This window comes from Enterobacter sp. YSU (assembly GCF_016082135.1).
Lineage (GTDB): Bacteria > Pseudomonadota > Gammaproteobacteria > Enterobacterales > Enterobacteriaceae > Enterobacter > Enterobacter hormaechei_C.
On sequence record NZ_CP059487.1, the window covers coordinates 4,192,048 to 4,422,733 of the forward strand.

The following is a 230,686-nucleotide window of genomic DNA, read 5'->3' on the forward strand; positions in this document are numbered from 1 at the left end:
ATTATGCGTGCCGCTGCCGGTATTGCCCGCCGCGTCGGTGACTGACGCAGTGACGGTCACGCTGCCGTCGCTGAGGCCGGAAATGACGCTGGCCGGAACGCCCACGCTCCAGTTACCCGCCGCATCCAGCACGGTGGTATAAGTCTGGCCGCCGATCGTGACGGTGACCTTATCGCCCGCCGCCGCGCCGGTGGCGGAGCCGCTGATAATCTGCGCCTGATTGTGTTCAGCCACGTTAATCACGTCGTCGCCTGCCACGGTGTGGATGGTCACTGCCGGAACGGTGACGTCCACCGTCAGGGTGTGGTCCACCGACGCCGGGTTACCCGCCTTGTCGCTGACGGCCGCGGTCACGGTGACGCTGCCGTCGGTTAATCCTGCAAGGTCAGCTGCCGGCACGTTCAGCGTCCAGCTGCCGTTCGCGCTGACGGTTGTGGTGTAATCTTTGCCGTTCAGCGATACGGTCACCGTCTGGCCTGCTTCGGCGGTGCTGGTGCCAGAGATTGCCAGGTCGGACTGCGCTTCTGAGGCGTTCAGGATATCGTCGGTGGCAATCGTGTTGATGGTCACGGACGGCGCGGTAGCATCCACGCTGTACTCGCGTCCCGCAGACGCGCTGTTGCCGTTCACGTTGGTGACGCTTACCTGCACGCTGGCGTCGCCGTCTTTCAGACCGGTCAGATCCGCAGTCGGCACCGTGGCGGTCCATTTACCCTCAGCGTCCACCGTGGCGGTGTAGTTCTTGCCGCCGAAGGTGATGGTGACGATCTGGTTTTCTTCGACGTTCGAGGTGGTGCCGGAGAGCACCAGATCCGCACCCCTCTCGGCGGCGTTGATCACGTCATCGGAAGCGATGGCGTCAATGCTGATGGCGACGTTTGCCAGATCCACCGTCACATCATGGTTGATAGTCACCGGATTGCCCGCGCTGCTCTGGCCTTCAACGTTCACGGTGACCGTGCCTGCGGCAAGGGCACTCACGTCCGCAGAAGGGATCGCCGCGCTCCAGGTGCCGTCTGCCAGCACGGTAGCCGGATAGGTTTTACCGTTTACGGTGACGGTCAGCGCCGTACCCGCCGTCATGCCGTCGCTTGAACCCGTGATAATCAGATTCTGCCCGTGTTCGATGCTGTTAATCACGTCATCGCCCGCTACGGTGTCCACGCGCAGGCCCGGCAGATTCGCGTCGATAGTGATATCGCGCTCGCCGCTGCCGCTGTTGCCCACGCCGTTCGTGACGCTGGCGGTCACGGTCAGATCGCCATTGCCCAGCGCGGCGAGCACAGATTCCGGTACGCTGACGGACCAGGTGAGATTGTCCTGTACCGTTGCGGTGTAGCTGTGGCCGCCAACAGACACAGTCACGGTGTTGCCCGCTTCGGCATTCACCACTGTGCCGCTAATGGTCTGGCCGGTTGCCAGCTCCGCTGCGTTGATCACGTCGTCGCCCGCCACGGTGTTGATGATGACGCCAGGCAGCACGGATTCCACGTTCACGGTGTGCGAGGTGCTGGAGCTGTTGCCGACGCTGTCCGTCGCGGAGGCCGACACGGTGTAAAGTGCTTCACCTAGTTGCCCCACCTCGCTCGCCGGAACGGTTGTGGTCCATTGGCCATTGGTGTCCACCGTGGCGCTGTACGCTTTGCCGTTGAGCATCACGGTGACCACCGCGCCCGCTGCCAGCCCGGAAGCCGTACCTGTGATGGTCAGATCCTGCGTTTTCTCGCTGCTGTTGATCACATCGTCACCGGACACGGTGTCAATGGTCAGCACCGGCGCGGTGAGGTTGACTTCAACCTCGTGCGTTGTGCTGTTGCTGTTTCCGGCTTTATCGGTCAGCGCCGCGGTGATGGTGTAATCCCCGGCGGCCAGGGCACTCACGTCCGCCGCAGGCACGCCCACGCTCCACCTGCCGGAAGTGTCCAGGGTCGCGGTGTAATCTTTGTTATTGATGGTGACGGTCACCACGTCGCCCGCCGCCGCACCGGTCACGGAACCGGTGACAATCAGCGCCTGCGCATGCTCGGCGCTGTTGATCACGTCGTCGTCGGAAACGGTGTTAATGGTCAGCTGTGGCACCGTGGTATCCACCAGCACATCGCGGTCCGCCGAGGCCGGGTTACCCGCCTTATCCGCGACGGCTGCCGTGATGGTGTAATCGCCGTCGGTAATCGCGCCGATATCCGCAGACGGTACGGTGACGCTCCAGCTGCCGTTCGCCTGTACGGTGGTGGTGTAGTCCACGCCGTTCAGCGTCACGGTCACGGTCTGGCCCGCTTCGGCGTTGGAGACACCGTTAACGACCAGATCCTGCTGCGCTTCGGCCGCGTTGATGATGTTGTTGTCGCTGACGATCTTGATGGACACCGTCGGCGCGGTGGCGTCCACGTTGTATTCGCGGCCCGCCGAGGCGCTGTTGCCGTTCACGTTGGTGACGCTGACCTGCACGCTGGCGTCGCCGTCTTTGAGTCCGCCCAAATCGGCAGACGGTACGGTCGCCGTCCAGTTGCCGCTGGCATCCACCGTCGCAGTGTACAACTTGCCGCCGAAGGTGATGGTAACGGTCTGGTTTTCTTCCACGTTGGTGGTCGAGCCAGACAGCACCAGGTCCGCGCCTTTCTCAGCCGCGTTGATTACGTCGTCAGAGGCAATCGGATTAATGCTGATGGCGACTGCCGCCAGATCCACTTTCACGTCGTGGCTGATGGAAACCGGGTTACCCGCCGCGCTCTGGCCGTCAACGGTCACGGTGATCGTGCCTGCGCTCAGCGCGCCGACGTCCGCCGCCGGAATAGCCGCCGTCCAGGTGCCGTCCGCCAGCACGGTTGCCGCGTAGGTTTTGCCGTTGACGGTGACCGTCAGCGCCGATCCGCTCGCCAGCCCGTCGCTGGAGCCGGTGATAATCAGGTTTTGACCATGTTCGATGCTGTTGATCACATCGTCGCCTGCTACGGTATCCACGCGCAGGCCCGGCAGGCTGGCATCAATCGTGATGTCGCGTTCGCCGGTGCCGGTGTTGCCGTGGCCATTGGTCACGCTCGCTGTTACGGTGAGATCGCCGTTACCGATAGCGGTTAAGACGTCAGACGCCACGTTAACCGACCAGCTCAGGTCGTCCTGAACCGTCGCGGTATAGGTGTTGCCCCCGATACCGATCGTGACAGTGTCACCGCTCGCCGCGCCGCTCACTTTCCCGCTCAGGGTTTGTCCGGAAGCCACTTCCGCCGCGTTAATCACGTCGTCGGTGGCAACCGCATTAATGGTGACCTGCGGCAGCGCGCTGTCGACCAGCACGCTATGGCTGGTATTCGCGCTATTACCCGCGGTATCGGTCACGCTGGCCGTCACGCTGTAGCTTGCTTCGCCCAGTACCGAGACGTTTGCCGCCGGAACGGTGACGCTCCAGTTACCGCTGGCATCGGTGGTGGCGGCGTAACTGATACCGTTCAGGGTTACGGTGATGCGGGTCCCGTCCGGCTGGTTGCTGGTGCCGGAGATCAACAGGTCCTGGCCTTTTTCGGTCGCGTTGATCACGTCGTCAACCGCCAGGGTATTGATGGCAATCACCGGCGCGGTCAGGGAGACGTCAAACGCGTGCGTCGCGCTGGTGCTGTTGCCCGCTTTATCGGTGAGTGTCGCGGAGATCGTCTGATCGCCGTTAGCCAGCGCGCCCACGTCCGTCGCCGGAACGCCCACGCTCCAGTTGCCGGACGCATCCAGCATCGCGGTGTAGTCTTTCCCGTTCAGGGTCAGGGTAATCACATCGCCCGCCTGCGCGCCCGTCACCTTGCCGGTGACAATCAGCGCCTGGCCGTGCTCGGCAATATTAACAATGTCGTCGCCCGCCACAATGTTGAAGATAATCTGCGGCACGGTAGTGTCGACCAGCACGGACGCCCCCGCGCTGGCCGGGTTGCCCGCTTTATCGGACACGGTCACCGTGACCGCCGCGCTGCCGTCGGCGATCCCCGCCAGATCCGCCGCCGGAACGTCCAGCGTCCAGCTGCCGTTCGCCTGCACCTGGGCGGTGTACTGATTGCCGTTGAAGGTCACGGTGACCGTCTGGCCTGCTTCGGCAGTAGACGTCCCGCTCAGGGTCAGATCCTGCGCCGCCTCTGCCGCATTCAGCATGTTGTCGCCGCTGATGGTGTTGATGGTGACCGCTGGCGCGGCGGTATCGACGCTGAATGCCTGCGAGGAAGAGGCCGCGTTGCCGTTCACGTTGGTGACGCTGACCTGTACGCTGGCGTCGCCGTCCTTCAGGCCGCTCAGATCGGCAGCCGGTACGGTGCAGGTCCAGTCGCCGTTGGCATCGACCGTCGTGGTCCAGGTTTTACCCGCAAAGATAATGGTAACGGTCTGGCCCGCTTCAACGTTCGAGGAGGAGCCGGACAGCACCAGATCCTGGCCTTTTTCTGCCGCGTTAAGCACGTTGTCGTCCGTCACGCTGTTGATGCTTATCGCCACCGGGGCGAGATCGACATCCACAACGGTACCGATATTCACCGGGTTGCCGGAGGTATCCTGCGCGCTGGCGCTGATGGTGAGCGACCCGTCCGCCCACCGGGAGACATCGGCAGCCGGAACCGCAGCCTGCCAGGTGCCATCCGCCAGTACCGAGGCGGAATAACTCTTGCCGTTGATGGTCACGGTGACGGTGCTACCCGCCGCCAGGTCGGTGCTGGTGCCGGAGATAACCAGGTTCTGCGCGTGTTCAATAACGTTAATGACGTCGTCACCGGCGACGGTATCAATGCGCAAGCCGGGCAGCTGGGCGTCAATGGTGACATCGAGGGAAGACGATCCGGTATTGCCGTGCGCGTTCGTTACGCTGGCCGATACGGTCAGGTCGCCGTTGCCGAGCGCGGTTAACTGACTCTGGGTTAACGGCAGGCTCCAGGTGAGATCGTCCTGTACGGTGGCCGTGTATGTCTGCCCGCCGAGGATAATCGTGACGGTATCGCCCGATGCCGCGTTAGAAACCTTTCCGGTCAGGGTTTGCCCTGCGGCCACTTCCGCCGCGTTGACGATATTGTCGCCCGCGAGGGTGTTGATGGTGACCACCGGCAGCGAGCTGTCCACCAGCACATCGTGCGTGGCAGCGGCGCTGTTGCCCACATTATCGGTGACGCTCGCCGTCACGGTGTAATTGGCTTCACCCAGCGCGCTCACCGCAGAGGCGGGGACGGTAACGCTCCAGTTGCCGCTGGCGTCGGTGGTGGCGGTGTAGTTGATACCGTTCAGATTAACGGTGATGGTGGTTCCTTCCGGCTGGTTGCTGGTACCGGAAAGCAGCAGATCTGCGCCCTTCTCTGCCGCATTGATCACGTCATCCGCGGCCAGCGTGTTAATACCGATAACGGGCGTCACAGTATTGACCACCACATCCACTGAACTGCTGCCGGTGTTGCCGGATTGGTCGGTCACGGAGACGTTAATGGTCCAGGTGCCGTCCGTCAGCCCCTGAACGACGGACGCAGGCAGGCCGAGGCTCCAGTTGCCTGCCGCATCCACCACGGTGGTGTAGTCCACGTTATTGATGGTGATGGTGACCAAATCGCCCGCCGCCGCGCCGGTGACGGAGCCGCTCAGGATCTGCGCCTGAGCATGGGCCAGCTGGTTAACGGTGTTGGTGTCGGTGACGAAATCGTTGATGGTTACCTGCGGCACGGTGGCATCCACCAGCCCAACGCGGTCCGCGCTGCTGCTGTTGCCCGCCACGTCACTGACGGTGGCCGTCACGGTGACATTGCCATCGGTCAGCGCGCCTACGTCGGCGGCAGGCACGTTCAGCTGCCAGCGACCGTCCGCCTGTTCCGTGGTCTGGTAAGATTTACCGTTCAGCGTCACGGTGACCGTCTGGCCCGCTTCAGCGGTTGTGCTGCCGCTGAGCACCAGATCCTGCTGCGCTTCTGCCGCATTAATGATGTTGTCGTCGGTCAGGTTATCAAGCGTAATGGCTGGCGGCTGCGTATCGACGATCACCACGCGTGAGGCGTCCGCGCTGTTGCCGTTGACGTTAGTCACGCTGACGCTCACCTGCGCACGCCCGTCGATCAGCGTTTCCATCGCGCTCGCCGGAACGGTCAGGCGCCAGGAGCCGTCCTGCTGCACCTGTGCAGTAAAGGTTTGATCCGCGAATTTCACCACCACGGTCTGCCCGGCCTCCACGCCCTGCGTCTGACCAGAAAGCGTGACATCCGCGCCTTTTTCCGCCGCGTTGAGCATATCGTCAGTGGTTACGGTATCGATGGTGACGGCCACCGCATTCAGGTCAAGCTCGATCGGGTGTTCAGCCGCCACGGTGTTGCCCCAGGCATCTTCCGCGCTGACGCTGACGGTCATGCCTCCCGCCGTCCATGCCTGAAGGTCCGCCGCCGGCACGCCAATCTGCCAGTTGCCGCTGGCGTTAACCGTGGTGACGTATTCGACATTATTGATGGTAACGGTGATCTGTGTGCCTTCGGCCAGATGAGTGCTGGAGCCGGTTACGGCCAGATCCTGCTGCTGCTCGATGGCGTTAATCACGTCATCGCCAGAGATCGTGTTCACGCGCAGGCCCGGCAGTTCGGCGTTGATGTTGATATCACGTTCGCCGGTGCCGGTATTGCCGTGCGCATTGGTGACAGAGGCGCTGAAGGTTAAATCGCCGTCGCCAAACGCCTGGAGGTCGGCCGATGGGATCGTCACGCTCCATTTGAGGTCGCTGCCAACCGTCGCGGTGTAGCTCTTGCCGCCCACGGTGACAGAGACGGTATCGCCCGCCGCCGCGCCGGTGACGCGTCCACTGAGGGTTTGGTCAACCGCCGCTTCGGCGTTATTGACCAGGTTATCCCCGGCAAAGGTGTTGACGATCACCTGCGGCAGCACGGTGTCTACCAGCAGATTCGCCTCGGCGGAGCCGCTGTTACCCACGCTGTCGGTGCCGCTGACGCTGACGGTGTAAAGGGTATTCGCCAGATCCAGCACGTCGGAAACCGGCACCTGAACGGACCAGCGACCGTTCTCAACGGTGGCCTGATAGTTAACGTTGTTCAACGTCACGGTGACAGCGCTGCCGTTCGGCAGATTACTGGTCCCGCTCAGGCTCAGGGGCTGCATGGCCTCCTGCGCATTCAGGACGTTATCCTGGCTGATGGGGTCAAGGGTAAATTCCGGCGGGTTGCCGCTCAGCGTAATGCCGTGCGTCGCGCTGCCGGTGTTGCCCGCCGCATCGGTCACGGAGACCGAAATGCTGTGGCTACCTTCCCCCAGCGCGCCAATGACGGAGGCAGGCACGCCGACGCTCCAGCTGCCGTCCGCCTGGACGGCACCGGTAAAGGTCTTGCCGCCAACGGTCACGGTGACAACGTCGCCCTCCGCCGCGCCGTTCGCCTGGCCGGAAATAATCTGCGCCTGCCCCTGCTCGCTGGTGTTCAGAATGTCGTCGCCCGCGACGGTGTTGATAGTGACCACTGGCGCTGCGGTATCGACCGTGAAATCGGCGGTGGTGGATGACCCGTTACCCGCTTTGTCGCTGACGTTTACCGTCAGGGTGTGCTCGCCGTTAGCCAGCGCCTGTACTTCACTGGCCGGAAGCGTAACGGACCAGCTGCCGTCGCTGCCCACGGTCGCCGTGTGATTTTTGCCGTTCAGCGTGACCGTCACAATCTGGCCCGCTTCCGCATCGGTTTTCCCGGTCAGCGTCAGCGGCTGATTATGTTCAGCCGCGTTGATGATGTTGTCCTGGGCGATCGTGTCGACAGAGATCACTGGCGAGGCGGTATCCACGCCAATCGTCTGGCTGCCGGACACGGTGTTGCCCGCCGCGTCTTTTCCGCTGACGTTGACCGTCCAGGTACCATCGCCCAGCGCCTGTGCGTCGGCAGCAGGGACCTTCACGCTCCATGCGCCGTTTGCCCCCACTTCTGCGGTATAGGTTTTACCGTTGAGCGTGACGGTAAGCGCCGTTCCCTGGGCCAGGTTTTTGCTGGTGCCGGACAGTGTAAAGCCAGCGGCCTGCTCGCTGGCGTTGATCACGTTATCGCCCGCCGTGGTGGCGAGCGTCACGCTGGTATCCGCTGTAGAAACGGTTACGGTAATACTGCCCGCAGAGGTCGTTTTACTGCCGTCGATCTGTACGACGGACCAGGTATGTTCCCCGTCCGCCTGGGTCGGGAGTGTTACCGTCCAGGTGCCGTCCTTCGCAACCATGGTGCTGGCGATGGTGCTGCCGTTGCCGTCTTTAACCTGAATGGTCGCGCCCGGCTGCCCGGTACCGCTGAAGGTGGGGGTGTTGTCATCCGTGATCTCTTTTGCACTCAGCACGCCCTGCTTGTCACCCGCGTTGTCCGTGAGCAAAAATGTCGGCGTGGCGCTTTCGACTTCTTTTGTATTATCAATAACCCTGGTTTTGGTTTCGCCATCGCCGCCGTGAGCCAGCAGTGCGCCGATCGCACCGCCCCCTAACGCCGCACCGGCAATCCAGCCCCACGGCGCATCGCTTAAGACGCTTCCCTGCTCCAGGAAAGGTTCAATGCTGCTAATGGGTGCAGCCTGGGCGGTTAATTCGGTGGCGGCAACGCCTGATGCTTCCCCGGCATCGGCAAATGAAATATGCGTCAGCTCCTGGTTATCGTTAAATACCAGCTCGGAATGATTATGGGTTTCCGTGTCTTCGACAAAATAATTATTGCAGCGGATCACGCTGCCATCTTTCATATAAATGAGGAGGTCATTCCCCTGGCGGACATAACGCACCACGTCCTGAGCAGAACCCTGAATTTCAATCACGCTCGGCGATGAAATAGAGACCGAGAGATTCCCTTCACCGGTTAATTTCGTCTTCTCTGCCGTTTTGCGAATGATGACATCAACAACTTTTGCGGTACTCATATTCTTCTCCTTGCAGGTGCGCGTATTCCTGTGGATATGTCCACCAGAGGGATGTAGCTATCCTTGGGAAAAATCACCCATTATTGTCTGACTTATTTCGCGCAGAAAGGCGCGCCTTTTTTTTAACTTAAATCAGGTAATTTCGCGGCAGCGTTTTTCTCTATTCCGATAAGCGGCATGAGATTATCCACCGCGGAGGCGTAATTAATCGCCGCACTCCAGCCATCGTATTCAGCCATTATTTTCGCTGAGGTGGCAGACCAGACATCCTGCTCCACGCTGAGCAGATCGTTAATGCTGCGCTTGCTCAGGGTATATTCATTTTTGTAGACATCGCGGGCGCGCAACGCATTTTCCAGCTGACGTTTCCCGGCTTCCATTCGTCCTCGCGCCCCGGTCCAGTCGGCCTGTGCGACGGAGGCTTTTTGCAGGACATCAAAACGGGCCTGATCAACCTGGGACGATGCCATTGCCCTTGCGCCCTCGGCCTGACGGACGCGCGCCGAGACCGCGCCGCCCTGATAAAGCGGTGCGTCAATATTGAGCTGGATCTGATCATCCCAGTACGCGCGATTATCAGACTCATAGCGGGTGCGGCCCCCTTTCAGGCTTAAGGTCGGCCAGTGCTGAGACCTGGCGGTTTCTACGCCGTACTGGGCTGAACGCTCCATGTTCTGCGCGGCCATCACCGTTGGGATCAGTGAATAATCAATCCGATTGAGAGAATCCGGCTCCACGGCCAGACCTCCCGGAACCGGTGAATAGCGTTCAGCCTGTATGCCAGTTAATACCGCCAGCCGCGCGCGGGCGCTGTTCAGAGACGCATTATACTGCTCTACCGTCGCCTGCATCCCGGCGATACGGGTGCGGGTCTGAAGCTCATCAGAGGTGGAGCTTACGCCAGCATCGGCGCGGAGTTTTGCCAGCTGCTCAACGTTTTTAAGCGCCTGCACGTTCTCTTTTGCCGCCTGCAACAGATCGCTGTAGCGTTTTACTTCCACATAGCTGAGGGCCGTTTTTTCCGCGACGGCAGACATCGTGCTCATCAGCTGGTAGCGATAGCTGTCACGCTGAGCTGAAGACTGTCTGATGCTGTTATTGGTCTTGCCAAAATCGTACACCAGCTGCGTCAGGCTCAAGCCCCAGGCTGCGGAATTTCGCAACGAACCGCTTGAATCGGTGGTCTGGCTGTGACCCGTACTCCCGTTCAGGGCTATTTGTGGCATCCAGCCACTGCGCGCTTCGTCTATTTGTGCCTGGCCGATCCCCAGTTGCGCTGCCTGCTGGCTCACTGAGGGGTCGCGATCGAGAGCGAAAAGAATACTTTCTTTCATCGTCATTGCCGCAACGGGAGATATCCCCGCCTGGCCGTTATTTGCATTAGCCGCAGTCACCACCAGCGAAATTAAGGTCAGGGAGACAGATAATCTGAGCAACCTGTTATTGCATTTCATCTTCATAATATCCCCCGACTCCAGGTGATAGCCAAATAAATACCCAGGAAGAGGTACAAATAATTCGCCAGAAATCCCTTACTCCTGCTCGATTAATTTGGGTAATAGTTCCCCATACCCATTTCAATTGAGATGAGAGCCGTTCATTCTCTTTTTTTCTTTTAAGAATTTACTTAAATATTTATTGATTCGCAGCATAACAAAATGTGATATGAGCAACCACACCCGTAATGTTAATGCGGTGTTACAAATAAGAAAAAAGATGGGGTTTCTGGACAAAACGTTATAAAAGGCCTTTCAGATGAAACAAATAAACCCCCTGTAATATAAAGAAAATTCTAAAATGCCCCGGTGTACATTTTTGCGTTAATTTCACCCCGAATCAGACACAAAGATTTTCAAAGAAATGTCAACTTAAGTAATACACCGAATAAAATTGAATTATTTTACTTTAAAAATAAAAACTAATAGATATATGCACTAATTTATAATTACAAATTAGTTAAACATTCTGGCTAGAGCCAATAATCCGGCAGCTTAAGCCAAATTTTCAAGTAAAACATAGCGATAACAACATACCTAAAAGATACATACATGTTTTTGATGACTGATTAATGCAATATCAATAATCACATCATTAAACTGTTTTTGGATAACATCCCGTACCTGTCGCGATTCCCTTTCCTGCAAAATGCTGTAAACTGCAATTTATTGCGACATTTTGCAGGATACTGCCCCATGCATAAAACCGCCAGACAGAAATATGTGCTTGATATCATTACTGAGCAAGGCCAGGCCAGCATTACCGAGCTGGCAGAGCGATTGCAGGTTTCGGCGGACACCATCCGTCGCGATCTGACCGACCTGGAAAAACAGGGACTGGCACAAAAAAACCATGGCGGCGCCATCGCGCTGAATCTCTCGACGATGACCCGAGTAAGCAGGAATAGCTTGCTCCCTGAAATTAAGCAGCGGCTGGGTAAACAGGTTGCGCAATGCGTGCCTGCGGGCTCGACGCTTTTTCTGGACGCCGGAAGCACACTGCTGGCCGTTGCCTCTTTCCTTCAGGGGCCGCTGACCATCATCACCCCTTCTCTTGATATCGCCCAGCAGGTTAGCGATCGGGAAGATATTGACCTGATCCTGCTCGGTGGAAAGTGGGATCAGAAACAACGCCTGTTTGCCGGAAGCGCCACCCTTTCCCTGCTCTCTCGCTACCGGGCGGATATTGCCATCCTTGGCGCATGCGCCATCCATGCCGAACTCGGATTGAGCGCCAGTCAGGAGGCGGATGCAGAAGTGAAGCGTGCCATGCTGGCCGCAAGCCAGGCGCACTGGGTAGTCGCCGACCATCTAAAACTCAACCAGTGCGAACCGTATCTGGTGTCAGGGTTATCCGAGATTCATCAACTGTTTTTAGATCGTCCCTGGGCAGAGCTCGGGGACCATAGCGCCTTGCAGGTTACCGTTGGCGCGCATTAACGTGGAGAAGGTCATGAATAAAGTGAAGACAATGAATATTGCGCTGATCGGGTATGGTTTTGTAGGTAAGACGTTCCATGCCCCGCTGATCCAGTCCGTCGAAGGCCTGAAGCTGGCGGTGGTCTCATCCCGGGATGGAGAGAAAGTGAAACGCGACCTGCCGGACGTCCTCGTTGTCGCCACGCCGGAAGAGGCCATTCAGCATCCGGATATCGACCTGGTGGTTATCGCCTCCCCTAACGCGACCCATGCGCCGCTGGCCACCCTGGCGCTCAATGCCGGCAAGCATGTGGTAGTGGATAAGCCGTTTACGCTGGATATGCAGGAAGCGCGAGATCTGATTGCGCTTGCGCAAGAAAAACAGCGCCTGCTCTCGGTCTTCCATAACCGCCGCTGGGATAGCGATTTTCTCGGCATTAAGCAGGTGATTGAGCAAGGCCGTATCGGTAAGGTGAAACATTTTGAGTCGCATATCGATCGTTTCCGTCCGGAGGTTCGCGTGCGCTGGAGAGAGCAAAACGTGCCCGGCAGCGGCCTGTGGTTCGACTTAGGCCCGCATATGATTGACCAGACGCTACAGCTTTTTGGTCTGCCGCAGTCGGTACAGGGCAACATCGCCACCCTGCGTGACGGCGCGGAGATTAACGACTGGGCGCACGTGGTGCTGAATTATCCGGAACACAAAGTGGTCCTCCATTGCAGCATGCTGGTGGCGGGTGGCGTTGCCCGCTTTACCGTCCACGGCGATAAGGCCAGCGTGGTGAAAGCGCACATCGATCAGCAGGAAGCCCAGCTGCTGGCAGGCGTCGTTCCGGGTAGCGAAAGCTGGGGTGAAGACAGCGACGCTATGGTGCTGTTTAATGCCCAGGGTGAAGCCAGCACTATCCCTGCGCCAAAAGGCGACCAGCGGCAGTACTATATAAACGTGCGCGATGCCCTGAACGGCAAGATTGACAACCCGGTCCATCCGGTGGAAGCCCTGGCGGTGATGGCGGTGCTGGAAGCGGCGGTAAAATCTTCGGAAACGGGTTCAACTCAGGAACTGGACTTAACGGCGCAGGAGCGCGCGCAACTGCAATAAGCCGCAAAAAAATGCCCTGCGGGTTAGCAGGGCATTATCGGTTACTGACGCTTTTTCGGCATCATGCGCAGCAGCGTGTTGTCCTTCCAGAAGTAGTGATGCATCAGCGCGGCAAAGGCGTGCAAACCAATCACGAAGTACCCCAGATTCGCCAGCGTTACGTGCCACTCCTTTAGGGTATCCACCAGGTCAAAATTCCCCTCCGCCGCATGCGGCATCGTCAGGCCAAACGCAAACCAGTCATTTCCCCGGTTATACATCATCACCATGCCGATCAGCGGCAGCGCAATGAACAGCAGGTAGATTACCAGATGCCCGAGATGGGACAGCCCGGTGATCATCGCTTTTGGTTTCGGTTGAATAGGCGGAGCCGGGAATTTGAGGCGGATAAGCAGGCGCGCCACCATCAGCACCAGGATGCTGATCCCGCAGGAAACGTGGATCATATTAATAAGCGGACGATCGGTTCTTGGGAACCACCCTCTGAACTCCATGGCGCAATAGGCCATAATGACTAACAGAAAAACCAGCCAGTGAATGCTGATTTGCAGACCCGTATATTTTGTGCGCATGTTGTTTCCCGATAAAGAATCATTATCGCGCCAACATAACCACCTTTCCTGAAAATGTGAACCCCCTCGCATGGAGGGGGCTCCTGATTACGACTGCAAATAGACCACCTGCGTCTGCAAATACTCATTCAGACCGTGTTTGCCATCCGCCCCGCCGATACCGGATTTACGCCAGCCTGCATGGAAGCCCTGCATCGCTTCAAAGTTTTCACGGTTAATGTAGGTCTCGCCGAACTTAAGCCCCTTAATGGCTTTCATGGCGACGTTCAGGTCCTGCGTATAAACAGACGAGGTTAAACCGTAGTCGCTGTCGTTGGCCATTTTCAGCGCCTCTTCCAGAGTGTCGAATGCCACCACTGGCAGCACCGGGCCAAAGGTCTCTTCGTGCATGATGGTCATATCCTGACGTACGTCCAGCAGCAGCGTTGGGGGATAAAAATACCCTTTGCCTTCTGCCGCTTTACCGCCAAGGACCACTTTAGCCCCCTCCTGCACCGCGCGCGCCACCTTCTGCTCCACGCGCTCCAGCGCGGCGGCGTTGATCAGCGGCCCCATGGCAATATCCGTTCGCTCAGCCGGATTGCCAAACTGGACGGCTTTCATTGCCTCGCCCAGACGATTCACAAAGCGGTCGTAGATCCCCTTCTGGACATAGACACGTTCCGCACAGTTACACACCTGTCCGGTATTGATGACGCGTGAATCCACAATGGCCTTCACGGCCAGCTCGAGGTCGGCATCGTCCATCACGATGGCCGGGGCTTTACCGCCCAGCTCCAGCCCCACTTTGGTGATGTTTTTCGCCGCCGCAGCCATGATCTTTTCACCTGCCCCGACGCTGCCGGTCATGCTGACCATCGCCACTTTCGGGTTCCCGGCCAGCTCCTGTCCGACGGTTTCACCCCGGCCCAGCACAAGGTTAAAGACGCCTTTCGGCAGGCCAATCTCATCGACGATTTTGGCAAACGCAATGGCGTTGTTTGGAGTAAATTCGCTCGGCTTGATAACGATAGTGTTACCGGTGAGCAGCGCGGGAGCGAGCTTACGGGCAATCAGGAAGAAGGGGAAGTTCCACGGCAGAATGCCGGTGGTGACGCCCAGGGCACGCTTAAACACCAGAATATTTTCGCCCGGACGGTCGCTCTGAATGATTTCCCCTTCATAACGGCGCGCCCACTCGGCCATATAGTCGATATAGTCAGCGGTAAAGTTCACTTCCACTTCCGCCAGCTGCTGGATCTTGCCGCCTTCGGCCACAATCAGCGCGCTGATTTCACTGACGCGCTCGCGGATCCCGGCGGAAATTTTGCGTAGCCAGCTGGCGCGTTCAATAGCAGGCAGCGCCTCCCAGCCAGCCTGCGCGCGATCTGCCGCGTCAATGGCCTTGCGGGCGTCATCGGCGCTGCCATCGGGAATACGGGAAATGACCTCTTCCGTGGCCGGATTGATCACGTCAATCCATGCATCACCCTGCCAGGCAACAAACTGTCCATCAATATACATAGGATGTTGTACGGGTACTGTCATAACCTGCTCCTGTAATCACACTGTTTTTAACAAGTAAACTTAATGTTAAAAACTATAATTACCGGGGCAATTGCCTACTCTATGAGTCTGTTTTTGTGAGATATCTCATAAAAGAAACGGGTCAGCCCGTTTCCAAAATCACAAATCGGCAACACAGGATGCCCGTTTGCGTAAAAGATGGCGCAAACGGGCAGAGCATCACAGCAGGGAACGGCTCACCAGCGCGTCGGTGAGAATGACGTCGTTTCGCAAGATCTGCCACGCGGCGTCCACGTCGGCAGGGATATCGACATGGGCAATGAAATCACGTCCCGCCGGACCGTAGCCGTTGATGTCATCCCTGAGTCGCGGAAATTCACCCAGCACCAGCGACAAGTAGCGCTCTACCGGCCATAACCCCTCGACCGGGCCGCTAAACACCAGACCGTCGTCGCTGTTTTGCAGCACGGGCGTCAGGCCGGGATGACTCACCCATGCGGGCGATGCGGCCTCGTCGCGGCAAACGCGGGCAAACGTAGCCATTGTGCGACGCTGCATTGTCGGGTCCTGCACCACCAGCACCCGGGCGGCGTTCAGTCCGGATTGTTTCATCAACGCCCGGCTGAAGCGGGCGTTTTCGCCACAGTTGGTCGACTGATCCTCAACGTGAAGATGCTCGGCCGGAATGTTCCAGAATTCACGGGCGATGTCGGCCAGAATAGCCGCCTCAGCACGTCCGGTGGTGGGTATCCTGTTATAGCGGGGGTGTTTCGCAATCGCGGCGTAGAGGAAGGTCGTCGAGTGACCGATCCCGCCGCTGATGATCAGAGGAACACCCTGTTCAGCCGCGATTTTACAGGCAGCATCAATCGCGGGGATCACCGCATTACCCGCCAGAATCACCAGATCAACGGGCTGGTTGTCCTGATAGTCGTCCTGAGCAAGCCACGCCCCAACGGTATTCACGGCGTCGAGGGTTGTGCCAGGCAGACAGGGGAAAAGTGCCATTGTCATCGTTACCTCCTTACAGCATACAGAGCCTTCGATTATCCCCCTTTCTGCGCGTCATGCTATGGCATGAATGCTGAAAAAAACGGGCCGGGACGTGCTCAAAAAGCACTCACATTTGATTAACTTGAGAAAATCGTATTCACTTGAATTATGATTTGCGTCAGCCTTAGAATCATTAGCCCGCTCACAATTCAACATTTTGAAAGGTAAACCACGTTATGCGCCTGCCCCAACGCGACCCTTATGCTCCTCGCGAGTGGCAGCCACACGAGAAACCCGCCCTGCTGGGTTCCCCTTCCACCCCGGAACATCCAACGTCGAAACGAATCGCCTATGGCGTGGTCGGCCTGCTGGTGTGTCTGACCGGGGCGCTGGGTAACGCGGTCGTCACCGCCAATCTGCAAAACCTGCAAGGCACCTTTGGCGCCTGGTCGACTGAAATCGCCTGGCTCCCCGCCGTCTATGTCATGACCAACGTCTCCATCAACCTGCTGCTGGTAAAGTTTCGTCAGCAGTACGGTTTGCGCGCCTTTACGGAAGGCTTCCTGGTGCTGTATGTGCTGGTCACCTTTTTCCACCTGTTTGTGAACGATCTCAGCTCGGCGCTGATGGTACGTGCGGCACACGGGATGGTCGCCGCCGCGCTCAGCTCGCTCGGCATTTATTACCAGATACAGGCCTGGCCCGCGAAGCACCGGCTGAAGGCGCTGACCATCGGCATAACCGGGTCGTCGCTGGCGATCCCGCTGGCGCGGCTGTTCTCCACCGAGCTGTTACAGCTTGATGAGTGGCGCGGGCTGTACTTCTTCGAGCTGGGTCTGGCCCTGATCTCCCTGGCCTGCGTGATGGCGCTCAAGCTGCCGCCGGGCGATCGACGCAAGGTCTTCGAGAAGAAAGATTTCATCACCTTCTTTTTGCTTGCGCCCGGCATGGCGCTGCTGTGCGCGGTTCTGTCGTTAGGGCGTCTGGACTGGTGGTTTGAAGCGCCGTGGATCGGCTGGGCGCTGGCTCTCTCGCTGGTGCTGATTGTCTCCGCGATCGTGTTTGAACATAACCGCAACAACCCGCTGCTTAATACCCGTTGGCTCTCCAGCGGCAGCATCGTACGCCTGGGGCTGATCATGCTGCTGATCCGCATCGTACTGGCGGAGCAGAACACGGGCGTCATCGGCTGGCTGCAATATGTAGGCTTACAGAATGAACAGATGACCCATCTGGCGTGGGCTATTTTCGCCGGGATCGTCTGCGGTATCGTCACCAGCTGTCTGACGATTAAGCCCACTAAACTGGCCTGGCCGATTATCACCTCGCTGGCGCTGATGATCGTTGCCTCGCTGCTGGACAGCCAGTCCAACAACCTGACCCGGCCGGATCAGCTTATATTCAGCCAGTTCCTGCTGGGCTTCGGCAGCGCGTTCTTCCTTGCGCCTGCGATGCTGGCCGCCATTGGCGGGGTGATCGCCGATCCGCGCAATCTGGTCAGCTTTTCCGTGATGTTTGGCATGAGTCAGAACCTTGGGGGCCTGCTGGGTTCCGCGATCCTCGGCACCTTCCAGACCTGGCGCGAGAAGTACCATTCCAGCCTGCTGGCTGACCAGCTCACCACCCTTAACCCGCTGGTGAACGAACGCATACAGCTTTACACCCAGATGTACAAAAGCCTGGTAGGCGACAGTTCCCTGCTGGGAACCCAGGCCATAACTCAGCTTCAGTCGGTGACGACGCTTGAGGCGAATATTCTGGCTTACAACGATACTTATCTCCTGACGGCGAGCATTGCCACTGCCACGCTGGTCTGGATTTTATGGCGCTTGCTGCGTCTGCGCATCACCGCCCGTATGGCCCTTAAGAACGCCACTGGCAACAAGTAATGACTATTTTTCAGGAGAAGTTATGAGTCAGCAGGATGCCGCCAAAGAGCAGGCCAACACCCGCAAAAATGTGCGCGTCGTTTCCATTTTCACCGCCGCGGCTATCGGCATTGTCGGGGTACTGGTGATCCTTTATGCCTGGCAGCTGCCCCCGTTCACGCGTCATGCCCAGTTTACCGATAACGCCTACGTGCGCGGCCAGACCACGTTCATCAGTCCCCAGGTAAACGGCTACATTACCGAGGTCCATGTTCAGGATTTCGCGCAGGTTAAAAAAGGCGAGCTGCTGTTGCAGATAGATGACCGCATCTATCGCCAGCGCGTCCATCAGGCCGAGGCGCAGCTGGCAATGAAAATTGCAGCCCTCAATAACAACCTGCAACAGCGCAAAAGCGCGGAAGCGGTGATTGCCAAAAACGAGGCGGCGCTGAAAAACGCCCGTGCCCAAAGTCTGAAAACCCAGGCGGATTTGAAACGCGTGAAAGAGCTGACCGCGGACGGTTCCCTCTCCATTCGCGAGCGCGATTCGGCGCTGGCCAGTGCCGCCCAGGGGAGCGCCGATATCGACCAGGCAAAAGCAACGCTTGAGATGTCGCGCCAGGATTTACAAACGGTCATCGTCAATCGCGGTTCGCTGGAAGCGGACGTTGAGAATGCGAAAGCCGCGCTGGAGCTGGCGCAGATCGATCTGCAAAACACCCGGATTGTCGCGCCGCGTGACGGTCAGCTTGGGCAGATTGCAGTGCGTCTGGGGGCGTACGTCACCGCCGGGACGCACCTTACCACGCTGGTCCCGCCGCAGCACTGGGTGATCGCCAATATCAAAGAGACGCAGCTGGCGAATTTACGCGTCGGACAGTCGGTGAAATTTACCGTCGATGCCTTAAACGATAAAGCCTATCAGGGCCGCGTGGAGAGCATATCCCCGGCCACAGGGGTCGAGTTCAGCGCTATCACCCCGGACAACGCCACGGGCAACTTTGTTAAAATCGCCCAGCGCATCCCGGTACGCATTGAGGTACTCGGTGAGCCGGAGGCGTACCGGCTGCTGCGTCCTGGCATGTCGGTGCAGGTGACCATCGACACGCGGGAGGCGAAACAATGACGCTTCGCCCGATAGCCGGCCTGCTGATAATGACTATCCTGGCGGGATGCCAGTCGGTAGACGTTGAGCCCGCCAAATCGTCCCTGCACATACCGGCCCAGTGGCGCGCGACGTCGGGGCCAGCCAGCCCGACAGAGCAGCTCTGGTGGCGAAATTTTCACGACAGCAATCTGAATCGCTATGTGGATCAGGCGCTGAAGAATAACAGCGACGTGCTGATTGCCCGCGAGCGGATTAACGAGTACCAGGCCCGGGTGTACGCTGCTGACGGCAGCCTGTTCCCGTCGCTTGACGCGGGCGTGACCGGGACGCGCGCGCGCTCGCAGTCCGCCGCCACGGGGCTTCCGGTATACGGTACGTTGTACAAAGGCAGCCTGACCGCCAGCTACGACGTGGATATCTGGGGCGTAAACCGCAGCACCTCCCGTGCCGCTGAAGCGTCGCTGGAGGCACAAAAGGCGGCGGCTGCGGCGGCTGATCTGACCGTCGCATCCTCGGTGGCCTCCGGGTACGTCACCCTGCTGTCCCTGGACGAACAGCTTCGCGTTACCCGGTCCACGCTGAAGTCGCGTGAAGAGGCGTTCAACCTCGCCAAGCGACAGTTTGAGACGGGATACAGCTCTCGCCTTGAGCTGATGCAATCGGATTCTGAGCTGCGCGCCACCCGCGCCCAGGTTCCACTGCTTCAGCACCAGATTGCGCAGCAGGAAAATGCGCTTAGCCTGCTGCTGGGCAGCAACCCGGGTGACGTTGCGCGCGGTGAAAGCTTTGATGCCCTGACGCCGCTGAAACTGCCCTCCCAGCTGCCGTCGACGCTACTGAACCGGCGCCCGGATATCGTCCAGGCTGAACGTCAGCTGATTGCGGCGGACGCGACGCTGGCGGCATCGCGCGCCAGCCTGCTGCCGTCGATCAACCTCACGGCCACGGGATCGGTACAGGATCGCACGCTGTCGGGTTTGCTGGATAACCCGCTACAGCTCTGGAGCGTGGGCGGCAGTATTCTTGCGCCGCTGCTGAACCGTCAGGCGCTGAATGCGCAGGTAGATATCTCTCAGTCCCAGCGGAATCAGGCGCTGTATAGCTACGAAAAAACCGTGCGTAACGCGTTTGCTGAGGTGAATGACAGCCTTGATGCCATCACCCGCTATCAGGAACAGCTTACCGAGCTGCTGGCACAGCAGACGGTCGCGCAGGAGACGCTGCGGATTGCGCAAAACCGCTACCGCAACGGATACTCTTCTTATCTGGATGAGCTCGATGCGCAGCGCACGCTGTTCTCGGTGCAGACCAGCGTGGTACAGGTGAAAAACAACCTGCTGCTGGCGCAAATTGATTTGTATAAAGCGCTGGGTGGCGGTTGGGTCAGTGCCTGAAGACATGCCGGGTGGCGGCTACGCCTTACCCGGCCTACGTGCTCTACATGCTCTCCCGTAGGCCCGGTAAGCGCAGCGCCACCGGGCAACGGTTTTAGCCGGAAATCTGCTCCATCGCCTGCAAGATACGCTTATCCGAAATGGGATACGGCGTTCCCAGCTGCTGAGCGAAGAAGCTGACGCGCAGCTCCTCGATCATCCAGCGGATCTCCCGCACGTCGTCGTCATCGCGACGCGCCGGCGGCAGTTTGTTGAGCCACTGCTGCCACGCCTGCTGCACGTTTTCGACTTTCAGCATCTGCGCACGATCGCGATGCGGATCGACCGCCATTTTCTCCAGACGCTTCTCTATCGCCTGCAAATAACGCAGCGTATCGCCCAGATGCTTAAAGCCATTGCCGGTGACAAAGCCGCGATACACCAGCCCCGCCATCTGCGCCTTGACGTCCGACAGCCCCAGGGCCATGGTCATATCCACCCGCCCCTTCAGGCGCTTGTTGATATTGAACACGGCGGTAAGGATCTGCTCGACCTGTTTGGCAATCTCGACCACGGTGTCGTTCAGCTCCGAGCGCACCTTTTCATGAAGCTGAGCAAAGCCCTCTTCCGTCCAGACCGGACCGCCGGCCTCGTGGATCAGCTTATCCACACCGCAGGAGATGCAGTCGTCGATCAGGTCCAGCACCTTACCGTACGGGTTAAAGTAGAGCCCCAGCTTGGCTTTGTTCGGCAGCTTCTCGTGCAGATACTTAATCGGCGACGGGATGTTAAGCAGAAGCAGTCGACGCAGCCCGCGCCACATCATCTGCTGTTGCTCCTGCGGATTGTCAAAGAGCTTAATCGCCACGCTTTCGCGCTCATCCACCAGCGCGGGCCAGGCTTTCACCCTGTAGTTCCCGCGCTTCTGCTCGTAGCTTTCCGGGAGCTGACCAAAGCTCCAGATGTGCAGCCCGCTCTGCTCAATGCCGTCATCGGCCACCGCAGAGAGCGTCTCCTGGACTTTACCTTTCAGCGCCTCTTTCAGCTCCGTCAGAGAACGGCCTTCGAGCAGCTTTTTGTTTTTATCGTCCACCACGCGGAATGTGATTTTCAGGTGATCGGGCACCTGATCCCAGTTCCAGTCGTCGCGGTCGATGGTGGTCCCGGTCATGCGGCGGAACTCACGCTCCAGGGCGTCCAGCAGCGGCAGCTCCAGCGGTGTGACGCGGCCTAAAAACGCTTCGGCGTAGTTCGGCGCCGGCACAAAGTTACGCCGCACCGGTTTAGGCAGGGATTTGATTAACGCAATGACCAGTTCGCGGCGCAGGCCGGGGATCTGCCACTCAAACCCGCTCTCTTCCACCTGGTTTAACAGCGGCAGCGGAATGTGCACCGTCACACCATCGGCATCCGCGCCCGGCTCAAACTGATAGGTCAGACGCAGCTTGAGGTTGCCCTGATGCCAGAAGTTCGGGTAATCGAGTTTGCTGACCGACTCCGCGCCCTCTTTGATCAGCATGCTCTTTTCGAAGTTGAGCAGGTCCGGGGCCTCTTTGCTGGCTTTCTTCCACCAGCTGTCGAAATGGCGCGCCGAGATCACATCGTGACTGATGCGCTGATCGTAAAACTCAAACAGCGTCTCGTCGTCCACCAGAATGTCGCGACGGCGGGACTTGTGCTCAAGCTCTTCCACCTCGGCGCGCAGCTTCAGGTTTTCGCGGAAGAAGGCATGACGCGTCTGCCAGTCGCCTTCCACCAGCGCGTGGCGGATAAACAGCTCGCGACTCAACGCCGGATCGATCTGGCTGTAGTTAACCTTACGCGCGGCCACCACCGGCAGGCCGTAGACGGTGACTTTTTCCGTCGCCATCACCGCGCCCTGCCCGCGCTCCCAGTGCGGCTCGCTGTATGAGCGTTTCAGCAGGTGCTGCGCCACTGGTTCAACCCACTCCGGATCGATACGCGCGGCGATACGCCCCCACAGACGGCTGGTTTCCACCAGCTCGGCGACCATGGTCCACTTCGGCGGCTTCTTAAACAAACCGGAGCCCGGGAAGATGGAGAAACGCGCGTTGCGTGCGCCGGTATATTCCTGCTTATCCGCATCCTTCATCCCGATATGAGACAGCAGGCCAGTCAACAGGGCGATATGGATTTCGCGGTACTCCGCCGGTTCACTGTTCACCGGGATACCCAGCTCTTTCACCACCTGGCGCAGCTGGGTGTAGATATCCTGCCACTCGCGTACGCGCAGATAATTGAGGAAATCCACCCGGCACTGACGGCGGAACTGGTTCGAGGAGAGCGCTTTTTGCTGCTCGCCAAGGTAGTTCCACAGGTTCACAAAGGCGAGGAAATCGGACTCTTTATCGTGGAAGCGACGGTGTTTTTCGTCCGACGCCTGCTGCTTGTCCATCGGACGCTCGCGCGGATCCTGAATGGAGAGCGCCGAGGTGATGATCATCGCCTCGCGCACGCAGCCGTGTTTTTGCGCCTCCAGCACCATGCGCGCCAGACGCGGGTCGACCGGCAACTGGCTAAGCTGGCGGCCCAATGGCGTTAGCTTGTAGGCCGTCGCCTGTTCGTCGGTGGTGATGGCCCCCAGCTCTTCCAGCAACCGCACCCCGTCCTGAATATTGCGCTTATCCGGCGCTTCCACAAACGGGAAGGCGGCGATATCGCCCAGCCCCAGCGCGGTCATTTGCAGGATAACGGATGCCAGGTTGGTCCGCAGGATCTCCGGATCGGTAAACTCAGGGCGCGACAGGAAATCGTCTTCCGAATAGAGACGAATACAGATCCCTTCCGACACGCGGCCGCAGCGCCCCTTACGCTGATTAGCCGACGCCTGCGAAACCGGCTCAATCGGCAGGCGCTGAACTTTGGTGCGGTAGCTGTAGCGGCTGATGCGCGCCGTACCCGGGTCGATCACGTATTTAATGCCCGGTACGGTCAGCGAAGTTTCGGCCACGTTGGTCGCCAGCACGATGCGGCGCCCGCTGTGGGGCTGGAACACGCGGTTCTGCTCGCTGTTCGACAGGCGCGCGTACAGCGGCAGGATCTCAGTATGGCGCAGATCGCGCTTGCTGAGCGCATCGGCGGTATCGCGGATCTCGCGCTCGCCGCTCATGAAGATCAGAATGTCGCCAGAACTCTCGTTGCCCAGCTCGTCGACGGCATCAAAGATGGCCTGAAGCTGGTCGCGCTCGGTATCGTCCGCCTCTTCCACAATCGGGCGATAGCGCACTTCCACCGGATACGTGCGTCCTGACACCTCGATAATCGGCGCATTGTTGAAATGTTTTGAGAAGCGCTCCGGGTCGATGGTCGCGGAGGTGATGATGATTTTCAGATCCGGACGCCGGGGCAGCAGCTCTTTCAGGTAGCCGAGCAGGAAGTCGATGTTCAGGCTGCGCTCGTGCGCTTCATCGATGATGATGGTGTCGTACTGCATCAGCAGACGATCCTGCTGGATTTCCGCCAGCAGGATACCGTCGGTCATCAGCTTAACCATGGTGTTATCGCTGACGTGGTCGCTGAATCGCACCTTGTAGCCGATGCAGCCACCCGGCTCCGTTTGCAGCTCTTCCGCAATACGGTTCGCCACGGTGCGCGCCGCCAGACGACGCGGCTGGGTGTGACCGATCAGCCCTTTCACCCCGCGGCCCAGCTCCATGCAGATTTTCGGCAGCTGAGTGGTTTTACCTGAACCGGTTTCCCCCGCGACGATCACCACCTGGTGGTCGCGTACGGCCTCAAGAATGTCCTGTTTCTTCTGGCTGACGGGCAGATTTTCCGGATAGGTAATCTCCGGACGTGCGGCTTCACGCAGCACAACTTTCCCTGCCGCCTGTTCAATCTCGTTGGCCATCTCCTGGTAAATGGCCTGTTGTGCATCAGGATTTTTAACCTTCTTAACGCCGTGCAGACGGCGCGCAAACCGCTGTTTATCGCGCAGCATCAGCGAATCAAGCTTTTGCATCAGCATCGGGAAGGTCAATTTTTGGTGTTCTGTCATAGCGTTAACGGGCAGTGCACTGCCGGATAAAATCTCTTTTTAATGATTGGTATAGAGTACCACATCAGCGCTTTTCGCGCCTTATTCAAAAAATTCGAACATAGGCTTCGATATATTGCGCTATCCCTGTGGCAGGATTGTGAATAAAGTGTCAACAAGCAACGGGGCAACCCCCTCAATCAAATACAAAACAGGAATTTCCCATGAGCAAAGTATTAGTGTTGAAATCCAGTATTCTGGCAGGGTATTCACAGTCTGGTCAGCTGTCTGACTATTTCGTTGAACAGTGGCGTGAACAGCACAGCGCGGATGAAATCACCGTGCGTGACCTGGCGGCAAACCCAATTCCTGTGCTGGACGGCGAGCTGGTTGGCGCGCTGCGTCCGAGCGATGCGCCTCTTACCCCGCGTCAGCAGGAAGCCCTGGCGCTCTCCGACGAGCTGATTGCTGAGTTGCAGGCGCACGACGTTATCGTGATCAACGCCCCAATGTACAACTTCAACATTCCTACCCAGCTGAAGAACTACTTCGACCTGGTGGCGCGTGCTGGCGTAACCTTCCGTTACACCGAGAACGGCCCGGAAGGTCTGGTGAAAGGCAAGCGTGCGGTTGTACTGACCAGCCGCGGCGGTATTCACAAAGATACCCCTACCGACCTGGTCGCACCGTACCTGACGCTGTTCCTGGGCTTCATCGGCATTACCGACGTGAACTTCGTGTTCGCTGAAGGTATCGCTTACGGCCCGGAAGTGGCCACCAAAGCGCAGACCGACGCGAAAGCCGCTATCGACAGCCTGGTCGCTGCCTAAGTTTTCCCCCTCTCACCGCCCGGTGGGAGGGTTTTTCTTTTCCCCCGTATTTCGTTATCATCCGCACCCACTCTCCAGCCCGGCGGCCTGATGTCTGTCATTATCGATACGTTTATTGCACCACCCTGTCACGACGACATTGAGATCCTCTGGCAGGACGAGCATCTGCTGCTGATCAATAAACCTTCCGGTCTGCTCAGCCTGTCGGGGAAAAATCCGCAAAACCTCGATTCCGTCCACCACCGTCTTGTTCAAACCTTTCCCGGCTGCACGCTGGTGCATCGTCTTGATTTTGGCACTTCGGGTCTGATGGTCATTGCGCGTAACAAAGCGATCAACGCCGCGCTTTGCCACCAGTTCAGTCAGCGCGCCGTGAACAAGGTTTACACCGCCCTGCTGTGCGGACATGTGGAACAGGACGAAGGGACCGTGGATGCGCCGATTGCCAAAGATCCGGCGCTGTTTCCGCTGATGACGATCTGTGCCCGCACCGGTAAGCCCGCTCGCTCCCGCTATCGGGTGGTGGAACGTATTTACCAGGATACGACAATGCCGCTGACGCGGGTTGAGCTTACCCCGGAGACCGGGCGCACCCACCAGCTGCGCATTCACTGCCAGCGGTTAGGCCACCCTATTCTGGGGTGCGATCTGTATGGTGGTCTGGAATGGCCGGGGGCGGAAGAAACGCCCCGGCTGATGCTGCATGCAAGCGCTCTGAATTTTATTCATCCGCTGAGCGGCGAAACGATAAACGCCCGTCACGCCGCGCCGTTCTGAGCGGGGATTACCACATTAAATCGTCAGGGATTTTGAAGTCTGCGTACGGATCGTCTTCGTCCTGCTCTTCCTGACTCAGGGCGCTGTTTAGCACAATGCTGTCCGCATCGCGCTGGGCAATTTTATCCGCCACTACCGCCGGGATAATCGCGTAATCACAGTCGCCATTCGCGTTAATCACCAGTCGGGCAATCGCCAGACGGCCGTTGATCAGCTGGGTTTGCGTCTGCTTATCGACCTCGATTTTTTTGATAAGGTTGCCGTCGGTAAAGTTAAAGGTAATATTGCCCTTCGCCACGGTGATGCGGTTCATCTCAATCAGCTGCTTCACCTGCGCCCTGAACTCTTTTGCCAGCACCGCCTGTTTTTGCTGTTCGCTCAGCTGCTTATCACGCTCCAGCTGGGCTTTCTTGTTCTCTTCAACAGCCTCTCTCGCCTCGCGAGCCTGGACGCGGGATTTTTTCGCCGTGCGCTGGACCTTCGCCATCTTTTTACTGCTGACTAAGCCCGCTTTCAGCATCTGCTCTTGTAGGGTGAGTTTTGTCATGTTCGTTTAAACCGGTTGGAAATGTCGGGGGATTATACCTGAATCGCGCAGTTCATGAAGAACCCTCATGTTGCAGTGAAATTAAGTCACTTCCCCTGCGCCAGTGGCTCAGGCATAAATTATGCATTGATAACGTTCCGGCAACATGAACTTAGGATGCATAACCAAATGAGTCAGGCTTTCACATTTACCCTTAAGCGCAGTTGCTTTGATGAAAATTATAACCCGTCAGAAAACACGCGTACCACCACCAACTTCGCCAACCTGGCGCGTGGCGAGAAGCGTCAGGAGAACCTGCGCAATACGCTGGTGATGATCAACAACCGCTTTAACGCGCTGGCGAGCTGGGATAACCCGAAAGCTGACCGCTATGCCGTCGAGCTGGAGATTATTTCAGTCGATATGAATATCGGCGGCGATTTTACTTTCCCGGCCATCGAAATTCTGCAAACGACGATCGTGGATAAAAAAACCCACGAGCGCATCGAAGGCATCGTCGGAAATAACTTCTCATCGTATGTTCGTGACTATGATTTCAGCGTCCTGCTGCTGGAGCATAATAAAGACCGGGCTCGTTTCTCTCTCCCCGAGAATTTTGGCGAGCTGCACGGCAATATCTTTAAAAGCTTCGTTCATTCTGCGGAATATCAGGCGAACTTTAAAAAAGCGCCGGTGATCTGCCTGAGCGTCTCCAGCAAAGACACCTATCGTCGTACCGGTAACCACCACCCGGTGCTGGGCTATGAGTACCAGCCGGACGGCGAGTCGCTAACGGAACAGTACTTCGCGAAGATGGGCCTGAAGGTTCGCTATTTCATGCCGGAAAACAGCGTCGCGCCTTTTGCCTTCTTCTTCACCGGCGATTTACTGCGTGATTACACCAATCTGGAACTGATCGGCACCATCAGCACCATGGAGACGTTCCAGAAGATCTATCGACCAGAAATTTACAATGCCAATTCCGCTGCGGGACAGTGCTATCAGCCCGACCTGAATCAGCAGGATCACTCATTAACCAAAATCGTCTATGACCGTGAAGAGCGCAGCCGGCTGGCCATTGAACAGGGTAAATATACCGAAGAGCGGTTTATCAAACCCTATAAAACCCTTCTTGAGCAGTGGTCTCAACACTTCACGCTTTAATTTAATACGGATAAAAGGTTCTTTTATGAAAACATTGCTCCCGACATCAACGGCTGGCAGCCTGCCGAAACCCACCTGGCTTGCGCAGCCGGAAACGCTCTGGTCGCCGTGGAAACTCCAGGACGAGGAATTACTGGCAGGGAAACAGGATGCGCTGCGTTTGTCTCTGGATGAACAGATTCGCGCCGGGATTGATATCGTCAGCGACGGGGAACAAACCCGCCAGCATTTCGTCACCACCTTTATTGAACATCTCAGCGGCGTGGATTTTGAGAACCGTCAGACGGTACGCATCCGTAACCGTTACGATGCGAGCGTGCCGACCGTGGTAGACGCGGTGGCGCGCCAGAAGCCGGTGTTTGTTGACGACGCGAAATACCTGCGCCAGCTGACTGACAAGCCGATCAAGTGGGCGCTGCCCGGCCCGATGACCATGATCGACACGCTATACGATGCCCACTATAAAAGCCGCGAAAAGCTGGCCTGGGAGTTCGCTAAAATTCTCAATCAGGAGGCCCGCGAGCTGGAAGCGGCCGGCGTCGACATTATTCAGTTCGACGAACCTGCCTTTAACGTCTTTTTCGACGAGGTGAATGACTGGGGTATCGCCGCACTGGAGCGCGCCATTGAAGGGCTGAAATGCGAAACCGCGGTACATATCTGTTACGGGTACGGCATCAAAGCCAATACGGACTGGAAAAAGACGCTCGGCTCCGAGTGGCGCCAGTATGAAGAGGCATTTCCAAAGTTACAGACCTCGAAGATCGATATCATCTCGCTGGAGTGCCACAACTCGCGCGTGCCGATGGATCTGCTGGAGCTTATCCGCGGTAAAAAAGTGATGGTCGGGGCAATTGACGTCGCCACCCAGACCATCGAAACGCCTGAAGAGGTGGCCGATACGCTGCGCAAGGCGTTGCAGTTTGTTGATGCAGACAAGCTCTATCCGTCCACCAACTGCGGTATGGCCCCCCTTTCCCGCCAGGTCGCCAACGGTAAGCTGAAGGCGTTAAGCGCCGGGGCCGACATTATCCGTCGCGAGCTTGCCCGCTAACCTTCAGGTTTGCCAGTACAGCGGCGTACCGAACCGCTCAATATAGTAATCAATCACCGCCCTGACGTTCAGGGGCGGATGACGCGCGTTCGGGTAAATCGCCGCAATCGTCAGTGGCTCCGTATTAATTGAACACTCCATTTCCGGCAGCAGCGCCACCAGCTCACCGCTTTTGAGCCGTTCGCTCACCATCCAGTCCGGGAAAAGCACAACGCCCATGCCGCCCAGCGCCGCAATCAGGAGCGTTTCCGCGTTATTGGAAGTCATCAGCGGTACAATGGGATAGTGAACCCACGCCTCGCCCGGCCGCCGGATCAGCCAGCGGTTAGGCCCGGACGAGCCGCGGTAAACCAGACAGTGGTGACGGCTGAGATCGTCCGGCCCCTCGGGCGCGCCATGTTTTTGCAGATAGTCCGGCGAGGCCGCCAGATGATAGAACTGCTGCCCGAACACCCGGGCGTGAAACGAGGAGTCCGTCAGCGCGCCGATGCGGAAGATAACGTCCGCGGCATCACGGTGCGGATCGATAAAATCGTCGGTGAGGGTCAGTTCAATGGAGAGACGAGGGTAACGCGCCAGAAGCCCCGGCAGGCCCGGCGCGATGTGCCTTTGTCCGAAAAAGACCGGGCCATTGATACGCAGCGTGCCCGACGGCTCGCGGGCGCGTTCATCCAGCTCGCGTCGCGCGTCCTCCATATTCCCGGCCATCGCACGGGCATAGCGCACAAAAAGATGCCCGCTCTCTGTGGGCATAATCGCCCGCGTGTTGCGGTAGAAAAGCTGTTGCCCGAGGGCGTCCTCAAGCTGGTGGATCACGCGTGAGACCTGCGACGCAGAAATCCCTTCCCGCCTCGCCACCACGGAAAAATTCTGCGTTTCATAAACGTCGATGAAGATCAGCAGCGCGCGAATGCTGATATGTCCGGCACCCATCATTAATGCATTTCCTGCAAAGGTGTTTCCTGCATTATGGCATTTTTCTCAATGATGTTCAGACGTAATCTTCTCCGCCTGGAAAAAGGAGAAAAAGCGTTATGCACATTATTTTAATTTTACTGGTGATTGCCGGCGGCATGGGGCTGTCCGTGGAAGCCGGGCTGCTGGGGCCGCTGGGCGCAGAGGTGGGCGACCTGTGGGCGGCGTTCAGCATATTCAGCGTGGGAACGGGGCTGACGTTTCTGCTGATGCTGTTTTTCAGCCCGCGCAACAGTCCCTCATTTTTTGCGCAGCCTTCATGGCACCTGTTGGGCGGCGTGCTCGGCCCGGTTTACGTCATCATTCTCACCATTGCCACGCCTGCGATCGGCATTGCCATGACGATGATCGGCATTCTGGCAGGCCAGGTTTTTAAAAGCCTGATTATTGACCACTATGGCCTGCTGGGTACGCCGCACCGCAGGATCGATACAAAACGCATTATTGCGCTGGGATTTATCATCGCCGCGCTCATTCTCGTGGCGCAGGTGTAACGTTATGACAGTAATTATGATTATTCTGGCGGTGATTGGCGGCGCAACGCTGAGCATTCAGGCTGCTATTAACGGGCAATTAGGCAGCAGCGTGGGGGTATTTAAAAGCGCGTTTCTGACGTTTTCCGTCGGCGCGCTGGTGACCGCCCTGCTGATCTTCTTTTTTGAGCCGAAACAGGCGGTCAGCCTGATGGATGTGCCCAAATGGCAGCTTCTGGGGGCCCTCTGCGGCGTGCCCTATATCGTGATTATGGTGCTCGCAGTGCAGCGCATCGGGACCGCCGTTGCCACGGTAGCGGTTATCCTGGGCCAGCTGGCCATGAGCATGCTGATTGATAACTTTGGCTGGCTGAACAATGAAGCCATTCCGTTTTCAGTGAGCCGTTTCGGGGCCGTCGTCTGCCTGAGTATTGCGCTCTTCTTCATCTACTCAAGCAGTAAACCTCAGCCCGAAGAGGATTGACCGCCCTCTTTGCGGGTAAAGAACAGCGTCACCGTGGCGACGGTGACGCCAAATTTCTTCATCTCGGTTTTATTAAACAGACGGGTGCTGTCCTGCAAATACATCCAGTCATCAAAGTGCAGCAGCCAGGTTTTGCCGTCCGCCTTCACGTTCATGCTGTAGCGCCAGTTAAGGGCATTGCCCGCCGCCTGGCCTGTCGCGCCACCTTCTATGTCACCCGCCGTGCCTTCATAGCGATTCTGCCCTACGCGGCGGATATGCCAGACGCGCTGCTGCTTCTCGCCGTCATCGTAGACAAAATGTTCATTCAGGGTCAGCGTATCGCCGATAACATCCCCGGCGATCTCGACGTGAAAACGACGGATCTGCTTACCGCTGCGATCCTGCACCATCCCCCACGCCTCGGTTTTCCCCTGGAAGTAAGTAAAAATATCAAGCCGTGGCTGCTGCTGACGATACTCTGTCACCTCGGTGCTACATCCGGCCACCAGCATCGTCAGGGCAAGCGCCATTAACAGGAAACGTTTCATTGTGGTCCTCCGATTAACTGCTGACGCAGTTCAGGATATTCGCTCAGCCAGGCTTCACTCTGCGGCTCCTGCTGCAAAATGCCCTGCGCCTGCCACTGGTCGCGGGTCGCCTCAACCAGGTCGTCACCATCGATGTCCCGGGCATAGGTGATAATCAGCGCATTATCGCCTTCTAACCCTGTATAGCTGCCGTCGGGCGTCAGAAGCTGAGAGGTATAAACGGTAAACGGCCCCCAGACGCTCGCCGATCAGGTAGGCCACCGGCCCGCCCAGGGTCGCCAGTACCTTCAGCAACCAGCCCGGCAAGGTGGTCGTGCGGGTCAGTTGCGTCCAGACGGTGGCAAACATTAGCCACAGCGCCACCATCCATAGCGGCATCAGGGACGCGCCCGTGAACGCAATCAGCCCCGTCAGCGCCCAGAGCGCGTCCAGTAGAGATCAAACCCGATGGCCAACAGAAATACCTGCCCGTAGCGCTTCATACGCGTTCCGCAGTCAGCTGCACCACGCTGATGGTGCGGGCATTAAACCCGGCTTCACAGTAGCCGAGGTAGTACAGCCACATCCGGCGGAAACGGTCATCAAACCCGAGCTTTTCAATCTCCTGCCAGGCGTGAACGAACCGCTGACGCCAGTGCGCCAGCGTGCGGGCGTAGTCCGGTCCCATATCGAAGAGGTTACGCACCACAAAATCGGTATGGCGGGTCATGAGTTCATTCATGGCGGTGATGCTGGGCAAAAAGCCGCCGGGGAAGATGTAGCGCTGAATAAAATCGACGCTTTTGCTGTAGTCGCGATAGCGTTGATCCTGAATGGTGATGGCCTGAATCGCCATCCGCCCGCCTGGACGCAGACGCGCCTGGCAGGTGCGGAAAAATGTTGGCAGGTAGCGTTGACCGACGGCCTCAATCATCTCAACCGACACCAGCTTGTCGTAGACCCCGGTCAGATCGCGGTAGTCGCAGAGCAGCACCTCAACACGATCCTGCAACCCTGCCCGGGCGATGCGCGCGGTGGCCCAGCGGTACTGCTCCTGCGACAGCGTGGTGGTGGTCACCCGGCAGCCGTAATGACGGGCGGCATATTCCGCCATCGCCCCCCAGCCGGTGCCAATCTCCAGCAGATGATCGTTTGCCGTGAGCGCCAGCTGGTCACACAGCCTCGCCATTTTCGCCTGCTGAGCCGCGGTCAGATCCTGCTCGTCCCCGCTAAACAGCGCGCTGGAGTACAGGAGATGTTCATCAAGGAAATGGGCGTAAAAGGCGTTGCCCAGATCGTAATGGGCGGCAATATTTTCCCGCGCCTGCGCGCGTGAGTTGCGCCGCATCCAGTGCCGCAGCCGCTCCACCGGTTTCCCGAGCAGGCGAAACCCTTTTTCCAGCTTTCCGAGGATTTGGCTATTGCGCGCAATCAGCTCCAGCAGCGGCGTCAGGTGGGGCGTCTCCCAGTCGCCATCCATCCACGCTTGTGCCGCGGCGAGGCTGCCCCCGGTTAAAATGCGCCAGTAGACGCCCGGAGCAAGTACCTGCACCTCAGCGTGAAGCGCGGCGGAAGCGTCGCCGAACTGGAACGTCTGCGCGCCTTCACGCAGCGTCAGCGAGCCACCGTGCAGGCCATTCAGCAGGCGGAAGAGCAACCATCGCGCGACGCGGACGTTGCGCGGGATATCGGGTTCAAGCGCAAAGACGGGATTGGTCATGAGCGTTCACTCCTGCTGAGGGGATGGTTATGCAGCGGTACGCGCTTCAGCCACAGCCTGAGCGCCTGCCAGTAAATGGCGAAAACGGTTTTGAGGGTCATCAACGGGATCCGCGCCAGCAGCGAACGCAGCGCCGTGCGCGTCAGCGGGACCCGGCGCAGCGTCAGGGTGGCATCAAACACCTTCGTCTCCTGATGGTTTTCGATATGCATGCGCAGCGTGCTGTCCGGGCTGTTGAAGCGCCAGTGGTAGATCATATCCATCGGATTAAAGGGCGAGACGTGAAACGCTTTCTCCGTCGGCGGGGCGTCCCGCCCCGCTACCGCGTAGTAATGTCGTTCATTCCACGGCGTGTTACGGACTTCGGCGAGAACCCAGCGCAGGGTGTCTTCCCCGTCATAGCAGTAGTAAAAATTGACCGGGTTGAAATGAAAACCGAAATAGCGCAGCTGAGTCAGAAGCATGACCCGCCCCGCCGGACGTTCGCCGGTCAGATTTTCCAGACACTCAAGGACACGCGCTTTGAGCGGCGTGCCCAGCGGGTAATCCGCATCATAAAATGCCGCGGGCGCAACGCGGTTACGACGCACGCCGACAGAGGGCAGCGCGTCCAGCTCATCCAGATCGAGCCAGGCCATAAATACGCTGTAGGTAAAGTGGTGCGCTTTCGGCGCAAGCCGACGATGGCGCAATGTACCGTGGTAAAGGCAGCTGTTCATCTCAGTTGCCCTCCCCGGTCGCGATAGCGTTGACCACGTCCAGCGCACTGCGCACGCCATCTTCGTGGAAGCCGTTGTACCAGTACGCGCCGCAGAACCAGCTCCGCTGGCGACCGTTTATTTCGCCGCGCCGGGCCTGAGCTTGCCAGCTTTGCGGGTTAAAAAGCGGATGCTCATAGACAAAGCGGCGCAGCACAAACCGTTCCTCCACCGGCGTTTCCGGGTTGAGGGTGACGCAAAACAGCGGGCTACCCGGCGGCAGTCCCTGCAAGATATTCATGTTGTAGGTGACGCAGGCGCTGGCCTGATCCTGCTCGCTGAGGCGGTAGTTCCAGCTCGCCCACGCGCGTTCGCGCACCGGCAGCCAGCGCGGATCGCGGTGAAGCACCACCTCGTTACGCTGCCAGCCGATATCCCCCAGCACCTCGCGTTCAGCCTGCGTTGGGCTGGCGAGCATCGCCAGCGCCTGAGCGGAGTGGCAGGCGAAGATCACCTGATCAAAAGTGTCTGTTACGCCCTCACGCGCAATATCAACCCCACGATCGTGGCGAATAACCTGCTGCACCGGCGCGTTAAGGTGCAGCGTCAGGCGATCGCCGAGCGTATCCAGCATCGCGCGGATATACTCCCTGGAGCCGCCTGGCACCACGTACCACTGCGGACGATGGGTAATGTCCAGCAGACCGTGGTTTTCAAAAAAGCGTAAAAAGAGCGGCAGCGGAAAGCGTTTCATCTCCTGTAGCGACGACGACCAGATAGCCGCCCCCATGGGCAGGATGTAGTGGCGCGCAAAAAAGGGCGTAAAACGGTGCTGGCGCAGGAACGTTTCCAGCGTGGCGGAACCATCGACTTCGCCCCGGAGCGTCTGTTTCGCCAGCCGGTTAAAGCGCACGATCTCCTTCAGCAGCGTCCAGAAAGCCGGGTTGAGCAGATTACGTCGCTGGGCGAACAGCGACGTCAGCGTGTGCCCGTTGTACTCCAGCCCGCTCTGCGGGTTGTGCACCGAAAAGCTCATCTGCGTTTTTTGCCCGCAGATGCCCAGTTCGCTGAGCAACCCCATGAAGCGCGGATAGGTGCGGTCGTTGTAGACGATAAAACCGGTATCGATGGCAAAGCTGCCCTGCGGCGTATCGACATCCACCGTTGCGGTATGGCCGCCCGGCGTGGCCTGCGCCTCAAACAGCGTGACCTGATGATGTCCGGCGAGCCGCCAGGCACAGGTTAACCCGGCGATGCCGCTGCCGATAATTGCGATTTTCATGGTCGCACCATCCTGCGCAGCAGTGCGCGCTGAAGTACATCGGGCAGGCCGGAAAGCAGGCGCAGCGCCAGGCTGAACCCGGCGGGAAACGCGATGTGATCCTTCCCTTTTGCCAGACCGCGACGAATGGCGTGGACGGCGTCCCCCACGCTGACCCGGCCCGGCATCGGGAAATCGTTTTTGCGGGTCAGCGGCGTGTCGACAAAACCGGGTGAAACGACCGTGACGGCAATCCCTTTCGGTTCCCAGTCGAGGCGCAGCGTATCGGCGAACCAGGTTAACGCCGCTTTAGAGGCGCCATACGCTTCGGCTCGCGGGAAGTGAAGCCAGTGCGCCATCGAACTGACCAGCACCACGCGGTTGCCGGATACCAGCTGCGGCTGCAACGCCGCAAGGCAGTTTACCGGCCCGATGAAATTGGTGGTCATGACCCGCGCCACCAGCTCGGCATCCACCTCGCCGCGGTCGAGATACTCGCAGGTTCCGGCGCAGAGAATCACCGTGTCGGCAGTACAGTCCGCCAGCGCCTGGCGACAGGCGTCCCTGTCTGTCATATCGAACAGGCGCACCGTAATGTTGGGGCTGTACTGATGCACGGCTGCCAGACGTTGCGCATCGCGCCCGCAGGCAATCACCCTGTAACCATCGTCGGCAAAAGATTTCGCCAGCCCCGCCCCGATGCCCGAGCTTGCGCCGGTGATCAGAACCGTTTTCATGATTTCACTCTTCGCTTCACGCCGCGCACGGCCCAGCCGAGTATCGGGAGATGTTCGTAAATCATCTCTCCGGCATCGTAGTAATCCCGCTGGCGAACAATGCGATCGTCGCGCATGTCTACCACGGAGCAGCCTGGCAGCTGGCGCATTGCCCCCCCGGCGATACGTGGGTGCGACCAGTGCATCATCCAGGTGACCACAAAGCGATCGCCCTGCTGCAACGGTGCATCGACGGTAAAGCGACAGTGCTGGACGTTAGCCAGCAGATGGGTGAAATAGCGCTGAATCGCGAACACCCCGCTGTGTTCGCCAAAGGGATCGATAAGCGTGGCATCGGCGCGATAAATCCCCGCCAGCGCCGAAGGTGGCTGGGTATCCAGCGTGGCGTAGTAATCAATGAACCGACTGATGACGGACGGCAACGTGCTCATGGGTCACATCCTGGGTGTAAACAACGTAGCGGAATCGCATAATTTAAACTTACACAATTAACTTTATTTGTCCAAGTTTGCGCAGATATATTTTTTATTCTTATTGTTTTTCAGTTACATGGAATATCACCATGCACAACCATTTTGTGAAAAATATGAATTTCGCCGCCAGGCTGGCGTTTTTTTAGGGATAACCTTAAGGCAAAGGTGCCATTTATCTTCCAGACTTATCCTTTTAATTCATAAGGATGTCACGCGATGAAACATTTACTGATGACGCTCTTTTCCAGCCCGGAATCCTTGTTGCAGGTCATGAGTCACCAGGAAATTATCGAAGCCGTAGAGGATGGCGACCGCATCATCATCGATCAGGATGGAAACGCCTCGGTTAACTACAAAAGCCACGAAGTACGGCAGGACTTTCTGCGCCATGTCAACGCGCTGAAGAGGGCCTGAAATGGGAACGGCAATATTCATGGTATTGATGGTATGCGGGTACTGGTACACCAGCCGCGACCTCTCAACACGGTTTAAAATCAAGCGATCCTTTGGCTGGGACGTCTATTTTCTTGTTGCACTGTATGGCTGTATTTTTGTTCTTCAGGGGGTGATCGCCACCGGCCTGCTGTGGCTGCTGTTGTTCGCCCTCTCCGCCGCCGATAACACGTTCCATTTCACGTCAGCAAAATATGCCGACTGGCAAATTGATTTTATGAACTGGAGCTTCCTGGGGATTCAGGCCCCGGTGGTGGTGATGCTGACCTTCGCGATCCTGTTTTGTCTCTACCGCTCGAACTGGGCCGGAAGCGCGCGGCTGGACGGCGATGGCCGGAAAAAATTGTACAAGCGGCTGGCGCAGTCGAGCGGGATTGAACAACTGCTCTATCAGTGCATGGAGGAAGGTGAACTGGCGCACGTCACGCTGAAATCGCGGCGGATCTATATTGGCATGATCCATACCGCCACGCTGGAGTATGAAAAAACGGCCAATATCGTGCTTATTCCGATGCTGAGCGGCTACCGTGACGGGAAGAACATGCAGCTGTGTATCGAACATAACTACAGCAAATGGTATGCCGAGCATGACATTACGCTCGATTCGGAGCCCAAAAGCGCCATGGATTTTCGCAAAGTGATCATGCTGGATCAGATCGAGAGTATTTCGCTGTTCGATCCGGCAAGCGCCAGCGCGCTGGCGATGCGTGAATGAAAAAATGGCGCCTTATCGCAATAAGGCGCCAGAATTAACCAGGATGAACGCTAAACTTATGGCGTGACAATATTGAACCAGAAGTCAAATGTGTCCATGTAGCTCAGCATCTCTTCCAGCTTCGCTCTGTCTCCGCTCACCTTGACGTCACCCTTGTCCATCGCCTGCTTGAGCGTCTCTTTCTTAAGGATGATGTCATTCAGCGTGGTGCGGTCCAGGGTGATGGTTGCGTCGGCATCCTTCGCCTGCGCGTTGGCGGTATGGTTCAGCACGCCGTTTTCCAGCTCCAGCTTGTATTTGCCGCCATCCTTACCGAGATCGATGTTAAAGACCGCTTTCGCGTTACCGGCCCGCACCCCGTTGATGTGCACGCCCAGGTAGTCGAAGAACATTTCCGGGGTCATCGCCCGCACGGTATCCGGGCTGGCGGTGTTCGGCGTCGGCAGCTTCTTCACGCCATTACGCAGTTCCTGCGCGCCGGTCAGGTAGAAGTTACGCCAGGTGCCCGCTTCCGCCTGGTAACCTAACTGCTCCAGCGCGTCGGCTTCCAGATTACGTGCCGCAGCGTTCTGCGGATCGGCGAAGACAATTTTGCTGGTCACCTGCGCCACCCAGCGGTAGTTGCCCTGCTGATAGTCAGCTTTGGCTTTCTGCATGATGGCATCGGCCCCTCCCATGTATTCCACAAACTTCTTCGCAGCCTGTTCAGGCGGCAGTTCGTCGAGGGTAGCCGGGTTGCCGTCGAACCAGCCGAGATAAAACACGTAGGTGGCTTTGACGTCGTGGCTGACGGAACCGTAATAGCCGCGGCTCGCCCACTGTTTTTCCAGCGATTCCGGCAGTGTAAATTCAGCGGCGATCTCGTCGCGGGTCAGCCCCTTGTTTGCCATACGCAGGGTCTGGTCGTTGATGTAGCGATACATATCGCGCTGGCCTTTCATCAGCTTGACGATATTCTCGTTGCCCCAGGTCGGCCAGTGGTGCTGCGCAATAATCACTTCCGCGTCCGCGCCCCAGCGCTCAATGGCGGCGTTGATGTACTTAGACCAGGCCAGCGGATCGCGGATTTTCGCGCCGCGCAGGGAGTAGGTGTTGTGCAGGGTATGGGTCACGTCCTCTGCGGCTTCGATCATTTTCTTCTCTTTGACATACCACAGCATTTCGGACGGGGCTTCTGAGCCCGGCGCCATCATAAAGTCGTAGGTCAGCCCGTCAATCACTTCCTGCTGGCCGGTATGGGTAATGTAGTTGGTCGGCGGGATCAGGGTCACCGTACCCGCAGAGGTGGTGGTGCCAAGACCCGCCCCCACCTGGCCTTTTGCATCCGGCTTCAGCAGGTTGCCGTACATATAGCTCGCACGGCGGCTCATCGCATTCCCGGCCATAATGTTTTCGGAAACCGCTTCTTTCATAAAGCCTTCCGGGGCGTAGATCTTCACTTTGCCGGACTTCACGTCGGCTTCGTCAACCACACCGCGCAGGCCGCCGTAGTGGTCGACGTGACTGTGGGTGATCACCACAGCGACGACCGGTTTCTTGCCGCGGTTTGCATAGTAGAGATCCAGCGCTTCTTTCGCCGGTTCAGCGCTTAACAGCGGGTCGATAACGGTGATGCCCTTCTCGCCTTCAATGATGGTCATGTTGGAGAGATCGAGATTGCGGATCTGATACACGCCGTCGGTGACCTTAAACAGCCCGCCAATGTTGATCAGCTGTGACTGACGCCACAGGCTCGGGTTTACCGTATCCGGGGCTTTTTCACCCTCTTTCACGAAATCATATTTCGCCGGGTTCCAGATAACGTTCCCCTGCTCGCCTTTAATCATGTTTTGTGGCAGCGGGGCGATAAAACCTTTATGGGCGTTCTCAAAGTCGGTTTTATCGGCAAACGGTAATTTGTTATACAGGGCGTTATTTGCCTGCCGGGTTGTGGCAGTGGCATCCTGCGGCTGCACTTCCGCAAACGCGGAAAGCGACAGCGACGTCAACACACCGGCAAGCGCCAGATGTTTAGCAATTAGGGTTAATTTCATTGAATGGCCTCATAGATTAATTGCGCCGCCTGGATATTTACTGTTGGCGGATAATTTTAATGCGAACTCATTGACGACCATTCTAATCAGAATACTTTCTCATCATAGTCCCATATGGGACTGGTTATTTATCGGTTCGTAATCCGGGGGCTATTGCTGCTATACTCGCTACCACGGCAGACGTTGCGGGGAGAGGCTTAGCGTGAATTTTCAGGATATCCATACCTATTATCAGCAACTCAATATTGGGCAATTCTTTCCGCACATGCTTTGTAAAGGCGAGGCCTTAACCGTTGCCGCAAATAAAAAATTCACCGTCGAGCCTGGCTATATTTATTTTTGCACTGAAGGGTCGCTGACAATATTAATGCCTGATGATGGCCTAAATATTGGCAATACTATCGAGTATATGCCGATAGGGTTAATGGAAAGGTATTGTCCACTGGCGAAGTATGAATATCGCAGCAGTGCAAAGGTGAAGCTGGTGAGAATAGCCTGGGCCGACTTCGACCAGCTATTTTTCGAGGGCGGATCTGAGCGCATGCAGGCGCTGGCCACCATACTGACCTACATGTCCATTTTCACCATCGACCTGCACAATGAACGCAGGCAGGTCACCAGCTACCAGACCATCAAACCGATGCTCTATCGCTATCTCTATCGGCAGGAGACCCACACGGGAGAGAATGAGGGCCTGGCGCTGTTTATCATTAAGCGCACTAACCTGTCACGCACGCATGTCTTTCGCGTGCTGGCAGATCTCAAAGCCGGGGGCTATATCACCATGAAGCGCGGAAAGCTGGTGTCGATTGACCGGCCCCTGCCGGAAGCGTATTAAGCTCATCTTCACGCCTTGAGCAACACGCGGGAACGAACGGCCTTATTTATCCCGGCCAGCCGACTTGGGCCGTAAATTCTCATCGAAGACCAGCCGTTTGCGTCCGGGCTCTTCTTCCCGCAGCGGCTCCACCTGATGCAGCGTCTGCTTACAGCGATCCACCAGTACCTGATACTCCCGCGTGCCCTGCTTTTTCCACTCTATTTCCTGCGCGCTTAACTCACGAATCGCTTTCGCCGGACTGCCAAGAATTAAGTGATTCGCAGGCATCTCCGCTTTGGCCTTCACAACGCCGCCGCCCCGACGATGCTGTTTTCGCCGATCGTCGCCCCGTCCATCACGACCGCATTCATCCCCACCAGCGCATTACGGCGGATAATGCAGCCGTGCAGGATCGCGCTGTGGCCGATATGCCCGTCCTCTTCCACCACCGTGTCCTGCTCCGGAAAACCGTGCATCACGCAGTTATCCTGGATGTTCGCGCCGTCTTTCACCACGATCCGGCCAAAATCACCGCGCAGGCTGGCGTTAGGGCCCACGTAAACACCTTTTCCGAGGATCACGTCGCCAATCAGCACCGCGGTCGGGTGAACATAGCTCTCTTCAGGCACGACCGGCGTCAGACCATCAATTTGATAAACAGGCATACCCTCTCCTTATGTGATATTCAGACCACCAAAACGCTGGTGATAAAGCGTGCCGGGAGCGGGCAGCTCGCCCACGGAGGTTTCCCCCTTCTCACTGACAAACGCCAGGGCTCCCGCCGCCACGCGCTGGTAGATGTTAATACACAGCTGTCGCGCGCTCTGTCCCGCCCAGTGCGCAGGAAGTAACTCCTCCGGCAACAGCGGATCTTTCAGCACCACGCGACGATAAAAATGAATGAGTAACAGCTGGATCTGGAAGCAGCGTTCCGGGGTCAAATCCTCAGGCGGCGCCTCTTTCAGCAGCGGCAGCAGCGGACGGAACGAGTTGATAAACGTTTCGTACATCGCGTTTTGTTCGGTCAGCTGCCAGCACTCTTCCACGCGGGATCGTAGCGCCGCGCGTGACAAGGCCAGCGGCGAATGGGCTTCAAAGAAAATGACGTTTTCCGCCACGCCCGCGTCATGCAGCAGAGACTGCACGTCCGCCAGGTTCTGCGACGGCGAGGCCATCAGGCTCGGCGCCAGCGTGCCGAACCCTTGCCAGATGAGCTGTTTTTTCACGTCCGCGAGCGTGGTTTTATCCAGCCCCTCGGAAAGCAGCAGCAGCCATTTACCATCCCACGCCGGCAGTTCCGCACGGTAGATTTTATTTTCCGCGCGGCGGGTCAAACGCAGCCCCTTATCGCTGAGACGGTAAAAGCTGCGACGGCCAATGCGGGACACGTCCAGCCAGCCCTCTTTGTTGAGGCGAAACAGCGCGGTGCGCACAAAGCGCTCCCCGAAACCCATCCCTTCCAGCAGGGCCGCCAGGCTGCCGAGCCAGATCTCTCCGCCGCGATGGGAAAGCGCATCGCCATACAGCGAGGAGATAAGCGACGTTCCGCTGACGGGAACAGAGCTGACTGCGTGCTGGATAAAGGCATCAAGTTTATTCATGTGATTCATTCTGTTGTTATTTTTTTCCTGGATGAATCATAGCATACGAATCTGGGGTGTACCCTCACCCTAACCCTCTCCCAAAGGGAAAGGGAACTTAATACACCCTCTCCCTTTGGGAGAGGGCTGGGGTGAGGGAAATTCAACCGTTGGCTGCCACTTTACGCAAATCAAATACCCGGCAGGCTTTACCCTCGGAGCGCGGTATACTGCCGCAGTTCACGATCATCACGTCGGTCGAGATCCCCACCATCGATTTAATCCGATGACGCAGCTGATGGCAGACCTGACAGCGCTGTTCATGGGTCAGCGTTAAGCTGCTCTGTTTCAGCTCGACCTTCACCGAAAGTGAATCAAGATGCCCGCGGCGGTTCACCTCCAGCTGATAGTGCGGCGAAAGGTGTTCGAACTTAACGATCTCCTCTTCCAGCTGTGACGGGAAGACGTTAACCCCGCGAATGATGAGCATGTCGTCGCTGCGCCCGCTGATGCGATCCATCCGGCGCATGGTGCGTGCGGTGCCCGGCAGCAGGCGCGTCAGGTCGCGGGTGCGGTAGCGGATCACCGGCAGCGCCTCTTTGGTCAGCGTGGTGAACAGCAGCTCACCCTGCTCGCCGTCGGCCAGCGGCGTGCCGTCATTCGGGTTGACGATCTCCGGGTAGAAGTGATCTTCCCAGATGGTCGGGCCGTCGGCGGTTTCAAGACACTCCATCGCCACGCCCGGCCCCATCACTTCGGAGAGACCATAGATATCCAGCGCGGTAATGCCCAGCCGTTTTTCAATTTCGCGGCGCATCGCCTGCGTCCACGGCTCGGCGCCAAACACGCCGACGCGCAGGGAACAGGCACTGGCATCGCCGCCCATCTGACGCTCCAGCTCTTCAATCAGGTTCAGGCAGTACGACGGCGTCACCATGATCATATCCGGCTGGAAATCGCGGATCAGCTGCGCCTGCTTCTCCGTCTGGCCGCCGGACATCGGGATCACCGTCGCTCCCAGACGCTCGGCACCGTAGTGCGCCCCCAGCCCGCCGGTGAAGAGCCCGTAACCGTAAGCGACGTGAATTTTATCCTTCGCGCTGCCCCCGGCGGCGCGCAGGGAACGGGCGACGATATTGGCCCAGTTGTCGATATCATTCTGGGTATACCCCACCACGGTCGGCTTTCCGGTGGTGCCCGACGAAGCGTGGATACGCACCACCTGCTCCATCGGCACCGCAAAGGTATCAAACGGGTAGTTGTCGCGCAGATCCTGCTTGGTGGTGCACGGGAATTTTTGCAGGTCCGCCAGCTCGGTGAAATCGTCAGGGTGAACGCCCGCGGCATCAAACTTGCGTTTGTACATCGGAACGTTGTTGTAGGCGTGGTGCAGCGTCCACTTCAGGCGCGCGGTCTGCAACGCCTGCAATTCATCAATGGACGCGGTTTCGATCGGATCAAGCTTTGTTGTATTTATCATCGCAGGGTACTCACATTATTGTTCGCTCAAACACGCTCAAGGATCATGGCAATGCCCTGACCCACACCGATGCACATCGTACACAGCGCGTAGCGCCCGCCGCGTCGGTGCAATTCATTGCTTGCGGCCAGCGCCAGTCTGGCACCGCTCATTCCCAGCGGATGACCTAGCGCGATCGCCCCGCCGTTCGGGTTGACATGCTCCGCGTCATCCGGCAAGCCCAGCTGACGCAGCACGCCCAGCGCCTGTGCGGCGAAGGCTTCATTAAGCTCAATGACGTCCATATCGGTGATACTGAGTCCGGCACGCTCCAGCACCTTGCGGGTGGCGGGCACCGGGCCTAATCCCATCAGGCGCGGCTCGACGCCCGCTGTCGCCATGGCCACAATGCGGGTGCGCGGGGTTAACCCCTGGGCAAGCGCCATCGGCTCGCTGGCGATAATCAGCGCCGCCGCCCCGTCGTTGACGCCAGAGGCGTTCCCCGCCGTCACCACACCGTTCTTACGGAACGGGGCTTTCAGCGCGGCAAGCTGTTCCAGGGTGGTTTCGGCGCGCGGATGCTCGTCCACGCTCACTTCCGTTACCGCACCTTTTTTCCCCGCCACCTGTACCGGGATAATCTCCTGCGCCAGAACGCCATTCTGCTGCGCCCGTGCGGTGCGCTGCTGGCTGCGCAGGGCAAATGCGTCCTGATCGGCACGGCTTATATTTAACAATTCCGCTACATTCTCTGCCGTTTCCGGCATGCTGTCAGTTCCGTATTGCTGATGCATGAGCGGATTCACAAATCGCCAGCCGATGGTGGTGTCGAAGATCTCCGCCTGACGCTGAAACGCCGCCGTGGCTTTGCCCATCACGAACGGCGCACGGGACATGGATTCGACGCCACCTGCGATCAGCAGATCGCCATCCCCGGCCCTGATGGCGCGCGCCGCAAAGCCAATGGCATCCAGACCGGAGCCGCACAGGCGGTTAATGGTGGTGCCGGATACCGTCTGCGGCAGCCCGGCCAGCAGCGCCGACATGCGCGCCACGTTGCGGTTATCCTCCCCGGCCTGATTCGCGCAGCCGAAGATCACGTCATCTATGCGCTCCAGATCGAGCTGCGGGTAACGCGACAGCAGCGCACGCAGCGGCACGGCACCTAAGTCATCGGCGCGCACGCTGGATAATCCTCCGCCGTAGCGACCAACCGGGGTACGCACCCCCTCACAAATAAATGCGTCACGCATCAGGCTTCTCCTGTCACACTGCCGCCAGTGCGGTGCGATTTCCCGCGAAAAAGAGCGACGGTTTTCTGTTGTTGGTTCTGAATTTCAATGTCGTAGACGCCGGTCAGTTTGCCCTGATGCTTCACCCGCGCGGTGGCGGTGAGCTTATCTCCGGCAAAGCCCGGACGCAGAAAATCGATGGCGCAGCCTGAGGCCACCGCCGCCAGCCCCTGACTGTTGCAGGCGTAGGCAAAGGCGGTATCGGCCAGCGAGAACAGCTGTCCGCCGTGGCAGGTTTTATGCCCGTTGAGCATCTGCGGGGTGATGGTCATGGTCACCACCGCGTAGCCCTCGCCCATGTCGATAATGTCCATCCCCATCGCCTGCGCGCAGGCGTCCCGTTCATACATCGCGCGGGCGTTATGCCAGGCGTTATGACTCATAGCTACTCTCCAGAAGCGCACGCTGGCGCAGCAGTGAACAGGGGCGATAGCGTTCCTCGCCGTAGTGACGTTGCAGATTCTCCAGCAGCGTTAACAGACGCTGCCAGCCAAGGCGCTCGCCCCAGGCGATGGGCCCGCAGGGATAGTTGACCCCTAAGCGCATGGCGGTATCGATGTCTTGCTCGCTGGCGACCCCTTTTTGCAGGGCGTCCAGCGCTTCGTTGGCAATCATCGCTACCGTGCGCCAGACCAGCAGGCCGGGGTAATCAGCAATCTGTACCACCCGTTTCTCCTGATGCTGCAACCAGTAAATGGCTTTCTGCGTGGCGGCGTGCGGGTTGCCCGGTGCGGCGGCTATCACGGCCACATCCCGCTCGATGCGGTCGACCACCACCACCGGGCAGCCGTGGCGCAGCGCCAGCGACTGCGCGGTTTCACCCTGCGTTTCGATCAGCAACAGATCGTCAATTTCCGTGACACCGTCACTTCTTCGCTGTACGCGCATCGGGCTGAAGCTGTCGCTGACCGGGGCGAGCCAGCTGACGGCGGGTTTTTCCTCCAGCCAGCGGTAAACGCCCTGCCCGCTTTTCTTACCCAGACGCCCCGCCAGCACTAGCTCCTGCTGCACCAGCGACGGCAGAAAACGACGCTCCTGCCAGAAGGCGTTAAACACGGAGCAGGTCACGGCAAAGTTGACGTCCTGACCAATCATGTCCGTCAGCTCAAGCGGCCCCATCGGGAAGCCTCCGCCGTCTCGCAGGGCGGCGTCGATCACCTCGGGCGTTGCCACCTGCTCTTCCAGCGCGCGCCAGGCTTCCGAGTAGAACGGGCGCGCCACGCGGTTGACGATAAACCCCGGCGTGGACTGGCAGCGTACCGGCTGCTTTCCCCAGCTCAACGCCAGCTCGCACAGTGCATCGGCCACTTCGGGAGAGGTCGCCAGCCCGCTGACCACTTCCACCAGCTTCATCACCGGGGCAGGATTGAAGAAGTGCAGCCCGGCGACGCGTTCAGGGTGGTTTATCTCCGCCGCAATCGCGGTAACGGAAATGGACGAGGTATTGCTGGCAAGCAGCGTCTGCGGCGGGCAGATCTCTGCCAGCTGGGTAAACAGCGCTTTTTTTACCTCAAGCCGCTCGGAGGCCGCCTCGATCACCAGATCGGCTTTCGCCAGAGCACTGATAGTCGTCACCGGCGTCAGGCGGGCGAGGATCTGTTCCCCGGCGTCGGCAGAGAGTTTTCCGCGCGCAACGCGAGAGGAGAGCCGCTGACGAATGCCGTCGATGGCGCGGGAAATCGCCGCTGCATCAATGTCGTACACCAGAACCGGATGACCGTGGCTGGCTGCCACTTCGGCAATACCGGCGCCCATGGTGCCGCTGCCAATGACGGCGACCGTATGGATATTCACCATCTTATTTCCCCGTAAAGTTCGGCGCGCGTTTTGCCAGGAACGCGCTGACGCCTTCCCGGTAGTCGTCGCTGCGTCCGGCCAGACGTTGATAGTCGCGCTCCAGATCAAGCTGGGCGTCGAGGGTATTGGTTTCGGCGGCGTTGATCGCCTGCTTGATCAAGCCCAGGCCAAAGGTCGGCTGCGAGGCAAAATGCAGCGCCATCTGCTGTGCGGTGGCGGAGAGCTGGTCGTCGTCCACCACCTGCCAGATCATTCCCCAGGCCTGTGCCTGCTCGGCGCTGAGCTTATCGCCCAGCAATGCCAGCCCCATGGCGCGGGCGCGTCCGGTCACGCGCGGCAGCAGCCAGGTTCCGCCGCAGTCCGGTACCAGCCCGAGCTTGCTGAAGGCCATCACAAAGCTGGCTGAACGGGCCGCAATCACCATGTCGCAGCCGAGGGCCAGCGTGGCCCCCGCGCCCGCCGCCACGCCGTTAACCGCGCAAATCACCGGCTTCGGCAGTTTTGCCAGGCGGCGCACCAGCGGGTTGTAAAAAGTCTCAACGGACATGCCCAGATCGGGCGCGGGGCCGTTCGGGTCGACGTTACGGTCGTTAAGATCCTGCCCGGCGCAGAAACCGCGTCCTGCCCCGGTGATCAGCAGGCAGCGGATGGCGTCATCGCGCTCGGCCTGCTTCAGGCATTCGGAAAGCTGCTGGTGCATGACGTCGTTAAAGCTGTTCAGGCGCTCCGGGCGGTTCAGCGTAATGGTCATTACGCCCTGCTCAACATGGCTCAGAATAGATTCCACAATTAGCGTCCTTTAAAGTCTGGGGTGCGTTTTTGTAAAAAGGCGTTGATACCTTCCCGGCGATCGTCGGTGGCCGCGAGCAGCGCAAACAGCTGACGCTCCTGCGCCAGCCCGGCCTGAAGCGGGACTTCCTGCGACTGGCGAAGCGCCTGCTTCGCCGCCTGTAGCGCCAGCGGCGAGTGGCGCGCCATCAGCGCCGCCTGTTTCAGGGCGTACTCCAGCGTCAGCGAGGCCGGGTAGACGTCGCTGACCAGCCCGGCGCTGTGCGCCTGAACCGCCGTGATGCTTTCGCCAGTCAGCACCATTTTGCTGGCCAACGATTTGCCCACGCTGCGGATCAGCCGCTGGGTGCCGCCTGCGCCCGGCATGATCCCGAGGGTGATTTCCGGCAGGCCAAAACGGGCGTTACCGCCGGCAACCACGACATCGCAGAGCAGCGCCAGCTCACAGCCTGCCCCCAGCGCGAAGCCGTTCACGGCGGCAATCAGCGGTTTGGTGAAGGCATTGATCCGCGCCCACAGCTGCGGACGGATATCGTTCAGGGTGGCGGGCAGGTCTTTCTCCGCCATTTCGTTGAGATCGGCCCCGGCGGCAAAGCAGCGTTCGTTGCCGTACACCACGCAGACGGCGATCTCAGCATCCGCGGCGGCGGCCTCAAGCTGCTCCGCGATTTGCAGGAGCAGCGCATTGTTGAGCGCGTTGCGCGCCGCCGGACGGTTAAGCGTCAGCTGCAACACGCGACCGTGACGGGTGACAATCAGTTCACTCATGCCATCCCCTTCGCATCAAAATCGACGATAACGTCGGCGGTTAACGGCAGCGCCTGACAGCTCAGCACATAGCCTGCGGCCAGCTCGTCCGGCTCCAGGCTGTAGTTGGTCGCCATATCGACTTTTCCGCGCAGCACTTTGCATTTGCAGGTGGCGCATACGCCGCCCTTGCAGGCGTAAGGCAGATCCGCCCCCTGACGCAGGGCCGCGTCAAGAATGCTCTCGTCGTCCGCCGTCAGGGTGATCTCCCTGTCGCGCCCGTCCTGACGGACGGTGACCTTCTGCCCGTCGGCCTGCACGCTGGCTGTCCGTTTAACGGCGGTACCCGGCGTGTTAAAGCGCTCAAGATGGATCGCTTTTTCCGGCATACCCAGCGCTTGCAGCGCCGCTTCGGCCTCATCCATCATCGCCGACGGGCCGCAGATGAAGGCTTCATCGTACTGACGGAAATTCACCAGCGTTTTTGCCAGCGCCTGGAGCTTTTCCCCGTCAATGCGGCCATGGAGCAGATCGCTGTCGAGCGTCTCCTGGCTGAAGATGGCGATCAGCTGCAAACGCTGCGGGTATTTATCTTTCAGGTCCGCCAGCGCCCGGCGGAACATCATGCTCTGGCTGCTGCGGTTGCCGTAAATCAGGGTGAAGTGGCTGTGGGCTTCAGTGGCCAGCGTAGCGGACATAATCGCCAGCATCGGGGTGATCCCGGACCCGGCGGCAATCGCCAGATAGTGGCCTTCGCGTTCGGCCTGCGGCTGATAGCCAAACTGCCCCTGGGGCACCATCACCTCCAGCACCATGCCCGGTTTGATCTCGTCCCGGGCATAGCGGGAAAAACGTCCGCCCTCGATGGCTTTGACCGCCACGCTGATCTCACCGCACGCGGTGCTCCGGCAGATGGAGTAGCAGCGGCGCAGTTCATCCCCGCCAGGACTGGCTTTCAGGGTCAGATGCTGACCGGGACGGAAGCGGTACGCCTCCTGTAACGCCTGCGGCACCGCGAAGGTAATGGTCACCGCGTCGCGGGTTTCGGGTTCTACTTTTGCCACTGTTAATGAATGAAACGTTGTCATGGCAGCCTCAAATACATTTAAAATAGTCGAAGGGCTCACGGCAGGTATTGCAGCGGTAGAGCGCTTTGCAGGCCGTAGAACCAAATTCACTGATAAGCGAGGTATCGGTGCTCGCACAGCGCGGGCAGCTCACCTCAGCGGGAACGTGGGCATGGCAGCTATGGCCGACAGGCGGGCTGATGCCATATTCACGCAGGCGCCTGCGGGCATCGTCGGTCATCCAGTCGGTGGTCCAGGCGGGCTCCAGTTGCAGCACAATATGTACCGGGCTAAAGCCGTTTCCGGTCAGGGTTTCGCGGATCGCCCCCAGCAGATGCTCCGTTGCCGGACAGCCCGAATAGGTTGGCGTGAAGCCGATGACCCAGCCTTCCCCCTGCGCCTTCACGCTGCGCACCATGCCAAGGTCGGTGATGGTCAGCACCGGCACTTCCGGGTCGGGGATCTGGCTTAACAGCGCCCAAATCTGCGGGATTTGTGCAGGCGCGATGTCGACGAGGCGTTGCATCGCGTCCTACTTTACCACTGCTGGCCGGGGTAAACGCGCTGGAGATACTGCATCTCTGCCAGCATCGGCCCGAGGTGTTCGGTATGTAGCCCCTTCTTGCCGCCCGTGCGATACGCCACCTCTTCGGGCACGCGGAGGGTGGCTTCCGCCAGGCCAGCAAACACTTCGCGCTCCCACGGGTCCCGCAGGTCGCGCGGATCAACCGCCACGCCGTCTTCAATTAGCGCCAGCTCGACGTCGTCTGCGTCGAACAGTTCAGCCGTAAAGCGCCACAGGCTATCCACCGCCTGTTGCATTTTTTGTGCGGAGGTTTCTGTTCCGTCCCCCAGCCGCACCAGCCAGCCGCGGCTAAAGCGCAGGTGATAGCGTGCCTCCTTAATGGCTTTTGCCGCGATGGCGGCAAGCTGACTGTCGCTGCTATGGATCAGCCGCTCGTAGAGCGCCACGTTCCACGCATCCATCAGATACTGACGGGCAATGGTGTCAGCGAAGCTGCCGTTTGGTTGTTCCACCAGCAGCAGATTGCGGAACTGACGCTCATCGCGGCCATAGGCCAGGGTGTCTTCATCGCCCTTACCCTCCCGTTCAGCGGCGTAGGTCAGGAAATTGCGCGCCTGCCCGAGCAGATCAAGGCCGATATTGGCGAGCGCCAGGTCAATTTCCAGCTCCGGCGCGTGGCCGCACCAGGCACCCAGACGCTGTGAGAGCACCAGACCGTTGTCGCCCAGACGCAGGGCATAAGCAGATACGTTGTTCATCCCCAACCTCACATATGCTCGATGCCATCAGGGATGGTGTAAAACGTCGGATGGCGGTAGACCTTGCTTTCCGCCGGATCGAAAAATTCCCCGCTCTCTTCCGGCTGGGAAGCGACGATTTCACTCGCCTTCACCACCCAGATGGAACAGCCTTCGCTGCGGCGGGTATAGGCATCGCGCGCGTTTTCCAGCGCCATACGGTCGTCGGCAGCGTGAAGGCTGCCCACATGCCGGTGCGACAGCCCCTGCTTCGAACGGACAAAAACTTCGTATAACGGCCAGTAAACATTGCTCATGGTTGATTCCTCTTATGCGGCCTGGCGAGCGCGTTGTTTTTCCGCGTGGGCCAGAGCGGCTTCACGCACCCATGCGCCGTCGTCCCAGGCTTTACGTTTTGCGGCCAGACGTTCGTGGTTGCAGATCCCGCGCCCGGTGATCACCTCGTCAAATTCCTGCCAGTCGATTTCGCCGAAGCGGTAGTGGCCGCTCGCTTCATCGAAACGCAGGTCGGGGTCCGGCACGCTCATACCGAGCATCTCCACCTGAGGCACCGTGTTGTCCACGAAGCGCTGGCGAAGCTCATCGTTGCCAAAGCGTTTGATCTTCCAGGCCAGACTGCGGGCGCTGTTTGGGGAGTTGTCGTCGTTGGGTCCAAACATCATCAGCGCGGGCCACCAGAAACGGTTGATGGCGTCCTGCAACATCTGCCGCTGGGCTTCGCTGCCCTGCGCCAGCGCCATGCAGGCCTCAAAACCCTGACGCTGGTGGAAGCTCTCTTCTTTACAGATTTTCACCATCGCCCGTGCATACGGACCGTAAGACGTACGACACAGCGCCACCTGGTTCACAATGGCCGCCCCGTCCACCAGCCAGCCAATGACGCCGATATCGGCCCAGCTCAGGGTCGGATAGTTGAAGATGGAGGAGTATTTCATCTTGCCGTCGAGCATCTTTTGATAGATGTCCTCCCGGGCGCAGCCCAGCGTTTCCGCCGCGCTGTAGAGGTACAGGCCGTGTCCGGCTTCGTCCTGCACCTTCGCCAGCAGAATGGCTTTCCGGCGCAGCGTCGGCGCGCGGGTGATCCAGTTTCCTTCCGGCAGCATGCCGACAATCTCAGAGTGGGCGTGCTGTCCAATCTGGCGGATCAGCGTCTTGCGGTAGGCATCCGGCATCCAGTCCTGCGGCTCGATGGCCGTCTCCTGTGCGATGCGTTGCTCAAAGCGTTGTTCTTGCGTCACATAACCACCTTTGTGATTCGTTAAATCACCACAAATAGCAAAATGGTGAATCATTTGGTTTCTTAAAAGTTACACAAAGGTTAAATATAACCCCAAGAAACGTTTGTTTATTTTGTGACGACGCTCGCAAGCCTTTTGATGAAATGCCGATGACGCAAGGCTTCTGGGTGGTCAGGTTAAGCAATACAGATCACAGCGTTAACAATTCATTAAAACTCAGCTTGATTTTTATGATTCGCGATCAAACTATTTATAGTGAAATTACGAAACATCTGGAGAGAAGAAATGCAGCAGTTAGCCAGCTTCTTGTCCGGCACCTGGCAATCAGGCCGGGGCCGCGAGCGCACCATCACCCACGCCATCAGCGGGGAAACGCTATTTGAAGTCACCAGCGAAGGGCTGGATATGGCGGCCGCGCGCCGTTACGCCATTGAACACGGCGGAGAAGCGCTCCACGCAATGAGCTTTATCGAGCGCGCCGCCATGCTGAAGGCGGTGGCCAAACATCTGCTGAGCCAGAAGGATCGCTTTTATGCCCTGTCAGCTCAGACCGGCGCGACGAAGGCCGACAGCTGGGTGGATATTGAAGGCGGTATCGGCACCCTCTTCACCTACGCAAGCCTCGGCAGCCGTGAGCTGCCGGACGATACCCTGTGGCCGGAGGATGAACTGATCCCGCTGTCGAAGGAAGGCGGCTTTGCGGCACGTCACGTGTTAACGTCGAAATCCGGCGTGGCGGTGCATATCAACGCGTTCAACTTCCCGTGCTGGGGGATGCTGGAAAAGCTCGCGCCCACCTGGCTTGCCGGGATGCCCGCCATCATCAAGCCCGCCACCGCCACCGCGCAGGTGACTCAGGCGATGGTGAAAGCGATCGTCGAGAGCGGACTGGTGCCCGACGGCGCCATCAGCCTGATCTGCGGTGGCGCGGGCGATCTGCTGAACCAGCTCGACAGCCAGGACGTGGTGACGTTTACCGGATCGGCCAGCACCGGGCAGAGTCTGCGCGTCCACCCGAATATCGTCGCGCATTCCATTCCGTTTACCATGGAAGCAGATTCTCTCAACTGCTGCGTGCTGGGTGAGGACGTGACGCCGGAACACCCGGAGTTTGCGCTGTTTATCCGAGAAGTGGTGCGCGAGATGACTGCCAAAGCCGGGCAAAAATGTACCGCCATCCGCCGCATCATCGTGCCGGAAGCGCAGATTGACGCCGTCAGCCAGGCGCTGATTGCGCGGCTGGAGAAAGTGGTCGTCGGCGATCCGGCCCAGGAAGGGGTGAAGATGGGAGCCCTCGTCAACGGTGAGCAACGTGCTGACGTGCAGGAAAAAGTCGATCATCTCCTTGCCGCGGGCTGTCAGATCCGTCTGGGTGGTAAAGCTGATTTGCAGGCGGCTGGCGCATTCTTCCCGCCCACCCTGCTGTTCTGCCCGCAGCCGGACGAAACCCCGGCCGTCCACGCCATCGAAGCCTTTGGCCCCGTTGCAACCCTGATGCCCTGCCGTAACACCGAACACGCCATGCAGCTGGCGCGGGCGGGCGGCGGCAGCCTGGCGGGAACGCTGGTTACGGCAGATACCCGCATGGCGCGGCAGTTTATTGCCGGTGCCGCGCGCGCCCACGGACGCATTCAGATCCTCAACCAGGAATCCTCGAAAGAATCCACCGGCCACGGTTCACCGCTGCCGCAGCTGGTGCACGGTGGTCCGGGACGTGCGGGCGGCGGCGAAGAGCTGGGCGGCCTGCGCGCGGTGAAGCACTATCTTCAGCGCACGGCCATTCAGGGCAGCCCGTCCATGCTCGCCGCGATCGGTAAACAGTGGGTCCGTGGCGCGGAGGTGCAGGAAGATCGCGTTCATCCCTTCCGTAAATACTTCGAGGAGTTACAGCCGGGCGACAGCCTGCTGACCCCGCGTCGTACCCTGACGGAAGCGGATATCGTGAATTTTGCCTGCCTGAGCGGGGATCATTTCTACGCCCATATGGACAAAATTGGCGCGGCGGAGTCGATTTTTGGTGAGCGCGTGGTACACGGTTATTTCCTGATTTCCGCCGCGGCGGGGCTGTTTGTAGATGCCGGGGTTGGGCCGGTTATTGCCAACTACGGCATGGAAAACCTGCGCTTTATTGAGCCGGTCAAGCCGGGTGATACCATTCAGGTGCGCCTGACCTGTAAACGTAAAACGCTGAAGAAACAGCGCACTGCCGAGGAAAAACCCACCGGCGTGGTGGAATGGGCGGTGGAGATCTTCAACCAGCACCAGCAGGCCGTGGCGCTCTACTCCATCCTGACGCTGGTGGCGCGCCAGCAGGGTGACTTCTGACGCACCTCTTTCTTGCCGGGTGTCGCTCCGCTTACCCGGCCTACAACTACCTGACCGGGGTGTGATGCACCCCCGCTCTTTTTTTAACCTGGCAAGACTGACAAACAACCTGGCAGATGCAGGCAAACGCTTTTCGTGCGCGCCTGTCAGGATAAGGCTGACACAACTCAATAAACACAACAAGATGAGGTCTGCGATGGGAAGCAATTCTTCTTTTTCTGCCCGTAGAACGGCACTGGCCATGGCCGTTGCGCTCTGTTGCGCCTGGCAATCCCCTGTTTACGCTCACGGCAGCGAGGCGCATATGGTCCCGATGGACAAAACGCTTCAGGCGTTTGGCGCGGACGTGCAGTGGGATGATTACGCCCAGATGTTCACCATCGTCAAAGACGGTGCCTTTGTGAAGGTCAAACCCGGCGCAAATACCGCCATCGTTAACGGCAAACCGCTGACGCTCCAGGTGCCCGTGGTGATGAAGAACAATAAGGCGTTTATCCCGGAGACCTTTATCAACGATGTTTTTCAGTCCGGTCTTGATCAGACATTCCAGGTTGAAAAAAGCCCCCACCCGTTAAACGCGCTGACGGCTGATGAAATCAACCAGGCCGTAGCCATTGTGAAAGCCTCTGCGGATTTTAAACCCAATACCCGCTTTACCCAGATTGCGCTGGCGGAGCCAGAAAAGGCCAAAGTCTGGGACTTTGTGCTTAACGGCACGGCGGTGGATGCGCCCCGCCAGGCCAATATCATCATGCTTGATGGTAAACACATCATCGAAAGCCGGGTGGATCTGAAGGAGAAAAAGATCCTCCGCTGGGAGCCGATCAAAGACGCGCACGGCATGGTGCTGCTGGATGACTTCAATACCGTGCAGCAGATCATCAATGAAAGCCCGGAGTTTGCCGCCGTGCTGAAAAAGCGCGGCATTACCGACCCGAAGAAAGTGATCACCACTCCGCTTACCGTCGGCTTTTTTGACGGCAAGGATGGGCTGAAACAGGAAGACCGCCTGCTGAAAGTGATCAGCTATCTCGACGTGGGCGACGGTAACTACTGGGCGCACCCGATCGAAAACCTGGTTGCGGTGGTGGATCTCGAGCAGAAGAAAATCCAGAAGATTGAGGAAGGCCCGGTCGTGCCGGTTCCGCTCACGCCGCGCCCTTATGATGGCCGCGACCGCGTTGGAACGGTGAAGAAACCGCTGGAAATTATCGAGCCGGAAGGCAAGAACTACACCATCACCGGGGATAGGGTGCACTGGCAGAACTGGGATTTTCATCTGAGCCTGGACTCACGCGTCGGCCCGATAATCTCCACCGTGACCTATAACGACAATGGCAAAAAGCGACAGGTGATGTATCAGGGATCGCTCGGCGGCATGATTGTGCCGTACGGCGACCCGGATATCGGCTGGTACTTTAAAGCTTACCTGGACTCCGGCGATTACGGCATGGGTACCCTGACCTCCCCGCTGGTGCGCGGCAAGGATGTTCCGTCTAACGCCGTGATGCTCAACGAAACCATCCCGGATTACACCGGCGCGCCAATGGAGATCCCCAGGGCGATCGCCATTTTCGAGCGTTACGCCGGGCCGGAATATAAGCATCAGGAGTTAGGTAAACCCAACGTCAGCACCGAACGCCGCGAGCTGGTGGTGCGCTGGGTCAGCACCGTGGGTAACTACGATTACATCTTCGACTGGGTATTCCACGAAAACGGCACTATCGGCATTGATGCAGGGGCTACGGGCATTGAAGCGGTGAAAGGCGTGCAGACGAAAACCATGCATGATGCCACCGCGAAGGATGACACCCGATACGGAACGCTGATCGACCATAATATTGTCGGTACCACCCACCAGCACATCTACAACTTCCGTCTGGATATGGACGTGGACGGCATCAACAATAAGCTGGTGGCCATGGATCCGGACGTCAAACCGAACACCGCTGGCGGACCGCGCACCAGCACCATGCAGGTTAATCAGTATGATATTGATACCGAAAAGCAGGCGGCACAGAAGTTTGACCCGGGCACCATCCGCCTTCTAAGCAATACCAGCAAAGAGAACCGCATGGGCAACCCGGTCTCGTATCAGATCATCCCTTACGCGGGCGGTACACACCCGGTAGCGTCCGGCGCGAAGTTTGCCCCGGACGAGTGGATTTATCACCGCCTGAGCTTTATGGATAAACAGCTGTGGGTGACGCGTTACCATCCCGACGAGATGTACCCGGAGGGAAAATACCCGAACCGTTCCACGCACGATACCGGCCTCGGCCAGTACAGCAAAGATAACGAGTCACTGAACGACCAGGATAACGTCATCTGGATGACCACCGGCACCACCCATGTCGCCCGTGCCGAGGAGTGGCCGATAATGCCGACGGAATGGGTGCACACGTTACTCAAGCCGTGGAATTACTTTGACGAGACGCCAACGCTCGGCAAGAAAAAAGAGCAGAAATAACCCACCGACCGGGCGTAATGCCCGGTTTTTCATCCGCTTACTTGCTGAATTACTCTCCCCGATTATAGTTATTGTTACCTCGCTTAATCCTTTTGCATTTCTTGACACACTTTCACCAGGATTCGAAGTCCCCACAAACAACGTCACAGTTTACTGAGAGGTTTTAGGATGAGAATCAATGAGATCGTCAGGAGTCTCGCGCTGGCGGGATGTTTTATTTCTGCCAGTTCCGCCTGGGCCGCAGAAGCACCTAAGGATGCCACCGCAGCAACGCAACAGGCCAACAACGCACTCTTCAACCAGCTTCCTTTCTCCGATAACACCGATTTTACCAACGCCCACAAAGGGTTTATTGCCCCTCTGCCTCAGGACATTATCAAAGGTGAGCAAGGCAACACCGTCTGGGATCCGCAGCAGTACGCTTTTATCAAAGAAGGCGATAAGGCGCCCGACTCGGTTAACCCGAGCTTATGGCGTCAGTCCCAGCTGATTAACATCAGCGGTCTGTTTGAAGTGACCGAAGGCGTCTACCAGATACGTAACCTCGACCTGTCAAACATGACCATTATTGAAGGTAAAGAAGGCATTACCGTGGTCGACCCGCTGGTGTCGGCGGAAACGGCCAAAGTCGGGATGGATCTTTACTATAAAAATCGCGGTAACAAGCCTGTTGTCGCCGTAATTTACACCCACAGCCACGTTGACCACTATGGCGGCGTGCGCGGCGTGGTGGACGAAGCAGATGTGAAGTCCGGCAAGGTGAAAGTCTACGCGCCCGCCGGATTTATGGAGGCCGCCGTCGCGGAGAATATCATGGCGGGTAACGTCATGAGCCGCCGCGCCAGCTATATGTACGGCAACCTGCTGAAGCCGGATGCGAAGGGCCAGGTCGGCGCGGGTCTCGGCACCACCACCTCCGCCGGGACGGTGACCCTGATCGCCCCGACCAATATCATCGAGAAAGATGGTCAGAAAGAGGTGATCGACGGCCTGACCTATGATTTTATGCTCGCGCCGGGATCGGAAGCGCCTTCCGAGATGCTCTGGTATATCGAAGAGAAAAAGCTGATCGAGTCTGCGGAAGATGTCACCCATACCCTGCACAACACCTACTCCCTGCGCGGCGCGAAAATTCGTGAGCCGTTGCCATGGTCGAAATACATCAACCAGGCGATTGTACGCTGGGGTGATAAAGCCGAAATCATTATGGCGCAGCACCACTGGCCGACATGGGGTAACGACAACGTGGTTAACCTGCTGAAAAGCCAGCGCGACCTGTATCGCTACATCAACGACCAGACCCTGCGCATGGCGAACGAAGGGCTGACCCGTGACGAGATTGCCGCCAACTTCAAACTGCCAAACTCCCTGGCCAATACCTGGGCAAACCGTGGCTATTACGGTTCTGTCAGCCATGACGTTAAAGCAACCTACGTGCTCTATTTAGGCTGGTTTGACGGCAACCCGGCGACCCTGGACGAACTGCCGCCTGAAGAAGCCGCAAAGAAATTTGTGGACTATATGGGCGGTGCGGATGCCATCCTGAGCAAAGCGAAAACTGACTTTGACCAGGGGAACTACCGCTGGGTGGCTCAGGTGGTCAGCAAGGTGGTCTTTGCCGATCCAAATAATCAGGCCGCGCGAAACCTGGAAGCGGATGCGCTGGAGCAGCTGGGTTATCAGGCTGAATCAGGCCCGTGGCGTAACTTCTACCTGACCGGCGCCCAGGAGCTGCGTAACGGCGTGGTGAAAGGACCGACCCCGAACACCGCCAGCCCGGATACCGTGCGCGCGATGACGCCAGAAATGTTCTTTGACTATCTGGCGGTGCACATTAACGGTGAAAAAGCGGCGGATGCAAAATCGGTGTTTAACATCGACCTCGGCAGCGACGGCGGCAAATACAAGCTGGAGCTGGAAAATGGCGTGCTGAACCACACGGCGAACGCCGAAGCGAAAGACGCTGACGCGACCGTGACCCTCAACCGCGATACGCTGAATAAAATCATCCTGAAAGAAGTGACGCTTAAACAGGCGCAGGATAACGGCGATATCAAAGTGACCGGCGATGCCGCAAAACTTGATGCTATGCTCGGTTACATGGATAAATTTGAATTCTGGTTTAACATTGTGACCCCGTAAAGGCAGCACTCACGGGCGGACGTTCCGCCCGCTCAAGGAAAATTCTCTTCAATGGAAAAAAGACATCCAGCCACACCCGAACCCGCGATATGGCCTACCCGTAAATCAATGGTTGTTCACGGGCTGGCCGTGAACCTGCCGTGGCTCGCCTTTGTGAATGCCAGCTTTGCCCTTATGGTCCTGCTGCGCAATTCGTTGTTCGGCCATATCGATGCCCTCCTGCACATCAGCCCCCCTCTGCGGCAGATGATTGACGCCTCCATGCTGGGCGTGGCGATCCTTTCCGTGGCGCTGGTGATCATGGCCTGGCGCCACATCCGCGGCGTCAGCGCCGTTTTGTTTATGTGCAGCCTGCTGTGGTCGATAAGTTGTTACTGGTTTATCAACGTGTTACAGCTTCCTCATCCCTGGCCTATATTCGTTACCCTGCTGATGGCCGGTATGACCGCGCTCTATTTTCACCCGGTGGCACTGCTCTGCTTCACCGTTCCGCTATGGGTAAGCCTGCCCGTTGCCAGCATGCTGCTGAATCAGGAAATTAATTATCGCTTTGCCGGGCTGTGGGTGGTGTTCACGTTCATTCTCGTGTGCGGGCGCTATATCCTGTTGAGCTGGTTTGAAGAGGCGTGGCGTCGCAACCAGCAGAATCAGCGTTTAATTTCGCGGCTGGATGCGCTGGCCCATCAGGATCCACTGACGAAAACGGCCAACCGCCGGGCGATGGAGCTGGTGCTGGAAAATGCCGTAGAGCAAGGCAAACGCTTCGCGGTGCTGATGCTGGATGTCGATTACTTCAAACTGTATAACGATACCTACGGTCACCAGGCGGGAGATGCGTGCCTCGCGCGGGTGGCAGAGGTGCTGAACACCTCGGTGCGCACGCCAGAGGATGTGGTTTCGCGCTACGGTGGCGAGGAGTTTGTGGTGATCCTCTTTGACTGCGAAGAAAGCATTGCTGAGAAAGTCGCCGCGCGGATCCAGGCTGGCCTGCGAAACGCAGCCATTCCGCACGGCGCGTCGAAGGTGAGTGAATATGTGACGGCGAGTATGGGCATTGCAGGCTATACCGCAGGGCTGGCCGGCCCGGAAATCATCGCCCGCGCCGATGCGGCGCTGTACAGGGCGAAGGAGGCCGGGCGGGATCGGTGGTCGCTGTAAGTTACGCCGGGTGGCGCTGCGCTTACCCGGCCTACAAAACCAACCTTTTTTCCTCGATCCCGTAGGCCGGGTAAGGCGTAGCCGTCACCCGGCGTTTTTTTTAATACCGCACACACACCGACTTGGTTTCACACCAGCCGTCCAGCCAGTCGGGGCCGAAATCGCGCCCGGTGCCGGACTGCTTCATGCCGCCGAACGGCAGGTTGGCGTCTATCAGCGTGTGGCTGTTCACCCACACTGTTCCGGCCTGTAACCTGTCGGTATACGCCAGCGCTTTACTGATGTTCTGCGTCCAGACGCTGGCCGTTAAGCCATATTCAGTGTCATTCGCCAGCTGAAGCGCCTCTTCCCCATCGGCCACACGAACCAGGTTCACCACCGGCCCGAAGACCTCTTCACGCGTCAGTCGCAGATGATTATCCGGGTTGACCACCAGCGTTGGCGAAACGTAATAGCCTTTGCCGTCTGGGCCCCGGTTCCCGGCGATCAGCTCCGCATTGTGCGCCTTCGCCTCATCCAGGAACGCCTGAACCTTATCGCAGTGGGCGCGCGACACCAGCGGGTTGATAAACGCCTCCGGCGACATGCCCGGCCCGACGCTGAGGGATTTCACGGCCTGTTCAAACCCGCTGACCAGCGTGTCGAACAGCGGAGCCTCAATATAAATGCGCGAGCTGGCCGCGCAGACCTGCCCCTGGTTCAGGAAGCTGCCGGTCATCAGTCCTTCAATCACCCACGCCGGATCGGCATCTTTCAGCACGATGGCCGGGTTTTTGCCGCCCAGCTCCAGCGTCACGCCCGTTAGCGTGTCCGCCGCCGCGCGGGCAATCTGCTTGCCTGTCGCCGTCGAACCGGTAAAGCTCACTTTGGCAATGCGCGGGTGCGAGGTCAGCGCCGCGCCACAGACGGCGCCACTGCCGGTCACCACGTTGAACACACCCTCCGGGATCCCCGCCTCGCTCGCCAGTTCCGCCACCCGTAACAGGGTGAGCGGCGTGGTTTCCGACGGTTTGATCACGATGGAGCAACCTGCCGCCAGCGCGGGCATCACTTTCCACATGCCAATCATCAGCGGGAAGTTCCACGGCACAATCCCCGCCACGACTCCCACCGGCTCTTTACGCGTCCACGCCTGATAACGCGCGCCCTGCGGCAGTGGAATCGAGAGATCGAGGGTTTTACCGGCAATTTTGGTGGTCAGCCCTGCCGTGTAGCGCATCCAGTTCAGGGTGCAGCCCACCTCGAAGGCGCGGGAAATGTTAATCGATTTCCCCTGCTCCAGGGTTTCGAGCTGTGCCAGCTCTTCGCCATGCTGTTCCACCAGATCCGCAAACCGCAGCAGGATACGTTCCCGCTCTGCCGGCAGCCGTCCGGCCCAGCTTCGGGCGACAAAGGCGCGCCAGCCAGACATCACCGCACGATCGACATCATCGACGCTGGCATCGGCGGTAGAGGCAATAACCTCTCCGGTCGCCGGGTTGTAGACGTTCAGACGCTTTTCGCTATCGGATGCCGCCTGACGCCCTTCGATCCACAGGCCGTGCTGGCGATCTAAAAACTGCTGCACGCCCGGCAGGATGGCGACGTGTGATTCGGACATAGGATACTCCTTCGTTATGCTTCGCAGGGTGTGTATGCAGTCTAAGAGGGGATTCGCATTCCTGCTTTTGTCTGTGTGACATTCGCTTTGCCAGCTGTGACAGGGTCCGCAAATCGTGATAATTCCCGCTTATATCGCTGTAACCGTTGAGTGTTCTTTCCTATAGTCAGCCTCGTAGCCCTGACAAAATGCAACATAAATGCAACAATGCGAAAACAGTGACGGTGCAGCGAGAACATCAATGGCGTGTGCAAGCGAACAGGACAATTTTCAGCAGTGGCTGGCGCAAATTAACCAGGTTTGTGGGCGCTTTGCGGCACGTCCGTTAGAGGGGGCGTTTCTCGGCGAGCTGGAAACCAGCTACACCCAAAGTCTGAAGCTGAGCACGGTGACCGCCGCAGGCGTTAACCTGTTTCGCACCCGTCAGGAGATCAAAAACGGCAACGACGCCTGGTTCTACACCGTGTTTCAGCTGGAAGGCAGCGCCGGAATCGAACAGGACGACCAGCGCGCGATGCTGAAAGCCGGGGATATCACGCTGATTGACGCCTCCCGCCCGTGCTCCATTTACTGGCAGGAGCGTTCCCGCCAGATTTCGCTCCTGCTCCCGCGACAAATCATTGAGCAACACGCGCGTTTTCAGGAAGTGAGGTGCGCGCTGCCCCTCTCCCGCAGTCTGCCTACCGTACAGCTGAGCTACCGACTGCTACAGGAGAGCATGGGCAATGCCGATCTCAGCGCCAGTGAAAGCGAAGCGGCGCTTGAGGCGATGGTGTGTCTGCTGCGTCCGGCCTTCCAGCAGCGTGACGAGGTGCTGCCGCGCAAGGAGCGTCAGTTCCGCCACGTTCTGTCCCTGATTGATGATCATATTCAGTCGGAGGCGTTAAGACCGGAGTGGATAGCTTCAGAGAGCGGCATGTCCGTGCGTAGCTTGTACCGCATGTTTGCCGGGAAAGGGCTGGTGGTAGCGCAGTATATTAAGAACCGTCGCCTCGATTTATGCGCTCAGGCGCTGCGTTCCATCAGCGATGACGAAAAGCTGGCGGGGATTGGCTACAGCTGGGGTTTCACCGACCATAGCCATTTTTCCACCGCCTTTAAGCAGCGTTTCGGGGTTTCGCCGGGCGAATACCGCAGGCGTTACCGCTAGCTATTTTTTCAGCCACTTGCCGTTAATTCCCTTCACGTACTCACCCGGCTGCGCGCGGGCCACCAGCTTTTGTCCCGCCATTTTCGCCACCTCGTCGACGGGTAAATTATTACTGTCAGCCAGCTGCTGGTAACTTTCCGTGCGTGCGGCGTTGATACGGTTCACCAGCGCCAGGGTTTCAGCGTCGTGCTGAACGGGCGCAAGATAGCCGCTCAGGGTTTCCCCTACGCGCCCCTGGGCACGCGCATCGTTGAGCGTAAGCGTGGCGGCGTGAACGTTCATCCCCAGCGCCAGTAACATCAGAGCAAATCGTTTCATGACATCCTCAGAACAGATCGCTGCGGGATTTCAGCAGGGCTTCAACGTCTTTATCCACCTTGATATGGATTTCATGCTCGATTTTCACGTTCATGTTGATGGTGATCGGCTCTTTGGGCGCCGCCACTTCAATGCGCGGCGTGCAGCCTGATAGCAGCGCGACGACGGCCACGGTGAGTACACCAGCCCTCTTTTTCATTGTTGTTCCTCACTTTCCTTGCCTGTCGAACTGCGGAGAAGGGGTATCGCCGCATGTTGCTCAAACCATGTTTGCAGATTGTCCCCAAAGCGCAGGCTGCGCCAGAGGGTAAAAATGTTCTCTTCATGGGTGTAATTCAGGTTTACGAAACTGCTTTTACCTTCGACGCGGCTGGTGCCTTTAATGGCCGCCTGCATGGTTAACACACCCAGATTATCCACATTGAGTTTTGTCCACGACTGCGAAATTTCCATATAGCGGAGCCAGTTGATCGCCGCCCCGGCAACCATGTTGTCTTTCACAATGGCATCCGCCGTGTCCTGGTCGATGCGCAGCGTCATCGGCCCCGGGTTGGTCAGCCAGCCATCTTTAATGATCCATTTTTCATTGTCCAGCCAGAACGGCAGCGCGCCGCTCACCGGGCCGGACATGGCAAACTGCTTCGGATTCACCGCGCTTATCAGTTCGCTGGAGGAAATATTATCCACGCGCAGTAAAGCCGGATCGTGCTGCGGCATTCTCAACTGCTGCATGGTGATTTTCCCGCCGAGCGCTTCCACCTTCACGTTGGTGAGCAGGAGCGGGTTCGCTTCGGTCCAGGGATAATCGCCCTGGAGATCCGCGGTGATATTTCGGGCTGTGACCAGGTTTTTCACCTCGTCGATTCGTAACGTTACCGGCCCGCGCGTGCCCAGCGACCAGGTACCCTGGCTTAAGCGGAACGGAAGAACAAAATCCACGCCGTTGATCTCGTTATCCGGCATCCACGCGCTGCCCGCTTTCAGCACCCCGTGCCCCCCGGCCTCAAACCCCTGATCGGGGGCCGCGGAGAAAGCCACCTGCGCGTACATTTCGCCGCCGCGCAGGGTCATTTTCCAGTCTGGCGGGATCAGCGGCTGAAACACCGTAAGAGACTGTTTTGGCCACCAGGCCTGACCGCGAAGGCGTTCGCCGTCCCAGCGTCCATTCACCTGGACCGGGCCGATGTCGTCCGCATGCAGGTTCCCTTTAAACTGGAACACCGTCGGGTCTGTCCCGTCAACGCTGAAGGTCAAAACGGACGGCGGCAGCACGCTTCCGCCTGAAAAGCTTGTTTGCCCGGCGTTAAGCGCGAGCGCGCCGCTAAAGGTGGGGTTATCCGGGTCCCGCGACCAGCGCACCGGGTGATCCAGCACCAGGCGTGGCTTGCTGACCAGCATCGTGCCGTACTGCAATTTGTCGAAACCCGTAGAAAGATCGGTCAGTTCGATAACGTTGTCGCGCCACTCCCCGGTTCCCCGGACATCCCAGCGCGCGTTCATCGGCGTGAAGTTGCCTTTACCCCAGTAACGCCACTGCCACACACCGTTGTCCGGTAAAAAGTCGTTAGCCTGGCCGTCCAGATGCAGCTCAAAATCGCCCATCTCGTTTTCATGCGCCCGCAGAATGGCTTGCAGGCGGCCGTCCACGCCCTTCTGCGTGAGCTTCACGCCCGCCAGCGGCCAGCGGATCTCATCGATATCCAGCGAGTCGATGATGCGCCCGCGCGAACGCAATAAAGCGCCGGGTTCAAACGTAAGCTGCGGATCGTAAAGGCTGCCGGTCAGCTTCGCCGGGAGTCTGGCATACAGGATCAGATCGTTTTGCTTGGCTTCCCCGCTCAGGTGCAGCGGCATAGCGCTGTTATCCATACTGAGCGAGCCGGGACCGATATTCAGCACCGCGTTGCCCTTACCCGCATCCCCCTGGGTCAGCACGTTGAGCCGCCCCGTGAAGGTGGCTTTCTCCAGCCCCTGCTGCCAGTTATCCACTTTCAGCCCGACGCGTCCGCTCATTGGCACGCCGGAGGCTAACCAGTTCCAGCGTCCGTCGCTGATGGTCAACTGCTGAGCGGTGATCTGCCACGGTAAATCGAGCAGCGGATCGGGGTTGTCCCGCGCCATGACCACCAGCTGGCCCTGATTGTCCTCCCAGTCCAGTTCGGCATCGACCAGCGAGGATAACTGTGGCACGTTAAAGGTCGCGACCGTATGCCCTTTCACCGGCACGCCGTCCGGCACCAGCGGCAGGGTAAATTCACCGACCAGCTTCACGGGCTGCGGCTGATCCGGCAGTTGCACATCGAACTGGCTGATGGAAAGGGTCTGGCCGCGTAACTGCCCCTTAATGCTCACCTGCTCGCCGTTATAGGTGATGTCCTGGCGGGCTGGCGTCAGTGAGGCATGCAGCTCACCCTCCCACTGCTGCCAGGGAGAAAGGGTAAAGCGATGGATGGTCAGCCAGGTGTTGGGCAGGATGGCCTGCCACTGCGCCAGCGTTTTCGGCGCCACCGTAGATGGCGCCGATTGCGGTAATTTGCTCAGGCAGACAGAGTTAAGTTCAAGTGCGCCAATATCCAGATCCCAGCGGCTGGGGTGTGACAGAGTCACGTTTTCCACGCGGGCAATTTCACACTCTTCTACCAGATAGCGGAGATCGGGGATGATCAGGGCGTGACGCGTGAGCCGTGGGCTTTTTTCAAACGCGATGCGCGTTCCAACGGGGAGCCAGATCCCGGCGAGCGTGGGTACCCACTGGGCGAGCGTCATCAGCAGCGTCAGCGGCACAAGAAATAGCAGCAGTAATAGCGCGATTGCGGCTTTGTATTTACCCTTCATGGGCAGTTAATATCCTGATTTTGCGAAAAAAAATAAGCCGTTCTTGCCGCTCATTGTCGCATGTTTAGCCAGTCAGTTGAAGGTAATGCCATTTTTAAGAGTAGATGCTCTACAATAATTCATAGAACTTATTGATTTCAATGAATTTTGAAAAATTGTAAGATAATTTTAAACATGCTAACGTGGTTCCAAAATCACTGGAGAAAGTCTTATGAAACTCGCGGTATATAGCACAAAGCAGTACGACAAAAAGTATCTGCAACATGTTAACGAGACGTACGGTTTCGATCTTGAATTTTTCGACTTTCTGCTAACTGAAAAGACGGCTAAAACCGCCCACGGCTGCGAAGGCGTGTGTATCTTCGTTAACGACGACGGTAGCCGACCGGTGCTGGAAGAGTTAAAAAAACAGGGCGTGAAATACATTGCCCTGCGCTGCGCGGGCTTTAACAACGTCGATCTCGATGCCGCCAAAGAGCTGGGTCTGAAGGTCGTTCGCGTCCCGGCCTATTCTCCGGAAGCCGTGGCAGAACATGCGGTCGGGATGATGATGTCGCTCAACCGTCGTATTCACCGTGCCTATCAGCGAACCCGTGATGCTAACTTCTCTCTGGAAGGGCTGACCGGCTTTACCATGTACGGTAAAACCGCAGGCGTCATCGGTACCGGCAAAATTGGCGTGGCCGCCCTTCGCATCCTGAAAGGATTTGGCATGCGCCTGCTGGCGTTTGATCCGTACCCAAGCGCCGCTGCGCTGGAGCTGGGCGTGGAGTATGTCGATCTGAAAACGCTCTTCTCGCAGTCTGACGTTATCTCCCTGCACTGTCCGCTGACCCCGGAGAACTATCATCTGCTTAACCAGTCGGCGTTCGACCAGATGAAAGACGGCGTGATGATCATCAATACCAGCCGCGGCGGGCTGATCGACTCTCAGGCGGCTATCGAAGCGTTGAAAACGCAAAAAATCGGCGCGTTGGGTATGGATGTGTACGAGAACGAACGCGATCTGTTCTTTGAGGATAAATCTAATGACGTGATCCAGGACGACGTGTTCCGTCGCCTGTCTGCCTGTCACAACGTGTTGTTCACAGGGCACCAGGCGTTCCTGACCGCCGAAGCGCTGATCAGCATTTCGGAAACCACGCTGGGGAATTTGCGTCAACTCGAAAAGGGCGAAGCGTGCCCGAACGCGATAGTGTAAGCCTGGTAAGCCGGGTGGCGGCTACGCCCTGCCCGGCCTGTGGATTGCGTTAATTGTAGGCCCGGTAAGCGCAGCGTCACCGGGCTTTTTGGGCTTCAATCCTGCCACGCGCAGGATAGTCCTGGCTGACGTTTGCCGCTCTGCTTTATCCAGTGTCCCGAAACAGGTAATAATTTTGATTAAATAAGTTTGATTTTTACCTCATATCCCTCGAGGCCTGTCATGGCTTCACGAGCGATAAACTCAATTTCAGACACTTCCTGCCCTGTTTTTTTACGTAACTCTGAAATTTTTTTGGTTATAAGCGCTGAAATTTCTTCTTCTGCCTTTTGCGTCAGTGCGTCAACGTTCATGTTTACCTCTTGCAACCGTTTACTGTTTCCATTCTCCAGCAGGCGACAGCTAACGATTAACTGCCTTTCACCATAACTGTATGTAAAGAGTAGACTATCTGTGTAACGTATGCTGCCGTCGCATTTAATTGCATTATTTGAACAGGGTGTTATTGTCCCAAAGCCTTAGAGCACAAAACAGAAAAACATAAGAAAAGCTTTGACTCACACTCGCCCCGCATCAGGGGCATTTTTTTGGCTGTCTGTAAGCAAAAACCCGCCATAAGCGGGTTTTTGTGTTATCCGAGAAAATTATTTAAAGACTTCTGCGACGGCCTGGAAGTTAGGGCCATGCTCGCGGGCAGCGATGATGACGTAGTATTTCCCGCCCTTCTCGTCTGCCAGTTTTGAGAGCTTTTGATGAAGATCTGAAGGTGAAGAAATTTGTCCACCTGAAGCCCCTACAGATACATTACCAAGGTATTCAAGCTTGAAGTGGTGCGCTTCATCCTTGGAAATCATATCTGCCGCAGATGCGCCGAAGCTTGCTACTGTTAAAGCCAATACACTCCCTAATAGTGCTTTTTTCATATCATTCCTCCTGTTGATGAATCTATATATTTAACATTAGCAGCAAATATGTAAATGATCCGTATCAATATTGTAGAAGGATTGAGCATCACGACCAGCCATCACTGACCTGAACAGCGGGTGCAGCAGGTTCATCTACTATACTGACCTGTGCAGTCGTCATTTATCTGCCGGTTGCGCCTGAAGCAATTGAAACTTACCTGTACCATGACCATCAGGAGAACAATATGCACACGAGTAAAACCCTGAAAAGGCTGCTAGCCGTATCAGCAGTTGCAGCAATGTTCAGCACCGTTGGCGTACAAGCCCAGACAACCAGCGCCGCGCAAACTCAAACTGCGGGCCAGGCTCAACCGGACGCCAGACTCAGCTCCGGCGACGAGAAAGCATTGAAGGACATGGCGCAGGCCAATATCAACGAAGTCGCCGCCGCCAGGCTCGCCCTGGACAAGGCCCAAACCAGTGAAGTGAAAACATTCGCTCAGAAAATGGTCGACGATCACGGCGCCGCGCTGACCAAAGTCAAGACCGTTGCCCAGAAAAAGGGCGTGGAGCTGCCGACCGAGCCAGACGCCGCGCATAAAGCCCTGAACTCAAGGCTGGAAAACCAGCGCGGTGACGCTTTTGACAAAATGTATATGGAATATGCTGGCGTGAAGGACCACGAGAAGGTGCTGTCGAAGCTTAAGAGCGACGCCAGTAAAATCGACGATCCGGATGTGAAGGCTCTGGCCAACGAGCACACTCCGGTCGTTGAGCAGCATCTGAAGTCCGCCGAGCAGATGTCAACACGTGCTGGCGCATCAGCCGATAAATAACGCGTCGGTAAAACGACTACTGCAAAATAAAGTGGGGCCCGCAGGCCCCACGCTTATTTCCCCTTCCTGCTGAATTATTCCGGCAAGGCGTAGACCACTACCTGATCGCCCACCTGATCCTTCAGGATCGTATTCCCACCTGCCACGAAGGCCACATACTGGCGACCTTTATATTCATAGACGGACGGGTTCGCTACCGCCGGAGCTTCGGCCTGATCGGACCACAGCTCTTCACCGCTCTCTACCGAGTAGGCACGCACTTTGGCATCCATTGAAGCACCGATGAAGATCACGCCGCCCGCCGTCACTGCCGGACCACCAATGGTAGGCGAACCCCAGCTTTCCGGCATGAAAAAGCCATACTGCTGGGAGGCGCCAACCGGACGACGCCATTTCACATCGCCCGTGTGCATGTCCAGCGCCACGATTTCACCAAACGGCGGTTGCCAGCACGGCATGCCAAGCCAGTTGCTCGCCACCAGCAGACGCATACCGTACGGGGCGCCTTCCTGTGGGGCAAAGCCGCTTTCGTTGCCGGAGTCTTTGTCTGCGTTATCGTAATCCTCACGGCTGTACAGCTTCACGTACTGGACGATATGCGAGGTGTTGACGATGGCGATCTGTTTTTGCGGATCGAACGCCACCCCACCCCACTGGACGCCGCCGGCGCTATCGGGATAGGTGAGCGTGCCTTCGCCTTTGGTGGTTGGCGGGGTATACATTCCCTCATAGGTCAGGTTATCCCACAGGCGGGAGCACTGGCCGCCACCGACGATATCCGCCAGCTTCCAGATTTCCGGTTTTTTCGACTGGTCGAGCAGCGGCGCGGGTTTGGTCGGGAATGGCTGCGTGGGCGAGAGAACTTCGCCCTGGACCGACCCATCACCCTGCGGAACCGGACGTTCTTCGATTGGCCATACGTCCTCCCCCGTCAGGCGGTTAACCACAAACAGGAAACCCTGCTTGGTGGCCTGCACCAGCGCCGGGATCTGCTTGCCGTCTACGGTGATGTCCATCAGCGTCGGGGCGGAGTTGATATCGTAATCCCAGACGTCGTGGTGTACCCATTGACGTGACCAGACCACTTTACCGGTGTTGATGTCCAGGGCGGTGGTCGAGGTGCCAAGCGGAATAGCGTCTACGCGGTTGCCGCCCCAATAGTTGGGAGACGGCGATGAGACCGGGAGATAGACCAGCCCGTTAGCCTCGTCGGCGGACATGTGCGTCCAGACGTTGGCGGTACCGGTACGCTTGCGGATCTCTGCCGGGATCGCCTCAAAGGTCCACTCAAGCTTACCGGTCTGGGCGTTGACTGAAAATACGGTGCCCGGAGGGGCTTCGGCATAGGCCCAGTCCTTCCCGGCCCAGCCCACCAGCAGATGGTTGCCGACAACGGTTGGCGGTTGCAGGACAGAGAGCGGATACTTCGCGTTAACGGTGTTCCACTGGTTCAGATCCAGCACGCCGTTGTTCGCAAAGCCGCTGCACGGTTTGCCTGAATCGGCGTCCAGCGCAAAGAGCTTGCCGTCAACGGTGCCCATATAGACCATCTTCTGGCATGCCTCACCTGTCACCGGATTTTTGGCCTGCCAGTAGGAAACGCCGCGATTTTTCAGCACCGGCTGGGTCAGCGCCTTGCGCGACGATTTGGTGTCATAGTGCCACTTCTCTTTACCCGTCCCCGGATCCAGCGCAATCAGGCGATCGAATGGCGTGCCGATGTAGAGCGTATCGTTGGCGAAAATGGGCGTTGCGGACCAGACGGTAGCTGGCGTATCGCCTTTACCATCCGAGACGTCGCCGGTATGGAACTCCCAGACTTTCGTTAATTTCCCGACGTTATCCGCCGTAATTTGGGTCAGGGGACTGTATTTCTGCGCGTTAAGCTGGCCGTGGAAGCTGTCCCAGGTGGCGGTGCCGGTCACCAGCGGCGTCGCTGGCTGGCTGGCCGAGGCGACTTTCTTTCCATCACCGTTGCCGGTTGAGGCATCGTCGGTGGTTTTTGTGGTTCCGGGCGCCTGCTGATCGGCCGCATCAATGTTCAGTGATTCCTGTGTCCCCTGCGAGGCTTCAGCGGCCTTATCCTGCGCCTGTAGCGCGAACGGAGCGACCAGCAGCGCCAGCGCCGTCATGCTGACTTTTATGAAGGGATAATGCTTATCGTTGTGCACGGGCGGCTCCTCAGCTTCTGACGGGATGGTTGTAACGAGCGGAATGGCTGCTCAGCATAATCAGACCAATCAGGCCGACCACCATGGCTGCCGTTATGATGTACTGGTGCAGCAGCGCGGCGGCGAAAGCAATACCCGCCAACACCACCAGGGTGACAATAATCAGAAAAACGCGCGCCCCGCGACGCGATGCCGCACGTAACATAAAGGTCAGGATCGCCAGCACTACGCTGGCAATGACCACGCCCAGTGCGCCAATGGTGCCAGTGACGCCGGTAAGCGGCGTCCACCAGGCGTATAGCGCCACCGCGAAGGCTATTATCGCGGTCAGCAGCAGCAAAATGCTACCGACCCGCGAGGATTGAGAATGCAACATACCAGGAAACCCCCTCTAAAATGCAAAATTGACCATTATTAAGGCGTTTTCGTGAATATATACCCCTGCTGCCCGCCGCTATTAAGGGAACGCGACGTGTGGAGCGGCGGCATATTTCACTAAACGTAACTGAGTATAGAAGAGGATTTTCTTATGGGGCGTTTAATAGCAGGCATACGACGTCCTGAACCCCTTCGCCACCATAAAGAGAGCGTTATGTTACAAGACGGTTCGAAAGCTACGAGCGGGTTACGCGATTGTCTACATTCTGTTTTTTAATTTCAGGCATAACGGGATAATTTCACGCCCAATAAAATAATTAAATAAGCCCCCCTTCAATATGATGGCGCCTTATGGTACTTAATAAAACGGGGTGTTTATTCTTTAATTAACAGACGTGCAGGCAGGGAAAGTCAGTCGTTATTTGTTCGTTAATTTAACAAATCCCTTTCTTAATTAACCGCCTGTTAAAGCATCGTCAAAGAATAACGATAGTTATTGCAGGCATACACATAAGGTTTTCGGTATGCAACATCAAACCCCTCCCACCCGTGACGTAATGGCGCAGCGACGACTACAGACAGATAAAAACTAAATAAGTCGTCGCCCCTCTAACAACGCGGTAAAATATGATGAATAAAGCCACAACTCTCTCAGCTAATATTACAACACGCTCTAACTGGCACTGGCAGGATAATATCTGGACGCTGGGCCTTTATGGTACAGCCGTCGGAGCGGGAACACTGTTCCTTCCCGTGGAAATCGGCACCCGTGGTCCGGTTATTTTTCTGGTTATGCTCCTGCTGGGGCTGCCGTTATCCCTGATCCCCCATTTACTCCTTTGTCGTGTATATATGCGTGAAGAGAAGACTGAAAACGGCACGTTGCCGATCTTCGGCTCCTTCTTCAGCGGAAGGGGTGAAAAACTGATCACCCTGTTCTATTGTGTGACCTTCTTCCCGGTAACCCTGGTTTACGGGGTGGCGCTGATTAATGCGCTGAGTAATTTACTGGTGGAGCATCTGCATATTACCGCCATCAGCCGTGGGCCATTGTCGTTTATCGTGGTTGCTGCGCTGTATGTGGTGCTTAGCAAGGGCCGGGACAGAGTCGTGGCCATTATGAGCGCACTGGCACTGCCGTTCGCGGCATCTGTACTGCTGATCGCCGTATCACTTATCCCGGGATGGCATCTGTCTAACCTGACCGATACGGCCGCTGAAATGAACGCCACGCCGCTGCCGGTAACGCTGAAAAATATCTGGCTGACGCTGCCGCTTATTACCTTCTCGTTTTGCTGTGCGCCTATGGTCTCCCCGCTGAGCTCTTACTACCGGGAGAGGAAAGCGGAGGGTGAGAAAAAGGCACTGTTCGTGATCCGTATCGCCTACTTAGCTATCTTCGCCAGTATCCTCTTTTTCGTGCTGAGCTGCGTGCTGGGGATCCCCCATGACAACTTTGTGCGAGCGAAGGCGGAAAACCTGAATGTGCTGTCGGTGATGAAGGGAAACGGTGATTTCAGCCTGATTTACCACATTGCCCCGCTCATCGCTATCATCGGTATGACGAAATCCTTCCTCGGCGTAGGTCTGTCGGTCGCACAAACGTTTGGTCAGTTGGCTGCCAGCGTATCCGGCAAAAAGGCCAACGCCAGCAAGCGGCTGGCCTCTCTGGCGCTGTTCCTGCTGACCTATGGCATTGTTTATGCCAATCCGGATGTGCTCAGCCTGATTGAAATGTTCTGCGGACCACTGATCGCGGTGATCCTGTTCCTTATCCCGGCGTACCTCATATACACCCGCCCCTCGCTGGCAGAGCTTCGCGGCGTGACGGTGTTTTTGGTTGTTCTGGGCGGGCTGGCAACGCTGTCTGCATTGCTCTGGACAATGCTTTAGTCTGAACGCCGTTTGACTGTACCCATATACAGTAGTATTTTACGTTCAGGCTGAATCACATGCGTAATATCCATAAGGTAAACAATCATGTTTGTGGAACTGGTTTATGACAAGCGAAACGTACAGGGGCTGGAGGGAGCCAGGGAAATCATCCTGGCCGAGCTGACAAAACGCGTGCACCGGATTTTTCCTGATGCCAGCGTGACGGTTAAGCCAATGCAAGCGAACGGCCTGAACAGCGACGCCAGCAAAAGCGACCGTGAAAAGCTCAACCGCATGCTTGAGGAGATGTTCGAAGAGTCGGACATGTGGTTAATACAAGAGTAACCGGGCGCAAAGCCCGGTTCTGGCTTCGGGAGACAAAGAGCATACAACGTTAACTTTGCGTAATTTCTTCCGCTATCGCGACGTACCGATTTACGCCTCCATGGTTCCCCCAGCATAATCCCACCGATCCGATTGTAAGACATATCCAGCGCGCGCCACATTTTCTTCCTGCCCTGTACTTTCAGTCTGACTGGAGGTTTCTGTGTGTGGCCTTTTATGAAGAATCCGGTTTGGGGTTATTCGAGGTAGCCCGCTGAAAAGGAAACGTGAGCAAGCTCATCCGCTATGAACGAGGAACGGACGATCTAAGGGGTGTTCATTTCCTGGCCATTCGTTTGCCAAGAGCAAAGCAGACCATTGGCAGGGGAAGCGTCACTACCAGCAGCATCCATAGCAAAGTATATACTGTGTCCACCCCGTCATTTTGCAGATTGGTATACAGCTTTACCGGTATACCCTGCGGGAAATAAGCAAAGATCATCACGATCCCGAACTCGCCTACCGCGCGAACCCAGGCGAGTGTTACGGCAGAAGCCAGCCCAGGCAATGCCAGGGGTAAGGTAAGAAAACGAAAGCGGTTCCAGGGAGAAGCTCCCAACGTTTGTCCCGCTTCAAGAATATTTTTGGGAACAGTGGCAAACGCCGAACGCGACACCACGATAAAATAAGGCAAAGCGCCGTAAACCTGAGCCAGCACAAACGCCGCCGGATTATTTACCAGCGTAGCTCCCAACAGTGAAAGCCAGCGGCCAATCACGCCATAAGGCCCGAAAGCCGAAACCAGCAAAATCCCCATTGCCAGCGGTGGCGTCAGCAGAGGGATCATCACCAGCAGTTCACCGATCAATCGTTTTCGACCCGTGGCTTGTGACAGCCACCATGCCACCGGCATGCCGATAAGAATGATAATTCCGAGCGCCAGCACACCCAGTCCCATTGAGACGGCAATGGCGCTGTCGTCGCGCCAGGCCAGCTTCAGATGATGCCAGGGCGTGACGCTAATCAGCGTGATAAAGGGGATACTTAACAGCAGGATAGCGGGCAGAGATAACCACCCCGCCACCCAGCCCGGTTTTCTTAGCGGGCGTATAAGCTGTCTCCTTTAGGTTCGGCGTAGCCAAACGCTTTGAACAATTTCTGCCCCTCGGCGCTTTGCATGAACGATACGAACTTTTGTCCCTGTTCTACACCATTCGGCGCGTTTTTCAGCACCGCCGCATAGAACACCATTGGTTGAGTGTGCAGAATTTGATCCTGGCCTTTGCTGTCTTTAATGGTAAAACTGACGGTGTCATACCACTGTTTCGTCATCGCCGGGTTGCTGAGGTTTATTTCATCCGGCAGCGCGACATACGGCAAATGCGCTGAGCGAACTTCACTCTCGTATCCCGCTGCTGCATCCACCTGACCGCTTTCCAGACGCGCCAGCAGCCCTGCTTCCTGATGAGTCTGCTGTGGGTTTTGCAGCGAGCCTAAAATTTTATCGGTGATGCCCGGCTTGTTGTAATACTTTTCCGCCAGCATCAGGCTAAACACAATATTCTGGCCTTTTGGGTCGACATAAGGATCGGTGCGGCCAAATAAGACATCTTTTTGCGTCAGCAGAGTCAGCCACGAGCCGTCTTTCTTTCTGTTGGCCTGTTCAAACTGCGCTGCATATTTACCCTCAGGACTGTAAGCGACCACCATGCTGGTACTGGCGACAGGGACCGCCTCATCTATCAGCCCGGCGTCTTTGAGAATTTGCATCGGCCCCGGGGTGATGGAGACAAACACATCGGCCTCAATTTTGTGGCTTGCAAGCAGGCGTGCCATCCCGTATGCACCCTGGCCCTGCCCCTGATAGCCGTCGTTATTTGCTCTGGAAAAGGCCGGACCTAACCCCTGGTCCATTACTTTGCCCATGGAACCGGCATAAGTCACCCTGATATCCTTTGCCAGCGCCATGGATGGCATTTGCAGCAGCGCAACCGCCACCAGCACAACCTGCATTCGTTTCCTGGCCATAAACACCCTCTCGTTATGTATTCTTTTATATATCGAATTTTCCAGAAAAATCACCGCAATGACAACCTCCTCAAGCGCGCCGTTGATGCAAGGTTGAATTAAAGGAAATCGGTCTGGGTGGTGCATGGTCAACTTAGTCAGATGTTGTCATCCAAATGTGGGCAATTGTTCATGAAACATGCTGCGTAAACTCCTCGTGGCTTTGCGTAGAAGAATCTTGAACTCATTGTCATCAAGGTCTTTTGCACAGTTGTAGCCCAACTCGCTATATAGATAGATACATAGTGATTAAATAACTTGAGGAGTTGTGTATTGCTCAGGATTACCCTCGAGTCTGAGGGCGTCCTGTTCATTGAATATTTACGCTTTTGCGTCTGGCTGTTTTACTGCATATCCAACATACGTCTTCTTTAACTGATCCAATGTTTCCGGCACCAGGCTCGTCACCCGTTCAAACCGGCACATTATTCGTTACCAGGATGGCAATGGCATGGCGGCCATCGCCGTGTCGTTGCCGCTGGTGGGGCCGAAGCGCATTTCGGAACAGGTGATGGCCAGGATAGCGATAAGCTGATTAGATCAGAATGTGTAACTCATGCTTACCGAGACGCTACGCGGTTCGCCATAGACGGCAGAGTCATCAAGGTATGAGTAGTATTCGCGGTCGAACAGGTTACGAACGTTTGCCTGCACCGCCAGCTGTTTCGTCAGCTGATACTGCGCGAACAAGTCGACGAGCGGATAGCTGCCCTGATAGAGGCGCTGCGTCTCGCCGTCCGGACCGGTGACATCTTTGTACACCTGATTCTGCCAGTTCACGCCGCCGCCTAGGGTCAGATCCGGAAGCGCCGGGACGCGGTAACGGCTGAACAGCTTAAGCTGCGTCTGCGGCGCGAAGCTGTTGAAGCGGCCATCTGAATCACGGGCAACATAGCGGGTCGCGCTGAAGGTAAGCTGTAGATTGTCGGTAACGGCACCGTTCACCTCAAATTCCGCCCCTTTGCTCACTGCGCCTTTGGTTGCGCGATAAGCTTGTTCGCTGGATCCATTAACGAATACCCCGCTGATTTCCTCCCCCGCGTTCTCCTGTTCTATGCGGAATACGGCAACGTTGGTGGTCAGTCGACCGTCCATCCAGTCTGCCTTCAGGCCGGTTTCATAATTTTTACCGGTGACGGGAGAGAGCCATGCACCCTCTTTCGTGCGTTTGGTTTGCGGGGCAAAAATTGAGGTATAGCTGGCGTAAGCGGAAAGGCTGTCGTTGATGTCATACACCAGCCCGCCGTAAGGGGTGGTGTTGTATTTACGCATATCGCCGCTGCTGCCATCTGAGCTGTACTGGGTATAACGTGCGCCAACGATTAGCGACAACGGATCCGCCAGCGACAGGCGTGCCGCCGTATACGCCGATTTTTGCCGCACGATATCATCCGCATTTTGATACCAGTCGCCCCACTCCGGCTCGGCCACGCTGCCGTCCCAGCTGTTGTTGAAGATGCCAATCTGCGCACTGTCCATTGGCCCGTCTTTGCTGAAGGTAGCATTGTGCTGTCGGCTATAGTTGGCTCCGGCCATCAGCTGATGTTGACGCCCGAGAAGTTCAAAAGGCCCGCTGGCGTAGGCATCAAAGGCGTCCAGAGTGCGCTTGCCGCGATCCTTACTACCCCAGCCTGATGCGCCTTCTCCGGTGGTGGCGTCCGGATTGCCCATCACATAAAGCAGGGTATCATTGAACGTTTGCTCGCCGTGGGTTCCATTGAAACGCACCGACCAGCCGTTATCCCAGTTGTGGGTGAGGTCAGCAAAAACTTTACGCGACTCAACGGAGTATCCCGTCCAGTCTGCCGAGGTATTGACGTTGCGATCGTAATGGGTACGGCTGCCGTTACTGTACAGGCTGGGTAATCCGCCCCAGGTCGGGTTGGCTGTGTTTGTTTGCTGATAGTCCCAGCCCAGCGAGGCCGTCGTGTGTTCCGTTACATCGCCTTCAATGACGCCATAGAGAAATTTCTTGCGCTTGCCATATCTGTCAAGCCAGCTGTCCTGATCCTGATAACCTGCCACGACGCGCCCACGCAGGCTGCCGTCGGAATTGAGGGGCGCGGAGATGTCGCCCACATAACGCTGTTTGTTCCAGCTTCCGTAACTTGCGCTGACGTTGCCCCTGAAGGTTTTACTGTCGGCACGTTTACGCACCATGTTCACCGTTGCTCCCGGATCGCCAGCGCCGGTCATCAGGCCGTTTGCGCCACGCACAATCTCTATACGATCATAAATGGCAGTATCTTCCTGCGCATCGCCAAAGTTCCACGCGTCGCCCATTGATGTGGGGATCTCATCGTAGGCGAAATTGGTGATTTCAAAGCCGCGGGAAAAGTAGCTGGAACGCTCGCTATCAACCTGCTGCGACGAAACGCCGGTGGCATTGGTAAGTACCTGGTCAATGGTTTGCAGGTCTTGATCCTGCATACGCTGGCGCGTCACGACGCTGACTGACTGGGGGATATCGCGCGGGGTCAGCAGCATTTTGGTGCCTGAACGCGTGGTTTTTACCGCATAATCCTGCTGCGAGTCGGCGCTCCCGTTCCCGTCACCGTAGACAACCATCTCTTGTTCTTGCGTATTTTCATCCGCCTGTGCCGGGTGCATGACGGCGGACATTGCCAGCGCAAGCAGTGAAAGTGAGAAGGAAGCAGGAATTAACCCTGCGGGCGCTTTCGCGCGATTAGCCCTGCCTTTAAAAATCATCATGTTACCTGTCTGTTGTTGTCGTTATGTGCAAATCATTCATCCAAATAAGAATGGAAATGATAATTATTTGCTTTATTATGCACAGGTAATTTTGTAAGTTAAATGTAAATAAATGTATATTTATCAAAATCAGCGCGGCTCGCGCATGACAGGAACAAAAAATGAACACATTCCATTGGCTAAAAGGAAAGACATGGGGCTTAAGCATTCTTACCGCGGCGTTAACCCTGAGCGCAACGGCGTCAGCAGCCCTCCCGGGTTCGGCTGAACTCAAGCAGCGCGAACTCGCGGACGGTCTGTATGAGATGGTTTACTCCCCAACGGCAAACGCGTTGTACGTTGCGAGCGCGCAGAGTTTCAAAAACGTCAACGGCGGGGTGCTCTATAAACTGGATCCCACAACGCTTGCCACGCAAGGTGAAACCCACACCGACCTGAAAAACTTCGGCATGGCAGCGGACGATAATGGCAAGGTCTACTACACCACCAACACCCTTGATGGCGGGGTATCGAAAGTGGACGTGCAAAGCGGCAAGGTGCTACAGCGCCTGATGTTTGAAGGCAAAGACAAGGATGGCGACCCGGTTGGTGCGCGTGAAATCCTCTTCCACAAGGGACAACTGTTTATCGGCGGCGTTGCCGACCCTGGGTTTATCTCCGTGGTTGATGCCAACACCATGACGCTAAAAGCCCGAATCGAAAATGCCGGGAAATGGGTGACGGGGATTATTTATTCGCCGCTGACAGACCGCCTTTATGCCGCCAATGGCGGCGGTGAAATTCTGGTGATTAACCCGGAGACGTATAAAATCGAACAGCGCTGGACGCCGGGAGATAAAAAAGCGTATTTGTTCCTGAATATGGCAGAAGATCCGGCCACCGGGCGCCTGTTCGTGACTGATGATTCAAAAGCCAAAACCACACTGGTATTTGATGAGCGCAGCGGGAAAGTTATCAAGCGTCTTAAAGGCGATGCGCTGGGAATAAGGTTTAACGCTGAGCGCAACGAAATTTTCATCACTCAGCGCGAATCCAGGAAGGTGTTGCAGCTTGACGCCGGGAGCTATGCTGTGAAAAACAGCTGGACGTTCACCAGCCATCCCAACAGTCTTCTGGTAACACCGGACGGTAAAACGTTATACGTAACCGTGAAGCAGGACTTCAATGACGACAACACGACGAAAGGCCCGGATAGTGTGGTTCGTATTTCATTAAATTAAACAATATACAGCCATCCTGTGAGGGATGGCTGACTTATAAACGTGGACGCTGAAGCAGTATATTTAGTCCGGCCAACGGATAAAGCCGGGTTAAAGCGCCAGATGTTCTAAAGTCGCGGGGATCCTTACTGGGTAAAAGTAAAGGTGTAGCTACGTGAAGCTGGCCCCTATCCTCCTGCAAATTTCGCAGAATTAAGGATTCATTTTGGGAAAGAAAAAACCGGGCCTCGCGCCCGGTTCTGTTCCCACACGAAAAAGCCTTACGCACTCAATCCGCGATTCTCCAGCATCGGTTCGATCTTCGGATCGTGCCCGCGCCAGTTCCGGTAAAGTTCAGCTAAATCAGTGCTGTTGCCGCGGGACAAAATCGCCTCGCGGAATTTCTGTCCGTTCACGCGCGTCAAACCGCCCTGCTCGACAAACCACTGGTAGCCATCGTCCGCCAGCATCTGCGTCCAGAGATAGGCGTAATACCCCGCCGCGTAGCCGCCGCCGAAGATATGGGCGAAATAGCTGCTGCGATAGCGCGGCGGTACGGCGGGAAGATCCAACCCCTCTTTTTTCAACGCGGCGGCTTCAAAGGCTTCCACGTCTTCAACGGGCTCCTGAATGCCGTGCCAGTTCATATCCAGCAGCGCGGCGCTCAATAGCTCCGTCATGTCATAACCCTTATTAAACTGGGTCGCATTGAGCATTTTTTCCCGCAGCGCATCCGGCATCGGTTCGCCGGTTTGATAGTGACGAGCAAAGTGCGCAAACACCTGCGGATGGCTGGCCCAGTGTTCATTGATTTGCGAAGGAAATTCAACGAAATCACGTGGCGTGTTGGTGCCTGAAAGCGTGGCATAGCGCTGGCTGGCAAACAGGCCATGCAGGGTATGGCCAAACTCGTGGAACAGGGTAATCACATCATCCCAGGAGATCAGCGCGGTCTGCCCGTTCGCCGGTTTTTGATAGTTGCAGACGTTATAAATCACCGGACGCGCGGCAAACTCATAAGACTGCTCAACAAAATTCCCCATCCACGCGCCGCCCGCTTTGGAATCACGCGCGAAAAAGTCGCCGTAGAACAGCGCCATGCCTTCACCCGTGTGGTCGAAAATCTCCCACACGCGAACATCCGGGTGGTAAACCGGAATATCAAAACGCTCGACAAAGCGGATACCGAACAGCTGCGTGGCGGTCCAGAATACGCCATCTTCCAGCACGGTATTGAGTGCGAAATAGGGTTTGATCTGCGACTCATCCAGCGCGTATTTCGCTGAGCGCACGCGTTCGGCATAAAACGCCCAGTCCCAGGCCTGTACCGTAAAACCACCCTGCTCGTCGTCGATGACCTTCTGAATATCCGCCTGCTCCAGCGCGGCCCTGCCGCGTGCCGCAGGAACTATCCCGCGCATGAATTCGAGCGCGGCTTCCGGCGTTTTCGCCATCTGATCGGCAATGCTCCAGCTCGCATAGTTGTCAAAGCCGAGCAGCTGCGCCTGTCTTGCCCGTAACCCGGTAAGCCGACGGATCAGCTCGCGCGTATCGTTTTCGTCGCCTTTCTGAGTGCGTTCCCAGCCCGCGCTGAACAACTTTTTACGGGTCTCGCGCAACGACAGCGCCGCCAGCGCGGGCTGTTGCGTGGTATTCAAAAGCGGGATCAGCCAGCGATCCGTCAGCCCTTTTTCTGCGGCAGCGTGAGCCGCGGCAGCCACCTCCTCCGCACTGAGCCCGTCAAGCTGGTGAACATCGTCCACCACCAGCCCTCCCGCCTTGTTCGCCGCCAGCAGGCGCTGGTTGAACTGGCTGGTCAGGGTGGCGGCTTCGGTATTCAGGGCTTTCAGCTCGGCTTTTTCATCGGCGTTCAGACGCGCGCCAGCAAGAACAAAGTGCTGATACATCTCCTCCGTCAGTCGTCGGGATTCGGCATCCAGCGCCTCGCGATCCTGCCAGACGGCTTCCACGCGGGCGAAAAGCGTATCGTTTAGCCAGATATCGTTCGCCAGCCCGGCCAGTTCGGTGGAGAACTGCTCGTCCAGCGCCTGAAGACCATCGTTGGTGTGTGCGGACGTCATGGCGAAGAACACGCTGCTCACGCGCGACAGCATGGCCCCGCTCTTTTCCAGCGCCAGCACGGTATTGTCGAAGTCCGGCGCGGCGCGCTGCGCGATAATCGCGTCAATGTCTGCACGCTTCAGGCGCATTGCCTCATCAAATGCCGGACGATAATGGCTGTCGTTAATCGCATCAAAACGTGGCGCCTGATAAGGCAACAGGCTAATTTCAAAAAAAGGATTGTTGACCGACATCGTTTACTCCTGAGCACGGTATTTCTCCCCAGAGTAGGCCAGCCTGCGCCGGCCTGCAATGGCGTCATACAAATGTTGCCTTAACGACGTGCCGGAGAGCGTGCTATGTTAGTACAACACAAAAAGCGTTGAGGAACAGTGAGATGATTATTTTAGTTACCGGGGCGACAGCGGGTTTTGGTGAAAGCATCACGCGTCGCTTCGTCGCCAACGGACACAAAGTGATTGCAACAGGGCGTCGTCAGGAGCGTTTGCAGGAGCTAAAAGACGAGCTGGGTGACAGCATTCTGACCGCGCAGCTGGACGTGCGCAACCGCGCCGCTATTGAAGAGATGATTGCCAACCTGCCTGCCGAATGGCGTGAAATTGACGTGCTGGTCAATAACGCCGGCCTGGCGCTGGGCATGGAGCCTGCCCACAAAGCCAGCGTGGAAGACTGGGAAAACATGATCGACACCAACAACAAAGGGCTGGTGTACATGACCCGCGCCGTGCTGCCGGGCATGGTTGAACGTAACCGTGGCCATATCATTAACATCGGTTCCACCGCCGGAAGCTGGCCTTACGCGGGCGGCAACGTCTATGGCGCGACCAAAGCCTTTGTCCGCCAGTTCAGCCTGAACCTGCGCACCGACCTGCACGGAACCGCGATCCGCGTGACCGATGTTGAACCGGGTCTGGTAGGCGGAACTGAATTCTCCAACGTGCGTTTCAAAGGCGACGACGCGAAAGCGGATAAAACCTATGAAAACGCGAATGCGCTGACGCCGGAAGATATCACCGAAACCGTCTGGTGGGTCGCGACCCTGCCGAAGCATGTCAACATCAATACGGTTGAGATGATGCCCGTCAGCCAGACCTATGCCGGACTCAGCGTGCATCGCGGTTAATTTACCCCACCCGGCCTGCGGGCCGGGTATGTGATGGCAGGGAAAAGAATGGTAGTATGTTCAGGTTAACTCTCTGAGAAATCACAACCCATGGCCGCTGAATCGCAACTTAATCCTACCCAGCCCGTTAATCAGCAAATATATCGCATCTTACGCCGTGATATTGTTCGCTGCCTGATCCCACCGGGAACGCCACTCTCAGAAAAAGAGGTTTCGGTACGTTTTGACGTTTCCCGTCAGCCCGTACGTGAGGCGTTTATTAAGCTTGCAGAAAACGGCCTTATTCAGATCCGCCCTCAGCGCGGCAGCTATGTAAATAAAATTTCGCTTTCGCAGGTACGGAATGGCTGTTTTGTTCGCCAGGCCATCGAGTGCGCCGTGGTGCGTCGCGCCGCGTCGCTCATCAACGATAACCAGTGCTACCTGCTGGAGCAAAACCTGCATCAGCAACGAATCGCCATCGACCGCAAACAGTTAAACGACTTTTTCCAGCTGGACGACGAGTTCCACCAGAAACTGGCGCAGATCGCCGAGTGCCAGCTCGCGTGGGATACCGTCGAAAACATCAAAGCTACCATCGACCGCGTGCGCTACATGAGCCTCGACCATGTTTCTCCGCCAGAGATGTTGCTGCGCCAGCATCATGATATTTTCAGCGCGCTGGAAAAACGCGACGTGGAAGCCGTAGATAAAGCGATGACGCTTCACCTTCAGGAAATTAGTGAGTCAGTTCAGTTAATTCGCCAGGAAAACCGCGAGTGGTTCAGCGAAGAATAAAACCTCGCCGCCCCCTTTCGGTTGCGGCGAAGTAATTAGCGGACCACTAATACCGGAATAGTGGCGTAGCGCAGAATAGTTTCAGCATTTGAACCCAGCAGATGGGTTGTAATGCTCGGATTTTTTGATCCGATAACAATGACATCATATTTCCCCTCTTTGCTGAGCTTGATGATTTCATCGCGTACGTTGCCGAAGCGAACTTCACAGTCAATATTGTCCGGGGACATATCAAAGAGCCGTTTCAGCGCCTTCATCTTCTTATCAGACTCGGCGGTCATATACTCTTCGAACTTCTTAATATCTGCATTGAACCCCCGCAGTAACGAACGGCTGCTGTTAGGGAGAATGTTGACCAGGGTGATCGTCGCGCCTTCCGCCTTCGCGAGGTTGACCGCGTGGCGTACCGCTTTATCGCTCAAATCCATTTCAAACACGTCAACAGGCATCAAAATTTTCTTATACATAAGCCTGACTCCTTTTCCGATGAAGGGTTATTTTCTGCCTCCAGAATGACATTGTGGATATAAACAAAGCCTAAACACTTGCACCCGGAAACTATCAATTAAGGAAAATAACTGTCCGCTTTGTAAAGTGGTGTCCTGAACCGTCAACGCCTGCATGAAATAAGAAAAAAGTGTGAGCTTGATCAAAAGCAAATAATTTCGTTAAAGAGAGGCGTATTAATAGTGCCCCGTGAACGGCAGCCGTTGAATTAGCGCCGTAACGGATAAGTACGAGAGGAGAAAATACCATGATGACATACGACCGTAACCGAAATGCAATCACTACTGGCAGCCGCGTCATGATTAGCGGCACAGGCCAGTTCGGCGTGATTAAAGCGATCCACAGCGACGGCCTTAATGCCGAGCAGGTGCGCCGTGGTAAAACGGTTGAAGTCGAAGGATGCGAAGGTAAGTTCGAACCGATTGAGCTGATTCGCCTGGGGATGCACTAAGCTGCGCCCCGACATGCCGCCGCGGACGGCGGCATGTCATCGCGTTAAAGCCGGGAGGCGTACTCAGCAACCGTGGCCTTCGCGCCTTTTTGCAGCAACGTTTGATAGGCCTGCATGACCGCAGCCACAAACACCGCGTCCTTCGGCAGCTCGTTACCGAAAATAGCCTCAATGCCCAACAGCGCGCTAACGCGGCTTTCGCCTTCAGCGCTACCGTTTACCGCCGCCTGAATCACCGCCAGCTGCGGATCGCTCACCTCAATCGCGTTACCCTGCTCATCCACACCGCCGACATAACGCATCCAGCCCGCCACACCCAGGGCCAGCAGCGGGAAGGGTTTCTGGTGGACAAGGTGCCAGCGAACGGAATCGAGCATCCGCTGCGGCAATTTCTGGCTACCGTCCATGGCGATTTGCCAGGTGCGGTGGCGCAGGGCCGGATTGCTGTAACGTGCGATCAGCAGGTCGGCATAGTGAGCTAAATCCACCCCCTTCACTTTCAGCGTCGGCGCCTGCTCTTTCAGCATTAGCGCATGCGCGGCTGCGCGATAATGTTCATCTTCCATGCAGTCGTTAATGTGCTGATAACCGGCCAGGTAGCCGAGATAGGCCAGGAACGAGTGGCTGCCGTTAAGCATACGCAGCTTCATCTCTTCAAACGGAATGACATCAGAAACCAGTTCCGCACCGGCCTTTTCCCACTGTGGACGTCCGGCGACGAAATTATCTTCTACCACCCACTGGCGGAACGGCTCACAGGCGACACCTGCCGGATCGCGTACGCCGGTCAGCTGTTCAATTTTATCCAGCGTTTCAGCCGTGACGGCGGGCACAATACGGTCCACCATGGTTGACGGGAAGGTGACGTTCGCTTCAATCCAGTCGGCCAGTTCGCCGTCAACAGCGCGCGCGTAGGCGCAGGTGACATTGCGCATCACGTGGCCGTTTTCCGGCATGTTATCGCATGACATCACGCTGAATGCTGGCAGCCCCGCCGCCTTACGCCGCGCCAGCGCTTCAACCACTACGCCTGGCGCAGATTTCGGCTGATGGGGGTTTTGCAGGTCGGCAACGATTAACGGATGATCGAACATCAGTTGTCCGGTTGCCGGGGAGTGGCAATACCCTTTCTCGGTGATGGTCAGGGAAACAATGGCGACCTGCGGATCGCACAGCGCCGCCAGCACGGTTTCAAGGCCGTCGACCTGCGCATGCAGCGCATTTTTGACGACGCCGACCACGCGCGCCGTCCACGCATCGGCAGACATCTCTGCTACGGTATAAAGATTATCCTGTGCCTTCAGATCGGCGATCTGCTGTTCGCCGCCAATCAGGTTAACTTCGCAGTAACCCCAGTCGCTGCCCTGTTCTGCGGCGAGTATATCGGTGTACACCGCCTGGTGCGCACGGTGAAATGCGCCAAACCCTAAATGAACAATGCGTGCCTTGAGGCTGTCGCGATCGTACTGAGGACGCGTTGCCTTCGCCTGTAATAAACGGTTTTCCATGATTGAGACTCGTTAATTATGAACGCTGAGATCCGCAGCCGCTCTGGTGACAGTGCGGCTGCGCCGGTTGACTAAACCAACTAGAATGGCAGTGTCGTTACTTTATCCTGCCGATCACAATACTGGTTATGCTGCCATGAACATTGATTTACATTAACTTTCGGCCAAGTGGTGTGATATAAAAATCAAGTTGTGTGACATCTGGCAAAAGATATAAACCAGATCATACAGGGGTGCGCACCGTCTGCTCGCCGGACCGGACCGTCGGCTCACGCCACAACCTGTCGTAGGAATAGCCTGTTAAATCTTCCACGACCCGGCGAGCTTCGGCGGATACGCGTTGGGGAGAGCCGTTGGCTTTCAGGCGATCCAGCTCATCCACAAAGATTTTGTGCGTACGCTTGTTCAGGTTGAATGTCAGAGCCTGCCACAGGGCCAGGATAAGCAAGGCAGCAGTGCCGATGAACATCAGCATTGCGATGGTGTGGATGGCTTCGGTTGGCTGCGTCTGGCTCCCTTTTACAAATCCGCCGCTTTGTAACAGGAGACCCACAATAAAGGTGGCAATAGCGACCGTGGTTTTTCGGGAGAATGTCATTACCGCGGCAAACAGTCCCTCACGACGCTGACGGCTGACCATTTCATCGATATCTGGAATGAACGGGAACACGTTCCACGGAGTAAACTCAAGGACGCAGCGCCCCACCTGATACACCCCGGCCAGAATGACCAGCGTCGCGACGGTATTCAGCGCAGGGATCTGGTACACGGCAAAGAAGCCCCCCAAACAGAGCAACATCAGTGAATAGGTAAATACATATAGCTTTGATGGCCCATATCTGATGATCCCTATACCCGCAATTAACGTGACGGGCAGCCCCACAATACTCATCGACAGCAGCGTGCCTGCCAGTGAGGAAGAGACATTCAGACAGTAGACGCAGAAAAATACAAATACCGTGTTGTAGACATCTTTGCCGGTAAACGACAGCAGATAGATGGCGAGATGTTTCCTGAAGGCCCGGATTTTCAGGGTGGAACCATACTCCTTAAAAAGTCGTCCAAAGGCAGCCAGCTTCTCCCCTGCTGTTTGTGGGCGTGTGTTTTTTTCCAGCCCGGAGAGCATTTCCGGCGTCAACTCGCGTTCCCAGGTCACTTTCCACGAGATGAATACACATACCATAAACAGTACAGCAAAAATAACGCCGTTTATGAGGTAGGCATGGGCGCTGTTTTCCCCGAAATAGCCGATCAGTAATCCGGGAATAAATGTCGCCAGAAACGTCCCGGACGCTGAAAGAAACATGCGACAGGTAGAGAGTTTGGTCCGCTGGTTAAAGTCTTTTGTCATTTCTGACGGTAACGTTTCCCACGGGATCAGTACCATTGCAGCAATAATTTCAAATGCTAGATAGACGGCGAGATAAAAACCGTATGTCATGCCATCAAGCCACAGCAATGCATAGACCAGCATCAACGGTGCACCGATCAGCAAAAAGAAACGTCGGCGACCAAATTTTTTACCAAAATAGTTTTTGTAAAAATGGTCAGTAAAACTTCCCATAAACAAACTAACGATAGCATCGACAATGCGCGCTATAGCAACAATAGACGCCGCTTCAACCGGTGACAACCCAACAAATGTCGTATAGAAGAATAATAACCAGGCGCCGATAACGGTAAAGGCACCGCCGCCCATAATATCCGTTAGTCCGTAGCCGATACTAACCGGAATAGTAATTTTTTTTGCAGTACGAGACATGTTCCATCCCCACTCAGTGAGTAGAATTTAGAATCTGAAATAGTTTTCAGCATTATCATGGCAAATATTTTTAACCATCTTCGTTAGGATGGCGTTATTATCCGGAACTTCACCACGCTCCACCCAGCCACCAATGATATTGCACAAAATACGACGGAAATAATCGTGGCGAGTATACGAAACCAGACTACGGGAATCGGTTAACATACCGACAAAATTCATTAATAGCCCCTGATCCGCAAGGCAATGTAGCTGGTTTTCCATTCCGCGTTGAGTGTCGTTAAACCACCATCCGGAGCCAAACTGTATCGGCGATTTAACGCCCAATCCCGCAGTCTGAAAATTAGCGATAGTCGTCGCGACAATATCGTTATAGCTGGCGTTGAGGTTATATAGAATGGTTTTGGGCAAAGCTTCAGCCTGCGCCATTGCATCCAGGAGTTGGTTGAGATTGGCCGCAAGATTCGACTGATCGGTCAGCGAGTCAAAACCAGTATTACTACCCAAAGAACGGTACATGCGGGAATTATTATTGCGAATCGCACCGAAGTGTATCTGCATTGCCCAGTTATGCTGCCTGTAATTATGCGCCAGCATAATAAAAATGGCACTGTCAAGAATCGCATTATTACGGGCGTCCAGATTTTCACCCCGGCGCTTTCGGGCAAACACGGATTCAACCTGTCTTTCATCTGCTGACTGAAAATGGATCTCCACGGGTCCGTGATCGGAAATTCGGCACCCCATTTCGTGGAACCAGGCAATACGCTGGCTCATTCCCTTAACAAAATCGCTGAATGTCTGGATTTTAGATCCTGTCGTCTCACCTAATCGATCGATAAAGTCGGCAAACTGTTCCGCGTTTTGCGCAAAAACATCGTCCGGACGAAAGGTCGGTAATACCTTAACGTTGAACGTCGCGTCATCACGCAATAATTGATGGTAGCGTAAATCATCAAGCGGAGCATCTGTCGTGCAAATAACTTCTACCCTGGAGCGTTTAATGAGTTCCCTCGGCGTAAAATCAGGCTGCTGCAATAGCAGATTACAGCGCTCCATTATTTCACGCCAGTTATGCCTGCCCAGCGGTTCGTCACAGTTAAAATAGTGGTGAAGTTCTAAATGAGTCCAGTGATAGAGCGGATTTCCATAGCTCGCTTCGACCGTTTCAGCCCATGCCGCAAATTTATCCTCCGCCGGGGCATCGCCCGTAATGTATTTTTCGTCAATACCGTTGGCGCGCATGGCGCGCCATTTATAATGATCGCCAGCCAGCCAGAGTTCGGCAATATTATCGAGATTTTTATTCTCGAAGATATCTTTCGCGTCCAGGTGACAGTGATAATCAATAATTGGCAGCGCTTTCGCGACGTTACGATAAAGTTCAACACCTCTCGCATTGCCAATCATAAAGTTATCGTTAATAAAACTCATGACAGGGCTCCATATTTCCGCTGCTTCGCTGCGGTATCGCTCTGGCGCAGGGGTTCAGCTGCATCTTCCACCAGGCTCAAATCGCGGTCGCGCACTTCTGGCATCAGCAAAGCGGAGACCAGCCCAATCAGCGAGTACGCCACCAGCATCGCCACAATCGGCCACCAGGACCCGGTCATATTGCAGAAGATCCCCGCCAGCACTGGACCAAAGCCTACCGCCACCAGACCGCCCGCCTCTTTAGAGATCGCCATGCGGGTAAAGCGGTTTCGCGAACCAAACATCTCCGCCATGGTGATGTTTTCCAGCGCAAACAGCCCGAGCACCGCAAAGTTATGAATAACGATGATAGAGAGCATAATCACGCCCGGCGCGTAACTCTTATCGACGATAATCGACAGCATCGGGTAAGCCAGAATAATGGCTGAAATGTTAAGGATGATATATGGCAGACGGCGCCCCACTTTATCGGACAGCCAGCCCAGCAGCGGGATGGAGACGAAGCCAAGAATCGAGCTGATCATCAGCGCATCGGTTGGGATCGCCTTATCAAATAACAGCGTCTGTACCAAGTACCCGGCAAGGAAGGTCTGGATAAGCCCAGAGTTACCGGCCTGACCAAAGCGCAGCCCCGTCGCCAGCCAGAACGATTTGCTCTTAAACATCGCGCCGACCGAGGTATCCTGCGCAGCAACCGGCGCAACGGCTTCGGCATCGTTTACCTTCTCAAACACCGGGCTCTCTTTAAGGTTCATACGCAGCCAGATGGCGAAGATCATCACCACCACGCTGGCGAGGAACGGCACGCGCCAGCCCCAGGCAATAAGTTCTTCACGATCGAGGGCAAAGAACATCACGGCCCAGATCGCCGTGGCGCTCAGCGTCCCGCAGTTGGTGCCCATGGCCACCAGCGAGGAGATGATGCCGCGTTTACCCTTCGGGGCGTATTCGGCCAGCATGGTGCCTGCGCCGGAGATTTCAGCCCCCGCGCCCAGCCCCTGAATAATACGCAGCGTCACCAGCAGCACCGGTGCGAAAATCCCGATCTGCGCGTAGGTTGGCAGGACGCCGATTAAGGTGGTGCAGATCCCCATCATGGTGATGGTGATAAACAGCACTTTTTTACGGCCAATTCTGTCGCCCATTCTGCCGAAGATAAATGCCCCGACAATACGCGCGATGTAGCCTGCGCCGTAGGTGCCCATCGCCAGGATCAGCGCCATGGCCGCGGACTGCTCAGGGAAGAAAATTTCATGAAACACCAGCGCGGCGCCAAGGGAGTAGAGCTGGAAATCCATAAACTCCAGGGCGGTGCCCAGCCAGCCAGATACGGCGGCTTTCACCAGATCTGACGTACTTCTTTGAGGTTGTGCTTGAGTCATAATGGCTATCTCTGCAAGGTAAGATGCGTACCACTGAGAGCCTGTCTTCGCAGGCTCTTAACCGCGTGAATTATTATTGGTCGAACGTGAGCAAGACTTTGCAGCACTGCCGCTGGTCTTTTTCAAACAGTTCGATGGCGTCTGTAACGTGGTGATAGTCAAATGTATGGGTGACCATTTTTTCAGGGTCGATCAGCCCTTTTTCCAGCCATTCAATGACCACCGGGAATTTGTTGGCATTCAGGCGCGAAGAGAAGATCGACAGCTCTTTGCCGGTGATCCCCTGCTGCACAATCTGGCTCGGGTCGCTGGAGAAGCCCATCAGCACGATGCGCGCCGCCGGAGACGCCAGCGTAATCGCTTCCTGTAAAATGGACGGATGACAGGCAGCATCGATGATTAACGTCGGCTTGATGCCTTTTTCATCCAGCGCGGCCTGTAAAGAATGCTCGCCGTTGTTGAAGACCCAGTCTGCGCCGCTGCGTTGCGCCATCTCCAGCCGCTCATCAATGCGATCCACCACGATGACCTGCTTCACCTTGTAAACGCCCTTCAGCGCCTGCACGGTGACCAGCCCCATCGGGCCTGCGCCGTAAATCAGCGCCACATCCTGTTCGGTGGGTTTCGCCTGCCCCGTTACGTTGGCGGCAATGGTGAATGGCTCAACCATCACCGCGTGGTGGTCAGGGATCGCATCCGGAATGCGCCAGGCATTTTTCGCCGGCACCACGGCGTATTCGCTGAAGCCGCCGTCACGGTGGACGCCCAGCACCACCAGCGAAGTACAAACGTTCGGTTTTCCAACGGAACACGGGTAGCAGTGCCCGCAGCTGATCACCGGATCAACCGAAACGCGCTGGCCCAGTCGGGTGCCCTCCACGCCTTCGCCAACCGCGTCTATTTCGCCAAAGAACTCGTGACCGATTACCCGCGGGTATTTCGCAAACGGGTTATGCCCGCGATAGATATGGCTGTCTGAACCGCAAATACCGGCGAGCTTAATTTTGACGCGGACGTCGCCTGCGCCCGGCAACGGGAGAGGACGCTCTTCAATCACCAGCACATCCGGCTGTTGGATCACTACGCTTTTCATCATTCGCTCCTCGTTTACCAGTTCCAGAGGGTGCCGTCTTCCAGACGAGCCACCGGCAGATAAGCCGGATCGTACGGGTATTTCGCCGCCAGCTTCTCATCAAACTCAATGCCCAGCCCTGGCTTGTCGCCCGGGTGCATATAGCCGTTATCGAAGCGCCAGCTGTGCGGGAACACTTCCAGCATCTGCTCCGAATACCCCATATACTCTTGCACGCCAAAGTTCGGTACCCACAGGTCAAAATGCAGCGCCGCGGCGTGGCAAATCGGCGACAGATCCGACGGGCCGTGTGAGCCGGTACGCACCTGATAAAGTGAGGCAAAGTCCGCAATGCGACGCATCCCGGTGATGCCGCCCGCATGGGTTATGGTGGCGCGGATATAGTCAATGAGCTGCTCTTCAATCAGCTGCTTGCAGTCCCAGATGCTGTTGAACACTTCCCCCACCGCAATTGGCGTGACGGTGTGCTGGCGGATCAGGCGGAAACACTCCTGGTTTTCAGCGGGAGTCGGATCTTCCATCCAGAACAGACGGTACTCTTCAATGCTTTTGCCGAATCGCGCCGCTTCGATGGGCGTCAGACGGTGGTGCATGTCGTGAAGGAGATGTTCATTGAAGCCGAACTGACTGCGCACTGCGTCGAACAGTTTCGGCGTGAAGTCGAGGTATTTTTCAGTGGACCACAGCTGCTCTTCCGGCCAGGCGCCCTTGGTCGCTGGCTCATACGCCAGCCCTTTTCCTTTTGCCATGCCGTAGGTGGTTTTCATTCCCGGCACGCCGCACTGCACGCGAATTGCCTTGAAGCCCATCTCTTTATGACGGGCATAATCTTCCAGCACGTCGTCAATGGTGTGCCCGGTGGTGTGACAATAAACCATCACCCCTTCCCGGGAGGCTCCGCCCAGAAGCTGATAGAGCGGCATGTTCGCGGCTTTCGCCTTAATGTCCCACAGCGCCATATCCACGGCAGAAATCGCTGACATGGTGACCGGACCACGACGCCAGTAAGCGCCTTTATAGAAGAACTGCCAGATATCTTCGATGCGGTGCGCATCGCGGCCAATCAACTGAGGGCACAGGTGATCTTTCAGGTAGGAGGCAACGGAAAGTTCACGTCCGTTCAGCGTGGCATCACCCAGGCCGACAATGCCCTCATCGGTGGTGATTTTAAGGGTGACAAAGTTACGCCCCGGGCAGGTGACAAATACTTCAGCCCCGACAATCTTCATAATCCATTTCCTTACATCGCTCGTTGTGATGCAGGAAATTTACGCAACTACACTACTACCATACAAGTATAATGATCGTAAAATCAGCGGGCGATCACACTATAAGGACGCTTATGCGCGTCCCCAACCGGCCACGATGATCAACATGCCGCACAGGGCAATCAGCGCGCCTGCCCAGTCATACAGGCTTAGCCTGACGCCATCGACAACGCGCAGCCACAGCAGCGCGGTACAGACGTACACTCCGCCGTAGGCCGCATATACCCTCCCGCTGGCGGCCGGATGCAGGGTGAGCAGCCAGACAAAAAGGGCCAGGGACACACCCGCCGGGATCAGCAGCAGCGCGGAAGCGCTCCGCTTTAGCCAGAGCCACGGCAAAAAGCATCCGATGATTTCGCACAGCGCGGTCGCGAAAAAAAGCAGCGTCGTTTTGAACATTTTTCTCGTTTCGTGAGGATTGATTTAGACATCATACGCGATAATGTTCACATCGTTCCCATACCTGCCGCGCGGGTATGACACCCTTTCGGATTGGTGTAGAATCCAACGGGGTAATCCGATTGTCTGCACCCGTTTAAAGGAAACGCTATGACTACATTAAGCAAACGCCTTTGTCTGACAGCCGTACTGGCGCTGTCATCGTTCGCCTTCGCCGCAACGGCATCAGCCGAAACCAGCAAACTCATCATTGAGTCTGGTGACAGCGCGCAAAGCCGTCAGAACGCCGCCATGGACAAAGAACAATGGAATGACACCCGCAGCCTGCGTCAGAAAGTGAATAAGCGCGTGGAAAAAGAGTGGGATAAAGAAGACGTCGCGTTTGATGCCCGCGACAAATGCCAGCAAAGTGCCAACGTCAACGCCTATTGGGAGCCTAACACCCTGCGCTGTCTGGATCGTCGTACTGGCCGCACGGTAGCACCGTAATGTCGACGCCGTGTGACGTTAAGCTCCGTCCGCTGGAGCGCGAAGATTTACGCTTTGTTCACCAGCTCGACAACAATGCCAGCGTGATGCGCTACTGGTTTGAAGAGCCTTATGAGGCGTTTGTCGAGCTGTCCGATCTCTACGACAAGCATATCCACGATCAGAGTGAACGCCGGTTTGTGGTGGAGTGCGAAGGTGAGAAAGCCGGGCTGGTTGAACTGGTTGAGATCAACCACGTTCACCGTCGGGCGGAATTTCAGATCATTATTTCACCGGAGCACCAGGGGAAAGGTCTTGCGTCGCGGGCGGCAAAGCTGGCGATGGATTACGGGTTTAACGTCCTGAATCTCTACAAGCTTTACCTTATCGTCGACAAAGAGAACGAAAAAGCGATTCATATCTACCGTAAGCTGGGCTTTATGGTGGAAGGTGAACTGATCCATGAGTTCTTTATTAACGGCGAATACCGTAACACCATCCGCATGTGCATTTTCCAGCATCAGCATCTGGCCGGGCATAAGTCCTCCTCCGCCAGCCTGCTTAAACCCACCGCGCAGTAACCTGCGCGGTTTTATTCTCAATAATATTCAATGCTGTTTTTGATGGTGTACTTGTGCTCAACGGCAGGTTTGACGCTGCCATCGGTGATCACCAGCTCACAGCTCACCGGGTTATTATGGCGATCGTAATCACAGCTCTGCTTTACATTGCCCATCGGTTTATCGTTCAACAGGCTTACCGCCGTATAATCCATGCGCTTGCGCAGATCTTTCGACGGCACCGACTTGACCGATAAACGCTTGTCGCCGGAAACCGTAGTTTTACCCAGCGGGTAGCCGTCGGCGTCATACTGGTACTTCACTTCCATCTCTTTGCTGTGCGCGGCAACCACAAACCCGTTATCGTCGGTGTCCCACGTCAGGCCGGCAGACGGCAGTTCCGCCAGCTGACATTTCCCCTGCAACTTTACCTTCTGCTGCTGGGTTTCCGCATCGACGTAGTAGTTAGCATCCAGCACCAGCGCAACGCCCGTATTAGCGTCGAGATCGTGCAGTTCAAGCGTATCGAAACACCCTTCCGTTGACATCGTGCCGGTCACACGTTTAGAGACTTCACCCTTATCGTTGAACAGCGTCTGGGTAAAATCCTTCACCGGCCCGCGCAGAGGATCAAAGTCAAACTCGTTCGAAAAACTCGCCATCTCCGGCGTAAATGACAGCGGCGCGGTGTTGTTGTCGCATCCCACCAGTACCGTTGCCAGTAGCGTTATCGCTGCGTATTTGTTCACATCATTTACCGTTCAAAGAGAGATACAATCATATTAGCAAATACAGCAACTTACATAACAGCACTTCATTTGACTCTTTGCGCTGTATAAATCCGTCGTTTGCATTGACGAGACCTGCCAAAGTGGCTACTTTGGGCGCGGAAGATTCCACACTATTATAAAATTAGATTCTTAAATTTTCGGGTTAACATCATGATTTACGACTGTTTTTTATACTATGACGAAGATATGTTGCTCGACATCAGATTACATACTCTCGCTGATGTCGTTGACCGTTTTGTCATTGTAGAAGCAACACACTCTTTTACGGGCATACCGAGAGAATTGCATTTCGATATTACAAAGTTTGCCAAATTCAAAGACAAAATCATTTACGTGCCTTTTGACGCGCAGCCTATTTTAAACCGTGCGGATAATAACCAGGTTGATGCCTGGGCAAATGAAGCAGCGCTTCGCAACTCCATTATGAACGGGTTAAAAGACGCGGCTGACGACGATCTGATTCTGGTGTCAGACGTTGACGAAATCTTCTCTCCCGACACGGTCAGGGCCATTAATCCGCGCGCGCTCTGCACGACTATTCATCAAAACGTGTTCAACTATCAGTTTAATCTTCAGGTTCACAACACGGATGGTACGCCGAGAAAATGTACCTTGCCCCGCGCGACGTCCTATTACAACCTTAAGCATTTCTTCCACGGTGAGCCTGAATCTTTCAGAAACTGGAAGCGTGCGCGCAAAGATAAAAACTGGTCATGGTTTAAATGGAACTGGCTAAAAATCAATAATAAAATTGTGAAAGATGGCGGCTGGCATTTCTCATGGGTAATGACTCCAGAAAGAATTTCCGAAAAAATGTCTACCATTTCTCATACCGAATACGATCTGCCGGAATTTAATAACCCGGAACATATTATGAAGGTTATTACCAACGCCGAAGATATCTGGGGACGAGACCGAAAACTGGTCAGGCAAGAGGTATCAAAACGCACCCTGCCTTCTTATCTGGTAGACAATCAGCACCATTACTCGCAATTTATTTTATGACGCAGGCAGGGCTCCAGGACAATTCAGAAAGACAGGTCCAAAAACAAAAGCTTACCCTAACCCTGCTATGCTTACAGTCTACACAGTGAAAAGGAGCTACAGATGAAACGGTTACCCTGGATTACCGCCCTGCTGTTAATGAGTGCTTCACCCGCTCTTCTTGCGGCCCCGGACTCCTGCGAGCGCGTGAAAAGCGACATTCAGCAGAAGATTATCAACAACGGCGTACCGGAGTCTGGCTTTACCCTGAACATCGTCCCGAACGATCAGGCCGATCAGCCGGATGCGCAGGTCGTTGGGCATTGTGCCAACGATACTTTCAAAATTTTGTACACCCGCACCAGTAGCGGCAACTACCCGGTGAGCGGCGCAGGTACGCAAGAGAATGCGCCCGCTGAGCCGCAATGATTTTCCCACTCAATTCCCCTGATTTGACGAGGATTAATATTTAATACCTCTAAATAAGTAACACTCCCCCCATCATTAGCCCGGTTGTAGTCACGGGTGAAAATAATTATTAACAATGATGGGGTGAGTTATGTCCGAAGTTGAACATCACGGCGGTTTAAGCCGTCGAACTCTGGTTAAATCTACTGCCATAGGATCCCTGGCGCTTGCCGCCGGTGGGATCGCATTACCTTTTGGTCTGAAAAGCGCCGCCGCCGCTGTGCAGTCCGCTATTCAGCCCGCAGAAGATAAAGTCGTCTGGGGCGCCTGCTCGGTAAACTGCGGTAGCCGCTGCGCGCTGCGTCTGCACGTTCGCGATGACGAAGTCTACTGGGTTGAAACGGATAATACCGGCGAGGATATCTACGGCAACCATCAGGTTCGCGCCTGCCTGCGAGGCCGTTCAATTCGCCGTCGCATTAATCACCCAGACCGTCTGAATTATCCGATGAAACGCGTGGGCAAACGCGGAGAAGGCAAGTTTGAGCGTATCACCTGGGAAGAAGCGCTGGACACCATCGCCGCGAGCCTGAAAAGCGTGGTCGAAAAATACGGCAACGAAGCGGTCTACATTAACTACTCCTCCGGAATTGTAGGCGGCAACATCACCCGCTCCTCCCCTTATGCCTCGCTGGTCGCGCGCCTGATGAACTGCTACGGCGGCTTCCTCAGCCACTACGGCACCTACAGCACCGCGCAGATCGCCTGCGCAATGCCCTACACCTACGGCAGCAACGACGGCAACAGCACATCGGATATCGAAAACACCAAACTGGTCGTGATGTTCGGCAATAATCCGGCGGAAACGCGCATGAGCGGCGGCGGGATCACTTACTACCTCGAGCAGGCGCGCGAACGGTCAAACGCGCGGATGATCGTTATCGATCCACGCTATACCGACACTGCCGCAGGGCGTGAAGACGAGTGGATCCCAATTCGTCCGGGCACCGATGCCGCGCTGGTGGCTGGTATTGCGTGGGTGCTGATTAATGAAAATCTGGTCGATCAACCTTTCCTCGATAAATACTGCGTGGGTTATGACGAAAAAACCCTGCCGGAAGGCGCACCGGCTAATGGTCATTACAAAGCCTATATTCTCGGCCAGGGTGATGACAAAACCGCGAAAACCCCTGAGTGGGCGTCTCGAATAACGGGCATCCCTGCCGATCGCATCATTAAGCTGGCCCGTGAAATCGGTTCGGCGAAACCGGCCTACATTTGCCAGGGCTGGGGCCCGCAGCGTCAGGCTAACGGGGAGCAAACGTCCCGCGCCATCGCCATGCTGCCGATCCTGACCGGCAACGTCGGCATTAACGGCGGCAACAGCGGCGCGCGCGAATCGACCTACACCATCACCATCGAACGCATGCCGCTGCCGGAAAATCCGGTGAAAACGCAAATTTCCTGCTTCAGCTGGACGGATGCCATTGCCCGTGGACCGGAGATGACCGCCCTGCGCGACGGCGTACGCGGCAAAGATAAGCTCGATGTGCCGATCAAGTTCATCTGGAACTACGCGGGTAATACCATCATCAACCAGCATTCCGATATCAACAAAACTCACGACATTTTGCAGGATGAGAACAAGTGCGAAACGATCGTCGTCATCGACAACTTTATGACCTCGTCCGCGAAGTATGCCGATATTGTTCTGCCGGACCTGATGACCGTCGAGCAGGAAGATATCATCCCCAACGATTACGCCGGCAACATGGGATACCTGATTTTTCTCCAGCCGGTTACCGCCCCGAAGTTCGAGCGCAAGCCCATCTACTGGATCATGAGTGAAGTGGCGAAACGCCTCGGACCGGATATCCATCAGAAATTCACCGAAGGCCGTACGCAGGAGCAGTGGCTGCGCTACCTGTACGCCAAAATGGTCGCCAAAGATCCGCTGCTGCCATCCTACGATGCGCTGAAAAAAATGGGTATTTATAAGCGCAAAGATCCTAACGGACATTTTGTGGCCTATAAAAAATTCCGTGACGATCCGGATGCCAATCCGCTGAAAACCCCGTCGGGCAAAATCGAGATCTACTCCAGCAAGCTGGCGGATATTGCGGCAACCTGGGAACTGCAAAAAGACGAAACCATCACCCCGCTGCCGGTCTATACCTCAACCTTTGAAGGCTGGGACGCGCCCGAGCGCAGCAAATTCCCGCTGCAACTGTTCGGTTTCCACTTTAAAGCCCGTACCCACTCCAGCTACGGCAACGTGGATGTGCTCCAGGCCGCCTGTCGCCAGGAGGTGTGGCTTAACCCTGTGGATGCGGAGCAACGTGGAATCAAAAACGGGGATATGGTGCGCGTCTTCAACGACCGCGGCGAAGTGCGTATTGCCGCGAAAGTCACCCCGCGCATCATGCCCGGCGTAAGCGCGATGGGCCAGGGCGCCTAGCATGACGCCAACATGAACGGCGATCGTGTCGATCACGGCTCCTGCATCAATACCCTGACCACACACCGCCCGTCACCGCTGGCGAAAGGCAACCCGCAGCACACGAACCTGGTGCAGATAGAGAAGGCATAAGGATTAACCGATGACTACCCAGTATGGATTTTTTATTGATTCCAGCCGCTGCACCGGGTGTAAAACCTGCGAGCTGGCCTGCAAGGATTACAAAGACCTGACCCCGGACGTCAGCTTCCGGCGTATTTATGAATATGCGGGCGGCGACTGGCAGGAGGACAACGGCGTCTGGCATCAGAATGTCTTCGCCTATTACCTGTCGATTGCCTGCAACCACTGCGAAGATCCGGCCTGCACCAAGGTCTGCCCGAGCGGGGACGGGTGACACCACCGGCTACCTGGCAAACCCGAAGGAGGTGTGAGATGGGAAGTGGATGGCATGAATGGCCGCTGGTGATCTTCACCGTTTTCGGGCAGTGCGTGGCCGGCGCGTTAATCGTGATGGGCTTCGTCTGGCTTAAGGAAAATGATGACAAGGCCAGAATGCGCATCGTGCGCAGCCTGTTTTTTCTCTGGCTGGTAATGGGTATTGGGTTTATGGCCTCGGTACTGCATCTTGGCTCCCCGCTGCGTGCCTTCAACTCGCTTAACCGCGTGGGCGCGTCAGCGCTGAGTAATGAGATCGCGGCGGGTTCGATCTTCTTTGCCGTGGGCGGTTTCTGGTGGCTGGTGTCGGTTATCGGTAAAATGCCCCCAGCTTTGGGCAAAATCTGGCTGGTTGTCAGCCAGATCCTGGGCATCGTTTTTGTCTGGGCGATGACCCGGGTCTATCAGATTGAGACTGTCCCGACCTGGTATACGGGTTACACCACGCTGAGCTTCTTCCTGACGATGGTTCTGGCTGGTCCTCTACTGGCCGCGCTGCTGCTGCGCGTCGCAAACGTGACATTCAAAGGTACTCTTGCCGCGTCAGTCAGCGTACTGGCACTTATCGTCTGCGTGGCGGTCGTCGTGTTGCAAAGCAATACGCTGGGGACAATACAGAGTTCCATCCAGCAGGCTAACGCCCTGCTTCCGGATTATGGTTCGCTTCAGGTATGGCGCATCGCGTTGCTGGCGGCGGGTTTAGGCTGCTGGATCTACCCGCTGATTCGTCGTCAGGAGCCAAAAACGCTCGGCCTGTTTGCAGGTGTCGTGCTGGTGGCGCTGGGTGAACTGATTGGCCGTGGGCTATTTTATGGTCTGCATATGACCGCAGGGTTAGCAATTGCAGGTTAACACAGGTGCGCGGGGCTACCCGCGCGCAAGTAAGGAAAGTTGTAATGAATGACGTCTCACACCGCGAATCGTTCGCGTTCAGCGCCCGGGTACTGGGCGCGCTGTTTTATTTCGCTCCAGACAGCGAGCAGACCGCGCCGCTGGTGAGTGCCCTGACCGCAGGTGACTGGGTTCAGGACTGGCCGCTGGCGGAGGGAAATCTGCTGCCTGTCGCCAGTATGTTTAAGACCCCATCGGATGAAGCGTTGAAAGACGCCTGGCAGCGTCTGTTTATTGGCCCGTATGCCCTGCCCGCCCCCCCGTGGGGCTCGGTCTGGCTTGATCGCGAGTCCGTGCTGTTTGGCGATTCGACCCTCGCGTTGCGTCAGTGGATGCGTGAAAACCATATCGCCTTTGAGATGCAGCAGAATGAGCCTGAAGATCATTTCGGAACGTTGCTGATGCTGGCGGCATGGCTTGCCGAGAACGGTCGCGAAACAGAACGCGACCAGCTTCTTGCCTGGCATCTGCTGCCATGGAGCATGCGTTTCCTTAGCGTATTCGTTGAAAACGCGGCCCATCCGTTCTACACCGCGCTGGGTAAACTTGCCCAGCTGACGCTGGCGGAATGGCAGTCCACTTTGCTGATCCCGATTGCCGAAAAAACGCTGTACCGATAACAGCACCTGGCTTGTCCACCCGTTGTGCAAGCCAGGCTCGCACATTTTTGCTGCAACACAACGTCACAACTGCTATACTGTATATAATTACAGTATACGGGGGGGGTGCACAATGGCTGTTGAAACAAAATTTGTTGTCGTAAGAAAAGGTGAAGAAAAAATGACATTTGCCAGTAAGAAAGAGGCTGACGCTCACGACAAGCTGCTCGATATGGCAGAAGCGTTTACCGACTGGCTGTTGCAAAGCGGAATGCAGATGGATGAAACGCAGGCGGAGAACCTAGGTCTTTATCTCGCCGAGCAGAAAGAGTCCGTGCAGCATATCCTGCGTACCAGCAAGCTTCCCGAGCTCAATGCTGAAACGGATAAAACAGCATCAGATGCGGACAGCAGCAAAAAAATCCGGGCCGTCAAAGCCGCCTGATCGTCAGAACGTCTCATCACCTGTCCTGCCGCCGCGGGCCGGAAACGGCTCGCGGCTTTATTAAGGTCGGCTGAACCTTATATTCATCAACCGTAACCCTGAAAATACGTCCTGTTATCTTGATTTGTCCGCCTCAACGTTTACGCTGATATTCAGCCTTTTTGCTTCCATGGTTATCATTGTTTTGGCCAGGTCCTTATCGCCCCCGTGCACTTTATCTATCAGATCCTGTACAAGGGTCATCATCAGGAAGTTTTTATTTGCAGGATAGAAATCTGTCGTAGTGATCCCGTTATCCTTCAGGCGCTGATGCGCCACCGTCTCTGTATCTGCGATTATTTCAGCTACTTTCTCATGCATGATCTCGATCTGCTCGAAAACAATGCGGTTAATCATTTCAATCTGTTCTGGCGTAAAATTCGGTTCCATTATTTCCCCTCGTCAGGCCTATGTTAAAAACACGTGAATCACACGTTGAGCGCCTCTGAATGGTGCGGTAAATTATCACACAACTCTTGTAACTCGTTGATCAGCCTGGCCACATGGAAACCGTCACAGACAGAATGATGGACCTGAACGGCGAAAGGCAACAAGACCTTTCCATCCTGGTTATAGTATTTTCCAAACGTGAACATGGGCGCAAAAAAATTCCGCATGTTAGCGACGTTGACGTTAAAACTGCTAAAACTGACCCACGGAATATCCGATATGAAGAATATATTCTCCCGGGACTCTTCTTTAGGCCAGTAAGCAAGGATATTGCCATAGCGGGCAACATCTTCTGCATAAACGCGCTGAAAATGGTGAATATTTCCATCGTAATGACTCCATAACGATGAAAATGTCTCCGTTTCTTTATGGAAAAGGGTATAGCTTGGATGAACCTCATTCCATATTACAAGCTCATCATCCTTCATGGCCATACGGAATTCCGGATGCCGGTTTACGACGTCAGAAATAAGGGAAATAATCGCAGGATAAAATTTCCAGCCAACCTCTTTGATATGCTTTAGCAGCACGGTAATGTCCAGCTGAACCGTTTGGTTAAATGTAGATTGAGCAAAGCCCTGAAATACTTCAAAGTGTTCCTTTCTTGCCCAACGTGATAAGTCAACTACCGTATATTCTGGCATTATTTTTGTCATTTCAGAGCCTTAGTTGAGCTGCGCTATATAAAATAGTAGCGTATCACAAACGTAGGGGCTGTATAGACCGTAGCGAAGAGGCACCCTAAATTTTCAGCGTATCAATCACCGCTCTCAGCGCCGGGGATACGTTGCGGTGTGGATAATAGAGGTACAGTCCGTCCATCCGCAGGCTGTAGCGCTGTAAGACGCGTATAAGCGTGCCACGCTCCAGATCGTCAGCCACCAGCTCAACCGGGACATAGGCCAGCCCGAGTCCCAGCCGGGCCGCTTCGGCCTCCATGTAGCTGTCGGAAAAGGCCCATTGCCCCTCCGGGCGGTGAATAACATGCTTCCCGTCCTGAACAAGCTCCCATTGATAGTGGTTACCGTCGGCAAACTGGTAGGCAATGCAGGGATGAGCATCCAGATCGGCGGGCGTCTGCGGGAAACCATAGCGCCGAAAATGCGCCGGAGCGGCAACCACAGCCATCTCCATATCGGGCGTGATACGCACGGCAATCATGCCTTGTCCCACCTCCGGCCCAAGCCGGACGCCCGCGTCGAATCGCTCGGCAATGATATCCACGAACCGGCTCTCATTCATCAATTCCAGACGGATATCCGGGTAACGCTGTTTGAAGATAGCGAGCTTTGGCAGCAGGCATTTTTCGATGGCGTGCTGGCTGGCATTAATACGCACCGTGCCGGATGGCGTCTGGCGGTAATGCGCCAGTCTGGTCAGCCCGGTATCGAGCGCATCAAAGGCTGAACCAGCGGTCTGGTAAAGTTGCTCCCCGGCGTGGGTCAGCGACAGTTTGCGCGTTGTACGCACCAGAAGCCGAACGCCCAGCCGCTCTTCCAGCTCGCGAACCGATCGACTGATCCCGGATTGTGCCAGCCCGAGCCGTTGCGCGGCTGCCGTGAAGCTTCCCTCCCGCACCACCTGGATAAACAGATACAGCTCATTGTAGTTTTCCCGCTTCGCCATCATGCCTCATCAATTCATAACAATATGATATTAATCCTAGCAGCCTTTGGCCTCTAATCAGCACTATTTCTGCTAACTATAATGACCGCATTACAACAACACACGGTACCTCTTATGCAAACATTCACCCAAAAACTGTCCGTTGCGCTGCTGCTATGCGCATCATTAAGTGGAGTGACAACAATGAGTTATGCAGAAACACGAAATCCTGCCGCCCCCGTTTCGATGGTGACAACCTGGGATAAGACCTTCGCCGAAAGCAATAAAGTCGACCACCGCAAGGTGACGTTCGAGAACCGATACGGGATCACCCTGGTCGGCGATCTGTACATTCCCAGGAACAGCGGCGACCAGAAGCTGGCGGCGATTGCCGTCAGTGGACCATTCGGTGCGGTTAAAGAACAATCCAGTGGTCTTTATGCCCAGACTCTGGCTGAACAGGGGTTCGTGACCCTGGCCTTCGACCCATCCTACACGGGTGAAAGCGGCGGCCAGCCGCGTAACGTTGCCTCCCCTGACATCAACACCGAAGACTTTAGCGCCGCAGTGGATTTCCTCGGATTACAGAAAGAAGTCGACCGTAACCGTATCGGCATTCTCGGGATCTGCGGCTGGGGTGGTATGGCGCTGAACGCGGCATCCATGGATACCCGCGTGAAGGCGGTCGCCACCAGCGTAATGTACGATATGAGCCGCGCGATGGGTCACGGCGTGGGCGACGGGAAAGATCGTTATTCAGCGGCCGATCGCCGGGCCGTGTTGCAGTATCTGAACGCGCAACGCTGGAAAGATGCTGAAAGCGGCACCTTCGCCCATGGCGGCCACGATATTTATGTCGATGAAAACGGTAAGGTAACGGCGGCCGGGCGTATTCTGCCGGAAGCATTGCCCGCCGATCCGCATCCGGTACTGAAAGAGTTCTATGATTACTACCGTATGCCGCGCGGCTTCCATGCCCGTTCCGTAAACTCCACCGGCGCATGGACCGCGACCATGCCGTTGTCCTTTATGAATATGCCGCTGCTGAGCTATGCCGGGGAGATCACCATCCCAACGCTGATTGTGACCGGTGAAAACGCGCACTCACGTTATTTTGCGGAAGATGCGTTTAAAGCTGTCGGCAGCAAACAGAAGGAACTGGTGATTGTTCCCGGTGCGAATCACGTTGATCTCTACGATAACGTCGCAGGGAAAATCCCGTTCGCGCAGTTCGGGCAGTTTTTCAAAACCAGTCTGGATTAATTCTCTTAGCCCCCGGCAATCAGGGGGCTTATCTTCTCTTCGCCGTGAATTACACCTATGTCCACACTGAATCAAACCTCATCCCGTGATGCTGAGCGTGCACACTGGGGCGGTATTTTTGCCATGACCCTGTGCGTTTTTGTCCTCATTGCCTCGGAATTTATGCCCGTCAGTCTGCTCACGCCCCTCGCCAGAGATTTAGGGGTGACAGAGGGGACGGCTGGCCAGGGGATCGCCCTCTCTGGTGCGCTGGCTGTCCTGACCAGCCTTTTTCTTTCCCGGCTTGCCGGGAATATGAATCGCAAACATCTTCTTTCAGGCATGACCGTCCTGATGGCGCTGTCAGGGATCATTATCGCCTTCGCCCCAAACGCTTTGATGTATATGGCAGGCCGGGCGCTGATCGGCATCGCCATCGGCGGTTTCTGGTCGATGTCTGCTGCCACCGCCATTCGGCTGGTGCCTCAGCATCAGGTCTCTCGTGCGCTGGCGATTTTTAACGGCGGCAACGCGCTGGCGACGGTGGTCGCCGCCCCGCTGGGCAGTTATCTCGGCTCGACCATTGGCTGGCGCGGCGCGTTTCTTTGCCTGGTTCCCGTGGCGATTGTGGCGTTCATCTGGCAATATTTTAGCCTGCCCAACATGGGCGGGAACCAGCGGCCGTCGCCACGTAAAAGCGTATTTCGCCTGCTCCACCAGCCTGCGGTTTCGGTGGGTCTGATGGCGTGCGGCCTGTTCTTCATGGGACAGTTTGCGTTATTTACCTATGTGCGCCCCTTCCTCGAAACCGTCACCCACGTCAGTCCTTCCGGCTTATCGCTGATCCTGCTCACTATCGGTATCGCAGGTTTCATCGGCACGCTGATCGTCGCGCTGGTCCTGAATGCCGCGTTTTACCTCACCTTAATGGCCATACCGCTGCTTATGGCGCTGATTGCAGGGGTATTAATGCTCACCGGGGACAGCCTGTGGATCGTGGCCCTGCTGTTAGGTTTCTGGGGAATGCTGGCAACTGCGGCCCCCACGGGCTGGTGGACGTGGATAGCCCGTACGTTACCGGAAGATGCCGAGGCTGGCGGCGGGCTAATGGTCGCGGTGATCCAACTCTCTATTGCGCTTGGCTCAACGGCGGGTGGCGTGGTGTTTGATACCTTTGGCTGGCAGAGCACCTTCGCTTTAAGCAGCATATTACTCCTGAGTGCAGGGGTGCTGACTTTTACGACGTCGCGCCATCGGAAATAAGGCTTTATATTAACAGGGTTGTTTTATTTAATTACAAAACCTCGCTCACCTCCCGTAGAAATAATAATTAAGCAATATCCTGGTCAGCCAGCGACATCGCTTTGTTAGCTTGAGCATTCAGGCAAAGCTCAAACCGGAGGTATTCTTTGCTGATTAAATTAAAGAAAGAACGAACGCATCAGGAGGATCGTCGTCTTGCCCTCTGGCTGGCGACCTCCGCGGGACTGCTGAATGCCATTGCGCTGGGCGCGTTCGGTTTTTTTCCCTCGCATATGACGGGCAATACCTCGCAGCTATCCAGCGAAGTTTCCTCCACCGATCTCAGCGATATTCTTTTTTTTGGCGCCATTATTCTTTCGTTTGTCTCAGGCGCTATCGCTGCGCGGATTATTGTTATCTGGGGGATTATCCATAACGTCAGGCTGGTATTCAGCCATGTTCTGTTTGTTGAAGGGCTATTACTGGCCGGGGTATCCCTGTACGAAATGTATTTTCACTCCTTCGCCACGAATCAGGAGATTATTATTTTCCTGTGCGGGTTGATGGGAATTCATAATTCCACCTCCACTCAACTATCCGGCGGTCGGGTGAGATCCACGCACATCACCGGCACGCTGACCGATGCGGGCATTTCGCTGGCCTCCGTTATGGTCGCCATGCTGCGCCGGGATTACTCCAAAGATACGGCCGCGCAAAAGAGTCAGCTCAAAACCCATTTAACTACCCTTTTCTCCTTTATCAGCGGCGGGATCGCGGGGCTGATCCTGTTCAGAGAGTTTGGATTCCACGCGATGCTGGCGCTGGGCCTGTTGCTGGTAATCGTCGCCGCCTTCTCTATCGTCCGCATTTCGTGGCGCGTACGCAAGGTGCGCGCCGCGCTCAGTCGACAGGTATAATCAGCACGCCTTATGTGACGTTGTCACGTAAGGCGTGCTTCTTTAAGACTATTCTGCCTGCCCACTGACAGCCCTTATGCCATAAGGCTTCACTCAGGTTGTCACTAATTTCATAGGGTTACTGATTTACCCCCTTCGCTGGAACCCTTCCGTTTCGCTTGCTATAGGTGAAGTACCCCTGCCGAAACATGGCATAACAACAGGCAACCGGTGGTTGCTATAACGCATGCGCACAGGGAGACACACCGCAATGCACCCATTACTTAAACGTTCGCTGCTTTTTGTCGGCGCGATTATCGTGGTTCTCGCTCTCCTCACCTGGGGAATAGGACTGGAAACGATTAAGGCGCGCCAGGTTGACCTGATTTACCTCGGGCAACAGCACCTGATTCTGGTCTTTTCATCCATGTTCTTTGCCCTGCTGGTGGGCATTCCAAGCGGTATTCTGCTGAGCCGTCCGGCCGCGCGTGGTATCGCCGAATATGTGATGCAAATCTTTAACGTGGGCAACACCCTGCCGCCGCTGGCCGTTCTGGCACTGGCGATGGTGGTGATTGGCATCGGTGATAAACCGGCCATTATCGCCCTCTTTCTGGCCTCTCTGCTGCCGATTGTGCGTAACACCTATGCCGGGCTGTGCTCTGTTCCCGCGTCGTTGCTGGAAGCGGCAAACGGTATCGGCATGACCAAATGGCAGCGCCTGAGTCAGGTTGAGATTCCAAACGCTTGGCCGGTGATGCTTTCCGGTATTCGCATTGCCACTGCGATTAACGTCGGTACCGCACCGCTGGCATTCCTGATTGGCGCCAGCAGCTACGGCGAGCTGATTTTCCCGGGGATCTATCTGAATGATTTCCCGACGCTGATCCTGGGCGCGGCGGCCACCGCTCTGTTCGCCCTGATTCTGGATACGCTGCTGGCGGCACTGGGCCGATTACTGAGCCCGCATCTCGCGCGATAATTATAACAAGGAGCTTCTATGAGACTGTTTTCCGGGCTGACGGCGCTATGCGCCGCCGCGCTCTTCACCAGCCAGGCGCTCGCCGCGCCGCTGATCCTGGCCACCAAGAGCTTTACCGAGCAGCACATTCTCTCGGCCATGACCGTGCAGTATCTGCAAAAGAAAGGGTTTCAGGTACAGCCTCAGACCAATATTGCAACGGTGATTTCCCGTAACGCGATGATCAACAAGCAGATTGATATGACCTGGGAGTATACCGGCACCTCGCTGATCATCTTCAACCACATCAACAAACGCATGTCGCCGCAGGAATCGTACGAGACGGTGAAACGCCTCGATGCGAAGCACGGTCTGGTGTGGCTTAAACCTGCCGATATGAACAATACCTATGCCTTTGCCATGCAGCGCAAGCGCGCCGAGGCTGAACATATCAATACCATGTCTGAGATGGTGGCAAAGATTGAGCAGATCCGTAAAACCGATCCGGATAACAACTGGCTGCTGGGCCTTGACCTGGAATTTGCCGGGCGCAGCGACGGGATGAAACCGTTGCAGGCGGCCTACAACATGGAGCTGGACCGCCCGCAGATCCGCCAGATGGATCCGGGCCTGGTCTATAACGCGGTGCGCGACGGGTTTGTCGATGCGGGGCTGATCTACACCACCGACGGGCGCGTAAAGGGCTTCGATCTTAAAGTGCTGGAAGACGATAAAGGCTTCTTCCCGAGTTACGCCGTGACGCCAGTTGTTCGGAAAGACACGCTGGAGGCTAATCCGGGGCTGGAGGAGGCGCTGAACACCCTATCAGCCCAGCTCAATAACGACGTTATCACCGAACTGAATAAGAAGGTGGATATCGATCATCAGTCACCGCAGCAGGTCGCCCGTGATTTCCTGCGTAGCAAACAGTTGCTGTAGGAGGCGCTATGGAGACGATTCACTATATTCTCGACAACTGGGACTATCTCTTAACCCTGACGCTGCAACACCTGTGGCTTGTGGCGCTCGCCGTGGGCCTGGCGATTATTATTGGCGTGCCGCTGGGCATTTTAATTGTCCGCCATAAATGGCTGGCAACGCCGGTGCTGGGGATTGCCACCATTGTGCTCACCATCCCGTCAATTGCGCTTTTCGGCCTGATGATCCCGCTCTTTTCGCTGATCGGTCAGGGCATTGGCGCCCTGCCCGCGATTACGGCGGTGTTCCTCTATTCGCTGCTGCCGATTGTGCGTAACACCCACACGGCGCTCGACAGCCTGCCGCCGGGCCTGCGTGAAGCGGGACGCGGCATCGGCATGACCTTCTGGCAGCGTCTGCGCTGGGTGGAAATCCCGATGGCGTTGCCGGTGATTTTTGGCGGCATCCGCACCGCCGTGGTGATGAACATCGGCGTCATGGCGATTGCCGCCGTGATCGGCGCGGGCGGGCTGGGCCTGCTGCTGCTTAACGGTATTGGCGGGAGTGATATTCGTATGTTGATTGCGGGCGCGCTGATGATTTGTCTTTTAGCGATTGTGCTCGACTGGTTGCTGCACCGTTTGCAGGTGGTACTGACTCCGAAGGGGATTCGATAATGATAAAACTGGAAAACCTCACCAAACAATTTTCACAGAAACACGGCCAGACGTTTAAGGCCGTCGACAACGTCAACCTGAACGTGCCTGAAGGGGAAATGTGCGTGCTGCTCGGCCCGTCCGGCTGCGGGAAAACCACTACCCTGAAGATGATCAACCGTCTCATTACGCCAAGCAGCGGGACGATCCTGATTAACGGCGAAGACACCAGCGGAATGGACACCGTGACCCTGCGTCGCAACATTGGCTACGTGATCCAGCAAATTGGCCTGTTCCCCAACATGACCATCGAAGAGAACATTACCGTCGTGCCGCGCATGCTGGGCTGGGACAAAGCGCGCTGTAAATCCCGTGCCGAGGAGCTGATGGATATGGTGGCAATGGATCCGCATAAATTCCTTCACCGCTATCCGCGCGAAATGTCCGGCGGTCAGCAGCAGCGTATCGGCGTCATCCGCGCGCTGGCAGCGGATCCTCCGGTCCTGCTGATGGATGAACCGTTCGGCGCGGTCGACCCGATTAACCGTGAGGTGATCCAGAACCAGTTCCTGGAGATGCAGCGCAAGCTGAAAAAGACCGTGATGCTGGTGAGCCACGATATTGACGAAGCGCTGAAGCTGGGCGACCGTATTGCCGTCTTCCGTCAGGGACGTATCGTGCAGTGCGCCAGCCCGGACGAGCTGCTGGCGAAACCCGCGAATGAGTTTGTTGGCTCGTTTGTTGGCCAGGACCGGACGTTGAAACGCCTGCTGCTGGTATCGGCGGGCGACGTCACCGACCAGCAGCCTACCATTACGGTACGCGAATCGACGCCGCTGCCGGAGGCCTTCGCCACCATGGATGACAACGATATTCGCGCCATTACCGTGGTTGATGAGCACGGCAAACCGCTCGGCTTTGTGAAGCGCCGCGAAGCGCGTAACGCCAGCGGCAGCTGCGGGGATATTCTGCATCCGTTCCGCATGACCGGTAAGGCCGAGGATAACCTGCGCGTGGTGCTTTCTCGCCTGTATGAGAGCAACACCAGCTGGATGCCGATTGTGGACGAGGACGGACGCTATAACGGCGAAATATCCCAGGATTATATTGCGGAGTATTTGAGCTCAGGGCGTACGCGCCGGGCGTTGAATATTCATAGCGAGAGTTAAGCATTCAGGCCGGGTACTGCCCGGCCTTTTTCCGCACGCATACCTTTTGCTAACCTCCCGATTTACCGCCACAATATTGTATCGTCCCCGTTAAATCACGACTTCATGCAACGTCTTCACGCTTACCCCGACATCCGCGCGATGTTTCGTCGTCTCCTGATTGCTACCGTCACCGGCGTGCTGGCGGCGCTGGCCGTTGCGGTGTTCCGCCACAGCATGTATCTGCTGGAGTGGCTATTTCTCAGCAACGAAAGCGGAAGTCTGGTGAACGCCGCAGCCGCGTTATCACCCTGGCGGCGGGCGCTGACGCCTGCGCTGGGTGGTCTGGCCGCGGGAATGCTACTGTGGGGATGGCAGCGCATGACGGCACAACGTCCCCACGCCCCCACCGATTATATGGAAGCGCTTGAGACGGGTGACGGCCAGTTTGATTACGGCGCCAGCCTGGTGAAATCCCTCGCGTCGTTGCTGGTGGTCGCCAGCGGCAGCGCCATCGGCCGTGAAGGCGCCATGATCCTGCTTGCTGCCCTCGCCGCCTCCTTTTTTGCACAACGTTGTACGCCGAAATCCGAATGGAAACTGTGGATCGCCTGCGGTGCCGCCGCCGGGATGGCCAGCGCCTATCATGCGCCGCTGGCGGGCAGCCTGTTTATCGCAGAGATCCTGTTTGGCACGCTGATGCTGGCCTCCCTCGGCCCGGTGGTGATTGCTGCTGTAGTGGCCCTGCTGACCACGCGCCTGTTAAGTCCCGGCGCGAATACGCTATATGATGTCCATCTCAGCGAGATGCTTACGGCGGTGGATTATTTCCTGATCGTTGGCGTGGGTCTGCTGGCTGGCGTTTGCGGCCCGCTGCTGATGTGGCTGATGGCGGCCAGCCACAGGCTGTTTCTGCGTCTCAAACTTTCACCGCCGTGGCAGCTGGCGCTGGGTGGTCTGATCGTCGGGCTGCTGTCGCTGCTAACGCCGAAGGTATGGGGGAATGGCTATAGCGTGGTTCAGGCGTTTTTGCAGTCACCGCCGCTGCTGTCGGTGATTGCTGGCGTCTTTATTTGCAAGCTGCTGGCGGTGCTGGCAAGCAGCGGGTCCGGCGCGCCGGGAGGCGTGTTCACGCCAACCTTGTTTGTCGGTATGGCAACGGGAATGCTGTTTGCGCAGATCTTTGCGCTGTGGTTTCCTGGCTCTGAGACGGCGATCCTGCTCGGACTGGCGGGTATGGCGACGCTGCTCGCCGCCACAACGCATGCGCCAATCATGTCGGCCTTGATGGTATGTGAGATGACCGGGCAGTATTTTTTACTTCCCGGTTTGCTGGTTGCCTGTGTTGTGGCGTCGGTATTGTCGAGAACGCTACGCCACGACTCGATCTACGGCCAGCATACCGCCGAAAGCCGAGAGATCGATGTAGTGCGCTAATTCGCGCTGCTCGGCGCGGGGCAGATAAGGCAGTTCGCCCACCAGCGGGCCAGGCAGCTTTTTGCTCAGCACATCGATGATTTCAGCGTAGTGCGCAAGGCCCGGGTTAATACGGTTCGCCACCCAACCAATCAGCGGCAGGCCGTCATTAGCGATAGCCTGCGCCGTCAGCAAGGCATGGTTGATGCACCCTTCCTGAATGCCCACGACCATAATCACCGGCAACTGCTCCTGCACCACCCATTCGGAAAGGGGACGTAAATCGTTCATCAGGCTGCGCCAGCCGCCGGTCCCTTCAACGACAACGTGGTCAACCTTTTCACTCAGATTTGCCAGGCCATCAGAAAGCAGGCTGTAGTTGATAAGCCCACTGTGAGCGACGCTGCTTTCCTCTTCGCTTAAGGCGATAGGATTAACGGCATCATAAGGCAGTTCCAGAGACGAGACGCTTTGCAGAACCAGGGCATCCTTATTGCGCAGCCCTTCTGGCGTCTCTTTACTGCCTTTTGCAACCGGCTTGTATCCTGCAACGCGTTTACCGCTTGCCGCCAGGGCCTGAAGTAACGCGCGGGATACGACTGTCTTCCCGACAGACGTATCCGTACCAGTAATAAAGAAACGCTTAAGCATGACTCATTCCACCTCTTGGGTATGCTTCAAAATATAAACCAGGTAAATAATTCAGTGGGGAAAGTCTACGGGATGCGTGCGCTACCGGGCTTGAGATAGCGCAATTTTTCGTACATCTCTGGAAAAGAGTTAGCCCTGTAGCAAACGAATCAGTAACGAGCCGTTGTACATCGCATCTTTTACCAGCGCGGCGCCGGCCATCGTACCCTGGTTGGAAAATTGCGTACTTTCGACCACGATGTTTTTACTGTACGCGGGAAGCGCCTGCTGATTGATGCAGGCGGAAATCGCCGGAAAGAGGATATCCGCCGCCTGGCTGAGCGGGGAGCCGATCAGTATTTTTTGCGGGTTAAACAGGTTCACCATAATGGCCAGAATGCGCCCGACATTATTGCCCACGCCGGTAATAATGTCCTTCGCCAGCAGATCGCCCTGCCTTGCCGCAGCGCACAGTGCCTCGACGCTTAACGGTTGACCGTGCAGCGTGGAGCTCATCGACTGGCTGAGCCGCACCTGCGCCAGCTCCAGCACGCTTTCGACGCTGGCAATCGTCTCCAGACAGCCATGGTTACCGCAGTAGCAGCGTTTTCCGTACGGATCGACCTGCGTATGGCCGATCTCCACCAGGCTACTGCTGCCAGCATGCAACAGACGCCCGTCGGTGATCACACCTGCGCCAACGTTATGATCAATCACCACCTGAATTACGTCGCGTGCGCCCCGGGAGGCACCAAACAATGCCTCCGCCATCGTCCAGGCGCTGATATCATGCTGAATGTAGACCGGCACACCGGTGTGGTTTTCCAGCACGTCGCCCAGCGGCATCTCTTTGACGTTTTCATAAAACGGCATGCGGTGAACAATGCCATTTTCGGTATCAATAATTCCCGGCAGGGTGATCGCAATCGCCGTTAAACGTTCAAGACGCTGCTGGTGACGAATAAAGAACTGGTCGATGTGGGTCAGAATGGCATCGAGAAGTGGTTGCTCTGCATTAAGCGGGAGTTCCAGCCGGTCCTCCACCACCAGCTTGCTGCTGAGGTCGCGCAGCGCGAGGAAGATTTCCCCGCGGCTAATCCGCAGCGACAGGTAGTGCCAGGCTTCCGTTTCCACCACCAGCCCTACCGCCGGACGGCCACGGCTGCCCGGCTCCTGAATTTCTGTCTCCTGAACCAGATGGGCTTCCAGCATTTCGCGGACAATCTTGGTAATACTGGCGGGTGCCAGTTGTGCCAGGCGCGAAAGATCGATACGCGAAACCGGACCAAGCTGATCAATCAGGCGATAAACGGCACCCGCGTTGGTCTGCTTGATCTGATCGATATGCCCTGGCTGACTATCAGCAACCACCTCGTACTCCCTTATTTTCGAGCTTCGAAATAAACTGAGGGCTATGGTGAAGCACTTCAATGGCTGACGTCAAATTTTTACTTAGCCATGTGATTTACTGCACATTTTCGCCCACTTTTCCCTATAAATAATGCCCGCGAGAAGCGGTAATTAATTGTTCTTTGAAACGCTGTGCCGCATGGCTCTGTTCATGATGTTTAGACCACACCAGCCACATCTCTGAGACTGCATCCTGCTCGGCTATCTTCACCCAGCGCATTTCCGCCAGTTGTACCCGTTTAAATGAGGCCGGGAGAATCGATACGCCAAGCCCTGCGGCAACGAGACCAATGATCGTCATGGCTTCCCCCACCTCCTGCGCGATAGTCGGGACAAGGCCATATCGCCGCATCAGACCAAGAATATCGTCATACAACCCGGTACCCACCTGTGGGTCAAAAAAGACAAACGGCTCTTTCGCCAGTTCAGCCAGCGAGACGCTGTGCTGCGCGGCGAGCGGATGATCCCGGGGGATCATCGCCATCAGCGGTTCGCGGAGGATCACCTGCCACGCCAGGGTATCAGGCAACTGCGTGTTACGCATCAGCCCCAGGTCGAGCGATCCTTCGTTAAGCGGCGATATCTGCTCCCGGGTATTTATTTCGCGCGTCTGAATATGCACATCCGGAAAGTTACGGCGAAACGAGGATAGCGTTTGTGAAACAGCGCTGATAAAGGGGGCCGATGAGGTAAACCCGATGCGCAGCTCCCCCGTCTCCCCAAGATAAAGCCGTTCCGCTCTGGCGGCGGCGTCCTCCACCATACTCAGGATCTGCCGGCTATCGGCGAGAAACTGTTTTCCCGCCGCCGTCAGGCTCACGCTGCGGTTGGTTCGCGCCAGCAGACGCGCCCCGACCTGCTGCTCCAGGATCTGGATCTGCTGGCTTAGCGGTGGCTGAGAGATATTCAGCCTTGCCGCCGCACGACCAAAATGCAGCTCTTCGGCAACGGCGACAAAATAGCGCAGATGGCGCAGCTCGATATTCATATTTTTAAAGTATCATTTGAGATTATTAATATATTAGACAGAATATTTACATTTTCCTACCCTAATCTTGTGGTCATACCCGTCACCAGAAAACACGGGGATGTTTAAGCAAGGATTATGTGTGAGCCGTACAACGACCGTTGATATCGCGCCGGCCAGCGACATCGATGATTTACCCGCAGCACCGCAGCCGGTTCAGTTTATTAAACGTGGTACCCCCCAGTTTATGCGCGTCACGCTGGCGCTCTTCTCAGCGGGTCTCGCCACTTTTGCCCTGCTCTACTGCGTTCAGCCGATCCTGCCGGTCCTGTCGCATGAATTTGGCGTGTCGCCAGCCAGCAGCAGTATTTCGCTCTCCATTTCAACCGGGATGCTGGCGATCGGTTTGCTGTTCACCGGGCCACTTTCGGATGCCATCGGACGTAAGCAGGTCATGGTAACGGCGTTAATGCTGGCCTCCGTGTGTACCTTGCTGTCCACCATGATGACCAGCTGGCACGGCATTCTGGTCATGCGCGCGCTGATTGGGTTATCCCTCAGCGGCGTGGCGGCGGTCGGGATGACCTATCTCAGCGAGGAGATCCACCCGAGCTTCGTGGCCTTCTCCATGGGGCTATACATTAGTGGGAACTCTATCGGCGGTATGAGCGGACGCCTGCTTAGCGGTGTGTTTACTGATTTCTTTAACTGGCGCATTGCACTGGCCGTTATCGGCTGCTTCGCCCTCGCTTCGGCGCTGATGTTCTGGAAAATCCTGCCGGAATCGCGCCATTTCCGCCCGACCTCCCTGCGTCCGAAAACGTTATTTATCAACTTTCGCCTGCACTGGCGCGATCAAGGGCTGCCCCGTTTGTTCCTGACCGGTTTCCTGCTGATGGGCTCGTTCGTGACGCTGTTTAATTACATCGGCTATCGTCTGATGCTTTCACCGTGGCATCTTAGTCAGGCATTGGTGGGTTTGCTCTCTGTGGCATATCTCACCGGGACATGGAGTTCGCCAAAAGCGGGCGCCATGACCGCGCGCTTCGGTCGTGGTCCGGTGATGCTGGTTTCCACCGCCGTGATGCTGTTCGGACTGCTGATGACGCTTTTCTCTTCCCTGTGGCTGATTTTTGCCGGAATGCTGCTCTTCTCTGCGGGATTCTTTGCCGCGCATTCCGTTGCCAGCAGCTGGATTGGCCCACGCGCGCGCCGCGCCAAAGGTCAGGCTTCGTCACTGTATCTGTTCAGTTACTATCTCGGTTCCAGCATAGCCGGTACGCTCGGCGGGGTGTTCTGGCATAACTACGGCTGGAACGGCGTGGGCGGATTTATCGCGCTGATGTTGTGCGCGGCACTGCTGGTGGGCGCGAGCCTGCATAAACGACTGCATTAACATTCAGCCCTCTTCGTGTTTAAATCGAGCCGATGCTAATTTTTGTCATCGGCTGATTCAGACACGAGGACTTCATGAAAAATAATAACTATCAACAACTCACCCGCACCTTCCAGCGCCTCTCCCGCTTCTCGCACCTCTCCTCCATCGCCAGCTGGGACATGTTCACCATGATGCCGCCAGGCGGCAGCGCCGCGCGCGGTGAAGCGCTGGCGGAGATGAGCGTCCTGCAACATCAGATCCTGACCGATAAAAAAATGGGTGAATGGCTGGCGGCGGCGGCAGACGAAGATCTGAATGACGTTGAGCAAGCCAACCTGCGTGAAATGACACGCCACTACCAGCAGGCCACTTTACTGCCGGAATCGCTGGTGGAGGCCAAATCGCTGGCGGGCAGCAGGTGTGAACACGCCTGGCGCACTCAGCGTCCGGCCAACGACTGGCAGGGCTTTTCAGCCAACCTGAAAGAGGTGGTGAAACTCAGTCGTGAAGAGGCCCGCCTGCGCGCTGAGGCTAAAGGCTGCACGCCTTACGACGCGCTGCTGGATATCTTTGAACCCGACATGACCAGCGCTCGCCTGGATGTGCTGTTCGGCGATCTGAAGTCCTGGCTGCCGGAGCTGCTGGCAAAGGTTGTGGAAAAACAGGCTCAACGATCGTTCGTTCCGCCACAGGGTCCCTTCCCGACCGCCACGCAGCGCGAGCTGGGCCTGGAAGCGATGAAAATGCTTGGCTTCGATTTTAACGGCGGTCGTCTGGACGTTAGCGCTCACCCGTTCTGCGGCGGCGTGCCGGAAGATGTGCGTATCACCACGCGTTACGATGAAGATGAACTGCTCAGCGCGCTTTTCGGCGTGATCCACGAAACCGGACATGCCCGCTACGAGCAAAACCTTCCGCGAGCGTGGGCCGGCCAGCCCGTTGCGCTGGCGCGCTCTACGGCGATCCATGAATCCCAGAGCTTGTTCTTTGAAATGCAGCTGGGCCGCAGCGACGCTTTCCTGAAGCATCTGCTTCCGGCGGTTCATGCCCGTTTCGGCAGCCAGGCGGCATTCAGCGAAGAGAATTTTATTGCCTGGAACCAGCGCGTGAAGCCGGGCTACATCCGCGTTGATGCGGATGAAGTGAGCTATCCGGCGCATGTGGTGCTGCGCTATGAGATCGAGCGCGCGCTGATCAATGGCGAAATTGAAGTCGATGATATTCCCGCGTTATGGGATGAGAAAATGCAGGCGTGGCTTGGGTTATCCACCAAAGATAACTACCGCAACGGCTGTATGCAGGATATCCACTGGACCGACGGCGGTTTTGGCTACTTCCCGTCTTACACGCTGGGGGCAATGTATGCGGCACAGCTGTTCCATGCCGCCAAAACTGCGCTGCCCGGGTTGCAGGCATCCATTGCCGGGGGCGATTTCTCGGCGCTGTTTGACTGGCTGCGTCAGAATATCTGGCAGCACGGCAGCCGTTTCAGCACGTCGCAGCTCATCACCCAGGCTACAGGTGAAGATCTGAATATCCGCTACTTCCGCGAACACCTGACGTCCCGCTACCTGTAACCGAACGCGCCGGGGGCCGCCCCGGCGTTGTACATATGGTTACACGCCGATACCAATCACTCACGGAAACCCCGAATTTACAGGGATATAGTTATTTCAACGGCCCCGCAGTGGGGTTAAATGAGAAACCAAATTCGAGGGTATGAAAATGAAAAAAGTATTAGCTCTGGTTGTTGCCGCTGCTATGGGTCTGTCTTCCGCTGCATTCGCGGCTGAAACTACCGCCACCGCAGCGCCTGCGGCATCCACCGCTGCTCCGGCCAAAACGGTTCACCATAAAAAACATCACAAAGCGGCTAAACCAGCGGCAGAACAGAAAGCGCAGGCCGCGAAAAAGCACCACAAAAAAGCGGCAAAACCTGCGGTAGAGCAGAAAGCCCAGGCGGCTAAAAAGCATCACAAAAAAGCAGCAAAACACGAAGCGGCTAAACCTGCTGCACAGCCAGCAGCGTAAGAGTACAAGCTTAACCGTGCCCTTCGGGGCACGTTGGTAAACCGGCGCTGAACGGGTTTGCGGTCAGCGCCGTTTTTTTATCCGGAGGGCGTATGCTGCGGCGCTATCGGTTTGAGTTCATTCTTATCCTGCTAATTTTATGCGCGCTCATCGCCAGCCACTTTTATCTTTCCTGAATGTAGCACGCTGATTTTACTCCCACTTTCTCGCCGTCGCGTCTATAGTATTTTCATAGGGTTCACTTTTAATAATCATAATTACCCCCACCAGAGTGTGATATGCGTAAATCTGTTGTGTTGTTACTGGGAACGTTCAGCCTTTTTGCTGGCTTTTCACATGCGGATGATGGCGACGATGACGCCATTAGCGCCAAAGAGTTAAAGACGCTGTTTTTTGGTCATGACGATCGTACGCGTGTCACCGATCCTACCGAATCGCCCTGGGATGCCATCGGGCAACTGGAAACCGCCAGCGGCAATTTATGTACCGCAACCCTCATTACGCCACGCCTTGCGCTGACGGCGGGTCATTGCCTGTTAATGCCGCCTGAAGGCAAACCGGATAAAGCGATCGCCCTGCGCTTTGTGTCGCAAAAAGGAATATGGCGCTACGAAATTCACGGTATTGAGGGGCGTGTGGATCCGTCGCTTGGCAAACGCCTGAAACCGGATGGCGATGGCTGGATTGTGCCGCCCGGGGCGGCCCCCTGGGATTTCGGGCTGATCGTTTTACGTTATCCGCCGTCCGGGATCACCCCGCTGCCGCTCTTTGATGGCGATAAGGCCGCGCTCACCGCCGCCCTGAAAGCCGCCGATCGAAAAGTGACGCAATCAGGTTATCCTGTTGATCACCTCGATTCGCTGTACACCCATACGGACTGCGTGGTGACGGGCTGGGCGCAAAACAGCGTGCTGTCCCATCAGTGCGATACGCTACCGGGTGATAGCGGATCGCCCCTGATGTTAAAAACCGATAACGGCTGGCAGCTGATTGGCGTTCAGAGTTCTGCGCCAGCGGCGAAAGACCGCTGGCGCGCCGATAACCGGGCGTTGTCGGTGACCGGTTTTCGCGACCGGCTGGAAGCCCTGGCGCAGCAGTAGGTCACTCAGGCCAGTTTAATCATGATCATGCCGGCGAGCAGTAATACCAGCCCTATCCAGCCTTTATTGTTTAAACGCTGCCCGAACATAATCCAGCCTGCCGCCAGGGTGGCGGCAATACCGAAGCCCCCCCACAGCGCATAGGCCACGGACAGATCGATGCCTTTCACCGCCTGTGACAGGGCGCTAAACGCCCCCAGAACCGCGGCAATCGATAACAGGCCGTAGGCTTTACGACGAAAACCATCGGAGAACTTCAGAAAGACGTTGGCAATAATTTCCAGAACGATGGCGAAAGCCAGCCAGGCCGCGTGGATCCATTCAAACTGCTGCATGGGTCTGCTCCTTCTGCTGTTTTGCCGGTTTGCGTGTACCCGATTTAATCAGCACGATACCTGCGACCAGGGTCGTCAGCCCGGCAATTTTCATTGTCGTCAGGGTTTCATCAAATAACATGACGCTAAACAGCGTAATCAATAAAATACCAATACCTTCCCACAATGCGTATGCCACGCCCAGCGCGATTTTTTTAACCGCAAAAGAGAGGAAAATATAGGAAAGCGTAATCATGACCAGCATCAAAATAAAACCGGTGCTGCCATCACTCACGCTTGCCCATTTCATCGACAAGGTGCCGGTAATTTCAGCGACGATCGCCAGAGCTAATAAAATCCAGTAAAACATGTTTTTTCTCCTGCTTGAGAATATAATCCATCGAGGCTCGCTGCGGACAGCAAACCAAAAAATTGGGAATTAAATCAGTTAGCTAAGCGCATAGCGCCAGCTCAGGCAGAAGACGTGACTATAGCGCGGAACGCCAGTGTTGCTCACCAGAAAGCAGGCAGAGGGAGGTTGAAAACAGAGCTGAGTTGTTTGAAAAATACGTCCTGAACAAATTGTCCATAAAATTACAATTATCCGCGGTGTTGCTTCTCGTCTTTGCGGATGAAAATTGTCCTCGGTAGTTGAACACGCCTGATTTGTATCATAAGCCAGGAATTTACTCAAAGCCTTTTCATTTCTTTACCCAGTCTGTTTGATTTTGGTTAGTTTTTTTAATCCGCTTTCCCCTCTATTATAAATAAAAAACTGTTCAGGAACGTCCATGGCCAAACCTATTATCACCCTCAACGGGCTTAAGATCGTCATCATGCTGGGCATGCTGGTGATCATTCTGACCGGCGTTCGTTTTGCGGCCGATATCATCGTGCCTTTTATCCTGGCGCTTTTTATCGCGGTGATCCTCAATCCACTGGTGCAGCGAATGGTGCGGCTGCGCATCCCGCGTGTGCTGGCGATAAGCCTGCTTATCAGTATTATTATCGTTGCGATGGTGCTGTTAGTCGCCTATCTGGGAACCTCCCTGAACGAGCTGGCGCGGACGCTACCGACATACCGCTCTTCCCTGGCGACCCCGCTGCTGCAAATTGAACCCTGGCTGCAACGCGCGGGTATCGAAGTCTCGGTTGAGGAACTGCTTAAATACATCGATCCGAATGCCGCCATGACGATTGTCACCAGCCTGCTGGCACAACTCTCCAACGCCATGACCTCGATTTTCCTGCTGTTCCTGACGGTTGTGTTTATGCTGCTGGAAGTTCCACAGCTGCCTGCAAAGCTCCAGCACATCATGGTGCGTCCGGTAGAGGGAATGGGCGCCATTCAGCGCGCGCTCGACAGCGTTTCACGCTATCTGGTGCTGAAAACGGCCATCAGCCTGGTGACGGGATTAGTGGTCTGGGGGATGCTCGCCGCGCTGGATGTGCGTTTTGCCTTTGTCTGGGGGCTGCTGGCCTTTGCGCTCAACTATATTCCTAACATCGGCTCCGTGCTGGCGGCGATCCCCCCTATCCTTCAGGTGCTGGTTTTCAGCGGTTTGTATGATGCCCTGATTCTGCTGGCAGGCTATCTGGTGATTAACCTTGTCTTCGGGAACATTCTCGAACCACGGATAATGGGACGCGGGCTGGGGCTTTCAACCCTTGTTGTGTTCCTGTCCCTGATTTTCTGGGGCTGGCTGCTCGGGCCTGTCGGCATGCTGCTCTCCGTTCCGCTGACAATTATTGTCAAAATTGGCCTGGAGCAGACCGCCGGTGGACAAAGTATCGCTGTACTGCTGAGCGACATGAGCCATAAGGCCGATTAATTGTCCATCGAGAGCATGGGCTTACCCGTTCTTCCCGCTTCGCGATAGTTGCCCACTGCCCGCTGCCATTCCGACAGCGGGTAGAGGGTGACATCGCTGCACTGGCTGGCGCGCAGTTTAGGCCAGATGCGCCGAAACTCCGCCTGCCACGCCTCAGCGCTCAGCGCGTCCAGATAGTTACGAATGTGAAACCACGCCACGCGCGGCAACGGCCGCTGCTGCCGGAAGGTCTGCCCGGAGAGTAGCCCGTAGCAGACAAAGGTGCCGGTTTCGGGCATCACGCTCAGGATCGTCTCCGCCAGACTGCCGCCCGTGGCGTCGTACACCACCTCCGCTTGCGCGGCGGCAGCGTTGACGGCGGTCGTATCATGTTGCGCAATCGGGACGATCCCCATTTCAGCCAGACGTTGAGCGTGCACGGGCGAACGATGGATCCCGTAAACCGCCTCCGCACCCGCCTGACGTGCCCATTGCCCGAGCAGAACGGCGCAGTCAGAACCGGCAGCGGTGAGCAGCACCGTTTTCCCGACCGGAGGATAGCGGTCCAGCATCATCTGTGCGGCAAGCGGGTTGATATACGCCCGCGCGGCAAGTAGCGAGTCGACGTCGTCCGGGACGGGAACCGCATACGCCGCCGGGCAGTCGACATAGCGCTGCCAGGTTCCCTGCCCCCGTAACGGCAGGACCCGCTTGCCCAGCAGCGCCGGATAAGCGGCGGGCGTTTCGGTCACTATTCCGACCCCTTCATAACCGGCTATCGCAGGCAGCGGCGTGCGATGGCGATATGCTCCGGTGATGGGGATGAGATCAGAGGCGTTCACCGGGGAAAAAAGCATGCGCACACGTATCTCTCCCGGCTGTCGCGGCGACAATGGTGTAGTTTCCGCTTGCAGTACCGATTCAGGCTCACCAAACCGGCGATACCAGAGGGCCAGATTAAGCATTGCGATCGCGCCATCCCATTTCCGGTGCGACATGTTTCAGGATGGACTCGATCACATGTGCGTTGTATTCCACGCCCAGCTGATTCGGCATGGTAAGTAACAGCGTATCCGCTTCCGCGATCGCTTCATCCTTTTTCAACTGTTCAATCAGCTTGTCTGGCTCTGCGGCATAGCTGCGTCCGAAAATGGCCCGCGTTTTCTCATCCAGATAGCCCACGCTGTCGCTTTCATTGCGGCTTGAACCGAAATACATCCGGTCGCGATCGTCCATCAGGGCAAAAATACTGCGGCTGACCGAAACGCGTGGCTGACGGGTATGCCCTGCCTCAGCCCAGGCCTGTCGGTAGGCACGGATCTGTTTTGCCTGCTGAATATGGAACGGCTCGCCGGTTTCATCATCTTTCAGCGTTGAGCTTTGCAGGTTCATCCCCAGTTTCGCCGCCCATACTGCCGTTGCATTAGAGCCAGCCCCCCACCAGATACGATCGCGTAAGCCTTCTGAATGCGGCTCCAGACGCAATAATCCCGGCGGGTTTGGGAACATCGGCTGTGGGTTAGGCTTTGCAAACCCTTCACCGCGTAATACATCAAGCAGTACCTCAGTGTGGCGGCGCGCCATATCTGATTCGTTTTCCCCTTCCTGCGGCACGTAACCAAAATAACGCCAGCCATCAATCACCTGCTCCGGGGAACCCCGGCTGATACCAAGCTGTAATCGCCCGCCGGAGATGAGATCTGCCGCGCCAGCATCTTCCGCCATATACAGCGGATTTTCATACCGCATGTCGATCACGCCCGTCCCGATTTCGATGCGTTTGGTTTTCGCGCCTATTGCAGCCAGCAAGGGGAATGGCGAACTGAGCTGGCGGGCAAAGTGATGCACACGGAAATAAGCCCCGTCCGCGCCCAGCTCTTCGGCGGCGACCGCCAGATCGATGGACTGTAGCAGCGTGTCAGCCGCGGTTCGCGTGCCGGACTGGGGTGACGGTGTCCAGTGACCAAACGACAAAAATCCGATCTTTTTCATAGTGGAGTATCCTGATAAAGCATTGCGTTATCCCTACTCTACGCATTAACGAATGAGAATAAATGGTGATTATTTAACGGAATGCTTCAAATAAACTGACAGAAATACGCAAATCGCACGCTGCCTTCCCGCAGAGGAGGCATTCTCCTGACATCTCATAATGGGATATAGTGTGAATTATTCTCTTTTTAACAGGTAACATCAGCAATGGCTCTGATCCCCAAAAACTACGCACGGCTGGAAAGCGGCTACCGTGAAAAAGCGCTAAAAATCTACCCCTGGGTTTGTGGACGCTGCTCGCGTGAGTTTGTTTATTCAAATCTTCGTGAACTCACGGTTCACCATATCGACCACGATCACACCAATAACCCGGAAGATGGCAGTAACTGGGAGCTGTTGTGCCTGTTTTGTCACGATCACGAACACTCAAAGTACACCGAAGCGGATCAGTATGGCACCACCGTTGTCGCGGGTGAGGATGCGCAAAAAGACGTGGGTGTCGCCACGTTTAACCCCTTTGCCGATCTCAAGGCGATGATGAACAAGAAGAAGTAATATCGACGGCTTCACTGCCCATACCTGTCGTATGGGCACTTATATTCCTTAAACATTTCATTAAATACCCTTTCCGCCAGATTTGCCTCGCCGCCATTCTGAACATAACCCTCTCCCTCCTGCACCCGTACGACGTCACTCCTCGTTCCCCCTTGATCTTTGCTATCAACATACAATACTGTATATAAATACAGTCTTAATTAACGGTGATCATAATGCAGTTTTTCACCCCTCCTGGCGATACCAGAGCGAGCTGACCATGTTTGCACTGTGTGATGTGAACGCTTTCTATGCTTCCTGTGAAACGGTTTTTCGCCCGGACCTGAAGGGACGACCGGTGGTCGTGTTGTCCAATAACGATGGGTGCGTCATCTCTCGCTCCGCTGAAGCCAAACCCTTTGTGAAAATGGGTGAACCGTACTTCAAACAGAAAGATCTCTTCAGGCATCATGGCGTGGTTTGTTTCAGCAGTAATTATGAACTTTACGCGGATATGTCCAACCGGGTAATGAACACGCTTGAAGAGATGTCGCCTCGTAGCGAAATATACTCAATTGATGAGATCTTTTGCGATCTTACCGGCGTGCGTAATTGTCGCGATCTTTCCGACTTTGGGCATGAAATGAGAGCGACCGTACTGCAACGCACCCATCTGACCGTCGGAGTGGGCATCGCACCCACAAAGACGCTGGCGAAACTGGCAAATCACGCGGCGAAACGCTGGCAGCGCCAGACGGGAGGCGTTGTTGATTTATCCAATGTGGATCGTCAGAGAAAGCTGATGGCGGCGCTACCCGTCGAAGACGTTTGGGGTGTAGGACGTCGCATAGCGAAGAAGCTTGAGATGATGGGGATTAAGACCGTCCTGCAACTGGCAGACACCGATATCCGGTTCATAAGAAAACATTTCAATGTCGTGCTGGAGAGAACGGTGCGTGAATTACGGGGCGAATCGTGTCTTGAACTGGAAGAGTTTGCCCCGGTAAAGCAAGAAATCGTCTGTTCGCGCTCGTTTGGCGAACGCATCACCGAATATGACGATGTACGCCAGGCCATCTGTAGTTATGCCGCCCGGGCAGCAGAAAAACTTCGCAATGAGCATCAGCATTGCCGCTTTATCTCCGTATTTGTTAAAACCTCGCCCTTCGCGCTTAACGAGCCATATTATGGCAATAGCGCGTCGGTAAAACTGCTCACCCCAACCCAGGATAGTCGGGATATTATCGGCGCATCAGTTCGTTGTCTGGATGCGGTCTGGAAGAACGGCCATCGGTACCAGAAAGCCGGAGTGATGCTGGGAGATTTTTATAGCCAGGGCGTCGCGCAACTTAATCTGTTTGACGACAACGCCCCCAGGAAAAACAGCCAAAAGTTAATGGATGTATTAGACCATCTGAATGCTGAAAATGGCCGTGGCACGCTTTACTTCGCGGGACAGGGTATACAGCAGCCGTGGCAGATGAAACGGGAAATGCTTTCACCCCGCTACACCACCCGCTTTGCGGATCTCCTCACTGTTAAGTGATATTAACAATTGCTGCTAAGTTGTAATTTTCCCCTTGCCGGACCGGACAAATCGGTTATCGTGCCAGGCAACTTTCGCAGCAATAAAAGACAGTGGGATGCGCTATGGCGATTTTTGATGGTCACAATGACCTGTTGCTTAATTTATGGCTTCACCATCGCCAGGATCCGGTAACGGCCTTCTTCTCCGGCATTGAGAAGGGACACCTCGATTATCCACGCATGCAGCAAGGCGGATTTTCCGGCGGGCTGTTCGCGCTGTTCGTGCCGCCGCAGGAGTATATCGCCCGCATGGCGCCACAATACGCCAGCGAGCCGTGGCAGCCGGTCGACATTCTCTGGCAGCAGCTGACGATCCTTAAGCAGCTTGTCGCCCACTCCGATGGCCGGGCGCGATTGTGCCTGAGCGCGGCGGATATCGAACGCTGCCGTCAGGATAAAGTGCTGGCGATGGTGGCGCATATTGAGGGCGCGGGCGGTTTTGACGGCGAGGGAGGCGATCTACAGGCTTTTTATGCCGCCGGGGTGCGCAGCATTGGGCCTTTCTGGAACATTGCTAACCGTTTTGGCACCGGCGTTAACGGGGCGTTTCCCGGCAGCCCGGACAGCGGCCCTGGGCTTACCGCTGAGGGTATCGCCCTCATTAAGCACGCTAACGCCCTGAACATGCTGATTGATGTTTCGCATATGAATGAAAAAGCGTTCTGGGATACCGCTCGTCATTCCTCTTCACCGCTGGTCGCCACCCATTCCAACGCCCATACGCTGTGCCCGCAACCGCGCAATCTGACCGATCGGCAGCTGCTGGCTATCCGCGACAGCGGCGGCGTGGCAGGCGTCAATTTCGGCAACGCGTTTCTGCGCGCCGACGGTAAACGCGATAGCGATACCCCGCTGAGCACAATCGTTCGTCATATCGACTATCTTATTAACATCATGGGTGACGATCATGTCGCGCTGGGCTCCGATTTTGACGGCATTACGTTGCCTGATGACTTACACGATGTGAGTGGTTTACCGCGGCTAATCAGCGCGTTGCGTGACAGCGGCTATGATCAATTTGTGCTGAATAAGCTGCTGTGGGGCAACTGGCAAAAGGTATTGCAAAATGTTTGGCAACAATAGGTTACGTTGTAAACATTAAGTTAATTCCTTACATCTTTCGGGTTGAGCTTTGCCCTCCTGTGACGCATTATTTGATGACCATCACAAAACTGGCACAAACAATGGCGTTGGTGCTGCATTTTTAAAGAGGAAAAAACGATGTGGAAGAAACCTGCTTTTATTGATTTACGTCTTGGCCTGGAAGTGACCCTGTACATTTCCAACCGCTAATCGCTCTGCCCGCCATCCGTGCGGGCATTTTTGTTTGACTACCTGGCCCATCTTCATGTTTATTAAAGTCCTCGGTTCCGCCGCTGGCGGTGGTTTCCCCCAGTGGAACTGTAACTGCGCCAACTGTCAGGGTTTGCGCAACGGTACCCTTCAGGCGACCCCTCGCACCCAGTCGTCGATCATCGTCAGCGATAACGGCAAAGAGTGGGTGCTGTGTAACGCCTCCCCCGATATCAGCCAGCAGATTGCCCATACGCCAGAACTGAATAAGAAAGAGGTTCTGCGCGGCACACATATTGGCGGCATTATTCTCACCGATAGCCAGATTGACCACACCACCGGGCTGCTCAGCCTGCGCGAAGGGTGCCCGCATCAGGTATGGTGTACGCCGGAGGTGCATGAAGATCTTTCCAGCGGATTCCCGATTTTTACCATGCTCCGGCACTGGAACGGTGGCCTGATTCACCACCCGATCGCGCCGCTCACCGCCTTTAGCGTGGAAGCCTGCCCTGATTTGCAGTTTACCGCTGTCCCCATCGCCAGTAACGCACCGCCCTATTCGCCGTGGCGCGACCGCCCGCTGCCGGGGCATAACGTGGCGCTGTTTATCGAAAACCGCCGCAACGGTCAGACGCTGTTCTACGCACCGGGTCTCGGTGAACCCGATGACACCATCCTGCCGTGGCTTAAAAAAGCGGACTGTCTGCTGATTGACGGCACCGTCTGGCAGGACGATGAACTCCAGGCCACCGGCGTCGGACGCAATACCGGCCGCGACATGGGCCATCTGGCGCTCGGCGATGAACACGGCATGATGGCGCTGCTGGCCTCGCTGCCGGCAAAGCGCAAGATTCTGATCCACATTAATAACACCAACCCGATCCTTAACGAGCAGTCGCCGCAGCGTCACGCCCTTGCGCAGCAGGGAATAGAAGTGAGCTGGGACGGGATGAACATCACGCTTCAGGACTAACTATGCACATTCGCGAAACGCTCTCACCGCAAGAGTTTGAGCACGCCCTCCGGGCGAAAGGCGCCTACTATCATATTCACCATCCGTACCATATCGCGATGCATAACGGCGAGGCCAGCCGCGAGCAGATCCAGGGCTGGGTGGCGAACCGGTTTTACTACCAGACGACGATCCCGCTGAAAGATGCGGCAATTATGGCGAACTGCCCGGATCCGCACACGCGTCGCAAATGGGTGCAGCGGATCCTCGATCACGACGGCAGCAACGGTCATGACGGCGGTATCGAAGCCTGGCTACAGCTGGGCGAAGCCGTGGGGCTCAGCCGCGAGGACTTAATCAGCGAACGCCACGTACTGCCCGGCGTCCGTTTCGCCGTCGACGCTTACGTTAACTTCGCCCGCCGCGCCAACTGGCAGGAGGCGGCATGCAGCTCGCTCACCGAACTGTTCGCCCCGCAAATCCATCAGTCGCGTCTCGACAGCTGGCCACAGCACTACCCGTGGATCAAAGAGGAAGGCTATTTTTATTTCCGCAGCCGCCTCAGCCAGGCCAGCCGCGACGTTGAACACGGTCTGGAGCTGGCGAAGCGTTACTGCGATAGCGCGGAAAAGCAGAATCGGATGCTGGAGATCCTTCAGTTCAAACTCGATATCCTGTGGTCGATGCTCGACGCGATGACCATGGCCTACGCGCTACAGCGTCCGCCTTATCACACGGTCACCGACAAAGCGGCCTGGCACACAACCCGACTGGTATAAGCATGCAAAAAAACTCCATCGTCGCCTTTCGTCGCGGCTATCGCCTGCAATGGGAAGCCGCTCAGGACAGCCATGTCATCCTCTATCCGGAAGGCATGGCCAAACTCAATGAGACCGCGGCCGCGATCCTCGAACTGGTCGATGGCCAACGCGACGCGGCGGCCATCATTGCCATACTCAACGAACGGTTCCCGGAAGCCGGCGGCGTGGATGACGACGTCGTAGAATTCCTGCAAATCGCTTATCAACAGAAGTGGATTATTTTCCGTGAGCCAGAATAAACCCGCCGTCAATCCACCGCTGTGGCTGCTGGCGGAGCTGACCTATCGCTGTCCGCTACAGTGTCCTTACTGCTCTAACCCGCTGGACTTCGCCCGGCAGGATCAGGAGCTGACCACCGAACAGTGGATTGAGGTTTTCCGCCAGGCGCGGGCGATGGGCAGCGTGCAGATAGGTTTTTCCGGCGGCGAACCGTTGACGCGTAAAGATCTGCCGGAGCTGATCCGCGCCGCCCGCGATCTCGGTTTTTATACCAACCTGATCACCTCGGGAATTGGCCTGACGGAAAGCAAGCTCGACGCGTTCAGCGAGGCCGGTCTGGACCATATCCAGATTAGCTTCCAGGCCAGCGATGAAGTGCTCAACGCTGCGCTGGCGGGGAATAAAAAAGCCTTCCAGCAGAAGCTGGCGATGGCCAAAGCGGTCAAAGCCCGTGATTACCCGATGGTGCTGAATTTCGTCCTGCACCGGCATAATATCGATCAGATCGATAAAATCATCGAGCTGTGCATCGAACTGGACGCCGACGATGTCGAACTTGCCACCTGCCAGTTCTACGGTTGGGCATTCCTTAATCGTCAGGGGCTTCTGCCGACGCGGGAACAGATCGCCCGCGCGGAACGCGTGGTTGCCGAATATCGGCAAAAAATGGCCGCCAGCGGCAATCTGACCAACCTGCTGTTCGTCACCCCCGATTATTACGAAGAGCGGCCAAAAGGCTGTATGGGCGGCTGGGGGGCGATTTTCCTCAGCGTGACCCCGGAAGGCACGGCGCTGCCCTGCCACAGCGCGCGCCAGCTGCCGGTGGATTTCCCGTCGGTGCTTGAACAGAGCCTGGAATCCATCTGGTATGACTCTTTCGGCTTCAACCGCTATCGCGGGTTTGACTGGATGCCAGAGCCGTGCCGCTCCTGCGATGAAAAGGAGAAGGACTTCGGCGGCTGCCGCTGCCAGGCCTTTATGCTCACCGGGAATGCTGATAACGCCGATCCGGTGTGCAGCAAATCGCCGCATCATCATAAAATCCTCGAGGCGCGACGCGAAGCAGCCTGTAGTGATATGAAGATCGGTCAGCTTCAGTTCCGCAACCGTACCCGTTCTCAGCTTATCTATAAAACCCGGGAACTGTAACGATAATGACCACCCGCATCGTGGAACTGGCAGGCGGTTTACGCGCAACGCTGGTGCATCAGCCGCAGGCGACACGCGCGGCGGCGCTGGCGCGCGTAAGTGCCGGAAGCCATCACGAACCACCGCGCTTCGCCGGTCTTGCGCATTTGCTTGAGCACCTGCTGTTCCGCGGTAGCCAGCGCTATCAGGGCGATGATCGACTCATGGCCTGGATCCAGCGCCAGGGCGGCAGCGTCAATGCCACCACGCTGGCTCGCCATAGCGCTTTTTTCTTCGACGTTGCCGCCGATAACCTGTCCTACGGCGTCGCGCGGCTGCGGGATATGTTGCAGGCGCCGCTGCTTTCACCGCATGACATACAGCGCGAAGTGGCTGTCATTGATGCGGAAAACCGGCTCATCCAGCAACATGATTCCGCCAGGCGCGAAGCGGCGGCGCGCCACGCGATGGAAGAACCCGCGGTTTTTCGCCGTTTTCAGGTGGGTAGCAAGGATTCTCTGGGACAGGACCCGGTATCGCTGCAAGCCGCGTTGCGCGACTTTCATCGTCGCTATTATGTGGCCGGACACCTGCAATTGTGGCTGCAAGGGCCGCAAACGCTGGATGTGCTGGCCGAGCTTGCCCATACGTTTGCGTCAGATTTTGCGTCAGGAGGCATGCCTGAAACCGCTCCCCCGTTGCGTCTTAGCGCTGAAGCAGATTATAAGCTGGCGGTAACGGAGCGACCCGCACTGTGGCGTTGTCCGTTAATCCGAAAAAGTGACAACGTCACTTTATTTCGGGAGTTTTTACTGGACGACGCCCCCGGAAGCCTGATTGCCGGGCTACGGGTGCGCGGGCTGGCAGAAGAGGTAGCCCTGAACTGGCTTTATCAGGATGACAATTACGGCTGGCTGGCGCTAACGGTTGATAGCGAACGGCCCGAGGACATTGACCCGCATATTACCCACTGGCTACGGGCGCTACAGCAAACGACGGATGAGCAGCAGCGGCATTATTATCGGCTGGCACAGCAGCGTTTCAGCGCCCTGCCGACGCTGGAGCAGCTGCGCCAGCGGGCATTTGGTTTTGCGCCCGGCGCGGCGCCCGTAGGTTTTTCCGCCTTCTGTGCTGACTTACTGGCGGCGCCAGTCTCGTATCTGGCCTGCAAAAAAATGGAAACCGCTGAAATTATTGCCAGCCAGGGTTTTGCCCTGCCGCTTAGCCATTGGCGTCGCCAGCCGGTTGCAGATGATAGCCCCATCGCGTTTTCCTTCTACCCGCAGACTGCCAGGTATGCTGCGCCAGCCCCGACGTCAGAAGCTGCTCCACTGCTGCATTTGTCGGCGCAGACACAACCGCCGACGCTGATCCTGCGCAGGCCTTTTTATTCGCGCGTGGACAGGTCTCAGGGGGTGGCGATGGGCAAACAGTTACGCCCTCTTCTTGCTGAACTGCGCCATATCGACGGCAGCGGCGAGTGGCAAACGGTTGACGGTAGCTGGCAGCTCACCCTGCGGCTTCCTGACGCCATGGTGACGGCGGAACCCATCATCGGGGCGATAATCGATCGCCTCTCCCACCCCGCACCTGCTATTACGCCAGCGCCAGAAGGCATTGCCATCCGTGAGCTGCTTCAGCAATTGCCTGAACGTCTGGCATCGGACCCGCCACGGGACGGCTGGCTGGCGGCGTTAGTTGGCGGCAGCGCCGGACACGCGCACGGGTTAGCCCGGCAGCTTGGCCTGCTCCGGGTGCCGGTTAACGCTAAGCCGTTGCCGTTAAGCGGTTGTCCCGGCGGGATCGAACACATCCCGCACGCCAGCGCGGATTCGGCGCTGCTGGTGTTTATTCCCCTGCCGCCGGGCGCGTCGCTCGCCGCGCTGCGGCTGCTGGCGTTATGCTGCGAACCGCAATTTTTCCAGCGCCTGCGCGTGGAACAGCAGATTGGCTACGTGGTCAGCTGTCGTTATCAGCGTATTGCCGATCGCGATGGCCTGCTGCTGGCGTTACAGTCGCCTGACCGTTCTCCCGTGAACCTGTTGGGTTGCTGCAAACGATTTTTGCGTGAGCTGACGCCGTGCGATGAGGCAGCGTTCAGCGTGTTGCGACAGCAGCTGGCGACGCAGATCCGCTCACCGATGGATGCCAGCGCCACGGCAGTGGCCGCCCTGCGCCAGCGCTATGGTTTGCCGGTGTTAACGCCGCAGGCTATTGATGCCCTGCAACCTGACGAGATAATCGCGCTATGGCGCGAGATGACTCGCCGTCGCCGACGCTGGCGGGTGCTTTTCACGGGCTGACCGGAACCGGCGCTTTCTTCCTGTGCGTAGTTTTTAGTCAAAAAAAAGCCCCGTACTACGACGGGGCCGGGCTGCTTATTTAGCTGTTATTTATCCAGCGCGTAGGCAATCACGTAGTCACCACGATCCGGCGACTGGCGTGCACCGCCGGCAGAGATCAGAATGTACTGTTTGCCGGTTTTCGGTGATACATAGCTGACAGGTCCGCCCTGGCTACCCACCGGGAGACGCGCTTTCCACACTTCTTCCCCCGTGGAGGAATCAAAGGCGCGCAGGTAGTAATCCTGGGTTCCCGCAATGAAGACCAGACCGCCCTGCGTGGCCAGCGTACCGCCCAGCGTCGGCATACCGACAGGCATTGGCATGCGCATTTTTATCCCAAACGGACCGGTATCCTGAACGGTACCGACCGGCACCTGCCAGACGATTTTCTGCGTTTTCAGGTCAATTGCGGAGAGGGAGCCAAACGGTGGTTTCTGGCACGGAATGCCCAGCGGTGACATGAAACGGTTTTTGTTGACCGAATACGGCGTTCCTTTCATCGGAACGGCGCCCATCCCGGCGTTCACGGCTTCACCGCCTGTGTTTGCCACCGCGCTCTGCGGATCTTGTTTAATCAGCTGGACCCACAGACCCAGACGCATGTCGTTGACGAAGATGTACTGGTTGTTCGGATCGGTGGACAAGCTGCCCCAGTTCATTCCCCCCAGCGAGCCCGGGAAGCTCAGGGAAATATCGGTTCCCGGCATCGTGTACAGACCGTCATAACGCATTGATTTGAAGCTGATACGGCAGGCCAGCTGGTCAAACGGCGTCGCCCCCCACATATCCGATTCTTTCAGGGTTTCCGCGCCAATCTGCGGCATTCCCACAGAGCGCGGCTGCGTTGCCGGGTACTGTTCACGTGGAATATCCGCTGGTTTTACCGGAACCTCTTTCACTTCAGTGAGCGGTTTACCCGTCAGGCGATCAAGAACGTAAATTTGCCCCGCTTTGGTGCCCACCACCACCGCGGGCTTGTTGCCCTCTTTCGTCGGGAAATCAACCAGGCTCGGCTGCATCGGGATATCGAAATCCCAGAGGTCGTTATGCACGGTCTGGTATACCCACTTCTCTTTCCCGGTAGTCGCATCCAGCGCGAGGATTGAGGTGGCGTATTTGTGATCTTCCGGAATACGGTCAGCGCCCCACAGGTCGACAGAGGAACTTCCCATCGGGATAAACACGGTATTCATCGACGCATCCCAGGACATAGGGGCCCAGGAGTTTGCAGAGCTACGTTTGTAGTGTTCGCCCGGCTTCAGAACATAGTTCGGATCCGGATTACGCGGGTCGAACGCCCAGCGCAGCTGGCCGGTGATCACGTCATAACCACGTATAACGCCTCCCGGCATATCGGTGCTGACGTTATCCGCAACGCGGCCGCCAACGACAACCGTCGTACCCGCCAGCGTCGGGGCCGACGTCAGCACGTAGGTGGGATCTGACGCGTCGCCCATCCCTTCATGCAGGTTAACGCTGCCGTTAGTACCGAAGTCCGGGCAGAACTTGCCGTTATCGGCGTCTAACGCGATCAGCTTACCGTCGATGGTGTTCATCAGGATACGGCGCTGGCATGCAGCGCCCGGTGCCACCTGCGCTGGCAGAACCGACGTGGAGCCGGCTACCGTTGGCTGCGCCAGCGGTTTGGTGGCATCAAAGTACGCCAGACCACGGCAGCGCATCCAGATTGCAGACCTGGCGTTGATTTCCGCTTTCCAGATCTCTTTCCCGCTATCGGCATCCACGGCGATCACGTTGTTATGCGGCGTACAGAGGAAGACACGATCGCCAACCTGTAGCGGCGTTTGCTGATCTTCTGCGCCATTGCCGTCCGGACTTTCCGGTACGTCACCGGTATGGTAGGTCCAGACCGGTTTCAGGTTTTTCACGTTGTCACGGGTTATCTGGTCCAGCGCCACAAAGCGACTACCGCCAGCCGTATTACCGTAGTGATCCCAGTTCTGCTGTTTCGCATCATCTTTTACCGGCACCAGCGGGCGTTTTTCACCGCTAAACGGCACGGTCGGATGGGGTTGAAACATCTGAACAAAGGTGACGCCCATGGCGACAATAAGGACCGCGCAGACCCCCAGGGCCCCTTTTGCGCAGGACGGTTTTCCTTCACGTTTACGCAATGCAGGCCAGGTGGCGGCTGCCAGCACCATCAGCCCGGCGGGTACCATTAAACGGGAAACCAGCGGCCAGAAGTCGAGCCCGGCATCGAAAAATGCCCAAATCAGGGTGCCAAGAAACACCAGGGCAAACAGCCCCACGGCAGAGGACTTGCGGCGGAAGAACTGAATCGCAGAGAGCAGAGTGATAACCCCGGCGATGAGAAAATACCAACTCCCCCCCAGGGAAACCAGTTTAAAACCGCCGATGGCAAAAAAGAGCCCCGTTACAAGAAGTATCACACCCACCAGCAGGCACCACGGGCCTAACCAGCCGGATGGGCGGGGATTATTGTCTGACATAAAAATGAATCTCCTGATTACTTTATAACAGCAGGGTTTTATTGACTGCCACGATGCTAAAACCCTGCCTAACATCAATTGTTCGTGTGCGAATCATAAATTAAAATTATAATGTAGACAAAATGTATTCTGTCGGAAGAAAAGAAAACTCACTAAAGTGCAGGAACATAACAAAATAAAAAAATGGGATATCACTCTGTAATTCGCCAATACCAGAATATTTGACCAGTCAGTTCCGGCTTATGCGATGAATATCAGGTTTGCCGACAAGACAGCCCCGATAACCTAAGATTTTTGCATGATGAGAATTAACTTATTGCCTATTAATTAAGCTTCACAAACACGATCAGCTCGCGGATTTCACGATATACGTCACTACACCAAAGATATCGAGCGTATCGTCGCTGCCGACAATAATCGGTGAATAGGCGCTGTTCATGGGGTTGAGTTGAATATTGGGACGCAACTGGAGGCGCTTCACGGTAAATTCGCCCTCTACCGCCGCAATCACGATATCGCCATGCTCAGGCTTGCGGGAACTGTCCACCACCAGCAAATCACCGTTATTGATCCCCCCTTCTATCATCGAGTCACCGGCGGCTTTGACAAAGTAAGTGGAGCTGGGATGGGCGACTAATAACTCGTTTAAATCGATACGCCGCTCTACATAATCCGCTGCCGGGCTGGGGAAGCCGCACTGTACTAAGTCGCTGAAAAGTGGAATAGCAACGATTTCACGCAACTCTGCGGGTCTGAAAAAGATCATGATAAATACCTCATACTGTTTTTATATACAGTAGTTTTAACTGAGGTATCGATCAAGCCATGTCAGCGTAAGCGGCTGGCTACGCCTTAACCGCTTCGCTTATAACCCCCTATAGCAATGAAGATTATTTGCTTTGTAAATTTTTACGTATGGGCAAGCTTAACGCGTCATAAAACATCACTATCAAATCACTTACTAATGACTTCTAAATACACAAAACATAACTTAGCTTCACTGCACAATCACTATCCATTGACTTTCTATTTAGACTGGCGCATATTTTACAGCACAAATTAACAAGACAATTTTTGGAGGACGTTTTCTATGCCCGCCCGTGATTATCCCGATAAGCGTGTTGCTCGCGGTGTCGCAAAGGAGGCCGAACTCAGGATGTTAAGCGCGCGCATCGATCCTGCGCTGATGGAGTACATCCGCATTACTGCGTATGAAACACGGAAAAGTAAGCAGGAAATCGTGGCGGAAGCATTAGCGCTTCACCGCCAAAGAAGTCAGATTGGATCATAAACAGCAAAAGCCCGAAAAATCCTCCGGGCTTTTGCTGCCATCGGGATTACCCCACCAGCGAATTTAACGTCTCCAGCGCCTCAGGCGGCAATACCAGATCGGCTGCCGCCAGGTTTTCACGCAGATGCGCCACCGACGAGGTTCCCGGGATCAAGAGGATATTTGGCGAGCGTTGCAGCAGCCATGCCAGCGCCACCTGCATCGGCGTCGCGCCCAGTGAATCCGCCACCGCCTGTAGCCCGGAAGATTGCAGTGGCGTGAAACCTCCCAGCGGGAAGAACGGCACCCAGGCAATCCCCTGCTGCGCCAGCGAATCGACCAGCGCATCGTCACCGCGATTCACAACGTTGTACATATTCTGTACGCACACCACGGAAACCATCTTCTGCGCTTCAGCGACCTGCGAAGCGGTGACGTTGCTCAGCCCAATATGGCGAACCAGCCCCTGCTGTTGCAGCTCCGCAAGGGTGCTCAGCGGCGCGGCAATTGAGCCTTCCGCCGGTCCATGGGTGCTAAACATGATCCGCAGGTTAACCACGTCCAGCACATCCCGCTTCAGGTTACGCAGGTTGTCATGCACCGCCTGCGTCAGCTCCTGCGCGGAAAACGCCGGCAGCCAGGAGGCATCCTCGCCGCGTCGGGCTCCGATCTTGGTCACAATCGTAAGGTCGTCCCGGTACGGATGAAGCGCCTCGCAGATAAGCTGGTTGGTCACATGAGGTCCGTAAAAATCGCTGGTATCAATGTGATTCACACCCGACGCCACCGCTTCACGCAGCACCGCCAGCGCCGCATTTTTGTCTTTTGGCGGACCAAAAACGCCAGGCCCGGCAAGCTGCATCGCGCCATAGCCAAATCGTTTAACCGTACGCGTTCCGAGCGTGAACGTTCCGCTTTTATCTATGCTGCTCATGCTGACCTTCCTCATAAAAAATGATCCGGATTTACAACAGGTTCCGCAACGAAACCATTAGTTAAGCAATAGTAAAATTAAAGTTTAAATTCGCTACGACGATAGTATTGATGTAACCCTGCCTCTTCTCTTACGGATGACCGCCATGCTGAAAAATCTGCACGTGATTACCGGTATTATCTTTGCCCTCACCATATTCTGTCTGCTGCAAGTTGTCACGGGAGGGTTGTTCTACTCTGCCGTTAATAACGATCGTCACAACTTTCAGAACTCCGGGTTACTCAATGCCCAACAGGAGAGCCTGAGCGACAGCGTGAACACGCTGGTGAAAACGCGCGTTACCGTCACCCGCGTGGCGATCCGCTACCTGAAAAACCAGCGCGATCCGGCCTCTCTCGCAGCAATCAACACGCTGTTGGGCACCGCGAACGGTTCGCTGACCAAAGCCGAAGACTATTACAAAAACTGGCAGGCGATTTCGCAGGTGAAGGGCCAGAATGCCGCGCTCACCGAAGAGATGCAGAAAGCCTGGAAGCAAATGCACGAGGTGATGCGCTTATCCATTGAGTATCTGCGCGCCGATAACTATCAGGCCTATGGCGACCTGGACGCCCAGCAGGCGCAGGATGAGATGGAGGCGGTCTATACCCGCTGGCGCGCTGAAAACAACGTGCTTCTGAAAGCCGCCGCCGAAGAGAATCAGAGCAGCTTTACCCAGATGCAGTGGACGCTGGCGGCGATCTTCCTGACTGTGATCGCCGTGCTGGTGGTGATCTGGCAGGGTTTACAGCACCTGCTCCTGAAACCGCTCAACGCCATCATGAACCATATTCGCACCATCGCGAGCGGCGATCTGACGCAAAATGTCGCGATTACCGGGCGCAACGAGATGGGCCAGCTGGCTGCTGGTCTGCACGAGATGCAGCAGTCGCTGGTGAGCACCGTCAGCGCCGTGCGCGGCAGCACAGATTCTATCTACACGGGCGCAGGAGAAATTGCCGCCGGGAGTAACGACCTTTCCGCGCGAACCGAGCAGCAGGCCGCCTCGCTGGAAGAGACCGCCGCCAGTATGGAAGAGCTGACTGCCACGGTGAAACAGAACTCGGATAACGCCCGTCAGGCGACGCTGCTGGCGAAGAATGCGTCTGAAACCGCCGCTCGCGGCGGTCAGGTGGTGGATAACGTGGTGCGTACCATGAATGACATTGCCGACAGTTCTCAGCAAATTGCGCATATCACCGGCGTTATCGATAGCATTGCCTTCCAGACCAACATTCTGGCGCTCAACGCGGCGGTTGAAGCCGCCCGTGCCGGGGAACAAGGTCGCGGCTTTGCGGTCGTGGCAGGTGAAGTACGGACGCTGGCCAGCCGCAGCGCGCAGGCGGCAAAAGAGATCAAAGGGCTTATCGAGAACTCTGTCAGCCGGGTGAATACCGGCTCGGAACAGGTGAGCGAGGCGGGTGCGACCATGAAAGAGATCGTCGCGGCCGTGACGCGCGTAACCGATATTATGGCTGAGATTTCCTCGGCGTCTGACGAGCAGAGCCGCGGTATAGAGCAGGTCAGCCTGGCGGTCTCGCAGATGGACAGCGTCACGCAGCAAAACGCCGCGCTGGTACAGGAGTCGGCAACGGCGGCGGCAGCGCTGGAAGATCAGTCTGAACAGCTGCGTCAGGCCGTGGCGGCATTCCGGCTGAACGCTCAGGCATCGCTGGCGGCTCGCCCTAAAAACGTGAAAACGCCCGTACTGCTGCGCCCGTCAGCGGCAGGCGCGAATACAGCTGACGCGAACTGGGAAACCTTCTGAGTGACAGGCGGGCATCTCGCCCGCCTTCCTGATTAGCGGCTGCGCTTGGCGTGGCGCTCCCAGTTATCTCGTTTCGCATCCTCTGACTTACGCAACGAGACATAGCATGCTCCGCTGCCGCCGTGATGCGGCTGCGCTTCGCAAAAGGCCTGTACTTCGTCGAACTCGGTCAGCCAGCGCGCAAGATAGCTGCGCACCACGTTAGGATGCGACTGCTGTTCACGCCCTTTACCATGCACGATGATCAGGTTGCGTAGCCCGTCACGTCCGGCCTGGCGAATAAAGGAATAGACCAGCTGGCGGCATTGCTCCGCAGGCTGGCGTAACAGCGTTAAGCTGGCCTGACGGGAATATTTGCCGGAACGCAGCTTATCAAATACCCCCTGCTGTACCCCTTCGCGCTGGTACATGAGCGGCTCGGCAAGGGGCAACAGTTCCAGAAACCCCAGCGTCAGAAAGTTATCGAGCTGCTCAGTATCTATTTCCTGACGCGCCCGCGTGTTGCGGCTCTGCTGCCAGTGAATATCCGCGCAGCGTTTGAGCGGCTGGACATCCTCCATGGCGTCAAGAAAAAGTGATTTGTCGTCAGGGTTCATGGAAATCCTCCGGCTACATCTGAGTGATGTACTATACCTGCGCCCGTTGCGGGTCTCAATCATCCAGGCACAGGTTCAAATAATGGCTTAAGGAACAGATAATCGCAGACGCAATAAATTTAATCTAACCTTAACTTAAATTTCAGCCGTAATTAATTAAATAATTTACGTTAAAAAATCGTGAAATCAATCACTCAACGTCCTTCTCTTTTAAGAAAAAGCTGTTATAACTTAATAAACCTGCCCAATGGATAATGCATGTAGGATCCGCGAAAGGACGCACGACTGTGTGTACTGTGGAGTCTGTCTGATGTCGGGCAGACTCTATTTTTTTATTGTTGTTATTTTTATTAAATTAATTTCCTGGCTTCCCTTCGAAACTGCGTGATTAATGATTCGGCAAGCGGTGTCTGGCGAGAATCACGACGCTGAATTAAATAATATGCTGCTTTAGGCAGGGTTTCGACAACCGGCAGCATTATCAGACGGTGCGCCAGAAGCGGATCGCAGCCCAGCTCCTGCGGTAAAATGCTGATGAAATCGCTTTGTGCGACGAGGCTAATACAGGAGGAAAAGGTCTCACAGACAACGCCAATTCGCGGTATTTGAGATCGATGGCTAAAAGTATCCTGCAACTGCTTATAATAACTTCCCCGGGGCGTAGGCATCGTCCAGTTATATTGCAAAAGCTCATTAATTGAGGTCGCCCCTGTCGCCGGATGCCCTGCCCGACAAAATACAGCAAAAGGCTTTTCGAACAGCTTTTCAAACGTAAATTCGTGATCGTACGGCCCCTGATAATAGGTATTGATGGTAAAGTCCAGCTCACCCTGACGTAATTCATTAATCATCGACACCAGCTGGCCTTCCATAATCCGTACGTTGACCTGAGGATGCTGCGCATGAAAACGCGTAATGACGGCCGGCATCAGGCTGCGTGAAATACTGGCCCCCATCCCAATATTGATCTGCCCGGCAAGCTCGCCCTGTCGCTGGCGGATGTCATCCTGCGCTGCACGCAGCTCTTCCAGAATCAAATTAGCGCGGTGATAAAACCCTTCCCCGCACTCGGTCAGCGCGACGCCTTTACTCCGGCGCACAAACAGCTGGGCCGCCATACCCTCCTCCAGCTCTTTAATGGATTTGGTCAGCGCCGGCTGGGAAAGATTTAACGTCCTGCTGGCACCGCGAATGCTGCCCTGACGCGCCACTTCAACAAACGCCCGGATTTGATGAAATTTAATCTGAAATGACATAGCTCAACCGATAACCGTTGTTTATCAGAGTAAAGAAACTGTCATCTACTTTAATGGAAAGGGATATGCGAGGGTAATTTCTGAACGGTTAAAACTGTGAAAAAACGGTTAGTGATAAGTAAAAACTATCACAACGTGAAGCAGTTCACATTTTTTATGATGACAGGAGCAGATATGGACACACTGGCACAGTACATCCAGACATTATCCCCCCAGTTGATCGCATGGCGTCGCGATTTTCACCATTTTGCGGAATCCGGCTGGGTAGAGTTTCGAACAGCTGCGAAAGTCGCGGAAATCCTCGACTCGCTGGGCTACGAACTGGCGATGGGTCGCGACGTGGTCGATGCCGAAAGCCGTATGGGACTGCCCGATGACGCCACCCTTTCGCGAGAGTTTGCCCGCGCCCGGGCGCAGGGTGCGCCGGAGAAATGGCTGGCGCCGTTTGAGGGCGGATTTACCGGCATTGTGGCGACCCTGACTACCGGACGTCCGGGCCCGACGCTGGCGTTTCGGGTAGACATGGATGCACTTGATTTAAGCGAAGCGCTTGACGAAAGTCATCGCCCCTTCCGCGACGGTTTTGCCTCCTGCAATGCGGGAATGATGCATGCTTGCGCGCACGACGGCCACACCACCATTGGTCTGGGGCTGGCGCAGGTGCTTAAGCAGAATGAAGCGCAGCTCAACGGCACCATCAAGCTAATTTTCCAGCCTGCCGAAGAAGGCACCCGCGGCGCGCGCGCCATGGTTGCCGCCGGGGCGCTGGACGGCGTGGATTATTTTACCGCCATTCATATTGGTACCGGCGTGCCTGCCGGAACGGCGATCTGCGGCAGCGATAGCTTTATGGCCACCACCAAGTTCGACGTGAACTTTACCGGCGTTGCGGCACACGCGGGCGGTAAGCCGGAGGACGGACGTAACGCTCTGCTCGCCGCCGCTCAGGCCGCACTTGCCCTGCACAGCATTGCGCCACACAGCGAAGGCGCCTCCCGCGTCAACGTCGGGGTGATGCAGGCAGGTAGCGGACGCAACGTGGTGCCCGCCAATGCCCTGATCAAGGTTGAAACCCGCGGCGAAACCGAAGCCATTAATCAGTATGTCTTTGAACGCGCGCAGGCGGTTATCACCGGCGCGGCCGCGCTCTACGGCGTAAGCGCCGAAATACGCCTGATGGGTGCCGCCACCTTCAGCGCGCCGACGCCGGCCTGGGTTGCTTATCTGCGCGAACAGGCGAGCCAGGTTTCCGGAATTGAGCACGCAATTGATAAGGTGACAGCGCCTGCGGGCTCCGAAGACGCCACGCTGATGATGGCCCGCGTTCAGCAGAACGGCGGCATGGCGTCGTATATGGTCTTCGGCACGGAACTGAGCGCCGGACATCATAACGAAAAATTCGATTTTGATGAGCAGGTGATGAACGTTGCCATCGAAACGCTGGCGCGAACTGCGCTTAATTTCCCGTGGACGCGAGGTGTGTAATGCAGGAGAACTACGCTTTTATCGCCGATGCCATCGACACGCGATGTCAGACGTTTACCGATATTGCCGACGACATCTGGGATCATCCCGAAACGCGCTTCGAAGAGTTCTGGTCCGCCGAACGGCTCGCCAGTGCGCTGGAAGCCGAGGGCTTTGCCCTGACGCGGGAAGCCGGAGGCATTCCCAATGCCTTTATTGCCAGCTACGGCAGCGGCAAGCCCGTTATCGCCCTTCTGGGCGAATACGATGCCCTGGCCGGGCTAAGCCAGCAGGCGCACTGCGCGACGGCGCAATCCGCCACCCCGGGGGCGAACGGCCACGGCTGCGGGCATAACCTGTTAGGCACTGCTGCCTTCGCCGGGGCGGTGGCGGTGAAAAGCTGGCTGGAACAACACGGCGGCAGCGGAACGGTACGATTTTACGGCTGCCCCGGCGAGGAAGGCGGCTCCGGTAAAACCTTTATGGTACGTGAAGGTCTGTTTAACGACGTGGACGCTGCCGTGACATGGCACCCGGAGGCCTTTGCCGGGATGTTTAACGTCAGCACGCTGGCCAATATTCAGGCCGCCTGGCGGTTTAAGGGGATCGCCGCTCATGCCGCAAACTCCCCACATCTGGGGCGCAGCGCGCTGGATGCCGTGACGCTGATGACCACCGGTACAAACTTCCTCAACGAACACATCATTGAAAAAGCGCGCGTTCATTACGCCATCACCGATACCGGCGGGATTTCGCCCAACGTGGTACAGGCCCAGGCCGAGGTGCTGTACCTGATCCGCGCCCCGGAGATGGCCGATGCGCAGCAGATCTACGCGCGCATCGAGAAAATCGCCCAGGGTGCGGCGATGATGACCGAAACCACCGTCGAGTGCCGCTTTGATAAAGCCTGCTCCAGCTATCTGCCGAACCGTACGCTCGAAGCGGCGATGTACCGCGCATTGCAGCATTATGGCACGCCGGCCTGGACGGAAGAGGAAAGCGAATTTGCCCGTGAAATCCGCGCCACGCTCACGGCAAACGACCTGCAAAACAGCCTGAAAAACATTGCCGCAACGGGGGCCGAAGAGGGAAAAGCGTTTGCCCGACGCCATCAGGAGACGCTGCTGGTGGATGAAGTTGCCCCTTACGCCATCACCGATAACGTGCTGGCAGGCTCCACCGATGTGGGGGATGTCAGCTGGAAGATGCCTGTCGCACAGTGCTTTAGCCCCTGTTTTACCGTCGGCACCCCACTGCATACCTGGCAATTAGTGGCGCAGGGGCGTACCTCAATTGCCCATAAAGGCATGTTGCTGGCCGGAAAAGTGATGGGCGCGACCGCGCTGCATCTGCTTCAGGATGCCGACCTGTTGCGAAAATGCCGGGAAGAGTTCGAACAACACACAACAGAAAAACCGTACGAGTGTCCGATCCCGCAGGGCGTGACACCGTCACCTTTAAAATAAAAAAACACAACACAACAACACAACAACAGTCCCGAGGAACGCCCATGAGTATGTCTTCCATACCTTCGCATTCCCCATCCGGTAAGCTCTATGGCTGGGTTGAAAGGATCGGCAATAAAGTGCCGCACCCTTTCCTGCTTTTTATCTATTTAATTGTCATCCTGATGGTCGCGACGGCCGTGCTGTCCGCCTTTGATGTGAGCGTGCGCAGCCCGGCCGACGGCAGCATGGTGGCAGTGAAAAACCTGCTCAGCGTTGAAGGGTTGCACTGGTTTTTGCCGAACGTGATTAAAAACTTCAGCGGTTTTGCGCCGCTGGGCGCCATCCTGGCGCTGGTGTTAGGCGCGGGACTGGCCGAACGCGTGGGTCTGCTGCCCGCGCTGATGGTGAAAATGGCCTCGCACGTCAGCGCGCGTTATGCCAGCTATATGGTGCTGTTTATTGCCTTCTTCAGCCATATCTCGTCCGACGCGGCGCTGGTGATCATGCCGCCGATGGGGGCGCTGATTTTCCTCGCCGTTGGCCGTCATCCTGTTGCGGGTCTGCTGTCGGCGATTGCGGGCGTCGGCTGTGGGTTTACCGCTAACCTGCTTATCGTGACCACCGATGTGCTGCTCTCCGGCATCAGTACGGAGGCAGCCAGCACCATCGATGCGACTATGCACGTCAGCGTGATCGACAACTGGTACTTTATGGCCAGTTCGGTGATTGTCCTGACGATTGTCGGGGGGCTGATTACCGATAAGATCATTGAGCCGCGCCTGGGTAAATGGGAAGGCCGGAGCGATGAAAAGCTGGAGACGCTGAGCAAAGAGCAGCAGTTCGGCCTGCGCGTAGCCGGGATCGTCTCGCTGGCGTTCATTGCGGTGGTGGCGCTGATGGTGGTGCCGGAAAATGGCGTGCTGCGCGATCCGATCAAACACACCGTACTGCCCTCGCCGTTTATACAGGGCATTGTGCCGCTGATAATTCTCTTCTTCTTCGTCGTTTCGCTCGCGTTCGGCATCGCCACCGGCAAAATCCGCCGTCAGGGAGATCTGCCGCACCTGATGATCGAGCCGATGAAGGAGATGGCGGGTTTTATCGTGATGGTGTTCCCGCTGGCGCAGTTTGTCGCCATGTTTAACTGGAGCAATATGGGCAAGTTTATGGCCGTGAGCCTGACGGACGCGCTGGAGGCGGCGGGGTTGAGCGGTGTTCCGGCGTTTGTCGGCCTGGCGCTGCTGTCGTCCCTGCTGTGCATGTTTATTGCCAGCGGGTCGGCCATCTGGTCGATTCTGGCGCCCATCTTTGTCCCCATGTTTATGATGCTCGGCTTCCATCCTGCGTTCGCCCAGATCCTGTTCCGTGTCGCCGATTCCTCGGTGATCCCGCTGGCGCCCGTGTCACCCTTCGTTCCGCTGTTTTTAGGCTTCCTGCAACGCTACAGACCGGAGGCTAAGCTGGGTACCTACTATTCGCTGGTTCTGCCCTATCCGCTTATCTTCTTAGGGGTATGGCTGGTGATGCTGGTGGCGTGGTATCTTGTCGGCCTGCCGATTGGACCGGGTGTTTACCCGAGGCTGAACTAAGGAGTACTGATGCTGAGATTACTCGAAGATAAGATTGCGACGCCGCTGGGGCCGCTGTGGGTTATCGCGGATGAAGCGTTCAATCTGCGCGCGGTTGAATGGGAAGAGCACAGCGACCGGATGGTTGAGCTGCTCAACATCCATTATCGCGCCGAGGGTTACGAGCGTATTACTGCCCGTAATCCTGGCGGGCTGAGCGATAAACTGACGGCCTACTTCGAGGGCGATCTCAGCATTATTAATACCCTGCCAACCGCCACGGCGGGTACCCCTTTCCAGCGCGAGGTGTGGCAGGCGCTGCGTAATATTCCCTGCGGGCAGGTGATGCACTACGGTCAGCTGGCAGAGCAGCTTGGCCGTGCCGGCGCGGCGCGCGCGGTCGGTGCGGCAAATGGCTCTAACCCCGTCAGCATTGTGGTGCCTTGCCATCGCGTGATCGGGCGCAACGGCACCCTCACCGGCTATGCCGGGGGCGTACAGCGCAAAGAGTGGCTGCTGCGTCACGAAGGGTATTTTCTGCTGTAATTCCCAGGCTTTTTGTGCTTAATTTTCTTCCTGTTAGGTTCATAATCCTTAATCATTCTGTGGAATTTCAAGGAGATGGCAACACGCTGCCGTCTCTTGTCTTTATTGGGGGTTTGCCAGACTTACGTCCTTACCAAAAAGATGTTAAAATTGACCAATATCAATTAAGGCTTGAGCAAACCTATGATCCCGGAAAAGCGAATTATACGACGCATTCAGTCTGGCGGTTGTGCTATCCATTGCCAGGATTGCAGCATCAGCCAGCTCTGTATCCCGTTTACTCTGAATGAGCACGAACTCGATCAGCTTGACAATATCATCGAGCGCAAAAAGCCTATTCAGAAAGGGCAGACGCTGTTTAAGGCGGGAGACGAACTGAAATCGCTCTATGCTATCCGTTCTGGCACTATCAAAAGCTACACCATTACCGAACAGGGCGACGAGCAGATCACCGGCTTCCATCTGGCAGGCGATTTAGTCGGCTTTGACGCCATCGGCAGTGGCCATCACCCGAGCTTTGCTCAGGCGCTGGAAACCTCTATGGTCTGCGAAATTCCGTTTGAGACGCTGGACGATCTGTCCGGTAAGATGCCGAACCTGCGTCAGCAGATGATGCGTCTGATGAGCGGTGAGATTAAAGGCGATCAGGATATGATCCTGCTGCTTTCCAAAAAGAATGCCGAAGAGCGTCTGGCCGCCTTTATCTATAACCTCTCCCGCCGTTTCGCGGAGCGTGGCTTCTCCCCGCGTGAATTCCGTCTGACCATGACGCGCGGTGATATTGGCAACTATCTGGGCCTGACCGTGGAAACCATCAGCCGTCTGCTGGGTCGCTTCCAGAAAAGCGGAATGCTGGCGGTTAAAGGTAAGTACATCACCATCGAAAACGGTGAAGCGCTGGCCATTCTGGCGGGTCACTCACGTAACGTGGCATAACTCTCCCGGATATCTTATGCCAGGTCGATAAATTTTCATGATTATTGATCTGGCAAAAACTTCCCCCCTGTTTCATTCAAGATATATAGGTTACTCTTTTACATACAGACTGTGGTGACAGTAGTAAGGAGACCTGTATGGCAAAGTATCAAAACATGCTGGTGGCTATCGATCCTAACCAGGACGATCAGCCGGCATTACGACGTGCTGTGTATTTACATCAACGGATTGGTGGCAAAATTAAAGCCTTTTTGCCGATTTATGACTTCTCATACGAGATGACCACCCTTCTGTCGCCTGACGAGCGCACCGCTATGCGTCAGGGAGTGATCAGCCAGCGTACCGCGTGGATCCGCGAGCAGGCGAAATATTACCTGGAAGCGGGCGTACCGATTGATATCAAAGTGGTCTGGCACAACCGACCTTTCGAAGCCATTATTCAGGAAGTGGTGGCCGGTGGGCATGACCTGCTGCTGAAAATGGCGCACCAGCATGACAAACTGGAATCCGTGATTTTCACTCCAACCGACTGGCACCTGCTGCGCAAATGCCCTTGCCCGGTATGGATGGTGAAAGATCAGCCATGGCCTGAGGGCGGGAAAGCCGTCGTGGCGGTGAATCTGGCCAGCGAAGAGGATTATCACAATTCGCTGAACGAGAAGCTGGTGAAGGAAACCATCCAGCTTGCCGACCAGGTTAACCACACCGAAGTCCATCTGGTGGGTGCCTATCCGGTTACGCCAATCAATATCGCCATCGAGTTGCCTGAATTTGACCCGAGCGTGTATAACGACGCGATTCGCGGTCAGCATCTGCTGGCCATGAAAGCGCTGCGCCAGAAATTCAGTATCGATGAGAATATGACGCACGTAGAAAAAGGGTTACCGGAAGAGGTTATTCCGGATCTGGCGGAGCATTTGCAGGCCGGGATTGTGGTGCTGGGCACCATTGGCCGGACCGGTATCTCTGCCGCGTTCCTGGGAAATACCGCCGAGCAGGTGATTGACCACCTGCGCTGCGACCTTCTGGTCATCAAACCGGATCAGTATCAAACGCCGGTTGAACTGGACGATGAGGAAGACGATTGACCCCAAAATGAAAGCCCGCCGGTAACGGCGGGCTTTTTTATTACGCTTCGCTCAACCGCTGCGTCGGTGCCTCGTCGCCGGCATTCATCCAGGGCGCGTGCAGAACCATGCTCGGCAGCGCCAGCTTGATCTCCTGCTGGTTCAGCCCCTCCAGAATACGGATATTGATCTCCTGCTGAATATCCATGTACTTGTTGTAGTCCGCCGTATTAACGATATGGACCACCTCGAAGGTCAGGCGATCGCGATCGAAGCCCAGGAAATGGGCGCGGTCAAACTTCGTTTCCCCGACGTCGGTAATGATCTGTTTGACCATATCACCCACTGAACGCAGTTTGTCCGGCGCCGTGTCGCTGGCAACCCCGAAGGTAAAGACGATCCGGCGCGTTTGCATCCGTTTGTAGTTATGCAGCGTCTGTTGCAGCAGAATGGCGTTCCCGCAGACAATCTGCTCCCCGCTCAGGCTGCGGATACGGGTGGTTTTCAGGCCAATGTGCTCTACCGTCCCGGCGACATCGTTAAACACCACAAAATCACCAATTTCGAACGGCTTATCAAAACCGATGGAAAGCGATGCAAACACGTCGCTCAGGATCGTTTGCACCGCGAGGGCGATTGCAATACCCCCTACCCCAAGGCTGGCAACCAGAGCAGTGATGTTGACGCCCGCGTTAGCAAGAATAGACAGCAGCATCACTGACCAGACTATGGCACGGAGGATAAGCCCCGTGATCACCAGCGTCACCGGGTTTTTATGGCTTCCCGGCGCCAGCATGACGTGACGAAGCCACGACACCACCCCCTGATCCATCCACAGCGCCACCTGGATAGCGAAGACCAGGAACCAGGCGTGGCTCACGGTACCAAAGAGATGATCCGGTAAGTCGACGAAACGCAGGCTGAATAACAGCGCCACGACAAAAAGCAGGAAGCGGCTGGTGCGGTTAAGCATATCCGTCAGGATAAAACGCATCCGGTTGGTGGTGGGGTGCTTGTCGCCCCAGGTAGTGATCCCTTTCTTAACGAAGGCGATCAGACGCGTCAGCAGCCAGTACACCAGCAGAGTCACAAAAACCACCGTGGCGACGCCGATCCAGAAAGATGGCGTCATCATCAGCTCGATGATGTCGAAGCGGGACAAAAATCGCATTACACCTCCTCGTATTACACAAAGGGTAAAGTATAGACAGAGGAGAAAAGCTGGCCGCAGAAATAAGAAAACCGCCCCAGGGGGCGGTTTGTCAGGATGAAGCGCAATTACAGCGCTTTCAGGATCGCATCCACGCTGGCCTTGGCGTCGCCAAACAGCATGTGGGTGTTATCTTTAAAGAACAGCGGGTTCTGCACGCCAGCATAGCCGGTGTTCATAGAGCGTTTGAAGACAATGACGTTCTGCGCCTTCCACACTTCGAGAACAGGCATACCCGCAATCGGACTACGCGGGTCGTCCTGCGCCGCCGGGTTAACGGTGTCGTTGGCGCCAATCACCAACACGGTGTCGGTGTCGGCGAAATCATCGTTGATCTCGTCCATTTCCAGCACAATGTCGTAAGGCACCTTCGCTTCCGCCAGCAGCACGTTCATGTGGCCTGGCAGACGCCCCGCCACCGGGTGAATACCAAAGCGAACCTTGATGCCGCGCGCGCGGAGTTTCTCGGTGATTTCCGCCACCGGATACTGCGCCTGCGCCACCGCCATGCCATAGCCTGGGGTGATGATGACGGAATGCGAGTTTTTCAGCATCTCTGCGGTGTCTTCCGCGCTGATTTCACGGTGTTCACCCACTTCCTCATCAGAACCGGTTGATGAGCCGTCAGAACCGAAGCCACCCGCGATGACGCTGATAAACGAACGGTTCATCGCCTTACACATGATGTAAGACAGGATCGCACCGGAAGAACCGACCAGCGCACCGGTGACAATCAGCAGGTCGTTGCTCAGCATAAAGCCTGCCGCCGCCGCTGCCCAACCGGAGTAGGAGTTCAGCATGGAAACCACCACCGGCATATCTGCTCCGCCGATAGACGCCACCAGATGCCAGCCGAAGGCCAGCGCGATGATGGTCATCACCAGTAACGCCAGCACCTGCAAGCCTACGCTTTCAGTACGCACGAAGACCACCAGCAGCACAAAGGAAACGACCAGCGCCGCCAGGTTCAGCTTGTGGCGGTTAGGCAGCATCAGCGGTTTGGAAGAGATCTTCCCGCGCAGCTTGCCGAACGCCACAATCGACCCGGTGAAGGTCACCGCACCGATGAAGATGCCGAGGAACACTTCGGTCAGGTGGATGTTCACCAGAATCGGCTCCAGGCCCGGTTCGTGGTACAGGTAGCTGTTGAAGCCCACCAGCACCGCCGCCAGACCCACGAAGCTGTGCAGAATGGCAACCAGCTCCGGCATCTCGGTCATTTCAACGCGTTTCGCCAGACGAATACCAATCGCGCCGCCGATGATCATCGCCACCAGGATCCACGCCACGTTGCCGGTGTCCGGCCCAAAGATGGTGGCAATCAGCGCAATCGCCATCCCGGCGATACCAAAGTTATTTCCCTGCTGAGACGTTTCGTGTTTGGAAAGCCCCGCCAGACTGAAAATAAACAGGATTGCAGCAACAATGTATGCGGCTGTAACTAATCCTCCAGACATATGCTACCCCTTAGCCTTTACGAAACATTTTCAGCATGCGCTGAGTCACGGTGAAACCACCGAAAATATTGATACTGGCGATCAGCACCGCAATGAAGCTCAGGAAGCTGATCCAGCCGCCATGACCAATTTGCAGCAATGCCCCGACCACGATAATCCCGGAGATGGCATTGGTGACCGACATCAGCGGGGTATGCAGCGCATGAGAAACGTTCCACACGACGTAGTAACCCACCACGCAGGAGAGCGCGAAGACGGTGAAGTGGCCAAGGAACTCTTTTGGCGCGACATCCGCCAGCCAGCCAAACAGGATAATAACCAGCGCCATGATGGCGTATTTGCGCCACGGCGACGCAGGTTTTGCTGGCTCCGCGGGCTCTGGCGCCGCTTTCGGCGCAGCCTGAGGTTGAGCGGAAACCTGAATCGGCGGTGCAGGCCAGGTGATTTCCCCTTCACGCACCACAGTAACGCCACGCACCACCACATCATCAAAATCAACGGTAATGTTGCCGTCTTTCTCTTTGCAGAGCAGCTTCAGCAGGTTAACGAGGTTCGTGCCGTACAGCTGAGAGGACTGGGTTGGCAGACGCCCTGGCAGGTCGGTATAACCGATCACCTTCACGCCGTTCGCGGTCGTCGTGACCTGGTTTGGCACGGTATACTCACAGTTACCGCCGTTTTGCGCCGCCAGATCGACAATAACGCTGCCCGGCTGCATGGAATCCACCATCTCACGGGTGATCAGCTTCGGCGCCGGTTTACCCGGAATAAGCGCGGTGGTGACAATGATGTCCACCTCTTTTGCCTGCGCCGCAAAGAGCGCCATTTCCGCCTTAATAAAGGCTTCAGACATGACCTTCGCGTAACCATCACCGCTGCCCGCTTCTTCCTTGAAGTCCAGTTCAAGGAATTCGGCGCCCATACTCTGCACCTGCTCCTTCACTTCCGGCCGGGTATCAAACGCGCGAACAATAGCGCCCAGGCTGTTTGCGGCCCCGATAGCGGCAAGACCTGCCACACCGGCACCAATCACCATCACCTTCGCGGGTGGTACTTTACCTGCCGCCGTAATCTGACCGGTAAAGAAGCGACCAAACTCATGCGCAGCTTCGACAATGGCGCGATAGCCGGCAATGTTCGCCATGGAGCTCAGCGCATCCAGAGACTGCGCGCGCGAAATACGCGGCACGGAGTCCATCGCCATCACGGTGACACCGCGTGCTGCCAGCTTCTCCATCAGCTCCGGGTTTTGGGCTGGCCAGACAAAGCTCACAAGCGTAGTGCCCGCGTTCAGCAGTTCAATTTCACTCTCTTCCGGTGCGTTGACCTTCAGAATGATGGGTGATTGCCAGACCTCAGCACCGTCCACTACTTCCGCGCCAGCCTGAGTAAAGGCCTCGTCATCGAAACTCGCCAGTTTGCCCGCGCCGCTTTCAATCGCGACGGTAAAACCCAGTTTAAGCAGTTGCTCCACCGTTTTTGGTGTTGCCGCTACGCGGGTTTCATTGGCTAACCGTTCTTTTGGTACCCCAATACGCATAGTTTTCCCTTCCATCGGTTTTTGATGATGGTTTGTCGATAATTGCCCACGGTTTGTATCAATTTTCACCATCGAGATAACGACGGAGAATGATTAACCCCGGAAAATAAAACAGTAACAAACTTTCTATAACCTACTGAAAATAGCGCCCGTGATCTACCGCCAGAAAACACTATTTCTTACTTTATCTGTGAAAAATAAGCGATCGGGGTCACTGACAGAGATATTTACCTTAAATTCGCCTTCAGGACCGATAAATCGCGCAAGCGAAGCGGTAAAAACATGATATAGCGCCATAAAAGAACAACTCATTAACATTAAATTAACTTGTAAAAGTCATATGCTTAATCAGTTTTGCTTGTGAAACGCCTGTTTTTTCCACATATCACAAAATGTTATCGAATCAGGTCCTTTGGTGAGCACAGGCTGTGAAAAATGCCGCAGACAGCGACGGGTGTTAAATGCCATAATCGGGACCGTCTCAAATTAACAACAACACCAGTACATGGTTTGCGCAAGGCGAAGGATTATTTTTATGAAGCTTAAGAACACACTCCTGGCGTCCGCACTTCTTTCCGCGACCGCCCTGTCTGCGAATGCCGCGACAGAGTTGACGCCGGAGCAAGCGGCAGCGTTAAAACCTTTTGACCATACGGTCATTGTGGGTCGCTATAACTCTATTGGCGATGCCGTCGCCGCCGCATCAAAAGCCGCCGATAAAAACGGCGCTGCCTCTTTTTACGTTGTTGACCAGTCCGATCAGGGCAACAGCGGCAACCAGCGCGTGACGATTGCGCTGTACAAAGAGAATGCCCCAAAAGCAGATGAACAGAAAAACCGCGTGATTAACGGCATTGTTGAACTGCCGAAAGATCAGGCTGTTCAGCTGGAACCGTATGACACCGTGACCGTTCAGGGCTTCTACCGCAGCCAGCCTGAAGTTAACGATGCCATCACCAAAGCCGCGAGAGAAAAAGGCGCTTACGCGTTCTATATCGTGCGTCAGGTTGATGCCAACCAGGGCGGAAACCAGCGCATCACCGCCTTCATCTATAAGCAAGATGCGAAAAAACGCGTAGTACAAAGCCCGGATGCCATTCCAGCGGATTCAGATGCGGGACGTGCCGCGTTAGCGAAAGGCGGTGAAGAAGCGAAGAAAGTGGAAATTCCGGGCGTTGCAACCTCGGCGGCACCAAGCGCTGAAGTGGGTCGTTTCTTTGAAACCCAATCCACCAAAGGCGGTCGTTATACCGTTACGTTACCAGACGGCACGAAAATTGAAGAGCTGAACAAAGCCACTGCCGCGCAGATGGTTCCGTTCGACAGCATCAAGTTTACGGGCAACTATGGCAACATGACGGAAATCTCCTATCAGGTGGCGAAGCGTGCTGCGAAGAAAGGCGCGAAGTATTACCACATCACCCGCCAGTGGCAGGAACGTGGTAACAACCTGACCATCAGCGCCGATCTGTACAAGTAACAAAACGGTTTCATAAAGGCGGCGCAGTGCCGCCTTTTTTGTTACTTTTTTTCTGATTTCTGCCACACGTCATTGCATGCATCCTTCACACTCCGTAAAATCCCGCGCCTTAGCGTGATCCACCATTTTTATGCGCCTTAGCGAAATAATTATTCTGGATTTGGACTTTTCATAACAGGAAGCCAATGGAAAAGAAACTTGGCCTGAGTGCTTTAACTGCACTTGTATTGAGCTCAATGCTGGGCGCGGGCGTATTCAGTTTGCCGCAGAACATGGCGGCCGTCGCCAGCCCGGCCGCATTACTGATTGGCTGGGGCATTACCGGTGTCGGGATTTTGCTGCTGGCGTTCGCCATGCTGCTGCTGACCCGTATCCGACCGGATCTGGACGGCGGAATATTCACTTACGCCCGGGAAGGTTTCGGCGAGCTGATCGGCTTCTGCTCCGCCTGGGGTTACTGGCTGTGCGCGGTGATCGCCAACGTCTCCTATCTGGTTATCGTCTTCTCGGCGCTCAGCTTCTTTACCGACACGCCCGAACTGCGCCTGTTTGGCGACGGCAATACCTGGCAGTCCATCGTCGGCGCCTCGGTGCTGCTGTGGATAGTTCACTGGCTGATTTTGCGTGGCGTTCAGACCGCGGCCAGCATTAACCTGGTGGCGACGCTGGCCAAGCTGGTGCCGCTTGGCCTGTTCGTCGTGCTGGCCTTCCTCGCCTTCCGTCTCGATGTCTTTACGCTCGATTTCAGCGGCATTGCGCTGGGCGTCCCCGTTTGGGAACAGGTGAAAAATACCATGCTGATCACCCTGTGGGTGTTCATCGGCGTTGAAGGTGCCGTCGTGGTCTCTGCCCGCGCGCGTAACAAGCGCGATGTGGGACGCGCCACGCTGTTGGCCGTACTGGCGGCGCTGGGCGTTTATCTGCTGGTGACGCTGCTGTCGCTCGGCGTGGTGGCCCGCCCTGAACTGGCGGAAATGCGTAACCCGTCCATGGCCGGGCTGATGGTGAAAATGCTGGGTCCCTGGGGGGACGTGATTATCGCGGCGGGTCTGATTGTTTCCGTTTGCGGCGCCTATCTGAGCTGGACCATTATGGCAGCGGAAGTCCCGTTCCTGGCCGCCACGCACAAAGCGTTCCCGCGCCTGTTTGCCCGTCAGAACAAAAACAGTGCGCCATCGGCCTCTCTGTGGCTCACCAACATCAGCGTGCAGGTCTGTCTGGTGCTGATCTGGCTCACAGGATCGGACTATAACACGCTGCTGACCATCGCCTCCGAGATGATTCTGGTACCCTATTTCTTAGTGGGCGCATATCTGTTAAAAATTGCGACCCGCCCGGCACACTATGCGGTAGGCGTCGGCGCTTGTATTTACGGTCTATGGTTGTTGTATGCTTCCGGACCGATGCATCTGCTGCTGTCCGTGGTGCTCTACGCGCCGGGCCTGCTGGTGTTTATCTACGCTCGCCGTACACATCAGCTTGATAATGCCCTTAAGCGCCGCGAAATGGCATTGATAGGTTTGCTGTTAGTCGCTGCCGTACCGGCAACGTGGATGTTAATGGGATAGCGCCGCCTGTCCCATTGTTGAACTGAAAAGGAGATTACGATGGGACACACGCAGCAACGCCCAATATTGATCACTGGCGCAGGCCGTCGCATTGGCCTCGCCCTCGCCCATCACTTTCTCAATCTTCGCCATCCGGTTATCGTCAGTTACCGCACGGAATATCCCTCCATTGAAGGGCTACGAAATGCCGGAGCAGTCTGCATTCAGGCGGATTTCTCCACAGATGAAGGTATTCTCGCCTTCGCGGACAAAGTGAAGTCGACCACCCGCGGACTGCGGGCGGTTATTCACAACGCCAGTACCTGGCTTCCCGAAAAAGCAGGACATTCACTCAGCGAAACGCTCGCCTGCATGATGCAGATCCACGTTAATGCGCCTTATCTGCTCAACCATGCCCTACAGGATTTGCTGCGCGGACACGGCCATGCCGCAGGAGACATTATCCATTTCACCGATTACGTGGTGGAGCGAGGAAGCGACAAACACATCGCCTATGCGGCCAGCAAAGCCGCGCTGGATAATATGACCCGCTCTTTCGCACGCAAGCTGGCGCCCGAGGTAAAGGTCAACGCGATTGCTCCGGCGATGATTTTATTTAACGAAGGCGATGATGCCGAGTATCGTCAGCAGGCGCTCAACAAGTCGTTAATGAAAATTGCGCCCGGCGAGAAAGAGGTGATCGACCTGATCGATTATCTGCTGACCAGCTGTTACGTCACGGGCCGAACGTTTGCCGTGGACGGTGGCCGCCCCCTGCGCTAGTGAAAGCGGCTCCAGAAAAAGATGAGCACCCAGGCGCTGAGGCTCCAGCAGACCACCGCCCCGCCCAGCGCCATGGGCAGACGCAGAAAACCGGTGAAGTACCACAGCGACAGCAGGTAAATAAAATACGGGATGATCGACCACATCCCGAACACAATGGTGGCGCGCAGCGCCTCAATACCCCGCTCAGAGGCCACAATATAGTGCGCGATTAACGCAAAGGTGGGAAACAGCGGGATCAGCCCGGCAATGTAGTAGTTCTTCGTTTTAGCCAGCACCCCAATCAGCAGCACGACCAGCGCACCCAGCGCGGCTTTTATCACCAGCCCCATTCTTTTCCCTTAACAATCAAATAACATTCCCGTGCAGGATAATGGAACTCCGGCTAATTTTGAAAGATTAATGGAAGGTTAAGGTTGCGCGGTGTATGTTGACGTTTTTCGCGATGACAGACGTTGTATGAATAAGATTGTTTATGTTGAAGATGAACCCGAGGTGGGGCAATTAATCGCCGCTTATCTGGGTAAACATGATATGGAAGTGGTTGTCGAGCCTCGTGGCGATCGCGCTGAAGACGTCGTCAACCGCGAAAATCCGGATCTGGTGTTGCTGGACATCATGCTGCCCGGGAAAGATGGTATGACGCTCTGCCGGGATCTGCGCGCGAAATGGGACGGCCCGATCGTGCTGCTGACCTCTCTCGACAGCGATATGAATCATATTCTGTCGCTTGAGATGGGCGCAAACGACTACATCCTGAAAACTACACCGCCGGCGGTTCTGCTAGCCCGTTTACGCCTCCATCTGCGTCAGCGTGCCAGCGCTGAGCGTGAAGCGCCTGCGCCCTCCTTAACGCCGCATAAAGCGATGCGTTTCGGCACACTTTCTATCGACCCGGTCAACCGACAGGTTATGCTTTCCGGGGAGCTGATTGCGCTCTCAACCGCAGATTTTGACCTGCTGTGGGAGCTTGCAACCCATGCCGGACAAATTATGGACCGGGATGCATTGCTGAAAAATCTGCGCGGCGTAAGTTACGACGGAATGGATCGTAGCGTTGATGTGGCGATTTCACGACTGCGTAAAAAACTGTTGGATAACGCCACGGAACCTTACCGCATCAAAACCGTACGCAACAAGGGCTATCTGTTTGCACCGCACGCCTGGGAAACCTGAAAAAGGAGCCAACTGGAATATTCAAAAAATAACTGACGATGCATCGGAATTGTTATCGGTATTCGTCGAAAGTTATCGATTATATGCATCGTCAGTTATGACATATCCTCTGGTCTGATTCCTCTCTCCAGTTCTATTCGATGTGCATTTTTCGCGTAAACAAAAGTAGCGCTAATGTATTTGATTGCTATAGTACAATATATATTCAGCAGAGCAGGCACCATCATCGATCAAAAATCCGTCACTTAAATGCACATTAGGCTAAAAATGATCTTTACAATTGACTTAATCATTATCTTATCCTTATGAAAACAAAGGGGATAATGGCGAACATATAAATAATATCGATCTTTTTCAATAGCTTACGTGTTTGCAGAAATCTAATTCTCATGCTAAACCTTATACTCTCTCAATTATTTAATGAAAGAGGTATAGCAATGTCATGGAGAGTCATTAGCTCGGTAATTTGTCCTAACACGGGAATCGTTTATTCAAGCATCTTGGGACTCAAGTTCTTGAAACTCATCATTTGGTATGAAAGCGATGTCTATTTGTACCCCGGTGACAGGATATATCCGACAAAAAATGGCGTCTTCATAAATGGTGTTTTCAAGCCTATATCGATATACAACATATCACCTTACAACGAAATGTTGTGGAGTGAAATTAAAAACAAGATGGCCTGCCCATACAATCGAAACCAGCACGAGGAGATATGCACTTACGCGGTGCATTGCAACGCGCGGAAATGCCCGCATGGGTTTGCCACCAACCCACTGATTGTCAGCACAGGTAAATCCAGACATTAGCGAAAATCGGAAATATTGAGATCAAGATAATTAATATTTCTGCTGCACCGCCTTTGTCCGGATAAATCTCCGTGACTACAGCCCAAATGCTCCTGTGGGGACATTTGGGCTGTAGTCACGCCTGGCAACTCTGGCTTCTTGTACCAAATTAATTTTTATTGTGCAATTTTAAGCAAGCCATCCGGAAGGCTAAAATAAAAATTGCTAATTAACCCTGCCCGTGCATTAATGGTCTCGTTAGTCCGATCCAATAATAGTTGGACAAGTTGCATGACAATTCTCATAACCAGGCGCTATCGCTGATATCCCCTCCTTTTGAGTCCACACCTTAGCATTATATGTTTATTAGCTTTTATATCACTTCGGAAATGTTCAAATGGAGTCTTTATGTCATCAAAAATTTTAGGCCTGGTTAAGTGGTTTAAGGAAGATAAAGGCTTTGGTTTTATCTCCCCTGTAGATGGCAGCAAAGATGTTTTCGTGCATTTCTCTGCCCTTCAGGGAGAGAACTTCAAAACACTTTTTGAAGGTCAGAAAGTCGAATTTATCATCGTAAGCGGCGATAAAGGCCCTGCTGCTGCGAATGTAACGCTTTGCGATAAATAATATCAGCACACAGCCGCGTTGACGATGATGTTGCTTCTGGCTCGTGGACTGCACAAGCAGTCTACAATCCGATGCTAACTGCTTGTAAATCAGTAAAGTGTTATTGAGATCAGGCGACCGCGAAAAACATCGTCTCTTCCACTTCTTGTATGAGTATTTCTTCAGAGACGCTGAGAGGATTTAAACAAAGCGCTACAGTAGGGACAGACAAGCTGGGCCCCCTTTTGTATGCGAGTGAAACTGTGCTCTGACTCTTTAGCGCAGTTTGGACATGAACATTTGACTAAATAATTGCGACGAAGTTGCGAGTTTTTACGTCCCGACATAGGCTGCTCCTGAATGAAAAGGATTGCCACCATACACGTTAAGGCAGGATATTGCTTGCTTTTATTTCCCAAAGAGAGCAAAAAATAGAAAGGAGCCACGCTTCTGGAACATTCTTACCTTGCACAATAACAAAAAGATATAGAGTGATATATGAAAAAGGTGAACATTTTTTTTAATGCCAACCCCAGCAAAGTCATTATCGTGCTTAAGGGCATAACGTCTGTACGCCAGACATATCCGGATGGTGAAGAAATTAATCTTCAGATCATGACTGCAAGCTTTCCGTCGTTGACGGGAGATCATAATTCTATCTATGTTGCTTCAGACAGGGAACTTACCTCTCAGGAAATATCTGATGCTGCCAAACAATATTTATAATATTTTCTGTCACTAGTCCGGTTAACAACACAGCATTTATTTCACTCAGAATGAGAAAAATTACAATCTATCATTATTAATGCCTGCAAAATGCAGGCTTTTTTACGACATTGCCCTTTAAATTTAACTATTCCGCATAATCGTGCTGTTCACTTTGCTCCCTCTGTTTCCGAAGAAAGTGTATCATCAACCTTCTTCGTTCCTGTGGTGATATGGATGTCCACGCAGGGCTGACGAAGTAAAGCCGGGTTCTTAATTGATTGATTTAGCGGTGCTATCCGATGAAAAAGCTGTTTGTGCAGTTTTAGTGTGCAGAAAATCCGCAACTCATTGAAATTATAATAAATAATTACATTTCAATGAGTTAGCTAAAAACGTTTAACGGACATCTACGGACGTGCACGGTCTTTTTTGTGCCCCTATCGGTGCCCCCTCTTTCAAAATGCCCCCAAATCTGCCCCCAAAATCCCCCTCTTTTGCGTAGCTCTTTCCAGTTTCGCAACACACTGCTTTACGCATCTCTAACTGATCAGCATAATCGCCACGAATCCGTTTATAAGACTTCACCCTTAACCAGCGCGCGCTACTTTTCTCCCTGCCCTATACTTTCAGTCTGACTGACTGGAGGTTTCTATGTGTGGACGCTTTGCACAAGCCCAAACCCGGGAGGAATACCTTGCCTACATTGCCGATGAAGCCGATCGCGACATTGCATATGACCCGGAGCCGATAGGACGTTACAACGTAGCGCCCGGTACCAAAGTGCTGTTGCTGAATGAACGCGACGAGCAACTGCACCTCGATCCGGTGTTCTGGGGCTACGCACCTGGATGGTGGGACAAATCGCCATTGATTAACGCGCGTGTAGAAACCGCAGCCACCAGCAGAATGTTCAAGCCTCTATGGCAGCACGGTCGGGCGATCTGTTTTGCGGATGGGTGGTTCGAATGGAAGAAGGAAGGTGACAAAAAACAGCCCTACTTCATTCACCGAGCCGATGGTCAGCCAATATTCTTGGCTGCGATAGGCAGCACACCGTTCGAGCGCGGCGATGAAGCTGAGGGCTTTCTAATCGTGACATCAGCTGCTGAAAAAGGCCTGGTCGATATTCATGACCGCCGGCCACTGGTTCTGTCGCCGGAGGCTGCAAGGGAATGGATGCGCCAAGACTTAGGCGGAAAGGCAGCTGAGGAGGTAATTGCCGACGGAACAGTGCCCGCCGACAAATTTATCTGGCACGCTGTGAGGCGCGCCGTGGGTAACGTAAAAAATCAGGGACCGGAGCTAATCAAGGCGGCACAATAAAAGGTAAGAGACCAGGCACGTCCTAAATGAGCGAAGACCGGACCTTAGAGGGAATGCCGTAGAGCTGGGTCAGAAAACATGAGCACAGCCTGGGCCGTGCTCCCTGAATCTAGTTGCGCAGGAATGTCAGTGCCTTATCAAGTACAACCGCTGGTTGTTCAAGCATAACGAAATGGCCGCAATCCTCGATAACTTCCAGCGTGTAATTGGAGTAGAACTCGTGCAGATGTCTGCTCGTATCAATGGTTATGGATGAATCCTGCGCGGCCCAGAGTACCTTCGTCTCTATCGGAGTAGGCTGATAATCATGAGGTGACCATGGTGTCGCCTCTTGTGTTAAATTCGCCCTGTCATAATTTAGGCCGCCAAGAACATTGCCGGTTTTCATATAATTATCGATTAAAACTTCAAACTCTTCGTCGTTCAGCACTGGTTGTTTGTAGCCCCAACTGTCAAAAAAATGACGATAATAAGCCTCTGTACTTTTACGAGTACTACTAATCAGTGTTTCAGCCATATCAAGCGCGTTGAAAAGTGCATACCAGTCTGAAGGGGTGATAGCACCTTCTGTAAACACTGGCATGACAGGATCAAGCATCACACATTTAATCACTTTCTCAGGATACTTACGTAGAAATTTGTGAGCGGCCATTGAGCCGTAGTCGTGCGACATGATATGACACTTATCTATGTTCAGAGCGTCCAGCAAGCGGGCCTGATCTTCTGCAAGCTGCCCAATTTCATAGTCTTCGATCCTGGATAGATCTGTCTTTTCAGAGTCGCCTGAGCCGCGTAAATCGGGAACAATGACATCGAAGTAGTTGGAAAGGGGTTCTATCAGATAACGCCAGTCCCACCAGAATCCAGGAAAACCGTGAAGAAGGAGCAATGCTGGTCCTGAACCCTTTCGGACATAGTTAATTTTTACGCCATCAAGTTCGATAATTTGCGGGGAGTAAAATTCTGGCAGTTCATACTTCATTTTTATTCCTCGATGTTGATTTAAAATGTGAAAATTTAAGGATAAATACTCCTGTAAGCTCCTTAGGGCACTTCAGTTCGTTTACTCATTGATCTGTCTTGTATGAAGACGTCGATAAGTTTCAAAAGATGTCGTTTAACTTCGTCATGGCTTCTTGATTCCATATTAGTGAGTTGCGAAATCCAGAAGCCTTCGGCGGCGAAGCGTATCGTTGCCAGCTCTATGAAATTGTCTGTTTCGCTATGTCTTTCCAGTAGTTTATGAATTCGCTCAGACAGGTAATACCGCGTTTCATCACTTCCTATGGCAGCCAACGCCAGATACGAGTAAGCCCTGGCAGGGACATCGGTCGGATCAGGAATTGATACCTCCACATAGGCTCTTGTAAGAGCACCAACTTCACCAGCATGGTTTGAAATATGGCGGTTTAATTCTGCTTCCCAGTGATCGGCAAGGTCTGCAAAGAGAGCATCTAATAACGCTTTCTTGGTAGGGAAGTGATGCACTACACCGCCTTTAGTTACAGAAACCGCATCTGCAACTGCCTGAATAGTCACAGCCTGCACTCCGTGTTCAATTGCCAGTAGCGCGGCATTATCCAGGATGGCTTTTCTTACTCCTTCAGGATTCTTTTCTCTTTTATGAGCAGTAGACATTTTGTAATCGAGCCTCAAGTATGCTTTATGAAAAAGCATACCATACGTTTGGTATGTTTCAAGTTTGGACAATTCTGCATCATAACCCTACGTCCGCTCTTGGCACGTAGAGGTCGGTCAGGGGCAGCAATGTCCGCTGTGAGCGAAAAGCGGACATAAATATGTCGCGTCAAAAATATGATGATAATTACTCTCCTGCCAGGACAGGTTGCTCCATCCTGGCACAAGACATACCTCAGGATGCCAGTTTCATCATAATAAGGCCTGCTACAATCACCACCGCAGCGAATATGCGCATCGGTGTGGCAGGTTCCCCCAGAAAATACAGGCCTGCAACAAATGAGCCTACTGCCCCTATCCCGGTCCAGATGGTATATGCCGTGCCCAGTGGTAATGAGCGCATTGCTGCCGAGAGTAAGGCAAAACTCGCTATCATACCGACGAGAGTCACTATCGAGTACAGTGGGCGGGTAAACCCGTCAGACAATTTCATCGCATAAGCCCATACGACTTCAAGCAAACCCGCAGCCGTCAGCATTAACCAGGCCATAATTTCTCCTCTTAATATATGTCCGGGTCGTCCCGAAGAAAGCCTCTGATGTAACGGGTCGTCCCGCTACGGCCTGAATAAAATGGAATCCCTGCTTAAACCATCAGCAATGAGATTTGAACGATGGCCAGATACGGGCCAACAGAGAAATAACCAGTACTGTCGACAGCGTGCACAGGCTTAACACCAGTGGCGCATAAGCTCCCAACATCATCAACTGACCCGCAGCTGCGGTGCCAAGTGAGCCCGCAGTAATTTTCATTGCACCCACCCAGACAAAGACCTGCCCCCGGCAGGATGGTGGGGAGTATTCACTGCGTGCGGCAAGCGTGGCGGCGAAAAAAGCGGCATTAAGCACTCCGGTTATGAAGAAGCAGAAAAACACGGGTAAAAAACTGCTGACCACCAGAATGGAAAGCAGGCCTGCGACAATCAGCCCTCCGGAGCTCAGCATCAGCCTGTCGGGTTCACCTCTCAGTGGGATAGCCATCAGGCATACCGATCCCGCCAGATTGCCCGCTCCGTAGGCCACGGTAAGAAAAGCGGCTGTGGCTGCTGGAACACCAAGAACATCAGCCATACTCACCGCAACAACCGGCAGGACGGCGACAGCAAAGGCGACGGCCATCGTCAGGTACAGTGTCCTGCACAGCGGTGTGTACCGGATCATCATACTCATCGTTGTGATGGCACCGGCAACCTTTGTAGGCTTGCCGCTGTGTGTAACCGGCGAAACCGGTAGCCGCATGATAAAGAAAGCAGCGAAAACAGTACCAACGGCCAGAAGGTAAAACGCCGCAGAAGGCGAAGCCCAGGCGGATATGGCGGCTACAGCAGAGGGACCCAGCGTGCCACCGAAACCGTAGGTTGCCACATCAAGACCCTGAGCCCGGCGCTGACTTCGCTGGTCCGGCCCTGCCATGGCAGGCAGGAAAGCACTGATCCCACCTGTCAGGAGTGGGCCACAGAGTCCTGCGGCGATAAGAAGCAATGCCGTCAAAAGTAAAGGGACGTGGCCGAAAGTCACTGTCATAATCCCTGTAATAAAGGCATACGCCAGGCAGGCCATCGCAATGACCCTGCGCCCGTCGCTGGCGGTATCGATCCTGCGGGCAATAAACGGCCCCAGCATATGTGGGAGGGTAATGCAGGCAGCCATCCACCCCGTCACTGTGTAATACTGTTCAGATGACTGGCACAGTAAGATCACTGCCAGCACCCCGCCGCCATCCGCAATGCGTGCCAGCATCGCGGCACAGGCATAGCGGACAAGACCTGCCTTAACAGGCGCGTTTGTACACTGAAGGGTCGTCATGAAGATTATTGCCTGGCCAGGTTTCAGGAGGACCGCCAGAGTGCCGGTCCTGTCGGTGGGTTACTTCAGCTCCAGCGCGGTGATCACTCGGGCAATATCCGCGATATCGCCCGCTGACAGCGGTTGCAGAGGACGAGGCAGGCAATCCGTATCGGTCAGTCCAAGCACACCAGCGGCAGCGGCAATCACACGAATACTCCCGCCATGTTTACGGAACAGCGCCCACAGCGGTTCCAGTCGGGTTGTCAATGCCATAACACGAGCGTGATCCCCTGCTGCTGCTGCCTCGGTGATCTGCTTTGCGGTTTGCGGGAACAGACCGCCACACACAGAGTACCAGACCTCGCAGCCTGCATTTAATCCCAGTCCGGCATACATATCGCCACTGATACCGATTGTCACTCCCGGGCAAAGATGTTGGCGTAGCGCATTCACCCGCTCAGCGGCCGCTGCCGGGCTATCCGGGACGCCAGGGATCTTAACCGAACGAACCCCCGCCAGTGATGAGAGACGACCGTGCAGTTCATCCGTAAAGGTAAAATGTGTGGTACCCGGATTATCGTAGACACAGACCGGAACAGACGCATGCCGGGTCACCGCCTCAAAAAGCGCGAAGACCTCTTCATCACGAAGTGACTGGTAACTGACCGCCGGGAGCAACAGAGCATCTGCGCCTGCTGCCTGCGCATCATCAACCAGATGCAGGATGGCATCGGTGCTGACTGCCCCCACGCACACCATCACAGGGATATCTCCGGCAAGCTGTTTAGCCAGAGTCGCGATGCGATTGCGCTGCTCCCGGGTCAGATTGCGTAGCTTCCGGTTGAACCCAGAATGCCCAGAGAATCAACACGGGCCGCGGTCAGGCGGGCCAGAATCTTACTGAACCCCTGTTCGTCGACGCCGCTGGCGGTGACGGGAGTTAGCGGAAAAGCAGACAAGCCGGTGAACATTGTGTTTCTCCTGAATGATATTACTGGTATTGCTCTTCGATAAGAGCCACCTCAAACCACAGACCGGGCATCATTTTTTCAAGGCCATCGGTCAGCATCTTCCCGGCTTCATGAAGCTTCTCCAGTGGCATCTGCGGCAGACTCTCCAGAATGAACCACATTTGCTGAGCTTCCACATCCAGGCGGGTTCTGACCCCCTGTCGCCAGTTCCAGCGACGGCAGGTCACGCCTGCATCATCGCACCAGATAACCTCACCTTGCGACGGGTATTCAATGGCGGTCTCACCGTCTTTGACGGTATCAAAAGGCTCGGTTCCTTTTGCCACAACCAGACGCGGTGAACCCTGATAGGCAGCGATATTCTCTCCCCCCACAGGAACGGCATAGCGGAGGCTAACGGCGTTATAGAGATCAACGATGGGATCGAGTGCGGGCATCGTACTGTCACGTAATACGCGCTTACGTAAGGCATCCGCTGAACATGGTGTGCGTTTCGGTTTAGCACCAAACGTCTGGAAAACCTCAGCCCAGGCGACCAGATGAGATTCAGCCCATTCAGGTTCGCCAGCCAGAACCGCTTCACAGGCTTCCAGCAGTACCGTTTCCCCTATCAGGGTTCAGAATCGGCGCGGCTTTTACGCAGATACTGAGTGCCCGAAAGCCGGGAGCGATACGATAGATTTCTGGGGCAATTGACGGAGAGACTGTTAACACGTGATAATCCTGTTATGACCAATTTATTCCATGATAATGACCGATGACTAAGAAAGTCAATTTAATGACCGATGCTAATGCGATAGCCAGCACCGTAAATGAAGCCGTCTCTCAGCGGATTAAGCTGTATCGCAAGCAAAAGAAAATATCCCTCGATGAACTCTCCCGTCGGGCGGGCGTCAGCAAGGGCGCGCTGGTTGAGATTGAGGGATGCCGGGCGAACCCCAGCATTGCCCTGTTATGCCGCCTCGCTGCCGCGATGGGTGTTTCGGTGGCTGACTTTGTGGATGTCAGCGCCAAACCGACCGTACATCTCATTGCTGAAGATGAGATCCCTCAATTGTGGGAAGGCGAAAAAGGCGGAAGAGCAAGGTTGCTTGCCGGATCCGGTGGCCCTGATATGACCGAGCTCTGGATGTGGGAAATGCAGCCAGGGGAAAAATTTGCTTCACCTGGTCACCCGGAAGGAACGCTTGAATTGTTTTATGTACAAACTGGCACTCTCACACTCGGCGTACATGATCACCTGTATCTGGTGAAGGCTGGCTGCTCGGCAACGGCCAGAACAGACGTTCCTCATTTCTATGAAAATCGGGGGGAGAACCCATTGGTATTTATCATGACAGTACATGAAAGAGCATCCTGAGTGCTCCCCGGTTTAGTGGTCAGCCCTGCTGTCTCATCGCGAGTCAGTCCTGAAGGAGAAGTTCAGTGAATAATCAGCACCTGCGATTTACCAAAGACAAATTTACTGTCACAACCGATCCCGCTTTTTTTCAGCTGGAAGCCATTCACGATTACCTCTCCCAATCGTCCTGGGCTCCAGACATTGATGCCGAAACGGTAAGGTTATCCGTCCAGAACAGCCTTTGCTTTGCACTTTTGGATGGAACAAGGCAAATCGGCTTCGCCCGTCTGGTCACAGACTATGCTACTTTTGGTTATTTGTGCGATGTCTACGTGTTAAACGATTATCAGAAAAGTGGTCTTGGTCGTTGGCTGATTGAATGCTGTCACGCACATCCATTGATGTCACGTCTGCGACGAATAATGCTGGTAACCGACAGTGCGCCTTGGCTATATCAGAAACTGGGGTATAACCCTTTGAACCGGCCAGATTTTGTCTGGCAGATCAATCGACCAGACATTTATCGTAAACCCGGGAAAAACTAAGAATACTTTTCAGAAAGCAAAGACAAATGTTGATCCGCAGGGCAAATACCTCTGATGCAGAAGAGCTTGCCATTTTAGCTGAACGAACCTTCAGAAAGACTTTCCAGGATGGGAATACTCAGGAGGATATGAAACTTCACTGCCAGGCAAGCTATTCAACACATATCCAGTTGAAAGAGATCCTCAGACAAGACTGGGTTACATTAGTCTGTGAACACGAGAGCAAATTGATTGGGTATGCCCAACTGAGGTGGGAAGAGTTTCCTCCCTGTGTCAATAGCATTCACGCCGGGGAAATCCTGTGTCTATATGTTGATGCTCCCTATCATGGTAGAGGATTTGCGCAAGAACTTATGCGGATGTGCTTTGCTGAATTTGAGGCAAAGGGATCGGATGTTGTCTGGTTAGGCGTCTGGGAACATAACCCAAGGGCAATTTCTTTTTATCATAAGCTTGGGTTTACCGAGGTGGGTGAGCATATCTTCCAGGTTGGGTCAGATCCGCAGAGAGATATCATTATGAAACGTTCAACTGGCGTTCGCTGAATAAACATCATGACGTCCGCTTTTGGCACAAAACGGACTGTCATTGTCACGCATTTTGTCAGCGGTCAGTTAATCCAGTCTCCCGGCGTGAGGTCAGGCAACTGCTCAAACGCTCTACTATTGTCGTTACCAGTACGATGCCGGCACCAATGGTATGCCCAGCGGTCGCAGGGCCATTCAGGCCAATCGGCGTCCGGCGTCGGTAAAACATATTTAACAAACTCGTGGTGATGTGGTTTGTCAGGTGCAGAATTGTTATGGGCACAGTTACAGGACAATTAGATCGAAGCCACTGAATCACACAAACAGCCTTATAACAAGCTGCACGCCAAGCAAGGAATCCGAGCAACTCTATCACTGGCCGCTAGGTAGACGTCTAGCGATCACCCGAATCTTAGCGATATTGGGCTATAAGGCATTCAGTAAGAGCGCCATCAGGCGTTTTCACGGAATGCTATACCTCCAGTCCGGCGCGGAACTGGCCCCACTTCAGCACCGAGTTCACCCCAATTGACAGGAACGGCTCCGGCGGGGTTCTGTTCGGGCCCGGCGAGGCCACTAGGAAATCGATCAGCTCGTTGCGCTCCCCGGCGATCATATCCGCCAGCAGTTTGCCGGTGGCGGTACCGCGGGTGATCCCCAGACCGTTACAACACAGCGCGCCATAGACGTTTGGTGCCAGCTGGCCGAAGAAGCCTTCGTGATTGTCTGACAGGCAGATGGCCCCGCTCCAGGAGTATTCGAAATCAACCTTATTCAGCATCGGGAAGCGGCGCTCGAACGATTTACGATGGGTCTCAATATTGTGCTTCAGCTGTTTTTCACGCGGGCGACCGTCGGGATGGAAGCTAAAGCTGTTGCGCATCAGGATGCGATTATCAACCGTGCGGCGCACGGTGCTGCCAAACGGATGCGCCGGAATAACGCCCCACACCGGCTTACCGCCAAGCTGCGCCTGCTCTTCGGAGGTCAACGGACGGGTCAGGCTGCCATAGAGGAAGGTCGGCAGCAGGCGACCGCGCAGAAAACCAAAGTGCGCAGCAAAGGCGTTGTTCGCCAGGATCAGCGTGTCGGCGGTGATGCTGCCGTGGTCATGCACCAGCGTCACTTTGTCGCCATAGTCGATGGACGTGATCGGCGTATTTTCATACAGGGTCACGTTAGAGGGCAGGCTGTCCGCCAGTCCTTTCACCAGCGCCGAGGGCTGGAGCAGAATGGTGCCCGGAATGTAGAGCGCCTGCTGGTAGTATGAGGTGCCGATATGGTCCGGCAGATCCTTCCCGGGGATCATCTCCGCGTGACGGCCAATTTTTTCCAACCCGCTGCGGTAAGCCTCGAGAATGGCGATCCCCTTTTCCCCCACCGCGGCCTGATATTTGCCGGAATCGCTCATCTGACATTCAATGCCGTGCTCCTTCACAATATCACGCAGGTAGTTCTGCCCGAGGGTGTTGAGCTTGAGGATCAGATTCGCGGTGGTGACATCACCGATATAGTCCTTCGCCCCGATATCGTGCGGGACATCAATGGCGAAACCGGCGTTGCGCCCGGAGGAGCCGTAGCCCACGTCCTGCGCCTCAACCAGCACCACTTCATCATCCGGGAAGTTTAGCGCCAGCTGGCGGGCCGCGGCCAGCCCGGTTAATCCGGCTCCGACTATCGCCCAGCGGGCATGCTTTTGCCCGACGTGAGCAGGACGCGGGGTACGCGGTTGACTGGTGTGATACCAACCCGGCAGGGCGTCGTCAGCAGGTAGAGAAGTGATCTTTTGCACGTGGGTTACTCCGGTAAGTAGCGTTGAATCAATGTTAGCCATCCCGAGAAAATGTGTATGTGATGTATATCTCATGTATACATCAAGTATAAAAATAGTTGCGAGAATGATAAAAAAGGCATACAAAGCCCGGCGCAGCGGGCGTCAGAGAAGAAATACGAATGGGGAAAGGAGGCCTGTCAGCGGGTGCCAGCAGGCCTTAGCGAGATGCGATCAGCGGTTATCCCCCTCCGGGAAAGGGGCGAAGTTATCGGCTTTCAGCCCCTGGGGCGCGATAAAGATCTCCATGTTTTCCCGCGACAGTTCCCAGTGCTCAAACACCAGATCGACCACCGCCTGTTCGTCACGCGCCTCGATGGCAGCGATAAAGGCATCGTGATGATCCGCAGCCAGCTGTAAACGGCGCTCCATGTCCTCGTTTTGCGGCCGGAAGAAGGTATGTCCGATGCGACAGTGGTCGATCAGCAAACGCCCCAGGCTCGGCTGCAGATAAGGGTTGGCCGCCATCTCGCCCATGATCTCGTGAAAACGGTTGTTCTCCAGCGCCAGCGCTTCGGCATCGCGGGTTTGCACCGCCTTACGAAAGCGTTTCTGGGTCTCTTTCAGCGCCTTAAGCTGCGCCGGTTTGTAATGCTGCACCGCAAGGCGTCCGGTGGCGGCATAGATCATCGGTGCCACCAGGAAGAAATTACGCAGCGTCGAGTGGCTCATCGGGATCACCCGTACGCCGCGTTTTTCCACAATCTCAAGATACCCTTCCCCCGCCAGGCGCTGGAATACTTCACGCACCGGCGTACGGGAGAGACCGTACTGCGCGGTCAGCGCGGCTTCATCCAGCAGCTCGTCCGGATCCAGCTCCATGGTGAGAATATGTCGTTTGAGATCCTCATACAGCGCTACCTTTCCCGTTCTCATTGCCGCCTCCTGAAAATCGACCTGTGATGCTTAACTATGATGTTGCTTAACCTACAGATAAAGATGTGCAACAGCAAAATTATCAGCCACAGCAATCATGCTCTGCGCATCTCGCTGGCAGTCTGATAGATCAGCCTCAGGAGGGGCTCCGGATCCCGGTCCGGGGGATGGCGCAGGATCTCCCCACGCAGCCAGACAATTTCACTGCCGGCAACGTGGCGAAATGACCGCATTTGCCCGGCATTTTTTAGCCACTTCATGATAAAGGCATTTTTCTGGCGGTTTGAGCCAATGCGTCCCTGCTTTCTCGACAGGCCAACCGCCACCAGAAGACAGAAATAGAAATGGATTCTCTCTTCCAGACCGTTAAAAACGGCTTCAGGCGTCGTCTTCAGAGAGATCAATCCACAGGGTCTTCAGTTCAGTGTACTGGTCGAGGGCGAAGACAGATTTATCGCGCCCGCCAAAGCCCGACTGCTTGTAGCCACCAAACGGCGTGGTGGCGTCACCTTCCCCGAAGCAGTTCACCGTCACCGTACCGGCACGAATGGCGCGCGAGACGCGAATGGCCCGGTTCAGCCTGCTGGTGTAGACCGACGCGGCCAGACCGTATTCTGTATCGTTGGCCAGCGCAATGGCCTCGGCTTCGGTTTTAAAGGTGGTGACGCACAGCACCGGGCCGAAGATCTCCTCCCGGAACAGCGCGCTCTCCGGCGTCACGCCGTCGATAATGGTCGGCTGGACATAAACGCCCTGCTCAGTATCGCCGCCCTGCACCATCCGCAGCCCCTCCTGGCGGGCGGTGTCGAGATAGCCACTCACCTTGCTGAAATGCTCCGTCGAGACCATCGCCCCCAGTCGGTTGTTGGGATCGAGCGGATTGCCCATCGGCCAGTCGCCGATCTGTTTTGCCATCTCGGCCAGCAGCGCCTCTTTGACATTTTCCTGCACCAGCAGGCGCGAGGTGGCTGAACAGTTCTCGCCCATATTCCAGAATGCGCCGTTCAGCACGTGGCCAGCCACGGCCGCCAGATCCCCCGCATCGTCAAAGACGACAGCCGGGTTTTTACCGCCGCACTCCAGCACCACCTTCTTGAGGTTGGACTCTGCCGCATAGTGCAGGAAGCGCCGTCCGGTAGCGGTGGAGCCGGTAAAGCTCACCATGTCGATATCCGGGTGCAGGCCAATCGGCTCTCCGACGGCTTTGCCGGTGCCGGTGACGATATTCAGCACGCCCGCCGGGATGCCTGCCTCAAAGGCCAGTTCTGCGACGCGCAGCGCGGTGAGCGAGGTCTGCTCCGCCGGTTTGACGATGACCGAGCAGCCAGCCGCCAGCGCCGGGCCAATTTTCCAGGCCAGCATCAGCAGCGGGAAGTTCCACGGCAGGACGCAGCCCACCACACCAATCGGCTCGCGCACCACCAGCGCCATCGCACCGTTACCGACCGGGGCGGTGTGGTCGTAGAGTTTGTCGATGGCTTCGGCGTGCCACTTGAGCACGTGGATGGTTTCGGGCACGTCCACCGCCAGGCATTCGCTGACCGGTTTGCCGCTGTCGAGGCTCTCCAGCACCGCCAGCTGGTCGATCTCCTGCGCCATCAGCGCCGCCAGTTTCAGCAGCACAGCTTTACGTTCGCCCGGTGCCCGCTTGCTCCAGCCTCCGGCCTCGAACGCGCTGCGCGCCCCCGCCACCGCCGCGTTGACGTCGGTGACGTCGCAGGCGGCGATGTGGCCAATCGTCTCCCCGGTGGCTGGGTTGGTGGTCGCCAGGGTCTTGCCGGAGCGCGCGGCCACGAAGCGCCCGTTGATAAAGGCCTGGCTCGCCAGGGAGAGCTCCCGGGCGATGGCCGTTACGTCATCCAGGGTATGCAGCTGACTCATATCGCCTCCTTACAGCGCCGCAGCGACGTTGCGTTTCACATCGGCAATCACCGCTTTCAGCTGCGCTTTCTCTTCATCATTCAGATCCTGCAGCGGCGCACGCACCGTGCCGGAGGTCAGACCGTTCAGCTCGCAGCCGTAACGGATCGACTGCACGAACTTGCCGCCGTCGAGGTAGTTCATCAGCGGCATCATCGCAGCCATGATCTTGCGGCCTTTGGCAAAGTCTTTCTCCACCACGCAGGCTTCATACAGCGCCACGTGCTCACGCGGAATAAAGTTGGAACCGGCGCAGACCCAGCTTTGCGCGCCCCAGGCGAAGAACTCGAGAGCCTGATCGTCCCAGCCGCAGGAGAGCGCAATGTTCGGGAACTTGCAGGCCAGCAGGTGCAGATTGTTGAAATCGCCGGAGCTCTCTTTGATGGCGACCACGTTCGACGAGCGGCTCACTTCGCGGAAGTAGGTCTCGCCCATGGTGATGCCCATGCGGCCCGGGTAGTTGTAGAGCATGATCGGCAGCTGGGCGGCTTTATCCACGGCTAGCGCGTGATGGGCGTTTTCCAGCTCGGTCGGCAGGGCGTACGGCGGCGAGGTTACCAGGATAGCATCGGCTTTATGCTCACGGGCATGTCTGGCGTAGTCCACCGCATCTTCAGTACGGATTGCGCCGGTGCCGACAATCAGCGGCAGGCGGGAGCCAATCACCTGGCGGGCGTGTTCTACCAGCGCTTTACGCTCTTCCGGGCTCTGGGCGTAGTATTCGCCGGTAGAGCCACCGATGATGATGCCGTGAACGCGGGCCTCGATCAGCGACTCCAGCACGTCGGAAAAGCGCGCAAAATCAATGCTGCCATCGGCTGCGTAAGGGGTAATTGCCGGGGTGTAGATACCTTCAAATGTCAACACGATAACCTCCAGGGGGAATTCACGACCATCACAGTCTGCTACGCAAGCCTGATGCACTGCGTTTGTTAAAAATTTGCACAGGGGGAGGTAAAAGGTCAACGAGTGAATATTTTTTGTATACAAGAAAAATACAACATAAATACGTATTAACAGAAGATTTTGACAAACATGAAAAATTTAAACATTAAAAATCAATAAAATAAATGCATTATTTTATCGTAGTAATTTTCTATATGATTTCCGATAGCGATCACATTCCCGAATTATCACCCGCTGATACGTATTTACAGCACCTTTCCGGCGGCATAGTTTTAATGCTGCAGTTAACCAGAATTTAACAAAGCGGCGCTCCGGAAGCCCGGGTTGTGACCAGAATGTAAACAGAGGTACAGGATATGCCCCATAAGAAAGCGACACTCATTGGCCTGATCGCCATCCTGCTCTGGAGCGCGATTGTCGGCCTGATCAAAAGCGTGAGCGAAGGCTTTGGCCCGGTGGGCGGGGCGGCGTTGATCTATTCCTGTAGCGCGGTGCTGCTGCTGTTTACCATCGGCTTTCCGAAGATCCAAAAGTTCCCGCTGAGCTATCTCATCATCGGCAGCGTGCTGTTCGTTTGCTATGAGCTGTGCCTGTCGCTGTCGCTGGGCTTTACCCATACCGGTCGTCAGGCGATTGAAGTGGGGATGGTGAATTATCTCTGGCCGAGCATGACCATTTTACTGGCGGTGATCGTTAACCGGCAGAAAACCAGTCCGTTAATTATTCCCGGGGTGATTTTAGCCATCGTCGGAATAGGCCGGGTATTAGGCGGCGATGGTGGATTTTCGCTGACGGAGATGATGAACAACGTTATGGATAATCCGTTAAGTTACGGGCTGGCATTCAGCGGGGCGGTGATCTGGGCTATTTATTGCGTAGTCACCCAGCGTATCGCTCAGGGAAATAACGGTATCACCTTGTTCTTTATCTTAACGGCGCTGACGCTGTGGGTGAAATATCACACCTCGCCCCAGCCGGAATTTACTCTGTCGTGGCACGCATGGATCAGCCTGATGCTGGCGGCAATGGCGATGGGCTTTGGCTATGCCGCCTGGAACGTCGGGATCCTGCACGGCAACGTTACGGTGCTGGCGGCGGCGTCGTACTTTATTCCTATCATCTCAGCGGTGCTGGCTGCCTTTATGCTGGATTCGCACCTGACCCTGGCCTTCTGGCAGGGCACGGCGATGGTCAGCCTCGGATCGCTGATCTGCTGGTGGTCGACGCGCACGGTTGCCGTAAAAAGATTATCTGACGAAGCGTCTTAAAATAACAGACACAGTAACAACATAATAAATATAAATAACATCTTATCCGACCATCCTGCAGCGGAGGAGTATTTGCCATGAATTACGTGAAATAACGCACGCTCTTATTTAACGCTTGAACCTACTTAGACCTATATTTATTCCGTAATCGATGATTAATGGAAAGCGGTTTCGCTCGGCCTGAAGAAACATTCATCGCTAATGATGTTTATTCCTGCTGTGACCCATTAATTCAACGATATCGGGGAAAGACAGGAGTTACCATGTCAAATACCGTTTCTGTTGAAGACGTCCCCCTCAATCGCTTTCACCGTCTGCTGACCGTTCGCTCCGGTGGCGGCTCCTTCGTCGATGGTTATGTGCTGAGCATTATCGGCATAGCCATGATGAAGGTCTCCCCCGCCCTGGGACTGACCGCCTTCTGGGAGGGCCTGATTGCCGCTTCGGCGCTGATCGGCATCTTCTTTGGCGGCTTTATCGGCGGTGCCCTCACCGACCGGCTGGGCAGACGGATGCTCTATTTCGTCGGCCCGACGCTGTTTGTGGTCTGCTCCGTGGCGCAATACTGGGTACAAAGCGGCGAGATGCTGTTTGCCCTGCGCTTTTTAAACGGCGTGGCGGTGGGCATTGAGTACCCGGTGGCGACCGCCTTCCTGGTGGAGTTTCTGCCGAAGAAAAACCGCGGGCCGTGCCTGGCCACCCTCACCATCCTGTGGTTTGCCGGTGCCGCCGCAGCCTATATGCTCGGCGAAGCGCTGCTGCACTTTGGCGGCCCGGACGCCTGGCGTCTGACTCTGGCGAGCACTGCGGTCATTGGTGCGCTGCTGTTTCTGGTGCGTCTGGGCACCCCGGAATCCCCGCGCTGGCTGATCAGCAAAGGCCGTCATGCCGAAGCCGAAGCGATCATTCGCAAGGTGTATGGCCCTGACTTTGGCCTGGACAAACTGCCGGAGCAGGCGGAAAGCAAAAACCTCTCCTTCTTCAACCTGCTGCACTCAGGTTACGGTAAACGCATGGCGTTCGTGACCATCTTCTGGACCTGCTCGGTGATCCCGGTGTTCGCGGTGTATGCCTTTGCGCCGAAAGTGCTGGACGCCCTGCACCTGAGCGGCAAATGGGCCTCCTACGGTTCCGTCGCCATTACCCTGCTGTTCGTGGTCGGCTGCATTATTGCCACCCGACTGGTGAACACCCTTGGACGCCGCAAACTGCTGCTGCAAAGCTTCCTCTGGTCGGGGCTGGCGCTGCTGCTGCTGGGCTTGCTGCGCGATGGCCCGTCAATGATCATTCTGCTGATGTTTGGTGCCTACGCGCTGTTTATCGGTGGGGCGCAGGTGCTGCAGCTGGTCTACCCGAACGAGATCTTCCCAACGGAGATCCGTGCCGGTGCGGTGGGCGTGGGGACCTCGCTGTCGCGCATTGGTGCCGCGGTCGGGACCTGGCTGGTGCCCGCCTCGCTGCAGAGTCTGGGGATCGGCACCACCATGTACATCGCCGCAGCGATCACTTTTGTGGGCCTGGCCGTTTCCTGGTGGCTGGCACCGGAAACCAACGCCCGCAGCCTTGCCGACGCGGCCTCGCTGGATGACACCCCGTCGCAGAAAGCGAATATGCCGATGGCGAAGCGTCATATGCTGTAACAGCCGCCGGGTGGCGCTGCGCTTACCCGGCCTACAAAACCGGGCCTGCACTTTTGCCGTGTGGCCCTTTACTCTTTCACCAGTTTTTCCACTTCCCTGCGCCGCTTTCTGAACGAACTGGGGGTTTCACCGTACTGCTTACGGAACCAGGCGATCAGGTGCGAGGCATCCGCAAAACCGGTGGCCGTGGCGATGGCGTTAATGCTGTTGCTGGAGTCGGCCATCAGCTTGCGCGCCTGCTCAAGACGCATCCGCCGCCAGTACACCGCCGCCGAATGACCGGTACACTGGGTGAAGATCAGATTGAGCTGGCGGAAGGTCACTCCGGCAAACTCCGCCACCTCTGCCAGCGGTACCGGCGAATCGAGATGGTGCTTCATAAACTCAATCACCTTCGTGACCAGCGGGTTCTCGTAGACGTCAGGTTCACCGAGCGGCGTTTTGTGCTTCGCTTTCGGCGTGGACACCTCATCCACCAACAGATATTTCAGCACCTTTTGCGAGCGCACCAGTCCGCAGTGCTGGCGGATCAGATCCGCCGCCAGGTCAATCGCCGTGCCGCCCGGACAGGAGATAATCCCGCCGTCCTTAATGTAGGTTTTATCGATCACCGGAATGGCTTTCGGGAAGCGCAGCCGGAACTCATCCCGGGTGGTGAAGTGGATCGCGCAGTGGCGACCGTCCAGCAGCCCGGCGTTACCGGCGACAAAGGCCCCGCTGCAGAGAGTAATGATCGGAATATTGCGGGCGTGCAGATCCCGCAGGGCCTGCAGCAGCCATTCCGGCGACTGGCGGGTCTCCTCCAGCAGCCCGCCCGCCACCACGAAGTAATCCCACTCTTTTGAGAAATCGAGCTTTGCACTAGGCGACACCGGCAGGCCACAGCTGGCGGTAATCGGCTGGTCATTACAGGTCATCCACTCCCAGCGACAAAAGATCTGCCGACTGGAGAAGGACTCATCCGCCGCAAAGCGCAGGGACTCCACCAGCCCCGCCACCGAGGCCAGCGTAAAGTGTTTCATCAGCAGAAAGCCGATCGTCAGATCGGGCTTCGGCTCACTGTGGCTGTCAGGCACTTTGCTCATCAGGCTCCTGCAATCCCCCCAGCTTGCTCAGCAGACGCTTCAGGTCGGCGATATCCTGGGTATTCAGACCGGCGGTGATCATCTTTTCGGCCCTTTTGGCCTGCTCAATCATCTGTGCCAGCATCGCCTCGCCCTCTGCGGTCATGGAGACCAGCTTGCGGCGGCGGTTGGCGGGATCGGTCTGCACCTTCAGTAGCCCACTTTTGGTCATCCGATCGATCACATAGGTGCCGGTGGCTTTATCAAACCCGGCGCGGTTCCCCAGCGTTTGCTGGTCGCAGGTGGTTTCTTCCGCCAGCACTACCAGTATGGCGTACTGCACGGCAGATAACCCGGTATCGACGCACTGGCTCCAGCAGATAGTGGAGTGCTGCCCTGCGCGGCGCATCAGATGCATTAATGAACTATCGCCGTGCGGCCACAGGGGCGCGGCAAGGACTAAGTCGCGATTTTCTGCCATCGACTCTCTTGACTCCTGAAAACGACAAACATATAGTTCGAGCACAAACAGTTTGAGCTCGAACTATACCTAAAAGTATTGCTACAGAGAACTCGCATGAAGCTTGTTGTAGGCATGACTGGCGCTACAGGCGCTGCAATTGGCGTTCGTTTACTGGCCGCGCTGAAAGATCTGGACGTCGAAACGCATCTGATCATCTCCAAATGGGCGCGCGCCACCATTCAACTGGAAACGCCCTACAGTGTACAGGAGGTTGTCGCCCTCGCCTCGAAGACTTATAGCGAGCACGACCAGGCGGCCGCCATCTCCAGCGGCTCATTCCGCGTCGACGGCATGATCGTCGTGCCGTGCAGCATGAAGACCCTTGCCGCAATCCGCTGCGGCTACGGCGATGGCCTGATTGCCCGCGCCGCCGACGTGACCCTGAAAGAGCAGCGCAAGCTGGTGCTGGTGCCACGGGAATCGCCGCTCAACGCCATCCACCTGGAGAACATGCTCGCCCTGACCCGCGCCGGGGCGATGATCCTGCCGCCGATGCCTGCCTTCTATAACAACCCCACCAGCACGGACGACATCATCAACCACTTTGTATCGCGCATTCTTGATCAGTTTGGCCTGGATAACGCTTTAACGAAACGCTGGGGTGAACCTCACTCCGCTCCCACGGCTTAAGGAGAGCCTGATGAACTATTACGGTGATTTACGCAGTTATATCGATGCCCTCGACGCTATGGGCGACATCATGCACGTGACCCGCGAAGTGGACGGTGATTTTGAGCCAAGCGCCATTACCCGTCGCAGCTATGAGATCCAGTCCCCTGCCCCGCTGTTCCATAAGGTGGCTGGCGTGGCTCCCGGTTTCCGCCTGTTCGGTGCCCCGGCCAGCCTCTCCTCCCGCAAGGAGATACCCTATGCCCGCGTGGCGATGTCGCTCGGCCTGGCTCCAGAATCAACCGGGCCGCAGATCGTCGAAGCGCTGTCGGCGGCCCGCCATAAGCCCGGCATTCCCCCGGTACGGGTGGCCTCTGCGGACGCCCTGTGTCATCAGAATATCCTGCGTGGCGAGGCGGCCAGCCTCGATCGCTTCCCGCTCCCCTTTGCCCACGACAAGGACGGCGGTCGCTACGCCAACACCTGGGGCACGCTGATTGTTAAAACGCCGGACGGCAAATGGGTGAACTGGTCTATCGCCCGCGTAATGAAGGTTGACGGCAAGCGGATGGTGGGACTGATCGTCCCGAGCCAGCATATCGGCCAGATCTGGACCGAGTGGGTGAAGCTCGGCCAGCCGATGCCTTACGCGCTGGTGCAGGGCCCGGCTCCGGCGATCTCCTGCGTGTCCGGCATTCCGATCCCGGCCCACGCCGACGAGGCGGATTACATTGGCACCCTGGCGGGCGAGCCGGTGCCGGTGGTGAAAGCGGTCAGCATCGATCTGGACGTGCCAGCCACGGCAGAGATCGTGATTGAGGGTCATGTCTCCATCACCCGCGATTGCCAGGAAGGGCCCTACGGTGAGTATGGCGGCTATCTCGGCGAGGGCTCGTCTGCCCAACCAACCTTCCACGTCGAGACCATTACCCACCGGGACGATCCGATCTGGCCGATGTCGATCACCGGCCGCCCGACCGACGAGTCGCATACGCTCTGGGCGATGGGACTGGCCGCCGATGCCCTGACGTATCTGCGTGAAGCGGAACTGCCGATCGTCACGGCCTGGATCCCGGAAGATTCCACCGTCCACTGGCTGCTGGTGGTGGTGCCGCAGAACTGGCGCGAGCTGCTGCCGGGCGTCAGCAGCGAAGCTCTGGCGCAACACATCGGCGAGGTGCTGTTTAAGACCGACGCGATGGTATTTATTCCGAAGGTCTACGTGGTAGACGATGATTTTGATCCCACCAACCTGCGCGAAGTGGTGTGGGTGCTCTCAACCCGCGTACATCCGGTTGGCCGCCGCGTGGTGTTTAACGATCAGCGCGTGATCCGCCTGCCGCAGTGTTATGAAGAAGAAGAGTATGTGGCAGGTAAGGGGGCAAAAGTGGTGTTTGATACGCTGCAGTCCACCCGCCATCTGCATGCCTCGTTTGAGCAGGGGTATCCGGAAGAGGTACGCCAGCGCGTACTGGAGAACTGGCCGTCGGAGCTATAAGTCTCTTAAGCCTGTCTGTTTAAACAACTGACAGGCATATCCGGGTTTCCCATCGCCCACTTATACAGCGATGAAAAACGACAAGGTCAAAGCCATTGTCGCCTTCGAGCCTGGCAGCAGCGCTGTATTCCCGGAAATATCTTCAGTATGTTGCCAGTCGTACCTGCCTGTGGCGTTTATCTCAGTAATACCTGAATCAACTGAAAGAAGATATACACTGACCTGCTCCCCACAGATTGATGCAGATAAATGTTAGTAACGTCCGCTCTTGGCACATAGCGGACCTAAGAATCAAAATCATCGAATCCTAAGAAGGTCTGAATACCTTGTGGTGTAGCGTGGAGATAACATTTCACGCTTCATCTGCCACTGTTGCTGTACGCCCTGCCCGGCAAAATAGAGCGTGCCCTTTCCATCTTTCGCATTCAAATGATCCAGCACTTCCATCAACCTTTCACTTCCAGCGCGTGGGGCGTTCTCATCAAACAAATTGAGCTGGGCAACGCCCTGACTGAAAAAATCCCCAAGCATGATGCCCGCTTTCTGATATCGGTGACCATCTTTCCAGATTTTGTCCAGGCACTTTACCGCAGCGTTGATGATGTCTCGGGAATCCTGAGTGGGGGTGAGAAGCTTCATGGACGCACTGTTACCGTAATATGGCTCGTTAAGCGCAAAGGGAGAGGTCTTAACGAATGCAGAGATAAAGCGGCAATACTGGTGCTCACCACGTAGCTTTTCAGCGCCACGGGCAGCATAGCTGCAAATGGCCTGCCGCATCTGCTCGTATTCGGTAATGCGTTCGCCGAATGAACGGCTGCATACAATTTCCTGCTTTGCTGGTGCGAACTCTTCCAGATCTAAGCATGGCTCGCCGCGCAACTCTCGGACCGTTCGCTCGAGTACTACGTTAAAGTGTTTACGGATAATCCACGTGCTTTGTTCAGAGAGGTCCAGAGCCGTTTTGATGCCCATGGCGTTCAGTTTCTTACTGATGCGTCTGCCGACGCCCCATACGTCCTCAACGGGTACCAGAACCAACAATCTGCGCTGACGGTCAATATTGGACAGGTCCACTACCCCGCCCGTCTGGCGCTGCCATTTCTTGGCGGCGTGGTTTGCCAGCTTGGCGAGGGTTTTCGTCTGCGCGATGCCAACCCCGACAGTCAGGTGCGTACGCTTCAGAACTGTAGCGCGGATACCGTGTCATTACCAAAAATTGCATACCGCTCGCGCCCCAGATATTTCCCACCCTGAACTGAAGCACTGCCGTTCTGTATTTTTATTCCGAACATTCGATACACGTACATGCCATTTACTTCGTGAGCCACCAGCCCGAATCTGCCCAGCGGAACATAGCCGCTGCCGATGCTCACGGTATTTTTCGAAGGCGTCCAGAGTTGATTGAGGTAAACGAAAGGCCGCCTTGTCGTCGAAAACGTGCAAGCCCCGGCTGCATTGAAGATGTTTAGCCCGGTGCCCGGCTGCGGCGCCACACCACTGGCGAAGATGACAATATCTATCGTGCCGGTCGTCGGAGCGTCATCGTTGGTGGATGGAGGGCTGAAGAACCTGACCGTGTTGCCATCGAAATCGACGGTGTTACCGCTATTGCAGCGCCCAAAGACAATATATTTGGACTTGTCGTACCCCGCTATCGTGGGAACTGCCCAGCCGCCTGTGGGGACATTGACGGTCCCCTTCCAGATACACTGCCCTGAATGCGTGGCATTGGTTATTGAGGTGAAGTCAGTGCTGTTGCTGATTAGCAGCCCCACCCCACTACGCTGGCCTGACGGAAATATCTGCCAGAGACTTCCGGGGAACGTGTACGTACTTTCACGCTCACTGATGCTTACATCCTTCATCGTTGAGTTCTGCGTCAGGCGTCCACCGGATACTGGTGACCGAAGCCCCAGCAGTAACGACACGCGCCACGACGATACTGAGAGAGTTGGTTAGCATCGAAGGTGGCAAGCTGCCACATCTGCGCGAGGACTTCATCGGCACTGCCAAGCGTGCGCGCAATGGAGGCTTTTTGTTGCTGCGCAATAGCCTGCGCAACGTTAGGATTCGCTATAAGCTGACGACCGTAGTTTGGGTCACTATAACCAGCACGTGCAGCGGCGGCTGTGGCGTTATTGTCCTTCAGATATTCAGCAATGAAGCGCTTTACCTTCGAACTGAGCTTTATATCCACCAGCTCATCTGCGCTTTTATCTTTCTGCGCAGTGCGCGCTATCTTTTGCGCGTAAATTTTTGTATTTTGCGCAGTAGCTTTCTTGATATAGCGGCGAGCAGTTACATAATTAAGGTTATGTGCCTCGCACCATTCCTTAGGGGATATGCCAGTAGCAGCGTGATCAGACAGGAACCGCTTCTGCAGCTCGCCCCAGTCCGGCTTAGCCATTGTCACCTCTAAATTGAATGAATTTTAAACGTCACTCATAGCTTCATTATTTGAAGCAATGAAGTATTTTTCTCAAAAAAATCTTGAAATGAGGATTTAAGCTCATGACATATGTATAGCTACGATGACGTAGAGAGAATCAAAACCAATCTCGAATGGATTGTACATCAATCATCTGCTGCTACTCAGTTGCCAAACAGGCACGACCAAAAAGCCATATACAAAATCCTTGAACTCATCCAAACCTACGAATTACTTCTTGATTTAATAAAGGATTTTGGCGTATCAGTAATAGATGCCGAACTCGCAGAAGGCCTCTCCATTACAGAGACATTCATAGCCAAAGTGAAACGGAGTGATAGTGCGATGTGAGAGCGTTTTTCAGCAAGCTCATTGTCAAGAGCTAAGTGTTTGTTAGCTTCAAACTGCTAACATGCAGTTTGAAGCTAGAGAGTATCAATTACCGTAAAGGCGATTGAAAAGCGCATTTTTCAAAGCATCAGAATCAATCGGATCCAGGTTTAGCCAGGTCAATGTCTCACGATTTTTTTCTGCATTAAAATCAGAAAAAACGCCATGGATTTCACGATTATCAGGTGAGTAAAGAACAGCGATATTTTGTTCAGGACAGCTATGAGGTTTACATCCAGACAGAGCAATATACTTTTTCCCTGCAACTGTAACTTCGGTTGATGGTGTGCTCGTGCCGCCACTCTTTACCCATGCGGGTAGCTTGTTTTTGCTGATTAGCTCGGAGTAGCTCTTAAAGGTGCTTTTTGCACTAGCGAAGTCAGAAAGATACTGCCCCTCGTCGGCAAGAGCACCGAAAGAAACAAAAGCCATAACAGCGATAATCATTTTACCTTTCATGTTAATCCTCATTCCATAAAGACATCTCAACTCTATACTTTAGCAGCTGCTATGTCAGCCCTATAGTTAGCCAGACTATTCGAAATTACTTCCTATCCAAAATCATTACCTAAGGATTATCCAAATCTTTACCGCTTGTGCTTGTTGAATACTGACTGTTTGCCAGGCTATTAAGGACTCTGATGCGGAGAATGCCAACTCCGGAGAACATCAATAAAAAGAGCAACGAAACTGAAAATCCTGTAGCCCTCCCTGAGAGGGCTTTTTTTTGAAAAAAAAGCCAGCTCGGACAGAACTGGCTGGGTCTAGCAGTAATAAAATAGCACTTCACACTCAGCTCGACGTTTAATCTATTCCTTTAGTTCTGCATTCAGATGCCGGGTGCCTCCCGGTGAATTTGCCACAGTCTACAAATCCGCAAACGTTACGTGCAACAGCGACTGCTTGCCCCGCCGCAGAGGGGGATTCAGCCAAATAGCAAAAGTATCGATTCACCTGTGTAATACGAATCTAGTACAAAATTTTAGTTTTATGCAATCTATGACTGAATTATCAAAATCGCGACAAAAAACTATCACGCAAGTTATTAATCCCCCATTAAAAATCACGCACTAAAACATTTCTTCTTATGCCCGATACTTATCTGACGCTTTGCTTTAAAGTCCAAGCTCCTTGTAATGATGGCCATTTGGTCTACCTTCCGAATTGCAGGATTTCATTTCGGAAGGAACTTTTTTTCCTTTCCCACCTTGATAAATACTCATTGTTTTCTAGACACTTACACAGACTTTGCTATGTCAGATAAAGTCGTCGTTCAGGACTACCCGTGTGCTCAAGGATGAGCCACCCTGATTTGTTCAAGCTTTTCCCTGCCATTTAATTATCTCCCCCCTAAGAATTGTCCATTCGTATTATGGAGTCCTCAATATTTGCTACGGTTAAAGTCCAGAGGAGAGACTGTGTCCGAACCTCAGGGATGAGGCTCAATTTTTCCCGCAATTTGCTTTCCATGCTTTGTTATGCGCCAGGATGTCTTTCTTCGTCTGGCGGTCCAGAACGTCGATGTCTTGATCCGTCAGGAAGATTGGCTTCACCCAATCACAACCGGTATCAACCACCACCGGGACGCTTCCATTCGTTACGCAGCTCGCGATCAACATCGTCGCCAGGCATATGATTAACAGTCTGATGTACATTGCTGGCCTCTTTCGTTGTTTCTACCCTGCGTTCGGCTGCTGCGACCATTGCCGCTGCGTTATCTTCGGTTCGCTGCTGGTCGGCTTTAGCTTCTGCTTTGCTGGTGCCGCGAATATGGCCCAGACCAAAAGCGCCGGCGATAGCGGAAATGACCAGTGCGGCCAGCCCGATTATTGTCTCGATACCCACACTCACCTCATACCAGAACTGATTTCGCCAGGTTAAACAATGCACGGCGTTTTTCCAGCCCGTTGCGGCCGCCATTGATTAACAGTGTCACGCGCTCAACGTCGCCGGAATGAAGAAGGCAACCGCGGGAGGCATAGAACCATGCGGCTGAGCGCGCGGCGTATTCATCCTGTTCAAGCAGCTCCGGGTGGGTAACGAGGTCCAGTTTCAACGCCTGGCCACAACTGCGATAGTTACTCAGACCAGTAACCTGTTTCAGCCCGCGACCGCGATATTTCCAGCCATCACCGTCAACCTGATTGCCCAGGTGTTCTTTTCCCCACTCACCACCGTATACCAGATTAGCGATCGCTTTCTGGTTTGCCGGTTGCGTTGTCGTTCTGCCAAGTGCAGCGGCTTGCTGAGATGTGATGCGGTGGCTGCCGAACGTCGGCACCAAGTTTTCTGCCGCATAATTAAGATTTTCCACCACACGGGTAAATCTGGAGCTTTCGTGCCCCATCTGGGCAATAAACATCGCCTGATCATGCGGTGTGGTTATGCCGTACTCCTTCATAGCGGCGTCGATATGCGGAAACCAGCGCGCAGCTAACCCGGCGCTGATACCAGCCGCCTTCTGAAATTGTGTTTGATTCATTAGTGCCTCAGATGATCAACCAGACGTGCAACGTTGCCTTTGACGGCCACCAGCACGGAAAGGAATATGATGTTTGCCGCAATGGTGGCCCATGATGAATGCGGGTAAATCCCACACAGGTACGCCAGCGGTACAGCGCTGTATGTGACGGTAATCAGCCAGGCTAAACGCGAAATCCATGGCCGATGCCGCGAATCGCCACGGCGATAAAACATCAGAGTAATCACAACACCGGCGCAGAGCAGCGCGTTGATAGTTGCTGTTGGGTCATTTAGTACCACCCGAACCTCCCCGGCGCGTTATCAGCGCCACCAGCGAGCCGATGTCCTGCTTGTTCAGGAACGTAAGGATTTGAACGGCTAACGCAGAAGCTACTACGGCACCGATAGCATCCAGAGGCTTCTCGGTGTACCCCGTCCAGGATGTGAGTTTTGAACCCAACAGCCCCGAACAAAGAATGCCGACGATATACGACACGAAGAAGTATGCCAGGCGACGTAACACACTCAGGTCAGCCGCTGTCGCTATGTAAAATACGGCGCCCGCAAATGCACCAAAAACAACACCGTAGTCAGTTCCGGTCAATAGACCGTAGACACTGGCTCCAGTCAAAGCTAAACCGGCCAGCCCCGTGCCGGAAAATGGATCGGACATCGCCCCCCCCCCTCATATTGCTGTGAATCCTCTCAGTAAATTTGAGGGGAAATAAAAAAGGCCACCCTGAGGCAGCCTGTGTTCTTCAAATTATGTTCATAAAGGTGGGGATATGGGGCCTTCCAGAACGACCGCTTCACCGTTATGGCAAAGATCGTAGCCACGAGTTAGATGCCAGACGCCTCTGATTATTTTTCCTGTAACCATATCTTCAGTTTTACCGTGCGAAAAGTAGGCGATCTGGACACAGTCATTGTGTCTAATCCAATAATATCCCTCTTTCATAATTCACCTCTTAAATTGTTTCATTTAGAAGTGTATATGACGATTCAGAACCTGGTGGTCGACAAAACGTTTTTTTGAGGATGTAGCGCCGGGTGCCTCCCGGTGACTTATCTCTGGTCGTCAAAGTCGCGTGCATACCTGCACATAGCAGTTAACCAGACGCCCCATCGCTTAGATGGGATTCACCACATTCAAAACTAAAACAAGAAACATTCATCTGGTCAATGGATGATTAATAAATGAAAAAAAAGCCTGCTCGGAAAAGCAGGCATAAATAGCTAAGTTGGCAATAACTGAGGGAGTGGTGCCGGGTGCCTCCCGGTGGAAATGATCACAGCATTCATTTCCGCGCGCTGGTTGGACACTCTGGAGAAATGTCCTGCTGAATCGCCCCTCCGCTTAGGGGGATCCACCACAAAAATGCTTTCAGAAACATCCATTACTCAGGATGCTTAAAAAGCATATGTGCGGTATGAAGAATCTGCCACGTAATCAGATGAATATATTCATTTAAATGGTACAGGCAGAAGGCCTTCAATCACCTCTGCCTCTCCGTTGTGGCAAATGTCCTCTCTCTGCGTCAGATGCCAGACACCAGTTATCAACTGGCCCGTTTCAAGGTCATCGGTTACACCATCGGTGTAGTAGGCTACCTGAATTCTGCCGTTGTGCTGTAGCCAGTAGATACCCTTTTCCATTTTCCCACCAGTATGGCTGGGAAATTAGATGTTACTACAGGGTTGTATGGTTTTAGTAATTCTTAAATTGCTATAAAGCAAAAAGCCCTACGGGGTTAACCGCAGGGCTTTGAACGAAGGCAATAACCCATCGTTGGAGCAAAATTACCACAGATTCGGGAAAAGTAAATAGCTCACGATAAAATAACGCCCTATTTTGTTATCTGCTTCAGCTGCGCATCGGCCCATGCCTCTTCGATGTCAAACTTGGTGATTAGCTGATCGTAAAAGGGCTTAACAGACTTCTTCCAGGTATCCAGGCTGATTGTATCCGTTATCTGACACACCGCAGCGTAAGCCTCAGTTGATGGAATTCGCTCATACCCGCGTCCGCCGCAACGCTTGCAGTCAGCTAAAATCGGAACGCCCCGCTGTTCAGTAAGAACCTGATTAATGGCTTTTCCGCGACCATGGCAATCTCTACAGGCACAACTTACTACCTTCTTGCCCTTACACTGAGGGCACAGAACGCGCGCTATCTCCCTGACCTGTCTGCGAATCTCGAACTCAGAAGGTCGCACATCTTCGACACCCATGTGCAAAGACATCTTCACGAACTTCTTCTCTTTTGCCGGAGTGTGAGACTTCATGCTGAATACCTCAGCGTCAATAAACCCTTCCCCATTGCAGCCATCGCACTGCTTCACGCTGGCGGCGCTGCGGGAATAGTCCTCAAACGCGAAGGTGGCCAGCTGGTGCATCACTAATGGCTTTACCCTGGCATCCAGTTTGCGAAGTGCAGCAACCCGGTCGCACTTGGTCAGCGCGTACTGGGCCAGCAATTCGATCGCCCTCTCCCGGTCGTTGTTGCTGATCCCCATCTTGCCGAGAAAGGCGCTGTAACCCATGGCGGCCCGTTCCTGCGTCATGCCCATAGCGGCCATGATATCCGTGCCGGTTAATGAGTCTGACGCCGTAGCACGCGGAGAGTCGCTAACCATTGTCGATTTGGCGAAGTGATATTTGAGGGTATTTTCAAGATTCATGCGGTCTCCAGCTCGGTAATGGTGAGTTCTAATTTCCCGCCCATAACGACAGGCATCTTCACAACGCGATAGTCGACTACCTGGCAATCATCCAGCCATAATCCCGCCTTAGTTAAAGCGTCGAATGCAGCTTTTTGCAGGTTATCCAGATCGCGGCGCCGGCGGTCGGGCATGTGACATTCAATTCGGATTTTGAGTGGTGCGGCCGTCCGGATATTAAGCCGGGCGCTTCGAATGACACTGGCGACCGCATAGTGGTAAGCGACGCCATCAGCACTAATATGCGTACGCCCGCGGTTGTGCCGGTAATACCGGTTGTTGCTCGGCGGCCAGGGCAAAGTGATTTGATATGTATTCACGTTCATCCCCACATCCGGTTTCGCCAGCGGCTATCCGGGCGCGCTGGTGTATGTGAGGTCGGAAGTAATGCACTGACAGTCCAGGTCACGTAATCCTGGTTAAGGCTGCGCTCCACTCTCACACCGCGCGCTCTGTAACGCTTAACCAGTTCGTCGGCCTGTTCGGTGCTGCATTCGGTATGATGGAACCATGAATGTTGCATGCCCATCACCCCGCAAAGCCAAGCAGCTGCGCGGCGACATTTTCGGCCTCATCGCGACTGCGGAATGAACGAGACAGGACCCAGCGCCAAAGAACATCAAGCGCAGCTTTATAAAGTTGCTGGAACTCGAGTTCGTCCATGTTGGCGAATGAGATGCTACGTGGATGCTTTTTGAGTGTGCCGTCAGGTAGCTGAATAGCATCAAAGTGCCCTGCCTCGACGATTACCCATGAGCGGTAAGCATCGAAGGACTTGCACAGGCTAATTCCATTCGTGACCCGGCGGTATGCGACTTGCTCCAGATACTGCTCAGCAGCATCGATCAGCGCGTTCTCATTCCCGCCATAAGAAGCCAGGAACTTTGCGTAGCCGGTGATTAGCTTCCGCTCGTTACTCGAGATAGCCCCGCCGATTGGTTCCCAGTATTCAAAACCGAGATTGAGAAGCGCGAAAAATCGCCGGTGGAATGCCGGGTTTCGTAGTCGCCTGAACTCGGCAACAAGAACATCGCCGAGCCGGGTTTTGGATTGCAGGATATCACTGGTCTCGGGTGTGGCCGGGATCAGTATTCCTGAATAGTGTTTGATAAGTTGAAATTCCAGCGCCATGGTTCTCTCCGTGGCGCATCAGGTATAGGGTGTTCAGGCCTATGAAAGAATGATATCAGACGGTGGTGTAATTCGGTACCCAAGCCGTTTTGCAAATTGCATAAACCCGTTAAGAGTGAAGATTTCTTCCTCTTCGAGTAAGGGTCGTAATGAAACTATTCCATTTACTCGATAAACCAGATATCTCCCTTCCGCCGGGAAGCTATAGATAACTGCTTTATCGGCTCTTCTGACCACGTCGTACCATTGATCATCTGCATTAAAGGCATCTGCACTACACACTATTTCCCCCAGAGCGACTTATTGACGCGGCAAACAGTAATCGGGAACAGCCAGGGGAACGCAAACAGCGATACTCTTTGAAACTGCTCCAGTCAAATTCACGCGATTAATAAAACCACTCGTCCGCGCTTTTCCAGTTCTTCTGCACGTTGTGTTCAACCTCTTTCTTGTCGCCACCGAAAACAGCCAACCCATCATTGCCGGCACGCTTAATCGTAAGCTGGTAATCATCGAACTGCTTACTGAGTCTTTCGAGCAGTTTTGACTCAAATGCAGGTATAGCCCTATCAGGAAGTTTCTTCATGCGATCAATGGATAACTCGATTTTCATTTTTCCATCCGCAATGAAAAACTGTATGCATATACAGTGCATTTATAAACGTATCTCACGGATTTTGCAACGATTAATGAGTGTTAGGACGACGGAGCGCTTGCAGGCTTGTAGGTATCTGTTTTATGGACGATTTGGGAGGAATCTCGGATTTGGTCGTCAAAAATCAATAGTTATGTTGAATAGCTTTAAGTGGAGTTTTGTGCAGTTTCGCTACAAGATTTTGGTTTTGAGGTGAAATTAATAAAATGAAAATTCGGAAAGGCTATTATGGAGCTTGCTGTTATTGAGAAAAAATTAGTCAGCAAGCTCTGAAACGACATGAAGCATTACCAAAGCGTAATGTGATCCAACCGATTATCGAAATTCACTGAGATGCAGGCACTCTATCATCCTGACGTAAAGCCTCGATCCCGACTTTCTGACCATAAGAAAGTTCAAGTGTATTGCCATCAGGATCAGCGAAGAAGATATAATAACCTACCGGTTCGCCTGCCTGAGCCGGTTCTTTTCGCAAGATGCCTTCCATTCTAGCCATCGCTACCTTATTGTCGATTTCTTCAATGCTTGAACAAGCTACTCCCAAGTGACCAAAATTACCTAAAGGGGTGTCAGTCACAGCATCAACCTGGACAAGGACAAGCGCAAAAGGGCGAGTTAGGTCACTTAACCACGCGACTTTACGTGCCTCCGGAAGATCAGGCTCTCGCCTATGTACGACTTCCATACCAGCATAACGGCTGTAGAAATCAATACTTTTTTCCAAATCTCTAACAACAAACGCAACGTGCGTAAAACCGACATCAATCTCTTTCATTAGGCTAACCCTTGGACTATATCGAAAATCGCCATCTTAAAAGCTCAAGCTAACTTGAGGTCAAGGGCCTTTTCAATCAATGCTATTGCTGGATTTCTTGCACGTATCGTTCAATGTCGTTCAGGGTTGCAGCCTATGCTAACTAACTCCAGCAAAATGAAGATAAGGCCCGCTACGCAAAGAAGAAGAGATAAAGTTAAAGCCACAATGAAAACCATTAGAACCTCCATGTGATAATTTTTACTACCACAATCTTAGAATCAATTTTTACTTTGTCACGTGTGCATACCAAGCGAATTTACGTTGTAGAATCGTGCATTTCTCGTAGGATTAAACCACGTTAATTTAGTGGTCTTTTTTATGAAGCATTTTACTCTTCATGGACAATTTTAACGTTACCGTACTCGTTTTTGTAAATTTTTCAGTTAACTAGCCCTAACTGATCTTTCGTATGCTACTTTAGAAGGAAATCCTTTAAAGTGTGCAACTATGCTTACCACTCTCATCTACCGAAGCCACCTGCGAGCTGATACACCAATTCAATCCATTATTGACATGGTCAGTGAAGCAAATTCCCGAAATGAATGTGCGGGGGTAACCGGTGTTTTACTTTTCAATGGGATTCATTTCCTACAGCTTCTGGAAGGTGATGAAGCAGCGGTAACGCAAATCTATGAAAAGATTTGCCTAGATACACTTCACTTTAACATTGTAGAACTCTTATCCGATTATGCCCCCTATCGACGATTTGGCCGCTCAGGCATGGAATTGATTGATATAAGACTATTCAGTAAAGAAGAGTGTCTGGACAGGGTTCTTCAACGTGGAACAACCCAACATAAAATGCTTTACAACGACAGAGCTTTAAGGTTTTTCCGTACATTTATAGATTCGGCTGAGACAGATAGCTATTATGTACTTCCTGATAGATTCAGTTGGTTTTTTTCATCCGAGCAAATAGATGTATCATCGGTCGATCCCGCTATAATCCAAGACATGCATGCAGTTATAGATCCTCTCGCTAGCCAGATTCATTCTTTTGTCTTGAGGGCAAAATCAGACAAAGACGATATAAAAGCTAATAATTTATTTTTTGATTTGGAATCGAAGAAAGATTTGTTAAAAATCGCAGGGAAGTTCATCAACTCCTCACAACGAATATCAATAACACTCCTGCCTTTAACCTTACTGAGGGTGCCTGATGCGATTGAAATATTGCTCGATTATATCAGAGAAAGTAACTTATACCCAGAACAAGTTATAGTTGAGTTTTCAGAGAGCGAAATAATCCCTGAAATTGATGAGTTCGCGCATTCAGTGCAGATACTCAAAAGTTGCGGATTAAGCGTTGCTATTAATGACTTTGGTATGGGTAATGCAGGTTTATTGTTTCTTTCGAAATTCCAGCCTGAGAAGCTCAAAATACACCCGCAACTGATACACAATATACATAAAGAAGGTTCCAAGCAGGCTATACTCCTAAGCTTAATCCGCTGCTGTGAACTTTTGGAAATAAGAATCTGTGCTACAGGAGTCGAGCAGACAGAAGAATGGATGTGGCTCGAATCCGCTGGGATATTTTGCTTCCAGGGCAATCTTTTTTCAAAATATGATAAAAATGGATATTTGAAGATCTTCTGGCCAGAATCTAATGAATTCAGCGAATGTTAAAAAGAACTTGTAGACTTATTACTTTTTCATCGGATTAACGCAGTCATACTCGGTGGGTGTCAAGCTGGAAGCGGGTGAACTAATATATAGTGAAAAGTCAGCGGGCCCGGCGGGTGCAAAGGCAATGCTTCAGTACTCAGCTAAAATGCGGTAAACCGAGCAGGCTTAGATATTAGGCCTCAATTTCGCTTACGAAGAAACAGTTAATTCCTATACCCTCCTACCAGTTTTAATCCAGTCATATTTGGCTTTTATAGCTCAGCTGGTACCGACCGGTAAGCTATACTTGGGCAGCAAACGCTGCCGCGCCTATACAGTATTGGCTTACCTTTTATCAGAAGTGCTCACGCTTTCATTCTCTTTCCCCTTGCGATGTTAATTATCTCAACGCATTCCCTTAATGCTTTGACTCGCTCCGAAGAGAGCTCAGATTCATCAATTGTGGCCAGAAGCGCGTTGAGGGAGCGCTCAATATCGTTTTTAGTCAACCGTAAATAGATAACCTTAACCCAACGTGGCGAGAACTTGCTGAGGCCGATTGCTCTTGTGATGCGTAATTTCATGCGATGCCTCTTAGCCGCCAGTGGTGACGATTTGAAACTCGGTTATAGCACACGTAGAGGAGAATTATGTGATTATTACACCTTAGAAGGTTCTAAGAGTCGTTTCGCCTGAGGGCAATCAGGCTTTCAGAAAACATCGAAATTGGTTTACCAACATGACACACAAGCGCTACGTTATAACCCGAGAGCGGCTCAATCACTTGAAGGTAGCTTTTACGTTCATACATAGGCTGAGACGTCAGCTTTGTGCCAGGAGCGGACATAGCATCCGCTAAAGTAAAAGCAGGAGTTAATACCTGTGAGGGGTAAAAACGCCTATCGATTAACAAGAGTTACTGTAGTGATTCACAATCATGAAAAAATTTTCTTTATACAGAGTAAGAAGCCATTTAATATGGTTAGAAGATTTAATTTAAGAGTAAAGGATATATACTATATGGCTAATCAACTTATGTTAATGGAGCTATAAAATGAAAACTACAATGAGTTAATCGGTGGATTAAACAAATATATCGCCCCTGGACTTCAGAGAGATAAGACTAATGATTTTCAAAAATAGATTTCTGAACAAGCAGTGAAAGTGTGGGGTGTTAGCTAATACATCAAGATATACTTGAAACGGATAATATATAAAGTCACAATCAAAGGTAGATGAAAAATGTTAGACTTAGAATATGCTGTAACTGAGCCTTTTTTAAATTACCATTTATTTCATGAAGGATTAAATACGAAGGTTAAGGTTTTAACCTCATCACTTAATCATGTGATTGAATATTTATTGACGCCAGGCAATGAAAATAAAATGAATGAGCTCATTAAGAAAACTGATAAATCTTGGCAATTCCCGCCGAATTTTTCACTTCCAAACCCTCCAGTCGATGAATCAAGTTTAAAAAGTAAAATATCATCAAAAAGACCAGATAAGGTAGATGATAATAATGAATTGGATTATCAATTAAAGAAAAAAGAATTAGCGCAAGAGATGCTGTATTGGTATGTAAGTGAAATGGCTATATTTGGCAGTTTTTCTGCTTTGGATGATTGTATTGTCGATATTGATTCTTGGTTTTCAAGTTGGGCGATGTTTAATAACACTCAAGATAAAAAATCGGAATCAACCAGTAGTAACAAAATTGAAAGGTTATATGACTCACACGAATGGGACATGAAAAACATAAAGACATTCCTTCCGATTTATGAGTATTTTTCAGCAGTTAGAAATTCAATAGCTCATAGGCAATCCAAAGCATCTCATAAGCTATCAGAGATATCAAAATCCCAAGAATTAAAAGAGTCAGTAGAGAGAAACTTCCCAAAAGGTAAACCATTAAGTGAATTTGAATATAATGAAGATATATTCATCTCTCCAAAAACGTCGTTGCTTTGTTCTCACATAATAAGATTAATTTTCGAAGACATCAATAAATACATCATAAAAAAAATGGGTATTGAAGGTATCATCTACATGTCATGCAAACTTGCATTTGAACCATCATCTTATAATGAAAATAAAGTTGTTAACTTAGCTAAAAATAGATTAAACGAAATCGTTAGTGGTCGATATCATGTTATTATAAAAGGTGAAGATGAAGCCGTTAAGGTTGCTGAGTCACTTGGTATTTGGCGTGATTGCGCTAAATTTCATGCGAACAATATGAGGAAATTAGATCCTAAATTCTAACCTTATCGCGAAATAATTTATGTGCCAGAGTTTCCCCGGCGCTATTGCGATAATGTTTTATTGGCTATGCCTCGCAGATTAACACAGGGCGATGTTAAAAGTCGCCCTTTATAGTCAGAACAGTTTCCTACTTCCGCTCCTCTCTCATCGCTGTCGGTCAGATAGCAGGGGAGCAAATTGCCATGGACAGAATCACCGCAAAATCCACCAGAACGAAAACGAATATCACCCCTACATTTAGTGGTGGCTACATGAAGGTGGTTCATCTATTCTTCTTGTATCAGCGGGCAGGTCGGAGTCACTCTTTGTGGATAATCTCATCCTTCAGAAAACCATTATTATCTTTATTCTCATCCTGTGGGTAATCGATGAATTCAGGGCCAGGAAAAGAAAATATTCTGACCCCGCTATTGAAGCAGCTGATGCCAGAGAACGCCATGAATGGCGCTATCTCAGATGGGGGTTCCGGACTATACAAGTGGCAGCGACAGTGTATATCTTCGTTCAGCTGATTCAGGTATTACTGAGATAAATACCACAGGCAGGTATAACTGGACAAAACATCTTACTGTCCAGTTGAGCCTCGGTGATCGCCGTTATGTAGGTCACCTGAGTGCCAAGAGCGGACATTGCAGAAGCTATGTCTCGTGAGGTCAAATATCAAAAAGCGTATTGTCTGCTGTCATTAAGTTTTATGCCTTTTTTGACCTCATGTTTTTTAACGTTTTATATGCCTTACCTACGAAGTATCATCCTGATGAATTTATTTTTTTCTTGCAGCGTGAACTTTGGATTAAACTCACAATCAAGAAACTCGCCCTCATCATCTCCAAACTCGTTCTCAAACCCGCAGACTATAAATTTATTGCTAAATTGTTCAAAAAGATAATCATGATAGCTAATGAAGAAGTTTGTAAAGTTAATGTTATAAAAACATTCAGACAAACGACCAGATTCCGCGTGACTCGCTCGGTTTGAAGTACCATCTTCATTAGCAAATACGCGTTCTAGATATTCCAGTGTGCTTCGTTCAATCTTTTCAACCTCGGTTTTCGTAAGATCATCTCGACATTTAAAAGCACAAAACAAATAATAGTTAGGATTGGCAGAACTATATGATCGACTTGAAAGGTCATCCATGGTCAAACCTACCTTAGCAAATCCGCTGTCTTTAATATCAGCTCCAAGATATAACCATTTTGTTAATGACTCGAAATCTTTTTTATTTCTTTCATGAAGCCACGCCATCTTATAATCTGCATTTGGATCAAGTTCTAAACCATATTCAACCTTTTGTTTTTTCATATTTTCCTCTGAAAATTGATATAGAATCGGTATCAATAGGTGGTAAAATAGCTTGAGGCTGAGATTTTCAAGGCTACCCGACTAGTTACGATGCAACAGAACGACATCGACTGCAATTCAATTTTGAAAATATCCGGTCTGGCTGAAGTCGAGTTGGTCAGATCCGCTGATCTGCTTCAATTAATTAACACGCGGAAATGTTAGTAATGCCCCTTGGTGGTGAGAACAACAATTTCGTACTTCAGCTTCTCGCTCATAGCGGACCATTTCTTTCCTATGCCCTTCCGTCAGCCTTCATCCGCTCGTATTTCGCTTTCAAAAGCTCAGCAGGTGTTGGTCCATTTGGAGCCACTGGAGCTGCCAACGCACGACGAACCGGCGGAATCGGCTTCCCGGCCAGCACCCGCTTTTCCCACATATCCAGAATATCGCTGGCTTCACGCTCGAGATCTTTCTGGCTCAGCTGGCCATCAGTTCCGCGGCGCCGCGGGCTCTAGACAGATGTGATAATAAACCGGCTTCGGCCATGGGTACTGCTCGCTGCTCGGATAACGAAACACCAGCTTGCGCCACTTCCAGTATTCAGCCATCACGTCAGCAGTGGTGATCCCCAGCACGCTGCGCCCTTCCCTGCACCACTTGATGAACTGGCCTGGCGAAGGCAGGAATGGACGATCCTGGCGCCGCACCATGCGCATGCCGGCTTCAACCTGCTCCAGAGTGGTGATCCCGTTTTCTTTGAAGGCCAGCACCTATTGCCGGCGGATCTCGTTCACGTCTTCCTGGCTGCGATTAACCAGGCTTGCCGGAAACGCGGCCGCCAGCTGTACGAACAGCCCGTTGATAATCTGCGCCACTTGCTGCATTTGTTCGCGTTCGGTGTACTGCTCAGGCATGTTGTGTGCCACACGGCGTGCCTGTTCCCGGTCAAAATCGCAAATGCTCTCGGCAAGGTTTTTCATTCCAGCACCCCGTCAATCCAGTCGGTGTTATGCAGGTCGATGCTGCCCCGGGAAGGTTTTGCCGTTCCGGTTGCACGCAGCCGCTTGGTAGTGAGCTGATCCCACTGTTTGCGCAGACTCGAAGGGCTCAGGATGTTGTCTTTCCAGAACTCGTCCCGGTTGGCCCACTGGAACAGGTCACAAATTTCGTAGTGCGTGCGCTTGTCCTGGACACGCATCAGCCTGATGGTATTTGCCCATTCAGCCCAGTTGGGTTCGGAAAGCGATGCGTTGACGGTGAGAAGCCTGTCGTGAATCCAGCGAGCGGCCTTGAGGTCATCAGCGGATCCCCATGATTTACCTGCCGGGGTGTATATCCCGTCGGCAGCTTCTGGATGGCGTGAGAGAAACTTTCAAGTTTTCTGGTTTCGGGATTCGTCAGAATTCCGAGACGAGGATATTTTAATATTGTTCTTGTTATAGTCTTGGGTGTCTACCGTTTCCGGGAAGGTTTTTCCCGTTTTCGGTAACACTTTTCCCGATTTCGGGAAGACTTTTCCCGTTTTCGGTTTGTCTAAAATCCAGGCGGAAAGATCAGTATTTATACCGACCGTTTTCATCACGCCCTGCTTCTGACTGAAGATAATTTTGCGTTCTGCGAGCGATTTGAGCGCATCAGAAACATGCGAATCACTCAGCCCTGTAAGCTCGGCGATCACCGTGTTCGTAACGCGGTCCTGCTTCTTGTTCCAGCCGTAGGTAAGCCATATCACCGCCTCAAAACACTGCCATTCCCGGCCTGACATTCTCAGACGAGGCTTAAGCTGTTGGATCTCGTTAGCGACCTTGGTATACCCGTTCGACAGGTCGGCCATACGACCTCCCGGTTGTTCGGTTCTGTGGGGGAAATTGATAATTTCAGCTGTGTTTGACATACTTAGCTCCGCAATTACACTCCGTTTTTGCACCTGAAAGCCGTTGGTGTTCGAGCACCGCGGCTTTCGCCTTTTCTGAAGTCTTCACATTGCCCCCAACATGGTTGTGACCATCGCCAGCAGCGACGCAGTAAGGTCCGGATCGACACGGAACATCTCAAAAATCCCCTCGCCTAACTCCTTCAGTTTTTCCTTCTTGGGTGCATCGAGCATCAGAGCTTGCTTCGCCTCACTTACCTCTTTTTCCAACCTGGCCATGCGAAATGCGAACGTGTCGTTCTTTACGACACGGTCGCGGTATTGAAGCGGTAATACGGACATGATCGCTGGCATCAGTTGTTCGACGTTCTTTCGGTACGATGCGGAGTCTTCTTTGTTGCCGAGCCAGCGGAACAGCTTCACGTTCCAGACATCGGCCTGGCCTGAGAAGTCCACGCCATTAAGCTGAAGTTCTTCTGCAGCGTCTTGGATCTGAAGAGCGACAGCTATGCGCCCTTCTGCCGCAGCCCAGGCGCGAACAGCTGAGCATACATTGCGATGTTCTACATCCTGCGCTGCCGGCTCGCTTTGATGACACGGGAATATCAGTCGATTAGAGGAAGCTCTGCTACTCTGTTGAAATGAAACAGTTTGCATTGTTAAGGCTCCTGTTTAGGTAAACCATCAGTTGGGTTCGGGTAGAGATCTGGGCGCAGTTCGTGGGGAGTAACACCCGTAGCGTAATAAATGGAAAGCACACCATTTTGTGGAACTCGCCCTTTGTTCCGGTTTCGCCAATGGCTCACATTCATATTGCTAGTTGATAGAAGCGCGGCTAGTTTTGCTGCGCTACCTGAGGTGAACAATGTCGCAGGTAATTTACGATTCAGAATGGAGCGTTGCTTCAAAACTAAAAGAGAAGACAGGCCTTACAGATCGTCAGATTAAAAGCTATCGCCAAACCTCCTGGGTAGAAGGTGTTCATTTTAAGAGAATCCCATTGGATGGAAGCAGCTCCGAAGAGCGAGGACTTGTCTGGTACAACATCCCAAACATTAACAGGTTTGTGAAGGAGGCATAATGGCTGGAATGCCAACGGGTGTTGAGATCCACAACAATAAAATACGAATTAGTTTCAAGTTTCAGGGCGTTAGATGTCGAGAAACATTGAAAGGTTGGATCGTAAATGCTTCGAATCTCAAAAAGGCCGGGAATCTAAGGGCCAAAATTGTAAGCGAGATTCAACTGGGCACTTTTGACTACCGGGGTGTGTTTCCGGAGTCAAAAGTAGCAGCAAAGTTTTATACATCTAAAAACATTACGACATTCTCCGAACTTGCATCAACCTGGTATGAAAACCATAAAATCGATCTCTCCCCCAATGCCACAAGAAGCTATGGGATAGCTGTAAGAACGTTAACAAAACTAATCGGCCCTGAAACGCTGGTTGCATCTATCACCAACAGCGACATTCTGGGCTGGAGAAAGGAATTACTGACTGGCGAGACTAACTATGCTCCCGAAAAGAGGAGAAATAAAACCGGCCGCGCCGTTAGAACGGTAGATTATTATCTGGCCATCCTGCGACAAATCCTCGACTATGCTGTTAAAAATAAAATCATTTCATATCAACCATATGTCGGGATAAAAAGGCTTCGCAAAGGTCAAACAAAACCAGCCCCGCTTCTGAGGCATGAGTTTGAGCAGTTGAAAGAGACTGCTCCGGCTCAGCAAAAAAACATGTGGCAATTTTTTGCTTACACCGGCGTTCGGCCCGGTGAGCTTTGCGCTCTTGCCTGGGATGATATCGATCTTAACTCCGGCGAAGCTAACATTGCGCGCAATCTTACTCAGGAAGGATTGTTTGGACCACCTAAAACCGAAGCAGGATACCGGACGATAAAGTTGCTGGAGCCGGCTCTGGAAGCTTTGCGAGCTCAAAAGGAACTTACCGGGAGTGCCCCTAAGGTACCAATCACTTTTCACCACCGGGAGTTCGGTAAAACGGAAACGCAGAAACTGCACTTTGTGTTTATGCCTCGACCTCAGAAAGGCAAGCAAGCTGCGTACTATTCAGTCAGCTCAATTGTGTCACTATGGGATATTACGGTAAGACGATCGGGCATTCGCCGCAGACGCCCCTATCAGCTGCGTCATACATACGCGTGCTGGATGTTGTCGGCAGGTGCTAATCCTGCTTTTATAGCGAATCAGATGGGTCATGAGAATGCAGAGATGGTCTTCCATGTATACTCTGCGTGGATAAATGCTCTCGATAGCGATCAGGTATCATTTTTGAATCAGCGCTTTGGCGGATATGCTAATGCCCCTATAGTGCCCCTGAAGCTAAAAACAAAGTAGTTAATTTATTGATTTTCCGGTGATATTTAATGAAAAAGCTGTTTGTGCAGTTTTATCTCCTGCTGTTTGTCTGCTTTCTGGTGATGACCATGCTGGTCGGGCTGGTCTACAAATTCACCGCAGAGCGCGCGGGCAGGCAATCCCTGGACGATCTGATGAAAAGCTCGCTCTATCTGATGCGTAGCGAGCTGCGAGAAATTCCTCCTCATGACTGGGCGCGCACGTTAAAAGAGCTGGATCTGAATCTGTCGTTTGATTTGCGTATCGAACCCATGAAGGATTTTGACTTAGCGCCGCCTGCGATGCAGCGTCTGCGCGACGGAGACATCGTCGCACTGGACGAGAAATATACCTTCATTCAGCGTATTCCACGCAGCCATTATGTTCTGGCCGTCGGGCCAGTGCCCTATCTCTATTACCTGCACCAGATGCGCCTGCTGGATCTCGCTCTGCTGGGCTTTATTGCCATCTCGCTCGCTTTCCCTGTGTTCATCTGGATGCGACCGCACTGGCAGGACATGCTGAAACTGGAATCCGCCGCACAGCGTTTTGGGGAGGGTCATTTAACTGAACGCATACATTTCGACAGCGGTTCCAGTTTTGACCGGCTCGGTATTGCCTTCAACCAGATGGCCGATAACATCAACGCACTGATTGCCAGCAAGAAGCAGCTGATCGATGGTATTGCGCATGAACTGCGCACTCCGCTGGTACGCCTGCGTTATCGCCTGGAGATGAGCGAGAACCTCACCGGGGCGGAATCGCAGGCGCTCAATCGGGATATTGGCCAGCTTGAAGCGCTGATTGAAGAGCTGCTGACCTATGCCCGCCTCGATCGGCCTCAGACGGAGTTGCACCTCAGTACACCGGATCTCCCCGTCTGGCTACAGACGCATATTAACGATGTGCAGAGCGTTAACCCTCAGCGAAAACTGCTGACAGCCATTACCCCCGGCGCGTACGGCGCACTGGACATGCGCCTGATGGAACGCGTGCTGGATAATCTGATGAACAACGCCATGCGCTACAGCGAAACGACGCTGCGCATAGGTTTAGATTTGCAGGGAAGCCAGGTGATTCTGTATGTGGAAGACGATGGCCCCGGCATTGAGCCGGCGGAGCGTGAAAAAGTTTTTGAGCCGTTTGTGCGCCTCGATCCCAGCCGCGATCGGGCTACCGGCGGCTGTGGTCTGGGGCTGGCAATTGTCCGTTCTATTGCCCAGGCGATGGGCGGTTCGGTTCGCTGCGAAGCGAGCGAGCTGGGTGGAGCCCGGTTCGTCTTTAGCTGGCCGATCTATCACAATATTCCCCTTCCCGTACCTGCCTGACCTAAACCGCACGCTGGCCTGACCCGGCGTGTTGTGCTATATCAGTAGTATGTTGTAACTAATTAAGGGCTGCCATGGCAACTTACGATCTCATCGAAAGGCTTAACACCACATTTCGGGAAATAGAGCAGGCGTTACTGACCCTCACGGGGCAACTTCATGACTGCCGCCTGCTGGCCGCCCGCGTCTTTTCTCTGCCCGAGGTGGCGAAAGGCGCGGAGCACGACCCGCTGAACACCATTGAGGTGACGCAGCATGTTGGCAAGGCGGCGCTGGAAATGACGTTGCAGCACTTTCGTCGCCTTTTCATCCAGCAGCAGTCCGAAAATCGCAGCAGTAAGGCCGCCGTTCGCCTGCCCGGCGTCATCTGCCTGCAAACGGATGCCGCAACGCGTGAAGGAATTGAGGCGCAGATTACGCATATCAATACGCTGAAAGCCGCGTTTGAGAAGATTGTAACCGTTGAGTCCGGGCTGGCGCCGGCTGCCCGTTTTGAATGGGTGCATCGCCAGCTTCCGGGGCTGATCACCCTGAATGCTTACCGCACGCTGACGGTACTGCGCCACCCCGCCACGCTGCGCTTCGGCTGGGCCAACAAGCACATCATTAAAAATTTCACGCGCGATGAGATCCTGGCTCAGCTGGAGAAAAGCCTGAAATCGCCGCGAACGGTCGCCCCGTGGTCGCGGGAACAGTGGATTGAACGGCTGGAGCAGGAGTACCACAGCATTGCCTCCCTGCCAGCTGATACCCGTCTTAAAATAAAGCGTCCGGTGAAGGTACAGCCTATCGCCCGCGTCTGGTACGCCGGACAACAAAAGCAGGTGCAATACGCCTGCCCGACGCCGCTGATTGCGCTCTACGATGCCGATCAGGGTGCGGTGGTGCCGGATATCGGGGAACTGCTGAATTACGATGCTGAAAACGTTCAGCATCGCTATAAACCCCAGGCGCAGCCGCTACAGCTGATTATTCCGCGGCTGCACCTGTATGTGGCGCAGTGATTATCTGAGGCTGCCCACCATCGCTTCCGGGCGGACCCAGGCATCAAACTCGGCGTCCGTCAGGTAGCCCAGCGCCAGCGCAGAGGCTTTCAGGGTAAGCCCCTCTTTGTGCGCTTTTTTAGCGATTTCGGCCGCTTTGTCATAACCAATATGGGTGTTCAGCGCCGTTACCAGCATCAGAGACTCATTCAGCAGCTGGCTGATTCGCTCGCGATTAGGCTCAATGCCCACCGCGCAGTGCTCGTTAAAGCTCTCCATGCCATCGGCCAGCAGACGAATCGATTGCAGTACGTTGTGGATCACCATCGGGCGATAGACGTTAAGCTCGAAGTTACCCGACGCGCCGCCCATGTTAACCGCCACGTCATTACCCATCACCTGACAGCACAGCATGGTCATGGCTTCGCACTGGGTCGGGTTCACTTTACCCGGCATAATGGAGCTGCCCGGCTCGTTTTCCGGAATGCTGATTTCGCCGATGCCGCAGCGCGGGCCGGAGGCCAGCCAGCGCACGTCGTTGGCAATTTTCATCAGCGAGGCCGCCAGCCCTTTCAGCGCGCCATGGGTATGCACCAGCGCATCACAGGTCGCCAGCGCTTCGAATTTATTCGGAGCGGTAACAAACGGCTGCCCGGTGATCTTCGCCAGCTCTTCGGCCACGCGCACCGCGTACTCGGGATGGGTGTTTAACCCGGTACCCACCGCCGTCCCGCCGAGCGCCAGCTCCGCCAGATGCGGCAGGCTGTTGTCGATATGCTTAAGATTGTGCTCCAGCATCGCCACCCAGCCGGAGATCTCCTGGCCGAGCGTCAGCGGCGTGGCGTCCTGAAGGTGCGTACGACCAATTTTAACGATGTCGCGGAAGGCCTGCGCTTTCTCGTTAAGCGTAGATTTAAGCACGTTGAGCTGCGGGATAAGCTGCTCGCGGATTGCGATGACGGCCGCCACGTGCATGGCCGTCGGGAACACGTCGTTGGAACTCTGGCTTTTGTTCACGTCATCGTTCGGGTGGACCTTGCGCTCCATGCCGCGCACGCCGCCAAGAAGCTCGCTTGCGCGGTTCGCCAGCACCTCGTTCATGTTCATGTTGCTCTGGGTGCCTGAGCCGGTCTGCCAGATGGCAAGGGGGAATTCGTCGGGATGTTTGCCCGCCAGCACTTCGTCGGCGGCATTGATGATGGCGGTGGCTTTATCGGCATCCAGCAGGCCCAGATCCTGATTGACTTTGGCGGCAGCGCGTTTGGTCAACGCCAGCGCCTGGATTAGCGAGACGGGCATTTTCTCTGTCGAAATGCGGAAATGCTCCAGCGAACGCTGGGTTTGTGCGCCCCATAGCTTGTCGGCCGGGACGTCGATGGCGCCCATAGAGTCTTTCTCGCGGCGATGCATTGTCATTACTTACTCCTTGATAACAAAGATGGGATTGCTCACATGCTTAAGAGATAAGTATTGATGACTTCTGAGAAACGTTATGGCGCTTTGTGCGCTCTTTTTGATGTCGGGTGGCGGCTGCGCCTTACCCGACCTACGAGAATGCAGGCCGGGTAAGCGTCAGCGCCACCCGGCAATTTACAGAATTACTTCACACACGCCGAACACTGGGAAGACTGGATCTGTTTGAAGAAGTCGTTACCTTTGTCATCCACGAGGATGAACGCCGGGAAGTCTTCCACTTCAATTTTCCAGATCGCTTCCATACCCAGTTCCGGGTACTCCACGCACTCCAGGCTCTTGATACTGCCCTGCGCCAGCACCGCTGCCGGGCCGCCTATGCTGCCGAGGTAGAAGCCGCCGTGCTTGTGGCACGCGTCCGTCACCTGCTGGCTGCGGTTGCCTTTCGCCAGCATGATCATGCTGCCGCCGTTTGCCTGCAACTGGTCGACGTAGGAGTCCATACGGCCCGCCGTGGTTGGGCCTAACGAGCCGGAAGCATATCCATCAGGCGTTTTTGCCGGGCCTGCGTAGTAGATCGGGTGATCTTTAATGTACTGCGGCAGCCCTTCGCCGTTGTCCAGGCGCTCTTTCAGCTTCGCATGGGCGATGTCGCGGCCCACGATAATCGTCCCGTTCAGGGAAAGGCGCGTTGAAACCGGATACTGCGAAAGCTGCGCGAGGATCTCTTTCATCGGACGATTCAGGTCCACGCGAACCGCTTCCCCCTCGCCCGCTTTACGCAGTTCTTCAGGAATATATTTGCCCGGGTTGTTCTCCAGCTTCTCGATCCAGATGCCGTCGCGGTTGATCTTCGCCTTGATGTTGCGATCCGCCGAGCATGAGACGCCCATGCCCACCGGACAGGAAGCACCGTGGCGCGGCAGGCGGATCACGCGAATGTCATGCGCGAAGTATTTGCCGCCAAACTGCGCGCCCAGGCCCAGATTCTGCGCTTCGGCCAGCAGTTCCTGCTCAAGCTGCACGTCCCGGAACGCCTGACCATGTTCGTTACCTTCCGTTGGCAGGCCATCGTAGTATTTGGTTGAGGCCAGCTTAACGGTTTTCAGGGTGCTTTCGGCAGACGTACCGCCAATCACAAACGCGATATGGTACGGCGGGCAGGCCGCGGTGCCGAGGGTGCGCATCTTCTCGACCAGATAATTCTTCAGCTTGCCCGGGGTAAGCAGCGCTTTGGTTTCCTGGTAAAGATAGGTTTTGTTGGCTGAACCGCCGCCTTTGGCGATGCAGAGGAATTTGTACTCGTCACCGTCGACGCTGTAGAGGTCAATCTGCGCAGGCAGGTTGGTGCCGGTGTTCACCTCTTTGTACATATCCAGCGCCGCGTTTTGCGAATAGCGCAGGTTGTCTTCGGTGTAGGTATTGTAAACGCCGCGCGCCAGCGCCGCTTCGTCACCGCCGCCGGTCCAGACGCGCTGGCCTTTTTTACCGGTGATAATCGCCGTGCCGGTGTCCTGGCAGGTCGGCAGAATGCCTTTCGCCGCGATATCAGAGTTACGCAGGAATTGCAGGGCAACGTACTTATCGTTCTCACTGGCTTCCGGGTCGCTCAGGATATCAGCAACCTGCTGCTGATGCGCCGGACGGAGCATAAAGGAAGCATCATGGAAGGCTTGCTGCGCCAGCAACGTCAGCGCCTGCGGGTCAACTTTGAGGATCTCCTGCCCTTCAAACTCAGAGACAGAAACGTAATCGCGGGTTAACAGGTAATACTCGGTCTGATCCTGACTGAGGGGGAAAGGATCCTGATAATGGAAGGGTTTATTCGACATTGTTCTCTCACTTACTGCTTCGGTCTGTTTATTCAGGGCAGATGTTCCGCTGCCCGGCTTAAAAGCGAGTCAGCTTATCCTACACAATTTTTTAACAAAAACTGAGACTAGTACGACTTTTTACATCCGCAGGTTACTTCCATTCGGTTTATTGCTTTAATACGCGGAGTTAATTCCACATATGAATCAGGGCTTGATAATGCAAAAACTCATCAACTCAGTGCAAAACTACGCCTGGGGAAGTAAAACTGCGTTAACGGATCTCTACGGTATCGCCAACCCGGACAACCTGCCGATGGCAGAGCTGTGGATGGGCGCGCATCCGAAGAGCAGCTCAAAAATTGAAGATGCCAGCGGCCAGGTTCGCAGCCTGCGTGACGTCATCGACGCCGACAAAGCCGCACTGCTCGGCGATAAAGTGGCGAATCGTTTTGGTGAGCTGCCGTTTCTGTTCAAGGTATTGTGCGCCGACCAGCCGCTCTCCATTCAGGTTCACCCGAACAAAAAAGCCTCTGAGCTGGGCTTTGCCAAAGAAAATGCCGCCGGTATTCCGTTAGACGCCGCAGAGCGTAACTACAAAGATCCTAACCACAAGCCGGAACTGGTTTTCGCCCTGACCCCTTTCCTGGCGATGAATGCCTTCCGCGAGTTTTCCGAGATCATCTCCCTGCTGCAACCGGTCGCCGGGGCTCACAACGCGATCGCCCATTTCCTGGAAAACCCGAACGCAGAAGCCTTGAGCGAGCTGTTTGCCAGCCTGCTGAATATGCAGGGCGAGGAAAAATCCCACGCGCTGGCGGTGCTGAAAGCCGCGCTGAACAGCCAGCAGGGTGAGCCATGGGACACCATTCGCGTAATTTCCACGTTTTATCCGGACGACAGCGGTCTCTTCTCTCCGCTGCTGCTGAACGTGGTGAAGCTCAACCCGGGCGAAGCGATGTTCCTGTTCGCTGAAACCCCGCACGCCTACCTGAACGGCGTGGCGCTGGAGGTGATGGCTAACTCCGATAACGTACTGCGCGCGGGCCTGACGCCAAAATACATCGACATCCCTGAGCTGGTTGCCAACGTGAAGTTCGTGGCGAAACCTGCTGCGGAGCTGCTTACGCAGCCGGTGAAAAACGGCGCAGAGCTGGACTTCCCGATTCCGGTTGACGATTTTGCCTTCTCGCTGCACGACCTCAGCGCAGACGAAACCGCCATTGCACAGGAGAGCGCAGCGATCCTGTTCTGTGTAGAAGGCGAAGCGACGTTGCATAAAGATAGCGAGCGTCTGGTGCTTAAACCGGGTGAATCCGCCTTTGTCGCGGCCAACGAGTCGCCTGTCCGGGTGAGCGGTACCGGTCGCCTGGCGCGTGTTTTTAATAAGCTTTAGGGACTTACTGAATTTTTTAACAACTCTTGCTAAGCTAGTAACAGGCGTTGTAACACCAGGCGGTTTTAACCGCCTGGTTTCATTTTAGGGATAATCGCAATGAAAAAATCGGTCGTAGCGGTAGGAGTGATTGTTGCTTTAGGCGTGATCTGGACGGGTGCTTCCTGGTATACCGGGAAACAGCTGGAAAGCCGTCTGGCAGAGATGATGACGCAGGCAAACAGCGAGATTAAGCGCAGCGCGCCTGAAGCAGGTCTGGAGCTGAGCTACCAGAACTACCAGCGTGGCGTGTTTACCAGCCATATGCAGGTGGTGGTGAAGCCGGTTGCGGGTAATCAGAACGCCTGGCTGAAACCGGGCCAGAGCGTGGTGCTGGATGAAGTGGTCAGCCACGGTCCGTTCCCGCTGGCGCAGTTGAAAAAGTTTAACCTGATCCCCTCCATGGCATCCGCCAGAACCGTACTGGTGAATAACGAGGTGACGAAGCCGATTTTCGATATGGCGAAAAATGAGTCGCCGTTTGAGATCAATACCCGCATCAGCTATGCCGGTGATACGCATTCCGACATCGACCTGAAAGCCCTGAATTACGAACAAGGCACCGACAAAGTCGCCTTCAGCGGCGGTAATTTCCAGCTTGATGCCGATCGCGACGGCAAGAATGTCTCCCTGACCGGCGATGCCGCCAGCGGCCTGGTGAATTCAGTCAATGAATATAACCAGAAGGTTCAGCTTACCTTCAACAACCTTAAAGCCAGCGGCAATAGCCGTATGACCGATTTTGATGAGCGTATCGGCGACCAGAAACTGAGCCTCGATAAGATCGCCATTGCGATCGAAGGCAAAGAGATGGCGGTGCTGGAAGGCATGGATCTGGACGGTAAGTCTGACGTCTCCAAAGACGGTAAAAGCATCAACACCCAGCTGGATTACAGCCTGAAAAGCCTGAAAGTACAGAATCAGGATCTGGGTACCGGTAAGCTGTCTCTGAAAATCGGCAACATTGACGGCCAGGCGTGGCATGAATTCAGTCAGAAATACAGTAAAGAGAGCCAGGCTCTGCTGACCGATGCCGCCCTGCAACAGAACCCGCAGGCGTACCAGCAGCAGGCGATGACGGTGCTGTTTAATAACCTGCCGATCCTGCTGAAGGGCGAGCCGGTGATTACCGTTGCGCCACTGAGCTGGAAAAACGGCAAAGGCGAAACCAACTTCAACCTGTCGCTGTTCCTGAAGGATCCGGCCGCTGCGACCGGCGAACCGCAGACCCTGGCGCAGGAAGTTGACCGCAGCGTGAAATCGCTCGACAGCAAGCTGACCATCCCGATGGATATGGCGACCGAGTTCATGACGCAGATTGCGAAACTTGAAGGGTATGGTGAAGAAGATGCAGGGAAACTGGCAAACCAACAGGTGAAAGGCCTGGCGGCGATGGGCCAGATGTTCCGCATCACGAAGGTGGAAGACAACACCATTTCCACCAGCCTGCAATATGCTAATGGCCAGGTGACGCTCAACGGCGACAAAATGCCGCTGGAAGAGTTTGTCGGTATGTTTGGTATGCCGACGCTGGGCATTCCGGCACCGGCTGAACCGGCAGCGCCGCCGGCAGTACCGCAGCAGTAAACGAAAAACCCCTCGCATGAGGGGTTTTTTATTGCCGGGTGGCGCTGACGCTTACCCGGCCTCCGATCCTGAGTCGTTGCAGGCCCGTGCAAGCAAAGCGTTTACTTCACCGTCACTAACCGCGCAGCCACAATCTGATGCCCGGCCTGCACGTCCGTATTTTCAATGCGCTGCATGATCCTGTCTGCCAAGGTGTACCCCATCTCACGAGCCGGTGTCGTCGCCCAGACGATGGGGAGATCGTCTAACGCATTTTCACCGACGTCCGCGAACGCCCCCAGCGCTACCTGATGGCCGAAAAACGTTTCTACCCCGCCCTCACCGCTCTGGCGTCCGGCGCGGATTAAACCGAACCACGCCCCCATCGCAATGACGTCGTTATAGCAAATCACCGCGCTGATCGTCGGGCTGTTGCGAAGCAGCGTGCCGATGGCTTCCGCGGCTTTTTTCTGGCTGGATTCACACTCCACCACCCATTCGCTGTGAAACGGCAGGCCGTATTTGATGAGCGTGGAGCAGTAACCGCCCACCCGCTCGGCACGCGTCAGGGACGAGCTTTTACCGCCGAGCCAGGCGATGCGCTGATGGCCGCGATGAATAAGATGCTCGGTCAGCATTTGCGCGGCCTGCATGTTATCTGGCCGAAGGGTATCGGCTTCGTCGAGATAGCTGGCGCGCGAGGCAAACACCAGCGGTACGCCTTTCTGCGCCGCGCGCTCACACAATTCACTGCCCACGCCGGACGCGCCGGCCACGATCACCCCATCCACCCCTTGCGTCAGCAGCATATCCAGCCTGGAGAGCAGCTGCTCCGGTTCGCGCCCACCGTGGAGCAGGAAAACCATTCGCCCCTGCGCTTCAAGCGCCTCGGTAAGCCCGGCGGTCAGTTCTGCATAAAACGGCGACGCGAGGTCGCGAACGATCAGCCCTATCACCCCGCTTTGCCCACCGCGCAGCGCCGACGCCTGGCGATTACGCACAAAGCCTAACTGCTCAACGGCCTCGTTGACGCGCTGACCCGTTGCAGGAGAGATGCGCCCCTTCCCGCTCAATACCAGCGAAACGGTGCTGACGGAAACCCCCGCCGCCAGCGCGACATCGTTGATGGTGATCTTTTTCGCTACAGCCATGTGGTGGCGTGACTCCTTGATAATGAGATCGCTAAAACGTTTTATCAATACGTTATCTTTATACTACCAGTAAAAGCCTGAGAATGTGATTTAGCGCGCACTAAAGTTTGATAAAACGTTTTATCTTCTCGCCCCATCGAGGTCGTTAAATCTCTTTCTACCATTTAAGGAGTCGTTTTATGACGACGAAAGCAGCACAAAAAATATCGCTGTGGGAGTTTTTCCAGCAACTGGGTAAAACCTTTATGCTGCCCGTGGCGCTTCTCTCTTTTTGCGGGATCATGCTGGGGATCGGCAGCTCGTTAAGCAGCCACGACGTCATTACCCTGATCCCTTTCCTCGGAAATCCGGTACTTCAGGCGATCTTCATCTGGATGAGCAAGGTCGCTCTTTTGCCTTTAGCTTCCTGCCGGTAATGTTCTGTATCGCCATTCCTCTGGGTCTGGCGCGCGAAAACAAAGGCGTGGCGGCGTTTGCGGGCTTCGTTGGCTATGCGGTCATGAACCTTGCGGTTAACTTCTGGCTGACCGCCAAAGGGATCCTGCCCACGACCGACGCGGCGGTACTGAAAGCCAATAACATTCAGAGCGTGATTGGTATTCAGTCCATCGATACCGGGATCCTTGGAGCCGTGATCGCGGGGGTGATTATCTGGATGCTGCACGAGCGCTTCCACAACATCCGCCTGCCCGATGCGCTGGCCTTCTTCGGCGGGACCCGCTTTGTGCCAATCATTACGCTGGTTGTGATGGGTCTGTTTGGTCTGATCATCCCTCTGATTTGGCCGATTTTTGCCATGGGGATCACCGGTATTGGCCGCATTATCAACGGCGCGGGTGATTTCGGCCCGATGATTTTCGGTACCGGTGAACGTCTGCTGCTGCCGTTTGGTTTACAGCACATCCTGGTTGCCCTGATCCGCTTTACCGAAGCCGGCGGTACCATGGACGTTTGCGGTCATTCCGTTAGCGGTGCGCTGACCATCTTCCAGGCCCAGCTGAGCTGCCCGACCACTCACGGCTTCTCTGAAAGTGCGACGCGTTTCCTCTCTCAGGGTAAAATGCCTGCCTTCCTCGGCGGCCTGCCGGGCGCAGCGCTGGCGATGTACCACTGTGCCCGTCCGGAAAATCGTCATAAAATTAAAGGTCTGCTGATCTCCGGCGTTATTGCCTGCGTGGTGGGCGGTACGACAGAACCTATCGAGTTCCTGTTCCTGTTCGTAGCGCCGGTACTGTACCTCATCCACGCCGTACTGACGGGCCTGGGCTTTACCGTGATGGCTGTGCTCGGTGTGACCATCGGTAACACCGACGGTAACGTGATTGACTTCGTGGTCTTCGGTATCCTGCACGGTCTGTCCACCAAATGGTATCTGGTGCCGGTTGTGGCCGCCATCTGGTTCGCGGTTTACTACGGGATCTTCCGCTTCGCCATCACCCGCTTTAACCTGAAAACGCCTGGCCGCGATACCGATACGGCCACCAGCGTTGAACAGGCGGTAGCCGGCACCATTGGGAAATCCGGATATAACACGCCGGCTATTCTGGCGGCGCTGGGCGGTGCGGATAACATTACCTCTCTGGATAACTGCATCACCCGCCTGCGTTTGTCGGTGGCGGACATGTCCAAAGTGGATACCAACGCACTTAAAGCTAACCGGGCTATCGGCGTGGTACAGTTAAACCAACACAATTTGCAGGTCGTCATTGGCCCGCAGGTACAGTCAGTGAAGGATGAGCTGGCAACCCTGATGCGAACCGTCGAAGCCTGATGCCTCGCCCCCCTCGTCATGAGGGGGTTTTACTTTACGGAGCACCGTCATGTTTGATTTTTCAACCGTCGTGGATCGACACGGCACCTGGTGTACCCAGTGGGATTATGTCGCTGACCGTTTTGGCGCTGCCGACCTGCTGCCCTTCACCATCTCTGATATGGATTTCGCCACCGCCCCCTGCATTACCGATGCGCTGCACCAGCGAATAAACCACGGGGTGTTTGGCTACAGTCGCTGGAAAAATGACGAATTTCTGGCCGCCGTGGCGCACTGGTTCCGGCAACGCTTTAACAGTCAGATTGATACCGAAACCGTGGTGTATGGGCCGTCGGTCATTTATATGGTCTCGGAGCTGATCCGCCTCTGGTCCTCGCCTGGCGACGGCGTGGTGGTCCATACCCCGGCTTACGATGCCTTTTATAAAGCCATCGAAGGCAACCAGCGTACCGTTGTTTCCGTGCCGATGCAGAAAACAGCGCATGGCTGGGAGGGCAATATGGCCGCGCTGGAAGCAGCGCTGTCAAAACCGGAAAACAAGGTGCTGCTGCTGTGTAGCCCGCAAAACCCGACCGGCAAAGTCTGGACGCGGGAAGAGCTGACCACAATGGCGGCCCTGTGTGAACGTTATGACGTAGCGGTGATCAGCGACGAAATTCATATGGACATGGTATGGGGCACGCATCGTCATACCCCGTGGAATGAGGTTGCGCGCGGTAAATGGGCGCTGCTGACCTCGGGTTCCAAAAGCTTCAACATTCCGGCGCTGACGGGTGCCTGGGGGCTTATCGCCGATGACGCCAGCCGTAACGCCTATCTGAATGCATTAAAAGGTCGGGACGGACTCTCTTCCCCTTCCGTGCTGGCGCTGACCGCGCACATTGCTGCCTACCGACAGGGAGAACCCTGGCTGGACGCGCTGCGGACCTATCTCGAAGAAAACCTGCGCTACATTGCTGACGAACTGAATACTGCATTTCCGACACTCAACTGGCAACCGCCCGAGGCCACCTATCTGGCATGGATCGATCTCAGCCCGCTTGGCATTGATGACAATACGCTGCAAAACGTGCTGATTGATCAGCAAAAAGTGGCCATCATGCCGGGATATACCTATGGGGATGAAGGTAAAGGCTATGTGCGTCTGAACGCTGGCTGTCCGCGTAGTAAGCTTGAACAGGGCGTTCAACGCCTTATCGCTGGCATCAACACTCTGCTGTAAATCATTTGCGCAACGGAATATTCCCTTGCGCAAATAGCTTTTTACCCCGTTTTGTTTTTATAATATGGCGCACTTTAACCAGCAAAGAGTGCGACCATGATTGATACACGCCTGCCTTTAACTGATATTCACCGCCACCTCGACGGAAACATTCGTGCCCAAACCATTCTCGATCTTGGCCGCCAGTTCAATTTAACCCTCCCTGCCGAAACGCTTGAAACCCTGATCCCGCATGTTCAGGTCACGTCGAACGAACCGGATCTGGTGAGTTTTCTGAGCAAGCTCGACTGGGGCGTGAAGATGCTGGCCTCGGTCGATGCCTGTCGCCGTGTCGCCTTTGAAAACATCGAAGATGCCGCGCGTAACGGCCTGCACTATGTTGAACTGCGTTTCTCCCCGGGCTATATGGCGATGACCCACAACCTCCCCGTAGCGGGCGTGGTTGAAGCGGTCATTGAAGGCGTGCGTGAAGGCTGCAAAACCTTTGACGTTCAGGCGCGTTTGATCGGCATTATGAGCCGTACCTTCGGTGAAGCGGCCTGTCTTCAGGAGCTGGAAGCATTACTGGCGCATCGCGACCAGATCACCGCCATCGACCTGGCCGGTGACGAGCTGGGCTTCCCGGGCAGTCTGTTCCTGTCTCATTTCAACCGCGCACGTGATGCAGGATGGCATATTACCGTTCATGCGGGGGAAGCCGCGGGGCCGGAAAGCATCTGGCAGGCCATTCGTGAGCTGGGTGCGGAACGTATAGGTCATGGCGTGAAAGCCATTGAAGATCGCGCGCTGATGGATTTCCTCGCCGAACAACGTATTGGAATCGAATCCTGCCTGACCTCCAATATTCAGACCAGTACAGTGGCGTCGCTGGCGCAACACCCGCTGAAAACATTCCTCGAACACGGGGTGCTGGCTTCGCTGAACACGGACGATCCGGCGGTTCAGGGCGTGGATATTATTCACGAATACAACATCGCCGCACCACAGGCCGGGCTGAGCCGCGAGCAGATCCGTCAGGCGCAAATCAACGGGCTGGAGATCGCCTTCCTGACGCCTGAAGAGAAACAGGCGCTGCGCGATAAAGTTGCTCAGTAGTCCTCTTTACTGCCGGGTGGCGCTGCGCTTACCCGGCCTACGAAAGCGTTTGGCACTTATGCCAGACAAAGCGTTGCGCGATGTTTGGCAGATTCGATCCCGAGCTCGATGAGCTCCATAATCTGGATTGCCTGGCTTGCGGGAACCGGATTTTCACCTGAACCGTTCAGCGCGTCACGAATGGCGGCGTAATACGCCGGATAGTTCCCCGGCAGGGTCAATACCGTCTCTTCAACCAGTACCTCACCCTCCGCACGCGTCACCACCCCGTCGCGCATGTCGTAGCCCCAGTCCTCCTGCGGTAAGCGTTCGCCATTTTTGAGGCGCTCTTCCTGCGGATCCAGGCCGAACTTCACATAGCTGCCGCGCGCCCCGTGAATGATATAGCGGGCCGATTCCGCCGCCGCAAGCATTGTCCCGTGCAGCACAATGCGCCGCTGCGGATAACTCAAAATGGCATGGAAATAGTCGGTGGTCTGCGCCCCCGGCCTGAGCTGCGCTAAATCGACCGTCATGCTCACGGGCAAACCAAACAGATGAACGGCCTGATCGAGAAGATGCGGCGCTAAGTCATACCAGATGCCGCTACCCGGTCCCGCCTGCTCGCGCCAGCGATCTCGCACCTGCGGACGATAACGATCGAAGTGCGACTCAAAAAAGGCAATTTCGCCGAGCGTGCCTGCGTTTATCAGCGCCTTAACCGTCAGGAAATCGCTGTCCCAGCGCCGATTGTGAAAGACCGATAATAACCGACCCAGACTTCGCGCCAGCGCATCCAGCTCGCGCGCCTGTGACAACGTCACGGTGAAGGGCTTATCGACAACAACATGTTTCCCTGCCTCCAGCGCCGCTTTCGCCAGGGGGAAATGAGTGTCGTTAGGAGTAGGAATGACAATAAGGTCAATATTAGGATCGTTAAACAGATGCTTAGGCTCCGTTACCACCGGCACGGCTGTCCAGTCGGCGCGGACCTTAGTCTCATCGCTGCTTGTGATAGCCGCCAGTTCCATTCCCGGCGTGCCGGCAACCAGCGGTGCATGAAAGGTTTTGCTTGCGTACCCGTAGCCAATAAGACCGACGCGGATGTTTTCACTCATCGTTTGCCCCCTCGCTGTGCGCTTATTTATCACTGGCCTTGTGCTTAACGCACAGATTAATAATGTGCCCTTTGAGTTAAAATAGCATCTCGCGACAGCGTTTTTTGTTACCTCGCATTAAAGTGTGTATATGGGTTCGGGGAATCGTTCCCAAAGCGCTTGCTCTGGCGAAAAGGGCGCTGTAACATTTGTAATCTGTATTTATGGATAAATTACAAACACATATTATGTCGTCAATAATTAATCGAATCATTGAATTAGCGGGATGGATTGTCCTTGGGGTTTCAGTCGTGTTGCTCGGCATCGCCAGCCATATCGATAACTACCAGCCGCCGGAGCCTGTTACTGTCGCACAACAAAAGTAAGCCGTGTCGTCATAAAGCGTGACACATTACGTCATGGAACGTATTGCCAGCCGTAATGAACGGGGTTACCCTTCTCTTCCAGGCATCTGCTGATGCCTGAATCTTCGCAAAGAAAACTCCTAATTTCGTCGCGTTACCCGAGTGGACAGTTTACGTCTTTATTAATCCGTTTATTATTCGAACGCATTACCTTTATGGGTATTACCCTTTTATATGGAAACTTATTAATATGACAGTTCAGGACTATTTATTAAAATTTCGCAAGATCAATTCCCTTGAAAGCCTGGAAAAACTGTTTGACCATCTGAACTACACGCTGTCGGATAATCAGGACATCATCAATATGTACCGCGCTGCTGACCATCGTCGCGCCGAACTGGTCTCTGGCGGTCGTCTGTTCAATGTGGGGGAAGTGCCTAAATCCGTGTGGCGTTACGTTGTATAAGAAAGTAGCCTTCGGCGTGAAATGTTATATACTCTCCGCCCTGCAAATTTCTGTATAACATTTCGCGCAGACTATGGGAGAGCGTATGACCGCATTGCCTGGAGAGAGAATTGGGGGCTGGTTAATCGCCCCGCTGGCATGGCTGCTGGTGGCATTATTAAGCGCTTCGCTGGCGCTGTTGCTATACACCACCGCACTGGTTACGCCTCATGCTATCCAGACACTGATGTCCCAGAGTGCGCTCAATATTGCAACGTGGTTTGTGTCGTTCGTTTTCGCGATCGCGATGTGGTACTACACGCTGTGGCTGACTATCGCCTTCTTCAAACGCCGCAAAAGCGTGCCGAAACATTACATTATCTGGCTGCTGGTCTCCGTGCTGCTGGCTGTCAAAGCATTCGCTTTCTCGCCAGTATCAGACGCGCTGGCGGTTCGCCAGTTACTGTTTCCGCTACTGGCGACGGCGCTTCTGGTCCCTTATTTCAAGCGTTCGACGCGCGTTAAGAAGACCTTTGTCAACCCGTAATAACCTTACAGTTAACCTGTTGTGGCCTGTTGTCGTTTATCCGATAATAGGCGGCTATTTTATTTCAGGCTAAATAATGACCGATTACTTACTGCTCTTTGTCGGAACTGTGCTGGTTAATAACTTCGTACTGGTGAAGTTCCTTGGCCTGTGCCCGTTTATGGGCGTCTCCAAAAAGCTGGAGACGGCAATGGGCATGGGGCTGGCGACCACCTTCGTGATGACGATGGCCTCCATTTGCGCATGGCTGATTGATACCTGGATCCTGATCCCGCTCGACATGCTCTACCTGCGCACCTTGTCCTTTATTCTGGTCATTGCGGTTGTGGTGCAATTTACCGAGATGGTGGTGCGGAAAACCAGCCCTGCCCTGTATCGCCTGCTGGGCATTTTCCTGCCTCTCATCACCACCAACTGCGCGGTGCTGGGCGTGGCGCTGCTCAATATCAACCTTGGGCATAATTTCCTGCAATCGGCGCTGTACGGTTTTTCCGCGGCGGTCGGTTTCTCTTTTGTTATGGTCCTGTTCGCCTCGATTCGCGAGCGTCTGGCCGCGGCGGATATTCCCGCGCCGTTTCGCGGTAACGCCATCGCTCTGGTGACCGCAGGTTTAATGTCTCTGGCCTTTATGGGCTTTAGTGGTCTGGTGAAGTTGTAATGAGTGCTATCTGGATTGCCATCGCGTCCATCAGCGTACTGGGACTCGTCTTTGGCATCATTCTGGGTTATGCCTCCCGCCGGTTTGCGGTGGAGGACGATCCGGTGGTTGAAAAAATTGATGAACTTTTACCGCAGAGCCAGTGCGGGCAGTGCGGCTACCCTGGCTGCCGCCCTTACGCTGAGGCGGTGGGCGTGCAGGGCGAAAAGATCAACCGCTGCGCACCGGGTGGCGAAGCGGTCATGCTTAAAATAGCTGCCCTGCTGAACGTCGATCCCCAGCCTGTCGACGGCGATGAACAGGCCCAGGAGCCCGTTCGTGCCCTTGCTGTCATCGACGAAGCCAACTGCATTGGCTGCACCAAATGTATTCAGGCGTGTCCTGTTGACGCCATTGTGGGCGCAACGCGCGCGATGCACACCGTTGTGGCGGATCTGTGCACCGGCTGTAATCTCTGCGTGGCGCCCTGCCCGACGCAGTGTATAGAACTACGCCCGGTTGAAACGACTACTGAAAGCTGGAAGTGGGACCTTCAGACCATTCCGGTTCGCAATATTCCTGTGGAACAACATGCTTAAGTTATTTTCTGCCTTCAGAAAAGAGAAGATCTGGGATTTCGACGGCGGCATTCATCCGCCTGAGATGAAATCGCAGTCTAACGGCACGCCGCTGCGCCAGATCCCGCTGGCGACCCGTTACGTTATGCCCCTTAAACAGCATATCGGCGCGGAAGGTGAACTGTGCGTGAAAGAAGGCGATAGCGTTCTTCGCGGCCAGCCGCTGACCTTTGGTCGCGGACGGATGTTGCCGATACATGCCCCGACTTCCGGTAAGGTGGTGGCTGTTGCCCCCCATACCGTTGCCCATCCGTCGGCGTTGTCTGAGCTGAGCGTGATCATTGAAGCCGATGGTGAAGACCGCTGGATCGATCGTGACGGCTGGAGCGACTACCGTTCCCACAGCCGTGAAGCGCTGATTGAACGCATTCATCAGTTCGGCGTGGCGGGTCTGGGGGGCGCAGGCTTCCCGACCGGCGCTAAGCTTCACGGCGGCGGCGATAAAATCGAAACGCTGATCATCAACGCCGCCGAGTGCGAACCGTACATCACCGCCGATGACCGTCTGATGCAGGACTGTGCCGCGCAGGTGGTGGAAGGGATTCGCATTCTTGCGCATATTCTGCAACCCCGCGAAGTGCTGATCGGTATTGAGGACAATAAACCGCAGGCCATTTCGATGCTGCGTGCGGTACTGGCAGACAGCCACGATATCGCCCTGCGAGTGATCCCGACCAAATACCCGTCCGGCGGGGCAAAACAGCTGACGCAGATCCTGACCGGCAAACAGGTCCCCCACGGGGGCCGTTCGTCCGACATCGGCGTGCTGATGCAAAACGTGGGAACCGCCTACGCGGTGAAACGTGCGGTGATTGACGGCGAGCCATTGACCGAGCGCGTCGTCACGCTGACCGGCGAGTCCGTCTCCCGTCCCGGCAACGTCTGGGCGCGTCTGGGTACGCCGGTGCGTCATCTGCTGGAACAGGCTGGCTTCTGCCCGGGTAGCGATCAACTGGTCATTATGGGTGGCCCGCTGATGGGCTTTACCCTGCCGTGGCTGGATGTGCCGGTGGTGAAGATTACCAACTGCCTGCTCGCCCCTTCCCCAACGGAGATGGGCGAAACGCAGGAAGAGAAAGGCTGCATACGCTGTAGCGCCTGTGCGGACGCATGCCCGGCAGATTTACTGCCGCAGCAGTTGTACTGGTACAGCAAAGGCCAGCTGCACGATAAAGCCCAGGCGCATAACCTGGCTGACTGTATTGAATGCGGTGCCTGCGCCTGGGTCTGCCCAAGCAATATTCCGCTGGTGCAATACTTCCGTCAGGAGAAAGCCGAAATCTACGCCATCTCCATGGAAGAAAAACGTGCCGCTGAAGCGAAGGCCCGCTTTGAAGCGCGTCAGGCGCGACTGGAGCGCGAGAAACAAGCCCGTCAGGAACGCCATAAGCAGGCTGCCGTCCAGCCTGCGGCGAAAGATCAGGATGCCATTAACGCAGCCCTGGCCCGCGTGCGCGAGAAGAAAGCCACCGCCGCCCAGACGGTTGTGATCGCTCCGGGAGAAAGACCGGACAACAGCGAAGCGATTGCGGCCCGCGAAGCGCGTAAAGCCGAAGCTCGCGCGCGTCAGGCGGAGAAAGCGCAACACGCCAAACCGGAAGCCGATATCGACCCGCGTAAAGCGGCAGTGGAAGCGGCTATCGCCAGGGCAAAAGCCCGTAAGGCCGGTCAGCAGACAGTGGTGGTTGAACAGGAAGCGACGGATCCGCGCAAGGCGGCCGTTGAAGCCGCTATCGCCCGTGCCAAAGCACGAAAAGCGGCACAGGTTCAGCCTGCCGAAGAGAGTGAAGCGCCTGTCGACCCGCGTAAAGCCGCCGTTGAAGCGGCCATCGCCCGTGCCAAAGCACGAAAAGCGGCACAGCAGGACGAACGGCCTGCTGCCGCCAACGACGATCCACGCAAAGCCGCAGTCGCCGCCGCGATTGCGCGCGTTCAGGCAAAGAAAGCCGCGCAGCAAGCCGTTAACGAGGATTAAATGGTTTTCAGAATTGCAAGTTCCCCTTATACCCATAACCAGCGCCAGACATCGCGTATTATGATGCTGGTGTGCCTGGCCGCGCTGCCAGGTATTGCCGTACAGTGTTGGTTTTTCGGCTGGGGTACGCTTTTCCAGTTAGTTCTGGGTTGCGCCAGTGCCGTCGCAGCGGAAGCTGCGATCCTGAAGCTGCGCAAAATGGAAGTGACTCGCATCCTGAGCGATAACTCCGCCCTGTTGACCGGCCTGTTGCTGGCCATCAGCATTCCCCCGTTCGCCCCGTGGTGGATGGTGGTATTGGGAACGGTGTTTGCGGTGATCATCGCCAAGCAGCTGTACGGCGGGCTGGGCCATAACCCGTTTAACCCGGCGATGATTGGCTACGTGGTACTGCTGATCTCCTTCCCGGTACAGATGACCAGCTGGCTGCCGCCGCATGAGATCGCCGCCACCGTCCCCGGTTTTATGGATGCCCTGCACGTTATCTTTACCGGCCACACCGCGCTGGGCGCAGATATGAACGCGCTTCGCATGGGCGTGGACGGCATCAGCCAGGCCACCCCGCTCGATACCTTCAAAACCTCCCTGCGTGCCGGACACAGCGTGGAGCAGGTGATGAAATCGTCTATTTACAGCGGCGTACTGGCGGGTGCTGGCTGGCAGTGGGTCAATCTGGCCTATTTGTTGGGCGGCGCGTTCCTGCTGCAACAGAAGGCAATCCGCTGGCATATTCCGGTGAGCTTCCTGGTGACGCTGGCCGTCTGCTCGACGCTCGGCTGGGTCATCTCACCTGAGTCACTGGCCAGCCCGCAGCTCCATCTGCTCTCCGGCGCGACCATGCTCGGGGCATTCTTTATTCTGACCGATCCGGTCACCGCCTCTACCACCAACCGAGGACGTCTGATTTTCGGCGCGCTGGCGGGTTTGCTGGTCTGGCTTATTCGCAGCTTTGGCGGTTATCCGGACGGCGTGGCATTTGCCGTGCTGCTGGCTAACATCACCGTTCCGCTCATCGACTACTACACGCGGCCACGCGTGTACGGTCATCGCTAAGGGTCACGCCATGCTAAAAACAATGCAAAAACACGGCGTTACGCTGGCGATCTTCGCTGCCGCCCTCACCGGGCTGACCGCGCTGGTAAATGAACTAACGAAAACAACCATTGCAGAGCAGGCAATGAAGCAGCAAAAGGCGCTGTTCGATCAGGTGATCCCATCCGACTTCTACGATAATGACCTGCAAAAAAGCTGCTTTGTCGTGCAGGCTCCGCAGCTCGGTAAAGGACCCCATCGCATTTATATTGCCCGCAAGGGCGATAATCCCGTGGGTGCCGTCATGGAAGCCACCGCGCCGGACGGTTACTCCGGTGCGATTCAGCTGCTGGTGGGCAGCGATTTTTCCGGCACCGTGCTGGGCACGCGCGTGACGGAGCATCACGAAACGCCGGGCCTTGGCGACAAAATTGAAACACGTTTAAGCGACTGGATCTTACACTTCGCCGGCAAGATGATTCATGGCGAAGACGATCCTGCTTTCGCGGTGAAAAAAGATGGCGGCGAGTTTGACCAGTTCACGGGTGCCACGATTACCCCACGCGCGGTGGTCAACGCCGTCAAGCGCGCCGGGCTGTATGCCGAAACGCTGCCCGCGCAGATCAATCATCTTTCCACCTGTGAGGAGTGACCATGAGCCAGGTTAAAGAGGTTATCGTCCAGGGTCTCTGGAAGAACAACTCCGCGCTGGTACAGCTGCTGGGGCTGTGTCCGCTGCTGGCGGTGACGTCTACCGCCACCAACGCGCTCGGGCTGGGGCTGGCGACCACGCTGGTGCTGACCCTGACTAACTTTTCCATTTCTGTTTTGCGCCGCTGGACGCCGTCGGAAATCCGTATTCCGATCTATGTCATGATCATTGCGTCGGTGGTCAGCGTGGTGCAAATGCTGATTAACGCCTACGCATTTGGCCTGTACCAGTCGCTCGGGATTTTCATTCCGCTTATCGTGACTAACTGTATTGTCGTAGGCCGCGCTGAAGCCTTTGCGGTGAAAAACAATCCGGCCATATCCGCGCTGGATGGGTTTTCCATCGGCATGGGCGCGACTGCCGCCATGTTCGTCCTCGGCTCTCTGCGTGAAATTTTGGGCAACGGTACGCTCTTCGACGGTGCGGACGCGCTGCTTGGCGGCTGGGCGAAGTCGCTGCGTATTGAGGTGTTCCATACGGACACTCCATTCCTGCTGGCCATGCTGCCGCCTGGCGCCTTCATTGGCCTTGGGATGATGCTGGCGTTAAAATACCTGATTGATGAAAAACGTAAACGCCGCGCCGCTGAGCGCAGCGTACAGGAAGGGATCCCCGAGAAAGCAGTATGAATAAAGAGAAACGCATTGCGATCCTGACGCGCCTGCGCGATGAGAACCCTCATCCTACGACAGAGCTGAATTTTAACTCGCCGTTTGAACTGTTGATCGCGGTGCTGCTCTCTGCACAGGCGACGGACGTGAGCGTCAACAAAGCCACGGCCCTGCTCTACCCTGTCGCCAATACGCCGCAGGCCATGCTGGAGCTGGGCGTTGAAGGTGTGAAATCCTATATCAAGACCATTGGCCTGTTTAACAGCAAGGCCGAAAACGTCATTAAGACCTGCCGGATCCTGCTGGAGCAGCACGGCGGTGAAGTCCCGGAAGACCGCGCTGCGCTGGAAGCGCTGCCGGGCGTCGGGCGTAAAACGGCAAATGTGGTGCTGAACACGGCGTTTGGCTGGCCGACTATCGCCGTGGATACCCATATCTTTCGCGTCTCTAACCGTACCCGGTTCGCGCCGGGTAAAAACGTGGAAGAGGTGGAAGAGAAGCTGTTAAAAGTGGTCCCGGCGGAATTTAAGGTGGACTGCCACCACTGGCTGATTCTGCACGGACGGTATACCTGTATTGCTCGTAAGCCACGCTGCGGTTCCTGCATTATCGAAGATCTCTGCGAATACAAAGAAAAAGTCTATCCCTGAGCGTAAACCACCTTACTTCTTACTTGTTCAAGCCCTTAAAATTAACAAGGGCTCTGATATCTTCCCGATTGACCATAAATTGCCCTCTCTTTCTCCTTTACGCATTGTCGATTCTTCGGTCATTTAACACTCAAACAGGTTAATAGTTTTTTCATCACCAAAAATTTCTATACATCTGTGATCGCGATCACTCTGATAACCTGATGTTGGATTTTTGTTGTTAAAACCCGCCCAACCCCTTTGTCAGACAAGATTTCATCGATTCCACACCGCACATAAGACCAATCATTTTTCAGAATATGGGCTATATCACTGCCAATCACCCAAAATAGCAGAACATATCGCCATACAGCCATTAAACAGGGTAGATTACAGTGAAAAAAACCATCAATTTTGAACGGATGAGATTTAACGCTGCATAACATTTGCATGAACCGATGATTATACCGCCAGAGTTATATGTAACAGATTATTACAAACGTATTGCCAGATGGGGCTGGATAGTGAACATTACCCGCCGTTTCCCCTCCCAATATAACTATAAAGCGGATGGACTACGGTCATCACGCTATGAACACCCCCGTTAATATGGGATGTAAAAAAAGAGGTATATGTGTCTACTGCAAACAATAAACCAACAGATGAGAGCGTAAGTCTTAACGCTTTCAAACAGCCTAAAGCGTTCTATCTCATTTTCTCGATCGAATTATGGGAACGTTTTGGCTACTACGGCCTGCAAGGGATCATGGCGGTTTACCTGGTTAAACAGCTGGGTATGTCTGAAGCCGATTCCATCACGCTGTTCTCTTCCTTCAGCGCCCTGGTGTATGGCCTGGTCGCTATCGGCGGCTGGTTAGGCGATAAAGTCCTCGGTACTAAACGAGTCATTATGCTGGGCGCCGTTGTTCTGGCGATTGGCTATGGGCTGGTTGCCTGGTCCGGGCACGATGCAGGTGTGGTTTACATGGGCATGGCTACCATCGCGGTAGGTAACGGCCTCTTCAAGGCGAACCCGTCTTCCCTGCTCTCTACCTGCTACAGCAAAGATGACCCACGTCTGGACGGTGCATTTACCATGTACTACATGTCCATCAACATCGGTTCCTTCTTCTCTATGCTGGCAACCCCATGGCTGGCCGCAAAATTCGGCTGGAGCGTAGCGTTTGCGCTGAGCTTCGTGGGTATGCTGATCACCGTTGTGAACTTCCTGTTCTGCCGTAGCTGGGTTAAAGACTATGGTTCAAAACCAGACTTCGAACCCGTGCACATGGGCAAACTGCTGGCAACCATCGTCGGCATCGTGATCCTGGCCGCTGTCGCCACCTGGCTGCTGCACAACCAGGGCGTTGCACGTGCCGTACTGGGCGTGGTTGCGCTGGGTATCGTGATTATCTTCGCGAAAGAAGCCTTTGCGATGCAGGGTGCGGCACGTCGTAAGATGATTGTGGCGTTCATCCTGATGCTGGAAGCGATCATCTTCTTCGTTCTGTACAGCCAGATGCCAACGTCTCTGAACTTCTTCGCTATCCGCAACGTTGAGCACTCCATCCTTGGTATCGCGTTCGAGCCGGAGCAGTATCAGGCCCTGAACCCGTTCTGGATCATGATTGGTAGCCCGATTCTGGCCGCTATCTATAACAAGATGGGCGACCGTCTGCCTATGCCGCACAAGTTCGCTATCGGTATGGTGCTGTGCTCTGGCGCATTCCTGGTGCTGCCTCTGGGGACGAAATTCGCGACCGACGCGGGTATCGTGTCTGTTAACTGGCTGATCCTGAGCTATGCGCTGCAATCCATCGGTGAACTGATGATCTCCGGTCTGGGCCTGGCGATGGTTGCGCAGCTGGTTCCTCAGCGTCTGATGGGCTTCATCATGGGCAGCTGGTTCCTGACCACCGCTGGCGCGGCTATCATCGCAGGTAAGATTGCGAACCTGATGGCGGTACCAGACAACGTTACCGACCCGCTGGTTTCCCTGAATGTCTACGGCACCGTGTTCATGCAAATTGGTATCGCGACCGCCGTGATTGCCGTGCTGATGCTGCTGACCGCACCTAAACTGAATCGTATGACCCAGGACGACGACAAATCCGCTAAAGCGATCAAAACCGCGAACGCGTAATGTCATCGGGAAACGACTGAACAGAAGCCGCTAATTGATTAGCGGCTTTTTTTTTATCCGAACGCGCACTAACATAGCTGGAACCTCAGCAAAAAGGAGTTACCGATGAAACTGTTCTATAAACCGGGCGCCTGCTCTCTTGCTTCCCATATTACGCTTCGCGAGAGCGGTAAAGATTTCACGCTGGACGGCGTTGACCTGATGAAAAAGCGTCTGGAAAACGGGGATGACTTTTTTGCGATTAACCCAAAAGGCCAGGTTCCGGCCCTGCTGCTGGATGATGGCACCCTGCTGACCGAAGGGGTGGCGATTATGCAATTCCTGGCGGACAACGTACCGGATCGTCAGCTCCTTGCCCCCACCGGCAGCATTGCGCGTTATAAAACGCTGGAGTGGCTGAACTATATTGCCACCGAACTGCACAAAGGCTTTACGCCCCTGTTCCGCCCGGACACGCCGGAAGAGTACAAACCTACCGTGCGCGCGCTGCTGGAGAAAAAGTTGCAGTACGTTAACGACGCGCTGAAAGACGACCAGTGGATCTGTGGCTCGCGTTTCACCATCGCCGATGCCTATCTGTTTACCGTTCTGCGCTGGGCGCGCGCGGTTAAGCTGAACATGGAAGGATTAGACCATGTCGCGTCGTATATGACGCGCGTGGCGGAGCGTCCTGCGGTGGCAGCGGCGCTGAAAGCGGAAGGGTTGAATTAACCGAGCGGCCTGGATTGCCGGGTGGCGCTGACGCTTACCCGGCCTACAAATTCCGTAGGCCCGTGCAAGCGCAGCGGCGCCGGGCGTTTTCTAAAGCTGCGTTGCGCTAAAATAGTGCTCCGGCTTCGCGATGCGATCCTGCGCCGCGACGACCTGGAGCTCATATTCCTGCATCGTCTTCGTCGCAATCATGATTTCATAAACGGCTGCGGTGACGTGCTCCAGCGCATCGCGCAGGCTCGCGCCCTGTAATAGCTTCACCAGCAGCAAACCGCTGGTCACATCCCCGACCCCGACAGGCTGACGTGCACCGAAATCCACCAGCGGTCGACTGATATGCCAGGCTTCATCCTTCGTCACCAGCAGCATTTCAAAACGGTCCTGGCTCAACCCTGCGCGTGCCAGGTGCTTAACCAGCACAATCTCTGGCCCCTGGGCGATCAGCTCGCGAGAGGCGCTTACAGCCTCTTCTACGCTGTTGACCGGATGCTCGCACAGGATCTCAAGTTCAATCAGGTTGGGGGCAATAATATCGCTGGCGGGCAATGCATGACGGACATGAAACTCCGCAACGCCCGGCGCTACGATGCAGCCTTTTTCCGGATGTCCCATCACCGGATCGCAGAAATATTTCGCCGCGGGGTTTGCCGCTTTCACCTGGCGCACAATGCCGAGGATATGTTCCCCCTGCTCCGCCGAACCCAGATAGCCGCTCAGTACGGCATCGCAGCGTTTAAGCTGGTCGATATCCGCAATCCCCTGAACGATTTCCGTCAGATGCGACGGCGGCATTACGCAGCCGGTCCATTTACCGTACTGGGTGTGATTCGAGAACTGGACGGTATTGAGGGGCCAGACGTTAACGCCGAGGCGGCGCATCGGGAATTCCGCAGCGCTGTTGCCAGCATGTCCAAACACAACGTGGGACTGAATGGCGAGGATGTTCTTCATGTTGTACTTACCAAACCCTGTCAAAACAAAAGGGGCGTGGTTTCCCACGCCCCTGCATACTTTTAATTACTTCCAGCAGACCAGGCAGTAATTTTTCTTACCGCGACGCAGCAGCGTGTAGCGACCATAGAGACGGTCGTTCTCGGTAAAGGTGTATTCCGGATCGGCCTGTTTTTCGCCATTAATGGTGATCGCGTTAGAGGCGATGGTTTTACGCGCCTGACCGCGAGACGGCTGGAGCTCGGAGTCCACCAGCGCCTGCATCAGATCGGCGCCTTTTTCCATCTCAACCATCGGCACGCCATCCTGCGCCAGCTGTTCGAAATCCGCTTCGCTTAAATCGCTCAGGGTTCCGTTGAACAGGCTAGCCGTAATGCGCTTCGCCGCCGCCAGACCTTCTTCGCCGTGAACCAGTTTAGTCACTTCGTCCGCCAGCACGTACTGGGCGCGTGGTGCTTTACCGCTGTTCTTGTCTTCTTCTTCCAGCGCATTGATTTCTTCGATATCCATAAAGGTGAAGAACTTCAGGAAGCGATAAACGTCGGCATCCGCCGTGTTGATCCAGAACTGGTAGAACTTGTACGGGCTGGTTTTCTTCGGATCCAGCCATACCGCGCCGCCTTCGGTCTTACCGAACTTGGTACCGTCGGCTTTGGTGATCAACGGCACGGTCAGACCAAACACCTGATTCTGGTGGAGGCGACGGGTCAGATCGATACCGGAGGTGATGTTACCCCACTGGTCGGAACCGCCAATTTGCAGAGAGACGCCGTGCAGTTTGTTCAGGCAGGCGAAGTCATACCCCTGCAACAGGTTGTAGGAGAATTCGGTGAAAGAGATACCCTGATCGTCACGGTTAAGACGCTGCTTCACTGCTTCTTTGTTAATCATCTGGTTAACAGAGAAGTGTTTGCCGATGTCACGCAGGAACGTCAGCACGTTCATGCCACCAAACCAGTCGTAGTTGTTCGCCGCAATCGCAGAGTTGTCACCGCAGTCGAAATCCAGGAACGGTGCAACCTGTTTACGGATCTTATCCACCCACTCCTGCACGGTGTCTTCGGTATTCAGCTTACGCTCAGCGGCTTTGAAACTTGGGTCGCCAATCAGACCGGTCGCGCCGCCAACCAGTGCGACAGGCTTATGGCCGGCCATCTGGAAGCGTTTCAGGCATAACAATGGAACAAGATGCCCCAAATGCAAGCTGTCAGCGGTGGGATCGAAGCCGCAATAGAGCGCGATCGGGCCTTGCGCCAGTCGCTCTGCTAACGCTTCCTCGTCCGTCACCTGGGCCACGAGGCCCCGCTCTTGCAATTGTTTAATCAAGTTACTGCTTGCCATCAAATTCTCCATGTATAAACGACTGCACCTTTGCCGGTACACGACTTTTCGCCTGATGCGAAAGGACCATAGAATAAAGCGCCAGCGCGGTGTGCGCTAGCGCTTAAATCAACAAATTTTGGGGATTACGGGGCCAGTCTGTCGATTTTCCAGCCACCGTTGTCGCGCTGGTATAAAAAGCGGTCGTGCAGGCGGTGTTCACCGCCCTGCCAGAATTCCATCTGCTCAATGGGGATGCGGAACCCGCCCCAGAAACTCGGCAGCGGTACTTCACCCTGCTGAAACTTCTGTTTGAGTTCGAGGAATTTACTTTCCAGCACACCGCGGGCTGAGATTCGGCTGGACTGTTTAGAGACCCAGGCGCCGATCTGACTGTCGCGCGGGCGGCTGTGGAAATATTTTACCACTTCGAGCGTAGAGAGGCGCTCCGCCTTGCCGGTGACCATCACCTGGCGCTCCAGCATATGCCACGGGAAGAGCAGGCTAATACGCGGATTATTTTCAAGGTGATGCGCTTTACGACTGCCAAGATTGGTGTAGAACACCAGCCCTTTCTCGTCATAATGCTTGAGAAGAACGATGCGTTGATACGGCTGACCATTTTCATCAACCGTGGCAACGACCATTGCCGTCGGGTCAGCCAGTTTCGCTTCGCAGGCCTGCTTCAGCCAGCGTTCAAAAAGCACCAGCGGTTCGGCGGGAAGATCCTGGCGGCGCAGACCGCCTTTGGTGTATTCACGGCGCAGATGCGCAATTTGCTGTAGTTCGTCGTTATCTGACATGGCGTTAGCTGAAAGTGAGATTGGGTGGCGCTATTGTGCGCGCCCCCTTCAAAAATCTCAACGCTTCGGATTTTCAAGCTGACAATTGTTCAGCACAATGCGGTCACGCTTGTAGACGGTGGCGCTGTCGCCTTTCGACCAGAAGACGTAGATTCCGTCTGAGTAGCGCGCACCGGAGGCCGACATTCCCTGCTTCAGCGTTAACAACTTATTGTCATAAACAAAGCTGGCTTCCTGATGCGGGTTGTTCAGCTTCACCGTCAGCGGTTTTTCATCACAACGATATTCCAGCGTATCGGTTTGCATACGCTCAACGAACTGGTTATAGGCGCTGCATCCGGTCATAAGAAAAGGTACAGCAATAAGAAGAAGTTTTTTCATGGGCAGATTCCGAAGACTATCCTGGTCCTGGAGGGCCTAACCGCCCTCCTGTTTTTCCCTATTTTACGGGTTACGCCTCCCGCTGAATTTCAGTTAACTCTGATTATGGCGCGGGTTTGCGGGGAAAATGGCCCCAAGGACGCTCGCCTCCCGCGCACCGGTTACGGAGGGTAAATTCCCCGGCAGACCGGCAACCGTACGCCAGGCAAGCCAGGCGAAGGCCAGCGCTTCCATATCGTCTCCGCTGATCCCGGCTTCATCAGTGGTCGTGACTTCGGTGCCTGGCAGCAAGGCGGCGAGGCGTGCCATCACCAGCGGGTTGCGGCTTCCGCCTCCGCATACCAGCAAGCGCTCACATCCGCCGCTCAGCAACACCTGTTCAGAAATCGACACCGCGGTGAGCTCCGTCAGCGTAGCCTGCACATCCTGAGGCGCAAGGCCGGGGAAGCGCGCCAGCTGACGTTCAAGCCAGCCGTAGTTGAAATATTCCCGCCCCGTGCTTTTCGGCGCGGGCAGAGCAAAGAAAGGATCGCTTAACAGGGTTTGCAGCAAGGGAAGGATCACTTTCCCCTGGCTGGCCCACTGCGCGTCTTTGTCGTAGGCTTTACCGCTCTGACGCCAGATCCAGGCATCCATCAGCATATTACCGGGTCCGGTATCGTACCCCCGCACGGGCTGCCCGGGAATAAGCATCGACAGGTTGGCGATCCCGCCGATGTTCAGGACCATCCTGCGCTCTACCGGGTGCGCCAGCAGCGCCTGATGAAATGCCGGAACCAGCGGCGCCCCCTGCCCGCCGAGGGCCATATCGCGACGACGGAAATCACCCACCACCGTCACACCGGTTTTTGCCACAATCTGGTTGTTATCGCCAATTTGCATCGTGTGCGGCGCCTCGCCGACAGGTTCATGCCAGACGGTCTGCCCATGGCAACCTATTGCCACGATATCCTGCGGGTGGAGTCTTTCCTGCTGCATCAGGGCCAGTACCGCCTCAGCAAACAGCGCCCCCAGACGCACATCCAGTTGGCCCAGTTGGGAAAGCGTCAGCTGTTGTCCCTGGCAGATGTTCAGGATCTCTTCTTTTAACGAGACAGGAATAGGCCAGGTCAGGCTTGCCTGCTGCGCCACCATGTTTTCATCAATGGCGGCCAGAACGACATCCACACCGTCAAGACTGGTACCAGACATCACACCGATATAGCGACCCGATTTCATGCGCTTTCCTTACGTTACATGGGCTAAGTGCAAACACTCCATCATAAATAACGCGGCTTTGCTATGCGGTGATAATATTTTTTAACAATCTCAGACCTGTAGCACAGACGGTTTTTGTTTATGTCCCGTTAAGCCCTGTTGAAGTAAAATTTATCTATTCGGCATGCAAAGATATGAACTGTGGTCAGGAATGCCATATAATTTAGCCATAACGGATGCCCCAACCGGGCGTTTTTTGGTGAACAGGAGAGTCAAATGATTTTACGTGTACTGGGCGTTTCGCTGATTGGTTTAACACTGGCGGGTTGTGTGAATGACAGTTCACTCTCCGGCGACGTATATAGTGCTTCTGAAGCTAAACAGGTACAGAACGTGACATACGGTACTATCGTTAATGCCCGTCCTGTTCAGATTCAGGGTGGCGATGACACGAACGTGGTGGGCGCAATCGGTGGTGCTGTGCTGGGTGGTTTCCTGGGTAATACCATTGGCGGCGGCACCGGACGTTCTCTGGCTACCGCAGCGGGCGCAGTTGCAGGCGGCGTAGCGGGTCAGGGCGTTCAGGGTGCGATGAACAAAACTCAGGGCGTTGAGCTGGAAATCCGTAAAGACGATGGCAGCACCATTATGGTTGTGCAGAAACAGGGTAACACCCGCTTCTCTGCTGGCCAGCGTGTTGTACTGGCAAGCAACGGCAGCCAGGTTACCGTCTCCCCGCGATAATATCCTGATGGATGTGGTCTGTTCAGACCGCATCCATTTAACAAAATCATCGTTTCCAACAATATATTTGCACAATACATTCACACGGTGAATTATTCATTTCATCTATTTTTGTCCGTGCGCAAAGTATTTTTTATTTACCTCGCTTAGACTCTTCGTAATCTCTTTTCTTTTTTAATTTTTAAATTCTCTATGCTTGCGATCTGTCGATTTGTAAAGAACCGCTTTGTGGCCTTCGCGCTTGGATGCATTGTTATCATTGCCGTATTACAAGCTTTTTTTATAAAACTTGTTGAATGGGTTCCTTCGTTTTCACCTTTGTTTTTCCCTACACTGACGATATTTCTTCTGGTGTTTCATCTGTTTATTGCCTGTTTTATGGCAATGAAATACTGGTGCGACAGAAGGCGATTATATCTTGTTCCCATTGCCCTGGCCTTTGCCGGCTCAGCATTATTGATGGTGGGGACTCTGTCCAGCTTCCCGGCCTGGCTTGATCTCTATCAGTTCAACGTGGCGAACTATAATGACGCCATGATTTTCTATATGTTCCGCCACTTTTTAATGGCGGTGCTGATAATCATCTCGGCATTGCTGTATACCCTGCGTACGTCCGCTCTCTCACGAAGCACCCACATCGGTATCGTTGTCGGCGCCTCGCTCTTAACGGGCAGTATGCTTGGGCTGGCATTGTTCTATTCCAGCCATTCAACCCTGCTCACACTGGACCTGGTAGACAATGAAACCCGACAGTTTATGGTTCTCTGGAGCCAGGCGATTAATATTATTTTGATCGTCCTGTGGGGAGTAACGTTAATCACCCTGATGGCCATTACCCGCGTGAGGAATTTGTTTTGGGTCGGCGGCAATTTTTTATGCGTCTGTTATATCGTCACCCTGCTCATGCTATTGTTAGGCGGGCACGCTGAAGATATTTCATGGTACCGGGCACGGTTATTCGAAACTGTCGCTACATTAATCATTATCTTCATCTTACTTTCCGATGTATTTAATTTGTATCGTGACTCGCATGTAAAATATCAGCAGTCTTATCAAAACTCGATCCGCGACCCCCTCACCCGTCTGTATAATCGTAGCTATTTCTATGATTCATTAAACTACGCGCTGAGTACAGCAACCCTGGCGCACCCGGTATCGGTGA

210 protein-coding genes and 12 pseudogenes (1 of these 222 cut by a window edge) are annotated in these 230,686 nt (G+C 55.2%); 108 read left to right on the plus strand and 114 right to left on the minus strand.

Annotated features, from left to right (window positions below):
- Together H2Z33_RS23460 and H2Z33_RS20090 are read right to left on the minus strand one after the other, a co-directional pair.
- Window positions 1-8,874: Ig-like domain-containing protein (locus tag H2Z33_RS23460; protein ID WP_232350967.1), on the minus strand; the 8,874-nt coding region annotated here is incomplete at its 3' end.
- Window positions 8,875-8,996: 122 nt separating this feature from the next.
- Entirely contained in the window at window positions 8,997-10,334 is a 1,338-nt protein-coding gene (locus H2Z33_RS20090; protein ID WP_047733386.1) for a TolC family outer membrane protein, read from the minus strand.
- Between the two features lie 732 nt (window positions 10,335-11,066).
- On the opposite strand from H2Z33_RS20090, the gene H2Z33_RS20095 reads away from it, so the two are divergent.
- Both H2Z33_RS20095 and H2Z33_RS20100 read left to right on the plus strand, forming a co-directional pair.
- A complete protein-coding gene (locus H2Z33_RS20095; protein WP_015570569.1) occupies window positions 11,067-11,810 on the plus strand; it encodes a DeoR/GlpR family DNA-binding transcription regulator in 744 nt (247 codons plus the stop codon).
- Between the two features lie 13 nt (window positions 11,811-11,823).
- Window positions 11,824-12,891, plus strand: a complete 1,068-nt coding sequence (locus H2Z33_RS20100) for an oxidoreductase (RefSeq protein WP_063135178.1) — start codon at window positions 11,824-11,826, stop codon at window positions 12,889-12,891.
- A 41-nt stretch (window positions 12,892-12,932) separates the two neighbouring features.
- Here H2Z33_RS20100 and cybB read toward each other — a convergent pair whose 3' ends face one another.
- From cybB to H2Z33_RS20115, 3 genes are all read right to left on the minus strand, one after another.
- Window positions 12,933-13,463: a cytochrome b561 gene (gene cybB, locus H2Z33_RS20105; protein WP_015570570.1), complete on the minus strand. Its 531-nt coding sequence runs from the start codon at window positions 13,461-13,463 to the stop codon at window positions 12,933-12,935.
- An 87-nt stretch (window positions 13,464-13,550) separates the two neighbouring features.
- The gene (aldA, locus tag H2Z33_RS20110; protein ID WP_063135143.1) at window positions 13,551-14,990 is read right to left on the minus strand and encodes an aldehyde dehydrogenase; all 1,440 of its coding nucleotides are present in this window, start codon (window positions 14,988-14,990) and stop codon (window positions 13,551-13,553) included.
- Between the two features lie 198 nt (window positions 14,991-15,188).
- Window positions 15,189-15,983: a YdcF family protein gene (locus H2Z33_RS20115; protein ID WP_017384495.1), complete on the minus strand. Its 795-nt coding sequence runs from the start codon at window positions 15,981-15,983 to the stop codon at window positions 15,189-15,191.
- A gap of 215 nt (window positions 15,984-16,198) precedes the next feature.
- Between H2Z33_RS20115 and H2Z33_RS20120 the strand changes: the two genes are divergently transcribed.
- From H2Z33_RS20120 to H2Z33_RS20130, 3 genes are read left to right on the plus strand one after another with little or no spacing between them, the layout of a single operon-like run.
- A complete protein-coding gene (locus H2Z33_RS20120) occupies window positions 16,199-17,851 on the plus strand; it encodes an MFS transporter (protein WP_017384496.1) in 1,653 nt (550 codons plus the stop codon).
- 22 nt (window positions 17,852-17,873) lie between these two features.
- Window positions 17,874-18,956 (plus strand): HlyD family secretion protein, encoded by a 1,083-nt coding sequence (locus tag H2Z33_RS20125; RefSeq protein ID WP_063135142.1) that lies wholly within the window; start codon window positions 17,874-17,876, stop codon window positions 18,954-18,956.
- Window positions 18,953-20,332 (plus strand): efflux transporter outer membrane subunit, encoded by a 1,380-nt coding sequence (locus tag H2Z33_RS20130; RefSeq protein WP_033486784.1) that lies wholly within the window; start codon window positions 18,953-18,955, stop codon window positions 20,330-20,332. Before H2Z33_RS20125 ends, H2Z33_RS20130 begins: the two co-directional genes overlap by 4 nt.
- Before the next feature lie 94 nt (window positions 20,333-20,426).
- Here H2Z33_RS20130 and hrpA read toward each other — a convergent pair whose 3' ends face one another.
- A complete protein-coding gene (gene hrpA / locus H2Z33_RS20135; protein WP_063135141.1) occupies window positions 20,427-24,329 on the minus strand; it encodes an ATP-dependent RNA helicase HrpA in 3,903 nt (1,300 codons plus the stop codon).
- Between the two features lie 203 nt (window positions 24,330-24,532).
- Between hrpA and azoR the strand changes: the two genes are divergently transcribed.
- Window positions 24,533-25,138, plus strand: a complete 606-nt coding sequence (gene azoR, locus H2Z33_RS20140) for an FMN-dependent NADH-azoreductase (RefSeq protein WP_015570577.1) — start codon at window positions 24,533-24,535, stop codon at window positions 25,136-25,138.
- 90 nt (window positions 25,139-25,228) lie between these two features.
- Window positions 25,229-25,915 carry an RluA family pseudouridine synthase gene (locus H2Z33_RS20145; protein WP_063135140.1) on the plus strand — a complete coding sequence of 229 codons (687 nt, stop codon included), beginning with the start codon at window positions 25,229-25,231 and terminating at the stop codon, window positions 25,913-25,915.
- Window positions 25,916-25,922: 7 nt separating this feature from the next.
- Here H2Z33_RS20145 and H2Z33_RS20150 read toward each other — a convergent pair whose 3' ends face one another.
- On the minus strand, window positions 25,923-26,462 hold the full coding sequence (locus tag H2Z33_RS20150; RefSeq protein WP_017384500.1) for a DUF2058 domain-containing protein: 540 nt from the start codon (window positions 26,460-26,462) through the stop codon (window positions 25,923-25,925).
- A gap of 168 nt (window positions 26,463-26,630) precedes the next feature.
- Here H2Z33_RS20150 and H2Z33_RS20155 point away from each other — a divergent pair, with 168 nt between their 5' ends.
- Window positions 26,631-27,605: a DUF1852 domain-containing protein gene (locus tag H2Z33_RS20155; RefSeq protein WP_023296571.1), complete on the plus strand. Its 975-nt coding sequence runs from the start codon at window positions 26,631-26,633 to the stop codon at window positions 27,603-27,605.
- A 25-nt stretch (window positions 27,606-27,630) separates the two neighbouring features.
- The gene (locus tag H2Z33_RS20160) at window positions 27,631-28,659 is read left to right on the plus strand and encodes a methionine synthase (protein ID WP_003857302.1); all 1,029 of its coding nucleotides are present in this window, start codon (window positions 27,631-27,633) and stop codon (window positions 28,657-28,659) included.
- Between the two features lie 3 nt (window positions 28,660-28,662).
- Here the strand turns inward: H2Z33_RS20160 and H2Z33_RS20165 are convergent, their stop codons facing one another.
- A complete protein-coding gene (locus H2Z33_RS20165; protein ID WP_033486781.1) occupies window positions 28,663-29,595 on the minus strand; it encodes a LysR family transcriptional regulator in 933 nt (310 codons plus the stop codon).
- Window positions 29,596-29,693: 98 nt separating this feature from the next.
- Between H2Z33_RS20165 and H2Z33_RS20170 the strand changes: the two genes are divergently transcribed.
- Together H2Z33_RS20170 and H2Z33_RS20175 are read left to right on the plus strand one after the other, a co-directional pair.
- On the plus strand, window positions 29,694-30,128 hold the full coding sequence (locus H2Z33_RS20170) for a DMT family transporter (RefSeq protein WP_063135139.1): 435 nt from the start codon (window positions 29,694-29,696) through the stop codon (window positions 30,126-30,128).
- 4 nt (window positions 30,129-30,132) lie between these two features.
- Complete coding sequence (locus H2Z33_RS20175; protein ID WP_003857305.1) at window positions 30,133-30,591, plus strand: DMT family transporter; 459 nt, start codon at window positions 30,133-30,135, stop codon at window positions 30,589-30,591.
- On the opposite strand, the gene H2Z33_RS20180 is transcribed toward H2Z33_RS20175, so the two are convergent.
- The 8 genes and pseudogenes from H2Z33_RS20180 to H2Z33_RS20210 form a co-directional block, all read right to left on the minus strand.
- The gene (locus H2Z33_RS20180) at window positions 30,573-31,121 is read right to left on the minus strand and encodes a DUF3833 domain-containing protein (RefSeq protein WP_017384502.1); all 549 of its coding nucleotides are present in this window, start codon (window positions 31,119-31,121) and stop codon (window positions 30,573-30,575) included. The two genes, H2Z33_RS20175 and H2Z33_RS20180, sit on opposite strands and share 19 nt — an antisense overlap.
- A gap of 23 nt (window positions 31,122-31,144) precedes the next feature.
- Window positions 31,145-31,357, minus strand: a pseudogene (locus tag H2Z33_RS23540) (hypothetical protein); the annotation flags it as partial.
- Window positions 31,347-31,559, minus strand: a pseudogene (locus H2Z33_RS23465) (DUF2878 family protein); the annotation flags it as partial. The pseudogenes H2Z33_RS23540 and H2Z33_RS23465, both read right to left, overlap by 11 nt.
- Before the next feature lie 40 nt (window positions 31,560-31,599).
- Window positions 31,600-32,820: an SAM-dependent methyltransferase gene (locus H2Z33_RS20190; RefSeq protein ID WP_047733401.1), complete on the minus strand. Its 1,221-nt coding sequence runs from the start codon at window positions 32,818-32,820 to the stop codon at window positions 31,600-31,602.
- Window positions 32,817-33,539, minus strand: a complete 723-nt coding sequence (locus H2Z33_RS20195) for a DUF1365 domain-containing protein (RefSeq protein WP_045357753.1) — start codon at window positions 33,537-33,539, stop codon at window positions 32,817-32,819. The genes H2Z33_RS20190 and H2Z33_RS20195 overlap by 4 nt, the downstream gene beginning before the upstream one ends.
- A gap of 1 nt (window position 33,540) precedes the next feature.
- Window positions 33,541-34,800 carry an NAD(P)/FAD-dependent oxidoreductase gene (locus H2Z33_RS20200; RefSeq protein ID WP_023303690.1) on the minus strand — a complete coding sequence of 420 codons (1,260 nt, stop codon included), beginning with the start codon at window positions 34,798-34,800 and terminating at the stop codon, window positions 33,541-33,543.
- Window positions 34,797-35,516: an SDR family NAD(P)-dependent oxidoreductase gene (locus H2Z33_RS20205; RefSeq protein WP_017384506.1), complete on the minus strand. Its 720-nt coding sequence runs from the start codon at window positions 35,514-35,516 to the stop codon at window positions 34,797-34,799. Before H2Z33_RS20205 ends, H2Z33_RS20200 begins: the two co-directional genes overlap by 4 nt.
- Entirely contained in the window at window positions 35,513-35,947 is a 435-nt protein-coding gene (locus H2Z33_RS20210) for a nuclear transport factor 2 family protein (RefSeq protein WP_063135138.1), read from the minus strand. The genes H2Z33_RS20205 and H2Z33_RS20210 overlap by 4 nt, the downstream gene beginning before the upstream one ends.
- Before the next feature lie 258 nt (window positions 35,948-36,205).
- Here H2Z33_RS20210 and H2Z33_RS20215 point away from each other — a divergent pair, with 258 nt between their 5' ends.
- Together H2Z33_RS20215 and H2Z33_RS20220 are read left to right on the plus strand one after the other, a co-directional pair.
- The gene (locus H2Z33_RS20215) at window positions 36,206-36,403 is read left to right on the plus strand and encodes a hypothetical protein (RefSeq protein WP_003857318.1); all 198 of its coding nucleotides are present in this window, start codon (window positions 36,206-36,208) and stop codon (window positions 36,401-36,403) included.
- A gap of 1 nt (window position 36,404) precedes the next feature.
- On the plus strand, window positions 36,405-37,157 hold the full coding sequence (locus H2Z33_RS20220; protein ID WP_017384508.1) for a hypothetical protein: 753 nt from the start codon (window positions 36,405-36,407) through the stop codon (window positions 37,155-37,157).
- A gap of 56 nt (window positions 37,158-37,213) precedes the next feature.
- Here H2Z33_RS20220 and H2Z33_RS20225 read toward each other — a convergent pair whose 3' ends face one another.
- Window positions 37,214-39,190: an alkyl/aryl-sulfatase gene (locus H2Z33_RS20225; RefSeq protein ID WP_045339732.1), complete on the minus strand. Its 1,977-nt coding sequence runs from the start codon at window positions 39,188-39,190 to the stop codon at window positions 37,214-37,216.
- A gap of 202 nt (window positions 39,191-39,392) precedes the next feature.
- On the opposite strand from H2Z33_RS20225, the gene H2Z33_RS20230 reads away from it, so the two are divergent.
- Window positions 39,393-40,028, plus strand: coding sequence for a helix-turn-helix domain-containing protein (locus H2Z33_RS20230; RefSeq protein WP_023296565.1), 636 nt, complete (start codon window positions 39,393-39,395; stop codon window positions 40,026-40,028).
- A 42-nt stretch (window positions 40,029-40,070) separates the two neighbouring features.
- Here H2Z33_RS20230 and paaY read toward each other — a convergent pair.
- From paaY to paaA, 13 genes and pseudogenes are all read right to left on the minus strand, one after another.
- Window positions 40,071-40,675, minus strand: a pseudogene (paaY, locus tag H2Z33_RS20235) (phenylacetic acid degradation protein PaaY).
- A gap of 9 nt (window positions 40,676-40,684) precedes the next feature.
- Entirely contained in the window at window positions 40,685-41,620 is a 936-nt protein-coding gene (gene paaX / locus H2Z33_RS20240) for a phenylacetic acid degradation operon negative regulatory protein PaaX (RefSeq protein WP_032103751.1), read from the minus strand.
- A 133-nt stretch (window positions 41,621-41,753) separates the two neighbouring features.
- Window positions 41,754-43,070, minus strand: a complete 1,317-nt coding sequence (gene paaK, locus H2Z33_RS20245) for a phenylacetate--CoA ligase PaaK (protein WP_017384511.1) — start codon at window positions 43,068-43,070, stop codon at window positions 41,754-41,756.
- A gap of 26 nt (window positions 43,071-43,096) precedes the next feature.
- On the minus strand, window positions 43,097-44,302 hold the full coding sequence (pcaF, locus tag H2Z33_RS20250; RefSeq protein ID WP_017384512.1) for a 3-oxoadipyl-CoA thiolase: 1,206 nt from the start codon (window positions 44,300-44,302) through the stop codon (window positions 43,097-43,099).
- Complete coding sequence (gene paaI / locus H2Z33_RS20255) at window positions 44,302-44,724, minus strand: hydroxyphenylacetyl-CoA thioesterase PaaI (RefSeq protein WP_015570592.1); 423 nt, start codon at window positions 44,722-44,724, stop codon at window positions 44,302-44,304. Before paaI ends, pcaF begins: the two co-directional genes overlap by 1 nt.
- A complete protein-coding gene (gene paaH, locus H2Z33_RS20260) occupies window positions 44,714-46,138 on the minus strand; it encodes a 3-hydroxyacyl-CoA dehydrogenase PaaH (RefSeq protein ID WP_032669969.1) in 1,425 nt (474 codons plus the stop codon). Before paaH ends, paaI begins: the two co-directional genes overlap by 11 nt.
- A 1-nt stretch (window position 46,139) precedes the next feature.
- On the minus strand, window positions 46,140-46,928 hold the full coding sequence (paaG, locus tag H2Z33_RS20265) for a 2-(1,2-epoxy-1,2-dihydrophenyl)acetyl-CoA isomerase PaaG (RefSeq protein WP_026094304.1): 789 nt from the start codon (window positions 46,926-46,928) through the stop codon (window positions 46,140-46,142).
- Window positions 46,928-47,695 (minus strand): 2,3-dehydroadipyl-CoA hydratase PaaF, encoded by a 768-nt coding sequence (gene paaF, locus H2Z33_RS20270; protein ID WP_063135136.1) that lies wholly within the window; start codon window positions 47,693-47,695, stop codon window positions 46,928-46,930. The genes paaG and paaF overlap by 1 nt, the downstream gene beginning before the upstream one ends.
- Entirely contained in the window at window positions 47,692-48,762 is a 1,071-nt protein-coding gene (paaE, locus tag H2Z33_RS20275; RefSeq protein WP_059295612.1) for a 1,2-phenylacetyl-CoA epoxidase subunit PaaE, read from the minus strand. The genes paaF and paaE overlap by 4 nt, the downstream gene beginning before the upstream one ends.
- Before the next feature lie 7 nt (window positions 48,763-48,769).
- Window positions 48,770-49,267, minus strand: coding sequence for a 1,2-phenylacetyl-CoA epoxidase subunit PaaD (paaD, locus tag H2Z33_RS20280; RefSeq protein WP_003857347.1), 498 nt, complete (start codon window positions 49,265-49,267; stop codon window positions 48,770-48,772).
- An 11-nt stretch (window positions 49,268-49,278) separates the two neighbouring features.
- The gene (paaC, locus tag H2Z33_RS20285) at window positions 49,279-50,025 is read right to left on the minus strand and encodes a 1,2-phenylacetyl-CoA epoxidase subunit PaaC (RefSeq protein ID WP_045338254.1); all 747 of its coding nucleotides are present in this window, start codon (window positions 50,023-50,025) and stop codon (window positions 49,279-49,281) included.
- Window positions 50,026-50,033: 8 nt separating this feature from the next.
- The gene (paaB, locus tag H2Z33_RS20290) at window positions 50,034-50,321 is read right to left on the minus strand and encodes a 1,2-phenylacetyl-CoA epoxidase subunit PaaB (RefSeq protein ID WP_003857353.1); all 288 of its coding nucleotides are present in this window, start codon (window positions 50,319-50,321) and stop codon (window positions 50,034-50,036) included.
- 12 nt (window positions 50,322-50,333) lie between these two features.
- Entirely contained in the window at window positions 50,334-51,263 is a 930-nt protein-coding gene (gene paaA, locus H2Z33_RS20295) for a 1,2-phenylacetyl-CoA epoxidase subunit PaaA (protein ID WP_063135176.1), read from the minus strand.
- A gap of 285 nt (window positions 51,264-51,548) precedes the next feature.
- Between paaA and paaZ the strand changes: the two genes are divergently transcribed.
- The 4 genes from paaZ (at window position 51,549) to H2Z33_RS20315 (ending at window position 59,358) form a co-directional block, all read left to right on the plus strand.
- Window positions 51,549-53,588: a phenylacetic acid degradation bifunctional protein PaaZ gene (paaZ, locus tag H2Z33_RS20300; RefSeq protein ID WP_063135135.1), complete on the plus strand. Its 2,040-nt coding sequence runs from the start codon at window positions 51,549-51,551 to the stop codon at window positions 53,586-53,588.
- 196 nt (window positions 53,589-53,784) lie between these two features.
- Window positions 53,785-56,058 (plus strand): primary-amine oxidase, encoded by a 2,274-nt coding sequence (tynA, locus tag H2Z33_RS20305; protein ID WP_063135134.1) that lies wholly within the window; start codon window positions 53,785-53,787, stop codon window positions 56,056-56,058.
- 168 nt (window positions 56,059-56,226) lie between these two features.
- Window positions 56,227-58,200 (plus strand): alkyl/aryl-sulfatase, encoded by a 1,974-nt coding sequence (locus H2Z33_RS20310; protein ID WP_017693485.1) that lies wholly within the window; start codon window positions 56,227-56,229, stop codon window positions 58,198-58,200.
- Window positions 58,201-58,251: 51 nt separating this feature from the next.
- Window positions 58,252-59,358, plus strand: coding sequence for a diguanylate cyclase (locus H2Z33_RS20315; RefSeq protein ID WP_063135133.1), 1,107 nt, complete (start codon window positions 58,252-58,254; stop codon window positions 59,356-59,358).
- A gap of 100 nt (window positions 59,359-59,458) precedes the next feature.
- Here H2Z33_RS20315 and H2Z33_RS20320 read toward each other — a convergent pair whose 3' ends face one another.
- Window positions 59,459-60,958: an aldehyde dehydrogenase family protein gene (locus H2Z33_RS20320; protein WP_017384522.1), complete on the minus strand. Its 1,500-nt coding sequence runs from the start codon at window positions 60,956-60,958 to the stop codon at window positions 59,459-59,461.
- A gap of 241 nt (window positions 60,959-61,199) precedes the next feature.
- Here H2Z33_RS20320 and feaR point away from each other — a divergent pair, with 241 nt between their 5' ends.
- Window positions 61,200-62,108, plus strand: coding sequence for a transcriptional regulator FeaR (gene feaR, locus H2Z33_RS20325; protein WP_015570600.1), 909 nt, complete (start codon window positions 61,200-61,202; stop codon window positions 62,106-62,108).
- Here the strand turns inward: feaR and H2Z33_RS20330 are convergent, their stop codons facing one another.
- Genes H2Z33_RS20330 through H2Z33_RS20340 form a run of 3 tightly spaced genes read right to left on the minus strand, consistent with a single transcriptional unit; the run spans window position 62,109 to window position 65,261 of the window.
- Complete coding sequence (locus H2Z33_RS20330) at window positions 62,109-62,426, minus strand: YdbL family protein (RefSeq protein WP_023296550.1); 318 nt, start codon at window positions 62,424-62,426, stop codon at window positions 62,109-62,111.
- A 7-nt stretch (window positions 62,427-62,433) separates the two neighbouring features.
- Complete coding sequence (locus H2Z33_RS20335) at window positions 62,434-62,625, minus strand: YnbE family lipoprotein (RefSeq protein ID WP_003857369.1); 192 nt, start codon at window positions 62,623-62,625, stop codon at window positions 62,434-62,436.
- Entirely contained in the window at window positions 62,622-65,261 is a 2,640-nt protein-coding gene (locus tag H2Z33_RS20340) for a YdbH family protein (protein WP_063135132.1), read from the minus strand. Before H2Z33_RS20340 ends, H2Z33_RS20335 begins: the two co-directional genes overlap by 4 nt.
- 211 nt (window positions 65,262-65,472) lie before the next feature.
- On the opposite strand from H2Z33_RS20340, the gene H2Z33_RS20345 reads away from it, so the two are divergent.
- A complete protein-coding gene (locus tag H2Z33_RS20345) occupies window positions 65,473-66,462 on the plus strand; it encodes a 2-hydroxyacid dehydrogenase (RefSeq protein WP_017384525.1) in 990 nt (329 codons plus the stop codon).
- A 179-nt stretch (window positions 66,463-66,641) separates the two neighbouring features.
- Here the strand turns inward: H2Z33_RS20345 and H2Z33_RS20350 are convergent, their stop codons facing one another.
- Window positions 66,642-66,815 (minus strand): GnsA/GnsB family addiction module toxin, encoded by a 174-nt coding sequence (locus H2Z33_RS20350; RefSeq protein WP_006808842.1) that lies wholly within the window; start codon window positions 66,813-66,815, stop codon window positions 66,642-66,644.
- Between the two features lie 291 nt (window positions 66,816-67,106).
- Entirely contained in the window at window positions 67,107-67,385 is a 279-nt protein-coding gene (locus tag H2Z33_RS20355; RefSeq protein WP_003857380.1) for a DUF1471 domain-containing protein, read from the minus strand.
- A 227-nt stretch (window positions 67,386-67,612) separates the two neighbouring features.
- On the opposite strand from H2Z33_RS20355, the gene H2Z33_RS20360 reads away from it, so the two are divergent.
- On the plus strand, window positions 67,613-68,203 hold the full coding sequence (locus H2Z33_RS20360) for a DUF4142 domain-containing protein (RefSeq protein WP_017694065.1): 591 nt from the start codon (window positions 67,613-67,615) through the stop codon (window positions 68,201-68,203).
- A gap of 74 nt (window positions 68,204-68,277) precedes the next feature.
- On the opposite strand, the gene H2Z33_RS20365 is transcribed toward H2Z33_RS20360, so the two are convergent.
- Window positions 68,278-70,374, minus strand: coding sequence for a pyrroloquinoline quinone-dependent dehydrogenase (locus H2Z33_RS20365; protein WP_032671104.1), 2,097 nt, complete (start codon window positions 70,372-70,374; stop codon window positions 68,278-68,280).
- Between the two features lie 10 nt (window positions 70,375-70,384).
- The gene (locus H2Z33_RS20370) at window positions 70,385-70,750 is read right to left on the minus strand and encodes a hypothetical protein (RefSeq protein ID WP_032104048.1); all 366 of its coding nucleotides are present in this window, start codon (window positions 70,748-70,750) and stop codon (window positions 70,385-70,387) included.
- 632 nt (window positions 70,751-71,382) lie between these two features.
- Here H2Z33_RS20370 and H2Z33_RS20375 point away from each other — a divergent pair.
- The gene (locus tag H2Z33_RS20375) at window positions 71,383-72,645 is read left to right on the plus strand and encodes an amino acid permease (RefSeq protein ID WP_020480531.1); all 1,263 of its coding nucleotides are present in this window, start codon (window positions 71,383-71,385) and stop codon (window positions 72,643-72,645) included.
- 87 nt (window positions 72,646-72,732) lie between these two features.
- The gene (locus tag H2Z33_RS20380; RefSeq protein ID WP_003857390.1) at window positions 72,733-72,972 is read left to right on the plus strand and encodes a DinI family protein; all 240 of its coding nucleotides are present in this window, start codon (window positions 72,733-72,735) and stop codon (window positions 72,970-72,972) included.
- A 316-nt stretch (window positions 72,973-73,288) separates the two neighbouring features.
- On the opposite strand, the gene H2Z33_RS20385 is transcribed toward H2Z33_RS20380, so the two are convergent.
- The 3 genes from H2Z33_RS20385 to fhuE form a co-directional block, all read right to left on the minus strand.
- A complete protein-coding gene (locus H2Z33_RS20385) occupies window positions 73,289-74,035 on the minus strand; it encodes a molybdate ABC transporter permease subunit (protein WP_017384530.1) in 747 nt (248 codons plus the stop codon).
- Window positions 74,036-74,049: 14 nt separating this feature from the next.
- On the minus strand, window positions 74,050-74,964 hold the full coding sequence (locus H2Z33_RS20390; RefSeq protein ID WP_063135131.1) for an extracellular solute-binding protein: 915 nt from the start codon (window positions 74,962-74,964) through the stop codon (window positions 74,050-74,052).
- Window positions 74,965-75,558: 594 nt separating this feature from the next.
- Window positions 75,559-77,727, minus strand: coding sequence for a ferric-rhodotorulic acid/ferric-coprogen receptor FhuE (fhuE, locus tag H2Z33_RS20395; protein WP_063135130.1), 2,169 nt, complete (start codon window positions 77,725-77,727; stop codon window positions 75,559-75,561).
- Window positions 77,728-77,891: 164 nt separating this feature from the next.
- Here fhuE and H2Z33_RS20400 point away from each other — a divergent pair, with 164 nt between their 5' ends.
- The gene (locus H2Z33_RS20400) at window positions 77,892-78,950 is read left to right on the plus strand and encodes a YncE family protein (protein WP_063135129.1); all 1,059 of its coding nucleotides are present in this window, start codon (window positions 77,892-77,894) and stop codon (window positions 78,948-78,950) included.
- Between the two features lie 260 nt (window positions 78,951-79,210).
- Here the strand turns inward: H2Z33_RS20400 and dcp are convergent, their stop codons facing one another.
- On the minus strand, window positions 79,211-81,244 hold the full coding sequence (dcp, locus tag H2Z33_RS20405; RefSeq protein ID WP_063135128.1) for a peptidyl-dipeptidase Dcp: 2,034 nt from the start codon (window positions 81,242-81,244) through the stop codon (window positions 79,211-79,213).
- 143 nt (window positions 81,245-81,387) lie between these two features.
- Between dcp and ydfG the strand changes: the two genes are divergently transcribed.
- Together ydfG and H2Z33_RS20415 are read left to right on the plus strand one after the other, a co-directional pair.
- Window positions 81,388-82,134, plus strand: a complete 747-nt coding sequence (gene ydfG / locus H2Z33_RS20410) for a bifunctional NADP-dependent 3-hydroxy acid dehydrogenase/3-hydroxypropionate dehydrogenase YdfG (protein WP_022647991.1) — start codon at window positions 81,388-81,390, stop codon at window positions 82,132-82,134.
- Window positions 82,135-82,224: 90 nt separating this feature from the next.
- Window positions 82,225-82,911, plus strand: coding sequence for a GntR family transcriptional regulator (locus H2Z33_RS20415; protein WP_003857403.1), 687 nt, complete (start codon window positions 82,225-82,227; stop codon window positions 82,909-82,911).
- Window positions 82,912-82,946: 35 nt separating this feature from the next.
- On the opposite strand, the gene H2Z33_RS20420 is transcribed toward H2Z33_RS20415, so the two are convergent.
- Window positions 82,947-83,378, minus strand: a complete 432-nt coding sequence (locus H2Z33_RS20420; RefSeq protein ID WP_015570611.1) for a universal stress protein — start codon at window positions 83,376-83,378, stop codon at window positions 82,947-82,949.
- 287 nt (window positions 83,379-83,665) lie between these two features.
- Here H2Z33_RS20420 and ydfZ point away from each other — a divergent pair, with 287 nt between their 5' ends.
- Window positions 83,666-83,869, plus strand: a complete 204-nt coding sequence (gene ydfZ / locus H2Z33_RS20425; protein ID WP_003857405.1) for a putative selenium delivery protein YdfZ — start codon at window positions 83,666-83,668, stop codon at window positions 83,867-83,869.
- Between the two features lie 44 nt (window positions 83,870-83,913).
- Here the strand turns inward: ydfZ and H2Z33_RS20430 are convergent, their stop codons facing one another.
- The 7 genes from H2Z33_RS20430 to H2Z33_RS20460 form a co-directional block, all read right to left on the minus strand.
- Window positions 83,914-85,377, minus strand: coding sequence for a mannitol dehydrogenase family protein (locus H2Z33_RS20430; protein WP_032619752.1), 1,464 nt, complete (start codon window positions 85,375-85,377; stop codon window positions 83,914-83,916).
- Window positions 85,378-85,600: 223 nt separating this feature from the next.
- Complete coding sequence (locus H2Z33_RS20435; protein ID WP_198091809.1) at window positions 85,601-87,139, minus strand: MFS transporter; 1,539 nt, start codon at window positions 87,137-87,139, stop codon at window positions 85,601-85,603.
- A 27-nt stretch (window positions 87,140-87,166) separates the two neighbouring features.
- Window positions 87,167-88,573, minus strand: a complete 1,407-nt coding sequence (gene uxaC, locus H2Z33_RS20440) for a glucuronate isomerase (RefSeq protein WP_063135127.1) — start codon at window positions 88,571-88,573, stop codon at window positions 87,167-87,169.
- The gene (locus H2Z33_RS20445) at window positions 88,570-89,955 is read right to left on the minus strand and encodes an MFS transporter (protein ID WP_017694076.1); all 1,386 of its coding nucleotides are present in this window, start codon (window positions 89,953-89,955) and stop codon (window positions 88,570-88,572) included. Before H2Z33_RS20445 ends, uxaC begins: the two co-directional genes overlap by 4 nt.
- A 73-nt stretch (window positions 89,956-90,028) precedes the next feature.
- Window positions 90,029-91,048, minus strand: a complete 1,020-nt coding sequence (locus H2Z33_RS20450) for a Zn-dependent oxidoreductase (RefSeq protein WP_063867200.1) — start codon at window positions 91,046-91,048, stop codon at window positions 90,029-90,031.
- A 14-nt stretch (window positions 91,049-91,062) separates the two neighbouring features.
- Window positions 91,063-92,277, minus strand: a complete 1,215-nt coding sequence (gene manD / locus H2Z33_RS20455) for a D-mannonate dehydratase ManD (protein WP_017384541.1) — start codon at window positions 92,275-92,277, stop codon at window positions 91,063-91,065.
- 111 nt (window positions 92,278-92,388) lie between these two features.
- Complete coding sequence (locus H2Z33_RS20460; RefSeq protein WP_063135125.1) at window positions 92,389-92,715, minus strand: YnfA family protein; 327 nt, start codon at window positions 92,713-92,715, stop codon at window positions 92,389-92,391.
- A 150-nt stretch (window positions 92,716-92,865) separates the two neighbouring features.
- Between H2Z33_RS20460 and H2Z33_RS20465 the strand changes: the two genes are divergently transcribed.
- Both H2Z33_RS20465 and speG read left to right on the plus strand, forming a co-directional pair.
- Complete coding sequence (locus tag H2Z33_RS20465; RefSeq protein ID WP_006808856.1) at window positions 92,866-93,204, plus strand: DUF1283 family protein; 339 nt, start codon at window positions 92,866-92,868, stop codon at window positions 93,202-93,204.
- Window positions 93,204-93,764: a spermidine N1-acetyltransferase gene (gene speG / locus H2Z33_RS20470; protein WP_003857416.1), complete on the plus strand. Its 561-nt coding sequence runs from the start codon at window positions 93,204-93,206 to the stop codon at window positions 93,762-93,764. Before H2Z33_RS20465 ends, speG begins: the two co-directional genes overlap by 1 nt.
- Before the next feature lie 17 nt (window positions 93,765-93,781).
- Here speG and H2Z33_RS20475 read toward each other — a convergent pair whose 3' ends face one another.
- On the minus strand, window positions 93,782-94,492 hold the full coding sequence (locus tag H2Z33_RS20475; protein ID WP_045906737.1) for a YnfC family lipoprotein: 711 nt from the start codon (window positions 94,490-94,492) through the stop codon (window positions 93,782-93,784).
- Window positions 94,493-94,684: 192 nt separating this feature from the next.
- On the opposite strand from H2Z33_RS20475, the gene H2Z33_RS20480 reads away from it, so the two are divergent.
- The 7 genes and pseudogenes from H2Z33_RS20480 to H2Z33_RS20510 all read left to right on the plus strand — a co-directional run bounded on the left by H2Z33_RS20480 (window position 94,685) and on the right by H2Z33_RS20510 (window position 100,757).
- Window positions 94,685-95,539, plus strand: coding sequence for a benzoate transporter (locus tag H2Z33_RS20480; protein WP_003857421.1), 855 nt, complete (start codon window positions 94,685-94,687; stop codon window positions 95,537-95,539).
- Between the two features lie 102 nt (window positions 95,540-95,641).
- Window positions 95,642-95,947 carry a DUF1161 domain-containing protein gene (locus H2Z33_RS20485; protein WP_003857424.1) on the plus strand — a complete coding sequence of 102 codons (306 nt, stop codon included), beginning with the start codon at window positions 95,642-95,644 and terminating at the stop codon, window positions 95,945-95,947.
- A 130-nt stretch (window positions 95,948-96,077) separates the two neighbouring features.
- Window positions 96,078-98,516, plus strand: a pseudogene (ynfE, locus tag H2Z33_RS20490) (selenate/tellurate reductase subunit YnfE).
- Window positions 98,517-98,526: 10 nt separating this feature from the next.
- Window positions 98,527-98,772 (plus strand): annotated as a pseudogene (gene dmsB / locus H2Z33_RS20495) (dimethylsulfoxide reductase iron-sulfur subunit DmsB); the annotation flags it as partial.
- A gap of 47 nt (window positions 98,773-98,819) precedes the next feature.
- Window positions 98,820-99,674 (plus strand): dimethyl sulfoxide reductase anchor subunit family protein, encoded by an 855-nt coding sequence (locus H2Z33_RS20500; protein ID WP_063135124.1) that lies wholly within the window; start codon window positions 98,820-98,822, stop codon window positions 99,672-99,674.
- Window positions 99,675-99,718: 44 nt separating this feature from the next.
- On the plus strand, window positions 99,719-100,333 hold the full coding sequence (gene dmsD / locus H2Z33_RS20505; RefSeq protein WP_032104932.1) for a Tat proofreading chaperone DmsD: 615 nt from the start codon (window positions 99,719-99,721) through the stop codon (window positions 100,331-100,333).
- A 112-nt stretch (window positions 100,334-100,445) separates the two neighbouring features.
- A complete protein-coding gene (locus tag H2Z33_RS20510; RefSeq protein ID WP_017384548.1) occupies window positions 100,446-100,757 on the plus strand; it encodes a YebG family protein in 312 nt (103 codons plus the stop codon).
- 114 nt (window positions 100,758-100,871) lie between these two features.
- Here H2Z33_RS20510 and H2Z33_RS20515 read toward each other — a convergent pair whose 3' ends face one another.
- The 3 genes from H2Z33_RS20515 to H2Z33_RS20525 all read right to left on the minus strand — a co-directional run bounded on the left by H2Z33_RS20515 (window position 100,872) and on the right by H2Z33_RS20525 (window position 102,872).
- On the minus strand, window positions 100,872-101,186 hold the full coding sequence (locus tag H2Z33_RS20515) for a hypothetical protein (RefSeq protein WP_017694081.1): 315 nt from the start codon (window positions 101,184-101,186) through the stop codon (window positions 100,872-100,874).
- Window positions 101,187-101,224: 38 nt separating this feature from the next.
- A complete protein-coding gene (gene catA, locus H2Z33_RS20520) occupies window positions 101,225-101,902 on the minus strand; it encodes a type A chloramphenicol O-acetyltransferase (protein WP_015570622.1) in 678 nt (225 codons plus the stop codon).
- An 85-nt stretch (window positions 101,903-101,987) separates the two neighbouring features.
- On the minus strand, window positions 101,988-102,872 hold the full coding sequence (locus H2Z33_RS20525) for a LysR family transcriptional regulator (protein WP_062937966.1): 885 nt from the start codon (window positions 102,870-102,872) through the stop codon (window positions 101,988-101,990).
- A gap of 114 nt (window positions 102,873-102,986) precedes the next feature.
- Between H2Z33_RS20525 and H2Z33_RS20530 the strand changes: the two genes are divergently transcribed.
- From H2Z33_RS20530 to clcB, 8 genes are all read left to right on the plus strand, one after another.
- Window positions 102,987-104,114, plus strand: coding sequence for an alpha/beta hydrolase (locus H2Z33_RS20530; protein ID WP_032648188.1), 1,128 nt, complete (start codon window positions 102,987-102,989; stop codon window positions 104,112-104,114).
- Between the two features lie 57 nt (window positions 104,115-104,171).
- The gene (locus H2Z33_RS20535) at window positions 104,172-105,356 is read left to right on the plus strand and encodes an MFS transporter (protein ID WP_017384552.1); all 1,185 of its coding nucleotides are present in this window, start codon (window positions 104,172-104,174) and stop codon (window positions 105,354-105,356) included.
- A gap of 146 nt (window positions 105,357-105,502) precedes the next feature.
- Complete coding sequence (locus tag H2Z33_RS20540; protein ID WP_063135123.1) at window positions 105,503-106,252, plus strand: YoaK family protein; 750 nt, start codon at window positions 105,503-105,505, stop codon at window positions 106,250-106,252.
- A gap of 250 nt (window positions 106,253-106,502) precedes the next feature.
- Window positions 106,503-107,213, plus strand: a complete 711-nt coding sequence (gene osmY, locus H2Z33_RS20545) for an osmoprotectant ABC transporter permease OsmY (protein ID WP_032648184.1) — start codon at window positions 106,503-106,505, stop codon at window positions 107,211-107,213.
- Between the two features lie 18 nt (window positions 107,214-107,231).
- A complete protein-coding gene (osmX, locus tag H2Z33_RS20550) occupies window positions 107,232-108,131 on the plus strand; it encodes an osmoprotectant ABC transporter substrate-binding protein OsmX (protein ID WP_017694085.1) in 900 nt (299 codons plus the stop codon).
- Between the two features lie 8 nt (window positions 108,132-108,139).
- The gene (gene osmW, locus H2Z33_RS20555; RefSeq protein ID WP_006808875.1) at window positions 108,140-108,787 is read left to right on the plus strand and encodes an osmoprotectant ABC transporter permease OsmW; all 648 of its coding nucleotides are present in this window, start codon (window positions 108,140-108,142) and stop codon (window positions 108,785-108,787) included.
- The gene (gene osmV, locus H2Z33_RS20560; RefSeq protein ID WP_003857446.1) at window positions 108,787-109,935 is read left to right on the plus strand and encodes an osmoprotectant ABC transporter ATP-binding protein OsmV; all 1,149 of its coding nucleotides are present in this window, start codon (window positions 108,787-108,789) and stop codon (window positions 109,933-109,935) included. Before osmW ends, osmV begins: the two co-directional genes overlap by 1 nt.
- Window positions 109,936-110,040: 105 nt before the next feature.
- Window positions 110,041-111,351: a voltage-gated ClC-type chloride channel ClcB gene (gene clcB, locus H2Z33_RS20565; protein ID WP_023296525.1), complete on the plus strand. Its 1,311-nt coding sequence runs from the start codon at window positions 110,041-110,043 to the stop codon at window positions 111,349-111,351.
- Here the strand turns inward: clcB and bioD are convergent.
- From bioD to H2Z33_RS20580, 3 genes are all read right to left on the minus strand, one after another.
- A complete protein-coding gene (gene bioD / locus H2Z33_RS20570; RefSeq protein WP_015570628.1) occupies window positions 111,286-111,981 on the minus strand; it encodes a dethiobiotin synthase in 696 nt (231 codons plus the stop codon). The genes clcB and bioD overlap by 66 nt on opposite strands.
- 129 nt (window positions 111,982-112,110) lie before the next feature.
- Window positions 112,111-113,331, minus strand: a complete 1,221-nt coding sequence (gene mlc / locus H2Z33_RS20575; RefSeq protein WP_003857451.1) for a sugar metabolism global transcriptional regulator Mlc — start codon at window positions 113,329-113,331, stop codon at window positions 112,111-112,113.
- A gap of 121 nt (window positions 113,332-113,452) precedes the next feature.
- Window positions 113,453-114,358, minus strand: coding sequence for a LysR family transcriptional regulator (locus H2Z33_RS20580; protein ID WP_015570629.1), 906 nt, complete (start codon window positions 114,356-114,358; stop codon window positions 113,453-113,455).
- Window positions 114,359-114,479: 121 nt separating this feature from the next.
- Between H2Z33_RS20580 and H2Z33_RS20585 the strand changes: the two genes are divergently transcribed.
- From H2Z33_RS20585 to H2Z33_RS20600, 5 genes are all read left to right on the plus strand, one after another.
- Window positions 114,480-115,733 (plus strand): MFS transporter, encoded by a 1,254-nt coding sequence (locus H2Z33_RS20585; protein WP_017384556.1) that lies wholly within the window; start codon window positions 114,480-114,482, stop codon window positions 115,731-115,733.
- A gap of 74 nt (window positions 115,734-115,807) precedes the next feature.
- Window positions 115,808-117,292 (plus strand): carboxypeptidase M32, encoded by a 1,485-nt coding sequence (locus tag H2Z33_RS20590; protein ID WP_032619769.1) that lies wholly within the window; start codon window positions 115,808-115,810, stop codon window positions 117,290-117,292.
- 148 nt (window positions 117,293-117,440) lie between these two features.
- The gene (gene asr, locus H2Z33_RS20595; RefSeq protein ID WP_003857459.1) at window positions 117,441-117,746 is read left to right on the plus strand and encodes an acid resistance repetitive basic protein Asr; all 306 of its coding nucleotides are present in this window, start codon (window positions 117,441-117,443) and stop codon (window positions 117,744-117,746) included.
- 92 nt (window positions 117,747-117,838) lie between these two features.
- Window positions 117,839-117,922, plus strand: a complete 84-nt coding sequence (locus tag H2Z33_RS23625) for a hypothetical protein (protein WP_057979992.1) — start codon at window positions 117,839-117,841, stop codon at window positions 117,920-117,922.
- Between the two features lie 102 nt (window positions 117,923-118,024).
- The gene (locus tag H2Z33_RS20600; RefSeq protein ID WP_063135121.1) at window positions 118,025-118,846 is read left to right on the plus strand and encodes a trypsin-like serine peptidase; all 822 of its coding nucleotides are present in this window, start codon (window positions 118,025-118,027) and stop codon (window positions 118,844-118,846) included.
- A gap of 5 nt (window positions 118,847-118,851) precedes the next feature.
- Here H2Z33_RS20600 and mdtI read toward each other — a convergent pair whose 3' ends face one another.
- The gene (gene mdtI / locus H2Z33_RS20605) at window positions 118,852-119,181 is read right to left on the minus strand and encodes a multidrug/spermidine efflux SMR transporter subunit MdtI (protein WP_003857463.1); all 330 of its coding nucleotides are present in this window, start codon (window positions 119,179-119,181) and stop codon (window positions 118,852-118,854) included.
- Complete coding sequence (gene mdtJ / locus H2Z33_RS20610) at window positions 119,168-119,530, minus strand: multidrug/spermidine efflux SMR transporter subunit MdtJ (protein ID WP_015570633.1); 363 nt, start codon at window positions 119,528-119,530, stop codon at window positions 119,168-119,170. The genes mdtI and mdtJ overlap by 14 nt, the downstream gene beginning before the upstream one ends.
- A 421-nt stretch (window positions 119,531-119,951) precedes the next feature.
- Here mdtJ and H2Z33_RS20615 point away from each other — a divergent pair, with 421 nt between their 5' ends.
- Window positions 119,952-120,992, plus strand: a complete 1,041-nt coding sequence (locus H2Z33_RS20615; protein WP_003857467.1) for an AI-2E family transporter — start codon at window positions 119,952-119,954, stop codon at window positions 120,990-120,992.
- Here H2Z33_RS20615 and H2Z33_RS20620 read toward each other — a convergent pair.
- Window positions 120,989-121,936: a zinc-dependent alcohol dehydrogenase family protein gene (locus H2Z33_RS20620; protein WP_017384558.1), complete on the minus strand. Its 948-nt coding sequence runs from the start codon at window positions 121,934-121,936 to the stop codon at window positions 120,989-120,991. The two genes, H2Z33_RS20615 and H2Z33_RS20620, sit on opposite strands and share 4 nt — an antisense overlap.
- Window positions 121,929-122,963: an LLM class flavin-dependent oxidoreductase gene (locus H2Z33_RS20625; RefSeq protein WP_063135120.1), complete on the minus strand. Its 1,035-nt coding sequence runs from the start codon at window positions 122,961-122,963 to the stop codon at window positions 121,929-121,931. The genes H2Z33_RS20620 and H2Z33_RS20625 overlap by 8 nt, the downstream gene beginning before the upstream one ends.
- 207 nt (window positions 122,964-123,170) lie before the next feature.
- Between H2Z33_RS20625 and yajD the strand changes: the two genes are divergently transcribed.
- The 9 genes from yajD (at window position 123,171) to pqqF (ending at window position 131,800) form a co-directional block, all read left to right on the plus strand.
- Complete coding sequence (yajD, locus tag H2Z33_RS20630; protein ID WP_006808895.1) at window positions 123,171-123,518, plus strand: HNH nuclease YajD; 348 nt, start codon at window positions 123,171-123,173, stop codon at window positions 123,516-123,518.
- Window positions 123,519-123,777: 259 nt separating this feature from the next.
- Window positions 123,778-125,043 (plus strand): Y-family DNA polymerase, encoded by a 1,266-nt coding sequence (locus tag H2Z33_RS20635; RefSeq protein ID WP_032609083.1) that lies wholly within the window; start codon window positions 123,778-123,780, stop codon window positions 125,041-125,043.
- Between the two features lie 104 nt (window positions 125,044-125,147).
- Window positions 125,148-126,167, plus strand: a complete 1,020-nt coding sequence (locus H2Z33_RS20640) for a dipeptidase (protein ID WP_047365582.1) — start codon at window positions 125,148-125,150, stop codon at window positions 126,165-126,167.
- A gap of 138 nt (window positions 126,168-126,305) precedes the next feature.
- Complete coding sequence (gene pqqA, locus H2Z33_RS20645) at window positions 126,306-126,377, plus strand: pyrroloquinoline quinone precursor peptide PqqA (RefSeq protein WP_002905689.1); 72 nt, start codon at window positions 126,306-126,308, stop codon at window positions 126,375-126,377.
- A 55-nt stretch (window positions 126,378-126,432) separates the two neighbouring features.
- On the plus strand, window positions 126,433-127,350 hold the full coding sequence (gene pqqB, locus H2Z33_RS20650) for a pyrroloquinoline quinone biosynthesis protein PqqB (protein ID WP_045344727.1): 918 nt from the start codon (window positions 126,433-126,435) through the stop codon (window positions 127,348-127,350).
- 2 nt (window positions 127,351-127,352) lie between these two features.
- Window positions 127,353-128,108, plus strand: coding sequence for a pyrroloquinoline-quinone synthase PqqC (gene pqqC / locus H2Z33_RS20655; RefSeq protein WP_003857506.1), 756 nt, complete (start codon window positions 127,353-127,355; stop codon window positions 128,106-128,108).
- A 2-nt stretch (window positions 128,109-128,110) separates the two neighbouring features.
- On the plus strand, window positions 128,111-128,389 hold the full coding sequence (gene pqqD, locus H2Z33_RS20660) for a pyrroloquinoline quinone biosynthesis peptide chaperone PqqD (RefSeq protein ID WP_003857508.1): 279 nt from the start codon (window positions 128,111-128,113) through the stop codon (window positions 128,387-128,389).
- The gene (pqqE, locus tag H2Z33_RS20665) at window positions 128,376-129,518 is read left to right on the plus strand and encodes a pyrroloquinoline quinone biosynthesis protein PqqE (RefSeq protein WP_045347992.1); all 1,143 of its coding nucleotides are present in this window, start codon (window positions 128,376-128,378) and stop codon (window positions 129,516-129,518) included. Before pqqD ends, pqqE begins: the two co-directional genes overlap by 14 nt.
- Window positions 129,519-129,523: 5 nt before the next feature.
- A complete protein-coding gene (gene pqqF, locus H2Z33_RS20670) occupies window positions 129,524-131,800 on the plus strand; it encodes a pyrroloquinoline quinone biosynthesis protein PqqF (RefSeq protein WP_063135119.1) in 2,277 nt (758 codons plus the stop codon).
- Between the two features lie 86 nt (window positions 131,801-131,886).
- Here pqqF and H2Z33_RS20675 read toward each other — a convergent pair whose 3' ends face one another.
- Window positions 131,887-134,316: a glucose/quinate/shikimate family membrane-bound PQQ-dependent dehydrogenase gene (locus H2Z33_RS20675; protein WP_063135118.1), complete on the minus strand. Its 2,430-nt coding sequence runs from the start codon at window positions 134,314-134,316 to the stop codon at window positions 131,887-131,889.
- Between the two features lie 346 nt (window positions 134,317-134,662).
- Window positions 134,663-135,082: a translesion error-prone DNA polymerase V autoproteolytic subunit gene (locus tag H2Z33_RS20680; RefSeq protein ID WP_003857514.1), complete on the minus strand. Its 420-nt coding sequence runs from the start codon at window positions 135,080-135,082 to the stop codon at window positions 134,663-134,665.
- 324 nt (window positions 135,083-135,406) lie between these two features.
- Between H2Z33_RS20680 and H2Z33_RS20685 the strand changes: the two genes are divergently transcribed.
- Window positions 135,407-135,607: a hypothetical protein gene (locus H2Z33_RS20685; protein WP_003857516.1), complete on the plus strand. Its 201-nt coding sequence runs from the start codon at window positions 135,407-135,409 to the stop codon at window positions 135,605-135,607.
- 46 nt (window positions 135,608-135,653) lie between these two features.
- Here the strand turns inward: H2Z33_RS20685 and H2Z33_RS20690 are convergent, their stop codons facing one another.
- Window positions 135,654-136,520: an aldo/keto reductase family oxidoreductase gene (locus H2Z33_RS20690; RefSeq protein WP_023296516.1), complete on the minus strand. Its 867-nt coding sequence runs from the start codon at window positions 136,518-136,520 to the stop codon at window positions 135,654-135,656.
- 145 nt (window positions 136,521-136,665) lie between these two features.
- On the opposite strand from H2Z33_RS20690, the gene tcp reads away from it, so the two are divergent.
- The gene (tcp, locus tag H2Z33_RS20695; protein ID WP_017384568.1) at window positions 136,666-138,327 is read left to right on the plus strand and encodes a methyl-accepting chemotaxis citrate transducer; all 1,662 of its coding nucleotides are present in this window, start codon (window positions 136,666-136,668) and stop codon (window positions 138,325-138,327) included.
- 32 nt (window positions 138,328-138,359) lie between these two features.
- On the opposite strand, the gene smrA is transcribed toward tcp, so the two are convergent.
- On the minus strand, window positions 138,360-138,923 hold the full coding sequence (smrA, locus tag H2Z33_RS20700) for a DNA endonuclease SmrA (protein WP_015570640.1): 564 nt from the start codon (window positions 138,921-138,923) through the stop codon (window positions 138,360-138,362).
- A 350-nt stretch (window positions 138,924-139,273) separates the two neighbouring features.
- Entirely contained in the window at window positions 139,274-140,179 is a 906-nt protein-coding gene (locus tag H2Z33_RS20705; RefSeq protein WP_032648168.1) for a LysR family transcriptional regulator, read from the minus strand.
- A 174-nt stretch (window positions 140,180-140,353) separates the two neighbouring features.
- Between H2Z33_RS20705 and H2Z33_RS20710 the strand changes: the two genes are divergently transcribed.
- The 6 genes from H2Z33_RS20710 (at window position 140,354) to uspE (ending at window position 147,229) form a co-directional block, all read left to right on the plus strand.
- On the plus strand, window positions 140,354-141,664 hold the full coding sequence (locus tag H2Z33_RS20710; RefSeq protein WP_032670027.1) for a M20 family metallo-hydrolase: 1,311 nt from the start codon (window positions 140,354-140,356) through the stop codon (window positions 141,662-141,664).
- Entirely contained in the window at window positions 141,664-143,109 is a 1,446-nt protein-coding gene (locus tag H2Z33_RS20715; protein WP_047741335.1) for a M20 family metallopeptidase, read from the plus strand. The genes H2Z33_RS20710 and H2Z33_RS20715 overlap by 1 nt, the downstream gene beginning before the upstream one ends.
- Before the next feature lie 44 nt (window positions 143,110-143,153).
- The gene (abgT, locus tag H2Z33_RS20720; RefSeq protein ID WP_017694100.1) at window positions 143,154-144,680 is read left to right on the plus strand and encodes a p-aminobenzoyl-glutamate transporter; all 1,527 of its coding nucleotides are present in this window, start codon (window positions 143,154-143,156) and stop codon (window positions 144,678-144,680) included.
- 9 nt (window positions 144,681-144,689) lie between these two features.
- Complete coding sequence (gene ogt, locus H2Z33_RS20725) at window positions 144,690-145,205, plus strand: methylated-DNA--[protein]-cysteine S-methyltransferase (protein WP_015570643.1); 516 nt, start codon at window positions 144,690-144,692, stop codon at window positions 145,203-145,205.
- 183 nt (window positions 145,206-145,388) lie between these two features.
- Entirely contained in the window at window positions 145,389-146,141 is a 753-nt protein-coding gene (gene fnr / locus H2Z33_RS20730) for a fumarate/nitrate reduction transcriptional regulator Fnr (protein ID WP_000611906.1), read from the plus strand.
- Window positions 146,142-146,278: 137 nt separating this feature from the next.
- Window positions 146,279-147,229 carry a universal stress protein UspE gene (gene uspE / locus H2Z33_RS20735; protein ID WP_006808916.1) on the plus strand — a complete coding sequence of 317 codons (951 nt, stop codon included), beginning with the start codon at window positions 146,279-146,281 and terminating at the stop codon, window positions 147,227-147,229.
- A gap of 40 nt (window positions 147,230-147,269) precedes the next feature.
- Here uspE and H2Z33_RS20740 read toward each other — a convergent pair whose 3' ends face one another.
- The 3 genes from H2Z33_RS20740 to pntA form a co-directional block, all read right to left on the minus strand.
- Window positions 147,270-148,379, minus strand: coding sequence for a mechanosensitive ion channel family protein (locus tag H2Z33_RS20740; RefSeq protein ID WP_017694101.1), 1,110 nt, complete (start codon window positions 148,377-148,379; stop codon window positions 147,270-147,272).
- A gap of 107 nt (window positions 148,380-148,486) precedes the next feature.
- Window positions 148,487-149,875, minus strand: coding sequence for a Re/Si-specific NAD(P)(+) transhydrogenase subunit beta (pntB, locus tag H2Z33_RS20745; protein ID WP_003857541.1), 1,389 nt, complete (start codon window positions 149,873-149,875; stop codon window positions 148,487-148,489).
- 10 nt (window positions 149,876-149,885) lie between these two features.
- Complete coding sequence (pntA, locus tag H2Z33_RS20750) at window positions 149,886-151,415, minus strand: Re/Si-specific NAD(P)(+) transhydrogenase subunit alpha (RefSeq protein ID WP_032648158.1); 1,530 nt, start codon at window positions 151,413-151,415, stop codon at window positions 149,886-149,888.
- A 535-nt stretch (window positions 151,416-151,950) separates the two neighbouring features.
- Here pntA and ydgH point away from each other — a divergent pair.
- The 3 genes from ydgH to folM all read left to right on the plus strand — a co-directional run bounded on the left by ydgH (window position 151,951) and on the right by folM (window position 155,225).
- Window positions 151,951-152,895, plus strand: a complete 945-nt coding sequence (gene ydgH, locus H2Z33_RS20755) for a DUF1471 family protein YdgH (RefSeq protein WP_000769339.1) — start codon at window positions 151,951-151,953, stop codon at window positions 152,893-152,895.
- A 185-nt stretch (window positions 152,896-153,080) separates the two neighbouring features.
- Window positions 153,081-154,463 carry an amino acid permease gene (locus tag H2Z33_RS20760; protein WP_003857548.1) on the plus strand — a complete coding sequence of 461 codons (1,383 nt, stop codon included), beginning with the start codon at window positions 153,081-153,083 and terminating at the stop codon, window positions 154,461-154,463.
- A 39-nt stretch (window positions 154,464-154,502) separates the two neighbouring features.
- Window positions 154,503-155,225: a dihydromonapterin reductase gene (folM, locus tag H2Z33_RS20765; RefSeq protein WP_063135115.1), complete on the plus strand. Its 723-nt coding sequence runs from the start codon at window positions 154,503-154,505 to the stop codon at window positions 155,223-155,225.
- On the opposite strand, the gene H2Z33_RS20770 is transcribed toward folM, so the two are convergent.
- Entirely contained in the window at window positions 155,222-155,557 is a 336-nt protein-coding gene (locus H2Z33_RS20770; protein ID WP_015570648.1) for a GlpM family protein, read from the minus strand. The two genes, folM and H2Z33_RS20770, sit on opposite strands and share 4 nt — an antisense overlap.
- A 127-nt stretch (window positions 155,558-155,684) precedes the next feature.
- On the opposite strand from H2Z33_RS20770, the gene rstA reads away from it, so the two are divergent.
- The 3 genes from rstA (at window position 155,685) to H2Z33_RS20785 (ending at window position 157,816) form a co-directional block, all read left to right on the plus strand.
- Window positions 155,685-156,401: a two-component system response regulator RstA gene (gene rstA / locus H2Z33_RS20775; protein WP_015570649.1), complete on the plus strand. Its 717-nt coding sequence runs from the start codon at window positions 155,685-155,687 to the stop codon at window positions 156,399-156,401.
- A 437-nt stretch (window positions 156,402-156,838) separates the two neighbouring features.
- The gene (iraM, locus tag H2Z33_RS20780) at window positions 156,839-157,210 is read left to right on the plus strand and encodes an anti-adapter protein IraM (protein WP_023296508.1); all 372 of its coding nucleotides are present in this window, start codon (window positions 156,839-156,841) and stop codon (window positions 157,208-157,210) included.
- A gap of 387 nt (window positions 157,211-157,597) precedes the next feature.
- Window positions 157,598-157,816, plus strand: coding sequence for a cold shock domain-containing protein (locus H2Z33_RS20785; RefSeq protein WP_017384577.1), 219 nt, complete (start codon window positions 157,598-157,600; stop codon window positions 157,814-157,816).
- A gap of 161 nt (window positions 157,817-157,977) precedes the next feature.
- On the opposite strand, the gene H2Z33_RS23470 is transcribed toward H2Z33_RS20785, so the two are convergent.
- Complete coding sequence (locus tag H2Z33_RS23470) at window positions 157,978-158,175, minus strand: YnfU family zinc-binding protein (protein WP_306414190.1); 198 nt, start codon at window positions 158,173-158,175, stop codon at window positions 157,978-157,980.
- Window positions 158,176-158,293: 118 nt separating this feature from the next.
- On the opposite strand from H2Z33_RS23470, the gene H2Z33_RS20790 reads away from it, so the two are divergent.
- On the plus strand, window positions 158,294-158,521 hold the full coding sequence (locus H2Z33_RS20790) for a hypothetical protein (RefSeq protein ID WP_058700323.1): 228 nt from the start codon (window positions 158,294-158,296) through the stop codon (window positions 158,519-158,521).
- A 633-nt stretch (window positions 158,522-159,154) separates the two neighbouring features.
- Window positions 159,155-159,826 carry an SOS response-associated peptidase gene (locus H2Z33_RS20795; protein ID WP_063135114.1) on the plus strand — a complete coding sequence of 224 codons (672 nt, stop codon included), beginning with the start codon at window positions 159,155-159,157 and terminating at the stop codon, window positions 159,824-159,826.
- Window positions 159,827-159,935: 109 nt separating this feature from the next.
- Here H2Z33_RS20795 and H2Z33_RS20800 read toward each other — a convergent pair whose 3' ends face one another.
- From H2Z33_RS20800 to H2Z33_RS20825, 6 genes and pseudogenes are all read right to left on the minus strand, one after another.
- Window positions 159,936-160,808, minus strand: a complete 873-nt coding sequence (locus tag H2Z33_RS20800) for an alpha/beta fold hydrolase (RefSeq protein WP_063135113.1) — start codon at window positions 160,806-160,808, stop codon at window positions 159,936-159,938.
- Window positions 160,809-160,870: 62 nt separating this feature from the next.
- Window positions 160,871-161,464 (minus strand): TetR/AcrR family transcriptional regulator, encoded by a 594-nt coding sequence (locus H2Z33_RS20805; protein ID WP_159424626.1) that lies wholly within the window; start codon window positions 161,462-161,464, stop codon window positions 160,871-160,873.
- A gap of 235 nt (window positions 161,465-161,699) precedes the next feature.
- Window positions 161,700-162,014, minus strand: coding sequence for a DMT family transporter (locus H2Z33_RS20810; protein ID WP_063135111.1), 315 nt, complete (start codon window positions 162,012-162,014; stop codon window positions 161,700-161,702).
- A 103-nt stretch (window positions 162,015-162,117) separates the two neighbouring features.
- The gene (locus tag H2Z33_RS20815; protein ID WP_063135110.1) at window positions 162,118-163,329 is read right to left on the minus strand and encodes an MFS transporter; all 1,212 of its coding nucleotides are present in this window, start codon (window positions 163,327-163,329) and stop codon (window positions 162,118-162,120) included.
- A 60-nt stretch (window positions 163,330-163,389) separates the two neighbouring features.
- A pseudogene (locus H2Z33_RS20820) lies at window positions 163,390-164,282 on the minus strand (dihydrodipicolinate synthase family protein).
- Window positions 164,283-164,302: 20 nt separating this feature from the next.
- Window positions 164,303-164,996, minus strand: a pseudogene (locus H2Z33_RS20825) (B3/4 domain-containing protein).
- A gap of 43 nt (window positions 164,997-165,039) precedes the next feature.
- On the opposite strand from H2Z33_RS20825, the gene H2Z33_RS20830 reads away from it, so the two are divergent.
- The 3 genes from H2Z33_RS20830 to H2Z33_RS20840 all read left to right on the plus strand — a co-directional run bounded on the left by H2Z33_RS20830 (window position 165,040) and on the right by H2Z33_RS20840 (window position 166,714).
- Window positions 165,040-165,642 carry a helix-turn-helix domain-containing protein gene (locus tag H2Z33_RS20830; RefSeq protein ID WP_048229287.1) on the plus strand — a complete coding sequence of 201 codons (603 nt, stop codon included), beginning with the start codon at window positions 165,040-165,042 and terminating at the stop codon, window positions 165,640-165,642.
- A gap of 65 nt (window positions 165,643-165,707) precedes the next feature.
- Window positions 165,708-166,169 carry a GNAT family N-acetyltransferase gene (locus tag H2Z33_RS20835; RefSeq protein WP_048229285.1) on the plus strand — a complete coding sequence of 154 codons (462 nt, stop codon included), beginning with the start codon at window positions 165,708-165,710 and terminating at the stop codon, window positions 166,167-166,169.
- Window positions 166,170-166,195: 26 nt separating this feature from the next.
- On the plus strand, window positions 166,196-166,714 hold the full coding sequence (locus H2Z33_RS20840; RefSeq protein WP_063135108.1) for a GNAT family N-acetyltransferase: 519 nt from the start codon (window positions 166,196-166,198) through the stop codon (window positions 166,712-166,714).
- Between the two features lie 454 nt (window positions 166,715-167,168).
- Here the strand turns inward: H2Z33_RS20840 and H2Z33_RS20845 are convergent, their stop codons facing one another.
- The 5 genes from H2Z33_RS20845 to H2Z33_RS20865 all read right to left on the minus strand — a co-directional run bounded on the left by H2Z33_RS20845 (window position 167,169) and on the right by H2Z33_RS20865 (window position 172,190).
- Entirely contained in the window at window positions 167,169-168,488 is a 1,320-nt protein-coding gene (locus H2Z33_RS20845) for an NAD(P)/FAD-dependent oxidoreductase (RefSeq protein WP_063135107.1), read from the minus strand.
- Between the two features lie 213 nt (window positions 168,489-168,701).
- The gene (locus tag H2Z33_RS20850) at window positions 168,702-169,403 is read right to left on the minus strand and encodes a GntR family transcriptional regulator (protein WP_032707853.1); all 702 of its coding nucleotides are present in this window, start codon (window positions 169,401-169,403) and stop codon (window positions 168,702-168,704) included.
- Between the two features lie 95 nt (window positions 169,404-169,498).
- Entirely contained in the window at window positions 169,499-169,807 is a 309-nt protein-coding gene (locus tag H2Z33_RS20855) for a hypothetical protein (RefSeq protein ID WP_225561461.1), read from the minus strand.
- On the minus strand, window positions 169,782-171,284 hold the full coding sequence (locus H2Z33_RS20860) for an aldehyde dehydrogenase (protein WP_063135106.1): 1,503 nt from the start codon (window positions 171,282-171,284) through the stop codon (window positions 169,782-169,784). Before H2Z33_RS20860 ends, H2Z33_RS20855 begins: the two co-directional genes overlap by 26 nt.
- Before the next feature lie 9 nt (window positions 171,285-171,293).
- The gene (locus H2Z33_RS20865; protein WP_114503531.1) at window positions 171,294-172,190 is read right to left on the minus strand and encodes a dihydrodipicolinate synthase family protein; all 897 of its coding nucleotides are present in this window, start codon (window positions 172,188-172,190) and stop codon (window positions 171,294-171,296) included.
- Window positions 172,191-172,585: 395 nt separating this feature from the next.
- Between H2Z33_RS20865 and yddG the strand changes: the two genes are divergently transcribed.
- Together yddG and H2Z33_RS20875 are read left to right on the plus strand one after the other, a co-directional pair.
- Window positions 172,586-173,497 carry an aromatic amino acid DMT transporter YddG gene (yddG, locus tag H2Z33_RS20870; RefSeq protein WP_063135105.1) on the plus strand — a complete coding sequence of 304 codons (912 nt, stop codon included), beginning with the start codon at window positions 172,586-172,588 and terminating at the stop codon, window positions 173,495-173,497.
- 263 nt (window positions 173,498-173,760) lie between these two features.
- Window positions 173,761-175,137 carry an MFS transporter gene (locus tag H2Z33_RS20875; RefSeq protein WP_047063298.1) on the plus strand — a complete coding sequence of 459 codons (1,377 nt, stop codon included), beginning with the start codon at window positions 173,761-173,763 and terminating at the stop codon, window positions 175,135-175,137.
- A gap of 68 nt (window positions 175,138-175,205) precedes the next feature.
- Here H2Z33_RS20875 and H2Z33_RS20880 read toward each other — a convergent pair whose 3' ends face one another.
- The gene (locus tag H2Z33_RS20880; protein ID WP_063135103.1) at window positions 175,206-176,222 is read right to left on the minus strand and encodes a GlxA family transcriptional regulator; all 1,017 of its coding nucleotides are present in this window, start codon (window positions 176,220-176,222) and stop codon (window positions 175,206-175,208) included.
- Entirely contained in the window at window positions 176,206-176,682 is a 477-nt protein-coding gene (locus tag H2Z33_RS20885) for a MarR family winged helix-turn-helix transcriptional regulator (RefSeq protein WP_063135102.1), read from the minus strand. Before H2Z33_RS20885 ends, H2Z33_RS20880 begins: the two co-directional genes overlap by 17 nt.
- Window positions 176,683-176,778: 96 nt before the next feature.
- Here H2Z33_RS20885 and H2Z33_RS20890 point away from each other — a divergent pair, with 96 nt between their 5' ends.
- Together H2Z33_RS20890 and H2Z33_RS20895 are read left to right on the plus strand one after the other, a co-directional pair.
- The gene (locus H2Z33_RS20890) at window positions 176,779-177,354 is read left to right on the plus strand and encodes a UbiX family flavin prenyltransferase (protein ID WP_047637532.1); all 576 of its coding nucleotides are present in this window, start codon (window positions 176,779-176,781) and stop codon (window positions 177,352-177,354) included.
- 10 nt (window positions 177,355-177,364) lie between these two features.
- Entirely contained in the window at window positions 177,365-178,831 is a 1,467-nt protein-coding gene (locus H2Z33_RS20895) for a UbiD family decarboxylase (protein ID WP_063135101.1), read from the plus strand.
- Between the two features lie 297 nt (window positions 178,832-179,128).
- On the opposite strand, the pseudogene umuC reads toward H2Z33_RS20895, so the two are convergent.
- The 15 genes and pseudogenes from umuC to H2Z33_RS20965 all read right to left on the minus strand — a co-directional run.
- Window positions 179,129-180,031 (minus strand): annotated as a pseudogene (umuC, locus tag H2Z33_RS20900) (translesion error-prone DNA polymerase V subunit UmuC); the annotation flags it as partial.
- Window positions 180,013-180,699, minus strand: a complete 687-nt coding sequence (locus H2Z33_RS20905) for a DUF6453 family protein (RefSeq protein ID WP_232350968.1) — start codon at window positions 180,697-180,699, stop codon at window positions 180,013-180,015. The gene H2Z33_RS20905 and the pseudogene umuC, both read right to left, overlap by 19 nt.
- Before the next feature lie 29 nt (window positions 180,700-180,728).
- Window positions 180,729-181,241 (minus strand): annotated as a pseudogene (locus tag H2Z33_RS20910) (terminase small subunit); the annotation flags it as partial.
- Between the two features lie 456 nt (window positions 181,242-181,697).
- Window positions 181,698-182,111, minus strand: a complete 414-nt coding sequence (locus H2Z33_RS20915) for an Ivy family c-type lysozyme inhibitor (RefSeq protein WP_063135100.1) — start codon at window positions 182,109-182,111, stop codon at window positions 181,698-181,700.
- A 1,110-nt stretch (window positions 182,112-183,221) separates the two neighbouring features.
- Window positions 183,222-183,497, minus strand: coding sequence for a hypothetical protein (locus H2Z33_RS20920; RefSeq protein ID WP_058689407.1), 276 nt, complete (start codon window positions 183,495-183,497; stop codon window positions 183,222-183,224).
- A 7-nt stretch (window positions 183,498-183,504) separates the two neighbouring features.
- Complete coding sequence (locus tag H2Z33_RS20925) at window positions 183,505-184,134, minus strand: glycoside hydrolase family 19 protein (protein ID WP_058689335.1); 630 nt, start codon at window positions 184,132-184,134, stop codon at window positions 183,505-183,507.
- On the minus strand, window positions 184,134-184,415 hold the full coding sequence (locus H2Z33_RS20930) for a phage holin family protein (RefSeq protein WP_022651286.1): 282 nt from the start codon (window positions 184,413-184,415) through the stop codon (window positions 184,134-184,136). Before H2Z33_RS20930 ends, H2Z33_RS20925 begins: the two co-directional genes overlap by 1 nt.
- Entirely contained in the window at window positions 184,402-184,788 is a 387-nt protein-coding gene (locus tag H2Z33_RS20935) for a phage holin family protein (RefSeq protein ID WP_058689334.1), read from the minus strand. Before H2Z33_RS20935 ends, H2Z33_RS20930 begins: the two co-directional genes overlap by 14 nt.
- Before the next feature lie 791 nt (window positions 184,789-185,579).
- A complete protein-coding gene (locus H2Z33_RS20940; protein ID WP_058689333.1) occupies window positions 185,580-185,771 on the minus strand; it encodes a hypothetical protein in 192 nt (63 codons plus the stop codon).
- A 191-nt stretch (window positions 185,772-185,962) separates the two neighbouring features.
- Window positions 185,963-186,796 (minus strand): antitermination protein, encoded by an 834-nt coding sequence (locus tag H2Z33_RS20945; RefSeq protein WP_058689332.1) that lies wholly within the window; start codon window positions 186,794-186,796, stop codon window positions 185,963-185,965.
- Complete coding sequence (gene rusA, locus H2Z33_RS20950) at window positions 186,793-187,155, minus strand: crossover junction endodeoxyribonuclease RusA (RefSeq protein ID WP_058689406.1); 363 nt, start codon at window positions 187,153-187,155, stop codon at window positions 186,793-186,795. Before rusA ends, H2Z33_RS20945 begins: the two co-directional genes overlap by 4 nt.
- 2 nt (window positions 187,156-187,157) lie before the next feature.
- Entirely contained in the window at window positions 187,158-187,364 is a 207-nt protein-coding gene (locus H2Z33_RS23485; protein WP_071591740.1) for a hypothetical protein, read from the minus strand.
- Complete coding sequence (locus tag H2Z33_RS20955) at window positions 187,364-187,966, minus strand: DUF1367 family protein (RefSeq protein WP_058689331.1); 603 nt, start codon at window positions 187,964-187,966, stop codon at window positions 187,364-187,366. The genes H2Z33_RS23485 and H2Z33_RS20955 overlap by 1 nt, the downstream gene beginning before the upstream one ends.
- 388 nt (window positions 187,967-188,354) lie before the next feature.
- The gene (locus H2Z33_RS20960; protein ID WP_058689330.1) at window positions 188,355-188,579 is read right to left on the minus strand and encodes a DinI-like family protein; all 225 of its coding nucleotides are present in this window, start codon (window positions 188,577-188,579) and stop codon (window positions 188,355-188,357) included.
- Window positions 188,580-188,946: 367 nt separating this feature from the next.
- Window positions 188,947-189,396, minus strand: a complete 450-nt coding sequence (locus H2Z33_RS20965) for a VOC family protein (protein WP_058689329.1) — start codon at window positions 189,394-189,396, stop codon at window positions 188,947-188,949.
- Window positions 189,397-189,885: 489 nt separating this feature from the next.
- Here H2Z33_RS20965 and H2Z33_RS20970 point away from each other — a divergent pair, with 489 nt between their 5' ends.
- Complete coding sequence (locus H2Z33_RS20970; RefSeq protein WP_063135098.1) at window positions 189,886-191,067, plus strand: diguanylate phosphodiesterase; 1,182 nt, start codon at window positions 189,886-189,888, stop codon at window positions 191,065-191,067.
- Between the two features lie 344 nt (window positions 191,068-191,411).
- On the opposite strand, the gene H2Z33_RS20975 is transcribed toward H2Z33_RS20970, so the two are convergent.
- Window positions 191,412-191,630 (minus strand): hypothetical protein, encoded by a 219-nt coding sequence (locus tag H2Z33_RS20975; RefSeq protein WP_063135097.1) that lies wholly within the window; start codon window positions 191,628-191,630, stop codon window positions 191,412-191,414.
- Window positions 191,631-192,288: 658 nt separating this feature from the next.
- Here H2Z33_RS20975 and H2Z33_RS20980 point away from each other — a divergent pair.
- Window positions 192,289-193,311 (plus strand): hypothetical protein, encoded by a 1,023-nt coding sequence (locus H2Z33_RS20980; RefSeq protein ID WP_063135096.1) that lies wholly within the window; start codon window positions 192,289-192,291, stop codon window positions 193,309-193,311.
- Window positions 193,312-193,618: 307 nt separating this feature from the next.
- On the plus strand, window positions 193,619-193,843 hold the full coding sequence (locus H2Z33_RS20985) for a hypothetical protein (protein WP_074133796.1): 225 nt from the start codon (window positions 193,619-193,621) through the stop codon (window positions 193,841-193,843).
- A 203-nt stretch (window positions 193,844-194,046) separates the two neighbouring features.
- On the opposite strand, the gene H2Z33_RS20990 is transcribed toward H2Z33_RS20985, so the two are convergent.
- From H2Z33_RS20990 to H2Z33_RS21010, 5 genes and pseudogenes are all read right to left on the minus strand, one after another.
- Window positions 194,047-194,616 (minus strand): hypothetical protein, encoded by a 570-nt coding sequence (locus H2Z33_RS20990; RefSeq protein ID WP_063135094.1) that lies wholly within the window; start codon window positions 194,614-194,616, stop codon window positions 194,047-194,049.
- Between the two features lie 274 nt (window positions 194,617-194,890).
- Window positions 194,891-195,578 (minus strand): annotated as a pseudogene (locus H2Z33_RS20995) (replication protein P).
- A pseudogene (locus H2Z33_RS23545) lies at window positions 195,575-196,492 on the minus strand (replication protein). Before H2Z33_RS23545 ends, H2Z33_RS20995 begins: the two co-directional pseudogenes overlap by 4 nt.
- 84 nt (window positions 196,493-196,576) lie before the next feature.
- The gene (locus tag H2Z33_RS21005) at window positions 196,577-197,128 is read right to left on the minus strand and encodes a toxin YdaT family protein (protein WP_063135093.1); all 552 of its coding nucleotides are present in this window, start codon (window positions 197,126-197,128) and stop codon (window positions 196,577-196,579) included.
- Between the two features lie 2 nt (window positions 197,129-197,130).
- Window positions 197,131-197,361 (minus strand): transcriptional regulator, encoded by a 231-nt coding sequence (locus tag H2Z33_RS21010; protein WP_372673301.1) that lies wholly within the window; start codon window positions 197,359-197,361, stop codon window positions 197,131-197,133.
- Between H2Z33_RS21010 and xisR the strand changes: the two genes are divergently transcribed.
- The 4 genes from xisR to tus all read left to right on the plus strand — a co-directional run bounded on the left by xisR (window position 197,337) and on the right by tus (window position 201,164).
- Window positions 197,337-197,552: an excisionase family protein gene (gene xisR, locus H2Z33_RS21015; protein WP_063135092.1), complete on the plus strand. Its 216-nt coding sequence runs from the start codon at window positions 197,337-197,339 to the stop codon at window positions 197,550-197,552. The genes H2Z33_RS21010 and xisR overlap by 25 nt on opposite strands.
- Window positions 197,552-198,832, plus strand: a complete 1,281-nt coding sequence (locus H2Z33_RS21020) for a site-specific integrase (protein WP_063135091.1) — start codon at window positions 197,552-197,554, stop codon at window positions 198,830-198,832. Before xisR ends, H2Z33_RS21020 begins: the two co-directional genes overlap by 1 nt.
- Window positions 198,833-198,861: 29 nt before the next feature.
- Entirely contained in the window at window positions 198,862-200,160 is a 1,299-nt protein-coding gene (rstB, locus tag H2Z33_RS21025) for a two-component system sensor histidine kinase RstB (protein WP_063135090.1), read from the plus strand.
- Between the two features lie 74 nt (window positions 200,161-200,234).
- Window positions 200,235-201,164: a DNA replication terminus site-binding protein gene (gene tus, locus H2Z33_RS21030; protein WP_015570654.1), complete on the plus strand. Its 930-nt coding sequence runs from the start codon at window positions 200,235-200,237 to the stop codon at window positions 201,162-201,164.
- Here tus and fumC read toward each other — a convergent pair whose 3' ends face one another.
- Together fumC and fumA are read right to left on the minus strand one after the other, a co-directional pair.
- Window positions 201,165-202,559, minus strand: coding sequence for a class II fumarate hydratase (gene fumC, locus H2Z33_RS21035; RefSeq protein WP_017693543.1), 1,395 nt, complete (start codon window positions 202,557-202,559; stop codon window positions 201,165-201,167).
- A 182-nt stretch (window positions 202,560-202,741) separates the two neighbouring features.
- The gene (fumA, locus tag H2Z33_RS21040; protein WP_015570656.1) at window positions 202,742-204,388 is read right to left on the minus strand and encodes a class I fumarate hydratase FumA; all 1,647 of its coding nucleotides are present in this window, start codon (window positions 204,386-204,388) and stop codon (window positions 202,742-202,744) included.
- A gap of 199 nt (window positions 204,389-204,587) precedes the next feature.
- On the opposite strand from fumA, the gene manA reads away from it, so the two are divergent.
- Together manA and H2Z33_RS21050 are read left to right on the plus strand one after the other, a co-directional pair.
- Window positions 204,588-205,763: a mannose-6-phosphate isomerase gene (manA, locus tag H2Z33_RS21045; protein WP_032670035.1), complete on the plus strand. Its 1,176-nt coding sequence runs from the start codon at window positions 204,588-204,590 to the stop codon at window positions 205,761-205,763.
- 99 nt (window positions 205,764-205,862) lie between these two features.
- On the plus strand, window positions 205,863-207,389 hold the full coding sequence (locus H2Z33_RS21050) for a YdgA family protein (RefSeq protein ID WP_033487085.1): 1,527 nt from the start codon (window positions 205,863-205,865) through the stop codon (window positions 207,387-207,389).
- 101 nt (window positions 207,390-207,490) lie between these two features.
- Here H2Z33_RS21050 and H2Z33_RS21055 read toward each other — a convergent pair whose 3' ends face one another.
- Window positions 207,491-208,519 carry a Mal regulon transcriptional regulator MalI gene (locus H2Z33_RS21055; RefSeq protein ID WP_022647925.1) on the minus strand — a complete coding sequence of 343 codons (1,029 nt, stop codon included), beginning with the start codon at window positions 208,517-208,519 and terminating at the stop codon, window positions 207,491-207,493.
- A 179-nt stretch (window positions 208,520-208,698) separates the two neighbouring features.
- On the opposite strand from H2Z33_RS21055, the pseudogene malX reads away from it, so the two are divergent.
- The 3 genes and pseudogenes from malX to add all read left to right on the plus strand — a co-directional run bounded on the left by malX (window position 208,699) and on the right by add (window position 212,607).
- Window positions 208,699-210,290: pseudogene (malX, locus tag H2Z33_RS21060) on the plus strand (maltose/glucose-specific PTS transporter subunit IIBC).
- Window positions 210,291-210,339: 49 nt separating this feature from the next.
- On the plus strand, window positions 210,340-211,512 hold the full coding sequence (locus H2Z33_RS21065; RefSeq protein WP_045348996.1) for a MalY/PatB family protein: 1,173 nt from the start codon (window positions 210,340-210,342) through the stop codon (window positions 211,510-211,512).
- Window positions 211,513-211,608: 96 nt separating this feature from the next.
- Window positions 211,609-212,607: an adenosine deaminase gene (gene add / locus H2Z33_RS21070; protein WP_015570661.1), complete on the plus strand. Its 999-nt coding sequence runs from the start codon at window positions 211,609-211,611 to the stop codon at window positions 212,605-212,607.
- 56 nt (window positions 212,608-212,663) lie between these two features.
- Here the strand turns inward: add and H2Z33_RS21075 are convergent, their stop codons facing one another.
- A complete protein-coding gene (locus H2Z33_RS21075) occupies window positions 212,664-213,704 on the minus strand; it encodes an oxidoreductase (protein ID WP_047637398.1) in 1,041 nt (346 codons plus the stop codon).
- A 239-nt stretch (window positions 213,705-213,943) separates the two neighbouring features.
- Here H2Z33_RS21075 and blr point away from each other — a divergent pair, with 239 nt between their 5' ends.
- From blr to gstA, 12 genes are all read left to right on the plus strand, one after another.
- A complete protein-coding gene (gene blr, locus H2Z33_RS21080; protein ID WP_151884424.1) occupies window positions 213,944-214,069 on the plus strand; it encodes a division septum protein Blr in 126 nt (41 codons plus the stop codon).
- Between the two features lie 229 nt (window positions 214,070-214,298).
- Window positions 214,299-214,514 carry a transcription modulator YdgT gene (ydgT, locus tag H2Z33_RS21085; protein ID WP_000217941.1) on the plus strand — a complete coding sequence of 72 codons (216 nt, stop codon included), beginning with the start codon at window positions 214,299-214,301 and terminating at the stop codon, window positions 214,512-214,514.
- Window positions 214,515-214,599: 85 nt separating this feature from the next.
- Window positions 214,600-215,040 carry a DUF2569 domain-containing protein gene (locus H2Z33_RS21090; RefSeq protein WP_015570663.1) on the plus strand — a complete coding sequence of 147 codons (441 nt, stop codon included), beginning with the start codon at window positions 214,600-214,602 and terminating at the stop codon, window positions 215,038-215,040.
- A gap of 76 nt (window positions 215,041-215,116) precedes the next feature.
- The gene (rsxA, locus tag H2Z33_RS21095; protein ID WP_000133206.1) at window positions 215,117-215,698 is read left to right on the plus strand and encodes an electron transport complex subunit RsxA; all 582 of its coding nucleotides are present in this window, start codon (window positions 215,117-215,119) and stop codon (window positions 215,696-215,698) included.
- Window positions 215,698-216,276: an electron transport complex subunit RsxB gene (rsxB, locus tag H2Z33_RS21100; RefSeq protein ID WP_015570664.1), complete on the plus strand. Its 579-nt coding sequence runs from the start codon at window positions 215,698-215,700 to the stop codon at window positions 216,274-216,276. Before rsxA ends, rsxB begins: the two co-directional genes overlap by 1 nt.
- On the plus strand, window positions 216,269-218,290 hold the full coding sequence (rsxC, locus tag H2Z33_RS21105) for an electron transport complex subunit RsxC (RefSeq protein ID WP_015570665.1): 2,022 nt from the start codon (window positions 216,269-216,271) through the stop codon (window positions 218,288-218,290). The genes rsxB and rsxC overlap by 8 nt, the downstream gene beginning before the upstream one ends.
- A complete protein-coding gene (gene rsxD / locus H2Z33_RS21110; RefSeq protein WP_015570666.1) occupies window positions 218,291-219,343 on the plus strand; it encodes an electron transport complex subunit RsxD in 1,053 nt (350 codons plus the stop codon).
- A gap of 10 nt (window positions 219,344-219,353) precedes the next feature.
- Complete coding sequence (gene rsxG, locus H2Z33_RS21115; protein WP_033487093.1) at window positions 219,354-219,974, plus strand: electron transport complex subunit RsxG; 621 nt, start codon at window positions 219,354-219,356, stop codon at window positions 219,972-219,974.
- A gap of 2 nt (window positions 219,975-219,976) precedes the next feature.
- Window positions 219,977-220,663, plus strand: a complete 687-nt coding sequence (locus H2Z33_RS21120; RefSeq protein WP_003857592.1) for an electron transport complex subunit E — start codon at window positions 219,977-219,979, stop codon at window positions 220,661-220,663.
- Window positions 220,660-221,295: an endonuclease III gene (gene nth / locus H2Z33_RS21125; protein ID WP_015570668.1), complete on the plus strand. Its 636-nt coding sequence runs from the start codon at window positions 220,660-220,662 to the stop codon at window positions 221,293-221,295. Before H2Z33_RS21120 ends, nth begins: the two co-directional genes overlap by 4 nt.
- 613 nt (window positions 221,296-221,908) lie before the next feature.
- Complete coding sequence (dtpA, locus tag H2Z33_RS21130) at window positions 221,909-223,417, plus strand: dipeptide/tripeptide permease DtpA (RefSeq protein ID WP_003857596.1); 1,509 nt, start codon at window positions 221,909-221,911, stop codon at window positions 223,415-223,417.
- Window positions 223,418-223,522: 105 nt separating this feature from the next.
- On the plus strand, window positions 223,523-224,128 hold the full coding sequence (gstA, locus tag H2Z33_RS21135) for a glutathione transferase GstA (protein WP_003857598.1): 606 nt from the start codon (window positions 223,523-223,525) through the stop codon (window positions 224,126-224,128).
- A gap of 90 nt (window positions 224,129-224,218) precedes the next feature.
- Here gstA and pdxY read toward each other — a convergent pair whose 3' ends face one another.
- The 5 genes from pdxY to anmK all read right to left on the minus strand — a co-directional run bounded on the left by pdxY (window position 224,219) and on the right by anmK (window position 228,801).
- Entirely contained in the window at window positions 224,219-225,079 is an 861-nt protein-coding gene (gene pdxY / locus H2Z33_RS21140; RefSeq protein ID WP_015570669.1) for a pyridoxal kinase PdxY, read from the minus strand.
- Window positions 225,080-225,145: 66 nt separating this feature from the next.
- Entirely contained in the window at window positions 225,146-226,420 is a 1,275-nt protein-coding gene (gene tyrS / locus H2Z33_RS21145) for a tyrosine--tRNA ligase (RefSeq protein ID WP_017384594.1), read from the minus strand.
- A gap of 125 nt (window positions 226,421-226,545) precedes the next feature.
- Window positions 226,546-227,202, minus strand: coding sequence for a pyridoxamine 5'-phosphate oxidase (gene pdxH / locus H2Z33_RS21150; protein WP_003857601.1), 657 nt, complete (start codon window positions 227,200-227,202; stop codon window positions 226,546-226,548).
- 57 nt (window positions 227,203-227,259) lie between these two features.
- Window positions 227,260-227,589, minus strand: coding sequence for a C-type lysozyme inhibitor (gene mliC / locus H2Z33_RS21155; RefSeq protein WP_087924270.1), 330 nt, complete (start codon window positions 227,587-227,589; stop codon window positions 227,260-227,262).
- Between the two features lie 87 nt (window positions 227,590-227,676).
- Window positions 227,677-228,801 carry an anhydro-N-acetylmuramic acid kinase gene (anmK, locus tag H2Z33_RS21160; RefSeq protein ID WP_015570673.1) on the minus strand — a complete coding sequence of 375 codons (1,125 nt, stop codon included), beginning with the start codon at window positions 228,799-228,801 and terminating at the stop codon, window positions 227,677-227,679.
- A gap of 255 nt (window positions 228,802-229,056) precedes the next feature.
- On the opposite strand from anmK, the gene slyB reads away from it, so the two are divergent.
- Together slyB and H2Z33_RS21170 are read left to right on the plus strand one after the other, a co-directional pair.
- A complete protein-coding gene (gene slyB / locus H2Z33_RS21165) occupies window positions 229,057-229,524 on the plus strand; it encodes an outer membrane lipoprotein SlyB (protein WP_003857604.1) in 468 nt (155 codons plus the stop codon).
- 192 nt (window positions 229,525-229,716) lie between these two features.
- A protein-coding gene (locus H2Z33_RS21170; protein ID WP_063135088.1) for a GGDEF domain-containing protein crosses the window boundary here: on the plus strand, window positions 229,717-230,686 show its 5' portion. Its footprint extends 395 nt past the window's final position; only the first 970 of its 1,365 coding nucleotides appear in the window; the start codon lies at window positions 229,717-229,719; its stop codon lies beyond the right edge, outside the window.

Excerpts from the sequence above, each read along its gene's own strand:
- H2Z33_RS20090 (WP_047733386.1), bottom strand. The coding sequence starts at position 10,334 with ATGAAGATGAAATGCAATAACAGGTTGCTCAGATTATCTGTCTCCCTG.
- H2Z33_RS20095 (WP_015570569.1), top strand. The coding sequence starts at position 11,067 with ATGCATAAAACCGCCAGACAGAAATATGTGCTTGATATCATTACTGAG.
- H2Z33_RS20100 (WP_063135178.1), top strand. The coding sequence starts at position 11,824 with ATGAATAAAGTGAAGACAATGAATATTGCGCTGATCGGGTATGGTTTT.
- cybB (WP_015570570.1), bottom strand. The coding sequence starts at position 13,463 with ATGCGCACAAAATATACGGGTCTGCAAATCAGCATTCACTGGCTGGTT.
- aldA (WP_063135143.1), bottom strand. The coding sequence starts at position 14,990 with ATGACAGTACCCGTACAACATCCTATGTATATTGATGGACAGTTTGTT.
- H2Z33_RS20115 (WP_017384495.1), bottom strand. The coding sequence starts at position 15,983 with ATGACAATGGCACTTTTCCCCTGTCTGCCTGGCACAACCCTCGACGCC.
- H2Z33_RS20120 (WP_017384496.1), top strand. The coding sequence starts at position 16,199 with ATGCGCCTGCCCCAACGCGACCCTTATGCTCCTCGCGAGTGGCAGCCA.
- H2Z33_RS20125 (WP_063135142.1), top strand. The coding sequence starts at position 17,874 with ATGAGTCAGCAGGATGCCGCCAAAGAGCAGGCCAACACCCGCAAAAAT.
- H2Z33_RS20130 (WP_033486784.1), top strand. The coding sequence starts at position 18,953 with ATGACGCTTCGCCCGATAGCCGGCCTGCTGATAATGACTATCCTGGCG.
- hrpA (WP_063135141.1), bottom strand. The coding sequence starts at position 24,329 with ATGACAGAACACCAAAAATTGACCTTCCCGATGCTGATGCAAAAGCTT.
- azoR (WP_015570577.1), top strand. The coding sequence starts at position 24,533 with ATGAGCAAAGTATTAGTGTTGAAATCCAGTATTCTGGCAGGGTATTCA.
- H2Z33_RS20145 (WP_063135140.1), top strand. The coding sequence starts at position 25,229 with ATGTCTGTCATTATCGATACGTTTATTGCACCACCCTGTCACGACGAC.
- H2Z33_RS20150 (WP_017384500.1), bottom strand. The coding sequence starts at position 26,462 with ATGACAAAACTCACCCTACAAGAGCAGATGCTGAAAGCGGGCTTAGTC.
- H2Z33_RS20155 (WP_023296571.1), top strand. The coding sequence starts at position 26,631 with ATGAGTCAGGCTTTCACATTTACCCTTAAGCGCAGTTGCTTTGATGAA.
- H2Z33_RS20160 (WP_003857302.1), top strand. The coding sequence starts at position 27,631 with ATGAAAACATTGCTCCCGACATCAACGGCTGGCAGCCTGCCGAAACCC.
- H2Z33_RS20165 (WP_033486781.1), bottom strand. The coding sequence starts at position 29,595 with ATGATGGGTGCCGGACATATCAGCATTCGCGCGCTGCTGATCTTCATC.
- H2Z33_RS20170 (WP_063135139.1), top strand. The coding sequence starts at position 29,694 with ATGCACATTATTTTAATTTTACTGGTGATTGCCGGCGGCATGGGGCTG.
- H2Z33_RS20175 (WP_003857305.1), top strand. The coding sequence starts at position 30,133 with ATGACAGTAATTATGATTATTCTGGCGGTGATTGGCGGCGCAACGCTG.
- H2Z33_RS20180 (WP_017384502.1), bottom strand. The coding sequence starts at position 31,121 with ATGAAACGTTTCCTGTTAATGGCGCTTGCCCTGACGATGCTGGTGGCC.
- H2Z33_RS20190 (WP_047733401.1), bottom strand. The coding sequence starts at position 32,820 with ATGACCAATCCCGTCTTTGCGCTTGAACCCGATATCCCGCGCAACGTC.
- H2Z33_RS20195 (WP_045357753.1), bottom strand. The coding sequence starts at position 33,539 with ATGAACAGCTGCCTTTACCACGGTACATTGCGCCATCGTCGGCTTGCG.
- H2Z33_RS20200 (WP_023303690.1), bottom strand. The coding sequence starts at position 34,800 with ATGAAAATCGCAATTATCGGCAGCGGCATCGCCGGGTTAACCTGTGCC.
- H2Z33_RS20205 (WP_017384506.1), bottom strand. The coding sequence starts at position 35,516 with ATGAAAACGGTTCTGATCACCGGCGCAAGCTCGGGCATCGGGGCGGGG.
- H2Z33_RS20210 (WP_063135138.1), bottom strand. The coding sequence starts at position 35,947 with ATGAGCACGTTGCCGTCCGTCATCAGTCGGTTCATTGATTACTACGCC.
- H2Z33_RS20215 (WP_003857318.1), top strand. The coding sequence starts at position 36,206 with ATGAAACATTTACTGATGACGCTCTTTTCCAGCCCGGAATCCTTGTTG.
- H2Z33_RS20220 (WP_017384508.1), top strand. The coding sequence starts at position 36,405 with ATGGGAACGGCAATATTCATGGTATTGATGGTATGCGGGTACTGGTAC.
- H2Z33_RS20225 (WP_045339732.1), bottom strand. The coding sequence starts at position 39,190 with ATGAAATTAACCCTAATTGCTAAACATCTGGCGCTTGCCGGTGTGTTG.
- paaX (WP_032103751.1), bottom strand. The coding sequence starts at position 41,620 with ATGAATCACATGAATAAACTTGATGCCTTTATCCAGCACGCAGTCAGC.
- paaK (WP_017384511.1), bottom strand. The coding sequence starts at position 43,070 with ATGATAAATACAACAAAGCTTGATCCGATCGAAACCGCGTCCATTGAT.
- pcaF (WP_017384512.1), bottom strand. The coding sequence starts at position 44,302 with ATGCGTGACGCATTTATTTGTGAGGGGGTGCGTACCCCGGTTGGTCGC.
- paaI (WP_015570592.1), bottom strand. The coding sequence starts at position 44,724 with ATGAGTCATAACGCCTGGCATAACGCCCGCGCGATGTATGAACGGGAC.
- paaH (WP_032669969.1), bottom strand. The coding sequence starts at position 46,138 with ATGGTGAATATCCATACGGTCGCCGTCATTGGCAGCGGCACCATGGGC.
- paaF (WP_063135136.1), bottom strand. The coding sequence starts at position 47,695 with ATGAGTGAACTGATTGTCACCCGTCACGGTCGCGTGTTGCAGCTGACG.
- paaE (WP_059295612.1), bottom strand. The coding sequence starts at position 48,762 with ATGACAACGTTTCATTCATTAACAGTGGCAAAAGTAGAACCCGAAACC.
- paaD (WP_003857347.1), bottom strand. The coding sequence starts at position 49,267 with ATGCAACGCCTCGTCGACATCGCGCCTGCACAAATCCCGCAGATTTGG.
- paaC (WP_045338254.1), bottom strand. The coding sequence starts at position 50,025 with ATGAACAACGTATCTGCTTATGCCCTGCGTCTGGGCGACAACGGTCTG.
- paaB (WP_003857353.1), bottom strand. The coding sequence starts at position 50,321 with ATGAGCAATGTTTACTGGCCGTTATACGAAGTTTTTGTCCGTTCGAAG.
- paaZ (WP_063135135.1), top strand. The coding sequence starts at position 51,549 with ATGCAGCAGTTAGCCAGCTTCTTGTCCGGCACCTGGCAATCAGGCCGG.
- tynA (WP_063135134.1), top strand. The coding sequence starts at position 53,785 with ATGGGAAGCAATTCTTCTTTTTCTGCCCGTAGAACGGCACTGGCCATG.
- H2Z33_RS20310 (WP_017693485.1), top strand. The coding sequence starts at position 56,227 with ATGAGAATCAATGAGATCGTCAGGAGTCTCGCGCTGGCGGGATGTTTT.
- H2Z33_RS20315 (WP_063135133.1), top strand. The coding sequence starts at position 58,252 with ATGGAAAAAAGACATCCAGCCACACCCGAACCCGCGATATGGCCTACC.
- H2Z33_RS20320 (WP_017384522.1), bottom strand. The coding sequence starts at position 60,958 with ATGTCCGAATCACACGTCGCCATCCTGCCGGGCGTGCAGCAGTTTTTA.
- feaR (WP_015570600.1), top strand. The coding sequence starts at position 61,200 with ATGGCGTGTGCAAGCGAACAGGACAATTTTCAGCAGTGGCTGGCGCAA.
- H2Z33_RS20330 (WP_023296550.1), bottom strand. The coding sequence starts at position 62,426 with ATGAAACGATTTGCTCTGATGTTACTGGCGCTGGGGATGAACGTTCAC.
- H2Z33_RS20335 (WP_003857369.1), bottom strand. The coding sequence starts at position 62,625 with ATGAAAAAGAGGGCTGGTGTACTCACCGTGGCCGTCGTCGCGCTGCTA.
- H2Z33_RS20340 (WP_063135132.1), bottom strand. The coding sequence starts at position 65,261 with ATGAAGGGTAAATACAAAGCCGCAATCGCGCTATTACTGCTGCTATTT.
- H2Z33_RS20345 (WP_017384525.1), top strand. The coding sequence starts at position 65,473 with ATGAAACTCGCGGTATATAGCACAAAGCAGTACGACAAAAAGTATCTG.
- H2Z33_RS20350 (WP_006808842.1), bottom strand. The coding sequence starts at position 66,815 with ATGAACGTTGACGCACTGACGCAAAAGGCAGAAGAAGAAATTTCAGCG.
- H2Z33_RS20355 (WP_003857380.1), bottom strand. The coding sequence starts at position 67,385 with ATGAAAAAAGCACTATTAGGGAGTGTATTGGCTTTAACAGTAGCAAGC.
- H2Z33_RS20360 (WP_017694065.1), top strand. The coding sequence starts at position 67,613 with ATGCACACGAGTAAAACCCTGAAAAGGCTGCTAGCCGTATCAGCAGTT.
- H2Z33_RS20370 (WP_032104048.1), bottom strand. The coding sequence starts at position 70,750 with ATGTTGCATTCTCAATCCTCGCGGGTCGGTAGCATTTTGCTGCTGCTG.
- H2Z33_RS20375 (WP_020480531.1), top strand. The coding sequence starts at position 71,383 with ATGAATAAAGCCACAACTCTCTCAGCTAATATTACAACACGCTCTAAC.
- H2Z33_RS20380 (WP_003857390.1), top strand. The coding sequence starts at position 72,733 with ATGTTTGTGGAACTGGTTTATGACAAGCGAAACGTACAGGGGCTGGAG.
- H2Z33_RS20390 (WP_063135131.1), bottom strand. The coding sequence starts at position 74,964 with ATGCAGGTTGTGCTGGTGGCGGTTGCGCTGCTGCAAATGCCATCCATG.
- fhuE (WP_063135130.1), bottom strand. The coding sequence starts at position 77,727 with ATGATTTTTAAAGGCAGGGCTAATCGCGCGAAAGCGCCCGCAGGGTTA.
- H2Z33_RS20400 (WP_063135129.1), top strand. The coding sequence starts at position 77,892 with ATGAACACATTCCATTGGCTAAAAGGAAAGACATGGGGCTTAAGCATT.
- dcp (WP_063135128.1), bottom strand. The coding sequence starts at position 81,244 with ATGTCGGTCAACAATCCTTTTTTTGAAATTAGCCTGTTGCCTTATCAG.
- ydfG (WP_022647991.1), top strand. The coding sequence starts at position 81,388 with ATGATTATTTTAGTTACCGGGGCGACAGCGGGTTTTGGTGAAAGCATC.
- H2Z33_RS20415 (WP_003857403.1), top strand. The coding sequence starts at position 82,225 with ATGGCCGCTGAATCGCAACTTAATCCTACCCAGCCCGTTAATCAGCAA.
- H2Z33_RS20420 (WP_015570611.1), bottom strand. The coding sequence starts at position 83,378 with ATGTATAAGAAAATTTTGATGCCTGTTGACGTGTTTGAAATGGATTTG.
- ydfZ (WP_003857405.1), top strand. The coding sequence starts at position 83,666 with ATGATGACATACGACCGTAACCGAAATGCAATCACTACTGGCAGCCGC.
- H2Z33_RS20430 (WP_032619752.1), bottom strand. The coding sequence starts at position 85,377 with ATGGAAAACCGTTTATTACAGGCGAAGGCAACGCGTCCTCAGTACGAT.
- H2Z33_RS20435 (WP_198091809.1), bottom strand. The coding sequence starts at position 87,139 with ATGTCTCGTACTGCAAAAAAAATTACTATTCCGGTTAGTATCGGCTAC.
- uxaC (WP_063135127.1), bottom strand. The coding sequence starts at position 88,573 with ATGAGTTTTATTAACGATAACTTTATGATTGGCAATGCGAGAGGTGTT.
- H2Z33_RS20445 (WP_017694076.1), bottom strand. The coding sequence starts at position 89,955 with ATGACTCAAGCACAACCTCAAAGAAGTACGTCAGATCTGGTGAAAGCC.
- H2Z33_RS20450 (WP_063867200.1), bottom strand. The coding sequence starts at position 91,048 with ATGAAAAGCGTAGTGATCCAACAGCCGGATGTGCTGGTGATTGAAGAG.
- manD (WP_017384541.1), bottom strand. The coding sequence starts at position 92,277 with ATGAAGATTGTCGGGGCTGAAGTATTTGTCACCTGCCCGGGGCGTAAC.
- H2Z33_RS20460 (WP_063135125.1), bottom strand. The coding sequence starts at position 92,715 with ATGTTCAAAACGACGCTGCTTTTTTTCGCGACCGCGCTGTGCGAAATC.
- H2Z33_RS20465 (WP_006808856.1), top strand. The coding sequence starts at position 92,866 with ATGACTACATTAAGCAAACGCCTTTGTCTGACAGCCGTACTGGCGCTG.
- speG (WP_003857416.1), top strand. The coding sequence starts at position 93,204 with ATGTCGACGCCGTGTGACGTTAAGCTCCGTCCGCTGGAGCGCGAAGAT.
- H2Z33_RS20480 (WP_003857421.1), top strand. The coding sequence starts at position 94,685 with ATGATTTACGACTGTTTTTTATACTATGACGAAGATATGTTGCTCGAC.
- H2Z33_RS20485 (WP_003857424.1), top strand. The coding sequence starts at position 95,642 with ATGAAACGGTTACCCTGGATTACCGCCCTGCTGTTAATGAGTGCTTCA.
- H2Z33_RS20500 (WP_063135124.1), top strand. The coding sequence starts at position 98,820 with ATGGGAAGTGGATGGCATGAATGGCCGCTGGTGATCTTCACCGTTTTC.
- dmsD (WP_032104932.1), top strand. The coding sequence starts at position 99,719 with ATGAATGACGTCTCACACCGCGAATCGTTCGCGTTCAGCGCCCGGGTA.
- H2Z33_RS20510 (WP_017384548.1), top strand. The coding sequence starts at position 100,446 with ATGGCTGTTGAAACAAAATTTGTTGTCGTAAGAAAAGGTGAAGAAAAA.
- H2Z33_RS20515 (WP_017694081.1), bottom strand. The coding sequence starts at position 101,186 with ATGGAACCGAATTTTACGCCAGAACAGATTGAAATGATTAACCGCATT.
- catA (WP_015570622.1), bottom strand. The coding sequence starts at position 101,902 with ATGACAAAAATAATGCCAGAATATACGGTAGTTGACTTATCACGTTGG.
- H2Z33_RS20525 (WP_062937966.1), bottom strand. The coding sequence starts at position 102,872 with ATGGCGAAGCGGGAAAACTACAATGAGCTGTATCTGTTTATCCAGGTG.
- H2Z33_RS20530 (WP_032648188.1), top strand. The coding sequence starts at position 102,987 with ATGCAAACATTCACCCAAAAACTGTCCGTTGCGCTGCTGCTATGCGCA.
- H2Z33_RS20535 (WP_017384552.1), top strand. The coding sequence starts at position 104,172 with ATGTCCACACTGAATCAAACCTCATCCCGTGATGCTGAGCGTGCACAC.
- osmY (WP_032648184.1), top strand. The coding sequence starts at position 106,503 with ATGCACCCATTACTTAAACGTTCGCTGCTTTTTGTCGGCGCGATTATC.
- osmX (WP_017694085.1), top strand. The coding sequence starts at position 107,232 with ATGAGACTGTTTTCCGGGCTGACGGCGCTATGCGCCGCCGCGCTCTTC.
- osmW (WP_006808875.1), top strand. The coding sequence starts at position 108,140 with ATGGAGACGATTCACTATATTCTCGACAACTGGGACTATCTCTTAACC.
- osmV (WP_003857446.1), top strand. The coding sequence starts at position 108,787 with ATGATAAAACTGGAAAACCTCACCAAACAATTTTCACAGAAACACGGC.
- clcB (WP_023296525.1), top strand. The coding sequence starts at position 110,041 with ATGCAACGTCTTCACGCTTACCCCGACATCCGCGCGATGTTTCGTCGT.
- bioD (WP_015570628.1), bottom strand. The coding sequence starts at position 111,981 with ATGCTTAAGCGTTTCTTTATTACTGGTACGGATACGTCTGTCGGGAAG.
- H2Z33_RS20580 (WP_015570629.1), bottom strand. The coding sequence starts at position 114,358 with ATGAATATCGAGCTGCGCCATCTGCGCTATTTTGTCGCCGTTGCCGAA.
- H2Z33_RS20590 (WP_032619769.1), top strand. The coding sequence starts at position 115,808 with ATGAAAAATAATAACTATCAACAACTCACCCGCACCTTCCAGCGCCTC.
- asr (WP_003857459.1), top strand. The coding sequence starts at position 117,441 with ATGAAAAAAGTATTAGCTCTGGTTGTTGCCGCTGCTATGGGTCTGTCT.
- H2Z33_RS23625 (WP_057979992.1), top strand. The coding sequence starts at position 117,839 with ATGCTGCGGCGCTATCGGTTTGAGTTCATTCTTATCCTGCTAATTTTA.
- H2Z33_RS20600 (WP_063135121.1), top strand. The coding sequence starts at position 118,025 with ATGCGTAAATCTGTTGTGTTGTTACTGGGAACGTTCAGCCTTTTTGCT.
- mdtI (WP_003857463.1), bottom strand. The coding sequence starts at position 119,181 with ATGCAGCAGTTTGAATGGATCCACGCGGCCTGGCTGGCTTTCGCCATC.
- mdtJ (WP_015570633.1), bottom strand. The coding sequence starts at position 119,530 with ATGTTTTACTGGATTTTATTAGCTCTGGCGATCGTCGCTGAAATTACC.
- H2Z33_RS20615 (WP_003857467.1), top strand. The coding sequence starts at position 119,952 with ATGGCCAAACCTATTATCACCCTCAACGGGCTTAAGATCGTCATCATG.
- H2Z33_RS20620 (WP_017384558.1), bottom strand. The coding sequence starts at position 121,936 with ATGCTTAATCTGGCCCTCTGGTATCGCCGGTTTGGTGAGCCTGAATCG.
- H2Z33_RS20625 (WP_063135120.1), bottom strand. The coding sequence starts at position 122,963 with ATGAAAAAGATCGGATTTTTGTCGTTTGGTCACTGGACACCGTCACCC.
- yajD (WP_006808895.1), top strand. The coding sequence starts at position 123,171 with ATGGCTCTGATCCCCAAAAACTACGCACGGCTGGAAAGCGGCTACCGT.
- H2Z33_RS20635 (WP_032609083.1), top strand. The coding sequence starts at position 123,778 with ATGTTTGCACTGTGTGATGTGAACGCTTTCTATGCTTCCTGTGAAACG.
- H2Z33_RS20640 (WP_047365582.1), top strand. The coding sequence starts at position 125,148 with ATGGCGATTTTTGATGGTCACAATGACCTGTTGCTTAATTTATGGCTT.
- pqqB (WP_045344727.1), top strand. The coding sequence starts at position 126,433 with ATGTTTATTAAAGTCCTCGGTTCCGCCGCTGGCGGTGGTTTCCCCCAG.
- pqqC (WP_003857506.1), top strand. The coding sequence starts at position 127,353 with ATGCACATTCGCGAAACGCTCTCACCGCAAGAGTTTGAGCACGCCCTC.
- pqqD (WP_003857508.1), top strand. The coding sequence starts at position 128,111 with ATGCAAAAAAACTCCATCGTCGCCTTTCGTCGCGGCTATCGCCTGCAA.
- pqqF (WP_063135119.1), top strand. The coding sequence starts at position 129,524 with ATGACCACCCGCATCGTGGAACTGGCAGGCGGTTTACGCGCAACGCTG.
- H2Z33_RS20675 (WP_063135118.1), bottom strand. The coding sequence starts at position 134,316 with ATGTCAGACAATAATCCCCGCCCATCCGGCTGGTTAGGCCCGTGGTGC.
- H2Z33_RS20680 (WP_003857514.1), bottom strand. The coding sequence starts at position 135,082 with ATGATCTTTTTCAGACCCGCAGAGTTGCGTGAAATCGTTGCTATTCCA.
- H2Z33_RS20685 (WP_003857516.1), top strand. The coding sequence starts at position 135,407 with ATGCCCGCCCGTGATTATCCCGATAAGCGTGTTGCTCGCGGTGTCGCA.
- H2Z33_RS20690 (WP_023296516.1), bottom strand. The coding sequence starts at position 136,520 with ATGAGCAGCATAGATAAAAGCGGAACGTTCACGCTCGGAACGCGTACG.
- tcp (WP_017384568.1), top strand. The coding sequence starts at position 136,666 with ATGCTGAAAAATCTGCACGTGATTACCGGTATTATCTTTGCCCTCACC.
- smrA (WP_015570640.1), bottom strand. The coding sequence starts at position 138,923 with ATGAACCCTGACGACAAATCACTTTTTCTTGACGCCATGGAGGATGTC.
- H2Z33_RS20705 (WP_032648168.1), bottom strand. The coding sequence starts at position 140,179 with ATGTCATTTCAGATTAAATTTCATCAAATCCGGGCGTTTGTTGAAGTG.
- H2Z33_RS20710 (WP_032670027.1), top strand. The coding sequence starts at position 140,354 with ATGGACACACTGGCACAGTACATCCAGACATTATCCCCCCAGTTGATC.
- H2Z33_RS20715 (WP_047741335.1), top strand. The coding sequence starts at position 141,664 with ATGCAGGAGAACTACGCTTTTATCGCCGATGCCATCGACACGCGATGT.
- abgT (WP_017694100.1), top strand. The coding sequence starts at position 143,154 with ATGAGTATGTCTTCCATACCTTCGCATTCCCCATCCGGTAAGCTCTAT.
- ogt (WP_015570643.1), top strand. The coding sequence starts at position 144,690 with ATGCTGAGATTACTCGAAGATAAGATTGCGACGCCGCTGGGGCCGCTG.
- fnr (WP_000611906.1), top strand. The coding sequence starts at position 145,389 with ATGATCCCGGAAAAGCGAATTATACGACGCATTCAGTCTGGCGGTTGT.
- uspE (WP_006808916.1), top strand. The coding sequence starts at position 146,279 with ATGGCAAAGTATCAAAACATGCTGGTGGCTATCGATCCTAACCAGGAC.
- H2Z33_RS20740 (WP_017694101.1), bottom strand. The coding sequence starts at position 148,379 with ATGCGATTTTTGTCCCGCTTCGACATCATCGAGCTGATGATGACGCCA.
- pntB (WP_003857541.1), bottom strand. The coding sequence starts at position 149,875 with ATGTCTGGAGGATTAGTTACAGCCGCATACATTGTTGCTGCAATCCTG.
- pntA (WP_032648158.1), bottom strand. The coding sequence starts at position 151,415 with ATGCGTATTGGGGTACCAAAAGAACGGTTAGCCAATGAAACCCGCGTA.
- ydgH (WP_000769339.1), top strand. The coding sequence starts at position 151,951 with ATGAAGCTTAAGAACACACTCCTGGCGTCCGCACTTCTTTCCGCGACC.
- H2Z33_RS20760 (WP_003857548.1), top strand. The coding sequence starts at position 153,081 with ATGGAAAAGAAACTTGGCCTGAGTGCTTTAACTGCACTTGTATTGAGC.
- folM (WP_063135115.1), top strand. The coding sequence starts at position 154,503 with ATGGGACACACGCAGCAACGCCCAATATTGATCACTGGCGCAGGCCGT.
- H2Z33_RS20770 (WP_015570648.1), bottom strand. The coding sequence starts at position 155,557 with ATGGGGCTGGTGATAAAAGCCGCGCTGGGTGCGCTGGTCGTGCTGCTG.
- rstA (WP_015570649.1), top strand. The coding sequence starts at position 155,685 with ATGAATAAGATTGTTTATGTTGAAGATGAACCCGAGGTGGGGCAATTA.
- iraM (WP_023296508.1), top strand. The coding sequence starts at position 156,839 with ATGTCATGGAGAGTCATTAGCTCGGTAATTTGTCCTAACACGGGAATC.
- H2Z33_RS20785 (WP_017384577.1), top strand. The coding sequence starts at position 157,598 with ATGTCATCAAAAATTTTAGGCCTGGTTAAGTGGTTTAAGGAAGATAAA.
- H2Z33_RS23470 (WP_306414190.1), bottom strand. The coding sequence starts at position 158,175 with ATGGTGGCAATCCTTTTCATTCAGGAGCAGCCTATGTCGGGACGTAAA.
- H2Z33_RS20790 (WP_058700323.1), top strand. The coding sequence starts at position 158,294 with ATGAAAAAGGTGAACATTTTTTTTAATGCCAACCCCAGCAAAGTCATT.
- H2Z33_RS20795 (WP_063135114.1), top strand. The coding sequence starts at position 159,155 with ATGTGTGGACGCTTTGCACAAGCCCAAACCCGGGAGGAATACCTTGCC.
- H2Z33_RS20800 (WP_063135113.1), bottom strand. The coding sequence starts at position 160,808 with ATGAAGTATGAACTGCCAGAATTTTACTCCCCGCAAATTATCGAACTT.
- H2Z33_RS20805 (WP_159424626.1), bottom strand. The coding sequence starts at position 161,464 with ATGTCTACTGCTCATAAAAGAGAAAAGAATCCTGAAGGAGTAAGAAAA.
- H2Z33_RS20810 (WP_063135111.1), bottom strand. The coding sequence starts at position 162,014 with ATGGCCTGGTTAATGCTGACGGCTGCGGGTTTGCTTGAAGTCGTATGG.
- H2Z33_RS20815 (WP_063135110.1), bottom strand. The coding sequence starts at position 163,329 with ATGACGACCCTTCAGTGTACAAACGCGCCTGTTAAGGCAGGTCTTGTC.
- H2Z33_RS20830 (WP_048229287.1), top strand. The coding sequence starts at position 165,040 with ATGACTAAGAAAGTCAATTTAATGACCGATGCTAATGCGATAGCCAGC.
- H2Z33_RS20840 (WP_063135108.1), top strand. The coding sequence starts at position 166,196 with ATGTTGATCCGCAGGGCAAATACCTCTGATGCAGAAGAGCTTGCCATT.
- H2Z33_RS20850 (WP_032707853.1), bottom strand. The coding sequence starts at position 169,403 with ATGAGAACGGGAAAGGTAGCGCTGTATGAGGATCTCAAACGACATATT.
- H2Z33_RS20860 (WP_063135106.1), bottom strand. The coding sequence starts at position 171,284 with ATGAGTCAGCTGCATACCCTGGATGACGTAACGGCCATCGCCCGGGAG.
- yddG (WP_063135105.1), top strand. The coding sequence starts at position 172,586 with ATGCCCCATAAGAAAGCGACACTCATTGGCCTGATCGCCATCCTGCTC.
- H2Z33_RS20875 (WP_047063298.1), top strand. The coding sequence starts at position 173,761 with ATGTCAAATACCGTTTCTGTTGAAGACGTCCCCCTCAATCGCTTTCAC.
- H2Z33_RS20880 (WP_063135103.1), bottom strand. The coding sequence starts at position 176,222 with ATGAGCAAAGTGCCTGACAGCCACAGTGAGCCGAAGCCCGATCTGACG.
- H2Z33_RS20885 (WP_063135102.1), bottom strand. The coding sequence starts at position 176,682 with ATGGCAGAAAATCGCGACTTAGTCCTTGCCGCGCCCCTGTGGCCGCAC.
- H2Z33_RS20890 (WP_047637532.1), top strand. The coding sequence starts at position 176,779 with ATGAAGCTTGTTGTAGGCATGACTGGCGCTACAGGCGCTGCAATTGGC.
- H2Z33_RS20895 (WP_063135101.1), top strand. The coding sequence starts at position 177,365 with ATGAACTATTACGGTGATTTACGCAGTTATATCGATGCCCTCGACGCT.
- H2Z33_RS20905 (WP_232350968.1), bottom strand. The coding sequence starts at position 180,699 with ATGAAGGATGTAAGCATCAGTGAGCGTGAAAGTACGTACACGTTCCCC.
- H2Z33_RS20915 (WP_063135100.1), bottom strand. The coding sequence starts at position 182,111 with ATGAAAGGTAAAATGATTATCGCTGTTATGGCTTTTGTTTCTTTCGGT.
- H2Z33_RS20925 (WP_058689335.1), bottom strand. The coding sequence starts at position 184,134 with ATGAATCAAACACAATTTCAGAAGGCGGCTGGTATCAGCGCCGGGTTA.
- H2Z33_RS20935 (WP_058689334.1), bottom strand. The coding sequence starts at position 184,788 with ATGTCCGATCCATTTTCCGGCACGGGGCTGGCCGGTTTAGCTTTGACT.
- H2Z33_RS20940 (WP_058689333.1), bottom strand. The coding sequence starts at position 185,771 with ATGGAAAAGGGTATCTACTGGCTACAGCACAACGGCAGAATTCAGGTA.
- H2Z33_RS20945 (WP_058689332.1), bottom strand. The coding sequence starts at position 186,796 with ATGAATCTTGAAAATACCCTCAAATATCACTTCGCCAAATCGACAATG.
- H2Z33_RS23485 (WP_071591740.1), bottom strand. The coding sequence starts at position 187,364 with ATGGGCATGCAACATTCATGGTTCCATCATACCGAATGCAGCACCGAA.
- H2Z33_RS20955 (WP_058689331.1), bottom strand. The coding sequence starts at position 187,966 with ATGGCGCTGGAATTTCAACTTATCAAACACTATTCAGGAATACTGATC.
- H2Z33_RS20960 (WP_058689330.1), bottom strand. The coding sequence starts at position 188,579 with ATGAAAATCGAGTTATCCATTGATCGCATGAAGAAACTTCCTGATAGG.
- H2Z33_RS20965 (WP_058689329.1), bottom strand. The coding sequence starts at position 189,396 with ATGAAAGAGATTGATGTCGGTTTTACGCACGTTGCGTTTGTTGTTAGA.
- H2Z33_RS20970 (WP_063135098.1), top strand. The coding sequence starts at position 189,886 with ATGCTTACCACTCTCATCTACCGAAGCCACCTGCGAGCTGATACACCA.
- H2Z33_RS20975 (WP_063135097.1), bottom strand. The coding sequence starts at position 191,630 with ATGAAATTACGCATCACAAGAGCAATCGGCCTCAGCAAGTTCTCGCCA.
- H2Z33_RS20980 (WP_063135096.1), top strand. The coding sequence starts at position 192,289 with ATGTTAGACTTAGAATATGCTGTAACTGAGCCTTTTTTAAATTACCAT.
- H2Z33_RS20990 (WP_063135094.1), bottom strand. The coding sequence starts at position 194,616 with ATGAAAAAACAAAAGGTTGAATATGGTTTAGAACTTGATCCAAATGCA.
- H2Z33_RS21005 (WP_063135093.1), bottom strand. The coding sequence starts at position 197,128 with ATGCAAACTGTTTCATTTCAACAGAGTAGCAGAGCTTCCTCTAATCGA.
- xisR (WP_063135092.1), top strand. The coding sequence starts at position 197,337 with ATGTCGCAGGTAATTTACGATTCAGAATGGAGCGTTGCTTCAAAACTA.
- H2Z33_RS21020 (WP_063135091.1), top strand. The coding sequence starts at position 197,552 with ATGGCTGGAATGCCAACGGGTGTTGAGATCCACAACAATAAAATACGA.
- rstB (WP_063135090.1), top strand. The coding sequence starts at position 198,862 with ATGAAAAAGCTGTTTGTGCAGTTTTATCTCCTGCTGTTTGTCTGCTTT.
- tus (WP_015570654.1), top strand. The coding sequence starts at position 200,235 with ATGGCAACTTACGATCTCATCGAAAGGCTTAACACCACATTTCGGGAA.
- fumC (WP_017693543.1), bottom strand. The coding sequence starts at position 202,559 with ATGACAATGCATCGCCGCGAGAAAGACTCTATGGGCGCCATCGACGTC.
- fumA (WP_015570656.1), bottom strand. The coding sequence starts at position 204,388 with ATGTCGAATAAACCCTTCCATTATCAGGATCCTTTCCCCCTCAGTCAG.
- manA (WP_032670035.1), top strand. The coding sequence starts at position 204,588 with ATGCAAAAACTCATCAACTCAGTGCAAAACTACGCCTGGGGAAGTAAA.
- H2Z33_RS21050 (WP_033487085.1), top strand. The coding sequence starts at position 205,863 with ATGAAAAAATCGGTCGTAGCGGTAGGAGTGATTGTTGCTTTAGGCGTG.
- H2Z33_RS21055 (WP_022647925.1), bottom strand. The coding sequence starts at position 208,519 with ATGGCTGTAGCGAAAAAGATCACCATCAACGATGTCGCGCTGGCGGCG.
- H2Z33_RS21065 (WP_045348996.1), top strand. The coding sequence starts at position 210,340 with ATGTTTGATTTTTCAACCGTCGTGGATCGACACGGCACCTGGTGTACC.
- add (WP_015570661.1), top strand. The coding sequence starts at position 211,609 with ATGATTGATACACGCCTGCCTTTAACTGATATTCACCGCCACCTCGAC.
- H2Z33_RS21075 (WP_047637398.1), bottom strand. The coding sequence starts at position 213,704 with ATGAGTGAAAACATCCGCGTCGGTCTTATTGGCTACGGGTACGCAAGC.
- ydgT (WP_000217941.1), top strand. The coding sequence starts at position 214,299 with ATGACAGTTCAGGACTATTTATTAAAATTTCGCAAGATCAATTCCCTT.
- H2Z33_RS21090 (WP_015570663.1), top strand. The coding sequence starts at position 214,600 with ATGACCGCATTGCCTGGAGAGAGAATTGGGGGCTGGTTAATCGCCCCG.
- rsxA (WP_000133206.1), top strand. The coding sequence starts at position 215,117 with ATGACCGATTACTTACTGCTCTTTGTCGGAACTGTGCTGGTTAATAAC.
- rsxB (WP_015570664.1), top strand. The coding sequence starts at position 215,698 with ATGAGTGCTATCTGGATTGCCATCGCGTCCATCAGCGTACTGGGACTC.
- rsxC (WP_015570665.1), top strand. The coding sequence starts at position 216,269 with ATGCTTAAGTTATTTTCTGCCTTCAGAAAAGAGAAGATCTGGGATTTC.
- rsxD (WP_015570666.1), top strand. The coding sequence starts at position 218,291 with ATGGTTTTCAGAATTGCAAGTTCCCCTTATACCCATAACCAGCGCCAG.
- rsxG (WP_033487093.1), top strand. The coding sequence starts at position 219,354 with ATGCTAAAAACAATGCAAAAACACGGCGTTACGCTGGCGATCTTCGCT.
- H2Z33_RS21120 (WP_003857592.1), top strand. The coding sequence starts at position 219,977 with ATGAGCCAGGTTAAAGAGGTTATCGTCCAGGGTCTCTGGAAGAACAAC.
- nth (WP_015570668.1), top strand. The coding sequence starts at position 220,660 with ATGAATAAAGAGAAACGCATTGCGATCCTGACGCGCCTGCGCGATGAG.
- gstA (WP_003857598.1), top strand. The coding sequence starts at position 223,523 with ATGAAACTGTTCTATAAACCGGGCGCCTGCTCTCTTGCTTCCCATATT.
- pdxY (WP_015570669.1), bottom strand. The coding sequence starts at position 225,079 with ATGAAGAACATCCTCGCCATTCAGTCCCACGTTGTGTTTGGACATGCT.
- tyrS (WP_017384594.1), bottom strand. The coding sequence starts at position 226,420 with ATGGCAAGCAGTAACTTGATTAAACAATTGCAAGAGCGGGGCCTCGTG.
- pdxH (WP_003857601.1), bottom strand. The coding sequence starts at position 227,202 with ATGTCAGATAACGACGAACTACAGCAAATTGCGCATCTGCGCCGTGAA.
- anmK (WP_015570673.1), bottom strand. The coding sequence starts at position 228,801 with ATGAAATCGGGTCGCTATATCGGTGTGATGTCTGGTACCAGTCTTGAC.
- slyB (WP_003857604.1), top strand. The coding sequence starts at position 229,057 with ATGATTTTACGTGTACTGGGCGTTTCGCTGATTGGTTTAACACTGGCG.